Origin of the sequence: Bacillus sp. 491mf (genome assembly GCF_900112415.1) — a bacterium.
Classification (GTDB): Bacteria; Bacillota; Bacilli; order Bacillales; family Bacillaceae_G; genus Bacillus_A.
The window spans coordinates 1-169,930 of sequence record NZ_FOLV01000007.1 but is presented as its reverse complement, the minus strand read 5'-3'; the positions used below and the strand labels follow the sequence as shown (position 1 = coordinate 169,930).

Genomic DNA, 169,930 nt, shown 5'->3' with positions numbered 1-169,930 from the left:
TTCACTTGCGGAGCAATTAAATTACTCCCCTTTTTTATGATATCTGCAATTTTATATTCCTTCGCTGGTTTGACTGGTGGTTGCGGCGGCTGTGGTAAAATGTTTACGGAAAATTTCGTACTCTCTTTTTGTTTTTCCACTTTGCTAACAGTCGGTTGCTTTTCGACAATTGGTTTCTTTTCAATAATAGGTTGTTTTTCCACCGGCTTCTCTTTTTGTATCGGTTGCTCCTTTTGCACTTCTTTTTGTATAGGCTGCTCTTTTTGCACTTCCTTTTGCGGTTTTACTTGCATTTCCTTCTGGGGCATTTGCGCTGCTGGCTGTTCTGTAATTGGCCCAGCTTGCTGAGCCATTTCTTCCTCTTCTTCTATACCAAGAGGTTTCGGCGCTACTGGAAATTCCTTTTGCTGCACTTCTTTTACATATTCTTTTGGAGGGACTGAACCAGCACCTGGATTTTTTTTAATTGGAATACTGTTAGTTGGTACTTTAATTTTCATGCCAGGCATAATTAAGTCTGGATTACTGAGCTGTGTATTCACTTTTTTTAACGCTTCAAAATCTACCTCGTACTTTTTTGCAATTTTCCAAAGGGTATCCCCTTTTTGTACGATATGAATTTTCAATTTTTCCCCCTCCTGTATAACTTATCTATAATAAAGTGAAACTTCCATCAGTGGAGGTTTTCTTCCCCCACCTGTCTTATTCGCTTTTCTCGGAATCTTTAGGTGTGGTCTTACTGTCCATGACTAGCGGGATAAAAACGAATATAAACACAATGATTTCTTCACCACAATGTATGCTCATAAAAGTAAAATTATGTACAAAAGAAAAAGCAACGGAAATCCGTTGCTTTTATACGCGCTCTAACATTCTGTTTAATGCAAGTATCGCGAATTCCGTTACCTTTTTATCTACCTCAATTACATTTACACGTTCTCCGTTTAAGATTGTTTCTAGTGCCCATAATAAATGTGGTAAATCGATACGATTCATCGTTAAGCATGGACACATAAATGGATTGAGTGAAATAATTTCTTTATCTGGGTGCTGCTGAATAATCCGATTAACTAAGTTCATTTCTGTACCGATTGCCCACTTGCTTCCAGACGGAGCCTTTTCAATCATATCAATAATATATTTTGTTGAGCCTGCATAGTCAGAAGCAGCAACAACTTCATAGCAACATTCCGGATGAACAATAATATTCATATCCGGATGATTTCTCCTTACACTTTCAATATTTTTCACAGTAAAATTTTGATGGACCGAACAATGTCCTTTCCATAAAATAACTTGCACATCTTCCATATTCCCGTCATATTCTAATGAATCTGTGTGCGGATCCCAAATTGCCATGTTTTCTAATGGTATACCAAGATCATATGCTGTATTACGCCCTAAATGCTGATCTGGTAAAAATAAAATCCGCTCTTTTTGTGTAAATGCCCATTTTACCATCTCTTTCGCATTAGAAGATGTAACTGTCGCGCCGTCATTTCGGCCGCAAAATGCTTTAATTGCAGCAGTTGAATTTACATAAGTTAATGGAAGTATTGTATCTCCAAATAGTTGCTGCAATTCTTTCCAAGCTCGCTCTGTTTGTTCAATATCGGCCATATCAGCCATCGAACAACCAGCTCGCATATCAGGAAGAATAACAATTTGTTCATCTGTTGTTAGCATATCAGCTGTTTCTGCCATAAAATGAACACCGCAAAATACAATATACTTTGCCTCTTTATTACGCGCTGCCACTTGTGCAAGCTGCAAAGAATCTCCTGCCCAGTCTGAAAATTGAACGACCTCATCTTTTTGGTAATGATGCCCTGGAATGAAAAGCTTTCCCCCTAACTTTTTTTTAATTTCACGCACACGCTCTTCCATCTCTTCGATTGACATTGTTCCATAACGCTCTGGTAGCATCGTTTCAATCGGCTTTACTGTTTCTAAAATATTCATCAATGAAGTCCCCCTCTTCTCCCAATCACACTTCAATATTGAAACTAATATCCAACGCTTTTACAGAATGCGTTAACAATCCTAACGAAATGTAATCCACACCCGTTTGGCCATAATCCGCTACATTTTCCATCGTAATTCCGCCCGAAGCCTCTGTAACAATTGCACTTGGAACGAGCTTACAATATTCACGTACTTCTTCTGGTGTACGGTTATCAAACATAATAATGTCTGCTTTGGCAGAAACTGCTTCTAATACTTGTTCTTCCGTCTCTGTTTCTACTTCTACTTTCACCATATGTCCTAGCTGCTCTTTCACCGCTGTTACCGCCTTTGTAATCGACCCAGCAAATGCAATATGATTATCTTTAATCATGACACCGTCGTATAATCCAAAACGATGATTATAACCGTCGCCGCATACAACGGCATATTTATCAAACATACGAAGCCCTGGCATCGTTTTTCTCGTATCACAAATGCGTGTATGACTGCTCCCTAGTGCAGTAACTGCTTTTCTTGTCATCGTCGCTACGCCGCTCATACGCTGAATAACATTTAACACAACACGCTCAGCTGTTAATAAAGAAGCTATCGGCCCTTGTACAGTAGCAAGGATATCTCCGTTTGTTACCATGTCCCCGTCTTTTTTATGAAGTGTTACTTCAATTCGATGATCTAATAACAAAAAACCTTCCTTAATTACATCAGCTCCTGCAAACACACCTGTATCTTTAACAAGCAATGTTCCCTTTGCTTGCAGATCGTTTGGAAAAATAAGCTGCGACGTTACGTCTCGCTCCCCAATATCTTCTAGAAAAAATTGTTTCAATGCCTCTTTTACTTTTAACGCATTCATAGTACCCCTCTTTTCTTATGCGAATTGCAATATATTCTTTCTCATCACAATTTCATGCATCTTATTACTACGATTTGGGAAATCACTGCGATAATGACCGCCGATACTCTCTTTTCTTTGCCGTGCAGCTTTTGTTAGTAACTGACAAACTGTTAACATATTGATAATTGTTATATCTTCATTTGTGAGATTTCCATATGGAAACAGTTTGTTATATGTCCCATACCGCTCTAACCATTGCTTCGCATACAATAAGCCTTCTTCTGTGCGGACAATTCCAACGTATTTCATCATCATCTCTTGTATTTCTTCTTTGTTTGGTAATTGTATTTGTTGTAAATTACCCTTCACTATTTCATTAGTACCCACGATTCGCGGTCTACTATTTTCTAAAATGTGTTCTCCGACACGTTCCCCAAAAACAAGACCTTCTAATAATGAATTACTCGCAAGGCGATTCGCACCATGTACACCATTACATGCAACTTCGCCAACTGCATATAAACGTTTAATTGACGTTTCCCCATCACAATTTGTTTTTACACCGCCCATATGAAAATGAGCGCCTGGTACAACTGGAATATATTGATCCTGAATAGCTACGCCATGTTTTTCACATAAAGAAGCGACCGTTGGAAATCGCTTTTCAAAATTTGCAATAGATGATATATCTAAATGCACCGTTTCACCTGCTAACATTTGTTCATGAATGGCACGCGCCACCACATCACGAGGTGCAAGGTCTTGTTGTTCATGAACATTTGTCATAAAGCGCTCTCCTTTTCCATTCCGAAGAATCGCTCCTTCTCCGCGCACCGCTTCTGAGACAAGGCCGCAGCCAGCACCATTTACGTACAACATTGTTGGATGGAACTGTACAAATTCTAAATCGACAAGCTCTCCCCCGGCTCGGTACACCATCGCTAAACCATCGCCTGTAACAGTACAATCATTAGAAGTAAATGCATACAGTCCTCCAATACCACCTGTTGCCAATACGACACTCTGCGCGTAATACTTTTGTATATTCCCTTCACTATCACGTGCTACAGCGCCGTGACAAGTTTGATTTTCTATTATCAAATCCAGGACCATTTCTTGTTCAACAACCGTCACGTATGGAAGTACTTGCTCTGCAAGATGCGCTAATAAGTTTTTTCCAGTTGCATCCCCGCCCGTATGTAAAATACGTCTTTTTCGATGCGCCCCTTCTTTTCCAAGGTGAAGCCCTCGTTCATCGCCGTCAAAGTACATCCCATTATCTAATAATGTTTGCATTTCTCGCGGTCCATGCTCTACTAAATAGCGAACCGCTTCCGTATTGTTATAATGGCAGCCCGCTGCAAGTGTATCTTCATAGTGGTTATCTGGATGATCAGATGAAGATACTGCTGCTGCAATCCCGCCTTGTGCTAAATTTGTATTGTTGTTTCGCCTTGTTTTTTTTGTGATAATTATCACATTCTTTTCGTGGCAAATGGTTTGTGCAACGCGCAGCGCCGCAACCCCGCTCCCGATAATTAAGACATCTGCATTTGGCATTTTCATTGCCCCCTACTTTACACTTTTCAATTGTCTTGACACCTATATTTACATATAATTAAAATAATAACAAGAACTTTTTAGAAAACGATATGAAAATCTTATACAGAAAGGGCTATGCTCTATGATATACATGGACTATGCTGCAACAACACCTATGAGTAAAGAAGCGCTAGAGACATACACAAAAGCCGCTGAACGTTATTTTGGAAATGAGCAAAGCTTACATGATATTGGCGGGTCCTCCGCCTCTTTGTTACAATCTTGCCGCCAAACATTGGCTGCGATGATCGGCGGGAAAGAACGAGGCATTTTTTTTACAAGCGGCGGATCTGAATCGAACTATCTTGCCATTCAATCATTATTAAATACCCAGAGCGGCAAGCATATTATTACAACACCTATGGAACATGCATCAATCCGAAATTATTTTCGTCTACTTCAAAAGCAAGGCTATGAAATTACTGAAATTCCAGTGGATTGCTTTGGCATGATTCAACTTGACGAACTCGAGCGTGCGATTACGGCGCAAACCGTTCTTGCAAGCATTCAACACGGAAACTCTGAAATCGGCACACTGCAACCAATTGCTGAAATTGGAGCCATTCTCAAAAAACATAACGTCTTATTTCATACCGATTGCGTACAAACATTTGGAAAAATACCGATTCATGTAGAAGAAATGAATATTGATAGCCTTTCTGTTTCAGCGCATAAAATTTACGGGCCAAAAGGAGTCGGCGCATGCTATATTAACCCGCAAGTACGCTTTGGAGAAGTATTTCCAGGAACCACTCATGAAAGAGGATTTCGCCCTGGCACCGTAAATGTCCCAGGCATTGCTTCGTTTATTACGGCAGCGCAGCACATGCTACAGAACCAACAAGAGGAAATAGGACGTTTACAAAAATTACGAACATACTTCATGAAGCAATTGCAAGCTCTTTCACCTGAAATACAAATTGAAGGTCATTCTACTTCTTGTTTACCGCACATCATTGGGGTTACAATAAAAGGAATAGAAGGTCAGTATACGATGCTAGAATGCAATCGCCATGGCATTGCGATTTCAACAGGAAGTGCTTGTCAAATCGGAAAACAAGAGCCTTCTAAAACGATGCTTGCGATTGGCAAAGAACATGATGAAGCGAAACAATATGTCCGTTTTTCATTCGGACAGCAAACAAAAGCAGAACACATCGATGCAGCTGTTCATGCAATTGCAGAAGTTAGAAATCAATTCAATAGAGGTGTTAATAGAAAATGAATCAAAATGACCAAAAAAAAATTTTAGGTGAGGAAAGAAGACAGCTCATTTTAGAATGGCTCCTCGCTGCAAATAAACCATTATCCGGCAGTGAATTAGCAAAGAAAACAAACGTAAGTCGTCAAGTTATCGTACAAGATATTTCTTTATTAAAAGCACGAAACGAACCGATTATTGCAACGGCACAAGGATATTTATATTTAAAAAGGGCAGAAAAACAACATACTACATTCGAGCGTATTATCGTTTCCAATCATCAGCCATCACAAGTACGCCAAGAACTTACAATACTTGTTGACCATGGAGTTACCATTAAAGATGTAAAAGTAGAACATCCAGTGTACGGAGATTTAACTGCTTTAATTCTAGTAAGTAACCGATTTGAACTTGAACAGTATTTAAAAAAGATTGAAGAAACAAAAGCGGCTTATTTATCTCAGCTTACAGATGGGATTCATTTACATACAATCGAAGCAGATTCGCTTGAAAAGTTAAATGCTGCCTGCGCGGCATTGGACCGAGCTGGGTTTCTTGTTCATTAAAAAACGCACAGAGAATTTTACTTTCTCTGTGCGTTTTTTATTTTTATCATGCTACAATGGAGAAAATGATGGGAAAGGAGATAATATATGGGGATTGAACTCATTCACTTTAGCATTGGGAAACCAAAAACAATGCAATATGCAGAGAATAAAGAAATGACAAGCGGCATATGTAAACAGCTTGTGGAAGATGCTTTTTTATCAACAGATGGATTTCGAGGAGACGGTGTTGCTGACTTACGCTTTCACGGCGGGCCTGATCGTGCCGTTTGTGTTTATCCTTATGAACATTATGATTTGTGGGAAAACGAGTTTCATATATCACTTCCTTCATCTGCATTCGGAGAGAATGTAACAGTTACACATATGCTAGAACAAGATGTTTGTATTGGCGACATTTATCAGCTCGGCGATGCAATTGTTCAAGTGACGCAAGGAAGAATACCGTGCAGTACAATTTCGAAACGACTCGGTATTTCTGGCATTTTACCTCGTATTGTTGAAACTGGCTTTACAGGATATTTATGCCGCGTTCTACAAGAAGGGATGGTTCGTAAAGACTCACAAATTACGTTACTCGAACGTCATCCGCACCAAGTTTCCATTCTATTTGCGAACGAGATCTATTTCCGAGGTCAAAAAGATGTAGAGGGCATGGAAAAGATTATTGCCGTTCCTGAACTCGCCGAAGAGTGGCGAAAATCATTAATGACACGAATTGAAAAATTAACATAAAGAATCCCAATGCATACGCTACTTGGGATTCTTTTTTATACCCAATAAGAAGAATAACTCCCGAGTAATGTAACCGAAAAACCAAGTGCTTCTAATTCCATTTTCACTCCCGGAAGCAGAACATCATCATACTCTTTTTCGACATCAATTAAGAAAAAATAATTACCAAGCCCTGTTTTCATTGGACGAGACTCAATTTTAGAAAGGTTTAATTTCCTCCATGCAAATGCGGATAACACTTGATATAATGCCCCTGCATAGTCTGAAGGTAACGTTATCATAAGCGTTGTTTTCGCCTTGTGCTTCTCTCCATTTTTCGGTAATTCCACACGATCGCTCTTATGTAACACGAGAAAACGTGTATGATTATTTTTATGCGTATGAATATCACGCTGAACAATCGATAATCCATACTTTTCTGCCGCAGCCTCATTAGCAATTGCCGCAATTTTTTCTTTTGGGTGTTCCATCACAAACTGTGCAGCGGCACTCGTTGATGTCATATCCCGAACGGTCACACCTTTTAATTCCTGGTTTAAAAATTTATGGCACTGCGCAATCGCATGTGGATGAGAATGCACCGCATATACATCTTGCCAATTTTGTGCGTGCTGCGGATGAACGAGCAAATGTTGCTGGACAGGTACTGTAATTTCACCAACAATCGGCAGCATTTGCTCATGTACAAGATAATCAATCGTAATATTTACCGAGCCTTCAATCGCATTTTCAAGCGGGACAACTGCAAAATCGACAACACCATTTGCTGCTGCATCTATACAATCTGGAATGGTTCGGTACGGTACATGTTCAGCCTCAGGAAAGAAGCGACTCACCGCCATATTTGTAAATGTTGCTTCTGGTCCTAAATAGCCAACTCGAATCGTCATATCGTCCCCTCTTTTTCGTTTTCTTACTGTTATATCATAAACACTTCTATTCTTCTACTTGTTTTTCGAAAATTACAACAAAAAAGACTAGCAAAAGCTAGCCGATCTGTTTCATGTATTCTTTTTGTGCAAAGAAGAAATAGAGCGCACATGCGATAAGATAAATAGCAATTACTTCTAAAACGCCCCAAGGTGCTTTCATAGAAAAGGCCTTTTGGCACGTATGTAAAGCAACTGCACTATGTACACTTCCTAATAGAACCGGAAAAAAGAATAGAATCCCTAATTGCCAACGTGAAATCTTATTTATTTCTTGCTTTGTCATTCCGAGTTTCAAAAGAGTTTGATATTGCAAGCGGTCATATTCAATATTATGAAACCACTTAAAATAAACTGTACTACAAGACGCTAGAAAAAAGAGGACACTAATGAACGAACCGACAAATAATACTAGATTCCCTCCGTCTTTCATCATCTTATAATTGTACACATTATTACGAGTTACTGACTCTTTCCCTTTTAAAATGCGAGATTGTAATTCCTCACCTAATCTTCCTGTATTGTCCCAATCTCTTACTTCATACCCATTGTATACATATTTTTCATGATTCGGAACTTGACGAGAAAGCTTCTGAAAATCTTGATTGTGCATAACGAAGAATCTTCCGCTCCGCTGACTTGTATCGCTATTAAATGCATTCCCTTCATATGCTCCGTTATATGTAAAGCGATATGTTTCTTCGAGTACTTTAAAATTTATATACTTCTTAGGATCTTTAGGGAGAAGATCATACTCACTATAATAAATAAATGTCACTGTCCCCTCTTTCGGATGAATCTGCTGCTTCGACTGTCTTTTCGCTTCTCTATTATATTCATCTTCTCCAATCACAGTTGCATAAGATTCTTTACCAGAATCTAATTGAAATATTGCTGGGAGACCGACAAATGTTGCATAACGAAAATCATTGACACCGTGCTTACGCAATATCTTTTCAACCGTTTCTTTCTCCATTATTTCCCTAGAGTCAATCCCTTTTTCAACATAGGAAAAAGCATGCGGCTGTTCATACCGAAATAGTTCTCTCATGTTTGAAAAAAACAAATAAACAGAGCCTGTCGCCGTTACTACTATCGTTGTTAGCATAGATAAAATAAAGAAAAAGCGCCGATTATCTTTCACTGTATGTAACAACTGATTAATAACGAATAAATGCGGATAACGATACATGAAACCCTTTCTATTTTTAATTCCTTGTAATACTTGAATTAGGCCATGTGTACATACAAAATACGTACCAACTGTCGTTAAAATAGAAACAGGTATAAAATAAAGAGCAATGTTCATCATCGTCACTTTTGTTGTTAACCCATAACCGATACTTATACAGATGAAACCGAGCCAACAAAGCCACTTCTTACTTCTTGTTTCTTTTTTTCCTTCTTGCATTTCTTTTAATAGATGAATAACTTCTATTTTCCATATGCGCAGCGCACTAAAAATGGCTAAAAGAATAAATACAGCACCATATGTCATAATCGTTATCACAATAACCTTCGAGCTGAGCACAAACGGCAATGCAGTCTGCATATTAAGCAATAAACTAAAAATCATAAAAAATAGCTTTAAAAATAACGTCCCAATCCCAATTCCGAAAAAGCTCGCAAGGAGCCCCACTACCATTTGCTCCATGATCATCATCCAAATGAGATTTACTTTCGTAGCTCCCATTAATATGAATAGCCCCAATTCTTTTTTTCGAGACTGTATAAAGATCGAACTAGAATACAGAATAAATAAAATCGAAAACGCAATTACAATTACATCACACGTAATTAGGCCCCCTTGTAAACCTTTATACAGCTCACTCACTTTCAACTGAGGATGCAAAATAATAGATGTATACATAAAAAAAGCAAAAACTGAGAAACAGCTACTTAAGAAAAATATTTTGTAGTTGTGCCAATTCCCTCTAACATTTTGAAAAGTAAGTTGATAAAACTTCACCTTTCTCCCCCCTAAAACCCGTTACATATGTAAAAAGCTAGGAAGTCCTAGCTTTTTACGTGCTTTAAATATCCTCTTTGTGCAATCGCAAAATATAATGCGGATGCTAATACGTATGCTGTAATAATAACCGCTCCTGATTTCCATAAGTCTAGATACAACATGTTTCCTAGTGTATATAATGCAAATCCACTATGCAAAACACCTATCAAAATCGGAATAAAGAAAATAGCTCCCATTTGCCGAACTGCAATTTTACGAATCTCTTGATCGGTCATACCAATTCGTTTTAAAGAATGAAATTGAATACGGTCTTGTTCTTTATCATTAAACCACTTAAAGTATGTCATGCTGCAAGCGAAGAAGAAGAACAATATTGTTATGAAGAAACCAATAAACATCGTAATCGCACCATTTTCTTTCACATTTTGATAAACAAGAATTGCATTATCAAAATTTTCTTTTTTATCATCGGCGATGTGACCTTTTAATTCCTTCACGAGAGCCTCCGTATCTTTCCAGTTCTGAATATAATAGCCGTAATACATCATCTTTTCTGCATCTGGGACGGCAGCTGCATACTTGGCGTAGTCTTGTTCATTTACAACAAATAAATTACCAGTATTAAATAACGCTTTTGTATACGGCTTATTTAACTTCAGCTCATACGATTGATTTTGTACTTTAAATGTAAAAGGCTTCGCTGCATCAAATTTCATGAGTTCATTCATCATATCCAACACAACCATTGTGCCAGTTCCCGGTTTATTATGAATCTCCTGTTCCTGTTGCTTTCGTGCTTCTGCATTAAATTCTTGCTCAGAGATAATTCTTATATCAAACTCTCGGTCTTCATTCATCCATTTTATATGAAACGTTCCTGGTATTTCTTTTAAGGTTACTTTTCGTGCCTGTTCAAAATTATGTTTTTTAAGTAGTGATTGCAATGTTTCTTCTTTCACCACTTCATGAGAGTTTACCCCTTTTTCTTGAATGGAAATAGCATGCGGAGTATGATCAACTACTTTCCCACTCATATCCTCAAAGAAGACGTATAACGTCCCCATTGCCGATGCAACAATTGCTGTGATGATCGAAACAACAAATAGAAAACGTGCGTTATCTTTCATCTTATAAACGAGATTACTAATAACGAACAAATTCGGTTGCTTATAAAAAAGCGACTTTCTCTTTTGTAATGCTTTTAATAAGACAACACTTCCTTGCGTGAATAAAAAATAGGTTCCGATAATCGTTAAACCAACGATTGGAAGGAAGTACACCGTAAGGTTCATAAACGTTACTCGGAAGCAAAGAACGTAAGCAACGATAATACTTAGTAATCCGACTAAAAATAACCATGTAAACGAAAACGGCTCGACTCTTTGTTTTCTTGCATCGCGAAGTAAATCAATAATTTGCAGCCGCCATATCGTCCATAATCCAAATAATGATAAGACGAAAAAGAGAATCAAATATACACCGGCAGTAATTGCGATTGCTTTTCCATTCCATACAAATGGCAATGCTTTTTCAATTCCTAATACAGCACTGACTGCTTTAAAAAAGAGTGGTAAACCAAGCATACCGAAAGCAATTCCAATGACAATTGAAATACAGCCAAGAATCATTTGCTCTAGCATGATCATTCTTCCTAACTGTCCTTTTGTCGCACCAATTAAAGTGAATAGTCCTAGTTCTTTTTTACGAGCCCGTAAAAAGATGGAGTTCGAATATAAAATAAATAACGCAGAAAATAAAACGACAATATAATTACATGTCTCTAACCCTTTTTCAACGCGCATTTTCTGACTAATGTTACCACCAACGACATCTGGATGATAAATAAACGAAGCATACATAAAGAACACAAAAATCGATAAACAGCTACTAATTAAAAACGCTTTATAATTACGCCAATTTCCTTTGACATTATTAAACGCGAGCTGGCGAAAGTTCATGGTACTCTCCCCCTAACATCGCAAGTACGTCTAATATTTCTTGGAAGAAGGCTTGCTTTGTTTCTCCTTTATGGATCTCTGAAAAAATTTCCCCATCACGAATAAATAAAATACGTTCACAATAGCTTGCCGCAACAGGATCATGCGTTACCATAGCAATCGTCACTTTCTTCTTTTCATGAAGTTCCTGCAGAGCACCCATTAATGATTTTGCTGATTTAGAGTCTAAGTTTCCTGTCGGTTCATCAGCTAAAATTAAAGTCGGCTGATGAATAATCGCCCGCGCTGCTGCTGCACGCTGCTGCTGACCACCCGATACTTCGTACACTTTTTTATGTAAAATTTCTTCTATGTTTAGAAACTTTGCAATTTCTAATACTTTCGCATCAATTTCTTTCACAGGACGATTTGCCATTACTAGTGGCAATATGATATTTTCCTTAATGGATAACGTATCAAGCAAGTTGAAATCTTGGAAAATAAATCCTAAATGTGTACGACGAAACGCCGCAAGTTTAGCAGCACGCATTTGACTAATCTCTTCACCGTTCATATAAACGTGACCTGATGTCGGCTTATCAATGGTTGCTAATAAATTGAGAAGCGTTGTTTTTCCGCTTCCTGATGGCCCCATAATGCCGACAAATTCACCCTCTTCAATTTTAAAGTTAATATTATTCAACGCTGTCGTTGTTACCGATCCTTTTGATTGATACACCTTTGTCAAACCTTTTACTTCAAGAACGCTCATTTCGAATCCCCCTATATGTTTTCTTCTTACTCTTACTATAGAAAAAACGAGGGAAAGTAACGAGTGATTTCCCTTACAAAACGGTTTGTTATCTTACAATTTTGTCATTTTCCGCATCATTTGATGATATCCTTTATCTTTTGAAAATTGGAACGTAAATGTTGTTCCTTCCGTCTCTATTGATTGTACAGAAATCCCATGGCTAAGATGATCACAAATTTGCTTTGTAATGTATAACCCCATCCCTGTTGCTTCTCTCGTTTTCCGTCCATTGACACCTGTAAAAAACGGTTCAAAAATTCGCTTTATATCTTGCTTCGGAATCCCTATTCCATTATCACGAATATGTAATGTAATAACATTCTCTGTTTCTTCTATTTGAAATATAATTTCTTTTTTCTCTTTCTCTGTAATCCTTGTATACTTCAAGGCATTCATCACAATTTGATTCATTGCAATACTAAGCCATTTTTGATCCGAAGCTACCATGTACTGTTCTTTCTCAAATAGAACCTTCGGATATACAGCATACTGAATGAATGTTTTTTTATGTTGATTAATACTGTCACGAACAATATCTACCACATTGACTTCTTCTATTTTATAATCTTTTCCGAACTGTTCGAGTCGTGCCATATGAAGCGCTAAATCTAATCCCTGTAATATACGATTATTTTCTTCACGAATACTTTCAATCGTATCTCTTGCTTCGCGGTGCGTTTGTCCAAGTTTTTGCAGCAATAGTTCAATGACAGATACAGGCGTTTTCATTTGGTGAATCCATTGGTTCATAAAGATCGTTTGTTGTTCTCCTTTCGCCTGTTGTTCATGCATTTCATTCATATATTGTTGCCTTAAGAGCGAAAAAGCTTCCACAATTACTTCTTGTTCGTATGAATAGGACGAACTGACAGATAAAGAATGATGTAACTCCTGTCCCTCTGCAATATAATGTTCTACCTTTTGTAAAAAAGCTCGTCGTTTCTGGTAATCATGCATCAGAAAAATAGCAAACACGACGACTGATAATAAAAATCCATATAGCCATGTACTCCAATTTATAGATTGTTTCTGTAAAAAAGCTTGCAGCTGTAAGACAAGACCGAATAGGATCATACTCATTATGTAAGAAATAAGTAAGGCGATGCGGTCCATCACATATTTTTTAAGATTCATGTTCGTTCACCCAATTCGTTAAGAGCGCATATCCATAGCTCCGCTTCGTAACAATGGCATCTTTAATTCCTATATCTTCTAACTTTTTACGGACACGCTTTACATTTACAGTTAATGTATTATCATCAACAAAAGCAATCTCATCCCATAATGCTTCTAACAACTCTTCTCTCGTTACATATTGATCCGCTTGCTTCATTAAGCATTCTAATAAATAGTATTCATTTTTTGTAAGCTCCACCTGCTTCCCTCGCCATTCTGCCATATGCTGCGCTGGAAATAAAAGCAACCCATTCACACCAAAGTAGTCACTTTCTGCCGCTGATGCATATTCACCATACACGCGGCGCAATGCACTTTTCACTTTTGCCATAACAATATCTAAATGAAACGGCTTTGTAATGTAATCATCACCACCATTTTCAATCGCCATTACTTGATCCATCTCTCCTGTACGTGCAGATACAAAAATAATCGGCGCATTGGAAACAGTACGAATTTGACGGCACCAATAGAACCCATCAAAATATGGTAGATTAATATCAAGTAAAACTAAATGCGGGCTCACTTTTGCAAATTCATCTTTTATATGCTGAAAATCTTGTACACGAAATGATTGATAACCGTATTTGTCAAGGTGCCCTTCTAAAATATCACCAATTTTCAAGTCGTCTTCTACAATCATTATTTTATACATATCATTCTCACTCCCTTTTAAAAAGTGCATGTAAATGCCGTTTCTATCTGTCCTACATCTACCCTTTTCCATTATAATGGCAAATTCCAATTTGAGGAGATTTTTTTATTTACGTACAAAAAAAGACTGCCGAAATTCGGCAGTCCTTAATCGATAAATTCAAATTCATATTCAAGAATTTTTACAATATCGCCGTCTTTTGCACCGCGCGCACGTAGTGCTTCATCAATGCCCATACCGCGCATTTGACGAGCGAATCTGCGAACAGACTCATCACGACTGAAGTCCGTCATCTTGAATGTTTTCTCAATATCATAACCAGTAATGGCAAATGTACCATCGCTTTCACGTGTAATTTCAAATTTAGAGCCTTCACCCTCAAATTTGTACATTACACTTGCTTCAGATTCATCTACAACTTCGTGTATTGGGAATTCTGGTGTTGTTTCGATAAGATTTGCTACTTCAAATAGTAAATCACGAACACCTTGACGCGTTACTGCAGAAATTGGGAAGATTTTCACTTCATCGCCCACTTTTTCTTTGAACGCTTGTAAATTTTCTTCTGCGTCTGGCATATCCATTTTGTTTGCAACAACAACTTGTGGACGCTCTGTTAAACGCAGATTATATTCTGTTAATTCATTATTGATTGTTACATAATCCTCATATGGATCGCGTCCTTCTAAACCAGACATATCAATCACATGAATGATAACGCGTGTACGCTCAATATGGCGTAAAAATTGATGTCCAAGCCCAACACCTGCATGTGCCCCTTCAATCAATCCTGGAAGGTCTGCCATAACAAAGCTGCGACCATCACCTGTTTCAACTACTCCAAGGTTTGGAACAATTGTTGTGAAGTGATATTCAGCAATTTTTGGACGTGCTGATGATACAACAGATAATAATGTTGATTTACCGACACTTGGGAATCCAACAAGACCTACATCAGCTAACACTTTCAATTCTAGTACAACTTCACGTTCTTGACCTGGTTCACCGTTCTCAGCAATTTCTGGAGCTGGATTCGTTGGCGTCGCAAAACGTGAGTTACCACGACCACCACGGCCACCTTTTGCGATAACTGCTGATTGCTCATGCGTTACTAAATCCGCAAGAATTTGACCAGTAGCTACATCTTTTACAACTGTTCCCGGTGGAACCTTTACAATTAAATCATCCGCTTTACGGCCATGTTGGTTTTTACTCATTCCATGTTGACCGCGATCCGCTTTAAAATGACGCTGATAGCGGAAATCCATTAATGTACGTAATCCTTCGTCTACTACGAAAACAACATCGGCACCTTTACCACCGTCACCGCCTGCTGGGCCACCTTTTGGAACATATTTCTCACGACGATACGCAACCATTCCGTTACCGCCATCGCCGCCTTTTACATATATCTTGACCTGATCTACAAACATTATCTCACCACACTTTTTTCTAGTAGTTGTAATATAACCGAGATTTCTTCATCTCGCACTGTATAAGAAATGGAAAACCATTTATTGTGTTGATAAGCAAGCCACTCTTGTATCTCTTGTACATTTGTTAGCTTGCCACGAAAATCAAAAAAGAAACGAGCATCTTCACATTCAACTGTGATACAAACATAATTTTCAACATAAACGTCTAAACTATGCTCAAGCATTTGGAAAAATTGAGCCGTCCATACAGATACTCTTTCATCTAGATGCGATAAGTTATGTACTTCTCCTAATACTTCATACTCCAATAAGCACGGATGCTGTTTCCAATTATATGTTAAAATCCATTCTGAAAACTTAGGCATAGAAAGCCCAATCAGATTTGATTCTTGTCTCGCTTCTTGGACAAAACGATCGATGAGTCCATGAATCTCTTCCACTCTTCCAAGTGAAAGATTTCCTTTAATCATTTGCATACGATTAAGCCAATCATGTCTTGAATGACGCAACGCATCTATAATTGTCCATTTTTCTTCCATCCATATACCCCTTTAATATAGAAAAACCCTAACCTGCACTCAGGTTAGAGTTTTCCGTGAGTTTCTTATGCTTCTTGAGCAACAGGATATACGCTCACTTGTTTGCGGTCACGGCCAAGACGCTCGAAGCGTACTACGCCGTCAACTTTCGCGTATAATGTGTCATCGCCACCACGACCAACGTTAACACCTGGATAAATTTTTGTACCGCGTTGACGGTAAAGAATTGAACCACCTGAAACCATTTGACCATCTGCGCGTTTAGCACCAAGACGTTTTGACTGAGAGTCACGACCGTTCTTTGTACTACCCACACCTTTCTTAGATGCGAAAAACTGAAGATCTAATCTTAACATACGTTACACCTCCTGCACTTTTTCTATTAAACGGATATACTTTCCGTAATCAAGTTCGATCGTTTTAAGCGAAACAACCATGCCCTCTAATAGGAAACATGCTTTTTCCTTTGTAGAATTATCTAGATCACTAGGCAATTCATACATTAAGAATCCACCATCTGTTCCAAGTTCAATGGTTGCTTGCACATTACAAAGTGATTCCACTGCATTTATAGCACCAAACACAACCGCTGTCGTTCCAGCGCAGACAAGATCTTGTCCATGCGGAGCGAAGTTCGCATGCCCGGTCATTTTAAATGATTGGATACTTCCTAATTTCGTGCGGTTAATCGTAATTTTAATCATGACAACCCAAATTAAGCGTTGATTGCTTCAATCACTAATTTTGTGTATGGTTGACGGTGACCTTGTTTTTTACGATTGTTCTTTTTCGCTTTGTATTTGAAAACGATGATTTTCTTAGCGCGACCTTGTTTTTCAACTTTCGCAGTAACTGTTGCACCTTCTACAACTGGGCTACCAACTTTCACGTTTTCGCCACCAACGAAAAGAACTTTGTCAAAAGTAACAGTTTCACCAGCTTCTACATCTAATTTTTCAACGTAGATCTCTTGACCAGCTTCAACTTTAATTTGTTTTCCACCTGTTTCGATAATTGCGTACATAATTGCACCTCCTCATAATTACTAAGACTCGCCAAAACGAGGTAGACATACAATGTCTTTTAGGAACCTGTCCTGCGCGGTTGTAGCATATAGCCATTTAGGTGCTATAAACTATAACATAGAGATGTTATCATGAAACATAGCCTATTGTCAATGAATCTTCTACTAACTATTTTTTTCGCGCGCCTATCTCTTCATTCGTTCCAAAGCGTTGAATCGTATAACGTGCTGCTTCATCATCAATAAAATAAACTTGAAAAGATATATTACGCTGCAGTTCTTTCTCAAAAAAGATTTGCTGCACATTCGGATGAGCAGCGATTAAAACAGCTTCGTCATCTGTTCCATTATAAGCAATTAATTCTCTCTCTAGCTCATATGCTGCCGTTTCATGCGATAATACATAACCCGTGCCAAGGCAAATTTTGCAATCCGTTAACAACATATCACGGAGCGATTGTTTTTTTCGCTTTCTTGTTATTTCTAAAATACCAAGCTCTGTAAATCCTAATACTCTCGTATAAGTATGGTCTTTTTCTAAGTGTAGCTTTACAATTTCTCTTATTTTTTCTTTTTCCTCGCGGCGCTTCATATTTATAAAATCAATTAAAATCATCCCGCCAATGTCACGAAGTCGCAACTGCCGTGCAATTTCTTTTGCCGCCATTTCATTTGTGCGCAGTACTGTATCTTGTAAATTTTGTTTCCCGGTAAATTTACCAGTGTTTACATCAATTACCGTCATCGTTTCCATTTGTTCAATGAGTAAATACGCTCCGTTTGGAAGCCACACTACTTTTTTCAGTGCTTTTTCAATTTCACGATCAATTCCATAGCGAGCAAATAACGGCGTCTTTTCATGAAAGAACGTAACTTTTTCTGCACCTATTTTTTCTTCTAATTCTTGTATCATACTGCGCTGATCTACAATTACTTGTGAAATCGTCTCTACTGGTATTTCTTGAAGAATTCGATCTAAAAAGCTAGAAGGAGAATAAACGAGAAGCGGAACCTTTCCTCGTTGTTCTTGTTTTTTTACAAGTTCAAATTGAGATTGGAGACGGTGCATCTCCGCTTGTACTTCTTGTGTTTGTACTTTTTCACACGCAGAACGGAAAATAAATCCTCCTGTTTTTTCTAGTGCCAAAAGCTGTTCTCTTTTTTTCTCATCTTTTATTTTCCGGGAAACGGCAAAAACCGTGTCATAAGGCATATATACAACATATTTCCCGGTGAATTCTATATTTGCTGTTATTTTTGGCCCTTTCGTATCAATCGCCTCTTTCATAACTTGTACGAGAAGCGCTTGCCCTTCGTGTAATCGCATAGATGATGGCACGTTTTCATAGGACAAATAAGCATGCTTTTCCAAACCAATATTGACAAAAGCAGCGTTCATCCCTGCGATTGTTCGCATGACGCGACCAATATATATATTTCCAACAATTTGTGCTTGTTCATTTCGTTGCCATAACAGTTCTACAATTTCTTTCTCTTCTTCAACAGCAACTCGTTTTTCCGAACCGGTGTAATTTATGTATAACGTCTTCAAAGTCTTTTTCCTCTCTTTTATCCTTTTTTTATACAATATAAAAGGTTAGTGTTACCGTCAACACTAACCAATTAACTCTTCTACAGATGATGTTGTTCTTTTTTCTGTAAAATATGCGTAAAGCAATTCATTTTCATCTAGCGTGTATTGATTTTTATGATCTCCATATATGATAATTGAATGCTTATATCCCCTTCGAAATTGTGTGAAAATGTGATACAAACTCGTTTCCTTTTGAACTGTAATTGCTTTAACCTTGGCAATTTCTCGTTTTTTTCCGTAATATCGCTCGAGCAAAAAACGCATAAATGCATAGCGACGTTGTTTCCACTCTTGAAATAAAGAAAATGCTAAAAAAAGAAGTAACGCCCACATCATTGCATTCTTTCCATTCCAAAAGAATTGTAGCCCTAATACAACGCTAAGACAAACAATTGAAATTCTCATCATCATATTGTGCGCTTGTAGAAATGGAAAACGATGCGATAATATGTTTAGTACAAGTTTCCCTCCATCGAGAGGCCAAATTGGTAATAAGTTAAAAAATAGAATCATCATATTGTTCCACAGAAAAAAATTGTAAAAGTTTTCTCCCATCCAGCCTGCCATGTACAATACATAAGCGGCTGCTATCATCCATATATGTTGAGCAGGGCCTGCTATAATGACAATCGTTTCTTCTTTTAACGGCTTATTCCCGTGCTCATCAAGCTCAGCTACCCCGCCAAATGGCAAGAGCTGAATTCGTTTAATTCGCCATTTAAAATGAGCGGCTGCTATCGCATGACCTAATTCATGAATAAAGACAATGAAAAATAAAATAAAAACCTCTGTAAAACGAGCTGTAAAGACCGCAATTGCTATAACTCCCCAAAATAACGGATGAATCGTAATCTTTGAAAAAACCTCACTATATTTAGTCAAATGAAATCACCTGAATTGGATCAATAAATTTTTCATTCTTTTTAAACGCAAAATAAAATTTTCCATTTGCGACAGTTCCAACTTTTTGCTTTTTCGCTACATAATCATATAACTTAACTGATGTTTCTCCTAAATTTCCATACCAAGATTCCGTACCATCTGCATGCTGGATTTCAACTATATTTCCAAACTCCTCTTTTTGACCAATCGAGACAACAATGCCCTCATTAACTGATTCCACAACGGCATTTGCGGCTGTTTGTACAAATACACCTTGTCCGTTTGCTTGAAAATTTTGCATTATTTTTCCCGAGGCAGGAACAGCGTAATCCTTTTCTTTCTGCGCAATTTTCTTTTCACTAGAAGGTAAAAAAGATAATGGTTTTCCAAACTTTGATTCATACCATTTCGAAACAGTTGCAAATTGAAATTCTTCTTTCATCACTTGTTTCACAACTGTACGTGGTTCCTCAAAAGAATTTGTTGAGTTTTTAAATAGGATAGCCACAACAAGAACAAGAATAGCGGATAGTAACAACTTAAAAAGAAATATTTCCTTTCGGAAGAGAGGATGTATTTCTTCTCCTTCTTCAACAAGAAGCTGTGTATATTCTTGTTCTTCAAACGAAAACAATTCATCTTCTCTATCTTGCTGCGCTTTTCTCTTAGCAATCCTTTTTTTAATTTCTTCTACTCGTTTATTTCTCATCCTGACCCCTTCCTCTTTCCATCAGTTTGTACATATGTATGAGTTGTCCTAGAAAGATATTCATGGGAATACTTTTCTTCTAGAAGGTCATGGAGCATACTAGTAGCTATCGCCTAAACAAAAAAGCACTCCGCATATTTGCGAAGCGCTCTTAACGTATTCCGAAGAATTTTTTCATTTTCGTTAATACTGATTCTTTTCCGTTCTCAAACTGTTGCAATGGCACATTTTCACCAAGCAAACGTCTTGCAATATTTCGATAAGCAATCGATGCTTTTCCACTCGGTTGCAACGCTACAGGCTCTCCTGTATTTGTTGCTCGAATCACCGCATCATCATCTTCTACGACCCCAAGCAGTTCAATTGACAAGGTACGTACAATTTCATCTACATCCAACATATCCTGTTCATGTAGCATATGACTACGCACGCGATTGATAATTAACTTCGGTGGCTCGATATCTTCTTTTTCCAATAATCCGATAATCCGATCAGCGTCACGCATTGAAGATACTTCTGGTGTTGTCACAACGATCGCTTTATCAGCACCTGCCACAGCGTTTTTAAAACCCTGTTCAATACCAGCTGGGCAATCAATTAATATGTAATCATAGTCTTGACGTAGTTGCTGTATCAATTCTTCCATTTGTTCAGGTGTTACTGCTGATTTATCACTCGTTTGTGCTGCAGGTAATAAATAGAGTTCATCAAAGCGCTTATCTCTAATAAGAGCTTGAGGTAAACGACAACGCCCTTCAACAACATCAACGAGATCATATACAATACGGTTTTCCAGCCCCATTACTACGTCTAAATTTCTCAAACCGATATCTGTATCAATCAAACATATTTTTTTCCCGGATAACGCCAAGGATGTACCAATATTTGCAGACGTTGTAGTCTTACCTACTCCGCCTTTTCCAGATGTAATAACTATTGCCTCTCCCACAGCTATACAATTCCCCTTTCTAACCTTGTTAAATTAGGTCTAAGATGAGTGAGAAGTTGAATGCGATCGACAACAATGTGATTGTTCTCATTAATGTAGGCACATTCTGCCCCTTCCGCCCCGTCTTCTTTCTCCTCAGGAGCGCGCGTTGCCACGTCGCTAATCCGAAGCTGCATTGGATTCATTACAGAGGCTGCAACAACAGCTTCTGTATCCCCATAATATCCAGCATGTGCAATTCCTCGTAATGTTCCAATAATAAAAATATTTCCTCCGGCGATAACTGTACCGCCTGGATTCACATCTCCAATCAATAATAAATCGCCTTTTACATGCAATATTTGACCTGAGCGAACAATTTTTGAAACAGAAACAATTTCTGTTTCTTCTTTCCATGTTAACGCTTGCTCTTTCGTTACAACATCACTTTCAATAGAATCTACAACTAAATTCTTTTTATTACGAATTAGCGTGCGCAACTCTTCTTGTTGCACTTCTGTTACATAACGATTCCCAACTTTGACCTGTACTTCAATTACAGAGCGTCCATCACCCTCGTAGTAATGGGTTGAAAGCTTTTCGTCAAGTTCTTGCAGCAATTCACGAAATGAACAGGAATCATCCAGATGTAACGCTAAGCCATCCTTCGTTCCTTTTATAGTCACATTTTGTTGCTTTTTTTCTGTCACCAATGCTCACCCCACCGAATTTAATTCGACATAAAATCAGAAAATCCTTTTTTCCTTTTCTTCCATAGCGTCTGAAAGACGTAAAAGATATCGTTGCAGTGGGAAGCAAAACAGTAGTAAAAAAATTCCGTTCAACAACAGCGTTGGAAGAAGACGATCCGTGAAAAAGATATGCGGTGGCATATGAACACGACCAATTAACGTCAAAAATCCATACACATAATACTCTAGCGCAGCAATGCTCGCCAATACAATAAAGAACACGATAAAAAGGTTCACTTGTAAAATGCGCATTGCCTGATAGACAAGATACACTAAAATTGGATAAGCAAATATATACACACCAACTAATTCTGTATGTACAATATCAAACAAAAATCCAAATAATAGCCCATAGTATATACCATGTACAGAATTAAAGTAAATTGCAATAAAGCATAAAACAATCATTAAAAAATGCGGTGCTACAATTGTATTCTTCCAGAAAAGACTCGTTGGAACAATAGTAGAAAACATATTCTCGAGTACAAATACGAAAAGAAGTAGAAGAGGAAGAATTGCTTTTTTTAAAATCTCCATCTCTTCCCCCTCCTATTTCCCTAAATCTACTGTCGACATATTCCGTTTAGCAACCATAACATTGCTAACATCACTTAAATCTGCCGCTGGCTTAATATAAGCTGTTTGTGTTAATCCATACTCATCCGCTGTTACCTCTACGATTTGTCCAATAACCAATCCATCTGGGAACACACCGCCAAGACCAGAAGTTACAACTGTTTGATCCTTCTCTACTTTCACACCAGATGGGATTTTTGTGAAAACAAGTTGCTGCTTCTCTTTATCGTACCCTTCGATTAATCCGAAAACATTACTATCTCCTCGGACAACAGCTGAAATACGATTTGTTCGGTTTAATGAGCTGATTAGCTCAACCGTTGAAGTAAATTGTGAAACGCTTTTTACTTTTCCAATTAAACCTTTTGATGTAATAACGGCCGCATCCTTTTGAATACCTTGTTGTGCACCTTTATCAATACCGATTAGGTCATTCCATTTATCTGGATTGCGCGCAATAACAGTTGCTTGAATCGGTTTAAAATCACTAAGTGTATCTTTTTTCCCAAGAATATCACGAAGTTCTTCATTTGTTTTTTCTAATTCTTTTACTTTTACAGACAGCTCTGCATACTTGTCCAATTTGGACTTTAATTCTTTATTTTCTTCATACGTGCGCTTTACATCTTCTACGTTCTCAAAGAATCCGGCAACATAATTCGCTGGCTTTTGAAATACACGTTCTACAACTCCTACGGTATCCTTTACAAACTGCTCTGGCCACGTTAGATTTTTCCGTTCTTTCAATGAGATTCCGATCAATGCTACGAGAAGAATAATACTAACTAATAAAACAATTAATCTTTTGTTTAAGAAAAACTGTGGCACGTTCACACCCTCTTAAATTCACTAAATTTTTATGCTGAAATAATGGATTTTATCGAGCATTTTTGAAAAGGTCGATATTGTCTAATGCTTTACCTGTTCCAATCGCTACGCAATCTAATGGATTTTCTGCAACAAGCACTGGCATATTTGTTTCTGCACTAATTACTTTATCTAAATTACGAAGCAACGCACCGCCGCCTGTTAAAACAATTCCGCGATCCATAATATCCGCTGCTAATTCTGGCGGAGTTTTTTCTAATGTATTTTTTACAGACTCAACAATTGCATCTACAGTATCTTTTAACGCTGATGCAATTTCCTCTGGACGAATCGATACCGTTTTTGGCAATCCAGTCACTAAATCACGACCACGAATATCCATTGGCTCGACACCTTCTGATTCGCCAGCAGAGCCGATTTCTAATTTTAATGCTTCTGCAGTTCGTTCCCCGATCATTAAATTGTAGTTCTTCTTAATGTATTGAATAATTGCATCATCCATTTCATCACCAGCAACACGAACAGATTGACTTGTTACAATACCACCAAGAGAGATAATAGCAACTTCTGTTGTACCACCACCGATATCTACAACCATACTTCCTGTTGGTTCCCAAACAGGTAAGTCCGCACCAATTGCAGCTGCAAATGGTTCTTCAATTGGGTACGCATCGCGTGCACCTGCTTGACGAGTTGCATCGATTACTGCACGTTTTTCAACTGCTGTAATACCAGATGGCACACATACCATTACGTAAGGCTTACGAGAGAAGAAGCCATTTGATTTCTGCGCTTGTTGAATATAATATTTCATCATCGTTGCTGTTGTTTCATAATCTGCGATAACACCGTCTTTCATCGGACGAAGTGCCACAACATTTCCAGGTGTACGACCAATCATTTGTTTTGCATCGTTACCAACTGCAACAATTTGCTTTGTGTCTGTTTGCAATGCCACAACAGATGGCTCGCGTACAACAACACCTTTCCCTTTCACGTATACAAGCGTATTCGCTGTTCCTAAGTCTATTCCAAGGTCACGAGTAAAACCACCAAATCCAAACATATTCTATATCTTCCTTTCTAATTTTAACAAAATTGCTCTTTTTTCTGTCAACATTATTATATTTATATAAAACATAACGTTTTTACATGTTATTTGTTATAGTGTAGACGAAAGCCTACAAAAAACTCATAACTCACATTATAAAACAAAACAAAGAAAAAAAATAGTCTTAAATATGACCTTTATCTTTTAAACTAATGAATTTATGGTCACCTATAATAAATAGTGATAGGTAAGAAACAACCTCAACATTACTCGTTAGGAGTTCTTTTCCCCCACTTCACACCGTACGTGAGATTTTCACCTCATACGGCGTTCCATCAATTCAATTATTTAAGTTAAGCTCAATTTTTCTCTAAAACCTAGAACTTTTTCCCAAGTAGCTTTTCCGACCATGGAATAATCTTTTGGACTGTGAATCATTCGATGGCAATGTTCGTGCATGGATGCAAGGTTAGGGACTCGATTTACTTCTTCTATAGGAAGTTTGGAGTTGATATGGTGTATGTGTATATCGTCCCCTTGAAGTATCTCTTTACATACTCGACATCTTCCTTTATCACGGTTAAAAGCATAGGCTCGATTCATAAAATATTCAAAGTTGTACAGTTTTTCCTTATGTCCAATTTTGATAATCTTAGACCAATTCAAGCTGAGAAGTTCATCCGCTCTTACTTTAACAGGCTTTTTGCTGGTTCGATTCATATAAATTTGTCTACCCAGTCCGGTGTATGGTGTTTCGGTAGGACTTTTATTTTTAGGTTTTTTCCACCTACAAAAATCTAGCCTTGTAACACCTATTTTCAATTCGTTATATTCAATCATTGGTATTTTGGTTTCGTACGTTTCATGGACTGACCGTAAATTGTTTACTTGTTTTGCGGATACTTTATAACCGCCATGCCTTCGATAGTTTTATTATATAACTCGTCCTGTTTATCTCTTAACTCTTGTTCTGATTTTAGATAGTTAGATTCTTGTTCCATTGCGATTCCTCCTTATTGGGAGAATGCAAGGTTTTAATCAGGTATGCTCAAACGGCTTCCCTAACAAATTGATTTAACTTATTAATTGAACTGACTATGCCCCTTCGCTCCATTCCCATTACAGAAACTTCGACACTACTACGGGCTGCTGTCCCATAGATTCAATTGTCATTTCCTCCAATTTAGATGCATTGAATTTAACTCCTCTTGTCATCATCTTCTATGGTTCCGCTGTTCCTTACGCTTTAGCTTTCCATTACCGTTTTAGCTGTCCTCTTTGACCCGTTAACCATCTTTTTGTCCGCTGTTGGTAGGACGCAAGACACTATTCCATTATTGGAGTAGTATAGATTTTGCAACCACAAATACAAAACCCACGATTAAACTTCTTTGACAGAAGCGAGAAACTTCATTTCGTTTCCCTTTACCTTTACGAGCCGTACATACGAGGATTCCTGGTGAGTCAGCATGACGGTCTTATAGCCTCCCGCTTACTTCACTAACCTCTTCTCAGGTCTGTTTTTCAACGCCTTTACCGAGCTTCGTACACAAATGTAGTTAACCATTTATGCACGTCGGAGTTTCAGAGCATCGTTACCAACATTTAACGATGAGTTGGGATTTCACCAACCTATTCAAGCGTAAAGTTCAAAGGTAAGTACCTTTGCCTAGTTTTATTGCCTATTTCTACGCAGATTGTCTAGGAACAACGCACACTATGATCGAGAATTTCAATGCCAATAATCTTCCCGCATTCTACAAGCCTTTTCGTGACTTCAATATCTTCTCGGCTTGGCGCGGGGTCGTAGGGTAGGGAGCGTGCGCCTTATTTAGTTACCCAAATAGGTCTCACAGTCCCCCCCTCAGAACCGTACGTACAGCTTTCACTGTATACGGCTCGCCAGTTGACTAATCGGAATTTGCTTCTCATGATGGTCATGATGGCATTTAAAGCATAGGACGATTGTTTTCCTTTGTCGTTCAATCATAACCTTATCCAAATACTTTAAATTTCGTTTCTTTTTCAAGTCCTTTAATTTTCGAACGTGATGAACTTCCATCTGACCTTCTGTTGCACCGCACGCTTCACATTTATTAGCTAACAAACGCTTTTCAAATTCTGTTCGCCCAGAATATTTCATTGTATTCACGTATGAGTCTATTTCTGGTGTATCAGCTTTAATCGCACCTTTATGTTTAGGCAGGTCTTTTAATTTCACAAACTGATGAAGTTTTTCATTGCCATGTTTATCTTTTCTTGCTAGGCAAAGTACTCCTTGTTTGTGTGTTCTCATGCTTGTAGCCACTTTCATCGAGGTGCTTCTACGTTTATTAGCTATGGCTTTAATAAAACTACTCTCTGCTAAATAAAACAACCTATCTAAATGATGGTAATTATTTGCTAGCTTGTAGTAGTTTGCAATTCCTCGTAGTTCAGCGTTATACGTGTGCAAAATTTCTAATTCCGAATTGTTTATTAATTTTGTCCGATGTACAATTTTGAAGTTATCTAGGTTTCCATATCCGTTTTTGACTGCAAATTCATTGATTTTCTTCTCTGGGATCTCTAACTTTATTGCACCTGAGAGTGTTCTTTTCTTCAATGGGTGTTTTTGATTCTTATACGCAATCCTTTTGACCTTTACTTCACTCCACCTGCGAAATTCGTAACCTAAGAAAGATATCGAATTTTCAAGATGTGTTATGAGCGTTTTTTCTTCACTAAGGTCAAGACGGAGTTCCTCTTTAAGAAAATGTTTAATCCTTTCCCTAACATTCCATGCACTTTGTTTAGTACCAGCTATCCCAATTACGAAGTCATCAGCGTAACGAACATATTTCATTCTTTGATAATCCTTGTCCATAGGGTCTATTGATGAAATTTTTATTTGCTTCGATTTAAGTTCTTGAATGTTGTTTACAAGGTCTACTCGCCCTGCCCACAATTCATGTCCGTTTCTTTCATCAAGTTTCTTAACCTTTCGTGAAAGGGTTCTGATATCCGAACGAATCGCAACGTATTCTTTATTTCTCGCCCTAATATTTCCTTTTTCAAAATTCTTCATTTGTTTTTCCATGAACAAATCAAACTCATGAAGATAAATGTTAGCTAATAAGGGAGAAATAATACCGCCTTGTGGTGTACCGCTGTATGTCTTATGGTAAATCCAATTTTCCATTACACCACAAGTAATTGCATTATGAACAAGGAGAAGGAAACGTCGGTCATTTATTTTCTTTGAGATAAGCTTTACTAGTACAGTATGGTCAATATGGTCAAAAAAACCTTTAATATCTCCTTCAATGCACCACGTTAACCCTTTCCACGTATTCTTGATTTGAGATAATGCTGTGTGACAGCTTCTCCCTTCTCTAAATCCGTGAGAGTTATCTGAGAATGTTGGTTCATAAACATTTTCTAAAATCATTCTCATTACTTCCTGTACCAACTTATCTTTAAAGTTAGGAACTCCTAAAGGTCTCTTTTTACCATTTGCTTTTGGAATATAAACTCTTCTTACAGGTGCAAAACGAAACATCCCATTCTTGAGTTGGCCAATGATTTCATCAATCTTTTGTAAGCTAAAACCATCGATTGTTTCTTCAGACGTTCCTTTTGTTAAATTCCCAGCATTCGGATATAGCTTTGCGTATGCTTTAATCCATAGTTCTCTTTTATACATGAGACGGTAACAATCCGTTATTGTTTTACCATTTTGAGAAGCTTTCCTTATAACGTCCAACTGATGAAATGGATTTGTTGCCATATTCATGACTCCTTTCTCATTGACGTTAACATCAACCTGTCCCCCTTCCCCCTGCTAAACTCATTACAAGCAAACGTTGGGTACTACGAGGACTCCGTTACCGTATGCAATTTTCATAGACCTATGTCTAATAGCCAACTGGCGCTCGCACTTAGGTAATCCCTGCATTATGACATAATTTTAGTTACGTGATGGTTAGGCATCCCTTTCGACGGTTTCCTCTAGTGGAGGATTGAAGGACAAACCTTACTATGGACAGGGCTCTGGCGATACCCAGCAGACATAGTGAAAATACATCCCCCATTTTGTCCTCATTGCCTGTTAACTATCGTAGACAACGGCGCACCCATCGCTCATTCGTCTAGGATTCAAGCAGTGTAGCTTTTACCATACATCACTTGGTCTGAAGAACTGACTCGACGTTAGATAGCTTTGTCGTATTTTCTCCTTTTCACATCATGCTCTGTTCCCTCTATGGGTTTCCCCTTAAGGTAAGATGCTGACCATAGAACGTTGTAAGGAGTTCTAGGTTACTAAGTAACCGCTAAAATTACACACCTTGCAGGCGCACGCCGGAAGGATGATTATGAAGGCAGATAATAGAAGCAGCAGCGCGGCGAAAAGCTTCCTTGAAGATCTCGCGCGGATGCACAATCGAGGCATTCAAACTTCCAATAAACACCGTCTGGCGATGTATCACTTGATTTTTCGTATTTAAATATAAGCATACAAAATGTTCCTGTTGTAAAAAGCGCATCTCTTCCATCATGTAACGTGCGCAATCTTCTGGATTACGAATGCTGTATCGATTTTGATACTCTAAACGCACCATTCTTCGTCCAAGTTCAAAAGCAGCAATAAGTTGGGATGCTTTTGCCACCCCAACGCCATGAATACTTGTCATCTCTTCAATTGTTGCATCTTTTAACATTCGTAATCCGTCAAAGTAATGCAAAATTCGATTTGCTAATGTTAAGACCGACTCCTCTTTTGAACCTGTTCGAAGTAATATAGCGAGAAGTTCTGTATTCGATAAGCTGCTTGCTCCTTCTAGCAATAAACGTTCCCGTGGTTGATCTTCTTTCACAACATCACGAATGCAGCTCATATTCGAGCCTCCTTTACATATTAAATTGTTTCAACTCGCGCACAACGCGTGCAATCGGCAAGCCAACAATCGCATAATAATCACCTTGTATATGCTGAACAAAAATTGCACCTTTTCCCTGTATTCCATAACTACCTGCTTTATCAAGCGGTTCTTTCGTTTGCACATATGCATGAATTTCTTCTTCGGTTAATTCCCAAAACGTTACTTCTGCACGCTCATAGAATGTCACTGTTTTCTCTTTTGAAATAAGAGCAACTCCTGTAAACACCTCATGAGTTTTTCCTGATAAGAACTTCAGCATTTCTTTCGCTTCTCTTTCGTCCTCTGGTTTTCCTAGAATACGCGACTCAAAAGTAACAATTGTGTCAGCACCAAGTACAACGCAATCTTCGTAATCCTTTGCTACAGCAGATGCTTTTTGCAACGCAAGTGACATTACGATATCATGCGGTGATGAATATGCTCCAATCGTTTCTTCTACATCGCTAACTACAACCTCAAATGGTATATCCACAAGCTCAAGTAATTCTTTACGTCTTGGTGAACCAGACGCTAATATAAGTTTTTTCATACGTTCTCCTTTCATTATTAAAATTAGCAGGAAGATACAGCATAACCATACTAAATGTATAGATTCTCCTCAAATTTTAAAAATATCATTTTTCCTTTAAAAAAATACAAAAGAAAGGAAAACCTTACTTTCCCTTTCTTCAGTACGAATAACAAATCGAAAAAAGCACCCACATGTTGATAGTGAAGTAAATCTCATCTATCATTTATTCATTTTAATTTTTCGACATATAAATCACTACTATGTCAAATACACCATGTGATCGCTACTTGCTTTTTCCTTTTGTTTTAAACCTTGCATGTAGCAAAAAAAGGCTCTGACCGCTTCTCTGCACGGCCAGATGCTCCGCCGAAAAAGAAAGAGGGCATTTGCATTTATATAATTATTATACGTTTTTGTTTTTTTGTGAAACTATTTTTTCATAAGAAAGAAGGCTATCTACTAACACTTGCTGTAATTTCATCATCGTTTCCATATCCTGTTTTCCCTCTTGTATTGTTTGCACAGCTACTGATGCATATGTAAACAACTTTTTTAGGTCATCCTGCTTTAGTGCTGCCTCTTCCTTTTTTATTACTTTCCATTCATTTTCAATCTGTTCTATATCTGTTTTACTTATTTTGTTCCCAGATTGCATCACAGCTGCTTGGTTCAATAACTTTCCATATAATGATTGTAACTTTTCCAAAAACGCCCCATATTCTTGATTCTGCTTTAAAAGTGCTTGATCTGTAATCTCCCATTTCTTTTTCACAACTGATATATCTTTTTGTTTATATTGCGTAATTAGCTGCATAACAGATTGTTCATCATGCGCCATTCCAAGAACGAGTAAATGTTTATCACCTGACTGCATAACTGCGCCAGGTACTCCATTTTCTTGTAACTCCTTTAATGATGCCTGTCCCTTTTCTTTCGAAGAAAAGACTCCGCCCTGTACAAAATAAATCGTCAGCGGTGCTAAAGCAGTTGGTGCTGTTTTCTCATTTGTCGCTTTTTTTGTTTCATTTTTCTCTGTAACAGTTGCTGCTGGGGCTGTCGTTTCATGAACAGTTTCTTTCCCTGTTAGTAAGTGCAACATTCCCATTCCAAACCCTGTCCCAATTACAATCGCTGTAGATACCGTGAGAATAAACTTATTACTCCATCCTTTTTTTCCTTTACGTATTGATGCTGCATGTTTTTGAAACGACACAACATTATTTGTCACCGTATTCTCTGGGAGCACCCAATCAAATTCTTCTTTTTTTGTTTCCTCTTCTTTCTTCTCTATATAATTTGCTTCCGTTCCATTCACTTTAACTGAAATTGGTCGCGACTGTTTGTCCATACCCCCACTCCTTACTTCTTATCATTGCCAGCATCGTATCATACTCGTTTCAAAAAAAAACGAGATACTTGTCAAAGCGGTTCGCCAAATTATCCTATATTGTTATCTTATATGTATGCTTACGTCTTTATTTGTAGAACAAAAAAACTAGACAGCTTATTTCTGTCTAGTTTTTTGAACCACATATTTACGAGCTTCTGATATAAAATAAAGAGAACCTGTTAATAGGAAAATATCATCTTCTTGTAAAGAATCCATTGCCCTACTAATCGCTTCCTGCCAATTTTCAAAAATATGTTTCGATTCTCGCTTTGAATGAGCAGCAAGAGCTTCAGCAGAGATAGCACGATCAAACTTAAACGTTGTAAAAATCATTTCATCCGCAATTGTTTCTAATTGTTCAACCATTTCATCCAGTTGCTTGTCCCCAAGTGCTGTAAATAAAATAATAATTCGTTTTTCACTGTAATGTGCACGAACAGTTTCTACAAGGCTATGTATACCTTCTGGATTGTGTGCCCCATCAATAATGACATGGGGGTGAGTAGAAAGTTGTTCAAAACGTCCAATCCAATATGCTTCCGCTAATCCTTTTCGAACATGCTCTTCATCAATTAAAAATGCTTGATATACGTTTAAGTATGACATTGCCATAAGTGCCAGCGCAGCATTTTGCACTTGATGCTGACCTTTCATGGAAATGAAAAGATCTTCATACGTACGGAATGGAGACGAGAATGTAAACCTTTCCCCTTCTTTCTCTGAAGAAAGATGTTCTACTTGAATTTGATTTCCTAGTTCATATAAGTTAGAACGTTTTTCGTTAGCAGTCGTACGGATGACTTCTAACGCTCCGTTTTGCTGTACCCCAGTTATAACAGGAACACCTGATTTTATAATTCCCGCCTTTTCAAATGCAATTGCTTCTAGCGTATCTCCTAAAATATGCATGTGATCACGGCCGATATTTGTAATAATTGTCAGTACAGGATGAATGACATTTGTTGAATCAAAGCGCCCTCCAAGACCTGTTTCAAATAACACGACATCACACGGATTTGTCTTTCCAAAATAATAAAGAGCCATAACGGTAATGATTTCAAATTCTGTCGTTTCGCCTAAATCTGTTTTATCTAACTTCTCCACAATAGGTTTAACTCTATTTACGAGATCGGTAATTTCTTGATCTGTAATTGGTGCACCATCAATACTAATCCGTTCATTAAACGTTTCAATATAAGGTGAAGTAAACGTTCCTACTTTATACTCTGCCGCCTGTAACATATAACGCATATATGTAAGAGTTGAACCTTTTCCATTTGTTCCTGCTAGATGAACACATTTTATGTGACGCTCGGGATTTCCGAGTTCCCCTAGCATCCATTTCATACGTTCTAACCCTGGTTTTATACCGAATTTTAAACGGCTATGAATCCAGCCGATTGCTTCTTCATATGTATGTATCACGTGTACCGTTCCCCTTTCCAATCAGCAAAAAAGATCTTGTCTCAGCTCTATTATACGCAAACAAAAGAGACCCACCAATACGGCGAGCCTCTTTCGAACAACTTTATTTTTGAAGATCAGCTAAACGCTGGCGAACTGCTTCGCGTTTTTCTAAATAATCTTGCTCTTTCGCGCGTTCTCCGTCAATAACTGCTGCTGGAGCTTTTGCTACAAAGCCTTGGTTTGCAAGCTTTTTCTGTACACGTTCTACTTCTTTATCGAACTTTTCAAGTTCTTTTTCAAGACGTGCTCTTTCTTCATCAAGGTTGATCAGATCAGCTAGTGGTAAGAATAGCTCTGCACCTGATACAATTGCCGTCATCGCTTTTTCTGGCGCTTGTAGATCCGTTTGAATTGTTAATTCACTTGGATTACAGAATCGCTCAATGTAAGAGCTATTTTTCGTAAGCTGCGCTAGTACTGCTTCGTCTTTTGCTTTAATTTGTAGTTGAACTTTTTTGCTCATTGGCGTATTTACTTCCGCACGAATGTTACGAACAGAGCGGATAATATCAACTAGAAGATGCATTTCTGCTGCTGCTTCTTTATCTTGTAAATCTTCGCGAACTGTTGGCCAAGCCGCTACTGTGATAGATTCACCTTCATGAGGTAAATGTTGCCAAATTTTCTCTGTTACAAATGGCATGAATGGGTGTAACAGGCGCATTGTTTGATCTAGTACGTATGCTAAAACAGAACGAGTTGTTTTCTTCGCTGCTTCATCTTCTCCGTATAATGGAATTTTCGCCATCTCAATGTACCAGTCACAGAAATCATCCCAAATGAAGTTATATAATGCACGGCCAACTTCACCTAGTTCATATTTATCCATGTTACGTGTTACACTTTCAATCGTTTCGTTTAAACGAGTTAAAATCCATTTATCTGCAACTGATTTTTCACCAGTTAAGTCGATATCTTCATATTTCATGTCATCCATGTTCATTAATACGAAACGAGATGCGTTCCAAATTTTATTGATGAAGTTCCAAGTAGATTCTACTTTCTCCATGCTAAAACGTAAATCTTGACCAGGCGCACTTCCTGTTGATAAGAAGAAGCGCATTGCGTCTGCACCGTACTTCTCAATAACTTCCATTGGGTCGATACCATTACCAAGAGATTTACTCATTTTACGTCCTTGCTCATCGCGAACAAGGCCGTGAATTAATACGTCTTTAAATGGACGCTCTCCTGTAAACTCTAAACCTTGGAAAATCATACGAGATACCCAGAAGAAGATGATGTCATAACCAGTTACAAGAGCGTCTGTTGAATAATAACGCTTGAAGTCCGCTGCATCTTCGTTTGGCCAGCCTAGTGTAGAGAATGGCCATAATGCTGAACTAAACCATGTATCAAGTACGTCATTATCTTGGTTCCAGTTTTCAATATCCGCTGGCGCTTCTTCACCTACGTATACTTCACCAGTTTCTTTATGATACCAAGCCGGGATGCGATGTCCCCACCATAATTGACGAGAAATACACCAGTCATGAATATTTTCCATCCAGCGTAAATATGTGTTCTCGAAACGATCAGGTACGAACGTTACTTTTTCTTCTTCTTTTTGTTGAAGTTCAATTGCCTTTTCTGCAAGTGGTGCCATTTTTACGAACCATTGCGTTGATAAATATGGCTCAACAACTGCTCCGCTGCGCTCACTATGACCAACAGAATGCATATGCGGTTCGATTTCTACTAATACACCTGCTTCTTGCAAGTCTTTTACTAATTGCTTACGGCATTCAAAGCGATCCATACCGTTATACTTACCAGCTTTTTCATTCATTGTTCCATTTTCGTTCATTACTAGAACGCGTGGTAAGTCGTGGCGGTTACCTACTTCAAAGTCGTTCGGATCATGAGCTGGTGTAATTTTTACAACCCCTGTTCCAAACTCTGGATCTACATAGTCGTCTGCGATAATTGGAATTTCACGGCCAACGATTGGAAGTGTAACTGTTTTTCCGATTAAATGTTTGTAACGATCATCTTCTGGATGAACTGCTACTGCTGTATCACCAAGCATTGTTTCCGGGCGAGTCGTTGCAAGGCGAATGTGACCAGAACCGTCTGTTAATGGATAGTTCATATGGTAGAATGCCCCTTGAACATCTTTATGAATTACTTCAATATCAGAAAGGGCAGTGCGCGCTGCTGGATCCCAGTTAATAATGTATTCTCCGCGATAAATTAAACCTTTTTCATATAATTGAACGAATACTTTATTAACTGCATCAGATAAACCTTCATCTAATGTAAAGCGCTCACGAGAGTAATCTAGTCCTAAACCAACTTTCCCCCATTGCTGACGAATGTGATTCGCGTATTCTTCTTTCCATTCCCACGCTTTTTCAAGGAATTTTTCACGACCAAGGTCATAACGAGAAATACCTTCTTCACGAAGTTTCCCTTCTACTTTCGCTTGCGTTGCAATACCTGCATGGTCCATACCAGGAAGCCATAATACATCATAGCCTTGCATACGCTTTGTACGCGTTAAAATATCTTGAAGCGTCGTATCCCAAGCATGACCTAAGTGCAGCTTACCAGTTACGTTCGGAGGCGGAATTACAATCGTGTATGGTTGTTTCTCTGCGTCTCCTTTTGCTTCGAAATATTTGCCTTCAAGCCACCATTTATAACGGCCTTCTTCTACGGATATATGATCGTATTTTGTTGGTAAATTCTTTTCCGTGTTTGACATATTTTTCCCTCCTTAAAATTAAAAAATGTCCCTCATCCAAAAAGGACGAGGGACATCGTGGTACCACCTTTATTTACAAACAAATTCAAAATTTGCTTATACTCTTGATTTGATAACGGACAGACCCGTCTTTTCCTAATGAGAATGACTCCGTTCAGAAAAGATGCTCCAGGGCTACCTTCTAACATGACTATCTAGAGAATCTCACAGCTAATAATTCTCCTCTCTGCAGACGTTTAATGTTATACTCTTCCCCTTCAATGCATTTATATAATTGTTATTTATTATATACAATAGTGTAAAAAACGAAACTACATTCGTCAAGATAAAAATATTTTTCGACTTACATCTATCATCATTACATTTTATTTTCAATCAGCTTAACCAAGTTTTTTATAACATATGCAAATAAAATGAAAAAAGTGCAGCACAAGCACATTAGATGCCTATCCTGCATATTGTAATATCATATTTTCACTTCTCTTATAATTCCATTCTAGAGAAGGTTGTAATACGGAGGACAATTATGCGACGCTATCGACGCACGTACAACTTTTCATCCCCCTCATGGTTAAGAAATTTACAAACGATATTTTCTGATTTTGCAATTCCACTTACAATTTTCCAAGGCATTCGTACTTTGCTACTTCCTACGTTTTTAGATTTTGTTATTCTTGCCATTTTTATTGCAGCAACGATTCGCTTACATTATAAGCCGTAACCTCTTTATTTAGGCTACGGCTATTTTTTACTGTGATTGATGCTCAGCAGCTTGAAGCTGTGCCACGAAATATTCAATATTACTTATAAGCCAATGTGCTTGCTGGAGCATTTTTACATCATGTAACTCCTTTGTTTTATTACGAGTATTTCGAGTATTTCGAGCATTTGCATAGGCATTCACTTGTTTAATAAATGGTTTTGGATACGCTAAATATGCAAGCATAAGCAGCTTTTCCTCTTTCGTAAACGCAAAATTCTTTTGATATATTTGGTACCATTCATACCGATCATTTCTTACAATTGGATACGTGTTAAAGGAGCGCGAATAAAATTGAACAATATCTTGAACTGGGGTAGCAAACCCTGCATCTTCTAAACTAATAAAATAACCATTTCGCTGATAATCGAACAAAAAGTGATTCATGGAAACATTACCGTGAATAAATGAAATACGTGTTTTTTCTTTGTCTTTCATCGCTTCATGCCATTCTGTAAATTGTTTCTTCGCAAATTCATGAGCACGCATCACTTGATGAAAGTACGTACAATATTGCAATTCAAACGGAGACATATACCATTTCGCTTCCGATTCAACTAAGAACTCCTCTAATAACGTGCCATCTTGTTCCCAGCGATTTGAAATCGTATCAAAATGTCCTTGAATCGCCTCTTCTGTCACGTCTTCTTCTCGCACCGTTTTTTTATGCATCATAGCAAGTGTTTGAAACATTTTATGATACTGATCGTTCTCTTCTCCTTGACTCTCTGCGTTTCCTAACCAAGGCATTAAATAATAACTATGCTCACCATCACTTAAAATGTGCGTTCCATCTCTCGCATGATAAATAGGGGCAAAATTTGTAAATCCTTTTTCTCGTAAAAATTGAACATAATACATAAGATTACTTCGTTCTAATTTTTGTGGTGGCAATTTTTTTAACGCATATGGACCTTGGCTCGTATAAATTTTTATTACATTCCCATATTCCTCAATATGCTCAGGAGCTAATTGATATAGCTGTAAAACAGAAGCATAACGCTCTCGTAATTCCATGTCCATATGAACAACGACCCTTTCTACAGGAGCGTGAAACAGAAAAGAGGTGAGGAAGATTTCTCTTCACTCACTTTACTTTCACCTTTGGCACTGGTATATATATAATTTGTCCTGCTGTTAAATACAAATCATCGTTTTGATTTACACGATGTAAATGTTGTACGGAAGTATCATAACGCTCAGCAACAGATTCAATCGTGTCACCTTCTTGCACAAAATATAGTCTCAGCTTTGTAAATTCATCTTCCGGCTGTTTTGAAAATAATTTTGTTAAATATAGTGCGTTTTCGTCCCGCTGTGAATATAAAACTTCTTCTTGCTCTTCCTCATCAATAATTTGTTTCTTCGCTTCTTTATGTCCGAAGACCAGCTGCGGCGTGACAACTTCTTCACGTACTTGTTCTTCTTGCCTTTGTTCCTCTTCTTCGTTTTCTTCTTCCTCATCTAGTTCGGGCTCTGGTTCTTGACGAGCTTCTAACTGAAATGGCTCAAAAGCATAATCTTCCCATTCGTCAGTCTCTACCACTTCTTCATCTAGTACCTCTTCTTTTACTGTTTCTTCGACTTCACGCTCTTCATCAACTAGTTCTTCTACTTCACGTTCTTCGTCACACAATCCATGAATTGAAACATCCGCCAAAAGCTGCAAACAACCATTTTCTAATAATTCATAATCAAACTCTTCAATATCCACATACAAATCTTCGACTCGCTTCACGCGGCCACGTGGAATCGAAATTTCCAGCGGAAACGAATGCACCAATTCATTTATCCCATCATCGCGCGTCTCCACATAATCTATCGTACGTACCGGAGATAACTCTCGTAATGAGAACGTCTCCGTTTCTTCCTTCGGGATATATTCCCCTGTTAAATCAAGTTGCCCGTATACAACAATTTCATATTCACGTTCTTCTATAGCAACATCAGGATCTAATGAAATCGAAAGTAGTTCATTGACTTCCTGTCCTTTTTGAAACCATACAGATTCTTTTAAAGAAAACCGCAATGCAGTTTGTTGCTCTGCTGCCACTTCGTGTTCCCCCTCTCAAACTCTATGTCATTACAGGTTTATGTGAGGAACAGAGACTTTATGAATAAAAAAATTGCTGTGGACAAAAAAGAACCTGACCGCGTCTATGTACGGCCAGGTCCTCTCGCCTCCCCTAAAGAAAAGGGGATAAGCTAGAATTTCAACTGCTATTTATATACAAATTTTGTTTGTTCAGCATACAAACCACTGCCACCCAAAATAAAACGTAACCCACACCGGACGTAGCAAAAAAAGGACCTGACCGCTTCTACGCACGGTCAGGCCCTCTCGCCCCCCTAAAGAAAAGGCTTTTTTACCCTTTTAATTTAGACATCGCAATCTCTGCAGCAGCAATCGTTGCTTCAATATCAGCATCACTATGCGCCGTTGATAAGAACAAGCCTTCAAATTGAGAAGGTGGTAAGAATACACCTTGTTCTACCATTTCACGGTAATACGCTGCAAAATATTCTAAATTGGACGTTTTTGCTGTTTCATAATTGATAACTTTTTCATCTGTAAAGAAAATACCGACCATAGAACCAGCACGATTAATACAATGCGGAATACCATATTTTACAGCTACTTCATGTAAGCCTTTTTCAAGCATCTCCGCTTTACGTTCAAATTCTTTGTAGCTTTCTGGTGTTAACTGGACAAGAGTCTCATATCCTGCTGTCATTGCTAATGGATTACCAGATAATGTACCAGCTTGATAAATTGGGCCACTTGGTGCTACTTGCTTCATAATTTCAGCTTTACCACCATATGCTCCGACTGGAAGTCCGCCACCAATTACTTTCCCTAAACATGTTAAATCAGGTGTTACCCCAAAATATCCTTGTCCGCAATTATAAGCTACGCGGAAGCCCGTCATTACTTCATCAAAAATAAGAAGTGCCCCGTATTCTGTTGTCACATCACGAAGACCTTGTAAAAATTCTGGAAGCGGTGGTACAACACCCATATTTCCAGCTACTGGTTCTACAATGATACATGCAATATCATCACCGAACTGTTCAAATGCATATTTCACGCTTTCTAAATCGTTATACGCAACCGTAATCGTATTTTTCGCAACGCCTTCTGGTACGCCAGGGCTATCTGGTAACCCAAGCGTAGCAACACCAGAACCAGCTTTAATTAAAAGAGAATCACCATGTCCGTGATAGCAGCCCTCAAATTTTAAAATTTTATTACGGCCTGTATAACCACGTGCTAAGCGAAGTGCACTCATTGTCGCCTCTGTTCCAGAGTTCACCATGCGTACAATTTCAATGGACGGAACGCGGTCGATAACAAGCTGTGCTAATTTATTTTCAATTTCTGTCGGCGCTCCGAAGCTTGTTCCTTTTTCAACTACCGCTTTTAACGCTTCCACAACTTGGTCGTTGGAATGACCATGAATAAGCGGACCCCATGACAATACATAATCAATGTATTCATTTCCATCAATATCATAAACTTTAGAGCCTTTTCCGCGCTCCATAAATAATGGATTCATACCGACAGATTTAAAAGCACGCACTGGGCTATTTACACCGCCTGGCATTAAATCCTTTGCTGTTTCAAACGCTTCAATCGATTTCTCAAAACTTTTCATTATCGTGCGCTCCCTTCTTGTAACCATCTCGCTGCATCTTTCGCATGATATGTAAGTATTAAATCTGCTCCTGCACGCTTCATGCTTAATAATTTTTCAAGAACAATATCTTTTTCATTAATCCAGCCATTTTGTGCTGCCGCTTTAATCATTGAGTATTCACCACTCACATTATACGCAACAACCGGAAGATTGAAGTTATTTTTCACATCACGAATAATATCTAAATAAGAAAGTGCTGGCTTCACAATTAAGAAGTCCGCTCCTTCCATCACATCTGACTCAGCTTCGCGGAATGCTTCTTGACGATTTGCTGGATCCATTTGATATGTTTTACGATCACCAAATTGAGGTGCACCATGCGCAGCATCACGGAACGGTCCGTAAAAAGCCGACGCATATTTCACTGCATATGACATAACTGGGACATGCATAAAGCCATTTTCATCTAACGCATGACGAATATACGCTACAAATCCATCCATCATATTAGATGGCGCAATAATATCCGCACCTGCTTTTGCTTGACTTACTGCTGTTTTTGCAAGAACCTCTAATGATTCATCATTTAAAATAATTCCATCTTCAATTACACCGCAATGACCATGACTCGTATACTGACATAAACATGTATCTGCGATTACAACTAATTTTGGAAAACTCTCTTTAATTTGCGAAATTGCTCGCTGCACAATACCGTGCTCACAATACGCAGAAGAGCCTACTTCATCTTTTTCAGCAGGTAAACCAAATACGATAACGGAACGAATACCTAAATCAACAACTTCTTGCATTTCTGCTTGCAGATGGTCTAAAGAAATTTGATATACACCTGGCATAGAAGGAACTTCATTACGCTTATTTTCTCCTTCTAAAACAAAAATCGGATAAATGAAATCTTCTGTATGTAAATGTGTTTCACGCACAAGAGCACGCATATTTGCACTTTGTCGTAAACGACGATGACGATTAAATTGTAAAGGATTCATAACTTTTCCATCTCCAATTCTTAAAGTTTCACTTTATTATATATTCTGAAATACATTGTAACATAGATTCAATTGTGTATTCTTTTGGAACAAGTAGGGTTTGAAAATATTGACGTGCTTCTCGTTCTGTAATAGGACCTATACAAGCAATTGTACATCCTTTTACCCATTCTCTCCAGTTTTCACCTTCAAGCAATGTAAGGAAACTTTGGACAGTAGACGGGCTTGTAAACGTAATCACATCAATTTCTCTTGATTGCAGTGCATCAATAAGTTGTTCACGCATTTGCAAATGGACTGCCGTTTCATATACAACGAGTTCACGGACAATCGCCCCATGATTTCTTAGCGCCTCTCGTATGACATCTCTCGCAAGATTTCCTTTTGGCAATAATATACGTATCCCACTTTCAATATGGTTCACAAATTCCTTCGCAAATACTTCTGCCACAAATGCAGTTGGTACAAAATGAACATTGTAGCCGCGATATTCTAATTCTTGCTTTGTCTTCACGCCGACTGCGGCAATTTTCATCGTCTTTGGCAAGGGCTGCTGTAAACCATCTAAAAAGAAATTCACACCATTTTTACTTGTGAAAATAATCCAATTATACGTATCCAGTTCCTCACGTACTTGTTGAAATTGATTATGCGGGGCTGCTGTTATATGTAAAAGCGGAATTTCCACTGGAATTCCGCCCTGTTTTTGCACTGCTGCACTCATTTGCTTCGCTTGTTGCTGGGCCCTTGTAATTAGCACTGTTTTTCCGCAAAGAGAAGTCATATCGCTAGTTTTGCTCCTGATTCGCAGCGGCAATCAATTCTTTCGCTCCTTGCTCGATTAACAAGTCTGCCGCTCGTTCTCCAACTTCTCCTGCATCTTCACCAACAACAACTTCTTTTAATAAAACTGTGCCATCTTTCGACCCAACAAGAGCTGTTAATTCAATTTGGTCATCTTCTTTGAGCGTTGCATATCCAGCAATCGGAACTTGGCAACCGCCTTCTAATTTATGAAGAAATACACGTTCTGCTTCTACAGTTCTCGCTGTTACATGATCATTTAAATGACTTAATAATTGTAATAAATCCGCGTCATCCTCGCGGCATTCAATAGACAGCGCACCTTGACCGACAGCTGGTACACACACTTCTTCTGCTAAATACCCTGTAATCACATCACCGGCCCAGCCCATTCGTTTTAGTCCTGCAGCCGCTAAAATGATTGCATCGTAATCTTCTTCTTTTAACTTACGGAGTCTCGTATCAATATTTCCGCGGATCCATTTCACTTGTAAATCGGGACGTGTAGCTAACAACTGTGCACTACGGCGTAAACTGCTTGTACCAATCACCGCTCCTTCTGGTAACTCCTCAAACGATTCTCCATTTTTAGAAATAAACGCATCACGCGGATCAACACGTTTTGGAATACATCCAATTGTTAACCCTTCAGGAAGTACTGCCGGCATATCCTTCATGCTATGAACAGCCATATCAATTTCCTTTGTTAATAGCGCATGTTCAATCTCTTTTACGAACAAGCCTTTTCCGCCTACTTTCGAAAGTGTCACGTCTAAAATAACGTCACCTTTCGTTACAATTTCTTTCACTTCAAATTCATATGGCAATCCAAGTGCTTTTAATTGATCGATAAACCAATTTGTTTGCGTTAATGCCAATTTACTTTTTCTCGATCCTACAATAATTTTGCGCATATTTTTCTCTCCTCTTATAAGTACCAAAAATGGAAGTTCGATAAACTACTAAATAAGAAAATATTAATTAACATAATAAGAAATGCTCCAATATTCCAGCTCGCAATTCTCTTTCCCTGTAATGTATCTGATCCGCGTAAATAAATACCTGAACAGTATACAAATAAGACGATGAAAGATCCGATTACCTTCGCGTCATACCAATGGAAATTATCTAACTTTGTATATCCCCATAGACACCCAAGCAAAATGGCTAATAAAAAGAAAGGTACAGAAAATAAATTTAAACCATATGACATAGAGTCCAGCTTCGGTAAATTTCCTAAACGCCTTAACCTTGCATTCCATTTTTTTTGCTTTAATAAACGATATTGAATTAAATACATAATGGAAAAAATAAAAGAAACTGTAAATGTTGCATAGGAAATAATCGCCATACCAATATGTACATAAACAAGCTCCGATACTAATTGATTTGCTAATACCGGCGACATTTTTCCAAGCGGCGTAAAAATAGAAAAAGCGCTTACACCAAACGCAATCATATTTGTGAAAAAGACTAAAAAGTCAATGCGCATGAATCGGTTAATCATTAATGATAATGTAATTAATAGCCATACATAAAAATAAATACCCGATAATAACGTTAAAATTGGATTAATTTCCGCTTCTGTTGCCCGAAGTAACATAAATATTGAATAGAGTACCCATACAACAGAAAGTAACCAAAAGGCAATCTTGTTCGCCCTTCGGTTACTTTGAAAATAATCTATGAAATACAAACTAACGCTACAAGCATATAAAATAATGGCAATATGATAAATAATGCTATTGTTTAAAACACCCATCCATTTATCCTTTCCATTACAAAGATGGAGCGGATACTGTCCACTTCTCTGTTTGTTTCCATTCTACTTCGCTCTCTTCCACTACTTCTTTCGTATTTAAATCGAAAATTTTCGCAAATAGAGCAAGTTTTTCCTTCGCATTTTCTTCAGCCGCTAACTCTTTCGCAATTAAAATCGGATCTTTTAATAATTGATTAATAATACTTTTCGTATGCTTACTAATCACTTTCCGTTCACGCTCTGTTAACGTTGGAATTTTCCGTTCAATACTCTGCATTGTTTCACTTTGAATCGCTAACGCTTTATCACGAAGCTCCGAAATTAACGGGACAACACCAAGCGTATTCAACCATGATTTAAATAGACTCATTTCTTCTTCAATCATAATTTGAATTTTCTCAGCTTCTTTTAATCGCTCAGCACGATTCGCTTCCACAACACCTTGTAAATCATCAATATCATATAAGAAAACACTTTCTAACCTATCAATTGCTGGATCAATATCACGAGGCACTGCAATATCTACCATAAAGAGCGGACGACCAGAACGCATGCGTTCTACTTTGGACATCATTTCTTTCGTAATCACATATTCAGTCGACCCCGTTGAGCTAATGACAATATCAGCTTCTAACAGTGCGCATTGCAACTGATTCACCGGCATTGCAAGCCCCATATATTTTTCTGCCATCGTTTCTGCTTTTGCAAACGTACGATTCATAACAGTTACTTTATGAGCACCGCTCCCGTACAAATTCTGTAGTGCTAATTCGCCCATTTTTCCCGCACCAAGAATAAGAACATGGCAATCTTTCAAATCACCAAAAATCTTCTTTCCAAGTTCAACAGCTGCATAACTTACCGACATTGCATTGCCACCAATTGTCGTTTCTGAATGCGCACGTTTCGCTAATGTAACGACTTGTTTAAACAATTCATTAAAGATCGTTCCTGTCGTTTTTATTTCTTGTGCAAGTAAGAAGCTATTCCGAATTTGACCTAAAATTTGCGTTTCTCCAACTACCATTGAATCTAATCCACATGTTACGCGGAATAAATGATCTGTAGCACCATCCTGTTCATATAGAGATAGATACGGTGCAATTTCGTCTATTTCAAGCTGAAACCAATCAGCCATAAATTTCTTAATATAATAGCGTCCTGTGTGTAACTGGTCTACTACAGCATAGATTTCCGTTCGATTGCACGTTGATACAATGACATTTTCTAATACACTTTTTTGCTTTTGCAACGTTGTCATTGCTTCCTCTAATTCTGCTGCCTGGAACGTTAGTTTCTCACGAATTTCTACAGGGGCTGTTCGATAGTTAACACCAACAACAAGAATATGCACGCAGCATGTCCCCCTTCAACCGTTTTTTCATCTTATCTACTATCATAATACAACTTTCTTCTTATAAATCTGACAATCATGTGAACACCGTTGCTTTTTTTCCTTACTTATCTGACAATAAGCCATCTCCCGCGATAAGTAAAGAATGAAAAGTGAGGAAAAGTTTTCATAAAGGAAACTGATTTTCGTTTCCACGCTTAACTAACCTCTTCCAAAAAAAACCACTTTATAATAATTATAATATAACAACTCTATCTGTACGTTACCAAAAAAAATTATCGGAATCAAGTGATGGAAACTATTCCATCTATGCTAAAAACAATCTTTCATTAGCTTCTTTCAATCGGAGAAAAATATGTATGATTATACCAAATGATCATAAAAAAACGTGTGACAATCGTCACACGTTTTTTGTCTTTGTAAACTTATGAATCGCTTTCCACGCTTCTTCTTTCCCAAGACCTGTTTCTGAAGAGAATAGTACAACTTCATCTCCTGGTTCTACATCAAGCGTTTCTTTCACAACTTTTAAATGCTTTTGCCATTTTCCTTTTGGAATTTTATCAGCTTTTGTTGCAATAATGATTGTTGGAATTTCATAATGTTTTAAGAAATCATACATCATCACATCGTCGTTCGTCGGCTTATGACGTAAATCAATAACAAGCACAGCTGCGTTTAGCTGCTCTCTCGTTGTGAAATACGTTTCAATCATTTTGCCCCATGCTGCTCGTTCTGATTTTGATACTTTCGCGTAACCATAACCTGGTACATCCACAAAATGCATCATATCATTAATGATGAAGAAGTTTAGCGTTTGCGTTTTTCCTGGTTTAGAAGAAATACGCACTAATTTTTTTCGATTTAAAATTTTATTAATAAAGGATGATTTTCCTACATTTGAACGACCCGCTAATGCGATTTCTGGTAAATCGCTCTCAGGATATTGTTCTGGTTTGACTGCGCTAATGACAATGTCAGCTTTTGTTACTTTCATTTTTTCACTCCTACTAATGCATGCTCTAGTACCTCATCTAAATGAGAGACTGGCACAAACGTAAGGTTTTCCTTTACGCTTTCTGGAATATCTTCTAAATCTCTTTCATTTTCTGCCGGTAAAATAATTTTCTTTAAACCTGCACGATGTGCACTCAACGTTTTTTCTTTCAATCCACCAATCGGTAACACGCGGCCACGAAGTGTAATTTCACCTGTCATTCCCACTTCTTTACTAACAGGAATACCTGTTAATGCTGAAATAAGAGCCGTTGCCATCGTAATCCCAGCTGAAGGTCCGTCTTTTGGCACAGCCCCTTCAGGAACATGAATATGAATATCATGTTTTTCATGGAAGTCAGGATCAATATGTAATTCTTCCGCACGAGAACGAATGTAACTAAATGCCGCTTGTGCAGATTCTTTCATTACATCACCAAGTTTTCCCGTTAAAATCAATTTCCCTTTACCCGGGGATACAGATACTTCAATCGCCAGCGTATCTCCACCAGCTGCTGTATACGCTAAACCTGTTGCCATCCCTACTTGATCTTTCGTTTCTGCTTGACCATAACGGAATATACGTTTTCCAAGTAATTCAGTAATATTCTTCTCCGTTACAACGACGCGCTTACGTTCTTCTGTTACAATAATTTTCGCCGCTTTTCGGCAAAGCTTCGCAAGCTGACGTTCTAACGTACGAACACCCGCTTCACGCGTATAGTAACGGATGATTTCAAGAAGCGCTTCATCGCGCACTTGTAAATTCCCTTTTTTCAACCCATGTTCCTTCAGTTGCTTCGACAATAAATGTTCACGGGCAATATGTACTTTTTCAAGTTCTGTATAACCAGCAATAGAAATAACTTCCATGCGGTCAAGAAGCGGACCTGGAATGCTTGCAAGCGTATTAGCAGTTGCAACAAACATCACTTTTGATAAATCATACGGCTCTTCAATGTAATGATCACTAAAATTATGATTTTGTTCTGGATCTAATACCTCTAACAATGCCGCTGAAGGATCACCGCGGAAATCATTGGACATTTTATCAATCTCATCTAATAAAAAGACAGGATTAATTGTTTTTGCCTTTTTCATCCCTTGAATAATACGACCTGGCATCGCACCGACATACGTACGACGATGACCACGAATTTCCGATTCATCACGTACACCGCCAAGCGATACACGAACAAAATTACGATTCACTGATGTCGCAATTGAACGAGCTAACGATGTTTTCCCAACCCCAGGAGGACCAACTAAACAAAGAATAGGTCCTTTTAACGAATTAGTAAGCTTTTGCACTGCTAAATATTCAAGCACACGTTCTTTCACTTTTTCAAGCCCATAATGATCTTCATTTAAAATATGTTCAGCACGCGCAAGATCGATACGATCTTCCGTTGCCTCCGTCCAAGGAAGAGATAATAACCAATCAATATAATTGCGAATAACACCGCTCTCCGCTGAACTTGCCGGCAATTTCTCATAACGATCCAGCTCTTTTAATGCCGCCTTCATCGTTTCTTCTGGCATTCCTGATTCTTCAATCTTTTCGCGAAGCTCTTCTACTTCGCCGCCTTTTCCTTCTTTATCACCAAGCTCTTTTTGAATAGCTTTCATTTGTTCACGTAAGAAGTACTCTTTTTGTGTACGCTCCATAGAACGTTTCACTTGTTGACCAATTTTCTTTTCTAAGTTTAACAACTCTTTTTCATCTTGAATAAAAGAAATAAGTGTATGTAATCGTTCTTTCGCTGCAGTGATTTCTAAAATTTGTTGCTTTTGCTTCGTTTTGAGCGGCAAATGAGATGATACGAGATCAGCTAATCGACCTGGTTCCTCAATATCAACAACTGTCGCAAATGTTTCACCTGAAATTTTTTTGGACAGCTTAATATATTGCTCAAAATACTCAATTAATGTACGCATAAGCGCTTTTTCTTCTAAATCGCCGTCTTCTTCTTCAATTAACATGTGGACATTAGCTGTAATTACATCATTTTCTTCAATGAACTCTGTCATCTCTACTCTATGTAAACCTTCAACAAGGATACGCATCGTCCCATTTGGCAATTTAAGCATTTGCTTCACTTTTGCTAACGTACCTACTTTATAAACATCATCTTCTTTCGGATCATCGATATTCACGTCTTTTTGCATCGCTAAAAAAATCATATTTTCATCCATAGCCGCCTGCTCAAGCGCTTTGATCGATTTATCACGTCCTACATCAAGATGCAGAACCATCGTCGGATATACGAGAACGCCTCTTAATGGTAGGAGGGGCACAATTCTTTCGTTCGCATTCATATTAGACATAGCACCTCCATAAATATCTTTGTTTCCCTATTTTATATTACAATAAAGCCTTATGCAATCGCTGAGACTCAATACGCTACTTCTGTTCAAGAAAAAGGACTTCGCTTAAGCATATAATGACTTTAGCGAAGTCTAACATATTCAAGTAATTTAACTTTCTTTTTAACGAGAACTGCCCCGGTTGATTTGCTAACACTTTTCTTCAAATCGATTGTGCATCGTCTTCCTCGAAAGAGAGTAACGTATCGCCTGTTCGCTCTATTTTCTCTTGTATACATGCTAATGCAAATACTTCTTTTAATTTTCGTACAGGTACAATTTCAATACCTTTAATTGTATAAAGAATAGGCTGCATATTTTCTGCGGGAATGAGCACTTTCTTTGCCCCAGCCTTTTTTGCTGCTTTTATTTTCGCATAAACGCCGCCGACTGGTTTTACTTCCCCGTGAATACTAATTTCACCGGTCATCGCTACTTCATTATTGACATACATGCGATGAACTGCAGAATACACACCTGTTGCAATCGCAATGCCGGCAGATGGACCGTCAATTGGAACACCACCAGGAAAGTTAATATGTATATCATATCCTTCTGGTAATAAATCAAGGGAACGAAGGACAGTTACAACATTATCAACAGAACCTTTCGCCATACTTTTACGACGAATCGATTTTGATTGATTACCGATACTTTCCTCTTCAACAATCCCTGTTACCACTACAGACCCTTTTTCTTTTGCTGGAATTGCTGTTACTTCAATTTCGAGCAACGCTCCTGTATTCGGCCCATATACAGCCAAACCATTTACAAGACCAATTCTCGGAATTGGATATATATGTTTTTCGTATTTAGGCGTCAATTGACTTGAATGAATCACCCATTCAATATCTTCATCCTTTATGGAAGAGCGTCCTTCGTTAATTGCCATTCCAGCAGAGATTTGTACAAGGTTAATGGATTCTCTTCCATTTCGTGCGTACATGCCAATCATTTCTACGCCCTGTTTCCCTATCTCCATGCCTACTTTTTCAGCAGCATTTCTAGCTACCTCTTCAATCTCTTCTGTATCTAATTCACGAAAGAAGACTTCTAAACAACGTGAGCGAATCGCTGGAGGAATTTCCTCCGGTGAACGTGTTGTTGCGCCAACAAGACGAAAATCAGCCGGTAATCCCTTTTGGAAAATATCGTGTATATACGTTGGAATAAAAGAATTTTCCTCACTATAATAGGCACTTTCCAAAAACACTTTGCGATCCTCCAGCACTTTTAACATTTTATTCATTTGAATTGGATGAAGTTCTCCAATCTCATCAATAAATAAAATACCTCCATGCGCATCTGTGACCGCTCCTTTTTTCGGTTGAGGAATACCCGCTTGTCCCATCGCACCGGCCCCTTGATAAATTGGGTCATGAACAGAACCAATTAACGGATCAGCAATCCCCCGTTCATCAAACCGAGCTGTTGTAGCATCAAGTTCAATAAATGTTGCATTCAGGCGAAACGGAGATTTCGTATTTCTCTTTGCTTCTTCTAGTACGAGACGAGCCGCTGCTGTTTTCCCAACTCCTGGCGGTCCATATATGATGACATGCTGTGGATTTGGTCCGCATAAAGCTGCCTTTAATGATTTAATACCATCTTCTTGTCCAACAATATCGGCAAATGACGCCGGACGAACCTTTTCAGCAAGCGGTTCTGTTAAAGAAATTTCCCGCATTTTCCGAAGTTGCTCCAGCTCTTTCTTTGATTCTCTATCGATTGAAACTTTTTGCGTACGCTGGTTTCGAAGTAAATGCCAAAAATATAATCCGACAATTACACCAAAGACTAGTTGAACGATTAAAAAAATATTTGTCCAGCTCATATTCATTTCCTCCCGCTATGTTTTACTCTTCAGTATCCCCTGGGAGGAAACACGCTAAACATAAGAAGAAACAGCAATTATATAATTGCTGTTTCTATCGTTTATATTCCACTTCATAAATAATGGGGGCCAAAGCCCCCCATTATTCAAAACACTTTATGCAGATGTTTTTGTATCTTGCTCAAGCACAGTACCATCTTGCAACACTAATTTTGGCGTTGCATTTTCTGTTACTGTTTCTTTTGAAATTACACATTTTTCAATGTCTTTACGAGATGGAAGTTCGAACATCACATCTAGCATTAAACCTTCAATGATAGAACGAAGTCCACGTGCACCTGTTTTACGTTCAATTGCTTTTTTAGCAATTTCAACAAGAGCATCTTCTTCAAACTCTAATTCAACATCATCAAGCTCCAATAATTTTTGGAACTGCTTCACAAGTGCATTCTTCGGCTTTGTTAAGATGTCAACAAGAGCACCTTCATCAAGCGGTTCTAAGTTCGCAATAACTGGAAGACGACCAATAAATTCTGGAATTAATCCAAATTTTAATAAATCTTCTGGCAATACATGCGATAAAACATGCTTTTCTGTTACATCAGCATTTTTCTTCTCAGAACCGAAGCCAATCACTTTTTCACCAAGACGGCGTTTAATGATTGGTTCAATACCATCAAATGCACCGCCGCAAATGAATAAAATGTTTGTTGTATCAATTTGAATAAACTCTTGATGCGGATGCTTACGACCACCTTGAGGCGGAACGCTCGCTACAGTTCCTTCTAAAATTTTAAGAAGCGCCTGTTGCACACCCTCACCAGATACGTCACGCGTAATTGACGGATTTTCTGACTTACGAGCCACTTTATCAATCTCGTCAATATAAATGATTCCTTTTTCTGCTTTCTCTACATCATAATCAGCCGCTTGAATAAGTTTTAATAAGATGTTTTCTACATCTTCCCCTACATATCCAGCTTCCGTTAAAGATGTTGCATCAGCAATTGCAAATGGAACATTTAAAATACGTGCTAACGTTTGAGCCAATAATGTTTTACCACTACCAGTTGGCCCAATTAAAGAAATATTACTTTTCGCTAATTCTACATCATCAATTTTGCTGCTAGAATTAATGCGCTTGTAATGATTATATACCGCTACCGCTAATGCTTTCTTCGCTTGATCTTGTCCGATTACATATTCATCCAAAATTTCACGAATTTCTACCGGCTTCGGTACATCTTTGAATTCTACTTCTTCGTCTTTTGCAAGCTCCTCTTGCACGATTTCTGTGCAAAGCTCAATACATTCATCACAAATGTAAACCCCAGGACCTGCCACAAGTTTTCGAACTTGCGTTTGTGTTTTACCACAGAAGGAACATTTTAATTGTCCTTTTTCATCATTAAATTTAAACATATTTTCACACCCCTTACAAAGTGCTAAAACCTTGCCTTCGTATGTACACGATAAATGTATCGTATGTAAATACATATTATGTCACTACGTGGCGAGAAATACAAATAATATGGTTAGTTATGTACAAATAATTTTTAAAACTTTTGAAATATGTATATTCGACTCTTAAAGAATCATTTCCTTCTTCATAACAAAATGTTTTACAAATATATTTATATTTATAAAACAAGGCACGAGCAATGTCGCGCCTTGTTATTTTATTATGCAGTCTTGCTGTTTTCTACTAAGAAATCTACTGCTTTACGAACTTGAAGTTCTTCTTTTACACCTTCAACGTTACCAAGAGCTTGTTTCACAGCGTCTACTGGCATGCTGTACATTTCAGCCATCTTTTCAACTTCTGCATTTACTTCTTCTTCTGTTGCTTCGATGTTTTCAGCTTTGATGATTTCTTCAAGAACAAGGTTAGTTGTTACGCGTTTTGCAGCGTCTTCCTTCATTTGTCCTTTTAATTTCTCTTCATCAGTACCTGTGAATTGGTAGTAAAGCTCTAAGTTCATACCTTGGTAGCTTAAGCGTTGCTCGAATTCACGAACCATACGATCTAACTCAGTTTCGATCATAGCTTCTGGAATATCGATTTCTGCATTTGCAGAAGCTTTTTCTACTACTTCGTCACGAACTTTGTGCTCAGCTTCTTGCTTTTTGCTCGCTTCTAAGTTTTCACGAATTTTTGCTTTTAACTCATCAAGAGTTGCAACTTCTTCGTTTGCATCTTTTGCGAACTCATCATCTAAAGCAGGAAGTTCTTTCACTTTAATTTCATGAACTGTTACTTTAAATGTCGCTGGCTTACCAGCTAGTTCAGCTGCATGGTATTCTTCTGGGAATGATACTTCTACTTCTTTTTGTTCGCCAGCTTTTAGACCAACTAATTGCTCTTCAAAGCCTGGGATGAATGTGCCAGAACCGATTGCTAAAGAGTAGTTTTCGCCTTTTCCACCTTCGAATGCTTCGCCATCAACGAAACCTTCGAAGTCGATTACAGCTGTATCACCGTCTTCTACAGTGCCATCTTCTTTTACTACAAGCTCAGCTTGACGCTCTTGTAAAGATTTTAATTCGTTCTCAACATCTTCGTCAGTTACAGTAGCATCTGTTTTCTCTACTGTTAAGCCTTTGTATTCGCCTAATTTCACTTCAGGTTTTACAGTAACTTTTGCAGTGAAAATTAAGTTTTGGCTTTTTTCGAATTTCTCGATGTCGATTTCAGGATGAGCAACTGGGAAGATACCAGTTTCATCGATTGCTTCTCCGTATGCTTTTGGTAAGATGATATCTAAAGCATCTTGGTATAAAGACTCTACACCGAAACGTTGTTCGAATAGAGGACGAGGCATTTTTCCTTTACGGAAGCCCGGTACGTTAATTGTTTTTACTACTTTCTTGAACGCAGCGTCTAAAGAGTTGTTTACTTCTTTCGCATCAACTTCGATTGTTAAAACGCCAACGTTTCCTTCTAATTTTTCCCATTTTGCAGCCATTTATTCTTTCCCTCCAACTATAATAATGTATGCACATACCTCTAGAGATCGAGGCCTTTATCATTCCTTATAAAGAAACAACAAACGCAAACTGATAAATTCAGCCTTCTATCCATCACGAAAAGCTTTGGACATATACTTCTCAATCTACTATTTGTCGAAAAGACAAATACGGTATATTTTGTTCGAGAATAGTATGAAACATATAAGTAAGAGAATATGTGTTTCGGTTCTCTTATAAAAAGGCAGACTTAAGCCTTTTGCAACCCTTACATTATAACATAGAATACTCTCGTTTCAATAACTGAAACATTCTTTTTCATTATACTGGCATAAACCCTTCTTTCTCAATACGTAAAAACCACTGATATGCAATATGATATTCTTCCAGTGTAATACCATACTCCTGAAGAAGCTTCTCTTCATCGATTGGCATTCCAAAACGTTTCCTTCCAACTCTCTCTAAAACAGCTGCCCATAATTCATCTTTATCTGTTAATAGAGGAAACGGGAAGAGACTTGTCTGCATTTCTTTCCAATATGTAATAATTGCCCCATACATCGACGGATTATCATGCTCTAATCGTTCAGACAATATATGTAACACTTTTTCTGTATCGTATTGATTATAAGCCAAATTAGCCGGTATAACCGTTATTGTCTCACCAAACTTTTCTATATCTACCTTTTCTTGTATTCCGAAATCCATTAATACATATAAGATAGAAGTTTTAATATACGGGTGTTTCGTTTCATCTAATAAAAATGTACGTAACGTCGGCAGCGCCTTTTCGACATGTTTAGTCGCAAGACGATTCACCGCGCGCAGTTGCTCCCCGTAGTCACCCGTCAGTAAAGCATCCGCAAACGCAGGTTCATCAAAAGATAAACCGCCATCTATTTCTACTACTGCTTCTTCACTCTCAAGCATACTCTTTGCAAACAAGGCAAGTTGTGCTAACTTTTCCTTTTGCTCTACTGTTACTTCTTTCGTTTGTAAAACAGACTGCACCGTTTCAATAATACCTTCGTAATCATTTGTCTGCACTAAAATCGTAATGTACGTTTCGAGAATATCTTGAAATAAGAACTCCCCTGTTTCAAGTAATTTCTCACATCGTTCTTTCGCTTCTTCCATTTCCTTTAATTCTAGCAAGCAAATAACTGAAGCTAATTCTGATTGTTCTGTCTGTGCTCCGTATTGGCGCAACATTTCGAAGTTTTTTAACGCATCTTCAAACCGACGCTCACGCAATGCAATAAATCCTTCATCGGTATATCGCGCTGACAATTGCGGAAACAATACGACCGTACTTTCTTTTTTATCCATACGCTCGCCTCTTTTTTTAGATTTTCAATACACTTTAAAGTTAATATAACAAATGACAGTTCCGAACACAATAATTGGAATCTGTTCGTTTTTATTGAGAAAACATCAATTTCTTCTATATAAAAATCGAATATATCAGGGGGAAAATACGAAAGTAGAAATTTTATATATAAAACAAAAACCCTCTGCTACCGATGCGGAGAGTCTACTGGAAAGCTTCTATAATAGTAGGATATATAAAGAGGGTTATAATTTGAATAACAATAAACGTCATCACAATGACTCCAAAAAAGAGCATAACCTTACTGCGCTTTATCAACAACATAATAATGATAATTGTGCAGATTATTGAACAGACGAAAAGTATAGTTACACTTGAACTTAACAATCCGCCTGGAAGCATGAATAATAAGATTACACTACAAACTCCAATCATTCCTAATAGCCATTCCATTCTCTTTCCCCTTAAATCTTTATTTATGCCATTAACTGTTTTACAACTTCGATCATGTCAGCTAGTTTGTCATATGCAACAACCCCAAAAGCAATTGTTAAAGCTGTTACCGCTAATCCTTTCATTATTTTTCCTCCTCGCTTCGTCTTTGTTACCTTTATTATAAAATGTTTAAAAATAGTTACCATCGAACTACCTTACATGTACCTTACAGAATTGTAAGATTTCTCAAAATAAAAACTACCTCCTTGTGCATACACTGGGGTAGTTTTATGGAATTTCTCTATATTCATCTGCAAAATTTATATTCTTTTCTTGATAATTTTTCGGATCTTTAACTCTTAAGCTAATCGATTTACGAAAGACTTTAGGATCAAAGTAATAACATAAATCAGTTTGAGGACAATACACACAATAAACATCAATTTCTTCTTTATCTATATTTTTCATAGTTGTCCCTTTCCCAGTTGAATAACTAGAACGAAACCTTATTTCAAGAATTCCTTTATCATTCAATTCTCTATATTTCACTTGAATCCGTTTAAAACCACCATCTTTATAAGCTACAAGGTCAAAAGGAGCATGCTCTGTATGAGGAACAAGTATCATATAACCTTTTTCGCATAAATCAACCTGTGCTTTTAAAACTCCTAAATCTCCTTTTGTTTTTGTATGATGATACACAATTACACCACCTATATAGATTTTCTCAAATGGAATTACCACTATAAAATTTCATTCCTCTGTTCGTTTCTTCCTGCTTATACTTAACATTTCTTTCTGCACAAGTGATATAATATTATTGCGATGATTCTGAAAACAATAACGAAAGGATGATTCACTATGTTCAAAAAAGTCGCAGCTGATATGCTTGGCTTAAGTGATATTGGATCCGTTATTACCCCTGCTGATTACGATAAAGTAGATGCTGATGATTATGTCATGCATGAAGAAAATGAAAAAATTTATTTTTTAATCAAATCGAAAACAGACGAGTATTGCTTTACAAATACTGCTCTTATTCACGTTGACGGCACGAGTGCGGTAAGCAAGAAACGTACACTTCGCCGCTACAATTACAACACTCATAAAATCTCTAACGTCCTGCTTGAAACGGCTGGAACTGTCGATTTAGATATTGAAATTAAATTTACTATGGGCGGAGAACATTACTCCATTGATATACATAAAAAACATATTGAAGAAGTGAAAGATTTATATAAAGCCCTTCTAAAAATTGCTGAAATTACTCATGAAAACGACATCGCAACGCAATACGCACATAAAAGCCTAGAAATGGCATCTTCTACATTAGGTAATGTAAGAAATGCCGAAGTAGATCTTGCAGCACAGTTTAAAGAAATTAATCAAATTGCATTCAACTGGCTTGTTGATACGAAGAAACAATACAATGTAAAAGATTTTGGATTTGCGTTTGAGAAGTTTATTAACAATTAATGTAGAACTACAAAAAAGGAAAGCAGTCTTTTCGACGCTTTCCTTTTTTCATTCTGAACCTAGAAAGTTTTATAACTCGTGTCTTTTTCATACCCCCAAGCTCCGAGTTGTATAACAAGATCTTTAAACCTCTCCTCACAATCCAAATTAAATCGTACACTTCAACTTTTCTATTGTCTTAAGAATTTCATTTCTATTCTTTGAAAGTTTTATCCATTTTGGAAGTCTACTTTCGACACTTAAATAATATGGTCTAAATGGCCTTAAGCGTTGCTGAACATAATCTTCTACACGATGAAGATGTTCAAGATTAAAGAACCAAAGCTTATGACCACAACATTCCTTTTGCAAATATAAAGGTAAACCAAAGTACCAATCAACACCATGTTTGGCATTAAATAATTCATGATTAAATGCCCATGAATTATCCCATCTTCTTTTAGGATGAATGTCTTTTGTTAATCCACATTTACTACATAAAAACCGTTTCAATTCATGACCTATATATCTAGGCTCACCTTTTCCCTTTGCGTTATCAGGAGTAAAAACCCTCCCACAACCATTACATCTAGGACAATATACTAAGAATAAATCTGTATGCTCTATTAACATTCCACCGTAGTTGCCTAGCATATTTTTATTCCACCGCTCTCTTTGACTATTTAGATTTTCTAACAAAAAATGATTACCTTGTAAACCACAAAATTTTTCATTTAAATATTCTATCCCTTTTTCAAATATCCTGCTTTAACATTAGTCAAAAGTTAAAGCAGGTTACAGATTATATGTTCCTGTATTTCTTTTGAGCAAAACAAAAACCCCTTACACCATTTATCTAAACGATGTAAGGGGTAAAAAAAAAGAAGTGCACTCATGCACTTCTCTGTAGCGTCCCAGGAGAGATTCGAACTCCCGACCGACGGCTTAGCTTACCACTATAGCTTTCGCTACCAGCAAATACTGTTTGTAGTCTGGACTATATCTTCACCATTTCAGGTGCGACACGTGTAGTCTCTACGGAACCTCACGATGATTTTCATCATACTTTAGAGTTTTTACCATCAAGGTGATTCCTTGATCATTCAAGACTCCTCAATCTTCTTTAGAAGATCGTAAGTTTCCTCGGTATTACCATCAGCCGTACTGTTAAGGCTTCACCGATATAGTGTCGTCCACTTTATAGGTTCTTGTTTCCCTATAAAGGCTCCTATTCTTGAAGGCCGTTGCTCTATCCTGCTGAGCTACTGGGACATGGAGCGGGTGAAGAGAATCGAACTCTCGACCAGAGCTTGGAAGGCTCTTGTTTTACCACTAAACTACACCCGCGTCATATGATTTTTTCTAATTGCCTCATCGACATTATTCATTATATTATCGATACCAACGAAAGTCAACACCATTTTTTAAAAAATAGGGTGAAGAATTTTTCACCCTATTTTAAATGTTTTTTGTGCTACGATTGTTCCTTCTAAAGTAAGAAAACGAACGTCCATGATACCCTCTTCTATTTCAAGTAAGGCAAATGTTTTTTCTCTGCGCGAGCGCGGCAAGAGAATGCTTCCTGGATTGATAAACAAAATATCGTCTAAGATTTCTGCTCCTAATATATGCGAATGACCGAAGCATACGACATTAGCCTCAGCTTCTTTCGCGCGATATAAAAGTGTTTGCAGCGTCATTTTAATATTGTATAAATGTCCATGTGTGACGAGAAAACGTGTATTTTGCACTTCTGTGATGATATCATTTGGAAAGGATCCCGTAAAATCACAGTTTCCTTTCACTACATGAAACCCTTCTAGTTCAGAATGCTGAGATGTTAATTCCGAGTCACCGCAATGAATCATCACATCTACGTTTCCCTCGTACTGCTCCTTTAATTGCTTTAGCTCTTTCACAGAACTGTGACTGTCGCTCACAATTAACGCCTTCATCGGTTTCGCTCCCTTATTCTTCTCCTAAAAACCAGACTGGAATTTTTTCTTCTAATTTACGAAGCGCACGTCCGCGGTGACTAATTTTATTTTTCTCATCCGATGACAATTCCGCCATTGCGCTTTTGTATTCTTCTACATAAAAAATAGGGTCGTATCCAAATCCATTTTCCCCGCGCTGCTGCTGCAAAATCTTTCCTTCACACGTACCATTTACAAGCAATGGTTCTTTATCTTCTTGCGGGAAAGCAACGGCTAATGCGCAGTAAAAACGTGCTGTACGTTTCTCCATCGAAATATTCTCTAGTCCGTCTAACACTTTTTGAATGTTAGCTTGGTCGTCCTTTTGTTCACCTGCATAACGAGCAGAGTGTACTCCTGGTTTCCCCTGCAATGCATCTACAATTAAACCAGAATCATCAGCAATTACAATTTCACCTAGCTGTTTACATAGATGTTCCGCTTTTAAAATGGCGTTTTCTTCAAACGTTTCACCCGTTTCCTCTACTTCTTCAATATGAGGAAAATCATAAAGTGACTTTACTTCTAAATCAAACTTTTCAAATAGCTCCGCAAATTCACGTACTTTGCCAGCATTCTTTGTTGCTACGACAACTTGTTTCATATTTCCACCTCTATTCCATATGAGTTACAATATCACCTAATGCTTCTTTTTGGATTTCAACAAGCTGCAGAATCCCATGTTCCGCTACATCAAGTAACTCGTTCAATTCGCCGCGGCTAAATGTCGCTTCTTCTCCTGTGCCTTGCACTTCAACAAAGTGTCCTTTTCCTGTCATAATGACATTCATGTCAACATTCGCCTTAGAATCTTCTGCATAATTTAAATCTAATACAATACCATGCTCATCAACGACTCCAACAGACGTTGCCGCCAAGAAATCTTTCACTGGAATTTTCGATACTTTTCCTGCTTCCACAAGCTTCTCAAATGCTAACACCATCGCTACATACGCACCGGTAATCGAAGCTGTTCTCGTTCCACCATCAGCTTGAATAACATCACAGTCAATCCAAATTGTTTTTTCACCAAGTGCTTCTAAGTCAACAACAGCACGTAATGCTCGTCCAATTAAACGTTGAATTTCCATTGTACGCCCTGTTACTTTTCCTTTACTTGATTCACGGATCGTACGTTGTTCTGTTGCACGAGGAATCATGGAATACTCTGCGGTAACCCATCCTTTTCCTTCCCCTCTCATAAATGGAGGAACTCGATCTTCAATCGTCGCTGTACAAATCACCTTTGTATCACCAACTTCAATTAGTACCGATCCTTCTGGATGTTTCAAATAATTCGTATGAATATGTATACGGCGCAGCTCTGATGCTTGTCTACCATCTACTCGCATAAAAATAACCCCCTTGTAACTACTACTTGTTAGTATAGCCCATTAAAAATTCATGTTATGTATCGCATTAAAAGAAGGGGAATTAATTGTATTCCCCTTCTCTTCCTCTATTCAGTATATCAAATTATTTCTGTTTAAAAACTACCTGTATTCACGTTTTGTGGACGATCAATCGGTTTTATTAATTTATCGCCTTTTTCTGTAACAAGATTTGCCTTTCCATTCACTTGAATGGACACATTTTTCACGTCTTGTTTTTCAGTTAAAGATAACACAAGCGACTGCAATACATAGTTAGAAATCTTACTTTTATTTTTATCCGCATAAATATTTTCATTAAAGTTCAATGTCACTGTCCCTTTTTCAAGTTTTGGCTCATTGATCAGCCTCACATCTGGATTAAAGTCATATGTTAACGCCGACTTTTGCGACGGTCCTTTCACAAGCTCTTTCACAATTGTCGCAGTTTCATTTTCTTTCCCTTCAGCAACGCGGCGTGTTACTGGCACATAATACGTTTGCTTATTATTTTGCGCTAAGAAATACAGCGTAATTGGTTTTGTATTTGCAAGATCCGCAACTTGTTCATCATCAAAGTTAATACCATTCGCTCGGCTGAACCCATTACCAATCGGTGTTCCAGCAACAGGCATTTTCGTTAAATCTTGCCCATTCATGCTGAACTTCACATTCTTTACTTCTTTAAACTGTGTTAATGTCCAAGTAACCGCTTCTACAATACGACGCTCTTCTTCTTTTTTATAGTTTTTCAGTTCTTTTGAAAAATCAACAACTGCAGTTCCATCCTTTTGCAAATCAATTTTCACTTCTGTATCCGCTGGGAGCACAGCTTGAAATCCATTTGGCAATACATTCGTTACTGGTCCTTCTTTCACTAAATATTGTAATGACTGCTTAATCACCGCGTTATCTTTCGGAACAGGTAACTGCACCGTTTGCGGCACAACATAACCATTTTTATCTACAAGATATAGATCTAATTTTTTTGTTTCCCCTTGTTTTGCAGTTTCCTTCTTCTCACCATCCGTATATGTTACTTTCTTAGGCGGATCAATTTGCTCTGTTGCTTTTTCCTTATTAAACAAACCGCACCCTGTTAATAAAACTGTACTTAATGTAGCACAAACAATCCATTTGAAAGTCGATTTAGGCATACGCTTTCCTCCTAAAAAATCTAAGTTTGTACTATATATATACGAGCCTCTATCTTACTTTAGAACAAGCAATGACAACTTATCTTCAAAAAGATCTGTACAAATTTGAATAATTTATGAATCCTTCAAAGATGTGATAAATATCACATCTCCTTATTTTCCAAAACTTTTATAATACAAGTATAAAAGTTTGTTAAACATTTCACACAAAAGAAGGGAAATGAATATGAAAACACGTTTAGTCATGATCGGGAATGGTATGGCCGGGATACGCTGCATTGAGGAAATTTTAAAACAAAACGATACCTTATATGAAATTACCATTTTTGGAGATGAGCCGCATCCAAACTACAATCGCATTATGCTCTCCCACGTCCTACAAGGAAAGACAAACATGCAAGATATCGTTATGAACGAATATAGTTGGTACGAAGAAAATGATATTACATTGTATACAAATGAAAAAGTGCTGAAAATTGATCGGGAAGAACAAGTCATTGTTACAGACAATAATCGTCTTGTTACGTACGATAAACTTATTATCGCAACAGGATCCAGCGCATTTATTTTACCTGTAGAAGGTGCAAATCTTCCTGGTGTAACAGGTTTTCGCACAATTGAAGATACACAATTTATGATCGATACGGCTAAGCAATATAAAAAAGCAGTCGTCATCGGCGGTGGATTACTTGGTTTAGAAGCCGCTCGAGGACTTATTGATTTAGGAATGGATGTACACGTTGTTCATTTAACCTCACACTTAATGGAGCAACAACTCGATACGAAAGCAGCTTCACTACTACGCGAAGATTTAGAATCACAAGGTATGAAGTTCCTTATGGAAAAGAAAACAGTAAAAATTCTTGGCACAAACCACGTTGAAGGCATTCAATTTGCAGATGGCGATATTGTAGAATGCGATTTAATCGTCATGGCTGTTGGAATACGCCCAAATACACAATTAGCAAAAGACGCTGGTTTAATTGTAAACCGCGGGATTGTCATTAATGACTATATGCTGACAAATGATCCTTCGATCTATGCAGTTGGTGAATGTGCCGAGCACGACGGGATTGCTTACGGCCTTGTTGCACCGCTCTATGAGCAAGGTGCTGTATTAGCAAAACACATTACAAATACACAAACAAACGGATATACCGGCAGCATCGTCGGTACACAATTGAAAGTGGCAGGATGCGATTTGTTCTCTGCTGGTCAAATTTATGAAGATGATAAGGCAAAAGCAATCTCTATTTTTGACGAATGTACACGTTCCTATAAAAAAGTTCTCATCCAGGACAACAAGGTCGTTGGTGTTGTTTTATACGGCGATGCAACTGACGGTACACGTCTCTTTAACATATTAAAAAAAGAAGAAGATATACAAGAATACACAGCAGCTTCTCTTCTTCATAAAGCTGGTGAAGATAGCGGACTTGACGTTGCAAGTATGAGTGCTGATGAAACTGTTTGCGGATGTAACGGCGTCACAAAAGGAGCGATTGTTCACGCTATTTTAGAACAAGACTTAACAACATTCGAAGAAGTAAAAGGATGTACAAAAGCAGCAGGGTCTTGCGGGAAATGTCGCCCAGTTGTGGAACAAATTTTATCTCATACACTTGGAGATAACTTCGATGCTTCCGTCCAAATTACAGGCATGTGCGGGTGCACAACATTATCTCGCGATGAAGTAGTAGCTGCAATTCATGAGAAAGGGTTAAAGTCTCCGAAAGAAGTGCGAAACGTCCTTGGCTTCGCACACGAAGAAGGCTGTTCAAAATGTCGCCCTGCATTAAATTACTATCTACGTATGATTTGTCCAGAAGAGTATGCTGATGATAAAGCATCCCGCTTCGTTAACGAAAGAATGAATGGAAACATTCAACATGACGGTACATTTTCTGTGATTCCACGTATGTACGGCGGCGTTACAACAGCTGATGATTTAATGAAAATTGCAGAAGTTGCGAAGAAATACGACGTCCCGCTCGTGAAAATAACAGGCGCAAGCCGCATCGGTTTATATGGTGTGAAAAAAGAAGATTTACCAAAAGTGTGGGCTGATCTTGATATGAGTTCTGGCTACGCCTATTCGAAGTCTCTTCGCAATGTAAAATCATGCGTCGGATCCCGCTTCTGCCGCTTCGGTACAAAGGATTCATTAGGACTCGGCATGTTGCTTGAGCAGTCATTAGAAATGGTAGATACACCGCATAAAATGAAAATGGGTGTAACAGGTTGTCCGCGTAACTGTGCAGAGGCATTAACGAAAGACTTCGGCGTCGTTTGTGTTGAAAATGGCTTCCAGCTTTATATTGGAGGTAACGGAGGTACAGAAGTACGTGAAGCTGACTTTGTAATGATTGTCCCTTCAGAAGAAGATGTACTTCGCATCGCCACAGCGTACGTACAATACTACCGTGAAACTGGTATTTACGGCGAACGTACAGCTCCTTGGGTAGAACGAATAGGCCTAGATCAAATAAAAGCAGTACTACAAGATGAAAGCATGGTCGCTATATTAAATGAACGCTTCCAGGCAGCACGGAATACCTATGAAGAAGCTTGGGGACAAGCACTAGAAACACAATCATTAAAAACGATGTATGAAGTAGAGATTGTAAAGTAAGGAGCGATTAATATGTTACAAACGAAAGAAAAAATAAAAATTATGTCTGCCGTAGATCTTCCCGTACAAATCGGTAAAGAAGTACGCATCAAGGATCTGTCTATTGCCTTATTTCGCCTTGCAAACGGCGACATTCGCGCTGTAGAAAATCGGTGTCCTCATAAAAACGGACCACTAGCGGAAGGAATTGTTTCAGGCGAATTTGTCTTTTGTCCGCTGCATGATTGGAAAATTTCATTACGAACAGGTGAAGTACAAAAACCTGATGACGGTTGTATTCAAACGTACGAAGTACAAATTATTGATGGCGATATTTATATATACATGTAACTTATACAAGGAAGCCTCTTCTCGGCTTCCTTTCCAGTAAAAACAGATGAGGTGTGGAGATGAACGGATACGTATATTTAGTTGGTGCAGGACCTGGTGATGAAGGGCTTATTACAAAAAAAGCAATCGAGTGCTTACAAAAAGCAGATATTGTTTTATATGACCGCTTGTTGAATCAAAATTTACTTCGCTATACAAAGGCAACATGTGAACTGGTCTATTGCGGGAAAATGCCAACCAATCATATTATGCGCCAAGAAATGATTAACGCTCATTTACTTCAATCTGCCAAAGAAGGTAAGATCGTTGTTCGCTTAAAAGGCGGAGATCCCTCTATATTTGGCCGAGTTGGTGAAGAAGCGGCTGCTTTAGCAGCAGAAAATATTCCATATGAGATTGTACCAGGTATTACATCTAGCATCGCCGCTAGCGCGTATGCCGGCATCCCTCTCACCCATCGCGATTACAGTAATAGCGTGACATTACTAACCGGTCATACAAAGGGACCGATTCAGGATCACGTCAACTACAACTCACTCTTAAATAGTGATACTGTCGCCTTTTACATGGGCATTAAAAATTTACCGACTATTTGCGAAAACTTACTGCAAACCGGAAGAAAAAAAGATACACCAGTAGCAGTCATCGAGTGGGGGACAACGGGAAGACAGCGAGTTGTTACAGGTACGCTCTCCACAATTGTTGATATCGTCAACAAAGAGCACATTTCCAACCCTTCCATGACAATTGTTGGGGATGTCGTATCCTTACGAAAACAAATCGCTTGGAAAGAACGTAAACCATTACACGGAAAAAAAGTTTTACTTGCTTCTTCATCAAATAAAACAAGTAAAGCAGAGCAACAATTACAAGAAGCCGGAGCAGAAACATATCAAATTCCAACTTTCAAAAAACGAGATTATACGTTAACACAGGAACAACTCCGTGAAATATTTGATGCTAAGCGTCTTGTTTTCTGTTCAGCCGACAGCGTAGCGATCTTATTACAGTCATGCGCACAGCATCGGAAAGATATCCGTTCCTTACAAGGAGTTCTCCAGCATATGAATCATGCTGCCGAGGAAGCCCTTATGAAATATGGACTCTTCAGTGAACAAGCAAGTTTTTCTACAAAACCTACTGTGTATTTAGGACGGAATATTAATCGAATTGCTGTTATTCAAGAAAAAATCGGCGCTGGTTCTTATATAATGACACATGAATATCAAATCGATCATCGTTTTGATGAAATTCATACACGTATGCTCTCTGAATTCACATGGGATAGCATCGTATTTGAAGGGCGCGCCGCAATTGATACATTTATAGCAGAAGTGAAACGCCTTGGTTTCATGCATATTGTCAATTTACCATTCTCGTATACAGATGAACAAACTTTACAGTACGCAAATAAAATCGGACTTCAAAACATCGATTCTGAATTACAAGCGATTTTTAATGAGAAAGAAGTGAAGACACAATGAAAGGAATTGTTTATATTGGGCACGGAAGTCGATTACAAGAAGGCAATGAGCAATTCATCCACTTTGTCCAGTCCGTTATAAAAGAACGAAGTGAAGATATTCAAAAAATCGGCTTTCTTGAACTTACAACACCAACTGTTCAGGATGCAATTACAGAAGCAATTTTAGACGGAGCAACCGAGATTTTACTTGTCCCTGTCTTATTATTTGCAGCGGCTCATTATAAACGTGACGTTCCTTTCGAAATTGAGCAAATGAAAAAGCGCTACCCGCATATTACATTTTCAGTTGTACCACCTTTCAGTACACACCCGCTCATGATTGAACTTGTAATCAAAAGAATACGTCAAGCTATGCCCATACAAGATAGCGAAATTCTACTCGTCGGTCGAGGTAGTAGTGATCCTCAGCCTATACATGAATTGCAGGAAATCGGGGCAGCGGTTGAACGAAAAATTGGCATACCAGTTTCCTGCTCTTTTTTAACAAAAGGTACACCTTCTTTTACCGAAGAACTTAATCGCACAGCAACATCAGCTCAGCACGTATATGTCATGCCATACCTTCTCTTTACCGGGTTATTACTTCGGAAAATTGAGCGCCGTGTACATACATATACGAACGTTACAACATGTAATTGCCTTCAATTTGATTCCTATATGAAGTCCGCATTATTAGAACGAATGGAGGAATCTGTATATGTGTAACTTATATCCCCTTGTCTGTAACTTACAAGGAAAGCGTGTTGTCATTATCGGGGGCGGTAAAATCGCATACCGAAAAGCGTGTGGATTGCAGGATACAGGAGCCATTGTCACCGTTGTGAGTCCGGAAATTTGCGAGGAAATGCAGAAACTCTCCTATATTACATGGAAACAAAAAACATTTACAGATGAAGACATAAAAGATGCTCATCTCATTTACGCCGCAACAAACCATCACGATGTAAATATGAAGGTCAAACAAGCAGCGCATGATTTTCAGTGGGTGAACATCGTAAGCGACGGCACACAATCATCTTTTCACACACCTGCAGTTATTCGAAATCATGAGTATATAGTAAGTATATCTACTTCAGGTAAACATCCAGCATCTGCGAAACGACTCAAGCAAGAACTATCAGCTGTTCTTCCGCAGCTTATCAAGTGAAACCTCCATCAGCGGCTTCCTCCCCCACTGATGGAAGCCAAACAAAAGATACTATCCCAAAGGTTTCACTTTTCGGTATGATTCAGCTCAGCAAATTGACCACTTGGATGTCGAATATCGAAGAACCGATATATTGCAAAGAACGGTCGATAACGAAAAAAAGGCTGACCTCAAAAGGCACTTATGTGCCTTTTGGGTCAGCCTCTTTATATAATTTTTTTAACTTACTAGTTACATAAACAGTAGCTTTATAAAACGACATGCTTCACATTCTCAATTGGTTGTCCAAACCACTTCGAAGCAATTTCTTTAAACACATCAATTTCTCCTGTCGTTAAGAACAGATGGTCACTTTGCTCTTCTATGTCATACAACATCTTACTATGATACAGAATCGTGCTTACTTCACGAGCCGTTTCATCACCTGAACTAATCAATTGTACAGAATCGCCCATAACCCGCCCAATAACTGGTCCTAAAATCGGATAATGTGTACATCCTAAAATTAATGTATCCATTTCCATTTTCTTCAATGACTGCAACGTTTCTCTTACTACTTCGTACGCCATTTCGCTCTCAAAGTTTCCGCTCTCGACAAGCTCAACAAACGGCGGACAAGCCAAACTCTCTACTAATACGCGGTTGTTAATCGATTTTAACGCCTCTTCATACGCACCGCTTTTCACTGTGCCAATCGTTCCAATTACACCGACATGGTATGTTTTTGTCACTTTCAGTGCAGTACGCGCGCCTGGGTGAATAACACCCACAACCGGAATAGGTAATTTCTTTTGCATTTCTTCAAGCACAACTGCCGCTGCAGTATTACAAGCAATTACAAGCATCTTAATATTCTGTGCTAATAAATGCTCTGTCATTTCCCATGTAAATTGTCTTACTTCTTCACGAGATCGCGGACCATACGGGCAACGTGCTGTATCTCCTAAATATATAATTCGCTCTTTCGGTAATTGCCGAATTAATTCTTTCGCTACTGTTAAACCACCAACACCTGAATCAATTACACCAATCGCTCTATTCAAAACAATCGCCCCGTTTTCTCTTTCATAATCTAACTGTACATTTCCAAACAGTTCACTCATTCATAGAATAATAGAAGGTTCACCTTATGTACATGAATAGACCTTTTTATTTTCCTCCTTTTTCTAGTAATTTGCAAGATACAAAAATAACCGGCTTTTCTCTACATGAAAGCCGGCTTCATCCTTTATAATTCAAGCTCTCCCATACGAAGGAGTTCGACAACTGCTTGTGAGCGCCCCTTAACTCCTAGCTTTTGCATTGCATTTGAAATATGATTACGTACAGTTTTTTCACTAATAAAAAGTTCACTTGCAATTTCTTTCGTTGTTTTATCTTGAACGAGTAACTCAAATACTTCTCTTTCTCTTTTTGTGAGTAACGGTTTAGATTGATATTCTTTTTCCTTCAATTGGTATAACCCTCCCTGCTTAAGCCAGAGCTGTATGTGTGTAAATTGGGTGTTTATTTAGTCAAGATATTGTATGAATAGAAGCAAGGCGTGGTGAATACAAATAAGCAGAAATTGCATGTATTTATAAAAATTTTTTTCACTTTCACAAGCTTTGTCCGCTAATGCGGAATAAAGCGATCATTTTCACTTTAAAAGCGCAATATAATTCGATAGTTCCGGTTCATTACTACATAAAAAATGATGAATCATGAAAAGGAGAGGCGTTCATGACAGAAAAAAGATTGTGCAGATCTTCAACAGATAAAGTGTTTCTTGGCGTATGCGGTGGTTTAGGAGAATATTTCGGCGTAAGCACCAGTATGATTCGCATTCTTTGGCTAATCGCTATCTTATGTTTCGGAACAGGTTTTTTAGCTTATTTCATTCTTATGTTACTTATGCCTAGTTCTTATGAATAAGGGCGCTGCTTTCTACGGTGCACTTTTCTTCGTTTTGCTTTAAATGAAATGGAACCTAGCCTTGCATGATAGAAGGCCACGCTCTTACTAAAAGAAAGACACAGGTTCCACTGTGCCTTTCTTTTATCTCTTTTCTTCTTTATGGAGCATTCCTTTGTCCGCTTTTTCTAACAAATACTCGTTCGCTAAAACGAGGAATACACTAGACGTCCATGTGAATGCTAAATCGCGCAAGCCTTGACCCGTTTGTGCGTGGAAATTTTCGGCCATGCCATTTTCATTAGCCATTATACAAAAGCGACCTGCAATATCTTGCGCAAATTCATGTTGCCCGATCGCTTTTAGAGCTTCAATCATAATTAATGTTGTCGGTGCCCAAATTGGACCGCGCCAATACCCATCTTCCCTATAGTAAGGACTTCTTATACTTTCTGTCGCAAACCCATACTTTGTGAGAAAACGATTTTCTTCTTTTAAATCAGCAAGCAAGCATTGAATCATTTCTTTCGGTAATCTTTTCCCCAAAATCAGCGGTATATACAGTACAAGACTTTCTGATACTTCATATGAATGCTCACCAGAGCACGGAGCAATAAAACGATTTTCTCTCCAGCAATGCTGAATCATACGATCAAGTGTCTTATTTGCTCTGTTTTCCCATTCCTGTGATGCTTCTGTAAATCCAAGTTTCTCTGCAATCTCTGCTAGTACTTCCATTTGTAAAATAAGAAATGCACTTAAATCGGGGCTCTCAACAGGAGCACCGTGATGAAAAATTGTGCTATTGTCCCAGCCACTATCATTTCCATGGTTATATTGAGGAATCCCATCTTTATCATCATCACGATACGTAAACCACCAATTTGTCCATTTACATAATGGCTCATACACTTCTTGTAAATGCTTGTCTGTTATAAAATCTGTCCGCTCCATCATCCATTTGAGAGTCCATCCATGGATAGGTGGTTTACAACAATTCCAAAGTGCAAATTTATCATTAATATAATCAGGTAATACACCGCACGCATCTTGTTTATCAAAGAAAATCATAAATTGGTCCCATGCCGCTTTCGGTTGATGCACCGCTAACGCCATTGCATTAAAACAATGATCCCAACTCCATATATTTGTCATCCAGTTCTTCGACATATACATCGCCTGCCTTGGTAAATACCCTTCCGCTTCTACCATACAAGACCATGTAATGTATGCTGCTAACTCTCTCCCTTTTGACAAATTTTCTGGGGCAGTTAATGTATGGTGCACCCAATTTACAAAGTCCATTTCAACAGCACGCGCTGCTTCTATGAATGTTTTCCTCTCCTTTGTTTTGCGCGGCACTGTTTTATACTCCGTTAATTCCACATCAATCCCAGACTCCTCATCCTGTGCACAAATATCAGCAATAATATGTTTACAACGAAGCTCTTCAAACGGAGCATCCATTTGTATAACACCACTTATCGTGGATAGGTGAAATCTCATTTCTTTCGAAAAGCTATTAATTTCAAAGCCATCTTGCGCACTTGGAATACAATAATCATAGGAGCCAATAATTCCAACGAAACGGAGATTTAATTGCTTCGAATAAAAACGAATTGTATTCACATCAGAAAAACAAATGTTTACATCGCCTTCCGCTGTTTGGAGCGTTAGTACCGATGGTGTCATCTTCGTTTCACACGATAAAACTTCCCCTTTACGATTTAACACTTCTATTTTAAAAACTTCGCCAAAATCATCGTCACCACCGCGAATATTTCGAATGAGTAACCCATTATCATTGTTTAAAGAAATGACTAAAAAAGAACCGTGCCGACTAAATGGCACTTGCTGCATATCAAACATTTTCATCTCCCCGCCTTTTCCACACTGAATAGTTTCCTGTTTTTTCTGAATATTCCACCTGGTTATATTTTAACAAAAATTATTATTAAGGATGTAATTTTTTCTAAGGAAGTATTAAACTTCATACAAAAAAGAGCACTTCCATATATAAGAAGTACTCCCTTTTTTAGTCGCTCTGTACCTATCACTAAACAAAAAAATGGCATAACAAATAAAAATGCTGAATAAAAATGCTGAATAAAAATTGTATAACCATTCCTTATTTTGTTATCAGAATAATATTTCATTTTCCATTTATACTCAAAAAAACCTAATTCTGTATTACAATACATTTTTCATAGATGTTAGTAGGAAAATTATGTTAAAAAAAGCAATCGCTGAATTTATTGGTACTTTTGTACTTGTATTATTCGGAACTGGAACAGCTGTTTTAGGCGGCGGAATTGAAGGAATTGGAACGTTAGGAATCGCAATGGCTTTCGGATTATCAATTGTTGCTATGGCATATAGCATTGGAACAATTTCTGGATGTCATGTAAATCCGGCGGTATCAATTGCCATGTTTGTAAACAAACGAATGAATGCTATGGAGCTTATTTACTATATAGTAGCCCAAATTTTAGGTGGTTTATTAGGAACTGCAACATTAGTGACAATTTTAAACTCTTCTAATATGACTTTAGATAACTTAGGACAAAATAGCTTTGGGAATCTTGGATCATCAGGATCTTTCTTAGTTGAATTTGTGTTAACATTCGTCTTTATTTTAGTTATTGTTGCTGTGACAGGTAAAAAAGGTAACGCACAGTTCGCTGGATTAGTAATTGGTTTCACATTAGTATTAGTTCACTTACTAGGTATTCCGTTAACAGGAACTTCAGTCAACCCTGCACGTAGCCTAGCACCAGCTTTATTCGCTGGCGGAGAAGCTTTATCTCAATTATGGGTATTCATTGTCGCTCCAATTCTTGGTGGTATCGTTGCTGCCATTGTAGGGAAATTCGTATTAAATACTGAAAAATAGAATTTTCATTTTTTCTGAAAGTAAAAAGGCGAGCTCATTCATATGAGACTCGCTTTTTTACTTTTGAATTTTCGATTGTAAATTTGCAACAAGTTGCTGAACTGATACATTCGCAAGTACATTCTCCATCGCTTCTTGTGCTTGCATTAATATAATCTCTAATACGGATTGAATATTCGCTCCTACTGGACATTCAATGTTAGGATTTTCATGGAAAGAAAATAGATGCCCTTCTTCAACTACTTCCACTGCTTTATATACATCAAGTAATGTAATTTCATCTAAATCACGAGCAAGTGACGTACCGCCTTTTCCAGCTTGAACATCAACAAGACCCGCTCTCTTCAACATTCCTGTAATGCGACGAATCACAACTGGATTTGTATTCACACTGCCAGCAATCCATTCAGAGGTACAGCGAGAGTTTCGATCTATCGCCAGTAACGTTAACATATGAACACCTACTGTAAAACGGCTACTAATTCCCATCTGCACATCCTCCTTTACGTTCATTCTATTAAAAGATAATACATATCATTATATACTATTTCTTGTTTATGCATAAGGAAAAGCAAGCCCCTCTTAGAATAAGGTGAAGAAAAATCGCAATCAAATTAGCAAAAAAAGCTTGGATACTGCCCAAGCTTTTTTATCTCGCATTAACCCCTTCGTGAGAAAAATCAACTAACCTAATTTCACGACTTCACTCCCTTTTATAGAGCTTATTCATGACTAACAGACTTTCCCTTATTGATATTCCAACCTTCTATTTCAAATAGATCGTTTATTAATGACGCTTAATAAATTTAGCTAAATCTTTAAATTTCACTTTATCAGAGTAGCTCATGACACCGTTGACGTAAATACGACTTGTAACAAAGTTTAAGAGGATGATTGTTGCAAGTAATAACGATAAGGAAATGCTAATTTCTAAAACGCCAGCTTCTCCGGCTACAACCCGGGAGAATGTAACCATCGGCGTAAAGAAAGGAATATAGGAACTAATCACAACAATTGTACTATTTGGGTCAGATAATGATTTCATACTAATGAAAAACGCTGCCATAATTAAAATTGCGACTGGAAATGATACTGATTGTAAGTCTTCCGTTTTTGATACAACAGCTCCAGCTGCCGCATACATCATCGCATATAATAAATAACCAGTAATGAAAAATACAATAAACAGACTAATAACTTTTGCATCTAACTTTGCAAAATCAATTGGAAGACCAAATAAAGACGCATTATCTAAATCGATCCATCCAATTAAAACTGGAACGAGAAAACCACATGCAAGGATAGCAATTTGTAGTAACGCTGTCGTAACAACAGCAAGAATTTTAGCGTACATCATATACAATGGTTTCACTTTCGAAAGCATAATCTCCATAACACGAGAAGATTTTTCTGATGCGATATTCATCGCAATTGTATTTCCAAACGCCATGATAAACATATATAGTACAAATATAAACACATATGCAATACCGAAGGAGGAAGCACGATCTTTAATCGCTTCTTCTTTCACCGAAATATCTGTTTGTAATTGCTGCGCTACATCAGACGGCACTTTATATTTCGAAAGAATCACTTGCGTATATTGCTGTTTCAAATAGCCTGCTATAATAGTAGACGTTGCTTTACTTGGAAAACCATTGTACATATACGTTACTTCAGGTACTCCATTTTTTTCTGTAACGTAAAAGAGACCATCTAACTCCCCTTCTTCAACTTGTTTACGAACTTTTTCTAACTGTTCTTTCTTTTCTACTTGCACTTTAGCTGATGGAAGAATTTTATTTAGTAACTCTTCTTGCACGGTATACGTCGAACTATCCATTACGATTGCCAGCTTATCTTTGTCATTATTTTTATCTTTATCAGAAGTGAAGTGATTAAAAGCAAAAACTCCAAATACTACTAAAAATAAAATACCACTTGTAATCAGTGATTTTTTAGAAAGAAATGATTCTCTAAAATAAAATGAAAACACATGAAAAAATTTACGCATTCTTATTTCGCCCTTTCTACAAAGATTTCATTTAAGGTCGGTTCTAGCATTTTAAACTGACGTAAATGCACACCTTGATCTTGTAATTTTTGTAAGATTGATAGGGCTTCTGTATCTTCCTGAACTTTAATATAAAGATAACCAAGACGTTTCTCATACACAATCTGTAATGTTTGCAATGCTTTTTCATTTTCTTCATTATCTTCAATTGTTAAGTTTCGAAATCCGTATTCTTTTTTTATATCACTTAAGTGACCTTTTACAACCGCTTCACCTTGTTTCAAAATACACACTTGCTGACAAAACGATTCAACTTGTTCCATACGATGACTTGATAAAATAATGGTTTTCCCTCTTTGAACTTGTTCTTCAATAATATTCGCTAGCATTTCAGCATTTACAGGATCCAATCCACTAAACGGTTCATCTAAAATGAGTAATTCCGGGTCATGGAGAAGCGCTGCGACCAATTGAATTTTTTGTTGATTCCCCTTCGACAATTCCCCTGCAACCTTATGCTTATATTCAGGGATCGCTAACTTACCTAACCAATAATCAATGGCTGCATCCACTTCTTTTTTTGTCATTCCTTCTAATCTCCCAAAATAGCGAAGCTGATCAATGACTCGGCTTTTCGTATACAAACCTCTCTCTTCTGGAAGATAACCTATTGTTACTCCACTCTTCGAAATCTCTTTCTCATCCCACATAATACTGCCCTCATTTGGCGTTAATAAACTTAACAGCATTTTAATGGTTGTTGTTTTTCCGGCACCGTTTCGCCCCAGCAGCCCCAATACTTCACCTTTTGATAAGGTAAGATTTAAATGATCCACTGCAACATTTTCACCAAACAGCTTGGTTAATTGTTGAATCTGCAATGTCATACTTTTTCTCTCCTTAAAATTGGTCTTATACATTTAATCATATTCAAAATACACATATTTTTACCATATTTTATTATAACATTGCGTACACTACGTTATATATGTATATCAATATACAAAATTTTATATCCTATTTATTATGTTATTGTGATATAATTTACAATTGAATTATACACCTTAGGAGGACACTATGAAGAAGAGAAAATTAGCAACACTGCTATCTGTTGCATTGTTATCTACAACTTTAACAGCGTGCAACATGAAAGCAGAACAGACATCAGCAAAAGCAAAAGAAGAAAAAGTCCAACTGACAGAACAACAATTAATGGCTGACTTGTGGTACCAAACATCTGGTGAAGCGAAAGCATTATATCACCAAGGCTACAACATCGGTACACAAAAGCTAGATGCAATTCTCGCTAAGGGTACAAGCAAGAAACCAGCTGTTGTACTAGACTTAGATGAAACTGTTGTTGATAACAGTCCTCATCAAGCAATGTCCGTGAAAGCAGGAAAAGGCTATCCTTATAAGTGGGATGACTGGATTAATAAAGCGGAAGCAGAAGCTCTTCCTGGCGCAATTGATTTCCTAAAACACGCAGAAGCAAAAGGTGTAGATATTTACTACATTTCAAATCGTAAAACAAATCAATTAGATGCGACGATTAAAAACTTAGAACGTATCGGTGCTCCGCAAGCAACGAAAGAACACATCTTACTACAAGAACCGAAAGAAAAAGGAAAAGAAAAACGTCGTGAACTCGTTTCAACAACGCACGATATTGTCTTATTATTTGGCGATAATTTATCAGACTTCATTGGTTTTGATGGATTATCCACACAAGATCGCAATAAAAAAGTAGAAGAATTAAAAGCACAATTTGGCGAGAAATTTATCGTTTTCCCAAATCCTATGTACGGTGACTGGGAAGGTTCTTTATATAACTATGACTTTAAAAAAACAGATGCAGAAAAAGATAAAATTCGCAGAGACAACTTAAAATCATTTGAAGATAAAAAATAAAGGATGGCACTGTGCCATCCTTTATTTTTTATCGGCGCTTTTCATGATATATCGACCACTTTTTAGAATATATCGGCGCTTCGACATGATATAAAGACTGCTCGACGATATTCGCTAAAATAATCGAAAATTCGCCTCAAACGTTCAAGGCAACTTTACATATTTACTTTGATAAATCAGAAGATTTATTAAACGTTTTAATTTAATAATTCGAATAACATTCGACCTTTTTTTACAAATTTCTTTCTTTTTCATTACATCATGACTCCTTTATTCCTTTTTATACAAGATAGATTTATAATGTAAAAAGATATTTAAGTACAAGCATTTTAGAAAGGAATACATCGATTAAAAATGATGAAAAAAAGAATTATAAAAAGGACCCTTTTCATTTCAACTATTATTCTCATTGTTATTTTTTCAATAATTTTTCTGTCCAAATCTTTTGTACATAATCAAGCAGAAGCAGTTGAAACAAAAAAGCATACTGAGCATCCAAAAGAAAACATTCCAATGTTCCCAAAAGCAATTGAGACAGCTAAAAAAACAGATGATCAATATTATCTTGTCAATGATCCTGATTCATTACTTGTGTTAGTCAACAAACATCGAAAGCTACCAGACTCTTATACACCAAGTGATTTAACAAAGCCAAATGTTCCATTTTTATATCCGAAAGATAAAGAAAAAGCACTGCTTCGTAAGCCCGCAGCGGATGCTCTAGAAACAATGTTCGAAACAGCAAAAAAACAAGGAATTGAACTTACAGCTGTATCAGGATTTCGCTCTTATAAACGACAACAGTCACTACACAACACTTATGTAAATCGTCAAGGAAAAGAAGCTGCTGATACGTTAAGCGCTATTCCAGGAACTAGCGAACATCAAACAGGACTTGCTATGGATATTAGCTCTGAATCCGCAAATTGTCAATTGGAGGCTGTATTCGGAGAAACACCTGAAGGAAAATGGGTGGCAGAGCATGCTCACGAATTTGGATTTATTATCCGATATCCGAAAGATAAAACAACTATTACAGAATATGCTTACGAACCATGGCATCTTCGTTTTGTCGGAAATCCGCATGCTACATATTTATATACGCATCACCTAACATTAGAAGAAGCGACAGAAGACAAAAAATAAGAGAGCTATGCGCTCTCTTATTTTATTAATCTAATAACCTTTGTTTCCATTCTACTGACCACGGTACTCCTTTTCCTGTTTTTTTAGAAGCCTGTACCATCGCACCGCGTCCCACTAAACAAATTTCTCCAGCCTCATTCTTCACCATATAGTGTAGATCTAAAGATGAATTCCCGACATTTTCTGCTTTTACATACACTTTTAAGTTCTCGTCAAAGAATACTTGTTTCAAAAAATTACATTGTAAATCCGCTACTACAATCATCGTTTCTGACGATTCATGCACCCACTCTTGCATAAAACCAAGTTCTTTAAAAAATTCAATACGAGCTAATTCAAAATAAGTAAACGCAACACCATTATTCATATGCCCAAACATATCCGTTTCACAAAAACGAACCTTTACAGGAATATAAAATGAAAATGCACTCTCCCACTCTTCAAAATGTTCAATATAATGAATCTGCTTCACAAACACCCATCCCCCTTCTCATATACTCCACTTTCATATTATTTTATTTTTCCGAATTTTAAAACCAAAACGCACTCTCGTCTTCTCCCTTTGTTTTCCCCCAGCCGCTTCTACACATGGCTAGAACCTCTCGCCAACCTAAAAAAAGAAAAATGCTTTTATGTTTTGTATTCATATCCCTATAAAAATTGCCTCTTCAAACCGAAGAGGCAACTTTAAATTAATAGTTATTGTCACTACCAAAGAAATCTTTAAAAGATTGAATCGTTGTATCACGGTTTAATGCAGCAATCGATGTCGTTAATGGAATTCCTTTTGGACAAGATTGTACACAGTTTTGTGAGTTACCGCAGTTTGCAAGTCCTCCATCACCCATGATTGCACGTAAACGATCCGCTTTATGCATTTCACCCGTTGGATGTGCATTAAATAAACGCGCTTGTGAAAGCGGTGCTGGACCGATAAAATCAGATTTGCTGTTTACGTTTGGACATGACTCTAAACATACACCGCAAGTCATACATTTTGATAATTCATATGCCCATTGACGCTTCTTCTCTGGCATTCTTGGCCCTGGACCTAAGTCATACGTACCATCGATTGGAATCCATGCTTTTACACGCTTTAACGCGTTAAACATACGGCTACGGTCTACTTGTAGGTCACGAATAACCGGGAATGTTTTCATCGGTTTTAAGCGAATTGGTTGCTCTAGTTTATCAATAAGTGCTGTACATGATTGACGTGGTTTTCCGTTGATTACCATCGAACATGCACCGCACACTTCTTCTAAACAGTTCATATCCCAAGCGATAGGCGTTGTATTGTTCCCTTTTGTATCAACAGGATTACGGCGAATTTCCATTAATGCCGAAATAATATTCATATTTGGGCGATATGGAATTTCAAACTCTTGATCATACTCCTGTGAGTTTGGACCGTCTTGTCTTGTAATAATCAGGCGGATTGTTTTCTCAGACATGTTGCTTATCCCCCTTCTCTTCTCCCTTAGCAGCTACTTCATGTTTTGAAGAATAATCGCGCTTACGTGGTTCGATTAATGAAATATCAACCTCTTCGTAATGGAATGCTGGTGCATTTCCTGCTCCTTCAAACTTCGCCATTGTTGTTTTTAAGAAGTTCTCATCATCACGATCTGGGAATTCTGGTTTATAATGCGCACCGCGACTTTCATTACGGTTATATGCACCAATTGTAATAACACGAGCTAATTCAAGCATGTTTTCCAATTGACGTGTAAATGAAGCACCTTGGTTGCTCCATTTCGCTGTATCGTTAATGTTAATGCGTTTATAACGCTCCATTAACTCTACGATTTTCGCATCTGTTTCTAATAACTTTTTATTTTCACGAACTACTGTTACGTTATCTGTCATCCATTCTCCAAGCTCTTTATGAAGAACATATGCATTTTCATTACCATCTAACGTTAAAATATTGTTGAATTTCTCTGTTTCGATTAATTCATTTTGCTCATATAAAGCAGATGAAACAGAATCTGATGATTTTGAAAGACCATTCATATATTCAATTGCATTTGGTCCCGCTACCATACCACCGTAAATCGCTGATAATAACGAGTTAGCACCTAGTCGGTTACCGCCGTGCATGGAGTAATCACACTCACCTGCTGCAAATAATCCTGGAATATTTGTCATTTGTTTATAGTCAACCCATAGTCCGCCCATTGAATAGTGAACCGCTGGGAAGATTTTCATCGGTACTTTACGCGGATCGTCACCCATGAATTTCTCATAGATTTCAATGATACCGCCTAATTTAATATCAAGCTCTTTCGGATCTTTATGAGAAAGGTCAAGATATACCATGTTTTCACCGTTAATACCCAGTTTTTGCTCAACGCACACATCGAAAATTTCACGCGTTGCAATATCACGAGGTACAAGGTTTCCGTATGCAGGATATTTTTCTTCAAGGAAATACCATGGTTTTCCGTCTTTATACGTCCAAACACGGCCACCTTCACCACGTGCAGATTCACTCATAAGGCGTAATTTATCATCACCTGGAATTGCTGTTGGGTGAATTTGGATGAACTCACCGTTCGCATAATATGCACCTTGTTGATATACAGCAGATGCTGCTGTACCTGTATTAATAATAGAGTTAGTAGATTTCCCAAAAATGATACCAGGGCCCCCTGTTGCCATAATTACGGCATCAGCTGGAAAACTTTTAATCTCCATAGATTGTAAGTCTTGCGCTACGATTCCGCGGCATACACCTTCGTCATCTACAATAGCGCGTAAGAAATCCCAACCCTCATATTTCGTAACAAGACCTGCTACTTCATGACGGCGTACTTGCTCATCTAACGCATATAATAATTGCTGACCTGTTGTTGCACCAGCAAACGCTGTGCGGTGATGCTGCGTTCCACCGAAACGACGGAAGTCTAGTAAACCTTCTTCCGTACGGTTAAACATAACACCCATGCGATCCATTAAGTGAATAATGCCAGGTGCTGCATCGCACATCGCTTTTACAGGAGGTTGGTTCGCTAAGAAGTCTCCTCCATAAATTGTATCGTCAAAGTGGATCCACGGAGAATCCCCTTCACCTTTTGTATTTACAGCACCGTTAATGCCGCCTTGCGCGCATACAGAGTGAGAACGTTTCACTGGTACTAAAGAGAATAGTTCTACATTCACGCCTGCTTCCGCTGCTTTAATCGTTGCCATTAAGCCGGCTAATCCACCGCCAACTACGATAAGTTTCCCTTTCATGCTCTCCCACTCCTTACAAGTTTGCTAGATTTGGATTAATGAACGCAAATAACGCGCTCACTCCTACGTATGATAATGCTAAGAAAATTGCTAATGTTACATACGTAGAAATACGCTGTGAACGTGGTGATACTGTGATACCCCAGCTAATAAAGAATGTCCATAATCCATTTGCAAAGTGGAAAATAGCTGATAAAATCCCAACTAAATAGAAGCCGAACATAAATGGATTGCTTAAAACATTTGCCATCATATCATAGTTTACCGTTTGTCCGAGTGCAGCTTGAATACGAGTTTCCCAAATATGCCAAGCTAGGAATATAAGTGTAAATACCCCAGTAAATCGTTGCAGAACGAACATCCAGTTACGGAAATAACTATAAGATGTTGCATTGTTCTTTGCTGTAAATGCAATATATAAACCATATACAGCATGGTATAACAATGGTAAGAAAATCACAAAAATCTCCAATGCATACCGAAATGGAAGCAATTCCATGAAATGAGCAGCATTATTAAAAGCTTCTGCTCCTCTTGTTGCAAAGTTGTTTATTACTAAATGTTGCGTCATAAAGACGCCGATTGGAATGACACCCATTAACGAGTGCCACTTGCGAAATGTATACTCGCGGCCTTTCATGTCCCCATTACCCCCTTGAATGTTTGACTGTTGTTTGTCGCATTACTTTATAACAATAGCATTTTTTCACTATTGTTATAAGAAAAACTGAAAAAATTATTCGCAATATTTCAGCATAATTTGATAACAAGTTCATTTTACTCCTATTTTTGTCGAAGCGTCAAGAAAACGTATACATAATCTGTATATAATTTTCATAATCTTTTTTGTTCTCTATATCAGATTTTTCACAAAGAAATAGCTGTGTTTATATATATAAAATGGTATATAATATGGGCAGTATAGAAAGTGGGGAATATTGTGAGTACAAAAATAATCGAGAGCGAATCTTTACAAAATATTTCAATCAATGCGTTTGCCTATGAGTTACTTCGTGAAGAATTACTTCCTGATTTAATCGGGAAAGAATTAGATTCCATTTTATATTGGGCCGGCAGAAACTTAGCACGAAAATACCCGTTGGAAACAATCGATGAAGTGATCCAATTTTTCACAAAAGCTGGTTGGGGCGACTTAACGATTACTGAACATAAGCGTCGTGAAATGCACTTTAAACTAACGGGCGCTCTTATTGAAGAACGTGAGCAACAAAAAAAACATTCTTCTTATCAATTAGAAGCTGGTTTTATCGCTGAACAAATTCAAAAGCAGCGCAGTGTGATTGCTGAATCTTACGAGGAACAGAAAAAGCGCTCTAGCTCTGTTACATTTCTTGTGCAATGGGATGTAAAAGATCCTATGGAAGTATAATTCGCATTCATCGGTCAACTAGACATAACGTCCAGTTGACTTTTTTTATTACTTCATCCCGCTATTCGCGGGCAGTAATACCCCCCTCAAAATTCGGCGAAAGCATCGTCCAGCTCTAGCGGCTCGCTCAGAAGTTAGGTGGGAGATAAACTGCCCATTAAAGCCCGATTGGTTCAACAAAAAAAGAAGACATTGCTATCTACAATGTCTTCCCTGTCAAGTACGTATGAATGGTTTCGGCTATTTTTTGCGGCATTCCAGCTTCTATAATATCGGAAACAGATGCTTCTTTCATTTTCTTAAGAGAACCAAAATGTTTTAAAAGTGTTTTCTTTCGTTTTTCTCCGACTCCTGGTATATCATCCAATGCCGATTGAATGACTGATTTCCCATGAATTTGACGATGAAATGTAATCGCAAAGCGGTGCACTTCATCTTGAATACGCTGCAGTAAGTAAAACTCTTGACTGTTACGCTCTAGTAAAACAGGTTCCGGTGGTTCACCAATTATTAAATGTGACGTGCGATGTTTATCATCTTTCACAAGCCCCGCTGTTGGAATAGAAAGGCCAAGTTCATTTTCTAACACATCGCATACCGCAGCGAGATGGCCTTTTCCGCCATCAATTACAATTAAGTCTGGAAGAGGTAAATTTTCTTTTAAAACACGTGTATAACGGCGGCGCACAACTTCACGCATCGATTCATAATCATCAGGCCCTTGTACCGTTTTAATTTTATATTTGCGATACTCTTTTTTGGCGGGCTTTCCATCGATAAAGACGATCATCGCAGAAACCGGATTTGTCCCTTGAATGTTAGAATTATCAAATGCCTCAATTCTATGCGGTGTTTCGATCCCTAGCTGTTCTCCTAAGTTTTCTACTGCCTTTATGGTGCGTTCTTCGTCGCGTTCAATTAAATAAAACTTTTCCTGCAACGCAATTTTCGCATTCTTACTTGCTAAATCGACAAGCTCTTTTTTCTTGCCCCGTTTTGGCTGCGTTGCTTCGACGTCTAAAAACTTTCCAATCAATTCATGATCAATGCTGCTTGGTACAACAATTTCTTTCGGTTTAAAGTGATTATTTTGTTCGTAAAATTGCCCGATAAACGTTAGGAATCCTTCTTCTGGATCATCATAAATCGGAAACATCGAAACATCCCGTTCAATTAACTTTCCTTTTCGAACGAAAAATACTTGCACGCACATCCACCCTTTATCAACCGCATAACCAAACACATCGCGGTCGACTAAGTCGCTCATAATCATTTTCTGTTTTTCCATAATCGCATCCATATGAGCAATTTGATCGCGCAGTTCTTTTGCGCGTTCGAACTCTAATTTTTCTGATGCCTCATACATTTTCGCTTCTAATTCTGAACGAATTTCTTTATGTCCACCATTCAAAAACTTAATAATTCCATCGACAATTTCTTTATTTTGTTCATCCGTTACCTCTTGTACACAAGGCGCTAAACATTGTCCCATATGATAATATAAACAAACTTTATCTGGTATATTCGTACATTTCCGAAGTGGATACATACGATCTAACAACTTTTTCGTTTCATGAGCTGACTGCGAATTCGGATATGGGCCAAAATATTTCCCTTTATCCTTTTTTACATTTCTCGTAATAAGCAAACGCGGCTCTTTTTCAGCAGTAATTTTAATAAATGGGTATGTTTTATCATCTTTTAATTGAATATTGTACTTTGGATCATATTTTTTAATTAAATTTAACTCTAAAATGAGTGCCTCCAGATTCGAGGAGGTGACAATATATTCAAAATCAACAATTTCCTCTACAAGCCGAAGTGTTTTTCCATCATGTGAACCAGTAAAATACGAGCGCACACGATTTTTTAACACCTTGGCCTTCCCGACATAAATAACTGTTCCTTGCTTATCTTTCATTAAATAGCAACCCGGTTGGTCCGGTAAAATCGCTAACTTCTCTTTTAAATTCTCGTGCACTCGTATTCCTCCGTTCCTTGCATGTTTATCCCGCTATTCATGGGCAGTAATACTCCCACCTCAAAATTTAGTGAAAGCATTGTCCAGCTCCAGTGGCTATCTTCCTACGAGGTAAGAAACACCTCTACGCCAGAAGCTCCATCCCCCCTCTGCCTTGTGCGTGGGCGTCCTGCGATTCTGAGCGAGCCGCTTCCGCTTTTCTTAAGAAATTAGGCGGGAGATAAACTGCTGGCATGCGCCTGATTGGTGAGGGCTGATAATCAGTAGGGATAACCCCCCATTGATTAAAGTTTCACTTTATCATTCTTATTTTTCTTAGAAAAATACAACAAATTATTTTCCCAACATACGTTCTTTTATTGTAATAGAAAGTAGTCAAAAATGAAAACATTATACACACTTTCACATTTTTCCACATAAGAAAAAAGCTGCCACTCGGCAGCTTTTTCTCGGATTAGAAGTGCTTAGATACTAATTCTTCTAATACTTCTTTTGGTTTGTAACCTAATGCTTGATCAACCACTTTACCATCTTTTAATACGAAAAGAGCTGGGATGCTCATTACTTCGAATTTACGAGCTGTTTCTTGGTTTTCATCCACATCTACTTTTACTACCTTTACTTTATCGCCTAACTCTGCACTGATTTCTTCTAATACAGGAGCAATCATTTTACAAGGGCCGCACCAAGGTGCCCAGAAATCTACTAATACAACACCTTCGCTTGCTTCAGCTGCGAAAGTTTGGTCAGTTGCGTTTACAATTGCCATATTATTTCCTCCTTTATGAACTTTCTAACCAAAGTATATCATTATCTTATATACGTGGCGAATAATATGTATCGTTAAGTATTTTAACAAATAACTCAACCTTTATACTAGAAAAATTTCTTCTAAGTGAAGAAGCGAGAAGCAGGGGACCTCTCGCTTTTCTATATTTATATAGGGGTAATTACTTACTAGGAACTCTTTATGCGCAACTTAAGAATGTACTTTTAACTTTTTAAACTCTTCTGTTAAAAGTGGTAATACTTCAAACAGGTCACCAACGATGCCATAGTCAGCTACTTTAAAAATATTCGCTTCTGGATCTTTGTTAATTGCTACAATAATCTTTGAGTTAGACATACCAGCTAAATGTTGAATTGCACCAGAAATACCACATGCGATATATAAATCTGGCGTTACAACTTTACCTGTTTGCCCAATTTGCAATGAATAATCGCAGTACTCTGCATCACAAGCTCCGCGAGACGCACCGACTGCTCCGCCAAGTACATCTGCTAGTTCTTTTAACGGCTTGAAACCATCTTCACTTTTCACGCCGCGTCCGCCTGCAATAATTACTTTTGCTTCAGAAAGATCGACACCTTCTGCTGTTTTACGAACAACCTCTTTAATGACTGTACGTAAATCTTTTACATCGACTGTCATCGAAGAAACATCGCCTGTACGCGCTTCATCTTTTGCAAGCGGTGCAATGTTATTCGGACGAATCGTCGCAAATACTATACCGTCTGTTACAATCTTCTTCTCAAATGCTTTACCAGAATAAATTGGACGTGTGAACACAATATTACCACCAGCTACTTCTAACGCTGTTACGTCAGAAACAAGGCCTGCCTCTAATTTCGCTGCAAGTTTTGGTGATAAATCTTTTCCTAATGATGTATGTCCAAACACAATTCCTTCTGGTTTTTCTTCTTCATACACTGCTAGAAATGCTTGCGCATATCCATCAGACGTATACGAAGCTAATTTATCGCTTTCAACTGTCACAACGCGATCTGCACCGTAAGAAATAAGTTCTTGTGCGAATGAAGCGACGCTTTCACCTAGTAAAAGACCGACAACTTCTCCGCCTTCTGCAATTGTTTTTGCGGCTGCTACTGCCTCAAATGAAACGTTACGTAAAGAACCGTCACGAACTTCTCCCATTACTAATACTTTACGAGCCATATGTTTTCCCTCCTGGATATCCTAGTATTTTTTAAACTACTTTCGCTTCTGTATGCAATAGCGATACAAGTTCTTTTACTTGATCTTGCAGTTCGCCTTGTAACACTTTTCCAGCATCTTTCTTAGGAGGTAAATAGATTTCAATTGTTTTTGTTTTCGCTTCTACATCATCTTCATCTAAATCTAAGTCATCTAATTCTAAAGTTTCTAGCGGCTTTTTCTTCGCTTTCATAATACCTGGAAGCGATGGATAACGCGGTTCATTTAAACCTTGCTGTGCTGTTACTAAAAGAGGTAACGATGTTTCAATTACTTCTGTATCCCCTTCTACATCACGCTCGATTTTTACGTTTGTACCGTCAATTTCAAGCTTTGTAATTGTTGTTACATATGGGATATTCAGAGCTTCCGCTACACGTGGTCCAACTTGTCCAGATGCACCGTCAATCGCTACGTTACCAGCTAAAATTAAGTCAACATCCTTCTCTTTTAAGTACTCAACAAGCACTTTTGCTGTTGTATATTGATCGCCATTTTCAACATCATCTTCAATGTTGATCAATACCGCTTTATCGCAGCCCATCGCTAATGCCGTGCGAAGTTCTTTTTCACCATCTTCACCGCCAACAGTAACGACTGTAACTTCACCGCCATTTGCATCTCTTACTTGAATTGCTTCTTCAATCGCATATTCATCGTAAGGGTTGATGATGAATTCTGCTTCGCCATCGTAAATTGCACCGTTTTTAATTGCGATTTTTTCTTCTGTGTCGAATGTTCGTTTCATGAGTACGTAGATGTTCATTCTATTTACCCCCTTGTTTTTTAAAGGAAAATTTGGTTAATACTAATATTCTGTTAATTTATATTAAAAAAATAGAGAACTACTTACCGCTAAAAGAAGGTTTACGTTTTTCTAAGAACGCTGCTACACCTTCTCTTCCATCTTCGCTTGTGAACACTTCCCCAAATATTTGCGCCTCACGTTGTACACCTTCATAGTAATGAGAAGACTTCGTTGTTTGCAGTAGTTCTAATACAGCGCGGACAGATGCTGCGCTTTTTCCTGCAATCTTCTTCGCTACTTTCAGCGCCTCTTCTAACAATACTTCTTCAGGGAATGCTCGGTTGGCAAGCCCTAGTTGAGCCGCTTCTACACCTGAAATCGGATCGCTTGTTAACATCATTTCACAAGCTTTCGCTTTCCCCACATAACGCGGTAAGCGCTGCGTCCCTGCAAATCCTGGAATCAATCCTAGCGTTAGCTCCGGCAAACCGATTTTCGCAGTTTCACTTACAAAGCGCATATGGCAAGACATCGCAAATTCTAATCCTCCGCCAAGCGCTGCGCCGTGAATCGCCGCAATAATTGGCTTTGAGAATTTTTCAACACGCTCAAAGATCACTTGTCCATGCTGTGATAATTTCGTTGCCTCTTTTGCTTCTTCAACAGAAGTAAACTCTTTAATGTCCGCTCCTGCTGAGAAGAAGCGACCTTCCCCATGAACAAGGACAACGCGCACATTCTCATCCGTTTCCACTGCATCAAGCAGTTCACCAACTTCACTAATAACTTGTGAAGACATCGCATTTGCTGGCGGGTGATTAATCTTTACAATTGCTATGTAATCCTCCACCGTTACAGATAGGAAATTCAAATGTACTCCCTCCCCATTAATTGCGGTAACCACAAGCTGCTACTAATAGCTCATGCACCGTTTTTGAAATTGCGACCAAATTATATTTATGGTCGCTCATTACCCAGTTGGTAACAACTTCATCTACTGTTCCGAAAATCATTTGTCTTGCCACGCGGACATTTAAATCCGTGCGAAATTCTCCTTGCCTGATGCCAGTTTCTAAAATTTCATCAATGACTTGCAAGTACCCTTTCAGCACATCATTAATTTTGAGGCGTAAGTCTTGGTTGGATTGGCGAAGTTCTAGTTGCGTAACGATAGCAAGAGGATCATTTTGTGAAAGTAAAGAGAAGTGTGTTTCTACCAACATAAATAACTTCTCTACAGCGCTTTCAATTCCTGCTGTTTTTTGCCGAATTGTTTCGATAAATTCTCCCATTTTCTCTTGAAATAAGGATATCAATATATCTTCTTTATTTTTGAAATATAAATATATCGTTCCATCGGCAACACCAGCTTGTTTTGCTATTTTAGAAACTTGTGCTTGGTGGTATCCATTTTCAGCGATGACAATCACCGCTGCATCAATAATTTGATTATATTTAGGTCGGTTCTTTTTCACAGTACTATCCCCTTCAAGAAGATGACTGAATGATGATTCATTCACATTCTAATAATACTGACTATTTCAAATATTGTCAATGCTATTCTCTCAAAAAAAAGAAAGGGCATTAGCCCGTTTGCTCATCATCTTGCTTTTGCGACTCTTCTTCAATAAGTACACGACGCAAAATCTTTCCAACAGTCGTTTTCGGTAATTCTTTTCGAAACTCATATACTTTCGGCACTTTATACGCTGCTAAATATTTGCGAGCAAACGCATTTAACTCTTCTTCTGAACATGTTGCACCATCTTTCACAACAACGAACGCTTTTACCGTTTCACCGCGATACGGATCAGGCACACCAAGAACAACCACTTCTTGCACCTTTTCATTTTCATATAATACTTCTTCTACTTCGCGCGGATATACGTTAAAGCCACTTGCCACTATCATATCTTTCTTCCGATCCTTCACATAAAAAAAGCCGTTTTCATCCATATAGCCAACATCACCCGTATACAGCCAACCATCTTTCAGCACCGCTGCTGTTTCCTCAGGCTTATTCCAGTAGCCTTTCATCACTTGCGGGCCTTTCACAGCAATTTCGCCAACCTCACCTACCGGCAATGGTTCACCTGTTTCTAATGACAGAATACGTGCATCTGTACTCGGCCACGGCACACCAATACTTCCCGGCACTCGTTTTGTCCATAAAAAGTTACCATGTGTAACTGGGGACGATTCTGTTAAACCGTATCCTTCTACAAGCTTACCACCTGTCACACTTTCAAACTGTTCTTGCACTTCAACCGGAAGAGCAGCTGAACCACTTATACATGCGCTAATAGAAGAAACATCATATTTATGAAGTTCAGGATAGTTTAATAGGGCAATATAAATAGTCGGAGCTCCAGGGAATAACGTAACGCGATGTTTTTTAATTGCCTCTAATATCATTTTAATATCAAATTTCGGAATGAGGACCATTTTATACGCTTCCATAATGGATAGATTCATAACAGCGGTCATCCCGTATACATGAAAAAACGGCAATACTCCGAGAAGAACCTCTTCACCTGCCCGGCAATTATAAAGCCAATGAATTCCCATCCTTGTATTAGACACAAGATTTTTATGCGTAAGCATAACTCCCTTTGGAAATCCTGTCGTTCCGCCTGTATATTGTAAAAGTGCTAAATCTTCTTCTGGATCACACGGCATATCTACCGCTGTATCCTCCGCACGTTCAATAGACTTCCAAACGTGAATATTCTCACTTTCTTTTACATGAACAACGAGATTCGTTTGTTTCTTTTGTACAAATGGATACAATAAATTTTTCGGAAATGGTAAATAATCTGCGATGCGTGTCACAATGACATGTTCAACATTCACTCTAGACTGCACATTGCTGACTTTCGGAAATACGATATCGAGGCAAAGAATAACTTTCGCACCTGAATCATGAAGTTGGTATTCAAGCTCTCTTTCTGTATAAAGCGGATTCGTTTGCACAACAACACCGCCAGCTAATAGTGTTCCGTAATAACCGATAACACTTTGCGGACAGTTTGGCAGCATAATCGCAACTCGGTCCCCTTTTTCTAGCCCAAGCCTCTGAAGATAATTGGCAAATTGCCTAACTTTACGATCTAACTCTGCATACGTAATATCCTTCCCTAGAAAATGAAGCGCTTTCTTTTCTGGGTATTGTAAAGCAGCTTCCTGCAAATACACATGAAGAGGCTTCATATCAAAGGAAATGGTGTGCGGAATTTCCTTTGGATAACTTTGCAGCCATGGTTTTTCCACTTCTAACTCCCCCTTCTCTACATTATAAAAACATAACTTCTCTGCGGTACGCCCGTTCTAACATAAATGAATGTGTATTCATGTTGCTTATTTTCATTATAGTATAGGGATTGCCCTGTTACAATCATAATATTCAGACTATTGACCATCTATTACCAACCTACAAATATTCTCTAGGTGTAATAACTCTAGCTAATAACGAAAAGGACAAGCAAAAATATTTTCTTTTTAGAAGGAAACGACAAAACTTTCACGAATTTACCATTTGAATCTAACCATAGGAGGTTTTTTCTATGTTCCAAACTGTAGAAGGTTTTTTAAAAGCATGGAAATACGAAGCAGATTCAACACAAAAAGTATTAGATATGCTAACTGATGAATCACTGACACAAGAAATTACACCGGACAATTGGACGTTAGGACGCATTGCATGGCATATTGTGGAAGCTATTCCTGTTATCGCATCCCGCACAGGACTCCAGTTTGACGCACCGGCGAATGACTTCCCTGTTCCAACTTCAGCTCAGTTTATTGCAGATAGCTATCGTCAAACTGCCAGTGCATTTGTTGAAGCAATTCAAACACAATGGACAGACAAAGACTTAGCTACTTTAAATGACTTCTTCGGACAGCAAATGCCCAATTCAATCTTTCTTATGACGATCATCAATCACCAAAACCACCACCGCGGACAAATGACAGTCCTTATGCGCCAGGCAGGATTGAAAGTTCCTGGCATTTACGGCCCGGCAAAAGAAGAATGGGCTGCAGCTGGAATGGAAGAGCCAAAGAGGTAATGTTTGCTTACTAAGAAGCTGCCCGAAAGTTTCACTTTTGGGCAGCTTCTTATTCTTTCACTTTTATTCAGCTCAGTGAATCGACTACCTGTATGTCAAACATCGTCGAAGCGCCGATATATTCTAAAAAGTGGTCGATATATCGTGAAAAGCGCTGATATATTGCGAGGAACAGTCGATAACGGAAAAAAGGACCGACTTCAAAAGGCAATTATGTACCTTTTTAGATCAGCTCTTCTATACGAACAAAACAAATTTCTCTGGAATCATTTATAATGGATACAAATGAATATTGGAGCTGAAACATATGGATTATATAAGTTATTTACGAAATATGGTTGGGCATGAAAAAGTAATTATGGTGGTCGCAGGTTGTTTTGTATTGAACGAAAAAAATGAAGTGCTTCTGCAATTACGATCTGATAACGGCAAGTGGGGACAACCTGGGGGATTTATGGAGTTTGGCGAAACAGTTGAAGATACAGCAAGAAGAGAAGTGTTTGAAGAAACAGGCTTACAATTAGGTAAACTTGAATTCTTTAATGTGTATTCTGGAAAGAAATACGAAAGAACGCTTGCTAACGGTGATCAAGTTGCCTTAGTGAAATTGACTTATATTTGCAAGGATTTTCACGGAACATTACATACTGATAACGAAGAAAGCTTACAGCTAAAATTTTTCCCCTTAGATAACTTACCTGAATTATGGAAAAATCAACAGGAGGTTTTTGATGATTTGTTGGAGTTTATGAGAATAAAGAACTAATTTTTCCTATCAAGTAAACAAAAGAGTTATATGGTTACGCACTCACCTGCGTTCGATATTCTATCGGACTCAGATGAGTGCGTTTTTCTTATAATTGTGGCTCACAGTTATCATAACCTATTATAAAAGCATTCTAATTCCATTTATAATTATACTTACTGTCCCTATCATCAGTAAAAGTAAAAAAGACTTCTTCTCTGGTTTTCTGTAATATAAGACTCCTCCTATTAAAAGTATTATCAATCCACCTACCAGATTAAGTACAAGTAAATCCATAACCGTTCCCCCTAAATAGATATTCGACATATAAGTCTTTGAAATACACCATGACCGCAACTTGCTTTCTCCCTCTGTTTTAAACCTCGCATGTGGTAGAAAAAGGCCCTGACCGCTTCTATACGCGGCCAGATGCTCTCGTCGCCCTTATATCCCTTTCTAAATCGCATCCTTTTTCTCAATGTCTCGAATTGCTAAGTAGGCAATCATCAGTCCAACAGCTGCAAGGACAAACTGAACGGGAATAATCACGACCACCGAGAATCCTGGATTATTAGAGCAAGCGAATGAAACGACAAGCAATGATGATACAATTGTGATCGGAACAGAATATTTACGCATTCCGAAGTATAGCGGAATTAAACTTGTACCTGCAGCAGCGACTGCAAATGGAATCATGGTGATCGCTTGCTGCATCCAGTCAGTAAATGTGATCGAATATGATATAAACGAAAAATATCCATGTAAAACAAAGACCGCACCTGTAACGATTATGTTAGATAACCAAATTGTTATAAATGTCAGTATCGCTATAATGGCTAATTTACTAGCAAAGAGTTGCTTCCGCTTAACCGGATAAGAGAACATAAGCATGATTGTCTTATTTTTATATTCTTCAATAACTAATTGCGAAAGTAATACTGCAGCAAACACAATAAACGTCGCCCTTACCATTGTCCCTATCAATAAAAAAGCATCCTCAGCATTCGTCATAATGAAATCTTTTTCTACTTCCTGTATATAGTTCATGGAAATGAACAAAGTCGTAATAATGACGTTAGCAAGCAACGCTCCTTTTACATACCAACCAAATTTAAACTTTTTCATTTCTAGCTTCATGAGGTGTAGCATAATGGACTCTCCTCCTAGTTCACCTAATTTATTTAAACAGATCCACTTGCTCTATTTTTCTTACAGTCATATAGGCAATCAATAGTCCAATGCAAGCTAATGTAATAGGGACCAAAATAATATCATATAAGGAATAATGGCCACTTAAGCTCGATGTTAGTAGGGACATAATAATAACCGCCGATACAATCGTTGTCCGCGCTGAATACTTTTTCATACCAAAATATAAGGGAATTAAACTAATTCCAGTTGCCGCAATGGCATTCATTAATAATTTAGATGCATTTGGCAAAAGAACTGTCATCGTTAATGGCTCTGTTATGACTGAATAATATACATTTAATCCATAAAAGAAACTAAAAATTACAATGTCACAAATAACAATCGAAAGAAATGTAAAGATCATAATAATGAACAATTTTGCAATCATCATTTTTTTACGATTAATCGGATACATAAACATGACTGTCATTGTCTTTTCTTTAAATTCTTGAATAATAAATTTAGCAATTAAACTTGCGCCAAATATCATAAAGGTTGCTTTCACAAAAATATCAATAAACCGAAAAGCATCATCGTAACTTTTAAATTCCCCATCAAGCATAATTAATGTAACAAAACCCAGCATAATAAGAAGTGCAATGAAAGCTCCTTTAATGACTGGCCATAATTTAAATTTAACAAGTTCTAATCTTATTAAATTAAGCATGGATTCCCTCTCCATTCATAAGATTTAAGAAGTACTCTTCCAATGAACTATTCTTTTTATTGATACTCTCAATTTCTATATCATTCATAATCAATGTTTTTGAAATAGCTTGCTGCGTTACTGACGTGTCATAAATGCGAATTATATTTCCACCCATAATTTTATAATTTGTCAGGTGCAGTCTATTTTCTAACAGATAAGCTGCTTGTTTCACATCTTGAACAGTAACTTCAATATACTCCGTTTGTTGCCCATTAATACTTTTCATGGAAACTTCTTTTATTAGCTTTCCGTTTTGAATGACACCAATTGTATCTGCCATTTGTTCCATTTCACCTAAAATGTGGCTAGACACTAACAGCGTAATTCCATATTCTTTACAAAGTATTTTAAATAATTCTCGTAACTCTTTAATACCGATTGGATCTAAACCGTTGATTGGTTCATCTAAAATTAACAACTCTGGTTTTGTTGTAATCGCTCTTGCTATCCCTAGTCGCTGCTTCATCCCAAGTGAAAAATCTTTTACTTGCTTATCATCAACATTGTGTAAATTTACAAGGTCTAACGCTCGATCAATTGCTTTCTTGTCATAGAACCCCATATATTCGCAGTGTAAATTCAAATTCTCTTTAGCTGTTAGTTTTTCATAAAAAATTGGATATTCAATAATTGTCCCCATTCGTTTTAGTACTTCATATGATGTATTTGTTAATTTCTCACCGAAAATCTCAATCTCGCCGCTCGTCGGTTTAATTAAATTCGTAATCATTTTCATAATCGTTGTTTTACCAGCACCGTTTGGTCCAAGAAATCCATATATTTCCCCTTGTTTCACATGCATATTTACGTTAGAAATAACTTCTTTACCGTGAAACACTTTCGTTAATTGATTCGTTTTCAATACGTACGTCATCGTTCATTCCCCTTTCGCTCCCGCTCTATATTTATATAATAAGAAATGAAATTCTCTTTTTTCTTACCTATTCCTTACAAATTTCTTAAGTTAAAAAAGCTTGTAGAATTGCTCTTTCTACAAGCTAAAAATTGATTCTTCTTAACATAATCGTAAATACTGTTTTCTCATAGGGCGTACTAGATAGATGAATTTCTCCCCCTAATGCTTCTACAAGACGCTTCGTAATCGTAAGTCCAAGTCCACTTCCTTGATACAAACGATTGCGTGAATCTTCTAATGTGTACATCCGTTCAAACACTTTATCAATATGAGATTCAGAGATTCCTTTCCCTTTATCCCATATGTCCACGTACACAAATTGATCATCACTTCGAAGTGTAACCCCTAATGTTTTTCCGTCTCCCCCGTAAGCAATTGCATTTGAAATTAAGTTATTCATAATCCTTCCGAGCACTTCTGTATTTCCGTGCGCGTATATCGGTGTTTCCGGTATATCGATATGAACGTCAAATCCTTGCGTTGTTAATAAATCATAAAATGACAGCATATGTTCCTGACAAATTTCATTCATATAAACTCGCGTCATTTCAATGTCTTTATCGCCAGATTCTAATTTGGCAAGATCGAAAAATTCATGTATAAGATCGAGCACTTCTAACGTTTTCGTATGAACTTTTTCTAGTAATACTTTCCGATCTTCTTCACTTATCGTTTTATCTACATTTAAAATTTCCACATAACCAAGAACCACAGTAAGCGGGGTCTTTAAATCATGCGAAATGTTAGAAAGCATCTTTCTCATGGAGATTTCCAGTTTTGAATGCTTCGCAATTGTTTTTTTCTTTTCATCTAATAAATAATTGATTGCCACTAATAATGACTTCAACTCTTTATCATCTGTCAAAACTAATAAATTTTCACTCGTTTTCTTTTCTAGAATCATATGAAGCTTTTCATATGTATAACGTAAATTTGCACTTCGATTTTTTCCTGTGCGATATTGAAAATAAATGATACCAATTAATAAAAAAATAATTGCCGTTAAAAATACAACCATTCTATATCACTTCCAGTTTATAACCGATGCCCCATAACGTCTTAATGTACTGCGGCTGAGAGGGATCGTCCTCAATTTTTTCCCGCAACCTTCTCATATGGACATTAATGACATTCTCATCACCGTAATATTCTTCATTCCAAATTAAGCTATAAATTTGTGCCTTCGTAAACACGCGATTTTGATTGCTCGCAAATAACTTTAAAAGCTCAAACTCTTTCGATGTAAGTTTAATAGCTTCATTATTTTTCTGAACAGTAAAATTAGCTGTATCAATTTTCAAATTCCCAATTACAATCATGTCATCTTGCTTTTGCTGCGGAGCGGAATACGTAGTTGACCGGCGAATTCCAGCCTTCACCCGTGCGGATAACTCAATCATAGAAAACGGCTTACAAATATAATCATCTGCGCCGAGTCCAAGTCCTAACGCCTTATCAAGATCCGTATCCTTTGCGGACATAATTAAAATCGGAACAGAGCTCTTTTTCCGAATCATATTCATCACTTCTAAGCCATCTATTTTAGGCATCATAATATCAAGAATAATTAAATCAAACTGATCTTCTAAAAACCTCGTCATTCCTTCCTCTCCATCAGAAGCTACCGCTACAATAAATCCCTCTTTCGTTAAATACCCCCTCACCATTTCTTGAATAGAAATATCGTCTTCTACTAATAAAATTTTATGCTGCACACCATCACCCGTTTTCTTGAAAATTTATATTTACATTGTAATATGGTGGTTGAATTTGGTAAATACAATATACGGAGTGAATCACATATACATATAACCGTGTTCATTCTTTGATACCGTTAATTTCTTATATATATGAATACAATTTCTTTTAAACGACTTTTATTTCCCATAAAAAAACAAAATATTCAATAACATTATGAATCGGACAAGCATACAAGCAAAAAGGACGCAATGGCATATAATTAAATTACATTCTAAAAGAAAGGAGTTTTATTATTCTTGTCAGCAAAACACTTTAATTCTTATGGGTATCCTGCTCCAGCTCCAAACTATCCAAGGGAATCCGCTGTATTTACGACAGGATCTATATGGAGAAACCCCAATACCGAAATCGTGATTGTCACGCTTTTAAATGAAGATTTCAACATGCCCCAAACTGTCACAGTATCCGTGTTAGATTGGCAAAATACGTATAATCCAACCGAAGTTGCCAAGTTTGCATTTTTATGTGGACAAGTCGTCAATCCATCTTTAAACACCGCACAAACGATTCAAACTCAGCAAAGCAGCATCGCTCCGCCCGACAACGTTCAACCGATTCTCACACCGTTTACGTTTACAATCCCTCCGCGCAATCTTCTCGTAATTCACGCATCCCTTCCAAATTCCTTCCAGATGCCAAGTCCTTGCTACGAAGTACTTGTGACCTCTCAACACGGCCCTGCCAAAATTCTTTGCTCTTCTCGAGAATCCGGAATCTGCGCCACAATTTCCTTCTCCAATCTTGTACCTCATGCACAATTAAACTATGTAGCCAAAATGAAAACGGACGACTAGGATCATATTTCGCAAATGATTTCCACATACGAATATAAACTCCATTCACAATGTCATCTACATCGTGCTGATCTACAACGAGAAACGATACCGTTCGATATACATCTTTACTCGTCGCTTCATATATATGTTGAAAGGCCTTTTGGTCTCCAGCAACCAGCCTTTCTAACCATTCTTGCCATTCTGTTTTGTCCACGTTTAGAACCCCCTCTGCCTCTCGTAAAATAGTCTATATTTCTAGATTCACTTAATTGTTGAACCTCTTTCTAAGGGGTGTATAACTTCCTACTGTATATAGTGCCATTTTACAATGTTATGTTCGCTTTCTACCCATCCCTTTCATAATACCAGTCTTTATCACTCACCAGCCTTTCCACAACCGTTACTATATTCACAGTCGTGTTCGAAATATCTTTGATTTCCATTGTCACTTAATACTAAATTTTTTTGAGCCTTTTCCCCTAAAGTATTTTTCACTCTTATATTCGCTCTATTACGAAAAAAGGTTCAAAAATTTTTGTGAACATAAAAAAATAATTAAAAAATTATAGTTCTTCATAAACTATTTACAATCAATCACGCTCCCTTCATGTTTATTACATCACCAAAGATAGACAACATATCCGTTCACTCTTTCTGTTTTTACTTCACATGTGGCAGGAAAAGCCTCTGACCGCTTCCATGCACCGCCAGACGCTCTCGCCCACCCTAAAAAAAGGGGTTAATGTCGTTTTTAATTGATGAACTTCTTATTTCTCTATAGACCCGCTTCATTTCTCCCCTCAACAATGATATGATGGAGTTCACTATGATTGTTTACAATTCACTGTATATAAAAGGAGATTTCATATGTCAGAAAATAAAAAAGTAAGCTTAGCCGATGTAATGCGTGAGCAACTTGCGAAGAAAAAGCAAGGAAATGGAAATGGAGCTAATGCGAAAAATCAAAATCAAGCAACGAAGAAGCTGCAAAATCAACAAACGAAGAAGCCAAACAATCAACGCAGACGCACAGGTGTATAAATGAACGGGCAGAAACGCGCAAATATATCGCCTGGTCTCGAAGTTGATATTGTACTAAAGCAAGATCAGCGTACTGGAAAGTTAACGCGAGGAATAGTGAAAGACATTTTGACAAACTCACCTTCTCATCCACATGGCATAAAAGTGCGTTTACAAGACGGACAGGTTGGCAGAGTACAGCACATTGTACAATAAAAAAGGAGCTCATTTTATCTAACGGGTTCCCTTTTGATTTGCAAACATTGCAAATCACATCAATAAACGCAAAGAAGGGATAGCCATTAAGCTATCCCTTCTTTGCGTTTATTGAGTGTCTTCATCGCTTTTGTACTCCAAAATATCACCTGGCTGACAATCCAAAGTCTTACATATCGCTTCTAATGTTGAAAAACGAACTGCTTTTGCTTTCCCATTTTTCAGAATAGAAAGATTCGCCATAGTAATTCCAACCCTCTCCGAAAGCTCCGTTACGCTCATTTTTCGTTTTGCTAACATCACATCAATGTTAATAATAATTGCCATATCCTCCACCTCAGACCGTCAAATCATTTTCTGATTTTATGTTAATCGCTTCTTGTAGAAGCCGTTGGAGGATAGCAGCAAAAACGGCGATAACCGACGAAGCAAACATGATGATGAGTCCCATTAATCCAATAGGAGGGTCAACTTTCTTCGCTATAAAATGAAAGAGTGGCAAACCTAATACATACAAACCACTGATTGTAATCGCACAACACTTTATGTTCTTTAACGCCTTTACAGATAATTCCGAGAACGCTGTGTTCTCGTCAATGTACCGTAAAAGATTGAAAGCCTGATAGAGAGCAAAGTAAAAAGGCACAGCCGCTCCATACATCACGATGAAAACGAGATATTTCATTGGGGCAATATTTGGATACAGTTTTGCTGCGAAATTCGCCATATGGGGAACTAAAAATATACATAAAGCAAGAACTGCAATTCCAGCTAGAAAAATAATTACCTTTAAGAAAGTGGTTGAACCTCGTTTACCATTCATTTAAAACACCTCACTTATTTAATAGCAACATGATTTTAGCACACAATTTATCGTTTTACAATAAATTCATACTGTTTTTCATTATATTATTATTGTTATTGAAATATCATTTTAATTTTGGCGAAAATAAAAAGCATTTCTCATTACAGAGAAACGCTCTTACTTTAAAAGGTTAAATAAACCCATTTTGATTTTTCAACCTATAAGTTACTAATATGCAAGACCAGCCATGACATGCATTCGCTTTTTCCCTTTATTTTGTGGCAGGAATAGGCACTGACCGCTTCTATGCATGGCCGGATGCCCTCGCCCATCTAAAAAAGGTTTTTACTTTATTTTTTTAATAAACACTACTTTTAAATAATCACCTTCTGGAAACTGTGAAATCGTTCGGAAGTCCTCTGATAATGAATGTTCTTCTAATACTTTATACTTGCCGTTCATTTCTTTAAATGCTGTATCAATGAAGCCTTTGAACTTTTTCATACCGAAAGTACTACAATTTGTAGAAGCGACAATAATACCATTATTTTCTGTAATCGCAATTGCTTCTTTTAATAAGTTTTTATAATCTTTAGCAGCGCTAAATGTATATTTTTTTGAACGCGCAAAGCTTGGTGGATCTAGAATGACCATATCAAACTTCAGTGCTTTCTTTACTGCATATTTGAAATAGTGAAATACGTCTTCTACGATAATATCTTGCGCTTCGTAATCAACGCCGTTCACGCTAAATTGCTCAATTGTTTTACTTAAACTGCGGTTCGCAAGGTCTACGCTTGTTGTTTTTACCGCTCCGCCAAGTGCTGCAAAGACAGAAAACGCACCTGTATAGGAGAACATATTCAAGACTGTCTTGCCATTTGCATATTTGTCGCGAATTTGCTTTCTTATATTACGTTGATCTAAAAAGACACCGACCATTGCTCCGTCGTTTAAATATACCGCAAAGTTAACACCATTCTCTTTGACGATAATCGGAAACTCTCCGCGTTCTCCTGTTACGAAATCGTCTTCTTCAATATATTGTCCCTTTGTATCAAAGCGCTTTTTCTGATAGATCGCTTTAAATGTAGTCACATTCTGTAAGGAAGCGATAATCTCTTTACTAAATTGATAAATGCCTTCGCTATACCAACTAATTACGTAATATCCATCATAGTAATCAATGATTAAGCCACCGATTCCATCGCCTTCACCGTTGAACACGCGAAATGCTGTTGTATCTGTATCTTCATAGAAACTTTTACGTTTACTTAAAGCAGATTTAATTTTCTTTTCAAAGAAGGCTTGGTCGATTTGTTCCTGTTCTTTTCTTGTTAAAATCCAGCCATATCCTTTGTTTTGTTTGCCGTAATATCCTGTACCGATAAACTTATTTTTATCATCTACAAGTTTTACGATTGTACCTTCTGTATTTACATCCTGTAAATTTATAATCGCTTCTTTCGAAATAAGTGGATAACCACTTTTTAATTCGTTTGCGTATTTCGTCTTAACCTTTAAAATAACTTCTGTTTTCATTCCATATCCTACCTTTCCATTCCAATGCTTTCTAGCTATTAAGAAAGGCTCTATACGAAGTCAGAAGTTTTACCACATCTTTTCTTATGTATGAAACCACTCTATGTTAGAAGCACAAAAATAAAACAGGGCCGTTTATATAAGTATCGCCATTAAACGGTCCCTTCTAACTATAACATGTTATTCTTTTATCCATACAACAAGCTCTTACCCTTTTTTATGAAAAAAATTAGGTGTAAGTACTTGATTTGGATAAGGCTTATGATAAATGTGCGTCGCTGCAGGAGATATAGGCGGAATTAACCACACCCAATTCCCTGTGACTAAACGGCCACATGCTGCTTCTTGCTTCTCAAATTGACTAAACTGCTGCGCCGCTGTATGGTGATCGACAATCGTTACGCCTTGTTTTTTGAAAGAGTGTAATACTGCCACATTTAATTCTACTAATGCTTTGTCTTTCCAAAGTGTACTGTTTCTTGATGTATCTAATCCCATCATCTCCGCAATAGCTGGAAGCAGATTATAACGATCCTGATCAGCTAAGTTGCGCGCACCGATTTCTGTTCCCATATACCAGCCGTTAAACGGAGCAGCTGTATAAGAAATCCCGCCAATTTCTAAACGCATATCAGAAATCATCGGAACACCGTACCATTTTGCTTCCAAAGAGGAAAATGGATATTCTGGATGTTCTAACGGCACTTCTTTTACATATTCTTCAGGGATTGGTCTATACACTGGGTCATTTCCATCTATTGAAAATACGAGCGGCAGCACATCAAAATGTGTTCCTTTCCCACTCCAGCCAAGTTCTTGGCAAAATGATGAAAAGGATAGGGAATGAGAATCACCGATCACGCCATGCTCGGTTTCATATCCTGCGTAGCGAATTAATTGGTGATTATAAATTTGAATTTGATTTTTCTCATTTTGATATTGTTTAAAAATAGTAATCGTAGGTAGGATTTTCCCGTCGTTTGTTGCATATTGAATATGATGAAGCAGTGCCTCGTATACACCTTCTACGTCATTTACATCACGTGCATCTAATACATGAAGCTTATTCCAAAACAGACGACCGATGCAGCGATTACTATTTCTCCATGCCATTCGCGCTCCGTGAACAAGCTCCTCAAAAGTATGTTCATACGTTCCTGTCATTTGTATTTCAGATTCAATTTGTAATAATCTATCTTGTATTTCATGAGATTTTTCTAGTTCGTTGTAGCAATCTGTAATAAAATTAGTTGCTTCCTCTAACAGTTTTTTTGTTGTATTCATAGTGTCTCCTTCTATTCCTGTAAACATCTCTATTATACAAAACATCTTCTACCCGTGCCTAGAAAACAGACAATGAAAAAGAACACCAAAAACGGTGTCCTCTCCCTTATTTCGCAAAAAATATCAAATATATAACCCCAATAATAAAAAACGTTCCGCAACAAGCTAACAATACTTTTGCAAGTTTGTCCATAAACATAGCCGTTTCCCCTTTGCTTCGTTTCCTATTTCAGTTCTACAACTGTAACACCAAGGCCGCCTTCGCCCATATCACCATAACGGAAGCTCTTCACGCCGCGATGTTTTTTCAAGTAATCTTGTACACCTTGACGCAGTGCTCCGGTTCCTTTTCCGTGAATAATGGAAACGCGCGGATAGCTTGCAAGCTGTGCATCATCTAAATATTTTTCTACACGTGCTAACGCATCTTCAAAACGTTCCCCACGAAGATCAAGTTCTAATGAAACGTGATAGTCTCTTCCTTTTACCGCTGTCACTGCTTTTTTCTCAACAGGATTTGGCGTGTTAATATATTCCATATCAGACTCTTTTACCTTCATCTTCAAAATTCCGATTTGGACGTTCCATTCGTTGTCGCTTACTTTTTTCAGAAGCTGACCTTTTTGACCGAACGTTAATACTTTTACTTCGTCGCCTGGTCTTAACACTTGTTTTGGTGCTGTGTTTTTCACTTTTGTTTGTTGTTTTTTCACAAGCTCCGGCGCTGCCCCTTCTAAACGGCTTTTCGCCTCAATTAGCTCATGATCTTTAACGTCAGCAAGCTTTGCTTTTCGCAATTGACGAAGTTCACGAATAATTCCTTCCGCTTCTTTCTTCGCCGCTTCGACTTTTTCTTCGCCTTCTTTTTGTGCTTTTAGTAATCTTTCATCACGTTCTTCGTTAAATTCGATAATTTGACGCTGCATTTCCTTATGAAGTTTTTCAGATTGCTTACGAAGCTCTTCTGCTTCATTCCACTCACGCTCAGCATTCTTTTGGCTTTCTTCTAGCTTCGCTATCATATTTTCTACTTTATTTGATTCTGTACTAATGTGACCACGAGCACGGTCAATTACACGGTCAGATAACCCAAGACGTTTTGAAATTTCAAAAGCGTTGCTTCGCCCTGGTACACCGATTAACAATTTATACGTTGGGCTTAATGTGTTTACATCAAACTCAACACTTGCATTAATGACTTGTTCACGATTATAGCCGTATGCTTTTAATTCAGGATAATGCGTCGTTGCGACAACGCGCGCACCGCGGTTATAAACTTCATCTAAAATGGAAATCGCAAGTGCAGCCCCTTCTTGCGGATCTGTCCCTGCTCCTAATTCATCAAACAATACTAAGCTTTCAAAGTCAGCTTGTTCTAAAATCTCAACAATGTTTACCATGTGAGAGGAGAATGTACTTAAGCTTTGCTCAATCGATTGCTCATCACCGATATCGGCAAACACATTTTTAAACACGCAAATTTCGGACTCATCTAAAACAGGAATGTGCAAACCAGATTGCGCCATTAAAATACAAATCCCTACCGTTTTTAATGTAACGGTTTTACCTCCTGTATTCGGCCCTGTAATAACAATTGTTGTAAATTCTTTTCCAAGTACAATATCATTTGGCACAACAACTTTCGGATCAATAAGCGGATGACGTGCTTGGCGCAAGTTCATATAACGCTCATTGTTCAAAATTGGTTTTGTTGCTTTTAATCGTTTTGCATAGAAAGCTTTTGCGAAAATGAAATCAAGCTCTGCCACAACGTCGACGTTTTCTAAAATGATATCAGTTTCAGTTGCTACTTCTTCTGTTAACATCATTAAAATGCGTTCTACTTCTTGCTTTTCTTTCACGCGCGCTTCTTGCAAGGCGTTATTCAGTTCTACAATGACTTGCGGCTCGATAAATAACGTTTGACCAGAAGCAGACTGGTCATGAACGATACCACCATAGACACCGCGGTATTCTTGTTTAACTGGAATTACATAGCGATCGTTACGAATCGTTACAATTGCATCTGACAACATCTTCTGTGCGTTAGAAGACCGCGTCATGTTTTCCAATTTTTCACGAATGCGACTTTCCGCTGTGCGAATTTGCTGGCGAATACCACGTAATTTTTCACTCGCATTATCCACTACTTCTCCGCCATCACTAATACAATTTGTAATTTTCTTTTCTAAATCATATAAAGACACAATGCGCGCTACATACGTATCTAAAATCGGCAGTTCCACACCATTTTCAATCATATCTTCAATAAATCTTTTTATCTGGCGGCTACCATACATCGTACTTGCAATATCTAAAAGTTCATGCGGGCTTAGCATACTACCAATTTTCGCACGCTTCACATTTGGGCGAATATCAAAGATCCCGCCAAGCGGTACATGTCCTTTTAAACGGATGACTTTTGCTGCCTCATCTGTTGTTTCCTGCATTTCTACTACTTCTTCGTAATCTGTGCTTGGTACAAGCCCTTTTACTTTATCTCGTCCAAGTGAAGAAGCAACGTGTTCGAGTAATTGTTCTTTTACTTTTTCATATTCTAATACACGCAACGTTCGTTCTAACATAGTTGCACGTCCCCCTTGTGTTACTTATTACGCTTAATATAATCTAATAAACGTTCAATATCCCATGTGTTAATAACTGTATCTTTTTGAATCCAACCTTTGCGCGCAGCTGCCACGCCAATTTCCATATCCTCTAACATTTCAAGCGTATGAGCATCTGTATTAATGGCGATTTTCACACCCGCATCTTGCGCTTGCTTTAGCAGCTTCGCACTTAAGTCTAAACGGTTTGGATTTGCGTTTAATTCAAGTACAGTATTTGTTTCTTTCGCAAGCTCAATTAATAAGTCTGTATCGACATCATAGCCTTCGCGGCGACCAATTAATCGGCCTGTCGGATGCGCAATCATTGTTACATGATGATTTTCAATTGCAGCGCGCAGACGCTTCATAATTGTTTCACGGTCTTGTGAGAAACTAGAATGAATGGCACCGATGACATAATCAAGCTCTGCTAATACATCGTCATCAAAATCTAGTGTTGCATCTGGTAAAATGTCCATTTCAATACCACGTAAAATAGTGATATCCGGATACTTTTCATTCAGACGTTCAATTTCTTTTCGTTGTTCAAAAAGGCGCTCTTTCGTTAATCCATTCGCTACTTTCAAGTACTGAGAATGATCCGTAATCGCCATATACTTATATCCACGAGCGCGGCATGCTTGTACCATTTCTTCAATAGAAAAAGCACCATCGCTCCACGTTGTATGCATATGTAAATCACCTTGAATATGAGGAAATTGAACAAAATTCGGATATTGCAGAGTGAGATCAATCTCTTTTCCATCTTCACGTACTTCTGGCGGGATGAATGGAAGTCCAAAGTGTGCAAAAAACGCTTCTTCTGTTTCGAATGTTTGTACTTCTCCCGTTTCTAAGTTTTCAACGCCATATTCACTAATTTTCTCGCCCTTATCTTTTGCAATTTGGCGCATTCTTACATTATGGTCTTTTGAACCAGTGAAATGGTGAAGTGTGGTAATAAACTCTTCCGGCTTCACAAGACGGAAATCAATCGAAATATCATATTCGTATTGAAGGCGTACGGAAACTTTTGTATCACCACTTGCAATCACTTCTATCATATTATCAAACTGCAGTAAATGCTCACGCACCTTTTCTGGTTCCCATGACGCAATAATAAAGTCCAAATCTTTCACTGTTTCACGAACGCGGCGCAAACTTCCCGCACGAGAATAGCGAATAATTTCTGGTATATTCGACAATTTCCTCTCTATTTCCCCGGCAATAGGAAGCACCATTGCTATCGGAAGACGTTCGGGTCTAGTACCAACTTGTGCGATAGCCTCTAGTATTTTCTCTTCCGTTTTCTTACCGAACCCAGCAAGTGCTTGCACTTGCTTTTCCTCACAAGCTTTCTTTAAAGTTTCCATATCTACAACGCCAAGTTCTTTATATAACTTAGCGACCTTTTTCCCACCAAGACCTGGTAATTTCAAAAGCGGTAATAAGCTGCTCGGTACTTCTTTTTCAAGCTCTGTAAGCACTTCTGATGCTCCAACTTCAATATATTCTGCAATAACGGCTGCTGTTCCTTTTCCGATTCCTGGTATTTTTGTGAAATCTTCAATTTCTGAAAGGCTACGATCATCGCTTTCTAATGCTGCTGCCGCTTTACGAAATGCTGATATTTTAAAAGGATTTTCCCCTTTTAGTTCCATGAAAAGTGCAATTGTCTCAAGTAGTTTAATCACTTGTTTTTTATTTACTTTCATTCTTCTCCCGCCTTCCCATCATAGAAAAAAACTTCTCTTTCTAAAAAAGAGAAGTTATACTTTGCTGCCTGTCTGCCATAATTCCTTAACTTTTTCAGAAAGAATTGGTGTATCATCTACAATTACTTTGCTTATTGATGATTGATTCAACGAAGTTTGTACTTGTTCAATTGGAAGTATCGTACCAACTACAATTAATACGAACAATATAATATACACTTCTAAAAAGCCTAAAATCGCTCCGCCTAGTGCATTGACCTGTCTCAAAACAGGAATTTCTGTAAACATATTTAAAAGTTGTCCAAGTAACGTGAACGCGATTTTTGTAACAATAAATAATGCGATAAACGCAATGGCTTGGTAAAACACTGTTTCTATGCTATTTGCATCGATCCAATTCGGCACATTTACTTCTTGCTTAAATGGATACGGAATAATCTTTTGCAATGCAGGTGCTAAATCTTTGCAATACCAATATGCCACAAGATAAGCGACAATAAAACTTACTAATTTTACAAGTTGCAGGACTAATCCTCTTCTTAGACCAAGAAGAAATCCCATCACAAGCAATAAAATGATAATTATATCAACCATGTTATTCCATTCCTTTTTGACTCATTCTTTCTTTCAACTTTTCATTTTCTTCTTTTAATTTTATATAATCATGCACGACATTGACTGCTGTCAACACCGCCAATCGGTTTGTGTCAAGCGAAGGATTCTTAGCATTCAGTTCGCGCATTTTATCATCCACAATCGCCGCGACAATGCGTATATGACTTGTACTTTCATCGCCAACAACTGAATATTGTTGGCCGTAAATTTCTACATTAATTCGACTTCGATTTTCCTTTTGTTGTGACAACTTACTGTCCTCCAATCCCATACAGAATCCTAAAGATTATCATACCATGAAAAAACATCATATGGAAACAGAAACAACAATTCGATATGATAAAAATATAAATAATGAAAAAGGAGCAACCATTTTGTCAAATTCTATTGTTATTCAAGTAAGCCTTGCGGTTATAGAAGACATGAAAACAAAGTACGCGCAAGCCGTGCAACCAAAAGTTCCTCAAGGCGGTATCTTCATGGCGAAGATTCCATCTTGCACAATTACAGCCTATAAATCTGGAAAAGTCATGTTTCAAGGTGGCCGTGCAGTGGAAGAAGCGGGTCAGTGGCAGACAAATGCTGCACCGCCAAAAAATTCTGTCAAGAGAAGTGTAGATCACCATGCCTACGCACCACCAGCGTCTATCAGTGCCATGTCTATTCTCGGTTCAGACGAAGTCGGAACCGGAGACTATTTTGGACCGATGACAGTTGTTGCGGTATACGTCGATGCAACGCAAATTCCATTATTAAAAGAACTAGGCGTCAAAGACTCAAAAGGCTTAAACGATACACAAATTTGTGAAATTGCAAAACAACTACTAGCAGTTGTCCCATACAGCTCTCTCGTTTTGCATAACGAAAAATATAACGACATGTTTGAAAAAGGCTACAATCAAGGACACCTAAAAGCATTGCTTCATAATAAAGCTATTACAAACTTATTGGCGAAAATCGCACCAACGAAACCAGAAGGCATCTTAATTGATCAGTTCACACAGCCGGCTACATATTATAAATATTTAGCCAAACAAAAAAATGTTCAGCGTGAAAATGTCTATTTCGCTACAAAAGGCGAAAGCATACATATCGCCGTTGCAGCAGCTTCCATTTTAGCTCGCTATTCATTCGTGAAACAATTTGATGAGCTAAGCAAAAAAGCAGGTATGCCACTTCCGAAAGGCGCTGGGAAACAAGTCGATATCGCAGCCGCGAAATTAATTCAAAAGCTTGGGAAAGAAAGATTACCTGAGTTTGTGAAATTACATTTTGCAAATACAGAAAAAGCGTTTCGATTGTTGAAGAAATAGTTATTTCTCAGTATGGACAGGATGTATATAGACTAAACAAGGGGCTCACTCAATATATCAGCGCTTTTTCCGATATATCGGCGCTTCGACACAGTTTAAAGTGAAACTTCTATCAGTGACGCTTTTCTCACTGATGGAAAGCTCTCACCAATCGGGCTTTTACAGGCAGTTTTCTTCCCTGCTCTTCTCTAGGTTTTCCTGCCCGTTAATGCGGGATAAAGACCATTCGACAATACTCAACATGAAAGTAGCTGAGCTACTGAACTGGATCATACTAAAATGTGCACGAGCTGACTAAAAAGTAAACTTTAGTCAGCTCATCTGTTTTTACTACTCTATTTTAAACGTCTCTGCAACTTTTTTTGAGGCTTCTTTCAAATCATAAAACTCAACACGTTCTTTCTCTGGCGTATCCTTGTGCCCAATTACAACTTCTCCGTCATCTTCTATCCAAACAAAGTATTTTCCAATTGATCCATCACTATAATCAATAGACATATTGTAATGAATAGCCGATTTAGCTTCTTTATCTAATGAGAGTGTTTTCGGTTCATCGCCGTTTTCCTCAAGTCCAACTTGCTCCATCGCTGATACAAGCTGCTTTATATCATCTGCTTTTTTCAATACTTTCGTGCCTTTTGTTTTCGTAGATGTTAGCTGAATTTCCTTTACTTCTTTCCCTTGAAACGTAACAACCGCTGCCTCTTGTGATGTTGGAACTACTTTTTCTTGTTTCTCTTTTTCCTTTCCACACGCACTTAAACTGATTAGCATGATCGCTAAGAAACACATCATTCTTTTTTTCACAAATTCAGCTCCTTTCTCTTCTACGTAATGTTTCTCTTTATTACGCATCTCTCCCTGCTCAAAAAAAGAAAAAGGTATATCAATCAGCTTAATCGCTGTTGATATACCTTTTTTCAATCTTAAAACTCCGCAGAACCTGGTGTTCTTGGGAATGGAATTACGTCACGAATATTCGCCATACCAGTGATGTACATTAAGAAACGTTCGAAACCTAAACCAAATCCAGCATGTTTTGTACCGCCGTATTTTCTAAGCTCTAAGTACCACCAGTAGTCTTCTTCATTCATGCCTAGCTCTTTAATTCTGTCTACTAAAAGATCCATTCTTTCTTCACGTTGACTTCCGCCGATTAATTCGCCGATGCCAGGAACAAGTAAGTCTGTTGCAGCTACTGTTTTGCCATCTTCGTTTAAGCGCATGTAGAACGCTTTAATATCTTTTGGATAGTCTGTTACGAATACAGGACGTTTGAATACTTCTTCTGATAAGTATCTTTCGTGCTCCGTTTGTAAATCAATTCCCCATTCTACTGGGTATTTGAATTCTGCACCAGATTTTTGAAGCACTTCAATTGCTTCTGTGTACGTGATGCGTCCGAAATCAGAGTTGATTACGTTATTCATGCGCTCTAGAACTGTTTTATCAACAAAGCTGTTGAAGAATTCCATTTCTTCTGGTGCATGCTCTAATACGTATTTCATTGCATATTTCAGCATATCTTCTGTCAAATTCATTACATCTTCTAATTCAGCAAATGCAATCTCAGGCTCAAGCATCCAGAACTCAGCAGCGTGGCGAGTTGTGTTAGAGTTTTCAGCACGGAATGTCGGGCCAAATGTGTATACATCACGGAATGCTAATGCATATGCTTCCGCATTCAACTGTCCACTTACTGTTAAGTTTGTTTCTTTGCCGAAGAAGTCTTTTGAGTCGTCTACTTGTCCATCTTCACCTTTTGGTACATTGTTCATATCATGCGTTGTTACGCGGAACATTTCACCTGCACCTTCAGTATCACTTCCTGTAATAATTGGTGTATGAACGTGTACAAAGCCGCGCTCTTGGAAGAATTGATGAAGCGCAAATGCTGCGATAGAACGTACGCGGAACGTTGCTGAGAATGCATTCGTTCTTGGACGTAAATGAGCGATTGTACGTAAATATTCAAACGTGTGACGTTTCTTTTGTAATGGGTAATCAGAATCTGATAATCCCTCGATTTCGATTTTGTTCGCTTTAATTTCAAACGGCTGCTTTGCAGTTGGCGTCGCGATTAACGTTCCCTCTACTTTAACAGATGAGCTTAATGGAAGCTTCGTAATTTCAGCAAAGTTATCTAATTCCGTATCGAAAACGATTTGAACGCTTTTAAAGAAGCTACCGTCGTTTAATTCGATAAAACCAAATACTTTTGAATCACGTAAGTTACGGATCCAACCTGATACTTGTACTTTTTGGTCTACATACTTATCAGTTTCTCTATACAGACTTTTTACTAATGTGTTTTCCATGTTGAAATTCTCCTTTACATATATTTAAATACAAAAAAACCTTCCATCCATAAAGGGACGAAAGGTTAAACTTCGCGGTACCACCCAATTTGTCATAAAGACCAACTCTAACTCGTATGTATTACACATACTTCCCGGTTTGTAACAGGCCGGATTCCCGTCTAAGTCTACTCTTGAATACACAATTCAATTTCGGTTAGCAACTCCAAGGTGTTCTTCACATATACCGCCTCATCAGGCTCGCACCGTCCCTGACTCGCTTTGGATTATAGTATATACTACTTTTCCTTATCATCGTCATTTTATTTGTTAAACTAAAATTAATGTACTACATTCCTTTGAAAGATGCAAGTTGTCCCTTGTATTGTACTTTATTTTTTAACTAACTCTACTTCTCCAAACTTCTTCATTTGGAGCTTCAATGTATTCGCTTTGTCATAAGAAGTAATCGGGAAATTAACATGGACAGTCGTTTTGTCATTTTTAACATCCATGCTATACCCTTTTGATTTATATTCTTTTCCTGTTTCATCTATAATTTTCATATTCATAAAAGTATTTTCATCTTCTACTACTTCATTAACTGAAAACGTTAGATTAAGCGAAGTTGGATTTGTCTTCGCAGATATAATTTGTATGTTAGACGTTGTTTCTGCTGACTTATATTCAACCGTTGATGTTGTTCCTTCTTTCATTTTAGCGCTGATCGGTAAATTCCATATTCCATCAATTTTTTTCAGTTCATCATTCTCATAAAAAACGTTGACGCTCTCAACTTCTAACACCGCATCTGTCAGTTTAGGAATCGCTCCTTGATTCGATTCAAATACTACATCATATTGCACCTTTCCGTTCTTTCCGTCTATAGATGGATTTTTATCTTCTGCTTTAGACATATATATGTTTTTACCTTTCAAAGGCTTTGTATCTGGAATAGACTCCATAATATATTCACCAGCACCATTTTTTAATCGATAATCAAAAGACACTTCTTTTACTTTTTTCTTGAATATACTTGTATCGTCAAATACCAATTGAAAACTAAATCCTAATTTATTCGTGTCCGCAAAATAACGGTCAAGTGCTACTGTAATCCCTTTATCAATAGCCGTACTATTGCTTTTTTGTGTAAACCCTTCATCAACCGCCCGCTCAATTCCTTTATCATTAAAATGAAATAATTTATTTATATTAGCTCGCACATGCTCATTTGTAAAAACACCACCAGCTATCACAACACAACAAGCCGCGACTGCAAATTTTCTCCATATTACATTTCTTTTCTTTTTCTTCGATTGCATGCGTATCACATCATAGGAACGATCTAAAGACTTTCTAACAATACCAGGCATTTCTTTTTCTTCATGTAGCAAATGCTGAAATTCCTTTTCGAAATTATTTTTCATTTACGCTCGCTCCTTCACCACTGTAATAATGATTACGTAATATCGATTTGGCTCTAGAAAGTCTTGATTTAATCGTTCCTTCCGGTTCTTTTAAAAACACACTCATTTCTTTTATACTAAGCCCAACAATGTAATATAAAACAATTGCTACTTTATAATCCTTCTTTAAACTATTTAACGCGTCTTCTAGTTCTATTTTCAAAAATTCATTTTTGTCTTGTTTCTGTTCAATGTGCCCTTCTACTAACGTAATTTTTTGTCTTTTGTTTAATATGCCGTTACATGTATTAATTAATATTTTACAAATCCATGTATTAAAGTACTCTTCATTTTTAAGTGTATGTATTTTCTCATAAGCCACCGTGATTGCTTCTTGCATCGCATCTGCGACATCCTCATCTTTCTGTAACAATCTACTTGCGACTTTGTACAGCACATCTTCATAGCGCTGCACAAGAGAAACAAAAGCTTCTCCATCACCCTTTTTCGCCTTTTTCACCAAGGCCTCTAGCTTCCCCATGTCAGAACCCCCTGTTAACTAATTTCAATATACGCTTGTTTTCATGTTCTTTACACCCTATTAGATACTAAAAACCAGTATTTGGTTGCATCCATTTTTTCTTTTCATAAAAAAAGAGGATCATCACTCTTATTACGAGTGACAATCCTCTCTTTCACATATAAAAAATTATTTACGTAACTCCGCACCAAATTTCTCTTCTACCGCTGCTAATACACGGCTATGCGCTTCTGTTACTTCTTCATCTGTTAATGTACGTTCTGGGTCGACGTAGTTCATAGAGAATGCAAGTGATTTCTTGCCTTCTTCCATTTTTTCACCTTCGTATAAGTCGAATAATGTTACTTCTTTTAGAAGCTCTCCGCCCGCTTCGCTAATGACTTGCTTCATTTCGCCAGCTTTTACTTCTTTCGTTACAACAACGGCCATATCGCGTGTCATAGATGGGAAACGCGGGATTGTTGTGTAGTAAGTATCTTCTGCACGAGCAGCAAATACTTTTACTAGAGATAATTCGAATACAAATGTATCTTTTACATCTAATTGTTTTTGCGCTTCTGGGTGTAATTGACCGATGAAGCCAATTACTTCTCCGTCTAGTAAGATATCGGCTGTACGTCCTGGGTGCATGCCTTCACGTTTTGCAGGAGCATATGTGATGCTGCTTGCAACGCCAAGTACATCGAATAATCCTTCTAATACACCTTTTACAACGAAGAAGTCTACAACTTTCTTCTCACCTTGCCATGCATGATGAAGAGCAAGACCTGTCATAACGCCAGCAAGATGTTGTTCTTCTTTTGGAAGCTTATCTTCTGCTGTTGGTAAGAAGATAGAACCTACTTCATATAATGCAACACTGTCGTTTTTACGAGCATTGTTATATGAAACTGCTTCTAGCAATTGTGGTATTAAGCTTAAACGAAGCTGGCTGCGTTCCTCACTCATTGGAAGTGCAAGGTTTACAGGAGCTTTTTCGTTCGGCTCAACCATATATTGTTTCGCTTTATCAGCGCTTGTCAATGAATACGTAATCGCTTCATATAAACCAGCACCTTCTAGGTAGCGACGTACTTTACGACGTTTTGCTTGCGCTACTGTTAATTTACCACGCGTCATTGTTCCTGCTGGTAATGTAACTGGAATATGATCATAACCATACAGACGACCTACTTCTTCTACTAAATCTTCTGCAATTGTAATGTCAGGACGACGTGCTGGTACGTTTACATGGAATGTTCCTTCTACTTCTGTGAATGGGAACTTCAAGTTTGTAAAGATTGTACCCATTTCACTTGCAGAGATCTCTGTACCTAATACTCGATTTACTTTTTCAGCTGTAACTGATACTGTACGTTCTTGTACTTGTAAGTTATCAACTTCTACTACACCTTCAAGCGCTTCGCCACCAGCGTATTTTGCCATTAAAGCAGCTGCATGTTGAATTGCTTCGAATGTACGTGTTGGGTCGATTCCTTTTTCGAAACGTGCACTTGATTCACTGCGAAGACCTAAGTCTTTTGATGCGCGGCGCACCGTTTGACCTTCGAAGTATGCAGATTCGATTAGAACGTTTACTGTATCGTTATCAACTTCAGATTCAGCTCCGCCCATTACACCAGCAACAGCTAATGCTTTTGTGCCGTTTGTAATCGCAAGATGATGCGCTTGTAATGTACGTTCTTGATCGTCTAATGTTTGAATCTTTTCGCCTTCTTTTGCAAGACGAACAACGATTTCTTTTGAACCTAATTTATCGTAGTCAAATGCATGTAATGGTTGACCGTATTCAATTAAAATGTAGTTTGTAATGTCAACTACGTTGCTAATCGGGCGAATGCCAGCTGCCATAAGACGCGTTTGCATCCACATTGGTGATGGACCAACCTTTACGTTTTTCACCATTTTTGCCATGTATAATGGGTTTTGTTCTGTTGCTTCTACACTTACAGAAATATAATCAGATGTTTTTTCTGCCGCTTCTTGTAAGTTTGCTGCTGGAAGTTTCACTTCAAGGCCATAAATTGCTGCTACTTCATACGCAACGCCTAACATGTTTAAGCAATCCGCACGGTTCGGCGTTAATCCTAATTCAAGTACTTCATCATGTAAATTTAAGATTTCAAGTGCATCTGCACCAACTTCCACATCACTTGGGAAAATGAAAATACCTTCTGCATAGTCTTTTGCAACTAATTTCCCATCAACGCCAAGCTCTTGTAAGGAACAAACCATACCGTGAGAAGCTTCACCGCGTAGCTTTGCTTTTTTAATTTTGAAGTTACCAGGAAGAACAGCACCAACTTTTGCAACTGGTACTTTTAAACCTTTTGCAATATTAGGAGCACCGCAAATGATTTGTACTGGCTCTTCTTCGCCGATGTCGATTAAACATTTGCTTAACTTATCAGCTTCCGGGTGTTTTTCGCACTCTAATACGTGACCAACGACAACACCTTTTACGCCTTTATTTAATACTTCCACGCCTTCTACTTCAATACCACTTTTCGTGATTTTATCTGCTAATTCTTGTGCCGTTACATCTTTAATATCTACATACTCTTGTAACCAACGATATGATACGAACATATTTATCCTCTCCTTCCCTTACGCTCGTTTGAATTGTTGTAAGAAACGTACATCATTTGTATAGAAATGACGAATGTCATCAACGCCGTATTTTAACATTGCAATACGCTCTGCACCCATACCGAATGCGAAACCTTGATATTCTTTTGAATCATAGCCTGCCATTTCAAGTACGTTCGGATGAACCATACCAGCACCTAAAATTTCAATCCAGCCAGTCCCTTTACAAGTACCGCAACCTTTCCCGTGACACATCATACAAGAAATATCCATCTCAACAGATGGTTCTGTGAATGGGAAGAAACTTGGACGAAGACGGATTTCACGATCTTCACCGAACATTTTTTTCACGAATACTTCTAATGTACCTTTTAAGTCACTCATGCGAATGTTTTTGTCGATTACAAGGCCTTCAATTTGCATGAACTGATGTGAATGCGTTGCATCGTCATCATCACGGCGATACACTTTACCAGGGCAAATAATTTTAATTGGGCCTTTTTCTTTATTATTTTCCATTGTTCTTGCTTGCACAGAAGATGTATGTGTACGTAGTAATGTTTCTTCTGTAATGTAGAAAGTGTCTTGCATATCACGCGCTGGGTGATCTTTCGGTAAGTTTAATGCTTCGAAGTTATAGTAGTCTTTCTCTACCTCTGTTCCTTCTGCAACTTCATATCCCATACCGATAAACACATCTTCAATCTGTTCAACAACCGCTGTTAACGGATGGTGACAACCTGTTTCTACAAGGCGACCTGGTAATGTAACATCAATAGTTTCAGATGCTAATTTTGCTTCAATTACTGTTTTTTCTAAATGATTAACTTTTTCTTCTAAACGCGTTTGAATTGCCTCGCGCACTTCATTTACTAAAGCTCCCATAAGCGGGCGCTCTTCTGGAGATAATTTCCCCATGCCGCGCAGTACTTCTGTAATCGGACCTTTTTTTCCTAAATACGCAACGCGTACATCGTTTAAGCCCTTTAGCTCTTTCGCTTCTTCAATCAGCTCTAACGCTTTTTGCTTTAGCTCTTTTAAACGTGCTTCCATTTGGAACCCTCCTAATGATAAAAATAAAAAAACCTCGCTCCCTAAAAAGGGACGAGGTAAATTCGCGGTACCACCCTAAATTGACAGAACGAGTCTGCCCACTTAATTCGTTATAACGGCTTTTTCAACCGGAACGCCTTTACATTTACATGGTCCTGGCGTCAACTCCAGAGGTGAATTCACTTCCGTCTACCATAAGAATGCTTTCAGTCTATGGCACTCTCTCCCTATATGGCGATTTTGCAAGTTACTCTTCTCTATCATCGTTTTTTAAACTATTTCACTTCCACCTATTATAAGAAGTTTTTTATCGATTCGCAACCGGAGTTTGCAAATAATACGTTAAAATACCTGCTGCAACCGCAACATTTAATGATTCTGCTCCTCCGTAAATCGGAATATATAAGTTTTGCTTACATTTCGCAAGAAGCTCTTGGCGAACACCGTTTCCTTCGTTACCTACAATTAATGCAAAACTTCCTGTCGGTGCTACTTCACCGTATGGAACACCATTTTCAAGTGCTGTTCCGTATACAGGAACGTTATTTTCAGTTAACTTGTCTACCCATTCTTCTAAGTTTCCTTTTACAATCGGTAAATGGAATACAGAACCTTGCGTAGAACGTAGTACTTTACTGTTATATACATCGACACATCCTTCTCCAAGGATAACAGCATCAAGTCCAGCTGCATCTGCGGTACGAATGATTGTCCCTAAATTCCCTGGGTCTTGCAGGCCGTCTAATAGTAGAAACTTCCCATTTGTAAGAGCAATTTCTTTTTCATGTTTCTCACAAACCGCAAATACTCCTTGTGTCGTTTCTGTTTCACATAACAATTTTACAACCGCTTCAGACAAAATATACATTTCTACATCATCAACCGTCCAATCTTTCGGAAGATCCGTCTGATCTGAGACGATTAACTCTGTTACAACGCCTGCTTTTAAAGCTTCCTCAACTAAATGGAATCCTTCTACAAAAAATAATCCTTTTTTATCGCGCTCTTTTTTCGTCTGCAGCTTCTTCCACTGCTTTACGCGCGGATTTTGTACTGAATCAATGTTTTTCATTCTATGCATTCCCTCTCTTCTTGTCTTCTCATTATAGCCTATTTTTCATACATATTTACATAAAAAAGAACAAAAACTAACGTCAGTTTCCATTCCTAAAAAGAGGTGAAAGCGATGAACTTTAATTTACGCGGTGCTGTATTAGCAAACATAGCTGGAAATACACAAGACCAATTACAAGAAACAATTGTCGATGCGATTCAAAGCGGAGAAGAAAAAATGCTTCCAGGACTTGGTGTGTTATTCGAAGTGATTTGGAAAAATGCTGATGATAGTGAAAAGCATGAGATGTTAGCGACGCTAGAGCAAGGTGTAAAAAAATAAGCAGGGGTAAAACAGATATAAAAAACCCTTTTTTAGGGGAGGACGAGAGCTTCTGGCCGTGCATAGTAGCGGCCAGGGCCTTTTTCTGCCACGGGCGAGGTTTAAAACAAAAAGAGCAAACAAGTACGGGGCATGTTGTATTTTACATAGCAGCGACTTATTTGTTAAAAAATTCAAACGCTCAGAAGTCTGAGCGTTTTTTGGCGAAATATTTTACTATTCTTTTTGAACTATAGTTTAAAGGTATTTGCATGCTACGGAGCAAATTCAATTTGACCCGTCACCAATAAGAAAATCGCGATTATCCAAAATATAAAGAAAGAAGAGGAGAGGATTAAAGATATTATAGGAACTACATTTTTCTCTGTTTTCTTCGCTATCCCGATTATAGAAAGTATGATACCTATTCCCGTAAGAAAAAATGTTATATAATCTCCAACTAAACTTCCGATATTCGCTATTCTTGTCGGTGTTACAAAAACGATAAAAAAACAAATAATTCCAATAACCAAAGAAAGATAACTAATTATACCGTTCTTCTTTGGAATAACTATTTCATTTTCCAAACAAACACAACATTTCCAAATAAATGTAATTTAATTTTAACATAATTATTTAATTGATTAGTCAAAACAGAACGTTTTTTTCGAACTAATCAGTTAATTAAAACCAAACTTCTTTTTCGAGAGACGAAAGCTTCTGGCTATGCGTAGAAGCGGTCAGGGCCTTTTTCTGCCACGGGCGAGGTTTAAAACAGAGGGAGCATGCATGTGTGAACTGTACCTCGAATCATGGAAATTTTTTTCGTCCACAATTCGGGGGTTTTGTGCATTTTTATAAGCAATCCGATTTTTTTATATCCAGTTACGTTAAATTCGTGGAGTATTCCCAAAACGACTAGCCAGAACTCACACCTAAAAAAGTGCAACGCATTATGAAGGAATTTGAAAGTGTAGATCAATCAAGAAAGAACTAATGAAATATATAGATTACTACAATCACAAACGAATTAAGGCAAAATTAAAAGGCCTGAACTAAGTAACAATACCGAGTTCAGACCTTAACCGCCGCATAATCAAATAACCCGTCTAACTTTATGGGTTCACTTCAAAAAGCCTTAAGGAGAAAAACGAAGGCTTTTTGATATATCTATACACTTATTAGTTTATTTATTTTTGAAAGTTTTTAATATCCGGATTAAAAATACGAACAGTCTGAAGAAGGTTATCTACAATGTCTTGTTGTTGAGCTGTTAGTGTACCACCATCAGTGAATACTGTAACACAGATTGGACAAGCTTCAATATGAATTCCTAATAGGTCAATAGCAAGCCCACCAGGTACATTCAGAGTGAGAATAGGTGTTGAACCCGCAGGAGGAGTGCAGGTTTCACAGTTAGTTAAAAGAGCCATAAAGTCAAATCCTTTCTTTATAGGGGTACCATATATATATGACCAAATATGGCTATGTGAAATAGACATTTATACAATTCTTGATCATTCTGTTAAAATATCTCCAAAGTTGGGCATGATTTCTGTACCAGTAGGATTTTTGATACCTCGCTCTATATTATGAGTTTTTTATCTCTTCTATCAACCCTAACGACATGGTCTTCTCTAGCAAATACTAGATTCTCTTTTCCTATCCGAAATAAAATTAATAGTGTGAAATACAACTCACAATACAATTCCTCTTCCAAGTAAACCTGGAACATACGTATATTATATCGGCGTTTTTTGGGAGCAAGGCGATGCTGGTTATATTCAAGTAAAAGTAGAATAAAAATTTCCCTATTACATCACTAATTACTTTACTAACACAATATGATGAAGTAAAATGTTCAAAATATACTTATGGCTATCTATTCGTTTTCATCATATACATCAATGAACAAAAGGAGTGAATGCTTTATGCGCCGTATCACGCTTGAACAAATTTTCCAACACCATATTACACAAAAGTATGTAAACCGTTCTGGAATGGTCCATGCGATTGCCGTCGCTTATCATGCGTTTCACTTAGCAAAAAAGCATCACGCCTCAGTCGACGCGGCAACAAAGGCTGGCTTTCTTCATGATATCGGACATCATACATGGTATCGTGATGGGGAATGGGACTATGAATTATATAAAAAGAATGATATACACGCCATTAAAGGAGCAGAAAGAGCTCATAAATTGCTAATCCGATTAGGAGAACATCCAAAACAAGCAAAGGAAATTTCTGTTGCCATTCTCCTGCACACTGATTCTTTTCTACTAGAACAATCACTTGAGAGAACACCTCTCCAAAATATTATTAAATGGGCAGACGAAGCCGATGAAGAACCGGGCGGGGCACATCACTACCGAGCAATCTCTTATGAAAAAGCACTGCAAGCAATCAAGCGATTAGATAAGATGGTAGATCGTGAATTACAAGTCCAACAATCAACATCCTCTGCTCATATTTCTACCAATGAAAAAGCGGAGCAAATATGTTAATCAATAACAGAACAAAAATCACCTTAGTAAAAGCTAAGGTGATTTTCACTTTAATCACAAAATTTCAAACTATTATGTAACATTAACTTATGGTACATTTTATCTAAATATGTATAATTTTATATATAAATAATAGAGAGGATTCGATATATGCAACATTCTATACAACTTACATATGATCAAAAACATTCCTTATCATGGGGAAAATTCATCGGTTCTGTTTTATTTGCCTTTTTTGGGGCAAAGATCATAAGTGACTTATTTATAAGTCTTCCATTTATGATTTATAGCGAAGGCATTTCTGATAAAAAAACAAGCGCCCTATATAGCTCACTTGGAGCAACCGGAGGTGCTTTATTACAACTGCTCATTTTATTATTGTTTATTTTTAAATACGAACCTATGAAAGAACTGTTATTACCTGCTTTAAATTTCCAAGCACTCCAGAAAGTTCGCACATATGTATACTTATTTCTTTTCTTTGTGTTTAGTATTACGATTAATATATTTATAATTTCTAAGATATTTCCTCATGCAACGCAGGAACAAGATGTAGCTTTAAACTTAAATACTTTAAAACAATATAAAACTCTACTAATTTTAGAAGGTGCGATTTTCGTCCCTATTATTGAAGAACTTATTTTCCGTGGAGTCATTCTTCAATTTTTCCAGCAACGTTTTCCATTTTTGATAGCAGCAATTGGATCCAGTTTCATCTTCGGAATCGCCCATACATATTCTTTAGGTGTTATGGCCAGCGCTTTTATGACGGGGATATTTATGGCTGTATTATATAAAAAAACAAATTCTATTATTCCTGCTATATTATTTCATATGATGAATAATATGCTCGCGTTTTTAACATAAACAAGGGATACACAAAGTCAAATTACTACTACTACTAGAAAGGAGCAAGACTTTGCAAACACATATACAAATAGAACAGCAAACGAAAACATCTTGGCTTGAATTTTTTGGAATCCTGTTAATGATCATTCTCGTTATTCCAATGATTAATGGAGTTTTCACTATACTCCCTATCGAGTTATATAAATATGTTCGCCCAAATACACATACTCCTCTACTTGAATCACTTGAAAGTATTAGTTATGAATTCATAGCCCTATTCTTTTTAATGCTATATATCGCAAAGTATAAACCACTTAAAACTCTAGTATTACCAGCGATTGATTTTCAATGTTTAAAATCTTTTCGTACGTATATATACATACTCCTTTATTACGCTATCGGTATTTTTATCGACCTTGTTATACTAGATAAAATTTTCCCTAATTCGGTACAAGAGCAAGTAGATGCATTAAATTTTGCTACGTTAGAACAGTACAAATTCTTACTAATTCTTACAGTTGGATTACTTGCACCTATTAAAGAAGAACTAATATGCAGAGGCATACTTTTACGTTTCTTTGGAGAGAAATTCACATTTTGGCCAGCTGCTATCATTTCGAGTTTATTATTCGGTATCGCTCATACGTATTCAGTTGGAATTATGGTGGGCGCCTTTATTACTGGTCTCTTTGCTTCTTTATTATATAAACAAACGAACTCTATCGTTCCCGCTATTCTGCTTCACATCACAATTAATACATGTTCTTTCTTGTACTAAATGAACCGCCATTATGATTGCATAATGGCGGTTTATTTCTATCAATTATCCATATTTTTTTATAATATCCAAAAGAAAAAAGCAGAGAAATTAATTCCCTGCTTTTCGATTTGGCTTATTACCTGATGGTAAGAATAGTGATAATACCCAAGCAATACCCGCTAATATTGTTGCAATTAAGAATGCGTCATTAATACCGTTAATCGCAGACAGCTTCGAAATTTGTCCGAATAATAGTTGCGTGCTCATCACATCTCCAGCTTGTGCTGATCCAGCAACCGCTGCTAAGTTTTGTCCCATTCCATGTACCTTATCAACTAAAATTGGATTTGTTTTCGTTAGCATATTTCCGTAATCTGCGACGTGATTTGTTGTTTGCTGCGTCATAATTGTAATTAAGATCGCTGTACCGATTGAACCTGCTACTTGTCTTGATGTATTTTGCGTTGCAGTACCGTGAGAAATTAACTTCATTGGCAGTGCGTTCATACCCGCTGTCATAATTGGCATCATAATGAATGCCATACCAAATGAACGTATAATATAATCCGTCATAATGACGCTATATGGTGTATCCATTGTTAACTTAGTAAATTCATATGTTGCAAATGTCGTAAGAGCCAATCCAAATATCGCTAATGGACGAATACCATATTTATCAAATAACTTTCCTGCAATTGGTCCCATGATCCCCATAATTAATGATCCTGGAAGAAGCAATAAACCTGACTCAATTGGCGTAAAGCCGCGAATATTTTGCAGATATACAGGAAGTAATAACATACCTCCAAAGAGTGCCATCGTTACAATTGCGTTAATTAATAATGTGAAAGTAAACGTTGGATATTTAAATACTTGTAAATCAAGCATCTTATTATCCGTCGTCATCTCTCTCCAAATAAAGAACGCTATCCCAATTACACCAATGATAAGTGAAATCACAACTTCCACACTGCTCCAACCCTTATTTCCGGCTTCACTAAATCCATACAGTAAGCTACCAAGCCCAATACTTGAACTAATAACGCCAAATATGTCTAACTTTGTTTTAGAAACTGGCTGAGCTAGTGTAAAGAATTTTACAGATAGGAATGTGACAAATAAACCAATGACAAACATCGCGTAGAAAATTAAGTTCCAATTGTAATTTTGAATAACCCAACCTGTTATAGTTGGTCCAATAGCTGGTGCTAAAATCATCGCTACCCCAAGTAACCCCATCGCTGCTCCGCGCTTATGAGGCGGGAATAAAGTCATGAAAATATTCATACCAACTGGCATTAAAATCCCTGCTCCAACTGCTTGCGTCACGCGTCCTGTCATCATCATCGTGAAGCTTCCAGATACAGCACAAATAATAGAACCTACTGTAAAGAACAACATCGCTGCTACAAATAGTTTACGATACGTAAACCGTGAAACTAAAAACGCACTAATTGGCACTAAAATACCATTTACAAGCATAAATCCTGTTGTTAACCATTGTGCCGTTGAAGTGGATACGTTAAATTCATTCATTAATGCTGGCAAAGCAACATTAATGACTGTTTGGTTTAAAATTGACACGAACATACCGAGAATTAATACTGCTACAACTGCTTTTACATTTACATTTTCTACTGGCAATTGCTTTTTTGGTTCTTTTTTGGGTTCTTCTTTTGTAATTTTCGGTATTTCTTGTTCTACTACTTCTTTTTTTGGTGTTTCTAATTCCACAACATTTGAAACTTCTTGTTCTGGTTGCTTTGCTTCTATCTTACTTACGGCTGGGACTTTTTCTTCTCCCGCGTTCGTTTTTTTCTTTCTTAAAAGACGATTTACAAGGAAGAAGACGACAATACAAAATAATGCATATCCTACAATTAAAGTTGAGGACATTTTATCTTCCCCCCTTACTTATGAATACGAACTGTCACATTCATTCCAGGAACAATATTTACTGATTTGCTATGATCTAAAGAAACTTTAACTGGTACAACTTGTGTTACTTTTGTATAGTTTGCTGTTGCATTGCTTGATGGTAGCATAGAGAACGTATTCGCTGTTGTTAAACCAACTTGTTCTACTTTTCCTGTTAACGTTGTATCAGGATATGCATCTACATACACGTCTACTTCTTGACCTTTGTGTACACTATCAATATCTGTTTCTTCAATATTTGCTGTTACCCATAAATCATTCATATCATATGCATACGCAATTGGACTACCTGCTCCAACAAAAGCATTTGTTGTTGCATTTGATTGAACAACAGTTGCATTTTTCGGAATTGTTACATCCACTGTTTGCTCACCGTTTGGTCCCACTATAGAAACAGTACCTAATTTATCGTTTTCATTGTAATTCTTACCTGCTTCAGCTTTCCATTCTGTTAACTTCCCTGCTACTGGTGATGCGATTGGAATTATTTTTCCATCAATTTTTGCATTTTCTGTTTTTAAATAATTTTGAGATTGATTGTAATAGTAATAACCGCCAACACCACCACCAACTAATACAATTAACGTGATAATATTGATAATTATTATTCTTCGAAACTGATTCATTGCTTTCCTCTCCTTATATCGCATATAATTTTTTTCTAAACTATTTCATATCCCTTTTGTTTATATTCATTAATTGTTAATTATATTAACCATTAATGAAAAAAATCACACCTTTTTGCATGACAAAACCGTTTTTGTCCACATGCAAGTGGTGCTGTTTTCTAAAGGAATATCGTTTATAATTATAAATAATTATTTTGAATCTACAACCAACAATTTGGATATGTATGTTGTTTAACCGACACTTTACTAAACATCTGTTGGTTAAATGAATAAAATTCAGCAAGGAGAGTGAAAATGTCTATTAAAAACTCAAACGATCCACGCGTAAAACGAACGAGACAAGCAATTCGTGATGCTCTTATATCTTTAATACACGAAAAAGGTTTCGATAGCATTACAGTTCAAGATATTGCTGAAAAGGCAACTGTCAACCGTGCAACTTTTTATAGCCATTATTATGACAAATATGACCTTCTAGACAAAAGCACCGAAGAAATGCTAACCACATTTGCAGACATTCTCAAACCGAAAGAATTAAATAAGAGTGAGTTTCAACTTACCCTCGATACTCCTCATCCTGTCTTTCTTTCTTTGTTTAATCATATTGCTGAGAATGCTTTCTTTTATCAAGTGATGCTTGGCGAGAACGGGATTCCGAAGTTTTCCTCTCGAATGATGAAAGCCATTCAAACGAATTTGCTTCTTAGTCTTTCTATTTCACAACCAAACGAAGATCAGTTAGTTGTACCGCGTGACATCCTTATTAGTTATGTAACAGGTGCACATTTAGGAATGATCATTTCATGGCTAAGACAAAATATGCCATATACACCTCATTATATGGCCTTGCAGCTAGCTCGTTTAATTATTTTAGGTCCATTTACAGCAGCTGGATTAAAGGGGTCATTTTAATAAAAAAGAGCGACAGGCTATCCTCTCGCTCTTTTTTGTATTAATCAAATGTAATGTTATGTACAGCCTCAGTATCAAGACGTTTCACAACTTCTACAATTAACTTCACTGTGTTTTCATAATCATCGCGATGTAACATTGCCGCATGGGAATGAATATAGCGAGTTGCAATAGTAATTGCCATTGCTGGAATACCGTCTACAGCAATATGAATTGCTCCTGCATCTGTTCCGCCGCCAGGAAGTGCATCGTATTGATATGGAATATTTAATTCATCTGCTACGCCAACAACGAAGTCACGAAGACCTTTATGTCCAACGATAGATGCATCATATAAAATAATTTGTGGGCCATCACCCATTTTTCCTTGCGCTTCTTTGTCGCTTACTCCTGGTGTATCACCAGCGATTCCAACATCTACTGCAAATGCGATATCAGGTTGAATATAATGTGCGGATGTTTTCGCTCCGCGAAGACCTACCTCTTCTTGTACAGTTCCAACACCGTATACAATATTTGGATGTTTTTCATCTTTCAATTGTTGTAACACATCGATTGCAATTGCACAGCCAATGCGGTTGTCCCATGCTTTCGCAAGTAACATTTTTTCATTTTTCATTACTTGGAATTCGAAATATGGTACAACTTGATCTCCTGGGCGTACGCCCCACTCCAGCGCTTCTTCTTTACTAGAAGCACCAATATCAATAAACATATCTTTAATATCAACTGGCTTTTTACGAACTTCAGCTGGTAAAATATGCGGTGGTTTTGAACCAATGACACCTGTTACATCACCTTTGCTCGTAACAATTGTTACACGCTGTGCTAACATAACTTGTGACCACCAGCCACCAACTGTTTGAAAGCGCAAGAACCCTTTATCATCAATTTGCGTAATCATAAAACCGACTTCATCTAAATGACCGGCTACCATAATTTTGGGACCATTGCCGTCACCAATTTTTTTCGCAACTAAGCTTCCTAAGTTATCTGTTGATACTTCATCAGCAAACGGTGCGATATATTTCTTCATTACTTCACGAGGCTCGCGTTCGTTTCCTGCAATCCCCCGTGCATCTGTTAGTTCTTTTAACATCGTCAAGGTCGCATCTAGTTTAGTCATTGGACAATGTCCTCCTTTTTTTCATCTCTTCAATTATACAAGAGCGATGAAGAATATTCAAAAAATTTCATTAATAACCTTCTGTTTGACGTTGATGATTTACTTCATTTTTATCTAAATATGCTTTCTCAATCTCTTCTTGTCCAAAATCAAGCGCTTGTCCTAAACGAAGGTAGCTCGTAAACAATTCAATGTAATTTGTAATAGATGGTTGCTCATTAAAACGAATTGCTTTCGCATATACATCTAAGAAAATTTCTACTTGCGTTTTATTTGTTAGTGCACATTTATAAAACAAGAAATTTTTATCGATTCCTAAATCGATTCCGATAGATAAAATAAAATGCAACCCATCTACGTATTCTTCTAGTACAACTTCACGCTCAGATGATGGCTTGTTACTCCAATATTTAAAGCAGCGTGTTTCATTTGCAAGTTCGCCAATTTCCACAAGCAGTGCTAGCATTTTTTCTTTTAATAATTTTTTCGGTTCTAAATTATGTTCTTTCGCAATACGATCATCTAATTCTTTTTGTAATTTAAATAGTTGTAGTAGATCCAAAACATACTCCTCCTTCAATATCGAATACACTCACTCGATATCGCTCCATTCTAATGGTAAATATAAACAAATAACCACGTTATATTCTTACATTATAACAGTGTCAGTTTCGTGTGAAAAGACAAGATTATCTAAAGTCAAGCACCCTTTTCGCAGCATATTTCATATCTATTTTTATTTTCCGACGTATAAAGTGAAACTTCCGTCAGTGGGGGTTTTCTTCATCCCCCACTGACGGTTAGTTGAACCAATCGGGCTTTTACGGGCAGTTATCCCCCCACCTATCTTCTTTGCTTCTCTCTGAATATTGAGGTGGGGGTCTTACCGCCCGTTAATGCTGGATAAATCGTTGCTATACAAAGTACAACATGACCCGTACTTACTGTCTTCCTTTGTTTGAAACCTCGCACGCGGCCAGATGCTCTCGCCTCTCCAAAACAGATGTCGTATTTTAAATTTCCTTGTATATAAATAAACATAAAAAGCCAGAGAACCTCTCCGACTTTTTATGTTTATTCTTTTATATTATTGAAATTTTTATGCTCAAACACGGCCATTAATCTTTCCTTCTTCCATTTCAGCAATTGTATCGTTCATTTTATGAAGGTGACGCGATTCAATAAAAAAATCCTTAGGAGCAATGTCCTAAGGATTTATCAACAATTAGTTGTTTAATGCAGTTTTAGCAGCTGTTGCTAATTCAGCGAAAGCTTTTGCATCGTGAACAGCTAGGTCAGCAAGCATTTTGCGGTTTACTTCGATACCAGCAAGCTTAAGACCGTTCATTAAACGGCTGTAAGAAAGACCGTTCATACGAGCAGCTGCGTTAATACGAGTGATCCATAATTTACGGAAGTCACGTTTCTTTTGACGACGGTCACGGAAAGCATACATTAAAGATTTCATTACTTGTTGGTTAGCAACTTTGTATAATGTATGTTTAGAACCGTAGTAACCTTTTGCTAATTTAATAATTTTTTTACGACGTTTACGAGTAACCGTACCACCTTTTACTCTTGGCATATTATTTCCCTCCTAGATATCTATCTGAACAAAATATGAATTACATGTTGTCAAGCATTTGACGAATACGTTTGAAGTCACCAGCGCTTACTACACCAGCTTTACGTAATTTACGTTTAGCTTTTGTAGATTTGTTAGCGAATAAGTGGCTTGTGTAAGCGTGAGAACGCTTTAGTTTACCAGATCCTGTTTTTTTGAAACGCTTTGCAGCGCCGCGGTGAGTTTTCTGTTTAGGCATAGTGATTTCCTCCTCTATTAATTACTTATCATTTTTCGGTGCTAAAACTAAGAACATACTGCGTCCTTCCATTTTTGGCTTAGATTCAATTGTACTAACTTCAGCACAAGCTTCAGAGAAGCGATCTAAAACACGTTGACCGATTTCTTTATGAGTAATGGCACGACCTTTAAAGCGAATAGACGCTTTAACTTTGTCGCCTTTCTCCAAGAATTTAATAGCATTACGAAGTTTTGTGTTAAAGTCATGTTCATCAATTGTTGGACTTAAACGAACTTCTTTCATACTAATGATTTTTTGATTTTTACGCTGCTCTTTTTCTTTCTTTTGTTGCTCAAAGCGGAATTTTCCGTAGTCCATAATACGGCATACTGGTGGTTTCGCATTTGGAGCAACTAATACTAAATCAAGATTTACGTTTGCAGCCATATCTAATGCTTCTTGACGAGACTTAATTCCAAGTTGATCACCATTTGCACCAACTAAACGTACTTCACGTGCACGAATTTGCTCGTTAATCATCATGTCCTTGCTAATAGTAAGCCACCTCCAAGGTTTTATGGGAATACGTCTTGGGAAGGAAGAACCCAAACAAAAAAGTGCGGGCATACAACACCCACACTTATAATATCTCTAATAAGAAATACTTACCTGCCAACTGCTTTCGCGTCAATCAGGTGAGAAGCGGGTGCTTCTACTTGTTCCACAAATCCGTATTCTATTATCCTTGATGATTTTACCATAGGACATAATGCCTGTCAAGAAGCTCTACTTCTTAAGTAACAACAAAAAATATTGTAACAAACAAAATGAATACATGCAATAGTTTTTTATACAAAGCAGCCTTTGGTTCTTATTGCCAAATGGAAACGCACAAAAAAAGCCGCGGACAAGCCGCGACTTTTTCTTATCGTTTTCCTTCAACTTTAATTAAGTCAACGAAAGCATCTAATGAAATTGTTTCTGATTTTTGTTCACCATATTTACGAACGTTTACACCAGTTTCAGCAACTTCATTGTCACCTACTACAAGCATATATGGAATTTTTTGCATTTGCGCCTCACGGATTTTGTAACCAATTTTCTCGTCACGAGTATCCACTTCAACACGAATGCCAGCACGTTGTAATTCTTCTTGTACTTTCTTCGCATAGTCTAAATGTACTTGCGGAGAAACTGGAATTACTTGTACTTGAACTGGTGCTAACCAAGTCGGGAATGCACCTTTGTACTCTTCTATTAAGAAGGCAACAAAGCGTTCCATAGTTGATACTACACCGCGGTGAATAACAACCGGACGATGTTGCTTACCATCTTCACCGATGTAAGTTAACTCAAAGCGTTCTGGAAGTAAGAAGTCTAATTGTATAGTTGAAAGTGTTTCGTCTTTACCAAGCGCAGTACGAACTTGCACGTCAAGTTTTGGACCGTAGAATGCCGCTTCACCTTCTGCTTCATAGTAATCAAGACCCATTTCATCCATAGCTTCTTTTAACATTGATTGTGCTTTTTCCCACATTTCATCGTCATCAAAATACTTTTCAGTATCTTCTGGATCACGATAAGATAAACGGAATGAATAATCTTCTAAATCGAAGTCTTTGTATACTTCTAAAGTTAAGTTTACAACGCGTTTGAATTCTTCCTTAATTTGGTCTGGACGAACGAAAATGTGCGCATCATTTAAAGTCATTCCGCGTACACGTTGTAATCCAGATAGCGCACCAGACATTTCATAACGGTGCATTGTTCCAAGCTCCGCAATACGGATTGGTAATTCACGATAGCTGTGGATATCGTTTCTGTACACCATCATATGGTGAGGACAGTTCATCGGACGAAGTACTAATTCCTCATTATCCATTTCCATTGATGGGAACATGCCATCGCGGTAGTGATTCCAGTGACCAGAAGTTTCATAAAGCTCTCGGCTTCCTAATACTGGAGTATATACGTGGTCGTATCCTAAGCTTACTTCTTTATCAACAATGTAACGCTCAATAATACGGCGGATTGTTGCACCTTTTGGTAACCAAAGTGGTAAGCCTTGCCCTACTTTTTGACTATTTGTGAATAGTTTTAACTCTTTACCTAATTTACGGTGGTCACGCTCTTTCGCTTCTTCAAGCATACGTAAATGCTCATCTAATTCTGCTTTTTTCACGAATGCAGTACCGTAAATACGTTGCAACATTTTATTGTCGCTATCGCCGCGCCAGTAAGCACCAGCAACGCTTAACAGTTTAAATACTTTAATTTTACCTGTAGATGGAAGGTGAATACCGCGACAAAGGTCAAAGAATTCGCCTTGTTCATAAATTGAAATAACCGCATCTTCTGGAAGATCGTTAATAAGTTCTAATTTTAGTTCATCGCCAATTTCTTCGTAACGACGAAGTGCTTCCGCACGTGGTACTTCATGACGAACGATTTCTAAGTTCTCGTTCACAATCTTTTGCATTTCTTTTTCGATTTTCGGAAAATCTTCAACTGTAATTGCTTCTTCCATATCGATATCATAGTAGAAGCCGTTTTCAATTACAGGACCAATTCCAAGCTTCACATCTTTATATAGGCGCTTTAGTGCTTGCGCTAATAAGTGAGCTGTTGAGTGGCGTAAAATGTATAGCCCATCTTCAGAATCTAATGTAACGATAGAGATTGCACCATCTTGCTCAATCGGTGTAAGTAAGTCTATCATTTCCTCATTTAATTTCCCTGCAATCGCTTTTTTCTTTAAGCCAGGGCTAATAGAAGCAGCAATGTCTTCTGTTGTTGTTCCTTTTGGAAACTCCTTCACAGCTCCGTCTGGAAATGTAATTTTTACTACATCTGCCATCTTTAGTCACTCCTTTTTTATAATCAAAATAAAAAACACCCATCCCTATAAAAAGGGACGAGTGTTGAATTCGTGGTTCCACCCTTGTTCCAGCTAACATATCGTTAACTGCTCAAGTTCATGATAACGGCACTTGCCGTCAGCAATTACTAGACATTCGTTCACTGCTGAAGTTCAGAGGTGGTAAGTAATAATCTCGTATTAAGAAGCTCACAGCCCAAGGCTTCTCTCTCTGGGAATCGTAGATAACTACTCATGTCCTCATCGTAACATTTCGATGTATTTTCGTTTATGTACGTAATTATATGCTCAAAAATTTAGAAAATCAAGGGCGTTCCCTTTATTTTTAAATTTTTTCACATTCTTTTCAAATTCATGAAGCGTATATAACTGCACTCTCTCTTGAAAGACGTTTTGAATCGTTACAATCATATTATGATCTTGTTCTTTCGCATACAGATGAATTTTTTTAGGCGCGATCGACAGAAGCGGTGCCATAACATTCGGATCAATGTATACATCTTTTTGAGAGAGCAATTCTTCTTCTATATACTGAACAAGTTTTTCTTGTTTTAAACGTTGCCACTTTTCATCATAAAAGATACAACTATCATTAAACACGAGATGCAAACAAGATAAACGTGATTTTCGGCTGCTTACTTGTTGGCGAAGTGTTTCTACGAACATTTGATACTCTTGTTCTAACTTATATTCATCGATCGCCAACTCTGCCGTTCGATATAAAAATTCATTGTATTTTCTCAAGCGAAAACGAATATATGCGCCAAACGAAAAAGACATCGTATCATGCATCCAGCCTTGCAAAGAAGATTGCACCAATGCTCTCCCACTTTCCTTTGAAGGTGCATCTATTAATCCTTTTCGTTTTCCTTTTAATATAGAATGCGCCATATGTAAAATTTGGGTTCGTTCTTCTCGCTCTTTAAAATAAAATTTATCTTTTAAAATTGCGCTAATCCATTCATCTTGTTTTGTGTTGATAATATGTTGCATAAATACAGGAATAACTACTTTATCAATATATCGCGACTCTTGTATCGGTATATGAATAATTACCATTTGTTCGTACAAGTAGATGCTTATTTCTTCATATATATGATCTGTCCTTTTTTTTAGTTCTTTATATATAACAATAGCATCATTTTTTTCTTCGAAGCAGATTTCAATCAATTGTACCCCCCCTTTTATAATTCTTGCTATTTCCATATATATTAGGGAGATGTACAAAAAATGATACAAGCTAATATGAATTTTTTATATTCACAAGCTATTTTTACTGTATAATTTTACTAAAAAGGTTGTAAAAGGAGCGATACCATATGTACGAATACAAATTTGTAAAAATCGAACTAAAATCAGGTCTAATGGCATCCAAACCAAAAGAAGGTTGGCGTTTCGTACAAATTTTCGCTCCTAGTACAGCAGGGACTGGATCCGCTGCATATTTCGAACTTATTTTTGAACGAAAACAAACTATATAAAAAAAAGAGCAAGCTCACTGCTTGCTCTTTACGTATGACGGCGGTTTTTCCCGCCAATTGGAATCGGCTTTGCTAAATATTTAATACGCTCCATAATACGGGCTGCTTTCATTTCTTCTTCTTCTCCGCGCTGTGTATACGTTAAATGATGCTCGAGTTGTTTAAAATCAAAGTTAGATGTGAAGAACGTCGGTAAGTTCTCCAGCATGCGGAACTGTAAAATCGCTCCAAGTACATCATCGCGCACAAAGCTCGACATCGCTTCCGCTCCAATATCATCTAACATGAGCACCGGAACATGTTTGACCGCATCAATTTTTTCGCTAATCGTATTATTTTGCAATGAGCTTTTAATTTCTCGTAAAAATTCCGGCAAATATACGATCATGGAGCTGACCTTACGCTCTGCTAGTTCATTTGCAATCGCCCCTAAAACAAATGTTTTCCCAACACCAAACGGTCCATAAAAATATAATGCTTGCACTTTTTTTCCTTGTTCGTATTCACTTAAAAATTCATTTGCAGCTCGAATTGCTTCAAACCTCTCTCTATCTGACAAATCAAGAGAAGCCATAGAAGCCTGCAAAATATCTTTTGGCATATAAATGCTTTGAATAAGTTTTTCCTGCTTTTTCCGCTCATCGTAAGCCACTTTTCTCACGCAGCGATCGTATTGAATATCAATCATCTTTCCTTGAATAATAAGCTTCGGTTCGTATCCTTGAATCATATTTTTACATGATTCTAAGTTTGGGCAATCTTTACATCCAACACTTTGCCCAATGTACTCATATAGCTTCACAAGACTGCGTTCAAGCATCGATGTTGTTACTTCACCTTGATGTTCTTCTATAAATGCTTTCACACGCGGATGCGCCATTACTTCTTCTTTTAATACTTCATATCTATTCTTAAAATTTTCATTTTGCATTAACTTCGCAAATGTATTTTGAATTGGTTCCATTTCTTCACCTCAAAAGGAGCTCGTCTTTGTTAGTTTCTCTTATATTTTTTCAGCTCTTCCTCTAACTTTTTACGCTCTTCTTCTAGTTTTCCCTGCTCTTCACTACGATGTGATGGCTCGCTATCTTCTGTTTGTTCCTTTAACCAGTCTGGTACAAGTTCTTTACGAACCGTTTTCTTCGTTGTCTTTCCTTTTTTCTTTGTTTCTGCCCATTCTTGATATTGACGATTTTCCTCTTTCGCAAGCCCCATCGCTTCCGTTACGGTTGTAATTTTTTTACGGGCCCAGTGTCCGGCAATTTTCTCTACATACGATTTCGCTAACTTCATATCCGAACGAAGCATGACATAATAAATAAGGACATTGACAACACCTGGTGTTAACTTCTGATTCAACATCACATCTTCAATAATTTGCAAATCAGCCTTCGTCGGCTCAGCCCCGCCTGAAATTTCTTTTAATAACTCTCTTGGTGAAATTTCCTCTAACTGTTTAATCAGCATCTCTTCTTGTGTTGTCGGTTCTTTCTCCTTCATCGTCCGCGCATGCAATGGCTGCGTCCGCTCACTAAACTTAGGAAGTGCCTGTCCATTCTCAAATTGGTACCAATCACGTGCACCTTTTCGCAATCGTTCCATATCAATTGTATTATGCTCCGTAACAGCACCAAGAACAATATTTTGCATGGATAACGGATCAATGCCGTATACGTAAGCTAATATAATCACACATTCACGCATCTGATCCGTGATTGCTTTACGCGGCACAAGCGCTGATAATCCTTCTACAAATAAAGAAAAATCAAAGAAATCATTCCAAATTTGAGGCGCATTCCCCTCCGCCCTGCTCGGCATCACAGTTGCATTTGGTATAATAAGTTCTTCCTTGGCATGCTCAACTTGTCCTGGATTAAAAGAACCAAACACATCATTAAAAGATCGTGTTGCATTTTCATATGAAGAAAAGTCAAATTCTTCTTCTAAGAAATATTGCTTCACTTGATTATATTTCGACTTACTTAAGCGGTTATATAAGAAAATACTTAATACAATATCATCAAAAAATTGCTTTGGCATAAGTGGTGGCTGTAACTCATAAATAAACATGCGAATATCTTTTTCTCTTTTCACATACACATTTAAAAGTCCAATCGCCTCTAGCTTTAGACGTTCTTCATAAATCTCTGGGAGCTGCATTTGCATTGTTACCATAATAGAATGGTGTGTATTTTCTCTTCCAAATAAACGGTCCTGCTCTAACTCGCCCCATAATGTCATATATAGACTAAAAGCTTTACTGCCAATAAGTGGCTGATATAACATTGTCAGCACTTTACGATCATAGTTGCTGAGCAGCCCTCTTGCACTTACTTTATAACGGTCAATTGGCAACAGTTCCATCCATGACTGTCTTTCCATCCTTGCAAATCCTTTCTGTCATCCATTCTTATTATCATTATGAGTGAAAAAAGAGCTAATAGCTTACGCTTCTAGCTCTTTTATTTTCGTTCTTTTTGAAGAATATCTTTCAACTCTTCAATAAATACGTTCAAATCTTTAAATTGTCGGTAAACAGATGCAAAACGTACATATGCAACATCATCAATATCACGAAGCGCTTCCATGACCATTTCACCAATCATATCGCTTTGTACTTCTGACATTCCTAAGTTACGTAATTCCCGTTCTACATGTTGTGTGATTTCTTCTAATTGTTTTAACGTTACAGGTCGCTTTTCACACGCTTTAATTAAACCACGCAAAATTTTCTCTTTGTTAAATTCTTCTCGCGTCCCTTCTTTCTTTACAACAATGAGCGGTGGCTCTTCGACACGTTCAAATGTGGTAAAGCGACTGAAACAACTTTCGCACTCTCTTCTTCTGCGAATTGATCGTCCTTCGTCAACTGGACGTGAATCCAATACTTTCGTACCATTGTGAAAACAGGATGGACAACGCAATCCATTCACTCCTTTACAATTTAATTTTATCTTAACAAAACTAAAACATTTTAAACAATAATTTTCTCTTCAATATTATAAACACTCAATTACATGCACTTATGTATAAACAAATTTCTTCTTATTATAATATATAAATCCAACTTGATTTTTCAACACAGAGATTACTGCTATGCAGAATACAACATGCCCGCTACTGGCCTGCTCCTTTTGTTTAAAACCTGGCATGTGGCAGAAGAAGGCAAAGGCCGCTTCTATGCATAGCCAGATGCTCTCGTCCATCTAAAAAGAAAGGGTTTTTTACGTCGTTGTTTCAAGTTGTATTTATATAGATAGGTGATAACACAATATAAACTAAAAAGAGGTGCATTATACACCTCTTTACATTTTAAATCAATTATCTTCTTTTTTAAAGAGCTTTTGTTTCTCTTTGCTTAATTTCGAAGCTACCTGTACCGCGAGGAAGTTCAATACTTTCTCTCGTTTTTGCTCCTAAACCTTCAGCGATGTACTCCGCAGCAACATTTGGATCAATGCGATCCCCACAAGTATAAACATCAATACTTGCATAACCATGCTCCGGAAAGCTGTGAATTGTTAAGTGAGACTCAGAAATAATTACAACTCCACTTACACCTTGTGGTGCAAATTTGTGGAAAGCAACCTCACGTACTTCAGCGCCTGCTCGAAGTGCTGCATCCACAAATAACCTTTCAATATAAGGCATATCATTAAGCTTGTCGAAATCGCAATCCCAAAGTTCCGCAATTACGTGACGACCCATAGTATCCATAGTATCCATTCTACAGTTCCCCCTCATTGATTTAATTTAACTGTTCGAATTGAAAACTAATTTGCAATTTGGTTTGCTCCACTACCACGGGGGAAAGTTAGTCCAGAGAGGTCCTAACCCTTTAAGTAGTGACTACGTACCTCAGCTCTTAAGTTTACGAATGTTAGTATACTTTGTTTATTTTCATTTTGCAACATCAGTTTTTTATTTTTTCAGATGATACTTTTTCTTTTATTTTCCTCCAAAAAGAGAAAAGACTCAAAACCACAGTAATCATAGCTGTTCTAGGTGATTTACACAGAAAAAATATGTAATATTTTTCTATTACAAAAAAGGACAGGCTAACGCCTGCCCTTTTCTCATCTATTAAATATGTTGTACGTTTTCTTGTTTCGCGAATTGATCTACAACAAGCTTTACAAGGTCTACAACACGACGAGAATAACCCCATTCGTTATCGTACCAAGCAAGTACTTTTACTTTTCGCTCGCCCATTACCATTGTAGATAAACCATCAATGATTGCAGAATGCGTATTTGTGTTAAAGTCTATAGAAACAAGCGGTTCATCGCTAAATGCGACAATTCCTTTTAATGCACCGCTAGCAACATTCATAAATGCTTCATTAATCTCTTCCACTGTTACGTCGCGTTTTACATCTACAACTAAGTCAACAAGAGATACATTTGGTGTCGGAACGCGAAGTGCCATGCCATGAAGTTTCCCATTTAAATGTGGAAGAACTTTCGCTAACGCTTTCGCAGCACCTGTCGTCGTTGGAATGATAGACTGGCCGCATGCGCGCGCTCTGCGTAAATCTTTATGTGGATTATCAATATTTTTTTGGTCATTTGTGTATGCATGAACTGTTGTCATTAAACCGTTTTCAATTCCAAACTGCTCATCTAACACCTTTACAACAGGCGCTAAACAGTTTGTTGTGCAAGATGCATTTGAAATAACGATATGTTTTGTAATATCAAGTTGTTCGTCGTTCACACCAACAACAATTGTTACATCTTCATCTTTTCCTGGTGCAGTTAAAATAACGTTTTTCGCACCAGCTTCTACGTGAAGACTTGCTTTTTCTTTAGAATTAAATTTACCCGTCGCTTCAATTACAACGTCTACTTCTAATTCTTTCCAAGGCAATTCTTTTGGATCGCGGTTGTTTAAAAGGCGAATCATTTTACCATCTACTAATAAATGATCTTCAAACGCTTCTACTGTACCATCGAATTTACCGTGAACTGTGTCATATTTAATTAAATGTGCTAACGTTTCAGATGGATAGCTCGCATTAATCGCTACAATTTCGAATGCGCTTTCTTTTACTGCCTGACGAAACACCATTCTCCCAATACGTCCAAATCCATTAATTGCCACACGAATCATAATATGTTATCCCCCTTGATTGCGTTATACTATTTCTCTCAAATCCCAATAATAGTATAACACAAAAAGCGGATATGTCACTAAACAATTTCATCATTTTTCAATTTTTTTATTTAATAATGTTCCATTCCTTTAAAATGTTGCTTAATTGTGCTTTCGTTTCTTCGATTGTGCCATTATTATTAATCACTTTATCTGCTAATGCTATTTTCTCTTGCAATGGCATTTGCGAAGCAATTCGTGCTTTCGCCTCTTCTTCTGTAAAAAGATTACGTTCCATCAACCTTGTAATCTGCGTTTCATTGTCCACATAAACAAGTAAAATTTGATCGACAAGACTTGTTAATTTACTCTCAAATAAAAGCGGAATATCGAGCACAACCGCTTGCGTATTTTCTCTTATGTATCTATCCTTTTGCGCATTCATTTCCTTTCGTACAGCTGGGTGCACAATATTATTTAACAGCAAGCGTTTTTCTTCATTATGGAATACAATGCTGCCAAGTTTCGGGCGATTTAACTCCCCGTTTTCCTCAAGCACTTCTTTTCCGAACGCTTTTACAATTTCGTTATACGCTTCCTTACCAGGCTCCACAACTTCTCTTGCAATAATATCTGCATCAATGACTTGGATGTGAAAACCTTGAAACATTTTTGATACTGTACTTTTCCCACTGGCAATGCCGCCTGTTAATCCAATTACAACTGTCATCATAATCCCCCTTATAATAAGAGACGTGAAACAATTGTTTCACGTCTCTTACATTTTCCAAATTCCAATAATAATAAGTAATACACCTGGTAAAAACGTGAATTTTTGTAACCATCGCATATTTGATAATATTGTCCCTACTTTCATTCCGCAGAATAAAAATAGCGAGCTCATTACTGCAACCAATCCCGCCATCATGAACGGAGAATATCCAAGTAAAGATGCCCCAATCCCAGCTCCAAATGAATCTAACGAAAGTGCCATACCAAGGAGAAGCGCTTCTACTCCAGAAATGACCCCAGACTTATCAAAATCAGCAACAGTCGGTTTTCGTAAAATTTGAATGACAAGACCAAGAGACGCAATTTCTAAGTTCCATACTTTTTCTTCTTGCAACGCATCCTCTTTTTTATCACTTTGAAAAAATTGATACAACACCCACGCACCGATTACGACAAGAACGAATCCGCCAATTCTTTTCGCTAGCACCGGTGAAAAAATTTGAGCAATCATATGTCCGATTCCCATTGAGAGTATCATCACAACAGCTGAACAAATCCCAATTACGATAATTGACTTCAGTGGAATCCGAACATTCCGAAGCCCGTACGTGAGCCCTACACTACAGCTATCTAAACTTAACGTAAAAGCTAATAAAATAAGAGAGAAATAATGATACATCGATAAGCTCCTTCCCTATACATAGCTTTGCTTATATATATGACAGAAGCCTATCCGATGTTATTGTGAAAAATATAATGATGCTGCCGTAAGTAAATATTTTTTACAACTGCTTCAGTTGTTTAACTTTTCGGCTGGCAAGCCGGACAATAATGTGTACCACGTCCGCCAACAACTGTTTTTTCCAGTAAAGTGCCGCATGTTACACACGGCTCACCTTTTCTCCCATATACGTAAAGACGCTCTTGAAATGAACCGATCTTTCCTTGTGAATTCACATACGTACGAATCGTACTTCCACCGCGCTCTACTGCTTCAGTTAACGTAGCCACAATTTCTTCATACAACGTTTCAAATTCTTTATCTGTTAAAGAAGACGCTTCTCGCTCTGGATGAATACGCGAACGAAATAACACTTCGTCTACATATATATTACCGAGGCCGACTAAAATACGTTGATCGAGCAAAGCAACTTTTACTTTCCGAGCCGTTTTTTGCAATTTTTCTTGTAAATACGCTGGTGTTAACTCAGTTGAAAAAGGCTCAGGCCCTAAATCAGCAAGCGGCATAGCTGTAAACTCCGTACCCTTTTTGAATAGGTGCATCGTACCGAATTTCCGTACATCTTTGTAACGAAGTTCCGTTTCATCTGTAAAACGAAAGCGGACATGTGTATGCTTATCAACTGGATCATCACTATCGCTAAGCATATACTTCCCTTCCATTCGCAAATGAGACACAATGACATAACGGGTTACATATATAAGAAGAAACTTGCCGCGGCGTCTGACCTCTTCAATCGTTTCGCCGCGCAGCATCTCTTTGAAAAGTTCGGCGTCATCTGGTTCTTTCACCAATTTCGGATATGTTACAATCACTTCTTCAATCGTCTTTCCGTTAACGAGCTGTTCTAGCGTTCGCCTGACATTTTCAACCTCTGGTAATTCTGGCATACTATCACTTCCTTACTTTGCGTCATACCATGTTGGACCGTATGAATAATCAACCTTCAATGGAACGGTAAGCTCAATCGCATGCTCCATAACTTCAGGTACAAGTTTCTCTAACTTCTCTACCTCTTCTTGCGGCACTTCAAAAATAAGTTCATCGTGCACTTGCAGAAGAAGACGTGCTTGTAATCCTTCTTCTTCTAATCGATCCGCCATAATAATCATCGCTTTTTTAATAATATCAGCGGCACTTCCTTGAATAGGTGTATTCATTGCAGTCCGCTCTGCAAAGCCACGCACATTAAAATTACGACTCGTAATTTCCGGGATATAACGACGGCGATTTAGCAATGTCGATACATAGCCTTTTTGTTTCGCATCTTGCACAATATCACTCATGTACTCTTTAACTCCCGGAAAACTTTCTAAATACTTTTGAATGAACTCAGCTGCTGCTTTTCGTGTAATACCTAGGTTTTGCGATAAACCATAGTCACTAATTCCGTATACAATCCCGAAGTTTACCGCTTTCGCTTGACGTCTCATATTAGAGGTTACATCTTCCTTTTCAACGCCAAACACATCCATCGCTGTTTTTGTGTGAATATCCATATCGTGTTGGAACGCTTCAATTAAACCGTGATCTTTAGAAATATGAGCTAATACACGTAATTCGATTTGAGAATAATCCGCCGCAAACATCACCCAATCTGTTTCTGACGGAATAAACGCTTGACGTATTTTTCTTCCTTCCTCTAAACGAATCGGAATGTTTTGTAAGTTAGGTTCCGTTGAGCTTAAACGCCCAGTTTGTGTTAACACTTGGTTAAAGCGCGTATGGATTTTAGACGAATCTGTATACACCACTTTTAACAAACCTTCGATGTACGTGGAATTTAATTTTCCTAACTGACGATAATGTAAAATTTTCGGGATAATTTCATGATGCTCCATTAATTTTTCTAACACATCAGCCGATGTAGAATAGCCTGTTTTTGTCTTCTTGATAACCGGTAAGTTTAACGTTTCAAATAAGATAACACCAAGCTGCTTCGGTGAATTAATATTGAATTCTGTTCCTGCCAGCTCATAAATTTCTTCTTCCATTTTCTTAAGCTGCGTAGCCAGTTCATCCCCCATAGCGCGGAGACGATTCGTATCAACTGCAACGCCCTTACATTCCATATCAGCTAATACGCGGCAAAGCGGCATTTCCAGTTCAGTAAATAATTCGTACTGCTCATTATTTTTTAGCTCTTCAGCAAACGATTGCTGTACGTCATATAACACATGTACTTTTCGCGCTACGTGTTCTGCGACAACTTCCTGCTCTGGTACAGCGCGTTTTGCACCTTTTCCGTACACTTCTTCATCTGACTGCACAGCATGCATATCCTTCATTTTCGCAACAGCGCGGAAATCTTTATCTGTTTCTGCTGGATCAAGTAAATATGCTGCAATTAATAAATCAAAGTCGATCCCCTTAATTTCATAGCCTTTCCATTTTAACGAAACAATTGCACGCTTTGCGTCAAATGTATACTTCTTCATTTCTGGATTCGCTAACCAGTCTGTAAAAGCTTGTGATGATAAAGCAATATCAGCCGGCACAAAGTAACATCCATTTTCGTTCTGAATACCAAACCCTTGAATATCCGCTTCGTGATAATTATCTTCTTGCACTTCTACAATGATTGCGCTATCCTGCTGCAACATTTCCTCCGTTACTTCTTCTACAATTTCAAATGAAATATCATCCAAATCAGCTGCAGGTGTTTCGGCAACCGGTGCGCCTAACTTCGTTAAGAGAGAATGGAACCCTAAGTTCTCAAACATCGGGATTACATCACTATTTTCATATCCGTTATAAGCAATATCTTCCACATGAATTGTAACTGGTGCATCGGTAATAATTGTTGCTAATTCTTTACTCATCAGCGCTTGCTCTTTATTCTCTTCCAGCTTCTCTTTTAATTTCTTACCGCTCACTTTGTCTAAGTTTTCATATACAGCCTCTACTGTTTCAAATTGTGTTAACAATTTAATAGCTGTCTTCTCACCAACACCAGGGACACCCGGGATATTATCTGATTGATCTCCCATTAGTCCTTTCATATCAATAATTTGTTTTGGTGATAAGCTGTATTTTTCAAATAACGTTTCTTTCGTATACTCATCTACTTCCGTAATTCCTTTACGTGGAATACAAACGCGCGTATTGTCTGAAACAAGTTGAAGCAAATCTTTATCTCCTGAAATCACTTTTACTTCAATACCTTGTTCACTCGCTTCTGTTGCCAATGTTCCCATAATGTCATCCGCTTCGTAGTTCTCTAATTCATAGCGCGGCACATGAAATGCATCTAACAATTCACGAATGAAGGGAAACTGCTCTGATAACTCGGGCGGCGTTTTTTGGCGACCGCCTTTATATTCGCTAAATGTTTTATGACGAAACGTTGTTTTCCCCGCATCAAACGCAACAAGCATATGTGTTGGTTTTTCCTCTTCTAAAATTCTCATAAGCATCATCGTAAAACCATAAATGGCATTTGTATGTATCCCTTTATCGTTATTTAAAAGCGGCAACGCAAAGAAAGCGCGATACGCAATATTATTTCCATCAACTAAAACAACTTTCTTTTCCAAATGGAACAACCTCCCCGTAAAAAATGTAAACGATTTCTCCATACAATAGAAAAAAACCGTTCCTCTTCTTCTCTCTATATTACCACGACTGGAAGAGAGAAGAAAAACAACAGCTTTCTTTATAACTATATTCAACATAATAAGTGGGAATAATTTTACGTTGCAAAAGGGAAGTGACGAGAATAAGCTTCCTTATTCTCGTCCCAAATTACTCCTTGGATGAAGGGGTTTTCATATATTATAGTAACAGAGCTTTATTAATACAAAATGAAGCTATTGTTAATATAATGTAAATATCTATTTCATATACTTTTGAAGAGTAACAGTAAATGTCGTTCCAACCCCAATCTTACTTTCTACAGTAATCATCCCATGATGCGCTTCAACTAAATGTTTCACAATCGATAATCCAAGTCCTGTACCACCCGTATTACGACTGCGCGCTTTATCAACACGGTAAAAACGTTCAAAAATACGAGGAATCTCCTCTTTTTCGATTCCAATTCCTGTATCGGACACTTTTATATATACGTTTTGGCTATCTTGAGAAGCCGTAACAGAAACAGTTCCCCCAGCTGGTGTATATAAAATTGCGTTATTCATTAAATTAATAAAAACTTGTTTTAACCGCACCGCATCTCCTATGACAGAAACATATTCATTTACATCAACATGCAAACAAATGTCTTTATCGGCAGTTTTATTATTTAATATCATCCCAACTTCTTCTAGTAGCTCTTTTAAGTCGACAACACCTATATTTAATTGAAACCCTTGTTGCTCAATTTTCGATAAATCAAGTAAGTCTTCAATTAACGCTTGCATTCGGTCGCTTTCTTTCAAAATAATATGTAAGAAGTGCTCACGAAACTGCTGGTTTTCCATCGCTCCATCAAGTAATGTTTCTGAAAATCCTTTAATAGAAGTAATTGGCGTTTTCAATTCATGCGAAACATTTGCTAAGAAATCTTTACGCATTTGCTCAAGCTTCTTCAGTTCCGTAATATCATGGAAAACAAGGATAATTCCTTTCCACTCATGGTTCGTTCCAATAATAGGGGCACCGTACACTTCAAAATGTTTTCTTTCAATTTCAAGAGGCAATAACATTTGTTTGCGTACTTTAACCTCTGTCATAAAAATCTCTTCTACGAGTTCAACAATTTCTTTATGTATAAATGCCTGATAATATAAACATTGCAAATACTCTTCATCTGTTACATGGAAAATCTCTTTATAAGAGCGGTTTACAAGGCTAATATAACCACGGCTATCAATTAAAATCATACCGCTTCCCATATTTTCAATAAGTGTATGCAACCGATCTTGCTGCATTTCTTGTTCTAATGTCATCTCTTGTAAATTGCGTGCTAAAACGTTCATTGCTTTACTGAGCATTCCCGTCTCGTCTGAATGATTTTCATAAGCACGCGCTTTATAATTCCCTTTCGCTAATTCAATCGCAACTTTTGTAACAGACTCAATCGGCCGAATATAATGTGCTGTAATTTTCATACCAAGAAATATAACAACGAGACAAGAACTAATAAAGCCAACAATTAACAAGCCCCACATTTTCGGATGTACATTTTTCAAAGATTCCATAGAAGCGTTAATAATAAGATACCCTTTCTTCCCCTGTGTATCTTGAATAAACGTCGCATAATGGTAAGGGTATTTATCATTTGTCTCCTTCAGCACAACTGTATGAGGTTGTTTTCTTGCTTCAAGAAGAAGTTCTTCTATCCCTTCTTTCTGCAGAACCGTCTGCTCTTTTACAGTATTATATTGAGCTTGTTTTTGTTCATCTAGAAACGTTACGTATAAATCGAAATGCTCTTCTATTTTCGAAAATACATTTGGATTCTTTAAAACATGATCAATTCCTTCCGCCTCAACGACAGAAGCAATGTACTTTGTTTCTTTCTCCATTCTCTCATGGACATGATCAACATAAAATCCTTCAAATACTTTTTCAATCAATATCCCTGTCCCAACAACAATAAGGACAACGAGAGAAATAAACGTAAGGAGAAGCCTCGAGCGAAACTTATTCATTTCCCTTTGGCTCCTCCAATTTATAACCTAATCCGCGGATTGTTTTAATATAAGTTGGTTTCTTTGTGTTTTTTTCGATTTTATCTCGCAAGTGACTAATGTGAACATCAACAATACGTGTATCACCGGCAAAGTCATAATTCCACACGGCACTTAAAAGCTGATCACGCGTTAACACGCGGCCTTTATGTTTCGCTAAATATACGAGTAATTCAAATTCTTTTGGCGTTAGTTCTAACTTGTCCCCTTTAAAATATGCTTCATAAAAATCTGGTAAGATTCTTAATTCAGCAATGATCATACTATTTTCATCTTCTACTTCCGGAACTTGTTCATCTTGAATTTTCGTACGGCGCAAAATCGCTTTTACACGCGCAACTACTTCTCTTGGACTAAACGGCTTTGTCATGTAATCATCCGCTCCAAGCTCAAGGCCTAATACTTTATCAAATTCGTCATCTTTTGCAGTTAACATTAAAATAGGGGTCATTATACGCCCTAGACGCAGTTCTTTACAAACTTCCATGCCATCCATCTTCGGAAGCATTAAATCTAATATAATGAGATCAGGACGCTCTGTCTGCGCTTTATGTAGCGCTGTTTCTCCATCCATCGCTGTTATGACCTCAAAACCCGACTGTTGCAGGTTAAACTCTATTAAAGTTAAAATAAACTCCTCATCGTCTACGACCAAAATTCGATTACTCATTCTATTCCTCCAAGTTATAGGATCTAACCCTTCCTCACCCTAGTATCCTTCCCCGATATTTCCATCATACTAGAAAACAAAACCCCTCTCAACACAATTGTGCTGTGAAAAATGCGACTTTATTCCTTACTCCATAAACAGTTCCCTACTGACTACTGCTTTACTATATGTTACCCTTATACAAGAAAATATGAATATGCATGTTATATATAAATTTAAAAACCAATGTTATTCTCAAAAGTAGAGAGCATCTAGCGGAGTAATCGCGATTCTTTTTCTTACAAAAAGGAAAGGCGATTCCGTATTGACTTGCACGCGGCAGGAAAGGGCACTGACCGCTCCTATACATAGCCAGCCCCTCTCGCCTATTTAAAAAAATGCTTTTCTGGTGGTTTTTCATAGAGTGACTGAGTAGTTTCTTTAGATTTATATAGAATAGAAAGGAGTTTATATGTTTAAAGCATTTATTATCTTTTTCCTTGCAGGGCTTGCTGAAATTAGCGGCGGTTACCTCATTTGGAAATGGCTACGAGAAGGCGGTTCTATTGGAATTGGAATCATCGGAGGAGTTATTTTATTTTTATATGGTATTATCGCTACGTTCCAAGTATTCTCTAGCTTCGGAAGAGTGTATGCAGCTTATGGCGGCGTATTTATTGTCATGAGTTTGTTGTGGGGCTGGTGGGTTGATAAAAAAACTCCCGACTTATTTGACTGGGCTGGAGCTTCAGTTTGTATCGTTGGCGTATTTATTATGTTATGGCCGCGCGGGTAAAAAACGAAAGCTGTCCTAAAAGCACTACTTTTAGGACAGCTTCTTTTATTAAAAATTATCAAGCGCTCTTTCAAATATCGTCGTTAATTGATGCGGTGGTGCTACCGTTAGTAACCCTTTTATTACTTCGTCTTCCTGCTCATTGTATGCAATCATTTGCATTTCAATTAAATGATTTTCTGGAAAAACAGAAACAACTTCAAAATGAATTTGCAACGTTGCATAGTGATATACAGGCCTTACAAATTCGATTTCTTGTTTTACAACGTGACTTCCTGGACCAGGTAAGTATTTTGTAACTGCAGTTGTAATAATCCCTGTTAACATAATAGTCGGTACAATTGGTTTTTCATATGGAGTTTGGGATGCGTAATCATGCTGAATATATAATGGATTCGAATCATTCGTTAATCCTAAATATAATAACAAATCTTTGTCTTCTATTTTCTCTGTAACGGATAACTTTTCTCCTACTGTAATTTCATCCATTTTACGACCTAATTTGCTTCTTTTCTTTAACATGATACAATCCCTCCGATCGATATTTTCATTATCCTACTCGAAGTGATATACTATACAAATCTTTATAATGACGAGAGAACATTCGCTACAAGTCTATGTGTTATAGTGTAGGATCCTTTTTTGTTAACGCTTTCAAATTATTTTACAAAAACATCCTTCTAATAGTGGAAAAAGATTCGGGAGACCCGAATCTTTTTCTTTCTATTTATGCAAGAACTTTCATTACACTGCGTACAGATTCTGCTGAACGATCTAATCCTTCTTTTTCTTCCGGAAGAAGATCTAATTCAATAATCTGTTCAATTCCATTACCACCAAGGATAATTGGAACACCTAAGTAAAGATCGCTATAGCCATATTCTCCTTCGAGATATGCAATAGCTGGTAATACACGGCGCTGATCTTTTAAGATTGCCTCAGCCATCTCTACTAAAGAAGCAGCTGGTGCATAGTATGCACTACCGTTTCCTAATAGATTTACAATTTCTCCGCCACCTTTACGAGTGCGTTCCACAATCGCATCTAAGCGTTTTTTAGGAATTAATGTTTCAAGCGGAATACCACCTGCATAAGAATAACGAACAAGCGGCACCATCTCATCACCATGTCCACCAAGAACAAATCCTGTAATATCTTTTACAGACATATTTAATTCTTGTGCAATAAATGTACGGAAACGAGCTGTATCTAATACACCAGATTGACCGATAACACGCTCTTTCGGGAATCCAGCTTCCTTAAATACAGAATATGTCATTGCATCAACTGGATTTGTTAATACAATAATAATTGTATTCGGAGAATATTTTGCAATTTCCCGCGTTACACTTTTCATAATTTTAGAGTTTGTCGCTACTAAGTCATCACGGCTCATACCTGGTTTACGAGCAATACCTGCTGTAATAATTACAACATCAGAATCAACTGTATCTGCGTAATCAGATGTACCAATAATGTTAGCATCGAAACCTTGTACAGGGCTTGCTTCTAACATATCTAACGCTTTCCCTTTTGTTGGATTTTCAAGTTGTGGAATGTCCACTAATACAACGTCTGCTAATTCTTTTTGTGCTAATAAGAATGCTGCTGTTGCTCCTGTAAATCCTGCACCGATGACTGAAACTTTTTTGCGTTTGATTGTCATAATTTTTCCCCCACTTTAAATTATGCGTTTTTAATAACCGCTGCATCCATATTGTTAATTAGGGCGTCAGCAAATTCGGAACATTTCACTTCAGTTGCACCTTCCATAAGGCGTGCGAAGTCATATGTTACTACTTTTGAAGCAATCGTTTTTTCTACAGAATTAGTAATTAAATTCGCTGCTTCATTCCATCCTAAATGTTCTAACATCAATACTCCTGAAAGAAGAACTGAAGATGGATTTACTTTATCTAAACCTGCATATTTTGGAGCTGTACCATGTGTTGCTTCAAAAATAGCATGTCCAGTAACGTAGTTAATGTTAGCACCCGGTGCAATACCGATACCGCCAACTTGTGCTGCAAGTGCATCAGAAATATAATCACCATTTAAGTTCATTGTTGCTACAACGTCGAACTCGCGTGGACGCGTTAAGATTTGTTGTAAGAAAATATCTGCAATTGAATCTTTTACAATGATTTTTCTAGCCGCTTCTGCGTCTGCCATCGCTTTATTCGCAGCATCTTTTCCGTCTTTTTCAACAATGCGATCATATTCAGCCCAAGTAAATACTTTGTCGCCAAATTCTTGTTCTGCTACTTCATAACCCCAGTTTTTGAAAGCACCTTCTGTAAATTTCATAATGTTACCTTTATGAACTAATGTAACAGAAGAACGTTTTTCATTAATTGCGTATTGAATTGCAGCGCGAACAAGACGCTTTGTACCTTCTTCAGAAATTGGTTTAATACCAAGTCCAGAAGTTTCTGGGAAACGGATTTTCTTTACACCCATTTCACTTTGTAAAAATGCAAGAAGCTTTTGAACCTCTTCAGAACCTTGCGCATATTCAATACCAGCGTAGATATCTTCCGTATTTTCACGGAAAATAACCATATCAGTATCTTCTGGACGCTTAATAGGAGAAGGAACTCCATCAAAATAGCGAACAGGACGTAAACATACGTATAAGTCTAATTCTTGACGAAGCGCTACGTTTAAAGAACGAATTCCGCCACCAACAGGAGTTGTTAACGGTCCTTTAATTGCGATTAAATATTCGCGAATCAATTCTAACGTTTCTTCTGGTAACCACTCACCTGTTTGATTAAATGCTTTTTCCCCTGCAAGCACTTCTTTCCAAACAATTTTCTTTTCACCGTTATATGCTTTTTCAACAGCCGCCTCTAACACACGAGATGCCGCCGCCCAAATATCCGGTCCAATTCCATCTCCTTCAATAAAAGGAATAATTGGATTGTTAGGTACATTCATAACACCATTCGTTACGGTAATTTTTTCTCCTGTAGTCACTGCGATTACCCCCATGTTTGAAATTTCATATGTAAGAAACTGAGGGATAAATCCCTCAGTTCAAACCACAAGTTAATTTTAAATATTCCAATCATTATATCTTTACGAAAAAGTCAGACTTATGAAGACACATTATTATCTTTGTCCGATTGGTACATAGCGTTGGTTAATCGGACCAGTATAATCTGCGCGTGGACGAATGAGGCGGTTATTTTCATATTGTTCTAGAATATGAGCTAACCAACCAGACATACGGCTGACTGCAAAAATTGGTGTAAATAAATCATGATCAATTCCTAAGCAATGGTACACAGATGCAGAATAAAAATCTACATTTGGTGGAAGCTGTTTTGTTGAAGTTACAAGCTCCTCAATTTTGATAGACATATTATACCACTTCTCTTGTCCTGTTAGCACGCATAATCGCTTAGACATTTCACGTAAATGTTTTGCACGTGGATCACCATTGCGGTATACGCGATGACCAAAGCCCATAATTTTCACTTTATTCTCAAGTGCATTATGAATATATGATTCTACATTTTCTTCTTCACCAATTTCCATTAGCATCTTCATTACGTTTTCATTTGCTCCGCCATGAAGTGGTCCTTTTAAAGCACCGATTGCTGCTGTAATACCGGAATATACATCAGAAAGTGTAGCTACACAAACACGTGCTGTGAAAGTAGATGCATTTAACTCATGATCCGCATGAAGTACAAGCGCCTTATCAAACGCCTCAATCTCAACTTCATTTGGCTCACGATCATTTAACATATATAAGAAGTTTGCAGCTAATGATAAATCTTTACGAGGCTCGACAACTGGTAACCCCTTGCGAATTCTCGCAAATGCTGCAACAAGAGTTGCAACTTGCGCCTGCAATTTAACCGCTTTCAAATAATTAGACGCTTCATCCATTAATTCAGCATCCGCATCATACAATGATAACATGGAAATTGCTGTACGTAAAACAGACATTGGATGCGCAATTGTTAAATTTGTGCCTTTTAAATATTCCAAAATATCTTTTGGAACTGCTGCATGCTCAGCTAACTGTGTTTTTAATTCCTCTAATTCCACTTCATTTGGAAGTTTGCGTTGCCATAATAAATAGATAACCTCTTCAAATGTAGCATTTTCAGCCAAATCATCAATATTATATCCCACATAAGTTAATGTATCATCAATAATAGAACTTACAGATGATGTTGTTGCTACTACCCCTTCTAATCCTCGAATAACAGTCATTATAATCTCCCCTTTTCTTCGAAATTTCTCCCTAGCCCTATATTTTGTCTCAATAAAATGTGTGTTTCACCGTTCAAGAAAGTGAATGAGCACCCGTTCACCTCTTGAACATGTGAAATACACTATGGCACAATCATTACCATTTTTACATCTATCTATCGCTCCATGCCTTGTAGCACGGACGTGAGTTTCTCCCCGAACCCCCACGCCACAAACGATACATAGTGAGGAAATATAATTTCGGAGAGCTTATCTATAAAAATAACATAAAATAATATTAACAAAATTATTTCATCTTATTTTTATTTTATCTGGTGTAGGTCTATGCTGTTATGTAACTCGAAGAAGTGCCTTAAATCCATTATAAACAATTATCTGACTTTTGTGAATGGATAGAATTCGAAAAATTTATATTACAATAAATTTTTTTATTTAAACAACTGTATAATGTTCATCACAGCGTATGCAATTCCCGCTCCAATTAACGGTCCTACCGCAACTCCATTAAATAACGCTACCGCCAAAATTGTTCCAAAAACAAGCGCAGTCGTAATGTGCGGATCATGTGCTAAAAGCTGCACACCACCTTTTGCAATAAGCGCCACAGCAATACCTGAAGCGAGAGCAATCCATGCATAATAAGATTTTGTCGCCTCAACAAGCTGCCTAAATCCAATTTCTCCTGTTGCAATCGGGACAAGAACCGCAATTGTGATAACGGTAACCCCAAGATTAATTCCTTTCGTTTGCAAATAAGGGAAAACTTTATCTCCTAAAAACGTCCACTTTAGCAAAAATAAAACACCAACCGCTACTGTTAAAGATTGATTTTTCGCGATAAGTCCAACAATAAGAAGTATGAATAAAAATAAAGTTGACTGACTAATCATGATGTCACATCCTTTCTGAAAATAATGAAGAGATCTCAAATGTACCCCTTTTCTAAAATAAAAAGAGGAATTCACTCTTCAAATAGAGAATCGTTTCCACTTACACCAAAAGTGATCGCTTTCCTTTTCTTTCTTATAAGAAAAAGGTAAAATAAGAAAGAAAAAACCTATATTACATCATACCATTTACAAAAGTGGCATGAAAGCATCTCATTATTTGATATATATTTTCAAGTGAATGATTACACAAGCTTCGCTCATACGTAACATTTTCATGGAGGAGGGGAAACACCTTTGAATCGAAATTCACTCTACATAGCACTTCGACTTCTCTTTGTTATTGCAGCAACTATATTTGGAGTTTGCGCGCTGTTGTATACAGCAGGTCTTGTCTACCCATTTATTATCGCTTTTGCAATTGCGTATTTGATCAATCCAGTTGTAAACTTTCTTGATCAAAAACTACGATTTCCTCGTGCTTTGTCCGTATTTATTAGCCTCATCCTTGTGTTTGGCGCCATCGTTGGGCTCGTTACGTATCTTGTAACAGAAGCGATTTCCGCAACAACATATTTGTTACAAATCGTACCAGAGAAATTCCCATCTCTAGTTCAATATTTACAGGAATTTGCTCTTACCAATATTATGCCACTCTACAACGATTTGATCGCTAAATTTAACCATCTCGGCGCAACACAACAAAGTACGATTACAACAAACATTCAAAATCTCGGCACAGAAGCAACGCAGCAAATGAAATCTATTTTGACAGCCATTATAAGCGGATTAACAAACTTCATTAGCGCTCTCCCAACCACCTTAACCGTTCTCGTATTCGTTTTGTTGGCTACATTCTTTATTAGTTATGACTGGCACCGCCTTGCCCGTAAAATAGAAAAGTTATTACCGAATCGATTACACGGTTATGGAAAAACAATTTTTGTGGATTTACGAAAAGCTTTGTTTGGCTTTGTAAAAGCACAATTTACACTTATATCTATGACGACCATTATCGTTCTAATCGGGCTATTAATTTTGCGTGTACCATATGCAATTACGATTGCCCTTGTTACAGGATTTGTTGATTTACTTCCATATTTAGGAACAGGAGCTGTTTTCGTTCCATGGATTATTTATGTATTCATTACAGGAGATACCGCCTTTGCACTTGGTTTACTTATTTTATATATCGTTGTCATTGTACAGCGGCAATTAATGGAGCCAAAGGTATTATCATCTAACATTGGGCTTGATCCACTACCAACATTATTTTCTTTATTTATCGGATTTAAACTATTTGGTTTTTTAGGATTAATTATTGGTCCTGTAACGCTCGTTTTATTAAATACATTGCATAAAGCAAATGTATTTAAAGACCTTTGGAAATTTATAAAAGGATAAAGTGAAACTTTAATCAGTGGGGTTTTCTTCATCCCCCCACTGATTATCAGCCATCACCAATCGGGCTTTGATGGGCAGTTTATCTCCCACCTAACTTCTTAAGAAAAGCGGAAGCGGCTCGCTCAGAATCTTCGGTCGTTTCGCCGAATTTTGAGGGGGGAGTATTACTGCCGGTTAACACGGGATAAAGAAAAACATCGCTTCACTAATAAAAACCACTTAAAACAAGGAGAATCCCCTCCTTGTTTTTTTATTTATAAAAATGAATAAAAATACTATACTTTTCTCCATCTTTCTACAAATGAATAAATATACATCTGTTTTTCCGACAAAAAATAACGCTTGAAGAGTTTTTCTCCTTCAAGCGTTATTTTTGTACGATAATTGTATTGTTTCGATTTATTTTTCGTTCCATCCATTTGATTATCATATATTTCACCGGTTTTCTCGCTGCCGGAATCAATAAAACGATTCCAACACAATCTGTTATATAGCCAGGAACCATTAAAAGTATACCACCAACAAATATACAAATCGCATCCAATACCGCATCGCCTGGAAGTTCCCCTCTACTGAGTCGATATTGAATATCTCTCCATACCGCTAACCCTTGACGCTTTGCTATATACGCTCCAACGATACCCGTTAGCACAATCACACAAAACGTCGGCAATAACCCAATCCACCGGCCCGATCCGATCAGCATCGTAATTTCTAACGCCGGAATTAAAATAAACAAAAAAAGAAACACTTTCATTCCTATCACCTCTTTTTCTATATAAATCGCTGCTATGCAAAACACAACATGACCCGCTCTCGCTTCTTCCCTTTGTTTTAAACTTCTCATGTTGCAGAAATAGGCCCTGACCACTTCTACGCATGGCCAGTTACTCTTGCCCACCTAAAAAGAAAAAGCTTTTCATGTCATTTTCATTTTTACAAATCTTCAAATTTTGTAAAAAAAAGAGAAGGATTCATATCCTTCTCCACATATTATTACTTATAGCACTTCCGCATGTCCATTATATACAATTCCACGCGCCGCATCAACTGTTACTTCTTGGCCACTTTTTAGCGTAGCAGTTGCAGTTGTTACACCAACGATAACTGGAATACCAATTGATACGCCAACAACCGCTGCATGGCTTGTTAAACCGCCTTCTTCTACAACAAGTGCTGCTGCTTTTTCAATCGCAGGAATCATATCTTTATCAGTGCTTACTGTAACAAGAACAGAACCTTCTGTTACGTTCGCTAATGCTTCCTCAGCTGTTTTCGCTACAACAACTTTACCTTTTGCTGATTTACGACCAATCCCTTGTCCTTTAGCGATTTGTTCGCCAACAACATGAATTTTCATTAAGTTTGTTGTACCAGTTTCAGCAAGCGGTACACCAGCAGTGATTACAACTGTTTCACCAAGACCGATCATGTCTGCATCCATAGCTGTTTGAATCGCTGTTTCTAACATTTCATCCGTAGATTTTGCTTTTTCTTCTGCCATAAACGCTTGTACACCCCAAGATAGCGCAAGACGACGACGTACTTGTTCATTAGATGTTACAGCTACAATTGGAGATTTCGGACGATATTTAGAAATCATTTTTGCAGTATAACCACTTTCTGTAGGAGCTACAATTGCCGCTACATCAAGTGCAAGAGCTGTATGTGCAACAGATTGGCTAATTGCATCTGTAATTGTGTAAGATTGCTCTTTAAGACGTTTTTGGAACATATCTTCATATTGCAATGATTTTTCAACACGAAGTGCAATATTTGCCATCATTTTTACTGCTTCAACTGGGTATAAGCCTGCTGCTGTTTCACCAGAAAGCATAATTGCATCTGTACCATCGAAAATAGCGTTCGCTACGTCACTTGCTTCTGCGCGCGTCGGACGAGGGTTACGTTGCATAGAATCTAACATTTGTGTTGCAGTAATAACCGGCTTTCCTAGTACGTTACATTTTTTAATTAGACGCTTTTGTACTAACGGCACTTCTTCTGGTGGAATTTCTACACCCATATCACCGCGCGCTACCATTAAACCGTCAGAAACTTCTAGGATAGAGTCGATATTATCGATACCTTCTTGGTTCTCGATTTTTGGAATAATTTGAATGTATCCTGCACCGTGTGCTTCTAATAGCTCACGAATTTCTAATACGTCAGATGCTTTACGTACGAAAGAAGCTGCAATGAAGTCAACACCTTGCTCGATACCGAAGACGATGTCTTGAATATCTTTTTCTGTAATACCAGGAAGCTTAATGCTTACGTTCGGTACGTTTACACCTTTTTTATTTTTTACCATACCGCTGTTTAATACTTTTGTGCGGATATCACCGTTTGCTTTTTCAATTACCTCTAACTCGATAAGACCGTCATCAATTAGAATACGAGAACCTGGGTCTACATCGTCATAAAGTCCTGCGTAAGTTACAGAAAACTTTTCAGCAGTTCCTAACACTTGCTCTGTAGAAATAACAACTTCTTCACCTGTTTTTAGTTCAGCTTGTCCGTCTACAAAGTCATGCGTACGAATTTCTGGACCTTTTGTATCAAGTAAGATTGCTACAGTTTTACCTGTTTTCTTTGCAGCCTCACGAATCGTTTTAATGCGTAATCCATGCTCCTCATGACTACCGTGAGAGAAGTTTAAACGACAAACGTTCATACCTGCTCCGATTAATTCTTCTAACTTCTCAATACTTTCACTAGCGGGACCAATTGTACATACAATTTTAGTTTTGCGCATACCGCACCTCCAAAGATTTATGAAAACGTTACCATTTACTTAATATTACACCAATTAAATAGATAATTCTTTTGATAACTGATACATCTCTGCATCAATTTCATGTTTTTTCGATAATGCTTCGATAATATCATGGTCAACAAGTTGGTTATTTTGAATACCTACGCAGCGACCACCTTTTTCTTCTAATAAAAGCTCAACTGCTCTTGCACCAAGACGGCTCGCTAGTACACGGTCCATCGCACTTGGAGATCCTCCGCGTTGTACGTGACCTAATACTGTTACGCGTGTATCAAAACTAGTCGCTTCTTCGATTTGTTTACCGATTTCAATCGCGCTGCCAACACCTTCAGCTACAACGATAATACTATGTTTCTTTCCGCGCTCACTACCGCGTTTTAGACGAGCGATTACATCATCCATATCATAATCTTCTTCTGGAATTAAAATTGTTTCTGCACCGTCTGCTAAACCAGCCCATAATGCGATGTCGCCTGCATGACGACCCATTACCTCAATTACATATGTACGTTCATGGGATGTAGCTGTATCACGAATTTTATCAATTGCATCGATAACAGTATTTAAAGCTGTATCAAATCCAATTGTGAAATCCGTACCAGGAATATCATTATCGATTGTGCCAGGCACACCAACACATGGGAAACCGTGCTCTGTTAACTTTTTCGCACCTTGGTAAGAACCATCTCCGCCGATAACAACAAGTCCTTCAATACCAAATTTCTTTAATTGCTCAATTCCTTTTAATTGTCCTTCTAATTCTTTAAACTCAGGACATCTTGCTGTATATAATTTTGTCCCGCCGCGATGAATAATATCGCCTACAGAACCTAATTCTAGTTTCTCAATATGACCAGAAATTAATCCTGCGTATCCGTGATAGATACCATACACTTCTAGATCATGATATATCGCTTTACGAACAACCGCACGAATAGCAGCGTTCATTCCAGGTGAATCTCCACCACTTGTCAAGACACCAATACGTTTCATTAGTACTCACCTCATAAAGATTATTTGCCTTATAATAAAATAACATGAAAAAACATAGAATTACAATGGAGAAGATGTGTCTTTTCATAAGAAAAACGTGCATTCGCGATATGGAACGCACGCTTTTTCTATTTTACCCCAATGGAAGCGTTTGAAAACGAAACTTGCCCAATTTTCATAAATTTTTTATAGCGATTTTCAACTAGTTGGTCTTTCGAAACGCCTTCTAATTGTTGGAATGTTTTCTGCAATGTTCGATTCATATATTCCGCTTGCTTCACTACGTCACGATGTGCACCGCCGCGAGCTTCTGGGATAATTTCATCAATGACACCTAATTCTTTCAAATTAGCCGCTGTAATTTTCATCGTTTCTGCAGCTTCTTTTGATTTCGTGGCATCTTTCCAAAGAATTGTCGCTGCTCCTTCAGGCGAAATAACCGAATATGTGGAGTTTTCTAGCATGTGTACATAATTACCTACACCAAGACCTAATGCACCGCCACTTCCACCTTCACCGATTACAATACAAATAACAGGTACAGTCAGTCCAGCCATTTCAAATAAATTGCGTGCAATTGCTTCACTTTGTCCACGCTCTTCAGCTGCCTTTCCTGGATATGCACCTTTTGTATCAACGAAACAGATGATTGGGCGATTAAATTTTTCAGCTTGTTTCATAAGGCGCAACGCTTTACGATACCCCTCTGGATGAGGCATCCCGAAATTACGGCGAATATTTTCTTTCGTATCTTTCCCGCGTTGATGACCAATTACTGTAACAGGCATCCCATTATATTTTGCAATCCCGCCAACAATCGCTGCATCATCACCAAATAAGCGATCACCATGACATTCAAAAAAGTCAGTAAATAGGTGCTGGATGTAATCCAGTGTTGTCGGTCTTTCAGCATGACGAGCAATTTGAACACGGTCCCATACTTTCATGTTTCCGTATATTTCTTCTTCTAAATGCTCTAATTTGCCTTCTAAGATATGAATTTCTTCACTGAAATCCACCTGGCTGTTTTGCGTATATTCTTTTAACTCGCTAATTTTATTTCTTAACTCAACAACTGGTTTTTCAAATTCTAATTCTGCCATGACGCCACTTCCTCCCCTTGATGAACTTCTAAAATCTTGCGGAGCGTGTCTCTCATATCATTGCGATGCACAACTGCATCTAATTGTCCGTGATCTAATAAAAACTCTGCCGTTTGGAAATCCTCTGGCAATTCCTCACGAACCGTCTGTTCAATTACACGACGACCAGCAAACCCAATTAATGCACCAGGTTCTGCTAAATTGTAATCACCAAGTGAAGCAAAGCTTGCAGAAACCCCGCCCGTCGTTGGATGCGTCATAATCGAAATGAATAAACCACCTGCATTGCTATGTTTTTTCAAAGCTATACTTGTTTTCGCCATTTGCATTAAGCTTAAAATACCCTCTTGCATACGAGCTCCGCCTGATGCAGTAAAAATAAGAAACGGCGCTTTCATTTCATATGCTTTTTCAACAGCACGCGCAATTTTTTCACCTACAACAGAGCCCATGCTTCCCATTCGAAACCTTGAATCCATAACCGCAACAACAACCAGCATATCTTCGATTGTTCCTTCTCCTGTCACAACCGCTTCATTTAATCCGGTTTTTTTACGATCACTCTCGAGTTTCTCCTCATAGCCAGGGAATTGAAGCGGGTTCGCCGAAATCATTTCTTTGTCATATTCACGAAATGAATTTTCATCTAGCAAACTTTCAAGGCGCTCCCATGCATTCATCGGGTGATGATAGCCACAGTTCACACAGACTTTTAAATTTTTCAGAAGTTCTTTCGTATACATGATTTTTTTACATTTCGGACATTTTGTCATGACACCGTCCGGTACATCTTTTCGTACCTGCTCTGAAGGAATTGCAGCATACTTTTTCTTCTTTAGGAATAAATCTCGTAGCAAAGTTTGACCCTCCTTTAGGTGATAAAAGAGCTAAGGTTAACGAGTAAGAAAATGGGGCTAACACCTAAATCAATTGGTGTTAGCCTTATTTTCTCAATTTGCCTTATAACCCGTCTCTTTACGTTTAACTTTAAACGTTATCTTGTAGAATTTGTGTCAGAACGTGTCATGGTTATTTCGACAAATTTTGTATAAAGTAAACTCTTGCTCATTCATACATGTATAAGCAAGGTAGATCTACAAATGAAACTGTATATTTTCCATTATTGCATCATAAAACTCTAATGCTGTTTGTTCTTGTTTATTCTGTAATGCTATATATAGCTTTTCATGTAACTCTCGCGCGTTTAAATGAACATCATAAGAAAGCGTCGAAGCGTAGTCATGTACAATCATCCAAACACGATACATTAAATAATTATCAACTTGTTCTACAAGCGTTTTTAAAAAGATTTGATGAAATACCGAGATAGATGATTGTTCATCAGAAAAAATGTTTTGAAGCGCCTCTAAGTTGTTTTCCGCCTCTTTCTGGCATAAAACACGAATCGCATCTTTTTCAAGCAATTCTTTCACTTGTAACAAATCCTGCCGTGTCTTTTCATCTTGTAATACGAACGGTGCAATTAATTGCACCAAGCCGTTTTCATAAAAGTTTCGAATGAACGTTCCTTCACCGCGCCGCGTTTCAATTAGGCCTACTAGTTCTAACGATCTGAGCGCTTCACGAACAGAGGAGCGCCCGACATTTAAACGTGCACTTAGCTCACGTTCAGATGGAAGGCGGTCGCCCGCCTTTAGTCCATCCTCTTGTATGATCAAACGGATTTTTTTCACTATTTCTAGATATACTTTTGTTTGTGATGATGTCAATGAGCATTCCTCGCTTATTCTTTGCCGATAATCGCTAGATTTCTCGTTCTTTCAGCCACTTCTTGTGGATCAACTTGACGGCGAGCAACACCTGTTTCCATAGCCGCCTTTGCAACATACGCTGCTACTTGCGGTGCTACGCGTACATCAAACGGAGCTGGAATAATATAATCAGCACTTAACTCTTCTTCCGATACAAGTTCAGCAATAGCTTTTACTGCTGCAACTTTCATTTCTTCGTTAATTTGCGTTGCATGTACATCAAGAGCACCACGGAAAATACCCGGGAAAGCTAACACGTTGTTTACTTGGTTTGGGAAATCTGAACGCCCCGTACCTACAACTGCCGCTCCAGCTGCTTTTGCCATGTCTGGCATAATTTCTGGATTTGGATTCGCCATCGCAAAGATAATTGCATCTTCGTTCATAGTACGGACCATTTCTTGTGTTAATGCGCCTTCTGCAGATACACCGATGAACACATCTGCATCTTGAATCACTTCTGCTAATGAACCTTCTACACGATTTTTATTCGTATATTTTGCAACTTCATTTTTCACAGGATTCATACCGACAGATCTTCCTTCAAAAATCGCACCTTTCGTATCGCACATAATAATGTCGCGTACACCGTAGCGATATAAAAGTTTAATAATTGCAATACCCGCTGCCCCAGCACCGTTTGCAACAACTTTAATATCAGACATTTTCTTTCCAACTAGCTTTAATGCATTCACAAGACCTGCTACTGTTACAATTGCTGTTCCGTGCTGATCATCGTGGAATACAGGAATATTTGTTTCTTTTTTCAAACGCTCTTCAATAATAAAGCAGTTTGGTGCTGCAATATCTTCTAAGTTTACGCCACCAAAAGTTGGCTCCATTAATTTTACAGTTTCAACAATTTTATCTACATCATTTGTATTTAAAGCAATTGGAAATGCATCTACGCCAGCAAAGCTCTTAAATAATACAGCTTTACCTTCCATAACAGGAAGTGATGCTTCCGGTCCAATATTTCCAAGACCTAATACAGCCGTTCCATCTGTTACAACTGCTACCATATTGCCCTTCATTGTATATTCGTATACCTTGCTCTTATCGTCATAAATAACTTTACATGGTTCTGCAACCCCTGGAGAATACGCAAGACTTAAATCCTTTGCATTTTCTACCTTTACTTTTGATACTGTTTCTAGTTTTCCTTGATGCACTCTATGCATGTGAAGTGCTTCTTCACGAAGTGTTGACAAACGATCCACTCTCCTCATATTTTCTTGCTGCATAATGTTAATTCATTCTCCAAGGTGGTCTGACCACGAACGCTATTACTACTATAATCGAAATGGTAGGAAATTGTCCATTATATTTTTACAACGATATTTTCCTTACCGACTATCTCATAAAGCGCTTGTAAACATTCTTCACTTGGATGAATGGATAAGCTACGTGATAATTGTACCATCTTATGCTCTTTTTCATAATAAATTAGTACTTTCGCAAAACCTGAATAGTTAAACAATATTTTTGTGACATTGTTTAACAGTCTTTTCTCATACTGTGATGGGATTTTCACGTAAATAGAAGCGTCTTTCATTTCCTCGTAAGTATCCATCGTCTCTAATGGATACAAGCCATTTACAATCCATTGGAGCTTATTGTTTCGCTGTTCAATTTTCCCTTCTATTAAAACAATTGCTCCTTCATGTAATCGCTCTGCAAAATGGATATACGTTTCTGGAAATACAACCCCTTCCATTTCATGATTTTGATCACAAAACGTGATAAACGCCATCTTTTGTAATTTTTTCGTCCGAATCACTTTTATATTTGTCAAATATACAATTGCCCGTTGTACTTTTCTTTGCTGTTTCATCGTCTCTGCAAGTGTCGGGATTTCTAATTCCTTAACAAGCTTTGCGTACTGGGCAGTTGGGTAACTTGTTAAATAATAGCCTAGCGCTTCTTTTTCTTTATTTAACTGTTCTATAAACGTTAGTTCTGCCTCTTGTGCATACTCCGACTTCGGCACAAGCTCCTCACCAATTTCCCGTGCTAAGCTCGCGTATTCTAACGCACCTTTAATACTATTACATAAAGCGGAACGCGAAACGTTAAAATCATCAAAACAACCAGCCCAAACCATCGTTTCTAAATTGCGCTCTGTCACAAATTTCGCTGGCATGCGCAAACAAAACGCAAATAAATCTTGAAATGGCTTTTTATTTCTTTCTTCAATTAAAGCATTTACAGTTGCCATCCCTACATTGCGAATCGCAAGTAAACTATACCGAATTGCATTTCCTTCCACTTGAAACTCATAACCGCTCTTATGAAGAGACGGCGGTAAAACACGAAATCCTTTCCGCTTCGTTTCCCTAACATATTGCACAATCTTCTCTTCATTTCCAATTGCGCTTGATAATAATGCCGTCATAAATTGAAGCGGATAATTTGCTTTTAAATACGCAAGCTGATAGCCAATCATACTATAAGCAACTGCATGACTTCGGTTGAATCCATAATTGGCAAATCGAACAATTAAATCATAAATTTTCTGGGCCGTTTCTTCATCATACCCATTTTGCAAGCATCCCTTCACGAAATGCATGCGCTCTTCGTCTAAAATATCACGATTTTTCTTACTTACAGCGCGGCGTAATAAATCAGCCTCACCAAGAGAAAATCCTGCTAAACGGGAAGCAATTTGCATGATTTGTTCTTGATAAACGATAACACCATACGTATTTTCTAAAATCGGTTTCAAATCAGGATGCAAATAATGAATAGCACGTTTCCCATGTTTGGAATCAATAAAAACTGGAATTTGCTCCATCGGTCCCGGGCGATATAATGCGTTAACCGCAACAATATCTTCAAATTCATTCGGTTTTAACGAACGCAGAACATTGCGCATTCCACTTGATTCAAGCTGAAAGATCCCTGTCGTATCCCCTCGTCCAAGGAGTGCAAATGTATTTGTATCTTGAAGAGGCAATTTCCGTAGATCTAAACTTGTCCCCGTTGTCTTCGCAATAAACATGCGAATATTTTCAAGCAATGTTAAATTACGCAGACCAAGAAAATCCATTTTTAACAGACCAAGTTCTTCTAATACTTCTGCTGGATATTGCGTGACGTATACATCATCGTGACCGCCTTGAATGGCAACACTATTTGTAAGCGGAGCTTCACTCATAATTACTCCAGCGGCATGAATCGATGTATGACGCGGCAAACCTTCTACACGCTTTGCAATATCAAATACTCTTTGAAAAACTAGGTTACTTTGTAGGTAACTTTGTAACGATGGCGATTCTGTGTAAGCTTCTTCTAATGTAATCCCGACTTTAGACGGAATATGTTTTGAAAAAATATCAATTTCATTTGGCGGCAGTCCCATTACCCTTGCAATATCACGAATTGCCGCTTTTGCTGCTAGTGTTCCAAACGTTACAATTTGAGCAACGCGCAGTTCTCCGTACTTATTTTTCACATAACGAATCATTTCATCGCGGCGAATATCTGGAAAATCAATATCGATATCAGGAAGTGTAACGCGCTCTGGATTTAAGAACCGTTCAAATAGTAAATTGTATTGAATCGGGTCGATATCCGTAATTTCGAGCACATAAGATACAAGTGACCCAGCTGCCGAACCACGGCCTGGCCCTGTTAAAATACCATGCTCATGAGCGTATTTCATAAAGTCCCATACAATAAGAAAATAATCACTAAATCCCATTCGAGAAATAGTATGCAGTTCATGATTTAAACGCGCTTTATGCACATCATTCACAATTTCATAACGCTTATGCAATCCTTCTTCACAAAGGCGGCGTAAAAATTGATCAGATGATTCATTTGTTGGTACTGGAAACTTCGGCAGTTGATTTGTCTGAAACGGAATTTCTACGTGACAACGCTTAGCAATACTTAATGTGTTTTGAACCGCTTCAGGAATTGAGGCAAATAACGCCTCCATTTCAGATGCTGATTTCATATAGTATTGATCAGTCTGCAAACGCGGTCTTTCTGAATCAGCCATTTTCGTCCCGCTATGAACTGATAATAAACACTCCTGCACAATCGCATCACTTTGTTTTACATAACGAATATCATTTGTCGCCACAATCAAAATATCAAGCTGCTTTGCAAATGGTAGAAGCTCTTCTTGCAGCAACAATTCCTCTTGAACAGCATGGTGCTGCACGCTTATATAAAAGCTGGCAAATATTTGTTTATACATATTTGCTACTTCCGCAGCAGCCTCATGTTTCCCTTGCAATAAAAGTTTTTCAATTTCCCCTTCTTTTCCTGGAGAAATCGCAATTAATCCCCCCGCATAATGCGCAAGCCATTTCTTTGGAATACCCTCTTTTGACTTTGTCATAATGCTGCTAGAAATTTTAAGTAAATTAAGGTAGCCTGTTTCGTTTTCAGCCAGTAAAACAAGCGGATAAGACTGCTCCTCTTCTTCATTCCATATGGAAGCTGTTAAACCGATAATCGGCTGAATCCCCGCTTTTTTACACGCTTTATAAAACGGTATAACACCATACATCACATTTTCATCTGTAATTGCTAATGCCGGAAATCCAAGTTCTTTCGCTTGATGAACAAGCTCATCTATTTTACAAGCACTTTTCAATAAACTATAAACGGTTTGACATTGTAAATGCACAAACTTCACTTTTATACCCTCTCTTTATCTATTTGACTACTTCCTATTATACGTGAAATCAAAACATACTTCCCCTTCTTTGTCCATATACTTGAAAAAGAAAGGAGAATGATGATGGAAGTGAACCAAAGCTTTTTCTCTCTTCTCATTACGAGTTATTTTATTGCTCTTGGTGTTATGATAGGTGGCTCATTAATTGGCGGAGTCGGTGCTTTTTTAGTAGGAAAACCACCGCTCACAATGATTACGCAATTTGCAGTGAATTTGCGAATTTGGGCTCTCGTCGCTGCCATTGGCGGAACTTTCGATACATTTTATAGCTTTGAACGCAGCTTTTTTGGAGGAGATACAAAAGATATTGTGAAACAAATTCTCCTTATTTTTTTTGCTACAGGCGGTATGCAAACAGGATTCACGATTATTAAATGGATTACACAAGAGCACATATGAAATTCCCAAGCTCGCTCTCTAATCGCTGGAAATTATTTTTAGGCGGTGCGGCTGTTGGTGGTATTTTAAGCTGGATTATTTTTTTATACATATACGGCGTGTTTCAAGAAGAACAAACTAAAACACTCGAAACACAAGAAGCACAAATAAAAAAACTAACCGAAGATTTACGTGTACTCACGGAAGATCAAAAGAAAGAAAATGAAGAAAATAAAAATATGTTAACCATTCAAGAAATTGAAATTGAAATTGTCGATTACGAGAAATATAATTTAAATTCTCTTACCGTTGAAACTTTAACGACATCAATTCGCGATGATCTCCGTCACTTACTCACCCAAAATATTCGAAGCGTCGCCAATAATAAAGAGCTACTGAAAAAGGCCATTGAAAATAAAGTATATAAATATTATGACCGTGTCTATCGATTTGAAATCGAAACGGTTTCGTTTGACACAACACTTACAATTAGCGTCAAAATAAAACAAGAAAGGTAGAGCCCCCTCTACCTTTCTTGTTATTTACACACTTCACGTAAATCTGCAAAAATGCGGTCCGCTTCTTCCCAAGAAAAAGCTTTTGCCCCGGACGCCATCGGATGCCCTCCGCCGTTATATCGCATTGCCAACGTATTAATGACCGGACCTTTTGAACGAAGGCGAACACGAATCACATCTTTTTCCTCTAAAAATAGAACCCACGCTTTTAATCCTTCAATATTTCCAAGAGCTCCAACAACTCCTGAAGCTTGAGACGGAAGCACATCAAACTGCTCTAATACTTCCTTTGTTAGTTTAACGTAAGCTGCACCTTCTTCTGTCATCGTAAAGTTTTGCAAAATGTAACCATTTAAACGTGCAATACGCTCATTTGTTTTATACATTTCATCATATAATGCTGGGAATTCAACGCCCACTCCCACAAGCTCAGATGCATAATGAAGTGTTTTAGCAGATGTGTTTGGGAATAAGAAACGCCCTGTATCACCAACGATACCAGCTAAAATAAGACGTGCTGCTTCTTTTGATAACGTTAATCCTTTATCCTTGCCGTATAAGTAAAATTCATAAATCAGTTCACTTGTAGAACTTGATGTTGTATCTACCCAAACAATATCACCGTACGGATCTTCATTCGGATGATGATCAATTTTAATTAATTGCTTTCCTTTTGTATAACGCTGATCGCAAACACGCTCTTGATTTGCTGTATCACAAACAATGACAAGCGCCTCTTCATACGTAGCATCATCAATTTCATCCATTACGTGTAAGTACGCTAAAGACGGTTCGTTGTATCCTACCATATAAATCTTTTTCTCCAGGAACGACTCTTGCAGCATCGTACCAAGACCGCACTGCGAACCTAATGCATCTGGATCTGGACGAACATGACGATGGATAATAATTGTATCAAATTGCTTAATTGCTCCTAAAATTTTCTCATGCATATATAAAATCTCCTTTTCGGCCAATTTATTCCTATTATAGCTCAAAACACTTCATACAGGGGGAGAATTGAATTACAATAAAGAAAGAACATACAAATAGATGGGGGATTGGGGTCATGCCAGTATTAGTCTTTTGTATTATCGTTACATTTATGTTATATCTCTTCTACAAAACGAAATATTTTCGCACTAACCGTTCGATGGAGAAAGGATGGCTTGCAGGAAAATCAGCAATTGCACTCGGTTTATTTGTTGCCTTATTTGGCGTAAATCAATTTTTCCTAGAAATTTCAACATCCCGTATTATCGTCGGCATTTTATTTGTAATCGTTGGGGGCGCTAGTATCTACAACGGCATTCGCCAATACAAGCATTTCTTACCGCTTGCGATTCAAGAAGCTGAGCAGTTACAAAAATAATGAGGTGAGATGAAATGAACACCTTTCTAAACGATTTTTTCAACCGGATTCAATATGAAAAGCAAGATGTAACTTTTGAAGATATTTGTACGTTACAATTTCAATTTGCGAAACATGTACCATTTGAAAATATGAGTATTATTCAAAATGAAAGCATTGATCTTACCTTTAAAGATTTAAAAAGAAAGATTATAGACAGCCGGCGCGGCGGTGTTTGCTATGAGCTGAATCCTTTATTTTACTACGCTTTAAAAGAACTAGGATTCGACGTTCATTTAATTGGAGGGACTGTTTTTAACAACGAAGAAAAGCGCCTCACCCAAACACACTTTGCAACGATGCTACATCATGACAGGCAGCCATATTTAATCGATGTCGGTTTCGGTTCCCATCATGCTCTGCAACCTCTTCCGTTTACAGGGGAAACAATAACGTCTTCAACAGGTGAATACCGCATTCAAAAGAAAAAAACAACTTTCGGAGAATATGCATTTGAAAAATATCAAAATGGCACTTTAGAAATTGGCTACGACTTCTTCACATCGCCAATTAATGAAACAGCTTTACAGAACGCACAACAAATCATTACCCACCATGAACAATCACCATTCAATAAATCTCCACTTCTTGCAAAGCGAACAGACGATGGTCACATTACGCTAACAGACAAAACGTATACCGTAACAAAAGGGAAGCAGAAATCGAAACAAACGATTGATCTACAGACTTTTCAAGCACTTGCTTTGCGTGAATTTGGCATTGCAGTTAAATAAAAAAGCGTTCATCCTTTCAGCAATATTCGTTGAAAGGATGAACGCTTTTCTTTTGTTATTAACGATGACGCAATTTATATATATAACTCGCAACAAGCGCAGACGGTAAATTAAACAAACTTCCTTGCAAATTGAAATGTGCTTGTTCTTCTTCAAATGACATCTTTTCATATAACTCATTTTGCGTGAGGCCTGTTCTTTTCATTCGTTCTTTCAAACCAGATATATAGGAGTATTGAATTGGAATCATAATGAGGAAGTAAAAAAGTGCAATACTTCCGAAAAAGATACTAGCAAATAACATAAATAAGACCTCCTTTTTCTTCCATTATAACACATAAAATGGAAGATTCAGATATCTATTTATACAAGAAAAGCTGCCCTTTCAGACCGCTCTCCCTTCTTACCGATCAATCAATTGAACCATAAGCAATGCTTTTCCAACAACACTATTTTCGTGATGTACTTCTACTTCAACCTTAGCAAACTTACGTCCAATTTCTAATACTTTCGGATGGACGGATACAATGTTGTCAATTTGAACCGGTTTTACAAAGTAAATGGTTAAGTTTTCAACAATTATGTCACCTTTTTTCAGCGCGCGCAGGACACGATTGGTCGCTTCTGTCACAATTGTTGTGAATACGCCGTACGACAAAGTTCCAATCGAATTTGTCATTTGCGGCGTAACAGAAAAATGATATGAGTGATCTTGTTTTGCTTCTTTCTGATTCACAAATTGATTTGTTACAATATCATCAATCGTTTCTCCAACTTGCGGCTGACGCTGAATCATTTGGAGTGCTTGGAGCACATCTTGACGACTAATAATGCCTTGCAATGTATTACTATCGTCAACAACAGGAAGAAGCTCAATCCCTTCCCACACCATCATACGTGCCGCTGCGGCAACAGACATTTTTCCGTTTACAGTAATCGGCTGTTTTGTCATTACTTTTTCAATTGGTGTGTCTTTTGCTACACCAATCATATCTTTTGATGTTACAATGCCGAGTACTTTATTTGCTTCATCTACAATCGGATAACGTCCATGCATCGTTTCTTCATTATACTTATGCCATTTTTCTACTGTATCATTTGGCTGTAAACATATCGTCTCTTCAATTGGTGTTAAAATATCTTCAACAAGAACAATTTCTTTTTTAATAAGCTGATCATAAATAGCACGGTTAATAAGCGTGGCTACTGTAAATGTATCATAGCTACTCGAAATAATTGGAAGCTTTAACTCATCTGCTAATTTCTTCACATGTTCTTCCGTATCAAATCCACCTGTAATGAGTACAGCTGCTCCTTCTTCAAGTGCTAATTGATGTGCTTGTGTACGGTTTCCGATAATAAGTAAGTTTCCGGCTTCTGTATAGCGCATCATCGCTTCTAGTTTCATTGCTCCAATTACAAATTTATTTAACGTTTTATGTAGACCTTCTCTTCCGCCAAGTACTTGACCATCAACAATATTAACAACTTCCGCAAATGTTAGCTTTTCAATATTTTCTTTCTTCTTTTGTTCAATACGAATTGTCCCGACCCGTTCAATTGTACTTACATATCCTTTATTTTCCGCATCTTTAATCGCACGATACGCCGTTCCTTCACTCACGCCGAGCTCTTTTGCAATTTGGCGCACAGAAATTTTATGCCCAATCGGCAAACTGTTAATATATTCCAAAATTTGATTGTGTTTCGTAGCCAAAAAAATTCACCATACTTTCTTTTCCCTAGATTCTTCATGTGTTGTATTTTTAGTATACTATATTTCCAAAACTGTTACACTGCATGTTCCTATATCTGTACTATTATTTTTTATAACAAATCTATACAAGTTTCTTACAATAATGTAATTTCCTTGTCACCTCATTCGATGGTTCGTTTCATTTCCTTATCGTACAATAAAAACAAGAAATAAGAGAAAAGGGGCGATATGATATGAAAAAAGTTTTAAACATTATCGGAGCGGTATTATTAGCATTTGTGGATGGAAAGAAAGTAGCAATAGCATTAAACGAAACAGAAGAAGTAGGCACATCACAATCTAACAATGATATAACAAATATAACATTTACATTATACCCTTCTCACATTTAAAAACCTTCACTTTGCCGCGCAAAATGAAGGTTTCTTTTTTTACAATTCAATTCCTTCCCCAGCTTCTAATACTTTTCCTACACCGCTCGTTAGTTTCTCTACAAATTGATGCGGATCTTGTTGAATGACTGGGGATGTATTATAGTGCATCGGCACAACGATTTTTGCCCCGATCCATTCTGCTGCGAGCGCGGCATCGTCTGGTCCCATTGTAAAGTTATCCCCAATTGGTAAAAATGCTAAATCAATGTTATTAAGAGAACCGATTAACTTCATATCAGAAAATAACGCAGTATCTCCTGCATGATACACTGTTTTTTCCTCGGCGGTAAATAAAATTCCAGCTGGCATTCCTGTGTATGTAATTGTCTGATTTTCTTCATCAATATAACTTGACCCATGAAATGCTTGTGTAAATTTCACTTTTCCAAAATCAAACACATATGAGCCACCGATATGCATCGGATGTGTATTCACGCCCTGCCATCCTAAAAATGTTGCTAGTTCAAACGGCGCCACGACAACCGCATTATGTTTCTTCGCAAGTTCTACTGTATCCCCAACGTGATCACCATGACCATGAGAAAGGATAATCGCATCTACTGTTACGTCTTCTACTTTTAAATCTGTTTTCGGATTTCCTGTAATAAACGGATCAATTAAAATAACCTTTCCATTCGTTTCAATCTTTACGACAGAATGACCGTGATAAGATACTTTCATTCATTTATTCCTCCCTTGTTTATATTCCACCTCTTATTCTACATGATTTCGAAATTCCCTGTCTTTTCAAACATCGATTTGCTTGTCAGAATACTTTCATTCGATGTAAAGTTATACATGTAATCAAAATTTCGGAGGTGCAAATCTATGAATACTAGATTAGAAAAATTAATGCAATGGCTACAAGAAAAAAATACAGAGGCTGCATTCTTAACTTCTACACCGAATGTCTTCTATATGACAAACTTCCACTGTGAACCGCATGAAAGACTACTAGGTCTATTTGTATTTCAAGAAAAAGAACCGATGTTAATTTGTCCAAAAATGGAAGAAGGGCATGCAAGAGGCGCTGGCTGGACTCATGAAATTATTGGATATACAGATACAGACAACCCATGGGATATGATTGCAAAAGCAATTGAAGCACGCGGCATCGATGCAAGTGCAGTCGCAATTGAAAAAGAGCATTTAAACGTAGAGCGCTACGAGCACTTATCACAACTATTCCCAAAAGCAGCTTTCAGATCAGCTGAAGAAAAAGTACGTGAACTTCGCTTAATTAAAGACGAAAAAGAACTGTCGATTTTACGCGAAGCTGCTGCGATGGCTGACTATGCAGTTGAAATTGGGATAAATGCCATTCAAGAGAATCGCAGTGAACTTGAAGTACTTGCAACAATTGAGCATGAATTAAAGAAAAAAGGCATACATAAAATGTCCTTTGACACAATGGTACTAACAGGGGCAAACTCTGCACTTCCGCACGGCGTTCCTGGTGCAAACAAAATAGGGCGCGGTGATTTCGTTCTATTTGACTTAGGTGTTATTATCGACGGTTATTGCTCTGATATTACACGTACAGTTGCATTTGGCGAAATTTCAGACGAACAAAAACATATCTATGAAACTGTATTAAAAGGTCAATTAAACGCTGTTGAATCATGTAAACCAGGCGCAACATTTAGTGAAATCGACCATGCTGCTCGTTCAGTAATCGCAGATGCTGGCTACGGTGACTTATTCCCGCACCGCCTTGGTCATGGACTTGGCATTAGCGTTCACGAATATCCAGACGTAAAAGAAGGTAACAACTCTCCATTACGCGAAGGAATGGTCTTCACAATCGAGCCAGGTATTTACGTACCAAACGTAGGCGGCGTTCGTATTGAAGATGATGTTTACGTTACAAAAGATGGCGTGGAAATTTTAACGAAGTTCCCGAAAGAATTGCAGTTTGTAAAATAAAGTGAAACTTTAATCAGTGGGGGTTTTCTTCATCCCCCACTGATTATCAGCCCTCACCAATCGGGCGCATGCCAGCAGTTTATCTCCCGCCTAACTTCTTAAGAAAAGCGGAAGCGGCTCGCTCAGAATCGCAGGACGCCCACGCCCCTGACA

Annotated in this window: 162 protein-coding genes, 1 tRNA gene, 4 pseudogenes and 6 other annotated features; of the genes and pseudogenes, 35 read left to right on the top strand and 132 right to left on the bottom strand. The window is 37.7% G+C overall.

Translation table 11 applies throughout. The features are described 5' to 3' along the window. The 4 genes from safA to nadB all read right to left on the bottom strand — a co-directional run. Window positions 1–626 (bottom strand): SafA/ExsA family spore coat assembly protein (gene safA, locus BM211_RS09950; RefSeq protein WP_141771615.1); only part of this gene is annotated, 626 nt, incomplete at its 3' end. A 229-nt stretch (window positions 627–855) separates the two neighbouring features. Next, window positions 856–1,962 (bottom strand): quinolinate synthase NadA, encoded by a 1,107-nt coding sequence (gene nadA / locus BM211_RS09945; protein WP_035431494.1) that lies wholly within the window; start codon window positions 1,960–1,962, stop codon window positions 856–858. A gap of 25 nt (window positions 1,963–1,987) precedes the next feature. Continuing rightward, window positions 1,988–2,821 carry a carboxylating nicotinate-nucleotide diphosphorylase gene (gene nadC, locus BM211_RS09940; protein WP_035431496.1) on the bottom strand — a complete coding sequence of 278 codons (834 nt, stop codon included), beginning with the start codon at window positions 2,819–2,821 and terminating at the stop codon, window positions 1,988–1,990. A 15-nt stretch (window positions 2,822–2,836) separates the two neighbouring features. Beyond that, complete coding sequence (nadB, locus tag BM211_RS09935) at window positions 2,837–4,363, bottom strand: L-aspartate oxidase (protein WP_035431500.1); 1,527 nt, start codon at window positions 4,361–4,363, stop codon at window positions 2,837–2,839. A gap of 124 nt (window positions 4,364–4,487) precedes the next feature. On the opposite strand from nadB, the gene BM211_RS09930 reads away from it, so the two are divergent. The 3 genes from BM211_RS09930 to BM211_RS09920 all read left to right on the top strand — a co-directional run bounded on the left by BM211_RS09930 (window position 4,488) and on the right by BM211_RS09920 (window position 6,907). Beyond that, complete coding sequence (locus BM211_RS09930) at window positions 4,488–5,630, top strand: IscS subfamily cysteine desulfurase (protein WP_090996712.1); 1,143 nt, start codon at window positions 4,488–4,490, stop codon at window positions 5,628–5,630. Continuing rightward, window positions 5,627–6,172 carry a transcription repressor NadR gene (locus BM211_RS09925; protein ID WP_035431504.1) on the top strand — a complete coding sequence of 182 codons (546 nt, stop codon included), beginning with the start codon at window positions 5,627–5,629 and terminating at the stop codon, window positions 6,170–6,172. The genes BM211_RS09930 and BM211_RS09925 overlap by 4 nt, the downstream gene beginning before the upstream one ends. An 87-nt stretch (window positions 6,173–6,259) precedes the next feature. After that, entirely contained in the window at window positions 6,260–6,907 is a 648-nt protein-coding gene (locus tag BM211_RS09920) for an MOSC domain-containing protein (RefSeq protein WP_035431506.1), read from the top strand. Between the two features lie 35 nt (window positions 6,908–6,942). Here BM211_RS09920 and pheA read toward each other — a convergent pair whose 3' ends face one another. The 27 genes and pseudogenes from pheA to BM211_RS09785 form a co-directional block, all read right to left on the bottom strand. Beyond that, the gene (pheA, locus tag BM211_RS09915) at window positions 6,943–7,797 is read right to left on the bottom strand and encodes a prephenate dehydratase (protein WP_035431507.1); all 855 of its coding nucleotides are present in this window, start codon (window positions 7,795–7,797) and stop codon (window positions 6,943–6,945) included. A 97-nt stretch (window positions 7,798–7,894) separates the two neighbouring features. Continuing rightward, complete coding sequence (locus BM211_RS09910; protein WP_035431508.1) at window positions 7,895–9,805, bottom strand: ABC transporter permease; 1,911 nt, start codon at window positions 9,803–9,805, stop codon at window positions 7,895–7,897. A gap of 47 nt (window positions 9,806–9,852) precedes the next feature. Further along, complete coding sequence (locus tag BM211_RS09905) at window positions 9,853–11,766, bottom strand: ABC transporter permease (protein WP_035431509.1); 1,914 nt, start codon at window positions 11,764–11,766, stop codon at window positions 9,853–9,855. Then, window positions 11,741–12,517: an ABC transporter ATP-binding protein gene (locus BM211_RS09900; protein ID WP_035431510.1), complete on the bottom strand. Its 777-nt coding sequence runs from the start codon at window positions 12,515–12,517 to the stop codon at window positions 11,741–11,743. The genes BM211_RS09905 and BM211_RS09900 overlap by 26 nt, the downstream gene beginning before the upstream one ends. A 93-nt stretch (window positions 12,518–12,610) precedes the next feature. Further along, complete coding sequence (locus BM211_RS09895; RefSeq protein WP_035431512.1) at window positions 12,611–13,693, bottom strand: sensor histidine kinase; 1,083 nt, start codon at window positions 13,691–13,693, stop codon at window positions 12,611–12,613. Continuing rightward, a complete protein-coding gene (locus BM211_RS09890; protein ID WP_035431513.1) occupies window positions 13,683–14,390 on the bottom strand; it encodes a response regulator transcription factor in 708 nt (235 codons plus the stop codon). The genes BM211_RS09895 and BM211_RS09890 overlap by 11 nt, the downstream gene beginning before the upstream one ends. Window positions 14,391–14,536: 146 nt before the next feature. Beyond that, complete coding sequence (obgE, locus tag BM211_RS09885) at window positions 14,537–15,823, bottom strand: GTPase ObgE (protein WP_035431515.1); 1,287 nt, start codon at window positions 15,821–15,823, stop codon at window positions 14,537–14,539. After that, complete coding sequence (locus BM211_RS09880) at window positions 15,823–16,365, bottom strand: sporulation initiation phosphotransferase B (protein ID WP_035431517.1); 543 nt, start codon at window positions 16,363–16,365, stop codon at window positions 15,823–15,825. Before BM211_RS09880 ends, obgE begins: the two co-directional genes overlap by 1 nt. 65 nt (window positions 16,366–16,430) lie before the next feature. Continuing rightward, window positions 16,431–16,721 carry a 50S ribosomal protein L27 gene (gene rpmA, locus BM211_RS09875; RefSeq protein WP_017150650.1) on the bottom strand — a complete coding sequence of 97 codons (291 nt, stop codon included), beginning with the start codon at window positions 16,719–16,721 and terminating at the stop codon, window positions 16,431–16,433. A gap of 3 nt (window positions 16,722–16,724) precedes the next feature. After that, on the bottom strand, window positions 16,725–17,069 hold the full coding sequence (locus BM211_RS09870) for a ribosomal-processing cysteine protease Prp (protein WP_035431519.1): 345 nt from the start codon (window positions 17,067–17,069) through the stop codon (window positions 16,725–16,727). A gap of 11 nt (window positions 17,070–17,080) precedes the next feature. Further along, on the bottom strand, window positions 17,081–17,389 hold the full coding sequence (rplU, locus tag BM211_RS09865; protein ID WP_035431521.1) for a 50S ribosomal protein L21: 309 nt from the start codon (window positions 17,387–17,389) through the stop codon (window positions 17,081–17,083). A gap of 14 nt (window positions 17,390–17,403) precedes the next feature. After that, window positions 17,404–17,481 (bottom strand) — a sequence feature (ribosomal protein L21 leader region). 77 nt (window positions 17,482–17,558) lie between these two features. Beyond that, complete coding sequence (locus BM211_RS09860) at window positions 17,559–18,941, bottom strand: Rne/Rng family ribonuclease (protein ID WP_090996709.1); 1,383 nt, start codon at window positions 18,939–18,941, stop codon at window positions 17,559–17,561. A gap of 63 nt (window positions 18,942–19,004) precedes the next feature. Next, window positions 19,005–19,865, bottom strand: a complete 861-nt coding sequence (locus BM211_RS09855) for a M50 family metallopeptidase (RefSeq protein ID WP_090996706.1) — start codon at window positions 19,863–19,865, stop codon at window positions 19,005–19,007. Beyond that, complete coding sequence (locus BM211_RS09850) at window positions 19,858–20,574, bottom strand: M23 family metallopeptidase (protein ID WP_090996703.1); 717 nt, start codon at window positions 20,572–20,574, stop codon at window positions 19,858–19,860. Before BM211_RS09850 ends, BM211_RS09855 begins: the two co-directional genes overlap by 8 nt. 151 nt (window positions 20,575–20,725) lie before the next feature. Then, on the bottom strand, window positions 20,726–21,523 hold the full coding sequence (gene minD, locus BM211_RS09845; protein WP_035431528.1) for a septum site-determining protein MinD: 798 nt from the start codon (window positions 21,521–21,523) through the stop codon (window positions 20,726–20,728). A 2-nt stretch (window positions 21,524–21,525) separates the two neighbouring features. Further along, window positions 21,526–22,212, bottom strand: coding sequence for a septum site-determining protein MinC (gene minC / locus BM211_RS09840; RefSeq protein WP_035431530.1), 687 nt, complete (start codon window positions 22,210–22,212; stop codon window positions 21,526–21,528). 36 nt (window positions 22,213–22,248) lie between these two features. Then, window positions 22,249–22,791 (bottom strand): rod shape-determining protein MreD, encoded by a 543-nt coding sequence (gene mreD, locus BM211_RS09835; RefSeq protein WP_035431532.1) that lies wholly within the window; start codon window positions 22,789–22,791, stop codon window positions 22,249–22,251. Window positions 22,792–22,803: 12 nt separating this feature from the next. Continuing rightward, the gene (gene mreC / locus BM211_RS09830; protein WP_035431534.1) at window positions 22,804–23,658 is read right to left on the bottom strand and encodes a rod shape-determining protein MreC; all 855 of its coding nucleotides are present in this window, start codon (window positions 23,656–23,658) and stop codon (window positions 22,804–22,806) included. 49 nt (window positions 23,659–23,707) lie between these two features. Beyond that, a complete protein-coding gene (gene mreB, locus BM211_RS09825) occupies window positions 23,708–24,724 on the bottom strand; it encodes a cell shape-determining protein MreB (RefSeq protein WP_035431536.1) in 1,017 nt (338 codons plus the stop codon). 333 nt (window positions 24,725–25,057) lie between these two features. Next, window positions 25,058–25,549 (bottom strand): HNH endonuclease, encoded by a 492-nt coding sequence (locus BM211_RS09820; RefSeq protein WP_177206907.1) that lies wholly within the window; start codon window positions 25,547–25,549, stop codon window positions 25,058–25,060. 861 nt (window positions 25,550–26,410) lie between these two features. After that, a pseudogene (locus BM211_RS09815) lies at window positions 26,411–26,515 on the bottom strand (JAB domain-containing protein); the annotation flags it as partial. A gap of 79 nt (window positions 26,516–26,594) precedes the next feature. Next, window positions 26,595–28,478, bottom strand: a complete 1,884-nt coding sequence (locus BM211_RS09810) for a reverse transcriptase/maturase family protein (RefSeq protein ID WP_090996700.1) — start codon at window positions 28,476–28,478, stop codon at window positions 26,595–26,597. A gap of 571 nt (window positions 28,479–29,049) precedes the next feature. After that, window positions 29,050–29,586 (bottom strand): annotated as a pseudogene (radC, locus tag BM211_RS09805) (DNA repair protein RadC); the annotation flags it as partial. Window positions 29,587–29,599: 13 nt separating this feature from the next. Next, a complete protein-coding gene (locus BM211_RS09800) occupies window positions 29,600–30,160 on the bottom strand; it encodes a Maf family protein (RefSeq protein WP_035431545.1) in 561 nt (186 codons plus the stop codon). Window positions 30,161–30,545: 385 nt separating this feature from the next. Beyond that, a complete protein-coding gene (locus BM211_RS09795; RefSeq protein ID WP_035431548.1) occupies window positions 30,546–31,490 on the bottom strand; it encodes a hypothetical protein in 945 nt (314 codons plus the stop codon). Between the two features lie 156 nt (window positions 31,491–31,646). Continuing rightward, the gene (locus BM211_RS09790; protein WP_035431551.1) at window positions 31,647–32,957 is read right to left on the bottom strand and encodes a bifunctional folylpolyglutamate synthase/dihydrofolate synthase; all 1,311 of its coding nucleotides are present in this window, start codon (window positions 32,955–32,957) and stop codon (window positions 31,647–31,649) included. 103 nt (window positions 32,958–33,060) lie between these two features. Further along, the gene (locus tag BM211_RS09785; RefSeq protein WP_035431553.1) at window positions 33,061–35,706 is read right to left on the bottom strand and encodes a valine--tRNA ligase; all 2,646 of its coding nucleotides are present in this window, start codon (window positions 35,704–35,706) and stop codon (window positions 33,061–33,063) included. A gap of 38 nt (window positions 35,707–35,744) precedes the next feature. After that, window positions 35,745–35,976 (bottom strand) — a binding site (T-box leader). A 256-nt stretch (window positions 35,977–36,232) separates the two neighbouring features. On the opposite strand from BM211_RS09785, the gene BM211_RS09780 reads away from it, so the two are divergent. Continuing rightward, window positions 36,233–36,427, top strand: coding sequence for a hypothetical protein (locus tag BM211_RS09780; RefSeq protein WP_035431555.1), 195 nt, complete (start codon window positions 36,233–36,235; stop codon window positions 36,425–36,427). 27 nt (window positions 36,428–36,454) lie between these two features. Here BM211_RS09780 and ysxE read toward each other — a convergent pair whose 3' ends face one another. From ysxE to BM211_RS09700, 16 genes are all read right to left on the bottom strand, one after another. Beyond that, window positions 36,455–37,489 (bottom strand): spore coat protein YsxE, encoded by a 1,035-nt coding sequence (ysxE, locus tag BM211_RS09775; RefSeq protein ID WP_090996697.1) that lies wholly within the window; start codon window positions 37,487–37,489, stop codon window positions 36,455–36,457. A 64-nt stretch (window positions 37,490–37,553) separates the two neighbouring features. Further along, window positions 37,554–38,519: a stage VI sporulation protein D gene (gene spoVID / locus BM211_RS09770; RefSeq protein WP_035431560.1), complete on the bottom strand. Its 966-nt coding sequence runs from the start codon at window positions 38,517–38,519 to the stop codon at window positions 37,554–37,556. Window positions 38,520–38,832: 313 nt separating this feature from the next. Next, window positions 38,833–40,122, bottom strand: a complete 1,290-nt coding sequence (hemL, locus tag BM211_RS09765; RefSeq protein WP_035431562.1) for a glutamate-1-semialdehyde 2,1-aminomutase — start codon at window positions 40,120–40,122, stop codon at window positions 38,833–38,835. After that, entirely contained in the window at window positions 40,122–41,111 is a 990-nt protein-coding gene (gene hemB / locus BM211_RS09760) for a porphobilinogen synthase (protein WP_090996694.1), read from the bottom strand. Before hemB ends, hemL begins: the two co-directional genes overlap by 1 nt. Before the next feature lie 28 nt (window positions 41,112–41,139). Next, on the bottom strand, window positions 41,140–41,895 hold the full coding sequence (locus tag BM211_RS09755) for a uroporphyrinogen-III synthase (protein ID WP_035431566.1): 756 nt from the start codon (window positions 41,893–41,895) through the stop codon (window positions 41,140–41,142). A 4-nt stretch (window positions 41,896–41,899) separates the two neighbouring features. Further along, window positions 41,900–42,829 (bottom strand): hydroxymethylbilane synthase, encoded by a 930-nt coding sequence (gene hemC / locus BM211_RS09750; RefSeq protein WP_035431568.1) that lies wholly within the window; start codon window positions 42,827–42,829, stop codon window positions 41,900–41,902. 14 nt (window positions 42,830–42,843) lie between these two features. Beyond that, window positions 42,844–43,677 (bottom strand): cytochrome c biogenesis protein, encoded by an 834-nt coding sequence (locus BM211_RS09745; protein WP_035431570.1) that lies wholly within the window; start codon window positions 43,675–43,677, stop codon window positions 42,844–42,846. Window positions 43,678–43,693: 16 nt separating this feature from the next. Next, window positions 43,694–45,031: a glutamyl-tRNA reductase gene (gene hemA, locus BM211_RS09740; protein ID WP_035431571.1), complete on the bottom strand. Its 1,338-nt coding sequence runs from the start codon at window positions 45,029–45,031 to the stop codon at window positions 43,694–43,696. Window positions 45,032–45,431: 400 nt separating this feature from the next. Next, window positions 45,432–46,028, bottom strand: a complete 597-nt coding sequence (gene ysxC, locus BM211_RS09735; RefSeq protein WP_035431572.1) for a ribosome biogenesis GTP-binding protein YsxC — start codon at window positions 46,026–46,028, stop codon at window positions 45,432–45,434. After that, entirely contained in the window at window positions 46,025–48,355 is a 2,331-nt protein-coding gene (lon, locus tag BM211_RS09730) for an endopeptidase La (protein WP_035431574.1), read from the bottom strand. Before lon ends, ysxC begins: the two co-directional genes overlap by 4 nt. Before the next feature lie 202 nt (window positions 48,356–48,557). Next, a complete protein-coding gene (lonB, locus tag BM211_RS09725) occupies window positions 48,558–50,228 on the bottom strand; it encodes an ATP-dependent protease LonB (RefSeq protein ID WP_035431576.1) in 1,671 nt (556 codons plus the stop codon). Between the two features lie 156 nt (window positions 50,229–50,384). Then, the gene (gene clpX, locus BM211_RS09720; protein ID WP_035431578.1) at window positions 50,385–51,650 is read right to left on the bottom strand and encodes an ATP-dependent protease ATP-binding subunit ClpX; all 1,266 of its coding nucleotides are present in this window, start codon (window positions 51,648–51,650) and stop codon (window positions 50,385–50,387) included. A gap of 260 nt (window positions 51,651–51,910) precedes the next feature. After that, window positions 51,911–53,194 carry a trigger factor gene (gene tig / locus BM211_RS09715; RefSeq protein ID WP_035431580.1) on the bottom strand — a complete coding sequence of 428 codons (1,284 nt, stop codon included), beginning with the start codon at window positions 53,192–53,194 and terminating at the stop codon, window positions 51,911–51,913. A 322-nt stretch (window positions 53,195–53,516) separates the two neighbouring features. Further along, window positions 53,517–54,524, bottom strand: a complete 1,008-nt coding sequence (locus tag BM211_RS09710; RefSeq protein ID WP_035431582.1) for a hypothetical protein — start codon at window positions 54,522–54,524, stop codon at window positions 53,517–53,519. Window positions 54,525–54,729: 205 nt separating this feature from the next. Further along, window positions 54,730–54,978 (bottom strand): hypothetical protein, encoded by a 249-nt coding sequence (locus BM211_RS09705; protein ID WP_035431584.1) that lies wholly within the window; start codon window positions 54,976–54,978, stop codon window positions 54,730–54,732. Window positions 54,979–55,248: 270 nt separating this feature from the next. Next, window positions 55,249–55,662, bottom strand: a complete 414-nt coding sequence (locus BM211_RS09700) for a group I intron-associated PD-(D/E)XK endonuclease (RefSeq protein ID WP_090996689.1) — start codon at window positions 55,660–55,662, stop codon at window positions 55,249–55,251. A 159-nt stretch (window positions 55,663–55,821) separates the two neighbouring features. Here BM211_RS09700 and BM211_RS09695 point away from each other — a divergent pair, with 159 nt between their 5' ends. Further along, the gene (locus tag BM211_RS09695) at window positions 55,822–56,436 is read left to right on the top strand and encodes a PH domain-containing protein (RefSeq protein WP_035431587.1); all 615 of its coding nucleotides are present in this window, start codon (window positions 55,822–55,824) and stop codon (window positions 56,434–56,436) included. Between the two features lie 147 nt (window positions 56,437–56,583). Here BM211_RS09695 and BM211_RS09690 read toward each other — a convergent pair whose 3' ends face one another. The 6 genes from BM211_RS09690 to BM211_RS09665 all read right to left on the bottom strand — a co-directional run bounded on the left by BM211_RS09690 (window position 56,584) and on the right by BM211_RS09665 (window position 60,918). Further along, window positions 56,584–57,114, bottom strand: coding sequence for a hypothetical protein (locus BM211_RS09690; protein WP_256217059.1), 531 nt, complete (start codon window positions 57,112–57,114; stop codon window positions 56,584–56,586). A 574-nt stretch (window positions 57,115–57,688) separates the two neighbouring features. Then, window positions 57,689–57,762, bottom strand: a tRNA-Gly gene (locus BM211_RS09685). Window positions 57,763–57,863: 101 nt separating this feature from the next. After that, window positions 57,864–58,370, bottom strand: coding sequence for a metallophosphoesterase (locus BM211_RS09680; protein ID WP_035431594.1), 507 nt, complete (start codon window positions 58,368–58,370; stop codon window positions 57,864–57,866). A gap of 13 nt (window positions 58,371–58,383) precedes the next feature. After that, complete coding sequence (locus BM211_RS09675) at window positions 58,384–58,995, bottom strand: XTP/dITP diphosphatase (RefSeq protein ID WP_035431597.1); 612 nt, start codon at window positions 58,993–58,995, stop codon at window positions 58,384–58,386. A gap of 10 nt (window positions 58,996–59,005) precedes the next feature. Next, the gene (rph, locus tag BM211_RS09670; protein WP_035431599.1) at window positions 59,006–59,743 is read right to left on the bottom strand and encodes a ribonuclease PH; all 738 of its coding nucleotides are present in this window, start codon (window positions 59,741–59,743) and stop codon (window positions 59,006–59,008) included. Between the two features lie 134 nt (window positions 59,744–59,877). Further along, on the bottom strand, window positions 59,878–60,918 hold the full coding sequence (locus BM211_RS09665; RefSeq protein WP_090996683.1) for a GerMN domain-containing protein: 1,041 nt from the start codon (window positions 60,916–60,918) through the stop codon (window positions 59,878–59,880). A gap of 226 nt (window positions 60,919–61,144) precedes the next feature. On the opposite strand from BM211_RS09665, the gene nirB reads away from it, so the two are divergent. Genes nirB through BM211_RS09640 form a run of 5 tightly spaced genes read left to right on the top strand, consistent with a single transcriptional unit; the run spans window position 61,145 to window position 66,513 of the window. Next, on the top strand, window positions 61,145–63,550 hold the full coding sequence (nirB, locus tag BM211_RS09660) for a nitrite reductase large subunit NirB (protein WP_090996680.1): 2,406 nt from the start codon (window positions 61,145–61,147) through the stop codon (window positions 63,548–63,550). A gap of 12 nt (window positions 63,551–63,562) precedes the next feature. Further along, window positions 63,563–63,880, top strand: coding sequence for a nitrite reductase small subunit NirD (gene nirD / locus BM211_RS09655; protein WP_035431605.1), 318 nt, complete (start codon window positions 63,563–63,565; stop codon window positions 63,878–63,880). 59 nt (window positions 63,881–63,939) lie between these two features. Then, a complete protein-coding gene (locus BM211_RS09650; RefSeq protein ID WP_090996677.1) occupies window positions 63,940–65,364 on the top strand; it encodes a uroporphyrin-III C-methyltransferase in 1,425 nt (474 codons plus the stop codon). After that, on the top strand, window positions 65,361–66,071 hold the full coding sequence (locus BM211_RS09645; protein WP_035431610.1) for a sirohydrochlorin chelatase: 711 nt from the start codon (window positions 65,361–65,363) through the stop codon (window positions 66,069–66,071). The genes BM211_RS09650 and BM211_RS09645 overlap by 4 nt, the downstream gene beginning before the upstream one ends. Then, window positions 66,064–66,513 carry a precorrin-2 dehydrogenase gene (locus BM211_RS09640; RefSeq protein ID WP_035431612.1) on the top strand — a complete coding sequence of 150 codons (450 nt, stop codon included), beginning with the start codon at window positions 66,064–66,066 and terminating at the stop codon, window positions 66,511–66,513. Before BM211_RS09645 ends, BM211_RS09640 begins: the two co-directional genes overlap by 8 nt. Window positions 66,514–66,761: 248 nt before the next feature. Here the strand turns inward: BM211_RS09640 and racE are convergent, their stop codons facing one another. Together racE and gerE are read right to left on the bottom strand one after the other, a co-directional pair. Beyond that, window positions 66,762–67,616, bottom strand: a complete 855-nt coding sequence (gene racE / locus BM211_RS09635; RefSeq protein ID WP_371261866.1) for a glutamate racemase — start codon at window positions 67,614–67,616, stop codon at window positions 66,762–66,764. Window positions 67,617–67,741: 125 nt separating this feature from the next. Next, window positions 67,742–67,966 (bottom strand): spore germination transcription factor GerE, encoded by a 225-nt coding sequence (gerE, locus tag BM211_RS09630; RefSeq protein WP_020060005.1) that lies wholly within the window; start codon window positions 67,964–67,966, stop codon window positions 67,742–67,744. Between the two features lie 269 nt (window positions 67,967–68,235). On the opposite strand from gerE, the gene BM211_RS09625 reads away from it, so the two are divergent. Then, window positions 68,236–68,427 carry a PspC domain-containing protein gene (locus tag BM211_RS09625; RefSeq protein WP_035431615.1) on the top strand — a complete coding sequence of 64 codons (192 nt, stop codon included), beginning with the start codon at window positions 68,236–68,238 and terminating at the stop codon, window positions 68,425–68,427. Between the two features lie 123 nt (window positions 68,428–68,550). Here BM211_RS09625 and BM211_RS09620 read toward each other — a convergent pair whose 3' ends face one another. Beyond that, window positions 68,551–70,275: an amylo-alpha-1,6-glucosidase gene (locus tag BM211_RS09620; RefSeq protein ID WP_090996674.1), complete on the bottom strand. Its 1,725-nt coding sequence runs from the start codon at window positions 70,273–70,275 to the stop codon at window positions 68,551–68,553. A gap of 358 nt (window positions 70,276–70,633) precedes the next feature. On the opposite strand from BM211_RS09620, the gene BM211_RS09615 reads away from it, so the two are divergent. Continuing rightward, on the top strand, window positions 70,634–71,299 hold the full coding sequence (locus BM211_RS09615; RefSeq protein WP_090996671.1) for an MIP family channel protein: 666 nt from the start codon (window positions 70,634–70,636) through the stop codon (window positions 71,297–71,299). 57 nt (window positions 71,300–71,356) lie between these two features. Here BM211_RS09615 and BM211_RS09610 read toward each other — a convergent pair whose 3' ends face one another. The 3 genes from BM211_RS09610 to BM211_RS09600 all read right to left on the bottom strand — a co-directional run bounded on the left by BM211_RS09610 (window position 71,357) and on the right by BM211_RS09600 (window position 74,200). Next, window positions 71,357–71,788: an Rrf2 family transcriptional regulator gene (locus BM211_RS09610; RefSeq protein WP_035431619.1), complete on the bottom strand. Its 432-nt coding sequence runs from the start codon at window positions 71,786–71,788 to the stop codon at window positions 71,357–71,359. A 298-nt stretch (window positions 71,789–72,086) separates the two neighbouring features. After that, window positions 72,087–73,313, bottom strand: a complete 1,227-nt coding sequence (locus BM211_RS09605) for an ABC transporter permease (protein ID WP_090996665.1) — start codon at window positions 73,311–73,313, stop codon at window positions 72,087–72,089. A 2-nt stretch (window positions 73,314–73,315) separates the two neighbouring features. Next, window positions 73,316–74,200, bottom strand: coding sequence for an ABC transporter ATP-binding protein (locus BM211_RS09600; protein WP_090996661.1), 885 nt, complete (start codon window positions 74,198–74,200; stop codon window positions 73,316–73,318). 190 nt (window positions 74,201–74,390) lie between these two features. Between BM211_RS09600 and BM211_RS09595 the strand changes: the two genes are divergently transcribed. Both BM211_RS09595 and BM211_RS09590 read left to right on the top strand, forming a co-directional pair. Then, window positions 74,391–75,224 (top strand): 5'-nucleotidase, lipoprotein e(P4) family, encoded by an 834-nt coding sequence (locus tag BM211_RS09595; protein ID WP_035431625.1) that lies wholly within the window; start codon window positions 74,391–74,393, stop codon window positions 75,222–75,224. A 372-nt stretch (window positions 75,225–75,596) separates the two neighbouring features. Then, window positions 75,597–76,370: a M15 family metallopeptidase gene (locus tag BM211_RS09590; RefSeq protein WP_371261867.1), complete on the top strand. Its 774-nt coding sequence runs from the start codon at window positions 75,597–75,599 to the stop codon at window positions 76,368–76,370. A gap of 25 nt (window positions 76,371–76,395) precedes the next feature. Here the strand turns inward: BM211_RS09590 and BM211_RS09585 are convergent, their stop codons facing one another. The 4 genes from BM211_RS09585 to BM211_RS09570 form a co-directional block, all read right to left on the bottom strand. Continuing rightward, a complete protein-coding gene (locus BM211_RS09585; RefSeq protein ID WP_035431627.1) occupies window positions 76,396–76,842 on the bottom strand; it encodes an acyl-CoA thioesterase in 447 nt (148 codons plus the stop codon). Between the two features lie 220 nt (window positions 76,843–77,062). Further along, complete coding sequence (sdhB, locus tag BM211_RS09580; RefSeq protein WP_035431629.1) at window positions 77,063–77,824, bottom strand: succinate dehydrogenase iron-sulfur subunit; 762 nt, start codon at window positions 77,822–77,824, stop codon at window positions 77,063–77,065. Then, a complete protein-coding gene (gene sdhA / locus BM211_RS09575) occupies window positions 77,817–79,610 on the bottom strand; it encodes a succinate dehydrogenase flavoprotein subunit (RefSeq protein WP_035431630.1) in 1,794 nt (597 codons plus the stop codon). The genes sdhB and sdhA overlap by 8 nt, the downstream gene beginning before the upstream one ends. Before the next feature lie 13 nt (window positions 79,611–79,623). Then, window positions 79,624–80,250 (bottom strand): succinate dehydrogenase cytochrome b558 subunit, encoded by a 627-nt coding sequence (locus BM211_RS09570; RefSeq protein ID WP_035431632.1) that lies wholly within the window; start codon window positions 80,248–80,250, stop codon window positions 79,624–79,626. 300 nt (window positions 80,251–80,550) lie between these two features. Between BM211_RS09570 and BM211_RS09565 the strand changes: the two genes are divergently transcribed. After that, window positions 80,551–81,000, top strand: a complete 450-nt coding sequence (locus BM211_RS09565; RefSeq protein WP_035431634.1) for a YslB family protein — start codon at window positions 80,551–80,553, stop codon at window positions 80,998–81,000. 199 nt (window positions 81,001–81,199) lie between these two features. Here BM211_RS09565 and uvrC read toward each other — a convergent pair whose 3' ends face one another. From uvrC to BM211_RS09530, 7 genes are all read right to left on the bottom strand, one after another. Then, window positions 81,200–82,981, bottom strand: a complete 1,782-nt coding sequence (gene uvrC, locus BM211_RS09560; RefSeq protein WP_090996657.1) for an excinuclease ABC subunit UvrC — start codon at window positions 82,979–82,981, stop codon at window positions 81,200–81,202. Window positions 82,982–83,435: 454 nt separating this feature from the next. After that, entirely contained in the window at window positions 83,436–83,750 is a 315-nt protein-coding gene (gene trxA / locus BM211_RS09555; protein ID WP_035431638.1) for a thioredoxin, read from the bottom strand. A gap of 210 nt (window positions 83,751–83,960) precedes the next feature. Beyond that, window positions 83,961–84,938, bottom strand: coding sequence for an electron transfer flavoprotein subunit alpha/FixB family protein (locus BM211_RS09550; RefSeq protein ID WP_035431640.1), 978 nt, complete (start codon window positions 84,936–84,938; stop codon window positions 83,961–83,963). Between the two features lie 31 nt (window positions 84,939–84,969). Beyond that, window positions 84,970–85,743: an electron transfer flavoprotein subunit beta gene (gene etfB, locus BM211_RS09545; protein ID WP_090996654.1), complete on the bottom strand. Its 774-nt coding sequence runs from the start codon at window positions 85,741–85,743 to the stop codon at window positions 84,970–84,972. A 79-nt stretch (window positions 85,744–85,822) separates the two neighbouring features. After that, the gene (locus BM211_RS09540; protein ID WP_090996652.1) at window positions 85,823–86,596 is read right to left on the bottom strand and encodes an enoyl-CoA hydratase; all 774 of its coding nucleotides are present in this window, start codon (window positions 86,594–86,596) and stop codon (window positions 85,823–85,825) included. Window positions 86,597–86,612: 16 nt separating this feature from the next. Beyond that, entirely contained in the window at window positions 86,613–87,245 is a 633-nt protein-coding gene (locus BM211_RS09535) for a TetR/AcrR family transcriptional regulator (protein ID WP_035431646.1), read from the bottom strand. A 64-nt stretch (window positions 87,246–87,309) separates the two neighbouring features. Next, on the bottom strand, window positions 87,310–88,995 hold the full coding sequence (locus BM211_RS09530) for a long-chain-fatty-acid--CoA ligase (RefSeq protein ID WP_090996649.1): 1,686 nt from the start codon (window positions 88,993–88,995) through the stop codon (window positions 87,310–87,312). A gap of 293 nt (window positions 88,996–89,288) precedes the next feature. On the opposite strand from BM211_RS09530, the gene BM211_RS09525 reads away from it, so the two are divergent. Together BM211_RS09525 and BM211_RS09515 are read left to right on the top strand one after the other, a co-directional pair. Beyond that, a complete protein-coding gene (locus tag BM211_RS09525; RefSeq protein ID WP_035431655.1) occupies window positions 89,289–89,792 on the top strand; it encodes a DinB family protein in 504 nt (167 codons plus the stop codon). 307 nt (window positions 89,793–90,099) lie between these two features. Continuing rightward, a complete protein-coding gene (locus BM211_RS09515; RefSeq protein ID WP_090996644.1) occupies window positions 90,100–90,558 on the top strand; it encodes an NUDIX hydrolase in 459 nt (152 codons plus the stop codon). A gap of 120 nt (window positions 90,559–90,678) precedes the next feature. Here BM211_RS09515 and BM211_RS26425 read toward each other — a convergent pair whose 3' ends face one another. The 7 genes and pseudogenes from BM211_RS26425 to BM211_RS09480 form a co-directional block, all read right to left on the bottom strand. Further along, entirely contained in the window at window positions 90,679–90,834 is a 156-nt protein-coding gene (locus tag BM211_RS26425) for a hypothetical protein (protein WP_090996641.1), read from the bottom strand. A 159-nt stretch (window positions 90,835–90,993) separates the two neighbouring features. After that, window positions 90,994–91,686 carry an ABC transporter permease gene (locus BM211_RS09505; RefSeq protein WP_090996638.1) on the bottom strand — a complete coding sequence of 231 codons (693 nt, stop codon included), beginning with the start codon at window positions 91,684–91,686 and terminating at the stop codon, window positions 90,994–90,996. Between the two features lie 28 nt (window positions 91,687–91,714). Then, window positions 91,715–92,395 carry an ABC transporter permease gene (locus tag BM211_RS09500; protein WP_090996635.1) on the bottom strand — a complete coding sequence of 227 codons (681 nt, stop codon included), beginning with the start codon at window positions 92,393–92,395 and terminating at the stop codon, window positions 91,715–91,717. Continuing rightward, entirely contained in the window at window positions 92,388–93,311 is a 924-nt protein-coding gene (locus BM211_RS09495; RefSeq protein WP_035431664.1) for an ABC transporter ATP-binding protein, read from the bottom strand. The genes BM211_RS09500 and BM211_RS09495 overlap by 8 nt, the downstream gene beginning before the upstream one ends. A gap of 124 nt (window positions 93,312–93,435) precedes the next feature. Next, a complete protein-coding gene (locus BM211_RS09490; protein WP_090996632.1) occupies window positions 93,436–94,371 on the bottom strand; it encodes a HAMP domain-containing histidine kinase in 936 nt (311 codons plus the stop codon). A gap of 1 nt (window position 94,372) precedes the next feature. After that, window positions 94,373–95,068, bottom strand: coding sequence for a response regulator transcription factor (locus BM211_RS09485; RefSeq protein WP_035431668.1), 696 nt, complete (start codon window positions 95,066–95,068; stop codon window positions 94,373–94,375). Between the two features lie 718 nt (window positions 95,069–95,786). Further along, a pseudogene (locus BM211_RS09480) lies at window positions 95,787–96,104 on the bottom strand (sigma-70 family RNA polymerase sigma factor); the annotation flags it as partial. 653 nt (window positions 96,105–96,757) lie between these two features. Here BM211_RS09480 and BM211_RS26420 point away from each other — a divergent pair. Together BM211_RS26420 and BM211_RS09470 are read left to right on the top strand one after the other, a co-directional pair. Further along, the gene (locus tag BM211_RS26420; RefSeq protein WP_090996626.1) at window positions 96,758–96,931 is read left to right on the top strand and encodes a hypothetical protein; all 174 of its coding nucleotides are present in this window, start codon (window positions 96,758–96,760) and stop codon (window positions 96,929–96,931) included. Then, window positions 96,932–97,126 carry a YwbE family protein gene (locus BM211_RS09470; protein WP_035431676.1) on the top strand — a complete coding sequence of 65 codons (195 nt, stop codon included), beginning with the start codon at window positions 96,932–96,934 and terminating at the stop codon, window positions 97,124–97,126. Window positions 97,127–97,234: 108 nt separating this feature from the next. Here the strand turns inward: BM211_RS09470 and BM211_RS09465 are convergent, their stop codons facing one another. From BM211_RS09465 to zapA, 8 genes are all read right to left on the bottom strand, one after another. Further along, on the bottom strand, window positions 97,235–97,453 hold the full coding sequence (locus tag BM211_RS09465) for a helix-turn-helix domain-containing protein (protein ID WP_004434885.1): 219 nt from the start codon (window positions 97,451–97,453) through the stop codon (window positions 97,235–97,237). Between the two features lie 10 nt (window positions 97,454–97,463). After that, a complete protein-coding gene (locus tag BM211_RS09460) occupies window positions 97,464–97,949 on the bottom strand; it encodes a DUF2975 domain-containing protein (RefSeq protein WP_035431679.1) in 486 nt (161 codons plus the stop codon). A 327-nt stretch (window positions 97,950–98,276) separates the two neighbouring features. Beyond that, on the bottom strand, window positions 98,277–99,473 hold the full coding sequence (locus BM211_RS09455; protein WP_035431681.1) for a class I SAM-dependent rRNA methyltransferase: 1,197 nt from the start codon (window positions 99,471–99,473) through the stop codon (window positions 98,277–98,279). 207 nt (window positions 99,474–99,680) lie between these two features. Further along, on the bottom strand, window positions 99,681–100,757 hold the full coding sequence (locus tag BM211_RS09450; protein ID WP_090996623.1) for a nitric oxide synthase oxygenase: 1,077 nt from the start codon (window positions 100,755–100,757) through the stop codon (window positions 99,681–99,683). A gap of 224 nt (window positions 100,758–100,981) precedes the next feature. Continuing rightward, window positions 100,982–103,342, bottom strand: a complete 2,361-nt coding sequence (locus tag BM211_RS09440; protein WP_090996616.1) for an endonuclease MutS2 — start codon at window positions 103,340–103,342, stop codon at window positions 100,982–100,984. 20 nt (window positions 103,343–103,362) lie between these two features. Further along, on the bottom strand, window positions 103,363–105,081 hold the full coding sequence (gene polX / locus BM211_RS09435; protein WP_035431686.1) for a DNA polymerase/3'-5' exonuclease PolX: 1,719 nt from the start codon (window positions 105,079–105,081) through the stop codon (window positions 103,363–103,365). Window positions 105,082–105,135: 54 nt separating this feature from the next. Next, window positions 105,136–105,675 (bottom strand): CvpA family protein, encoded by a 540-nt coding sequence (locus BM211_RS09430; protein ID WP_035431688.1) that lies wholly within the window; start codon window positions 105,673–105,675, stop codon window positions 105,136–105,138. 1 nt (window position 105,676) lies between these two features. Then, window positions 105,677–105,946: a cell division protein ZapA gene (gene zapA, locus BM211_RS09425; protein ID WP_035431690.1), complete on the bottom strand. Its 270-nt coding sequence runs from the start codon at window positions 105,944–105,946 to the stop codon at window positions 105,677–105,679. 124 nt (window positions 105,947–106,070) lie between these two features. Here zapA and rnhC point away from each other — a divergent pair, with 124 nt between their 5' ends. Further along, window positions 106,071–107,009, top strand: coding sequence for a ribonuclease HIII (gene rnhC, locus BM211_RS09420; RefSeq protein ID WP_141771616.1), 939 nt, complete (start codon window positions 106,071–106,073; stop codon window positions 107,007–107,009). Window positions 107,010–107,339: 330 nt separating this feature from the next. On the opposite strand, the gene BM211_RS09415 is transcribed toward rnhC, so the two are convergent. From BM211_RS09415 to BM211_RS09385, 7 genes are all read right to left on the bottom strand, one after another. Beyond that, window positions 107,340–107,933, bottom strand: coding sequence for a hypothetical protein (locus tag BM211_RS09415; protein WP_035431694.1), 594 nt, complete (start codon window positions 107,931–107,933; stop codon window positions 107,340–107,342). Window positions 107,934–107,935: 2 nt separating this feature from the next. Further along, window positions 107,936–109,327: an asparagine--tRNA ligase gene (asnS, locus tag BM211_RS09410; RefSeq protein WP_035431695.1), complete on the bottom strand. Its 1,392-nt coding sequence runs from the start codon at window positions 109,325–109,327 to the stop codon at window positions 107,936–107,938. A 50-nt stretch (window positions 109,328–109,377) separates the two neighbouring features. Then, window positions 109,378–109,631 (bottom strand) — a binding site (T-box leader). Between the two features lie 67 nt (window positions 109,632–109,698). After that, window positions 109,699–110,733, bottom strand: coding sequence for a DUF4179 domain-containing protein (locus tag BM211_RS09405; RefSeq protein WP_035431696.1), 1,035 nt, complete (start codon window positions 110,731–110,733; stop codon window positions 109,699–109,701). Further along, entirely contained in the window at window positions 110,723–111,253 is a 531-nt protein-coding gene (locus BM211_RS09400) for a sigma-70 family RNA polymerase sigma factor (protein ID WP_035431698.1), read from the bottom strand. The genes BM211_RS09405 and BM211_RS09400 overlap by 11 nt, the downstream gene beginning before the upstream one ends. A 168-nt stretch (window positions 111,254–111,421) precedes the next feature. After that, window positions 111,422–113,842, bottom strand: a complete 2,421-nt coding sequence (gene pheT, locus BM211_RS09395) for a phenylalanine--tRNA ligase subunit beta (RefSeq protein WP_035431700.1) — start codon at window positions 113,840–113,842, stop codon at window positions 111,422–111,424. Between the two features lie 18 nt (window positions 113,843–113,860). Then, window positions 113,861–114,895, bottom strand: a complete 1,035-nt coding sequence (pheS, locus tag BM211_RS09390) for a phenylalanine--tRNA ligase subunit alpha (protein ID WP_035431702.1) — start codon at window positions 114,893–114,895, stop codon at window positions 113,861–113,863. 44 nt (window positions 114,896–114,939) lie between these two features. Then, window positions 114,940–115,168: a binding site (T-box leader), on the bottom strand. Window positions 115,169–115,202: 34 nt separating this feature from the next. Further along, on the bottom strand, window positions 115,203–115,967 hold the full coding sequence (locus BM211_RS09385) for a TrmH family RNA methyltransferase (protein WP_035431704.1): 765 nt from the start codon (window positions 115,965–115,967) through the stop codon (window positions 115,203–115,205). Window positions 115,968–116,081: 114 nt separating this feature from the next. Here BM211_RS09385 and sspI point away from each other — a divergent pair, with 114 nt between their 5' ends. Continuing rightward, complete coding sequence (gene sspI / locus BM211_RS09380; protein ID WP_035431706.1) at window positions 116,082–116,291, top strand: small acid-soluble spore protein SspI; 210 nt, start codon at window positions 116,082–116,084, stop codon at window positions 116,289–116,291. A gap of 254 nt (window positions 116,292–116,545) precedes the next feature. On the opposite strand, the gene BM211_RS09375 is transcribed toward sspI, so the two are convergent. Beyond that, the gene (locus BM211_RS09375; RefSeq protein ID WP_090996610.1) at window positions 116,546–116,857 is read right to left on the bottom strand and encodes a hypothetical protein; all 312 of its coding nucleotides are present in this window, start codon (window positions 116,855–116,857) and stop codon (window positions 116,546–116,548) included. Between the two features lie 368 nt (window positions 116,858–117,225). Here BM211_RS09375 and BM211_RS27410 point away from each other — a divergent pair. Further along, window positions 117,226–117,329 (top strand): annotated as a pseudogene (locus BM211_RS27410) (IS3 family transposase); the annotation flags it as partial. Between the two features lie 131 nt (window positions 117,330–117,460). On the opposite strand, the gene BM211_RS09370 reads toward BM211_RS27410, so the two are convergent. Continuing rightward, the gene (locus BM211_RS09370) at window positions 117,461–117,703 is read right to left on the bottom strand and encodes a hypothetical protein (RefSeq protein WP_141771614.1); all 243 of its coding nucleotides are present in this window, start codon (window positions 117,701–117,703) and stop codon (window positions 117,461–117,463) included. Window positions 117,704–118,201: 498 nt separating this feature from the next. Between BM211_RS09370 and BM211_RS09365 the strand changes: the two genes are divergently transcribed. The 3 genes from BM211_RS09365 to BM211_RS09355 all read left to right on the top strand — a co-directional run bounded on the left by BM211_RS09365 (window position 118,202) and on the right by BM211_RS09355 (window position 120,401). Next, entirely contained in the window at window positions 118,202–118,774 is a 573-nt protein-coding gene (locus BM211_RS09365; RefSeq protein ID WP_035431713.1) for an HD domain-containing protein, read from the top strand. Between the two features lie 150 nt (window positions 118,775–118,924). Further along, on the top strand, window positions 118,925–119,641 hold the full coding sequence (locus tag BM211_RS09360) for a CPBP family intramembrane glutamic endopeptidase (RefSeq protein WP_035431715.1): 717 nt from the start codon (window positions 118,925–118,927) through the stop codon (window positions 119,639–119,641). 52 nt (window positions 119,642–119,693) lie between these two features. Further along, window positions 119,694–120,401 carry a CPBP family intramembrane glutamic endopeptidase gene (locus BM211_RS09355; RefSeq protein WP_035431717.1) on the top strand — a complete coding sequence of 236 codons (708 nt, stop codon included), beginning with the start codon at window positions 119,694–119,696 and terminating at the stop codon, window positions 120,399–120,401. Window positions 120,402–120,491: 90 nt separating this feature from the next. On the opposite strand, the gene BM211_RS09350 is transcribed toward BM211_RS09355, so the two are convergent. Both BM211_RS09350 and BM211_RS09345 read right to left on the bottom strand, forming a co-directional pair. Further along, complete coding sequence (locus BM211_RS09350; protein WP_090996606.1) at window positions 120,492–122,279, bottom strand: DHA2 family efflux MFS transporter permease subunit; 1,788 nt, start codon at window positions 122,277–122,279, stop codon at window positions 120,492–120,494. Between the two features lie 14 nt (window positions 122,280–122,293). Then, a complete protein-coding gene (locus BM211_RS09345) occupies window positions 122,294–122,947 on the bottom strand; it encodes an HlyD family secretion protein (protein ID WP_090996603.1) in 654 nt (217 codons plus the stop codon). Window positions 122,948–123,244: 297 nt separating this feature from the next. Between BM211_RS09345 and BM211_RS09340 the strand changes: the two genes are divergently transcribed. Further along, window positions 123,245–123,862, top strand: a complete 618-nt coding sequence (locus BM211_RS09340; protein ID WP_035431723.1) for a TetR/AcrR family transcriptional regulator — start codon at window positions 123,245–123,247, stop codon at window positions 123,860–123,862. A 40-nt stretch (window positions 123,863–123,902) separates the two neighbouring features. Here BM211_RS09340 and BM211_RS09335 read toward each other — a convergent pair whose 3' ends face one another. From BM211_RS09335 to ytxC, 7 genes are all read right to left on the bottom strand, one after another. Continuing rightward, window positions 123,903–124,988, bottom strand: a complete 1,086-nt coding sequence (locus BM211_RS09335) for a M42 family metallopeptidase (RefSeq protein WP_035431725.1) — start codon at window positions 124,986–124,988, stop codon at window positions 123,903–123,905. A 70-nt stretch (window positions 124,989–125,058) separates the two neighbouring features. Then, the gene (locus tag BM211_RS09330; RefSeq protein ID WP_035431727.1) at window positions 125,059–125,550 is read right to left on the bottom strand and encodes a dUTP diphosphatase; all 492 of its coding nucleotides are present in this window, start codon (window positions 125,548–125,550) and stop codon (window positions 125,059–125,061) included. A 663-nt stretch (window positions 125,551–126,213) separates the two neighbouring features. Then, window positions 126,214–126,573 carry a 50S ribosomal protein L20 gene (rplT, locus tag BM211_RS09325; protein WP_035431729.1) on the bottom strand — a complete coding sequence of 120 codons (360 nt, stop codon included), beginning with the start codon at window positions 126,571–126,573 and terminating at the stop codon, window positions 126,214–126,216. 40 nt (window positions 126,574–126,613) lie between these two features. Continuing rightward, window positions 126,614–126,811 (bottom strand): 50S ribosomal protein L35, encoded by a 198-nt coding sequence (rpmI, locus tag BM211_RS09320; RefSeq protein WP_020060080.1) that lies wholly within the window; start codon window positions 126,809–126,811, stop codon window positions 126,614–126,616. A gap of 21 nt (window positions 126,812–126,832) precedes the next feature. Continuing rightward, entirely contained in the window at window positions 126,833–127,336 is a 504-nt protein-coding gene (infC, locus tag BM211_RS09315) for a translation initiation factor IF-3 (protein ID WP_020060081.1), read from the bottom strand. A gap of 62 nt (window positions 127,337–127,398) precedes the next feature. Beyond that, window positions 127,399–127,517 (bottom strand) — a sequence feature (ribosomal protein L20 leader region). A gap of 201 nt (window positions 127,518–127,718) precedes the next feature. Further along, complete coding sequence (gene thrS / locus BM211_RS09310) at window positions 127,719–129,650, bottom strand: threonine--tRNA ligase (protein ID WP_090996597.1); 1,932 nt, start codon at window positions 129,648–129,650, stop codon at window positions 127,719–127,721. 50 nt (window positions 129,651–129,700) lie between these two features. Then, window positions 129,701–129,927 (bottom strand) — a binding site (T-box leader). A 32-nt stretch (window positions 129,928–129,959) separates the two neighbouring features. Beyond that, the gene (ytxC, locus tag BM211_RS09305) at window positions 129,960–130,841 is read right to left on the bottom strand and encodes a putative sporulation protein YtxC (RefSeq protein WP_035431734.1); all 882 of its coding nucleotides are present in this window, start codon (window positions 130,839–130,841) and stop codon (window positions 129,960–129,962) included. Window positions 130,842–130,990: 149 nt separating this feature from the next. Between ytxC and BM211_RS09300 the strand changes: the two genes are divergently transcribed. After that, entirely contained in the window at window positions 130,991–131,152 is a 162-nt protein-coding gene (locus BM211_RS09300) for a DUF4177 domain-containing protein (protein WP_081904820.1), read from the top strand. A gap of 28 nt (window positions 131,153–131,180) precedes the next feature. On the opposite strand, the gene dnaI is transcribed toward BM211_RS09300, so the two are convergent. The 12 genes from dnaI to BM211_RS09245 all read right to left on the bottom strand — a co-directional run bounded on the left by dnaI (window position 131,181) and on the right by BM211_RS09245 (window position 144,023). Beyond that, a complete protein-coding gene (dnaI, locus tag BM211_RS09295; RefSeq protein ID WP_035431736.1) occupies window positions 131,181–132,116 on the bottom strand; it encodes a primosomal protein DnaI in 936 nt (311 codons plus the stop codon). Window positions 132,117–132,145: 29 nt separating this feature from the next. After that, the gene (locus BM211_RS09290; RefSeq protein WP_035431738.1) at window positions 132,146–133,534 is read right to left on the bottom strand and encodes a replication initiation and membrane attachment family protein; all 1,389 of its coding nucleotides are present in this window, start codon (window positions 133,532–133,534) and stop codon (window positions 132,146–132,148) included. Between the two features lie 80 nt (window positions 133,535–133,614). Further along, window positions 133,615–134,076, bottom strand: a complete 462-nt coding sequence (gene nrdR, locus BM211_RS09285; RefSeq protein WP_035431740.1) for a transcriptional regulator NrdR — start codon at window positions 134,074–134,076, stop codon at window positions 133,615–133,617. A gap of 99 nt (window positions 134,077–134,175) precedes the next feature. After that, complete coding sequence (locus tag BM211_RS26725) at window positions 134,176–134,358, bottom strand: hypothetical protein (RefSeq protein WP_218160796.1); 183 nt, start codon at window positions 134,356–134,358, stop codon at window positions 134,176–134,178. Window positions 134,359–134,485: 127 nt separating this feature from the next. Then, window positions 134,486–134,869: an adenosylmethionine decarboxylase gene (gene speD, locus BM211_RS09280; protein WP_177206909.1), complete on the bottom strand. Its 384-nt coding sequence runs from the start codon at window positions 134,867–134,869 to the stop codon at window positions 134,486–134,488. Between the two features lie 366 nt (window positions 134,870–135,235). Then, window positions 135,236–136,264, bottom strand: coding sequence for a glyceraldehyde-3-phosphate dehydrogenase (locus BM211_RS09275; RefSeq protein WP_035431743.1), 1,029 nt, complete (start codon window positions 136,262–136,264; stop codon window positions 135,236–135,238). Between the two features lie 109 nt (window positions 136,265–136,373). Next, entirely contained in the window at window positions 136,374–136,976 is a 603-nt protein-coding gene (gene coaE / locus BM211_RS09270) for a dephospho-CoA kinase (RefSeq protein WP_035431745.1), read from the bottom strand. Window positions 136,977–137,024: 48 nt separating this feature from the next. Continuing rightward, window positions 137,025–137,657 (bottom strand): sporulation membrane protein YtaF, encoded by a 633-nt coding sequence (gene ytaF, locus BM211_RS09265; protein WP_035431747.1) that lies wholly within the window; start codon window positions 137,655–137,657, stop codon window positions 137,025–137,027. Window positions 137,658–137,779: 122 nt separating this feature from the next. Next, window positions 137,780–138,610 carry a DNA-formamidopyrimidine glycosylase gene (gene mutM, locus BM211_RS09260; protein ID WP_035431749.1) on the bottom strand — a complete coding sequence of 277 codons (831 nt, stop codon included), beginning with the start codon at window positions 138,608–138,610 and terminating at the stop codon, window positions 137,780–137,782. Window positions 138,611–138,622: 12 nt separating this feature from the next. Then, entirely contained in the window at window positions 138,623–141,256 is a 2,634-nt protein-coding gene (gene polA, locus BM211_RS09255) for a DNA polymerase I (RefSeq protein ID WP_035431751.1), read from the bottom strand. 297 nt (window positions 141,257–141,553) lie between these two features. Continuing rightward, on the bottom strand, window positions 141,554–143,314 hold the full coding sequence (gene pnpS / locus BM211_RS09250) for a two-component system histidine kinase PnpS (RefSeq protein WP_090996591.1): 1,761 nt from the start codon (window positions 143,312–143,314) through the stop codon (window positions 141,554–141,556). After that, window positions 143,307–144,023 (bottom strand): response regulator transcription factor, encoded by a 717-nt coding sequence (locus BM211_RS09245; RefSeq protein WP_035431755.1) that lies wholly within the window; start codon window positions 144,021–144,023, stop codon window positions 143,307–143,309. Before BM211_RS09245 ends, pnpS begins: the two co-directional genes overlap by 8 nt. A gap of 451 nt (window positions 144,024–144,474) precedes the next feature. Here BM211_RS09245 and BM211_RS09240 point away from each other — a divergent pair, with 451 nt between their 5' ends. Further along, window positions 144,475–144,798 carry a YnfA family protein gene (locus BM211_RS09240; RefSeq protein WP_090996588.1) on the top strand — a complete coding sequence of 108 codons (324 nt, stop codon included), beginning with the start codon at window positions 144,475–144,477 and terminating at the stop codon, window positions 144,796–144,798. Window positions 144,799–144,846: 48 nt separating this feature from the next. On the opposite strand, the gene BM211_RS09235 is transcribed toward BM211_RS09240, so the two are convergent. The 5 genes from BM211_RS09235 to BM211_RS09215 form a co-directional block, all read right to left on the bottom strand. Further along, the gene (locus tag BM211_RS09235; protein WP_035431759.1) at window positions 144,847–145,320 is read right to left on the bottom strand and encodes a MaoC/PaaZ C-terminal domain-containing protein; all 474 of its coding nucleotides are present in this window, start codon (window positions 145,318–145,320) and stop codon (window positions 144,847–144,849) included. Between the two features lie 205 nt (window positions 145,321–145,525). After that, the gene (gene mdh, locus BM211_RS09230; RefSeq protein WP_035431762.1) at window positions 145,526–146,464 is read right to left on the bottom strand and encodes a malate dehydrogenase; all 939 of its coding nucleotides are present in this window, start codon (window positions 146,462–146,464) and stop codon (window positions 145,526–145,528) included. Between the two features lie 20 nt (window positions 146,465–146,484). Next, entirely contained in the window at window positions 146,485–147,777 is a 1,293-nt protein-coding gene (gene icd, locus BM211_RS09225) for an NADP-dependent isocitrate dehydrogenase (RefSeq protein WP_035431764.1), read from the bottom strand. A 135-nt stretch (window positions 147,778–147,912) separates the two neighbouring features. Next, the gene (gene citZ, locus BM211_RS09220; RefSeq protein WP_035431766.1) at window positions 147,913–149,028 is read right to left on the bottom strand and encodes a citrate synthase; all 1,116 of its coding nucleotides are present in this window, start codon (window positions 149,026–149,028) and stop codon (window positions 147,913–147,915) included. A gap of 428 nt (window positions 149,029–149,456) precedes the next feature. Next, window positions 149,457–149,918: a DUF441 domain-containing protein gene (locus BM211_RS09215; RefSeq protein WP_035431768.1), complete on the bottom strand. Its 462-nt coding sequence runs from the start codon at window positions 149,916–149,918 to the stop codon at window positions 149,457–149,459. Between the two features lie 294 nt (window positions 149,919–150,212). Between BM211_RS09215 and ytvI the strand changes: the two genes are divergently transcribed. Continuing rightward, complete coding sequence (gene ytvI, locus BM211_RS09210) at window positions 150,213–151,319, top strand: sporulation integral membrane protein YtvI (RefSeq protein WP_035431770.1); 1,107 nt, start codon at window positions 150,213–150,215, stop codon at window positions 151,317–151,319. Between the two features lie 367 nt (window positions 151,320–151,686). On the opposite strand, the gene BM211_RS09205 is transcribed toward ytvI, so the two are convergent. From BM211_RS09205 to dnaE, 8 genes are all read right to left on the bottom strand, one after another. Next, window positions 151,687–152,076, bottom strand: a complete 390-nt coding sequence (locus BM211_RS09205; RefSeq protein WP_035431811.1) for an FxsA family protein — start codon at window positions 152,074–152,076, stop codon at window positions 151,687–151,689. 243 nt (window positions 152,077–152,319) lie between these two features. Further along, window positions 152,320–154,077: a pyruvate kinase gene (gene pyk / locus BM211_RS09200; RefSeq protein WP_035431772.1), complete on the bottom strand. Its 1,758-nt coding sequence runs from the start codon at window positions 154,075–154,077 to the stop codon at window positions 152,320–152,322. Window positions 154,078–154,131: 54 nt separating this feature from the next. Then, window positions 154,132–155,091, bottom strand: a complete 960-nt coding sequence (gene pfkA, locus BM211_RS09195) for a 6-phosphofructokinase (protein ID WP_035431774.1) — start codon at window positions 155,089–155,091, stop codon at window positions 154,132–154,134. A gap of 128 nt (window positions 155,092–155,219) precedes the next feature. Next, window positions 155,220–156,194: an acetyl-CoA carboxylase carboxyl transferase subunit alpha gene (accA, locus tag BM211_RS09190; protein ID WP_035431776.1), complete on the bottom strand. Its 975-nt coding sequence runs from the start codon at window positions 156,192–156,194 to the stop codon at window positions 155,220–155,222. After that, entirely contained in the window at window positions 156,182–157,051 is an 870-nt protein-coding gene (accD, locus tag BM211_RS09185; protein WP_035431778.1) for an acetyl-CoA carboxylase, carboxyltransferase subunit beta, read from the bottom strand. Before accD ends, accA begins: the two co-directional genes overlap by 13 nt. 237 nt (window positions 157,052–157,288) lie before the next feature. Further along, window positions 157,289–157,924 carry a FadR/GntR family transcriptional regulator gene (locus BM211_RS09180; protein ID WP_035431780.1) on the bottom strand — a complete coding sequence of 212 codons (636 nt, stop codon included), beginning with the start codon at window positions 157,922–157,924 and terminating at the stop codon, window positions 157,289–157,291. A 14-nt stretch (window positions 157,925–157,938) separates the two neighbouring features. Then, a complete protein-coding gene (locus tag BM211_RS09175) occupies window positions 157,939–159,195 on the bottom strand; it encodes an NADP-dependent malic enzyme (protein WP_177206908.1) in 1,257 nt (418 codons plus the stop codon). Window positions 159,196–159,287: 92 nt separating this feature from the next. After that, window positions 159,288–162,617, bottom strand: coding sequence for a DNA polymerase III subunit alpha (dnaE, locus tag BM211_RS09170; protein ID WP_035431784.1), 3,330 nt, complete (start codon window positions 162,615–162,617; stop codon window positions 159,288–159,290). 99 nt (window positions 162,618–162,716) lie between these two features. Between dnaE and BM211_RS09165 the strand changes: the two genes are divergently transcribed. Together BM211_RS09165 and ytrI are read left to right on the top strand one after the other, a co-directional pair. Beyond that, a complete protein-coding gene (locus tag BM211_RS09165) occupies window positions 162,717–163,058 on the top strand; it encodes a sporulation membrane protein YtrH (protein WP_090996582.1) in 342 nt (113 codons plus the stop codon). Beyond that, window positions 163,055–163,555, top strand: a complete 501-nt coding sequence (ytrI, locus tag BM211_RS09160; protein ID WP_090996579.1) for a sporulation membrane protein YtrI — start codon at window positions 163,055–163,057, stop codon at window positions 163,553–163,555. The genes BM211_RS09165 and ytrI overlap by 4 nt, the downstream gene beginning before the upstream one ends. Window positions 163,556–163,575: 20 nt before the next feature. Here ytrI and BM211_RS09155 read toward each other — a convergent pair whose 3' ends face one another. After that, a complete protein-coding gene (locus BM211_RS09155; RefSeq protein WP_090996576.1) occupies window positions 163,576–164,508 on the bottom strand; it encodes a DHH family phosphoesterase in 933 nt (310 codons plus the stop codon). Window positions 164,509–164,624: 116 nt separating this feature from the next. On the opposite strand from BM211_RS09155, the gene BM211_RS09150 reads away from it, so the two are divergent. Both BM211_RS09150 and BM211_RS09145 read left to right on the top strand, forming a co-directional pair. Next, window positions 164,625–164,927: a YtpI family protein gene (locus BM211_RS09150; RefSeq protein ID WP_035431790.1), complete on the top strand. Its 303-nt coding sequence runs from the start codon at window positions 164,625–164,627 to the stop codon at window positions 164,925–164,927. Window positions 164,928–164,941: 14 nt separating this feature from the next. Next, window positions 164,942–165,700 (top strand): arylamine N-acetyltransferase family protein, encoded by a 759-nt coding sequence (locus BM211_RS09145; protein WP_035431792.1) that lies wholly within the window; start codon window positions 164,942–164,944, stop codon window positions 165,698–165,700. A gap of 58 nt (window positions 165,701–165,758) precedes the next feature. Here the strand turns inward: BM211_RS09145 and BM211_RS09140 are convergent, their stop codons facing one another. Together BM211_RS09140 and BM211_RS09135 are read right to left on the bottom strand one after the other, a co-directional pair. Beyond that, the gene (locus tag BM211_RS09140; RefSeq protein WP_035431794.1) at window positions 165,759–166,004 is read right to left on the bottom strand and encodes a DUF3949 domain-containing protein; all 246 of its coding nucleotides are present in this window, start codon (window positions 166,002–166,004) and stop codon (window positions 165,759–165,761) included. Window positions 166,005–166,103: 99 nt separating this feature from the next. Continuing rightward, window positions 166,104–167,417: a CBS domain-containing protein gene (locus BM211_RS09135; RefSeq protein WP_035431796.1), complete on the bottom strand. Its 1,314-nt coding sequence runs from the start codon at window positions 167,415–167,417 to the stop codon at window positions 166,104–166,106. Window positions 167,418–167,650: 233 nt separating this feature from the next. Here BM211_RS09135 and BM211_RS26415 point away from each other — a divergent pair, with 233 nt between their 5' ends. After that, window positions 167,651–167,809, top strand: a complete 159-nt coding sequence (locus tag BM211_RS26415) for a hypothetical protein (protein ID WP_177206906.1) — start codon at window positions 167,651–167,653, stop codon at window positions 167,807–167,809. Between the two features lie 39 nt (window positions 167,810–167,848). Here BM211_RS26415 and BM211_RS09130 read toward each other — a convergent pair whose 3' ends face one another. Further along, entirely contained in the window at window positions 167,849–168,532 is a 684-nt protein-coding gene (locus tag BM211_RS09130; RefSeq protein ID WP_035431797.1) for a metal-dependent hydrolase, read from the bottom strand. Between the two features lie 147 nt (window positions 168,533–168,679). On the opposite strand from BM211_RS09130, the gene pepQ reads away from it, so the two are divergent. Further along, window positions 168,680–169,777: a Xaa-Pro dipeptidase gene (gene pepQ / locus BM211_RS09125; RefSeq protein WP_035431799.1), complete on the top strand. Its 1,098-nt coding sequence runs from the start codon at window positions 168,680–168,682 to the stop codon at window positions 169,775–169,777. Window positions 169,778–169,930 lie beyond the last annotated feature (153 nt).

What these genes read in the sequence shown, in the direction of transcription:
- nadA (WP_035431494.1), bottom strand. Translation starts at nt 1,962, where the DNA reads ATGAATATTTTAGAAACAGTAAAGCCGATTGAAACGATGCTACCAGAG.
- nadC (WP_035431496.1), bottom strand. Translation starts at nt 2,821, where the DNA reads ATGAATGCGTTAAAAGTAAAAGAGGCATTGAAACAATTTTTTCTAGAA.
- nadB (WP_035431500.1), bottom strand. Translation starts at nt 4,363, where the DNA reads ATGCCAAATGCAGATGTCTTAATTATCGGGAGCGGGGTTGCGGCGCTG.
- BM211_RS09930 (WP_090996712.1), top strand. Translation starts at nt 4,488, where the DNA reads ATGATATACATGGACTATGCTGCAACAACACCTATGAGTAAAGAAGCG.
- BM211_RS09925 (WP_035431504.1), top strand. Translation starts at nt 5,627, where the DNA reads ATGAATCAAAATGACCAAAAAAAAATTTTAGGTGAGGAAAGAAGACAG.
- BM211_RS09920 (WP_035431506.1), top strand. Translation starts at nt 6,260, where the DNA reads ATGGGGATTGAACTCATTCACTTTAGCATTGGGAAACCAAAAACAATG.
- pheA (WP_035431507.1), bottom strand. Translation starts at nt 7,797, where the DNA reads ATGACGATTCGAGTTGGCTATTTAGGACCAGAAGCAACATTTACAAAT.
- BM211_RS09905 (WP_035431509.1), bottom strand. Translation starts at nt 11,766, where the DNA reads ATGAACTTTCGCCAGCTCGCGTTTAATAATGTCAAAGGAAATTGGCGT.
- BM211_RS09900 (WP_035431510.1), bottom strand. Translation starts at nt 12,517, where the DNA reads ATGAGCGTTCTTGAAGTAAAAGGTTTGACAAAGGTGTATCAATCAAAA.
- BM211_RS09895 (WP_035431512.1), bottom strand. Translation starts at nt 13,693, where the DNA reads ATGAATCTTAAAAAATATGTGATGGACCGCATCGCCTTACTTATTTCT.
- BM211_RS09890 (WP_035431513.1), bottom strand. Translation starts at nt 14,390, where the DNA reads ATGTATAAAATAATGATTGTAGAAGACGACTTGAAAATTGGTGATATT.
- obgE (WP_035431515.1), bottom strand. Translation starts at nt 15,823, where the DNA reads ATGTTTGTAGATCAGGTCAAGATATATGTAAAAGGCGGCGATGGCGGT.
- BM211_RS09880 (WP_035431517.1), bottom strand. Translation starts at nt 16,365, where the DNA reads ATGGAAGAAAAATGGACAATTATAGATGCGTTGCGTCATTCAAGACAT.
- rpmA (WP_017150650.1), bottom strand. Translation starts at nt 16,721, where the DNA reads ATGTTAAGATTAGATCTTCAGTTTTTCGCATCTAAGAAAGGTGTGGGT.
- BM211_RS09870 (WP_035431519.1), bottom strand. Translation starts at nt 17,069, where the DNA reads ATGATTAAAATTACGATTAACCGCACGAAATTAGGAAGTATCCAATCA.
- rplU (WP_035431521.1), bottom strand. Translation starts at nt 17,389, where the DNA reads ATGTACGCAATTATCGAAACAGGTGGAAAACAAATTAAAGTTGAAGCT.
- BM211_RS09850 (WP_090996703.1), bottom strand. Translation starts at nt 20,574, where the DNA reads ATGAGAAATAAACGAGTAGAAGAAATTAAAAAAAGGATTGCTAAGAGA.
- mreD (WP_035431532.1), bottom strand. Translation starts at nt 22,791, where the DNA reads ATGGAGATTTTAAAAAAAGCAATTCTTCCTCTTCTACTTCTTTTCGTA.
- mreB (WP_035431536.1), bottom strand. Translation starts at nt 24,724, where the DNA reads ATGTTTGGATTTGGTGGTTTTACTCGTGACCTTGGAATAGACTTAGGA.
- BM211_RS09820 (WP_177206907.1), bottom strand. Translation starts at nt 25,549, where the DNA reads ATGATTGAATATAACGAATTGAAAATAGGTGTTACAAGGCTAGATTTT.
- BM211_RS09810 (WP_090996700.1), bottom strand. Translation starts at nt 28,478, where the DNA reads ATGGCAACAAATCCATTTCATCAGTTGGACGTTATAAGGAAAGCTTCT.
- BM211_RS09800 (WP_035431545.1), bottom strand. Translation starts at nt 30,160, where the DNA reads ATGAAAAAACTTATATTAGCGTCTGGTTCACCAAGACGTAAAGAATTA.
- BM211_RS09795 (WP_035431548.1), bottom strand. Translation starts at nt 31,490, where the DNA reads ATGGACAAACAGTCGCGACCAATTTCAGTTAAAGTGAATGGAACGGAA.
- BM211_RS09785 (WP_035431553.1), bottom strand. Translation starts at nt 35,706, where the DNA reads ATGTCAAACACGGAAAAGAATTTACCAACAAAATACGATCATATATCC.
- BM211_RS09780 (WP_035431555.1), top strand. Translation starts at nt 36,233, where the DNA reads ATGCGACGCTATCGACGCACGTACAACTTTTCATCCCCCTCATGGTTA.
- ysxE (WP_090996697.1), bottom strand. Translation starts at nt 37,489, where the DNA reads ATGGACATGGAATTACGAGAGCGTTATGCTTCTGTTTTACAGCTATAT.
- hemL (WP_035431562.1), bottom strand. Translation starts at nt 40,122, where the DNA reads ATGAAAAGTTTTGAGAAATCGATTGAAGCGTTTGAAACAGCAAAGGAT.
- hemB (WP_090996694.1), bottom strand. Translation starts at nt 41,111, where the DNA reads ATGAATCCTTTACAATTTAATCGTCATCGTCGTTTACGACAAAGTGCA.
- BM211_RS09755 (WP_035431566.1), bottom strand. Translation starts at nt 41,895, where the DNA reads ATGACTTCTCTTTGCGGAAAAACAGTGCTAATTACAAGGGCCCAGCAA.
- hemC (WP_035431568.1), bottom strand. Translation starts at nt 42,829, where the DNA reads ATGCGCAAAATTATTGTAGGATCGAGAAAAAGTAAATTGGCATTAACG.
- BM211_RS09745 (WP_035431570.1), bottom strand. Translation starts at nt 43,677, where the DNA reads ATGGGTGTTTTAAACAATAGCATTATTTATCATATTGCCATTATTTTA.
- ysxC (WP_035431572.1), bottom strand. Translation starts at nt 46,028, where the DNA reads ATGAAAGTAACAAAAGCTGACATTGTCATTAGCGCAGTCAAACCAGAA.
- lon (WP_035431574.1), bottom strand. Translation starts at nt 48,355, where the DNA reads ATGTCTAATATGAATGCGAACGAAAGAATTGTGCCCCTCCTACCATTA.
- lonB (WP_035431576.1), bottom strand. Translation starts at nt 50,228, where the DNA reads ATGAGCTGGACAAATATTTTTTTAATCGTTCAACTAGTCTTTGGTGTA.
- clpX (WP_035431578.1), bottom strand. Translation starts at nt 51,650, where the DNA reads ATGTTTAAATTTAATGATGAAAAAGGACAATTAAAATGTTCCTTCTGT.
- tig (WP_035431580.1), bottom strand. Translation starts at nt 53,194, where the DNA reads ATGGCTGCAAAATGGGAAAAATTAGAAGGAAACGTTGGCGTTTTAACA.
- BM211_RS09710 (WP_035431582.1), bottom strand. Translation starts at nt 54,524, where the DNA reads ATGGATAAAAAAGAAAGTACGGTCGTATTGTTTCCGCAATTGTCAGCG.
- BM211_RS09705 (WP_035431584.1), bottom strand. Translation starts at nt 54,978, where the DNA reads ATGGAATGGCTATTAGGAATGATTGGAGTTTGTAGTGTAATCTTATTA.
- BM211_RS09695 (WP_035431587.1), top strand. Translation starts at nt 55,822, where the DNA reads ATGTTCAAAAAAGTCGCAGCTGATATGCTTGGCTTAAGTGATATTGGA.
- BM211_RS09680 (WP_035431594.1), bottom strand. Translation starts at nt 58,370, where the DNA reads ATGAAGGCGTTAATTGTGAGCGACAGTCACAGTTCTGTGAAAGAGCTA.
- BM211_RS09675 (WP_035431597.1), bottom strand. Translation starts at nt 58,995, where the DNA reads ATGAAACAAGTTGTCGTAGCAACAAAGAATGCTGGCAAAGTACGTGAA.
- rph (WP_035431599.1), bottom strand. Translation starts at nt 59,743, where the DNA reads ATGCGAGTAGATGGTAGACAAGCATCAGAGCTGCGCCGTATACATATT.
- BM211_RS09665 (WP_090996683.1), bottom strand. Translation starts at nt 60,918, where the DNA reads ATGCCTAAATCGACTTTCAAATGGATTGTTTGTGCTACATTAAGTACA.
- nirB (WP_090996680.1), top strand. Translation starts at nt 61,145, where the DNA reads ATGAAAACACGTTTAGTCATGATCGGGAATGGTATGGCCGGGATACGC.
- nirD (WP_035431605.1), top strand. Translation starts at nt 63,563, where the DNA reads ATGTTACAAACGAAAGAAAAAATAAAAATTATGTCTGCCGTAGATCTT.
- BM211_RS09650 (WP_090996677.1), top strand. Translation starts at nt 63,940, where the DNA reads ATGAACGGATACGTATATTTAGTTGGTGCAGGACCTGGTGATGAAGGG.
- BM211_RS09645 (WP_035431610.1), top strand. Translation starts at nt 65,361, where the DNA reads ATGAAAGGAATTGTTTATATTGGGCACGGAAGTCGATTACAAGAAGGC.
- BM211_RS09640 (WP_035431612.1), top strand. Translation starts at nt 66,064, where the DNA reads ATGTGTAACTTATATCCCCTTGTCTGTAACTTACAAGGAAAGCGTGTT.
- racE (WP_371261866.1), bottom strand. Translation starts at nt 67,616, where the DNA reads ATGAGTGAACTGTTTGGAAATGTACAGTTAGATTATGAAAGAGAAAAC.
- BM211_RS09625 (WP_035431615.1), top strand. Translation starts at nt 68,236, where the DNA reads ATGACAGAAAAAAGATTGTGCAGATCTTCAACAGATAAAGTGTTTCTT.
- BM211_RS09620 (WP_090996674.1), bottom strand. Translation starts at nt 70,275, where the DNA reads ATGTTTGATATGCAGCAAGTGCCATTTAGTCGGCACGGTTCTTTTTTA.
- BM211_RS09615 (WP_090996671.1), top strand. Translation starts at nt 70,634, where the DNA reads ATGTTAAAAAAAGCAATCGCTGAATTTATTGGTACTTTTGTACTTGTA.
- BM211_RS09610 (WP_035431619.1), bottom strand. Translation starts at nt 71,788, where the DNA reads ATGGGAATTAGTAGCCGTTTTACAGTAGGTGTTCATATGTTAACGTTA.
- BM211_RS09605 (WP_090996665.1), bottom strand. Translation starts at nt 73,313, where the DNA reads ATGCGTAAATTTTTTCATGTGTTTTCATTTTATTTTAGAGAATCATTT.
- BM211_RS09600 (WP_090996661.1), bottom strand. Translation starts at nt 74,200, where the DNA reads ATGACATTGCAGATTCAACAATTAACCAAGCTGTTTGGTGAAAATGTT.
- BM211_RS09595 (WP_035431625.1), top strand. Translation starts at nt 74,391, where the DNA reads ATGAAGAAGAGAAAATTAGCAACACTGCTATCTGTTGCATTGTTATCT.
- sdhB (WP_035431629.1), bottom strand. Translation starts at nt 77,824, where the DNA reads ATGTCTGAGAAAACAATCCGCCTGATTATTACAAGACAAGACGGTCCA.
- sdhA (WP_035431630.1), bottom strand. Translation starts at nt 79,610, where the DNA reads ATGAAAGGGAAACTTATCGTAGTTGGCGGTGGATTAGCCGGCTTAATG.
- BM211_RS09570 (WP_035431632.1), bottom strand. Translation starts at nt 80,250, where the DNA reads ATGAAAGGCCGCGAGTATACATTTCGCAAGTGGCACTCGTTAATGGGT.
- trxA (WP_035431638.1), bottom strand. Translation starts at nt 83,750, where the DNA reads ATGGCAATTGTAAACGCAACTGACCAAACTTTCGCAGCTGAAGCAAGC.
- BM211_RS09550 (WP_035431640.1), bottom strand. Translation starts at nt 84,938, where the DNA reads ATGGCTCGTAAAGTATTAGTAATGGGAGAAGTTCGTGACGGTTCTTTA.
- etfB (WP_090996654.1), bottom strand. Translation starts at nt 85,743, where the DNA reads ATGAACATCTACGTACTCATGAAACGAACATTCGACACAGAAGAAAAA.
- BM211_RS09525 (WP_035431655.1), top strand. Translation starts at nt 89,289, where the DNA reads ATGTTCCAAACTGTAGAAGGTTTTTTAAAAGCATGGAAATACGAAGCA.
- BM211_RS09515 (WP_090996644.1), top strand. Translation starts at nt 90,100, where the DNA reads ATGGATTATATAAGTTATTTACGAAATATGGTTGGGCATGAAAAAGTA.
- BM211_RS26425 (WP_090996641.1), bottom strand. Translation starts at nt 90,834, where the DNA reads ATGGATTTACTTGTACTTAATCTGGTAGGTGGATTGATAATACTTTTA.
- BM211_RS09505 (WP_090996638.1), bottom strand. Translation starts at nt 91,686, where the DNA reads ATGCTACACCTCATGAAGCTAGAAATGAAAAAGTTTAAATTTGGTTGG.
- BM211_RS09500 (WP_090996635.1), bottom strand. Translation starts at nt 92,395, where the DNA reads ATGCTTAATTTAATAAGATTAGAACTTGTTAAATTTAAATTATGGCCA.
- BM211_RS09495 (WP_035431664.1), bottom strand. Translation starts at nt 93,311, where the DNA reads ATGACGTACGTATTGAAAACGAATCAATTAACGAAAGTGTTTCACGGT.
- BM211_RS09490 (WP_090996632.1), bottom strand. Translation starts at nt 94,371, where the DNA reads ATGGTTGTATTTTTAACGGCAATTATTTTTTTATTAATTGGTATCATT.
- BM211_RS26420 (WP_090996626.1), top strand. Translation starts at nt 96,758, where the DNA reads ATGTCAGAAAATAAAAAAGTAAGCTTAGCCGATGTAATGCGTGAGCAA.
- BM211_RS09470 (WP_035431676.1), top strand. Translation starts at nt 96,932, where the DNA reads ATGAACGGGCAGAAACGCGCAAATATATCGCCTGGTCTCGAAGTTGAT.
- BM211_RS09465 (WP_004434885.1), bottom strand. Translation starts at nt 97,453, where the DNA reads ATGGCAATTATTATTAACATTGATGTGATGTTAGCAAAACGAAAAATG.
- BM211_RS09460 (WP_035431679.1), bottom strand. Translation starts at nt 97,949, where the DNA reads ATGAATGGTAAACGAGGTTCAACCACTTTCTTAAAGGTAATTATTTTT.
- BM211_RS09455 (WP_035431681.1), bottom strand. Translation starts at nt 99,473, where the DNA reads ATGAAAACAGAAGTTATTTTAAAGGTTAAGACGAAATACGCAAACGAA.
- BM211_RS09450 (WP_090996623.1), bottom strand. Translation starts at nt 100,757, where the DNA reads ATGAATACAACAAAAAAACTGTTAGAGGAAGCAACTAATTTTATTACA.
- BM211_RS09440 (WP_090996616.1), bottom strand. Translation starts at nt 103,342, where the DNA reads ATGTTAGAACGAACGTTGCGTGTATTAGAATATGAAAAAGTAAAAGAA.
- polX (WP_035431686.1), bottom strand. Translation starts at nt 105,081, where the DNA reads ATGAAAGTAAATAAAAAACAAGTGATTAAACTACTTGAGACAATTGCA.
- BM211_RS09430 (WP_035431688.1), bottom strand. Translation starts at nt 105,675, where the DNA reads ATGGTTGATATAATTATCATTTTATTGCTTGTGATGGGATTTCTTCTT.
- asnS (WP_035431695.1), bottom strand. Translation starts at nt 109,327, where the DNA reads ATGGAAAACACATTAGTAAAAAGTCTGTATAGAGAAACTGATAAGTAT.
- BM211_RS09405 (WP_035431696.1), bottom strand. Translation starts at nt 110,733, where the DNA reads ATGAAAAATAATTTCGAAAAGGAATTTCAGCATTTGCTACATGAAGAA.
- BM211_RS09400 (WP_035431698.1), bottom strand. Translation starts at nt 111,253, where the DNA reads ATGGGGAAGCTAGAGGCCTTGGTGAAAAAGGCGAAAAAGGGTGATGGA.
- pheT (WP_035431700.1), bottom strand. Translation starts at nt 113,842, where the DNA reads ATGTTCGTATCATATCGTTGGTTACAAGAGTATGTAGATATTAAAGAT.
- pheS (WP_035431702.1), bottom strand. Translation starts at nt 114,895, where the DNA reads ATGGAAGCACGTTTAAAAGAGCTAAAGCAAAAAGCGTTAGAGCTGATT.
- BM211_RS09385 (WP_035431704.1), bottom strand. Translation starts at nt 115,967, where the DNA reads ATGAAAAACATTGATTCAGTACAAAATCCGCGCGTAAAGCAGTGGAAG.
- sspI (WP_035431706.1), top strand. Translation starts at nt 116,082, where the DNA reads ATGAACTTTAATTTACGCGGTGCTGTATTAGCAAACATAGCTGGAAAT.
- BM211_RS09370 (WP_141771614.1), bottom strand. Translation starts at nt 117,703, where the DNA reads ATGGCTCTTTTAACTAACTGTGAAACCTGCACTCCTCCTGCGGGTTCA.
- BM211_RS09365 (WP_035431713.1), top strand. Translation starts at nt 118,202, where the DNA reads ATGCGCCGTATCACGCTTGAACAAATTTTCCAACACCATATTACACAA.
- BM211_RS09360 (WP_035431715.1), top strand. Translation starts at nt 118,925, where the DNA reads ATGCAACATTCTATACAACTTACATATGATCAAAAACATTCCTTATCA.
- BM211_RS09350 (WP_090996606.1), bottom strand. Translation starts at nt 122,279, where the DNA reads ATGTCCTCAACTTTAATTGTAGGATATGCATTATTTTGTATTGTCGTC.
- BM211_RS09345 (WP_090996603.1), bottom strand. Translation starts at nt 122,947, where the DNA reads ATGAATCAGTTTCGAAGAATAATAATTATCAATATTATCACGTTAATT.
- BM211_RS09340 (WP_035431723.1), top strand. Translation starts at nt 123,245, where the DNA reads ATGTCTATTAAAAACTCAAACGATCCACGCGTAAAACGAACGAGACAA.
- BM211_RS09335 (WP_035431725.1), bottom strand. Translation starts at nt 124,988, where the DNA reads ATGACTAAACTAGATGCGACCTTGACGATGTTAAAAGAACTAACAGAT.
- rplT (WP_035431729.1), bottom strand. Translation starts at nt 126,573, where the DNA reads ATGCCAAGAGTAAAAGGTGGTACGGTTACTCGTAAACGTCGTAAAAAA.
- rpmI (WP_020060080.1), bottom strand. Translation starts at nt 126,811, where the DNA reads ATGCCTAAACAGAAAACTCACCGCGGCGCTGCAAAGCGTTTCAAAAAA.
- infC (WP_020060081.1), bottom strand. Translation starts at nt 127,336, where the DNA reads ATGATGATTAACGAGCAAATTCGTGCACGTGAAGTACGTTTAGTTGGT.
- thrS (WP_090996597.1), bottom strand. Translation starts at nt 129,650, where the DNA reads ATGGCAGATGTAGTAAAAATTACATTTCCAGACGGAGCTGTGAAGGAG.
- BM211_RS09300 (WP_081904820.1), top strand. Translation starts at nt 130,991, where the DNA reads ATGTACGAATACAAATTTGTAAAAATCGAACTAAAATCAGGTCTAATG.
- dnaI (WP_035431736.1), bottom strand. Translation starts at nt 132,116, where the DNA reads ATGGAACCAATTCAAAATACATTTGCGAAGTTAATGCAAAATGAAAAT.
- BM211_RS09290 (WP_035431738.1), bottom strand. Translation starts at nt 133,534, where the DNA reads ATGGAAAGACAGTCATGGATGGAACTGTTGCCAATTGACCGTTATAAA.
- BM211_RS26725 (WP_218160796.1), bottom strand. Translation starts at nt 134,358, where the DNA reads ATGGACGAGAGCATCTGGCTATGCATAGAAGCGGCCTTTGCCTTCTTC.
- speD (WP_177206909.1), bottom strand. Translation starts at nt 134,869, where the DNA reads ATGGATACTATGGGTCGTCACGTAATTGCGGAACTTTGGGATTGCGAT.
- BM211_RS09275 (WP_035431743.1), bottom strand. Translation starts at nt 136,264, where the DNA reads ATGATTCGTGTGGCAATTAATGGATTTGGACGTATTGGGAGAATGGTG.
- coaE (WP_035431745.1), bottom strand. Translation starts at nt 136,976, where the DNA reads ATGACAGTTGTAATTGGATTAACAGGCGGCATTGCCAGTGGGAAAAGT.
- ytaF (WP_035431747.1), bottom strand. Translation starts at nt 137,657, where the DNA reads ATGTATCATTATTTCTCTCTTATTTTATTAGCTTTTACGTTAAGTTTA.
- mutM (WP_035431749.1), bottom strand. Translation starts at nt 138,610, where the DNA reads ATGCCAGAATTACCAGAGGTTGAAAATGTCAGGCGAACGCTAGAACAG.
- pnpS (WP_090996591.1), bottom strand. Translation starts at nt 143,314, where the DNA reads ATGAATAAGTTTCGCTCGAGGCTTCTCCTTACGTTTATTTCTCTCGTT.
- BM211_RS09245 (WP_035431755.1), bottom strand. Translation starts at nt 144,023, where the DNA reads ATGAGTAATCGAATTTTGGTCGTAGACGATGAGGAGTTTATTTTAACT.
- BM211_RS09240 (WP_090996588.1), top strand. Translation starts at nt 144,475, where the DNA reads ATGTTTAAAGCATTTATTATCTTTTTCCTTGCAGGGCTTGCTGAAATT.
- BM211_RS09235 (WP_035431759.1), bottom strand. Translation starts at nt 145,320, where the DNA reads ATGTTAAAGAAAAGAAGCAAATTAGGTCGTAAAATGGATGAAATTACA.
- mdh (WP_035431762.1), bottom strand. Translation starts at nt 146,464, where the DNA reads ATGACAATCAAACGCAAAAAAGTTTCAGTCATCGGTGCAGGATTTACA.
- citZ (WP_035431766.1), bottom strand. Translation starts at nt 149,028, where the DNA reads ATGACTGTTATTCGAGGATTAGAAGGGGTAGTAGCAACAACATCATCT.
- BM211_RS09215 (WP_035431768.1), bottom strand. Translation starts at nt 149,918, where the DNA reads ATGATTAGTCAGTCAACTTTATTTTTATTCATACTTCTTATTGTTGGA.
- BM211_RS09205 (WP_035431811.1), bottom strand. Translation starts at nt 152,076, where the DNA reads ATGAAAGTGTTTCTTTTTTTGTTTATTTTAATTCCGGCGTTAGAAATT.
- pyk (WP_035431772.1), bottom strand. Translation starts at nt 154,077, where the DNA reads ATGCGCAAAACTAAAATTGTATGTACAATTGGTCCCGCTAGTGAAAGT.
- pfkA (WP_035431774.1), bottom strand. Translation starts at nt 155,091, where the DNA reads ATGAAACGTATTGGTGTCTTGACAAGTGGTGGAGATTCACCTGGAATG.
- accA (WP_035431776.1), bottom strand. Translation starts at nt 156,194, where the DNA reads ATGGCAGAATTAGAATTTGAAAAACCAGTTGTTGAGTTAAGAAATAAA.
- BM211_RS09175 (WP_177206908.1), bottom strand. Translation starts at nt 159,195, where the DNA reads ATGAGGAGAGTGGATCGTTTGTCAACACTTCGTGAAGAAGCACTTCAC.
- BM211_RS09165 (WP_090996582.1), top strand. Translation starts at nt 162,717, where the DNA reads ATGATGATGGAAGTGAACCAAAGCTTTTTCTCTCTTCTCATTACGAGT.
- ytrI (WP_090996579.1), top strand. Translation starts at nt 163,055, where the DNA reads ATGAAATTCCCAAGCTCGCTCTCTAATCGCTGGAAATTATTTTTAGGC.
- BM211_RS09155 (WP_090996576.1), bottom strand. Translation starts at nt 164,508, where the DNA reads ATGCATGAGAAAATTTTAGGAGCAATTAAGCAATTTGATACAATTATT.
- BM211_RS09150 (WP_035431790.1), top strand. Translation starts at nt 164,625, where the DNA reads ATGCCAGTATTAGTCTTTTGTATTATCGTTACATTTATGTTATATCTC.
- BM211_RS09145 (WP_035431792.1), top strand. Translation starts at nt 164,942, where the DNA reads ATGAACACCTTTCTAAACGATTTTTTCAACCGGATTCAATATGAAAAG.
- BM211_RS09140 (WP_035431794.1), bottom strand. Translation starts at nt 166,004, where the DNA reads ATGTTATTTGCTAGTATCTTTTTCGGAAGTATTGCACTTTTTTACTTC.
- BM211_RS26415 (WP_177206906.1), top strand. Translation starts at nt 167,651, where the DNA reads ATGAAAAAAGTTTTAAACATTATCGGAGCGGTATTATTAGCATTTGTG.
- BM211_RS09130 (WP_035431797.1), bottom strand. Translation starts at nt 168,532, where the DNA reads ATGAAAGTATCTTATCACGGTCATTCTGTCGTAAAGATTGAAACGAAT.
- pepQ (WP_035431799.1), top strand. Translation starts at nt 168,680, where the DNA reads ATGAATACTAGATTAGAAAAATTAATGCAATGGCTACAAGAAAAAAAT.